The following is a 227436-nucleotide window of genomic DNA, read 5'->3' on the forward strand; positions in this document are numbered from 1 at the left end:
ACCGACATCCGCAACGCGGGCGGCACCTGGGTGGACGAGGAGGTACAGGTCTGCCACGCGGCGCCCGCGACGCTCGTCACCAGCCGCAAGCCGGCTGATCTGGACGCGTTCTGCACCGTCTTCGGGCGGGAGTTCGCCGACAGTCAGCGTTCTTCCGCCGCACGGCCCTGATGGGGGTGGATCTGCTCCTCGCGCCCCGTGCCGGTCCGCTGCCGCTTGGCGGTATGGCCTGCGGCGCTGCCGCCACCTGCGGTGGTGGCCCCGAGGTGACCCGTGAGGGCCTCGGGGGCCTCGTCGGCCTCGTCCGCCGGCGACGGCGGGGTGGGCGGGCGTCGACGCCTCGGCTCTCGCTTGCTCATGTCACGCTCCCGACTGGGAAAGGCCGCCTCCGGACACCGGTCCAGAGGCGGCCTTCGGGTACACCCGCTACTTCTCCTTCAGCGTGTCTTTGATCTTCTCCTTGGTCTCGCGGGCGTCGCCCTTGGTCTGCTCCGCGCGGCCCTTCGCCGTAAGGCTCTCGTTGCCGACGGCGCGGCCCACGGCTTCCTTGGCCTTGCCCGTCGCCTTGTCCTTCTTGGCCCGCATCTTCTCTTCGCCCGACACGATGTCACTCCCATCGGTTGGAAATCGGAATCGGTCCTTCGCAGCGTCTAACCGGATCCCGCCGCCCCAAACGCTCCGGCCCGATCGAGGACGCCGTCCCGGGCGCCGGCGGAGCGGGTGCTTACTGATCGCCGTGGCGGGTAGGCGCCCGGCTAGGAACCGCTTTCCAGCAGCGGGAGGAGTCATGACCCGACGAGTCCACGAGGTGATGACCGAAAAGCCGGTGACCGTCGAGAAACTGACATCGCTGGCCGAAGCTGCACGGGTGATGCGGGATGCCGGCATCGGGGACGTCCTGGTCGTCGACGAGGGCCGGCTCCGCGGCATCGTGACCGACCGGGACCTCGTCATACGCGCCATGGCCGAGAACCGGGATCCCGCCGACACGACGGTGCAGGCGGTCTGCAGTACGGAACCGGTCACCGTGAAGCCCGACGACGGCGTCGACCAGGCCATGGACCTCATGCGCCGGCACGCACTGCGGCGCCTGCCCGTGCAAACCGAGGACGGCGAACTCGTCGGTGTCGTCACCCTGGGCGATCTCACGGTGGAACGGGATCCCGGGTCGGCCCTCGCCGCCATCTCGGCCGCCGAACCCGACCACTGAGGCCCGCCACACGCCGGAGTGAAGGAGATGTCGCCGTGAACGGGTCAGTGCCCCTGATCTCCCTGCCGGGCGGCCGGCTGCTGATCCCCGCCGACGAGGTCACGTCCCTCCTGCGGCATCTCGCATCGGGATGGCTGCACTCGGTCTACACGGGGGAGACGGAACTCGATCCGGGGACGACCCTCGGCCTGGCCACCGTGCTGATGGAGCTCGCCGACCAGATCGACGTGGAGTGCATCGCGTTCATGCCGGTCGAGGACGAGGCTCCCGGCTGACCGTCGGTCTTGGCGTCCCGTCGGTCTTGGCGTCCGGGGCTGCCGTTAGTCAGGCGGCTCCGGCACCGCAGGCTGCTCGCCGGGAGTCGGCTCGGGCGGCGCCGGGGCAGGCGCGGGCGGCTGCTCGTCGGGGCCTTCGGGGCCCCGGGGGTCGGCGGGCTGCGGATCGCGTGGGACCGGATTCGGTCGCTCCGGTACGGCTGCCGGGCCTTCCCCATCAGGCTCTGTGGTCCATTCCATAAGGCTCTCACCTCGGTTGTCCGAGCCGGACCCGTGGTGGCCGTCGCCGCCCGCACCCGACTACTCCTGGTCCTCGATCCCGATGGCTTCCTCCAGGTCCCGGTGGGCCGTGCCCACTTCGCCCTCCTGCTGGTCCCGGAGGGCGGAGGCGATGGCGTCCAGCTTGCGCTGGATGGCGTGCTCGGCCCGCCGTTCGGAGTTCTTGAGCAGCGCCAGCAGCAGCAGGGACACCGCGGCCATGGCGTCACCGGCGAGGTGCTGCCATTCCAACGGCAGATGGGCCAGATGGACCGTGACGAAACCCGCCACCAGGAGGATGCACAGCAGGGAGAAGGGCGCGGAGCTCGTGAAGTTGGACGCGAGCTCCGCCAGCTTGTCGAAGCGGCCGAGCCGCCCGGGTCTGCCCTTTTCCGATGGATGTGCGAAGGTCATGCCCGGCGCCTTCCCCTCACCGGCCCGCCGAACCGCATCCGTACGCGAGGACACGTACGGCGATGCACGGCCCACGGACCGCACCGGTCACGTCAGGTCCGCAGCAGCCGGCTGAAGAAGGACCGGTACCGCTGAAGGGCCAGCCGCAGGTCCTCGGTGGCCACCTGTTCGCCAGACTGCCACTGGCTCTCCAGTTCCCTCTTGTGCTCGGAGAAGGTTCCGGCCAGGGTCTGCATGACCTCGGCGACCAGTCCGTCGGCGTCGCGCACCGCACCCTGCGGGTCGTCCACGAAGCGGCCCTGGATCTCACCCCAGGTCTTCTGGTACTCCGCGGCCTCCTGCTCGGGGAGCAGCGCCTCGGTCTCCTCCTGGGGGACGGACGCCGTCCCCTCCGCGGCCGGGCTCTCGCCGTACGCGCCTTCTTCCGCGTCGGTGACGTCCGCCTCCTGCCGCATCTCGTCGCGGTCCTCCTCCGGGGCCTCGTCCTCCCGGATGTCGTCGGTGGTCGCCTCACCCGGGAACACCGGCTGCGGCTCACCGCCTCCCGGATGGGCCAGCTGCTCGGTGGTCAAGGCCTGTTCCTCTTCGCGGCGTTCTTCGTCCCTCTGCATCTCGAGTCACCTCGTCGTCCCGACCAGTTCGTCGAAGAGCGCGCGGTAGTGCACCATGGCCCCGCGCAGCTCCTCCGTGGTTGCCTGACCCTTGCTGCTGCGCATGTTGACCTCGTGCGCCGCCCGGTAGTGCTCCAGGGTCCGCCCGTGTTCGACGGACAGCTCGCGCAGCTGCTGCTCGTATCCCTCGGTGGGGTAGCCGCGGTCCTTCATCAGGCGGGTGACCAGCTCGTCCGCCTGCGAGACCGCGCCTTCCGGCCGGTCGACGAAGCGCTGCTGGACGGTGATCCACGCGTCGGCGTAGCGGTGCCGCTCCTCGGCGGGAAGTTCCCTGATGTCGAGGTTGTCGTGCTGGACCTCGCGGTCCCGCAGGTCGGCATCGGCGGCGCGCCTGCTGCCCATGCGCTCCACGGTCCTTTCGTACTCCGGACCGAAACGCTCCTGCAGCCGGCGCCGCCGCCGGAACATCCACGCGGCGATGCCGGCGAGGACCAGTACGACGGCGACCGGGATCAGAACGGCGAGAAGTGTGCTGGTGGACATAGATCCTCCCAGAGCCGTCTGTGTTGTGCCGGTGTTCGACGCACCGGCGTCTGCCCTGAACCCGCCTGCTCAAACGGATGCGCAACGGGCGGACCCCCCCAGGGCCCAGGCCCCGCGCGGTTCGTGCCCGCGGCTCACCCGGGTCGAAGCCCGTCGGAGCGGGCCACACCGCTACCGGTGACGAGGGCTGAGGCTTCATGGGGGGAGAGGTGGTAGAGCGCGAAGGCGCGGTCGATGACGGGCATGGCGACGTTGCGCACCCGCACCCCGCCCGCCGTGACGCCGTGTTCCGTGCCGGCGTGCGCGTGCCCGTGCACGGCGAGGTCGGCGCCGGCCTCGTCCACGGCCTCCGCCAGGAGGTAGCTCCCGAGGAAGGGGTAGATCTCCAGCGGCTCGCCCGCCAGCGTGTCCGTCACCGGAGAGAAGTGCGTCAGCGCGATCCGCAGCGCACATCCGTCGGCGCGCAGCTCGCGCAGCGCCCGGCCCAGGCCGTCCGCGCAGCTCCGGGTGTACCGGATGAACGCCTTCATCTCCGGCTCGCCGAACTCGCTCGCGCTGCGCCCGGCGAAGCCCCCGCAGAACCCCTTGGTCCCTGCGACGCCGACCCTCGTACCGTCGAGGTCGAGGACCACGCCCTCGCCCTCCAGGACGCGGACGCCTTCCTCGGCCAGTTCCCGCACGACGAGGTCCTGCTGGTCGCTCTGGTAGTCGTGGTTGCCGAGGACGGCGACCACGGGCACCGGCAGCCCGGACACCTCGCGGGCCACCACCCGTGCCTCCTCGGGGGTACCGTGCCGGGTGAGGTCGCCCGCCAGCAGCAGCAGGTCCGCGCAGTCGCCGAGGGTGTCGAAGGCCGGGCGCAGCCTCCCCGCGCTGCCGGGGCCGAGGTGGATGTCCCCCACGGCCGCGACGCGGATCATGACAGCTCCTCGGCGTGATCGGGAGGGCCCGCGCGGTTCACGGTCAGGTCCTCCTGCCAGTGCAGTCCCGCCAGTTCCTCCGCGGCGATCCGCAAGACGGCCGCCCGAGTGTCCGCCCCGGAGACGTTTCCCCAGATCAACGCCCCGGCGCCGCGCACTTCGATGCGTACGCCGAGCTCGGAGACCTCCTCCTGCGCCAGGCGCTCGCGCAGGTGCTCCACGCGGTACTCGATGTTGTCGGCGGAGGTCATGGCGTCGCCTCGCGGGGTTCGATGACGCGAAGCCGTTCCAGGAGGTACAGGAAGGCGTCGGGCAGTGGGTCGGCCCGGTGGGCCCGGTCGAGCCGGTCCCAGTCGATCTGCTCCCTCAGCATCCGGGCCATGGGCAGCAGGTCGCCGAAGTCGCAGTAGTGCTCGCAGAGCGCGGCCAGCCGGCTGTCCATGAGGTCGGTGGGTGAGAGGACCGGCATCCACACCGAGTCCACCGCCTTCACGGCGGCCCGGTCGAGTAGCTCCGTGCTGACCGGCTTCCGGGCGAGCTCGAAGATCAGATCGATCTGCTCCCCGCCGGACCTGCCCTTGACCAGCCAGTCTTCCGGGGCCCTGCGCACGTCGATGCCGCCGGCTTCCAGGGCCTCGATGACGGCGTCGGCGTCCTCGCGCCGGACACAGAAGTCGGTGTCGTGCTGGAAGCGCGCCGGTACTCCGTGTGCGAACGCGGCCACGCTGCCGGCGAGTGCGAACGGCTGCCCGGACTGTTTGAGGAGCGCTGCCACGTGCTTGGTGACCTCCAGGATCGCCTGGGTGTGGTCCTTCGGCAGCTGGCCGTCGGAGAGGGCCGGGGGACTGAGGCCTTCCGGAGGAGGGAGGCCGCCCGCCTGAAGTACAGGATGACTGCTCATGGGGTGCCTCGCTCACTCACGGCGACAACGCCCGCACGTACGGGGAAACGAGTACGTGCTCGGACGGAAACAGGGCCCCTCGGGGCGCCCGGCCGTCATGGCAGGCGCCTTACCGTTTCCGCACCGTCGAAACCCCGGGCGCGGTCGCGGTCGCGGCAGTGCCCAGTCGCTGTCGCAGTCGCAGTCGCAGGGGGAGTGGGCCGAGGCCGGGCGGGTAGGCGCCGGGCGTGATCTCTCCCGTGACCGACCGATCCTGCTCGCCCACGGAATCATCCTGGAGGCGGAGATGAACCGGGCCGCGCTGTTCGACGTCGACGGAACCCTCGCCGACACCAACCACCTGCACGTCGCGTGCTGGTGGGAGGCGCTCCGGCAGTCCGGTCACCTGGTGGCGATGCACGACATCCACCGTGCGATCGGCCTTCCCGGCGAGGACCTGGTCGCCCATCTCCTGGGCGACGACCGCGACACGGACGAGGACGACACGCTCAGCGCGGCGCACGACACGCTCTACGGTACGTACTTCGACCGGCTGCCCCGCCTCGACTCGGCCGCCGAGCTGCTGAGCGCGCTCGACCGCCGCGGCTGGCGGGTGGTCCTGGTCACCTCCGCGAGCGGCGCCGAGCTCGCCGCGCTGAGAAGGGCCATCGACGCCGACGAAGCCATCACCGCCACCACCAGCTCCGACGACGTCAGCGAGGGGAAACCGGATCCGGAGCCCGTGCTGCGCGCCCTCGACCTCGCCGACGCGGCCGCGCGCGACGCCGTCTTCGTCGGCGACACGGTGTGGGACATGAAGGCCGGCACCCGGGCCGAGGTTCCCTGCGTGGGCCTGCTGAGCGGCGGGATCCCCCGCCGCGACCTCGAGGAGGCGGGGGCGCGCGCGGTGTACCGCCACCCGGCCGACCTGCTGGCCGCCCTCGACAGCAGCCCCTTCGCGGACGCGCCGCGGTAGCCGCGGCACGGCCACGGCATCCCCCGGCCTCACCTCGGCGGTTGCGCCGCACGCGCGGCGCGCGGCAGTTCGTCGTGGAGGAGCCGGCCGGCCAGCGCGCCGCCGAACACGACCACACCCACGCCCACGAGCCAGGACTGGATGACGAGGACCGTTCCGAACGGTCCGTAGGCGACGGCGCCGGATGCGATCAGCGGGGAGAAGACGAGCCGGGAGAAGACCCTGAGCGCGAGCAGTCCGAGCATGGTCGACACCGCCCCCGGCAGCAGGGCGGGCCAGGGGACGCGGCCGCCGAGCAGCAGCCGCTGCGACCACCAGAAGAACAGCGTGCCGATCAGCACCGTGACCATCCCGCGGGCGGGGTGCTCGCGCCACAGCGGGGTGATCGCGGACAGGTAGAGGACCCCGATCAGGCCGGCCAGCCACACCACGTGCCGCCACCGGGCCCACCAGCGGGCCCGGGGCAGGTCCCAGACCTTCTCGTATCCGCCCTGCAGCACCGTGCCGAAGGACAGGCCGAATACGGCCAGCACGGCAAGGCTGAAGGCCGTCGTGGCCCGCCACACCTCGGCGGGCAGCGAGAACAGCCGCTCGATCTCCGCTCGTGCGTCCGCCGCTACGCCGAGCCCGTCGCCCAGCCACTGCGCGAACCCCCTGACGCCCGCCGCGTCCGCCGCGGACACGACGATCAGCAGCGGCACCAGCGTCAGGAACCCCAGAGCCGCGAACCCCAGCGACCGCTGCCACAGCTCGACCTCGCTGACCCGCCGCCACCGGCGGCCGGCCCGCAAGCGGCGGAGCACGCTGCGCATCCGCCCGAAGAGAGACAGCCGCATGGCGCGCTCCACCGTTCCGATGCTGCCTCCACGGTAGGACCGCCCTGTCGGCGGCCACAACGGGCCCGACCGGCGCTGCAGGCGCGTGAGACCGCATGCCGTGGGTAGGCGCCAGCCGGAGGAGCGATGCCGTGACGCGCGCAGACTGGCTGCTGACAGCAGGCGAACGGGGCAACGCCGCGACGCGCCTGGACGAGCGCCACCCGGACGGGTCGGCCTGGTCCGAGGGAAACCGCGCACGGGCCCTGGTCCACGGCGACGCCTACTTCCCGGAGCTCCTGGCGGGAATCCGGGCCATGCGCGCCGGCGACCTGCTCCTTTTCACCGACTGGCGCGGCGACCCCGACGAGCGGCTCGACGGACCCGGTACCGAGATCGGCACCGTCCTGTGCCGGGCGGCGGAGCGCGGCGTCATCGTCAAGGGGCTGCTTTGGCGCTCGCACCTGGACAGCCTCCAGTTCAGCGAAGAGGAGAACCGCCACCTCGGCGAGGAGATCGAGGAGGCCGGCGGCGAGTGCCTGCTCGACTTGCGGGTGCGGCCCGGCGGTTCACACCACCAGAAGATGGTGGTCCTGCGCCACCCCGGCCGCCCGGAGCTGGACGTCGCGTACGTCGGCGGCATCGACCTCTGCCACAACCGCAACGACGACGCCCTCCACCGGGGCGACCGCCAGTCGCTGCCCCTGGCCCACGCATACGGGCCGCACCCGCCGTGGCACGACGTCCAGCTCGCCCTGCGGGGACCGGCCGTCGGCGACGTCGAGACCGTCTTCCGCGAACGCTGGGACGACCCGGCGCCGCTCAGCCGCAGTCCCCTCGCCCGCCTGCGGGAGCGGGTACACCGGGAGGACATCAGTGCGGGCGCCCTGCCGCCGCAGGCAGCCGATCCGGCACCCTGCGGCACGCACACCGTGCAGGTGCTGCGCACGTACCCGAACCGTCTGCTGCACGGCTACCCCTTCGCACCCGACGGGGAGCGCAGCATCGCACGGGGGTACCTCAAAGCGCTGCGACGGGCCCGGGCACTGATCTACCTCGAGGACCAGTACCTGTGGTCCCCCCGGGTGGTGGACTGCTTCGCCCGGGCGCTGAGCAGACACCACCGGCTGCGGCTGATCGCCGTCATCCCCTCGGTCCCGGAGCAGGACGGCCGGCTCACCCTGCCGATGAACCTGATCGGGCGGATCACGGCCCTGGCCGAACTGCGCCGCGCCGGCGGCGACCGCGTCGCGGTGTACGGCCTGGAGAACCCGGCCGGAACCCCCGTCTACGTGCACGCCAAGGTGTGCGTGATCGACGACACGTGGGCATCCGTCGGCTCGGACAACATCAACCTGCGCTCGTGGACGCACGATTCGGAACTCAGCTGCGCCGTGCTCGACCAGAGCCGGGACCCGCGGGAACCGTCCGACCCCGGAGGCCTCGGCGACGGCGCGCGCGTCTTCGCCCGCGAGCTGCGCCTGGAACTCATGCGCGAGCACCTGGACGTACGGGACGGGGCGGAGCAGGGCGCGCTGTGCGACCCGGTGAGCGCCTTCGACGCCTTCGCGGAGGCCGCGGACGCCCTGGACGCCTGGCACGAGGCCGGCGGTCGCGGCGCCCGGCCGCCGGGCCGTCTGCGCCGGTACGTCCCGCCCGACCTGCCCACGGCGAAGAGAGTGCTCGCCACCCCGCTGCACCACGTCCTGGTCGACCCGGACGGACGCCCGCTGGGGCTGCGGCGCCGCAACGCGTTCTGAATGCGCCTCATCCGCGCAGGGCGGGCAGCGCCTTCTCGCGGCAACGCGCGAAGCGCCGGGCGATGGGTCCGTCCGCCGATTGCGGGTAGGCGCCGGGGGTGAGCTATGTGAGCCCTGGCAAGGGATACTCCCGTGACAGCCGGTACATCACCACCCGGATCACCGCCGACGGGCGGGACGGCTACCGGGTGGAGCCCGGCCGCTACCGCCTGGTGGTCAGCAGGGCCTGTCCGTGGGCGAGCCGGGCGGTGATCGTACGGCGGCTCCTGGGGCTGGAGCAGGCCCTCCCGATGGCTGTCGCCGGGCCCGTGCACGACGAGCGCAGCTGGACCTTCGACCTCGATCCCGGCGGGCGTGACCCGGTTCTCGGCATCGAACGGCTCCGGGAGGCGTACCTCGCGCGCGACCCCGACTACGACCGGGGCATCACGGTGCCGGCCGTCGTGGACGTCCCGAGCGGGAAGGTGGTGACCAACGACTTCCCCCGGATCACGCTCGACATGTCGCTGGAGTGGGCGCCGCACCACCGTCCCGGGGCGCCGGACCTCTACCCGCCCGGACTGCGGCCGCACATCGACGCCGTCAACGAGGTGGTGTACCGCGACGTCAACAACGCCGTCTACGAAGCCGGATTCGCCGGCACCCAGGAGGCGTACGCCGACGCGTACGGGCGGCTGTTCGCCCGGCTCGACTGGCTGTCCGCCCGGCTGGAACGGTCCCGCTACCTCGTCGGCGACACCCTCACCGAAGCGGACGTACGGCTGTTCACCACGCTCGTACGCTTCGACGCCGTCTACCACGGCCACTTCAAGTGCAACCGGCACAAGCTGACCGAGATGCCGGTGCTCTGGGCGTACGCACGGGACCTGTTCCAGACACCCGGATTCGGCGACACGGTCGACTTCGACCACATCAAGCGGCACTACTACCTGGTGCACACCGACATCAACCCCACGGGTGTCGTGCCGGCCGGCCCCGACACGTCGGCCTGGCTCGCGCCGCACGGCCGCGCCGTCCTGGGCGGACGTCCCTTCGGCGACGGCACCGCACCCGGGCCGGTCGCTCCCGGGGAAGCCGTACCGACCGGCCACACCCCGCTCTCCTGAACGCCGTCACCAGCCGAACGCAGTCACCCGTCAGCCACCCACGATCCTGCGCACGTTCTCGATGCTGCCGCAGCCGGACGCCAGCTGCTTCTCGCGCTCCCGCAGGAAGGCGCTGCCCAGCTCGGCCCGGCGCTCGTCGGGGACGCTTTCCCTGGCACCGTTGAGGATGGTCCGCTCCTCCTCGTCCACGTGGTGGGAGACCGCCTTGACCAGGTCTTCCAGCCGCTCGTCCCACTCCTCGGAGCCGACGTCGTCCACTTCCAGCAGCGCCAGCAGCGCCTCGTTGCCTTCGGCGTGCTCCTTCTCGCCGTGCTCGACTTCCTCGTTGTCGACGCCCTTGAAGCGCTTGAGCGCTCCGTAGACCTCGGCCTCCTCCGCCTCGCCGTGGGCGATGAGCAGGGCCGAGAACTTCTCCAGTGCTCCCGCACGGTCGGCCTCGACGCTCCGCATCCGGCGGAACAGGTCCTCCATGGTGCGGTGGTCCTTGAGGATCACCTCGACGACGTCCTGGTCCTTCGCAACGCCCGCCATACCGTTCGCCTCCTCGATTCGGGATTTCCTCTCAGGCCTCACGCCTCACACCGCGCAGGGCTCGGCGCGTCGGCACACGGGGCGGCTGCCCCCGCCCGGCCCGTTCATGCGGGGCGCAGCTGGGAACGGCCGGCTTCCCATTCGGCCGACAGGAACGTGGGAAGGACGCCTCAAGCCGGGTAGGCGACATGCATGGACGCAAACGCTCTCGACACTCCCACGAAGGTCACCCCGGTCCTGGATGCCGCATCGGCGTGGTGGCTGACGACCCTGGGCCGGATCGAGCGGAGCACAGCGGCCGATCCGGCCATCCGGGTTCTCCGGCGGGGAATCCGGTCGATCCCGCTGGGGGAAGCACGCATGCTGCTGCGGGGCCGGCCGCTGGGCCATCCCCTCCATCCGGTGCTCGTCCAGGTACCGATCGGGTGCTGGCTCTCGGCCGCAGTACTGGACGTCGTACCGGGCTCGCAGCGCGCGGTCACGACCCTGACGGCCGTCGGACTGGCGGGTGCGGCCCCGGCTGCAGTCGCCGGCTGGGTCGACTGGGCGGACCTGCCACCCGAGCAGGCCCGGGTCGGCCTCGCCCACGCCGTGTCGAACGTGGCCGCGGTCGGCTGCTACGCGGCGTCCCTGGCCGCCCGCCTGTGCGGACGCCCGCTGAAGGGCAGGCTGTGGTCGTGGGCCGGGCTGACGGCGGTCGCCGTCACCGGGGCGCTGGGCGGCCACGTGGCCTACCGGCAGGCCGTCGGAGCCGATCCCGCGGCCTAGCGTTTGCGGTGGGGGTCGCCGGGCAGAAGCCGACTGCCGCCCTGCGGTCGCGAACCCGGGGCGGACCAGACCGCAGGAACCGGCCGCACGGTTCGGAGGTGGTGGTGGCGATGGACGCAGGCACGAGCTCCGCCCCGGCCGCGGCCGCCGGACAGCAAGAGGCCGGGCAGGGCTACGACGCGACCCCCTACCTGCCGTCACGCGGCGGTCTGCCGGGTCTGCGGCGCGCGGCAGCCGGATGCCAGGGGTGCCCCCTGTTCCTGGACGCCACCCAGACGGTCTTCGGCAAGGGCCCGGCCCACGCGCGGCTGATGCTGGTCGGCGAACAGCCCGGCGACCAGGAGGACGTGCAGGGCGAGCCGTTCGTGGGCCCGGCGGGACGGCTGCTGCGCAAGGCACTCGACGAGGCCGGGCTCGGCGACGAGGACCCCTACCTGACCAACGTGGTCAAGCACTTCAAGTTCACGATGGCCCCGCGCGGCAAGCGCCGCATCCACAAGGCCCCGAGCCTGCGGGAGATGACCGCCTGCCGGCCCTGGCTCGCGGAGGAGCTCCGGCTGGTCGCCCCCGACGTGGTGGTGGTGCTGGGCGGAACCGCGGGCAAGGCGCTGCTCGGCTCCTCGTTCCGCGTGGGCGAGCGCCGCGGGGTACTGGTGCCCATGCCCACGCTCGACGGCGGCGGGCAGACGCACGAGATGCCCGGGCAGATGCTGGCGACGGTCCATCCGTCGGCCGTCCTGCGGTCCGACGACCGGGAAGCCGCCTTCTCGGGCCTGGTCGCGGACCTTTCCGTGGCCGCCACCGCGCTGGAGTGACGGACCGGCCTGCATGACTCGCCCCGACCGGGGCAGGGGCCCTACGGATCCGGGGGATCCGCCATCTACAACGAACGCGACACCGACCGCATACGAGCCAAGGAGTCACCATGCCTCGCGGTTCCAGCGCCAAGCGCGAACGCCAGTACGAGCACATCAAGGAGAGCGCCGAGGAGCGCGGTGAAAGCACCAAGCGCGCCAAGGAGATCGCCGCGCGCACCGTCAACAAGGAGCGGGCGCGCTCCGGGGAGTCGAAGACCGCGAGCCGGTCCTCCACCCAGGACATGTCCTCCTCCAAGCGGGGCGGCCAGCGCTCCCACAGCGGCTCCCAGGGCCCCACGAAGGAGCAGCTGTACAACGAGGCCAAGCAGCGGGGCATCGAAGGCCGTTCGAAGATGGACAAGTCCGAACTGAAGCGGGCCCTCGGCCACTGAGCCTCCGGCCTCGTTCACCGCACCGGACGGGACGCTCATGCCCCCACGTGGAGGTGTGCCGCCCAGCGGGTGGGGGTGTGCGGGTAGCGGTCGCGCAGCTCGCGCAGCGTCTCGTTCAGCGCGCGGGCCGCGCCCGCCGTGTCCGGTGCACGCGTGCCCGCGCGGGTCAGCCGCCGGTAGAAGCCCTCGGCGACGGCGGCGGCTGCCGTGTCGCCGACCGGCCAGAGCGTGCCGATGGCATGCGGGTACCCCGACAGCTGGAACGCGGCCGTGATGTGGACGGCCTCGTCGGCGAGGCGCGGGGTGGTGATCGCCGTGCTGCATGCCGAGAGGTAGACCAACTCGGCTTCCCGCAGGCGCAGTCCGGCGATCTCCGAAACGGTGAGCGGGCGGCGTGCGTGGTCGGCGAGGAGCAGCCGGTTGCGCGAGGGGTCGGCCGGGTCACCCACGCCGTGGCAGATGAAGTGCACCAGGCCGTGATCCTGCAGGCGGGCGCGTACGGCGGCCGAGGTGGCCGCGTCGCCGACCAGCGTGGTGACCACTCCGGTGGGTTCCAGCAGCCCGCCGATGATGCGTGCTTCGGCGGTGGCCTGGGACAGCGGCGGTGGTGCGCCGGGTGTCTCGGGCATGGCCACGACGAGGGTGGCCGGCGCCTCCCTTCCGGCCTTCTGCCGCGTACGGGCGCGTGAGCGGGAGTGACCCAGCGCGCGCAGCGTGGTGGTCGTGGAGGAAACCGTCCGGTCCAGCAGGGTCGCCGGCAGCCGGTCGTGCGCACGCGTCGCGTCGCGGTGGCGTCCGGCCGCCGGGAGGGGCAGCCGGGACAGGAAGCCCACCGGGCACCACCAGATCCGCGGAGTTCCCGCCTCCGGAAGGGAGCCGCCATCGATGCCGAGATGGTCGAGCACCGGTGCGGCCACGGCCTCCCACAGCCACTCCAGCAGGGCGTGCAGATCCTCTTGAGCCTGCTCGCGGGCGCTGAAGCCGGCGGCGTCGTCGGCCGCCGCGTCGACCACTCCGGGGAGGCGGGCCATCCGCGCCAGGGCTTCCTCGGCGACCAGCCCGGGCAGCGGGACGACCTCGGCGCGGTGCCCGGGCGCGGCGCCCGGACGCAGGACGAGTGCGTCGGACCGCCACGCACTGGTGTAGACGAGGACGACGAGTCCCGGCCCCACCTGCCGCAGCAGCTCCTCGATGCCGGGCGGTCGCAAGAACTGCTCGTGGCCGGGCAGGGAGCGGATGCGCTCGAGCAGGGCGTTCCACTGCTCACCGAGGCGGTGCCTCTCCCCGGCCGGACCGGACGCGGAGAGGCCGGCCCCCGGCCCCCGCACGGTCGCGGCACGCAGCTCCCCGTACGCCCGGGCCAGTGCCGGATGAGCGCCCCGCAGCGCCTGGAGTTCGCCGTCCGGGTCGGGCAGCACATCGGCGTGGAGCCGGCCGCGGCACTGCTCCAGCAGTTCCACGGCACGTTCGGGCCGGCCCGCGGCCACGGCCGCCGCTGCGGCCACGTTGGCGAGTCCCGCCGTGCCCTGGAGGAGGTGCTGCCGGTCCCGGCGCGCCAGGTCCCGTGGTGCGATCAACGGAATCTGGGCGACCGCCTGTTCCACCGCCCCCAGCGCGGCCGAGGCGTCCTGCCGGTCCATGGCCTTCCGGGCGAGGGCGCCGGCCGCCTTCAGCACCATGCGCGGTTCCGCGGTGGTCAGCGCGGCGATCGTCCGGCAGATGTCCTCGGCCTCGACGGCCGCCTGCGGGACTCCACCCGTTGCGGCGTGTTCGTCGAGGACACGGGCCAGGAGCCACAGGAAGCCGTCCTTCCTGCGGGGGTCGTGTGCCGACACCGCCTCACATGCCGTCCGGCCAGGGCCGCGGCGCGGGGGAGGTCGTCCGGGAACGCGTCGAGGAGGCGCTCCTGCTCGGCCGTGCAGCGATGGCGTGACAGGAGCAGTTCAGCCAGGAGAGCGCGTGCCTCGGCCCCGTTCTGCGCGTCCAGGGGAAGGGTGTGGACCGCCTGCTCCAGGTAGGGCTTCGCGTTGACGAGGGCCGCCGCGATCCCGCTTCGATCGTACATGTCAAGGCATGCCCGCCCGGCCTGGAGCAGCAGGGCCGGGTACCGCTCGTCGTCCTTGGGACAGGCTGCCTCGGCCGCCATGCCGTGGTCGATCGCTTCCGTGACGCGCGCCAGGTACGTGTCCGCGTCGGTGGCCCGGTCAGCGGCGTGCTCCAGCACGTCGCCGAGCTTGGCCAGCGCGACGGCTCGCGCCGTGCCGGAGGCGGGAGCGAGGGCCAGGGCCCGCCTCGCGACCTGCTCGGCCTCGTCGAGCGCGTCGAGGTCTCCGCGCCGCTCGTACAGGACCGCCAAGACGTCCACGAGGGCAAGGAGGTGCCCCACCGGGTCCTCGCGCCGGGCCGACAGGTTTCCGGCGGCTGCCGGGTCGGTCAGCCGGCGGTAGACATCACCGCATTCCAGCAGCGTGCTCAGCTCGCCCGTGGTGTCGTAGACCCGCTTGAGGGTCTGGGCGAGCACCAGCGCGGCCTCCCGGGAGGTGTCGGGTCCGGCGGCCCCGACACGGCGCCGGGCGGTGTCCAACAGGTCTGCGGCCCCTTCCCGTAGGCCGAGCTCCCAGACGCTCAGGTCCAGAGCGCGGTACAAGGTGTCGAGGGAGTTGAGGTGTTCGGGGTGGCCGGGCGGTGCCTGCCGGAGGTTCTCCCGGCCGAGGGCGACCGCGCGGTGGACCGTGGCGGCGTCGCCCGTGGCCTCGGCCAGGTCCACGAGGAACACGCCGAGGTTGTGCCGCCGCCCGGACCGCTTCGGCGAGTCCTTGGGCGTGGCGTCGACGGCCCTGCGCTGTGTGCTCACCGACTCGCGCAGTACCTGCAGATCGCGTTCGGCCTCGTACAGGGTGTGCAGGTCCTTGGCGAGGTTGTGCAGCAGACTGCCGTCGCGGACGGGGGTCCCGGAACGCAGGCCGCGCGCCGCCTCACGGCCATGTGCGACCGCCTTGCGCAGATGCGCCGGATCACGCGTCCGGTCGTAGTGGAGGGAGTGCAGGTGTGCGACGTGGGCCAGCCGTTCGCGACGGTCGGGGTCCGTGGCCGAGGTGAGCTCCAGCGCGCGGAGGCTGACGCGCAGGCTCTCGCCCAGCGCGTCCTGGTCGCCCGCGCGAAGGTGGGAGTCCAGGAGCAGAGTGCCGAAGTTGAAGAACACCAGCGGGCGTTCGGGGTGGTCGTCGGGACAGCGCTGTACCGCCTCACGGCCGATGGCCAAGGCTTCGGGAAGCACCCGGAGGTCGCCGGTGACGTCGAGCACGCGCTGGAGGCCGATGCCGAGCGCGCACCGCGCATCCACGCCCAGGGTGTGGGCGAGGGGGCTGCCCGCGGGCGTGGCGTCGACGGCCTCGCGCATCAGGGTGAGGCCCAGCCGCAGGGTGGGCCGGTCGAGCAGCCTGTCGTGACGGTTCAGAGCGGCGAGCCCGTGCCGTACGAGGGCGGCCGGCCGCTCCCCGGGATCCTTGCGCAGGCGCCTGAACGCTCGCGGCAGCCGGGGGAGTCGGCGTACGGCCGTCCGCACGTCCGCCGGTACGAGCGCCGGCAGGAAGGCGTCCGTCCAGGCGTAGAGGAAGAGCGCCGCGCGCCGCTCCGCCCGGCCGTCGGCGCGGCGCGCGCCCGATGTCCGGCGCTGGAACAGATGGCGCTGCCACAGCAGGGTGGCCAGGGTGTACACGACGTCGAAGTCCGCACCGTCGGGGTGGGCACGCCAGGCGCCGGCCATACGGAGGGCGCGCTCCGCGGCATCCGGGTCGCAGAGCGGGCGCGGATCACCGCTCTCCTCGAACAGCGTGGCCCGCGCGCGCAGTTCAGGGTATCCGTCCGGATGCAAGCTGGTCACTTTCGGTGAGGTGTTCAGTGCTCTCGGTATCTGATCGTCTGTCATCATGGCGCCCTGGGAGGTCGGATGTCGGACATGGATCACCGGATCGAGCGGTTGTGCGCGCAACTGGCGGGCGGCGAATTGACGCTTCGCGCGGAACGGTACGGCGTTGCCGAGGCCTTGGAGCGGGTGCTGGGCGCGCTCCGGCGGGGGACGGATCTCGAAGCGGTACGAGGGGACCTCGACGCTGTCGACGAGGGCTTCGCGGTGCACGGGATCGACGGGTTGACCACGGGCAGCCGCGCCTACCAGCCGTTGCCGGGCGAGGGCGGCCACCGGGTGCTGCGTGGGTGGGTCTGCCCGGCGCCGCGGCGCTGCGTACGCCTCACGCCGCTGGGCGGCGACGGCCGCCCGCCGACGTGCGCGGCGCTGGAGGCTCCGCTCGTGCGGGTCGAGATCCCGCTGTGAACGCCTTCCTCGGCGAGCTCGGCAAGCGGTTCGCCGAGCGCTGGCTCGCGCTGCTCGTACTGCCCGGTGCGCTGTTCGTGGCCGCGGTCACCGTCGCGTCCGTGCTGGGGCATCGGCGGGCGCTGGACGCGGGCGGACTGGGTGCCTGGATCGACCGGCTGGCAGCCGCGCAGGCGAGCGGGAAGACCGGGATCGGCGTGCTCGTGGCGGCCGGCGTGCCGGCGGCGTCCGCGGCGGCAGGACTCGGTGCGGCGGCCCTGGGGTTCTTCGTGGAACGGCTGTGGTCCGCCGAGGGGCGCTGGTGGCCGCTGCGTCCGCTGGCCCGACTGCGCAGACGGCGGTGGTCGCGCGCGCAGGAGCAGGTCCGGCTGTGGCGTACGGCTGTCGTCCGCTCGGCCGTGCCCCCGCACCGGGCCGATCCTTCGGCGCGGGCGGCCCTGCGCGAGGCGATGGTCCGGTGCGCGCGGATCTCCCTCGTGCCGGCCGAACGCCCGACGTGGATCGGGGACCGGCTGCGCGCCGCGGACGTACGGGTGCACCACGCCTACCGGGTCGACCTGACGGCGTGGTGGCCGACGCTCTGGCTGGCCGTGCCGGACAGCACGCGGGAGGAGCTGAGCCGGGCGTACGCGGCGTACCGGTCCGCCGCGCGGCTGACCGCGTGGGGGCTGCTGTACCTCGCACTCGGCGGCTGGTGGTGGCCGGCGGCGCTGGTCGCCGCCGTCACCCTGGCCACGGCGGCGGTCCGGTCGCGAGCCGCGGCCGCGGCGCTCGCGCAACTGGTCGAGGCGGCGGTCGACCTGCACGGCCGGGAGATCGCCGGGATGCTGGGCGCCGACGCGAGCGGCGTCCTCGACGCGCGGGCGGGCGCCCGGGTCAGCGCGCTGCTCCGCAAGGACGACCTCGTCGCCTTCGAGGCCGCGGCACTGGACTTCGTACCGGAACAGCCCCAGCCCTGACCGGAAACTTGCCGCAGGAGGCACCGGGCGCTTTAATAAATGAACAGACATTTATTAATGACGAGGGGGTGGCGGGAGTGGGGCGTCCCCGAGGGGTCGAGGATGCGGTGATCTTGCGTGCCGCAGCGCAGGTCATGGGCCGGCTGGGGCCCACGGGGCTGACGCTGGCCGCCGTGGCGCGCGAGGTGGGGCTGGTGCCGGCCACCCTTGTGCAGCGGTTCGGGTCCAAGCGCGGCCTGCTGGTGGCCCTCGCCGACCAGTCCGCGAAGGAGGCGAGCGAGCGGGCCGGGCGCGCACGTGAGGCGCACGCGTCGGCGCTCGGCGCCCTGGCGGCGCTGACGGTGGAGTCGGCGGCCGCCGTGGCCACACCCGAGACCTTCGCCAACCATCTGGCGTTCCTGTGCCTGGACCTCACGGATCCGCAGCTCTACGAGCACGCCTTGGCCGTGCACCGCGCCCAGGGAAGGGCGATCGAGGACCTGTTGGCGGAGGCGGCCGCGGCGGGCGAGCTCCGCGCCGGAACCGAGGTCGAGGCGCTCGCCCGCACCGTACAGGCGATCACCGCCGGAGCAGGCCTGACCTGGGCGCTCGAACGCCAGGGCACCCTCGCGCAACGGCTCCGGCAGCAGCTCGACATCGTGCTGTCCCCCCACCTCCCGCACCCACACGGCCACGACCTGGAGGCATCATGACGACGGACCCGCGGCCCCTGGCCGGAAAGGTGGCCCTGGTCGCCGGCGGCACCCGGGGCGGCGGACGGGGCATCGCCGTCGAGCTCGGTGCCGCCGGCGCGACCGTGTACGTCACGGGCCGCAGCAGCACCGCCGCCGGGCGCTCCGACCTGGACCGGCCCGAAACCATCGAGGAGACCGCGGCAAGGGTCACGGCCGCCGGCGGCCTCGGCATCCCCGCCCGTACCGACCACAGCCGCCCCGGCGAGGTCCGCGCACTGGTGGACCGGATCGCCGCCGAACAGGACGGGCGGCTCGACATCCTGGTCAACTCCGTCTGGGGCGGGGACCCGCTGACCGACTGGGACAACCCGCTGTGGGAACAGGACCTGGAGACCGGTCTTCGCCTGATGCGACGGGCGGTGGAGACCCATGTGATCACCAGCCGGTTCGCCTTGCCCCTGATGGTCGCCTGCGGGAGCGGGCTGGTCGTCGAGGTCACCGACGGCAACACCGCCCGCTACCGCGGCTCGTTCTTCTACGACCTGGCGAAGTCCGCGGTGATCCGCCTCGCCGTCGCCCAAGCGGCCGAGCTGCGGCCCCACGGCGTCGCGGCCGTGGCGATCACACCGGGCTTCCTGCGCTCGGAGGCCCTGCTGGAGCACTTCGGCGTCACCGAGGCCAACTGGCGCGACGGCGCGGCCCGGGACCCCCACTTCGCCCACTCCGAGACCCCCGCCTATCTGGGACGGGCTGTCGCCGCGCTGGCCGCCGACCCGCACGTCATGGCCAAGACCGGACGCGCCCTGGCCACCTGGGGCCTGTACGAGGAGTACGGCTTCACCGACGCGGACGGCACTCAGCCGGACTTCGCCGCCCACTGGGCCGAGAACCTGGAAGAGCAGTTCGGACCTCTCGGCGTCCCGCTGTGACCCCGGCCGGGCTGCACCTGCCGGTCAGGCCGTCCCGGAGTTCACCGCCCGATGAACCCGGTCAGGCCGGCGCGAGGGCACCCGCGCGGCCCGGTGCCGGGGACGGCGAGCGGTTCCACCGCATGCGGGACCACGGCAGGGCGAGTTCGGCCTGGGCCGCCACCGTGTGCGGGGCCAGGTCCTCCAGGCGCGCGGCTCGGCCGGGACGGGCGTAGACGGTGTCCACGTAGCGGTGGCCGGTATCGGGGGCGATGAACAGGACGGTCCGCCGGGGGCTTCGGTCGCGTTCCCAGCGGGCGGCGAGGTACCCGGCCCCGGTGGAGAGCCCCGCGAAGACCGCGTGCCGGCGCAGCAGGTCCACGCTGCCGGCGCGGGCGGCGTCGAAGGAGATCCAGTGCAGGACGTCGTACAGCTCGTGGGCGACGTTCCCGAACGGGATGGAACTGCCGATCCCGGCGATGATGATCTCGGGGTCCGAGACGTGCTCGGCGCCGAACGTGACGCTGCCGTACGGCTGCACGCCGACGAGTTCGACCCCGGGGTCGTCCGCACGGAGGTACCGGGCGAGGGCTCCGGTCGAGGCGCCCGTCCCCACGCCGCCGACGATGGTCAGGGCCTCGGTTCCCGTCGATCGCCGGATGCGCTCGGCGATGGAGCGGTAGCCGAGGTAGTGGATGTCGTCGTGGTACTGGCGCATCCAGTGGTAATCGGGGTGTTCGGCGAGGACCTCGTGGATGCGTTCGACCCGTCGCTTCTGGTCGAGCTTGAGGTCGCTGCACGGCGCCATCTGCTCCAGCGTCGCCCCGAGTCCGGCGAGTTGGGTGCGCAGGGTGTGGTCGACAGTGGTGGAACCGACGATGTGGCACCGCATGCCGTAGCGGTGGCAGGCCAGGGCGAGGGCGTGCGCGTAGATGCCGCTGGAGCTGTCCAGCAGGGTGTCGCCGCGCCGGACGGCTCCGGTGTCGAGCAAGTGCCGGACCGCCGCGAGCGCGGAGACCACCTTCATGGTCTCGAAGCGGAGGCAGACGAGGCGGTCGTCGAGGCGTATCAGGTCGGGGCGGCCGACCGACTCCGCGAAGTGCTGGTCCATGTCGGAATTCCTTGTCGTGAGGGAGGAAGTGCCGTACGCGTTGTCCCGGCCGGCCGCGCTCACGCCCCGGCCCCGGCCGTGGCCCGGTAGCGGTACAGCCGCGTGGGATCGGCGCTGAACTGGGAGAAGGGGAACGGCTCCGCCGACAGCGCGGTCACCCCCGCCCCCAGGAAGGCGCGGGCCACGGCGCTCCCGCTCTGCGCGTACACCACCAGCGGGATGCCCCGGGACCGGCAGCGGTCCAGGACCGTGTCGAACGAGCCGTTGCCGAGGGTCATTCCGGTGGCGATGACGGCGTCCGCCTCGTCGAGGACCTGGTGCATGTCGCCGGTGACCGGGTCTCCCCACTGGGTGGTCTTCAGGTTGAAGTCGCAGGGCAGGGGTACGCCGCCGCGCTCGCGGATCGCGGCGACCAGCGGGTTGACCACGCCGATGAGGCCGACCTTCGCTCCCGCCGGGAGGTCGAGCAGCCCGGCGATCGCCGTGTCGCGGGCCTTCGCGCGGACTTCCGGCGTCCCGGCCGGCAGGACGACCGCCTCGGCTTCGCCCGCCTCCGCGGCGCTCACGTGCGGGCGGGCCTCGGCGAGGTAGGCGTCGAGCGCCGCCATGCGCAGCGGACGGGGCGCCTCGCGGAGCAGGACGTCGAGCGGGGTGCCGGAGGAGTCGCTGCAGACGGCCGGTTCGACCTCGCCGGCTTCGAAGGCGCATCCGCCGAAGGAGCCGCCGAGGCGTACCAGGACGTACTGGTTGAGGTACGTGGTGTCGCCGCCCGCCAGGCGGGTGCCGTGGTGGATCCAGAACACGCTCGTCGCGACGAGTTCGGAGGGCAGCGGGCCGTGCTCGCCGGCCAGCACGGACGCCGTGAGCGCGTCAACGCTCCGAAGCGCAGGGGTGGATGAGCCGGTCGAGGAGGATGAGAGGGACGGAGACGTGGTGGACGTGGTGGTCGTCATTGCGGGATTCCTTGTCATAGGGGGAGTGGGGTGGAGGGGGCGCAGGCGCGGCGGCGGTAGGCGACCGCGCGGTTGCCCAGGGCGTCGGTGGTGAGTTCGGCGTCGACCTCGAAGACCTCGGCGAGGCGCTCGCCGGTCAGGACGGCCTCGGGGGTGCCGGAGGCGACCAGCCGCCCGTGGTGCATCAGCACCAGGCGGTCGCAGTACCGGGCGGCCAGCGACAGGTCGTGCAGCGCCACCAGGACGGTCTGATCGGTACCGGCCAGCAGCTCCAGCAGGTCCAACTGGTGTTTCACGTCGAGGTGGTTGGTGGGCTCGTCGAGCAGCAGGCAGTACGGCTGCTGGGCCAGCGCGCGGGCGATGTGGGCGCGCTGGCGCTCACCCCCCGAAAGGGCCCGCCAGGACCGGCCGGCGAGTGCGGTGAGCCCGACGCGGTCCAGCGCGGCGGCGACGACGGCCCGGTCGGCCGCGTCCGGTCCGCGCCAGCGGTCCCGGAAGGGCGTGCGGCCCAGCCCTACGATGTCCGCGACGCTCAGGTCGCTGTCGGATCCCGAGTCCTGCTCGACGAAGGCGACATGGCGGGCGATGCGGCGGGCGCTCCACCGGCGTACGGACTCGCCGTCGTACAGCACGGTGCCCGCGTCCGGGGCGCGCAGACCCGCGAGGCAGCGCAGCAGGGAGGACTTGCCCGACCCATTGGGTCCGAGCAGCCCGACGGTCTCGCCCGCGGCGATGTCCAGGTCGACTTCGCGGACGACGGGCGTGCCCGCCACGGACCAGCTCAGCCGTTCGGCGGTGATCCTCACAGCTCACCCCTCCTGCGCAGGACGAGGAGGAACAGCGGGACGCCGAGCAGTGCGGTGATCACGCCCACGGGCAGCTCCCGCGGCGCGAAGGCGACCCGCGCCAGGGCGTCCGTCCACACCAGGAACACCGCGCCGCACAGGGCCGCGTACGGAAGGAGGACGCGGTGCGTCGGCCCGATCAGGAACCGCACGCCGTGGGGCACGATCAGCCCGACGAACCCGATGGCGCCGACGGTCGCGACGGCCACGGAGGTCAGTACGGCCGTCACCACGAGCAGCAGCAGCCGGGTGCGCCGTACGCCGATCCCCAGGGACGCGGCGGTGTCGGCGCCGAACGCGAGCCCGTCGAGGGCGTTCGAGCACAGCCACGCCGCCGCCAGCCCGAGGGGTGTGACGATCGCACAGACGGCGACCGCGTCCCAGCGGGCGGGCGCCATCGAGCCCAGCAGCCAGTGGGTGACCGCCCGGGTGGTGTCCGCGTCGGCCGAGGCCATCAGCGTCAGCGAGGTCAGCGCGGTGAAGAGCTGGCCCACGACCACCCCCGTCAGCACGATGCGCACCGAGTCCAGGCCGGTCCGCCGCAGCAGCAGGAGGAGCAGACCGAAGGAGAGCAGCGCGCCGATCAGGGCGCCGCCGGTCACCCCGACCACGCCGGAACCCACGCCGAGGACCACGACGGCCACGGCTCCGGTCGAGGCCCCCGAGGACACGCCGAGGAGGTACGGGTCGGCGAGCGCGTTGCGGGTGACCGCCTGCAGCACCGTGCCGCACACCGCGAGGGAGGCGCCGACCAGGGCGGCCATCAGGACCCGCGGCATCCGCAGATCCCAGATGAGCGAGTCCACCAGCGGCGGCAGCGGCTCGACGGCCAGGCCGAGGCGGCTGCCGAGCACCGCGCCGAGGTCGGCCCATCCCACGTCGGCGGTGCCGATGCGCACCGCCCACGCCGTCGAGACGGCCAGGGCCGCGGCGGCGGCGAGGAACAGCCCTGCCCGGGCGGGCGCGGACCGGCCGGCCGGGGGCGGCGCGGAGGACGGTACCGCGGCCGCCGCGGCCGCGGCGGCCTGGCGGGCCGTCGGATGCAGCAGGTCCAGTGGCCCCGGACGGCTGTCGGCCGGGTCAGCGGACATGTCCGAGGTCCCGCATCCCCGCGGCGAGCAGCTCGAGTGCGTGCACGGAGCGCACGGACGGGTCGAGTTCGATGCCCGGCACTTCGATGATCTTGTTGGTGCGTACGGCGTCGAGCTTGGAGATCACCGGGTGCCGGGCCATCGTGTCCCGCTTCTCGGCGGCGCTGTCTCCCGGCCGGCCGCGCTCGGAGAGGTCGCCGATGACGATGAAGTCCGGGTCCCGCCGGGCGACTTCCTCCCAGGAGACCTCCGGCCAGTCTTCGTTCACGTCGTCGAAGGCGTTCCTGGCCCCGACGATCCGGCTCATCTCGCTGGGCAGACCGGTCTTGCCGGCCACGTACGGCATTCCGTTGAAGACGGAGTAGAGGTAGACGACGGTCGGCTGGTCCTTGACCTTCGCGGCGGTCTCCCCGGCCTTCGCGACCGCGGCGCGCTGCCCGGCGGCGAGTCTGCCGGCGGGCTCGTCGGCGCCGAAGGCCTTGCCCAGGTTCTCGTAGTCGGCGAAGAGCAGGTCGAAGGCGGTCTTGCCGGGCTCGTTCTGCTGGGGGCAGTCGACGGCGCTGACGAAGGTGGGGACCTTCAGGGCGTCCAGTTCCTCGCGGGTGCCCGCACGGTCCTTCGTGTAGAGGTCGGCGGAGCCGGCGACGACGAAGTCGGGGGTGGCGGAGCGCAGCTGCTCGCCGGTGGCGATCTTCGGTGCGATGACGGGGACCTTGGCGTAGGCGGCCTGGTACTTCGCCGGGATCTTCGTCTTCAGGTTGGCCGTTCCGGCCATGCGCTCCTGGAGCCCGAGCTCCAGCAGGATCTCGGTCGAGGCCTGGTCCAGGGCCACGGCCCGGCGGGGCGGCCCGCCGAAGGCCAGTTGCCGGCCGCAGCTGCTGAAGGTCGCCGCCTCGTCGGCGGCCGCGGCCGCGGGCTTGCGGTCCGGTGCGGAGCCTTCGGCGGTGGCCGAGCAGCCGGCGGTCGCGAGCACGACGGTGAGGGCGAAAGCGAGGCGGACGGGATGACGCATGGGTTCTCCGGTCTGGGAGGAGCGTGGTTCTGGCCGCGGGGCAGGAGTGCCGCGACAGCAGACGATACCGTAATGATTATCATGTTCAATAAATACTCCGGGGGTGGCTTCCTCGCCGGGTGAGTGCCGGAATCCTCCGGCCGTACCGGCCGGCCGCAACGACGCCGTCCGCGCGACGCGTTGGTCGCCACCGCCGGCCCCTCCGACCGTGAAAAAACAAGGAGCAACGCCCCGTGGCGACTTCATCCACGCCCGCCCCGACCAAGAACGATCCGCCCGCCACGAAGCCATCCGTCCTGCGTGATGCCGCGTTTCTCCGCCTATGGGCAGGGACTACCGCCTCCGGTCTGGCCACCTGGGCGCTGCCCTTCGTCCTCGGTCTCGCGGTGCTGCACCGAGAGCTCAGCCCGGCAGGCCTCGGCCTCGTCCTCGCCGCGCGAACCGCCGGCTTCCTCGCCGCGGTCGCCGTCGGCGGCGTACTCGCCGACCGCCACTCCCGCCGGGCGGTCGTCCTCTGGTCGGCCCTGGCCGCCGCCGCGGCGGCCCCCCTCCTCGCCGCCGGGCTCGGCCGCTCGGTCCTGCTGATGACCCTCGCCGCAGCCCTGGCCGGCGCCGGCCAGGGCGCCTGCCGCCCCGCCTTCCAGGCGCTCACCGCCGAGGTCGTGGCCCCGGACGGCAGGCAGCGGGCCAACGCCGCCATGACGCTGGCCGTCCGAGGCTCCACCCTGGCCGGCCCGGCGCTGACCGCCCTGCTCGCGGCCTTCCTGGACGTCTGGACGCTGCTGCTCGGCATCGGCCTGCTCTGGCTGATCGCCGCACTCGTCCCGGGCCGCGGGGAAGGGGCCTCCTCCACCGCCGCCGGGCCCGCGCCGCGTGCCTCGTTCCGCGCGGAGTTCGTGGACGGCATACGCGAAGCCCGCCGGCACCCCTGGTTCCTGGCAGGCCTCGCCTCGCTCACCGCGGTCATCGCGCTCGGCTACTCAGCGACCAGCGTCGCCCTGCCGCTGATCAGCCGCGACCGCTACGGCACGGAATGGGTGCTGGCCGCCGCCATGACCGCGTACACCGTCGGCGCCCTCGGCGGCGCCCTGGTCATCGCCCGCCGGCGGCCCCGCGCCCAGGGCTGGGCCGCGTTCGCCGGCCTCGCCGCGTACGGCTTCGCACCGCTGAGCCTCGTGCTGCCGGTCCACCCCGCCGCGGTCATCGCCGCGTACGCCGTCGCCGGGATCGGGATCGAACTGTTCAACGTGCCCTGGTTCACGGCCACCCAGCGCGAGGTCGCCCCGGACAAGCTCGCGCGCGTCTCCTCGCTGGACTTCCTCGTTTCCTACGGCCTGGCCCCGGTCGGCCTGGCCCTCATCGCCCCGGCCATCACCGCCTTCGGCGTCACCCCGGTACTCGCCGTGTGCGCCGCGGCCTGCTTCGCCGTACCGGCAGCCGCAGCACTGGTCCCCACGGCCCGTCACTTCTCCCGTACGCCTGCGGCGGCCGACTGACCGGCCGCTACGCCGAGGGCTCCCTGCGGCGGCGGGGCGCGGCGTCGAGGACGGCCCAGACGCGGCGGCCGTCCTCGGCGAGGTCGTCGCCGCAGCTGTCCACCGTGGCCAGCGCCCGGAGTTCGGCGAAGACATCGCCCTCGGGCGCGGACCCGGCCTGGTGGCTGAGCGCCACCACGAGGACCTTGTCCTCCTGGTCGCCGAGGTGGACGCTGACGCGTCGTCCGCCGTCCCGCACGGCCGCGTCGACCAGGAACCGTACGGCCGCCTGCAGATCCTGCTCGTCCAGGCCGGCGTGACCCCAGCCCCGTACGGTCTTCAGGGCCTGGTCGGCGGCCTTCTTCGCGGCCCACCCGTCCGCCGGGAAGGTCAGGGCCGCCGTCTGCCGGTTGCTGATCCGCATGCGCGGCCGGGGCAGGCTCAGCCACCCCGTCGGCTTCGTGGCCGGCGGCGGCCGGGGGGCCTCCACCGGCTTCTTCTGCGGCGGCGGTGACTTCGGCGGGAACGACGGCGGGACCTTGGGTCCCTCGGCCTCTGGAGCGGTCAACTCGGCCTCCCGAAAGCGGAACTCGCGCATCTACCCCATCCTGGCAGTCCCGCTCGGGGGCAGGGGGCGAAACCACGGCGCCGCGCGCGCTCCGTTCTCCCAGGGAGGGGCGGCGGTCGAGCCCTCGTCGGGCGGTGGCCGCCCCCCGAGACGACCGACTGGCTAGGCTGCGGTGAGCGCCCGGGAGGCGGGCGACACGGTCTTCCGCATGCCGGACTTCCGCCGGCTGCGCGGCCAAGGAGACTCTGACGCCATGGCATCCGAGCACGACACGGCCCCTGAGCCCGTACTGGTCCGACGCAGCGGCGCGGTGACGACGATCAGCCTGAACCGGCCTCACGTCCGCAACGCCGTGGACCTGACCACCGCGACGGCGCTGGCCGATGCGTTCCGTGCCTTCGACGCCGACCCCGAAGCGGCCGTTGCCGTCCTCTACGGCGAGGGCGGAACCTTCTGCGCGGGCGCCGATCTGAAGGCCATCAGCGAGGGCGACGGCAACCGGGTCGCCGCGGACGGGGACGGCCCCATGGGCGTCTCCCGGATGCGGCTCTCCAAGCCGGTCATCGCCGCCATCAGCGGTCACGCGGTAGCCGGCGGTCTGGAACTGGCGCTCTGGGCGGACCTCCGCGTGGCCGACGAGAGCGCCGTGTTCGGAGTGTTCTGCCGCCGCTGGGGTGTACCGCTGATCGACGGCGGAACGGTACGGCTGCCCCGCCTGATCGGCACGAGCCGAGCGATGGACATGATCCTCACCGGCAGGGCGGTCGAGGCCGCCGAGGCCCACCACATCGGCCTGGCCAACCGCGTGGTCCCCGTCGGAGAGGCGCTGACGGCCGCCCAGGAACTCGCGGCGCACCTGGCGGCGTTCCCGCAGACCTGTCTGCGCCACGACCGCATGTCGGTCCTCGAACAGGAAGGCCTCGACGAGAGCGCGGCCCTGGCCGTCGAGTTCGGGCACGGCACCGTCTCGCTCGCCGCCGAAGCCGTGACCGGCGCCGCCCGCTTCGCTTCCGGAGCCGGCCGCCACGGGCTGGACGGCGGGTCCGCCTGATCCGGGCCGTGCCGACTGCGGGTTTCCGCCGGCTGCCGGTCCGCAGGCCGCCTCCATGGGCCGAAACATGGCGACGACCGCAGTGACTGAAAGTGACGAGGCGGGAGCCCTGTGTGAGGGAGGCGGATCAGGAGGCGGTGTCACCGCGACCGGCAGACGATGGATGCGTGGAGGACACCGCGGCGGTGGATGCGGGTGCCAGATGAACGAGCACATGCCGGTCGACGAGCTGATCAGCAGCGCCGCGCAGGCGGCCGGCGGATGGCTGGGCGCGCTGCCCGTCGCGCTGGTGGCCACCAGTGCCGACGGGACGATCGTGCGCTGGAACCAGGTCGCGCAGGAATTGCTGGGCCATGCCCCGCCGCAGATGCTGGGCCGCAACATCGCGGACCTGCTCCACCCGGGGGCCGACCGCAGCCTGGGCCGCTCCCTGTGGGAAGCCGCGGCCGCGGGGCGGGGTGTGATGGGCACGGTGACCGCCTGGCACCGCGACGGGCACCCGCTGGAGCTGGAGATCTGGGCCGCTCCGGTGTCGGACCGCCGGCACGGCGCGGCCACGGTGCTGGTCTTCGCCGCGGACGCCCACGCGGCACGGCGCATCCGGGGGTCGTCGGCGGTGTGGGACGGCCTGTTCGCCCGCTCCCCGGTCGGCATCGCCATTCTCGACACACAGCTGAGGTTCCTGCAGGTCAATGCCGCGCTCGAAGCCATGAACGGACTGCCGGAATCGGCGCACGTGGGCCGACGCCTGGCCGAGATCCTCCCCGAGGTGAACGCCCTGGAGATGGAGGAGGCCATGCGGCAGGTCCTGGAGACCGGCAGTCCCGTCCTCGACCGCCGCCGTGTCGGACGGACGCCGTCCGAGCCGGACCACGACCGGGTGTGGTCGTGCTCCTATGTCCGGGTCGAGGATCCCGCCCACATGCCGATCGGTGTCATCGCCTCGCTCGTCGACATCACCGAGCAGCAGCGCGACCACGTCGAAGCCGAAGCGGGACGGCGCCGGCTCGCCATGCTCAGTGAGGCCAGCATGCGGGTCGGCTCGAGCCTGGACCTGGAGCGCACCGCGCAGGAACTCGCCGATCTCGCCGTGCCGCGCCTGGCCGATGCCGTCACCGTCGACGTCCTGGACGTACTGGCCCGCGGCGACGACCCCGGCATGGGGCTGTCCGGCGGGGTCGCCCTGCGCCGGCTGGGCAAGGCTCCGCTGTCCGGATCGCGCGTGACCGACATCCTCGCCCCCCTCGGCAGGACGCTCACCTTCCCAGCGGCCGCCCCCTACACCCAGGCCCTCGCGGGCCGGCAGCCCTTCCTCGTCGCCCGCCTCGACGAGCAGGCCGTCGCCTCCGCCGCCCGGCACACGTCCAAACCCGCACAACTGGTCTCGGTGGGCGTGCATTCGTTCATCATGGCGCCCCTCGTGGCCAGGGAGTCGGTGCTCGGCGTCGCCACCTTCTTCCGCACGCGCCCGATCGGACCCTTCGGATCCGAAGACGTCACCCTCGCCGGTGAGCTGACGGCCCGCGCCGCCCTCAGCATCGACAACGCCCGGCTCTACCACCGCGAGCACGAGACCGCGGTCATCCTCCAGCGCAGCATGCTGCCCCAGCACATCAGCCCTCCCTCGGGCATCGCCGTGGCCCACCGGTACCTTCCCGCGAGCGACGTCAACGAGGTCGGCGGGGACTGGTACGACGTCCTGTCCCTGGCCGGAGGCAAGGCGGGGCTGCTCATCGGCGACGTCATGGGGCACGGCATCGCCGCGGCCGCGGTCATGGGCCGGCTGTCCGCATCCGTACGGGCCCTCGCGCGCCTCGACCTGTCGCCCGTCCGGCTGCTGCACCACCTGGAAGCCACCCTCTCCGATCTGGCCGAACCGATGCTGGCCTCCTTCCTGTACATCGTCTGCGACCCGGCCACCGGGCACTGCACCGTCACCCGGGCCGGACATCCGCCGCCGGCCCTGTCCCTCCCCGACGGCACGGTCCGACTCCTCGACACCCCGCCCGGTGTCCCCCTGGGGGTCGGGGGCGTCGCCTTCACCCCGACGGAGATCGACGTGCCCCCGGACAGCCTCCTCGTGCTCTACACCGACGGACTGATCGAGGCCCGCGGTTGCGACATCGACGAGCGCCTGACCGAGCTGACGCGCCTGCTCGCGGACCCCCAGCGGCAGCTGGACCACGTGTGCGACTCGCTGATCACCCACCTCGTCCCGGCCGCTGCGGACGACGACATCGCACTCCTGGTCGCCCGGGTAGGCGGCTAGCGCCGCTTCCGACGCACGGGTCACTGAGGGTCGTCGTCCTCCGTCGGCGTCGTGGGCCGCTCCATCCGCCCCGGTCCCGGCCCGGTTCCCGGTGTCCGGTCGTGAAGGACGGGCGGGAGCGGGCCGCGGCCGGTGCGGGAGCGCGCCACCACCTGTACGAGGAGTTCCCCTGCCGCGCCCGCCGCAACGGACCAGAGGTCGCCGGGAGCGGGACCGGCCGTGATGAGCGCGATGAGCCCCACGAGCACCACCAGCCGAATCCACTCCGCCATACCCCAGCCGTTTCGCATCTCGCCACCCATTGCGGACTCCTCCACCCAGAGATGGGATTCACGGCCCATCAGCCAGACGTTCTGCTCCTACTGTTGGGAGCGGGAACGGGGTGGGCACAGACGCGCGCCATCGGGCATGGGGTGCAGCAGGGGGCTCGAAAAGGGCGCGCTGACGGCAAAGACTTAGTCAAGCTGACGCGGGATCACTAACGTGGGTGGTCGAGCGGAGCACATCGCATCGGGGGTCTGATGAGTACTCGTCGAGAACCGAACCGGAACCTGCAGGACCTGATCAATGAAGCACGGTTTTCCCGCAAGGGTCTGGCACGGCGGGTCAGCGAACTCGCCGCCACGCAGGGCCTCAGCATGGGCTGCGACCACACGGCCGTCGCACGCTGGCTGGCCGGTTCGGTTCCGAGGGATCCCACCCCGAGCCTTCTGGCGCAGGTGTTCTCCCAGCGCCTCGGCCGGATGCTGACCCCTCAGGACCTCGGCATGGACATCGTCTCGGAAGACCACACGATCGGCCTCCGCTATCCCAGGAATACAGAACGCGCTGTCGATACAGCGAGGCGTTTGTGGAGGTACGACGTGGAAAGTCGTGGGTTTCTCATCGATTCCGCCTTTGCGGCCGGGGCCGTATCGGCGGCCAGTCGCGACTGGCTGATCGGCGGCCCGCGGGAGGATGTGAGTTATGCGGGAACCGACGGTCGCGTCACCATGGACGACGTGCGTCACCTTCGCGCGCTGGGCAATGAATTCGAGCGGCTCAGCCACGAGTTCGGGGCGCAGCGCATCCGCCGACACATGATCAACTATCTGCATTTCGATATCGCCCCGCTGCTCAAGAAGTCCCGGACCGACGAGGTGGGCCGTGCCCTCCTGCAGACCGCGGCCGAATTCACCGCGGCCGCCGGCTATATGGCCATCGACTGCAATGAGCTCAATCTGGCCGAGCGCTACTACATCCTGGCCCTCGGGCTGGCCCATGCCGCCGACTCGCGGGATTACGGAGCCCAGGTCATGGCCACCCACATGGGGCACCTCGCGCTCTACGCCCAGCATCCGGCGGAGGCGGTGCAGCTCGCCGAGGCGGCCCGGCTGGGAGGGCGGCAGCGGGGCGGACACCTCGCCCTGGCGGTGGCGTGGGTCGTCGAGGCGCGGGGGCATGCCCGCATGGGTGACGGACGTGCCTGCGCCCGCGCGCTGTCGGAAGCCGAGCAGCACTTCGACCGGTCGAGCCCGTCGGACGATTCCGCGACCTATCTGCGCTACTTCAAGGAGGCCTACCTTGCGGACGCGTTCGCGCACTGCTTCAGGGACCTGAACGAGCCTGCCAAGGCCTGCCAGTACGCGCGGGCCGCCCTGCGGGACCTGCCCGCCACGCACATCCGCCGCCGATCGATCAACACCGGCATCCTCGCCCACGCCGACCTGACGAACCACGAGCCCGAGGCGGCCGCCCGGCACGGGATGGAGGCGGTCCGGCTCACGCGGCAGCTCCACTCTCCGCGGGCGTTCCGCAGGATCGCGCGCCTGCGCAAGCGGTTCGAGCCGTACCGGGGGGTTCCGGAGGTCGCGGCGTTCGTGGATCAAGCCGACACCCTGTTGGCGGACGCACCGGCGTAGTGGCCGGCGGCCTGTGGCGGGTACGGGGCCCTGGTGCGGGTCGCGTGGTGCGGGTGCGGGTGCACCCCACCGCAGCGCGTGCGGTGGGGTGCACCCGTCCGTCCGTCGTCGCCGTCTGCGCGGCGGTGTGCGTCAGTACAGGGTGACCTTGTACTTGGCGAGAGCCTCCGGAACCGGCTGGTAGAAGGTCGTGCCGCCGACCGAGCAGTTGCCGCTGCCGCCGGAGGTGATGCCGAGCGCCTTCGTGCCGTCGTAGAGGGCGCCACCGGAATCACCGGGCTCGGCACACACATTGGTCTTGATCATTCCGCGTACGGTGCCGCCGCCGCTGTAGCGGACCGTCGCGTTGAGGCCGGTGACGGTACCGCTCTTGGTGCCGGTGGTGGAGCCGCTGCGCTTGACCGGCTCACCCACGTAGGCATCGGCGGCGGTGAACCCCCCGGGGTGGCTGAGCGAGGTGTTGTCGTAGCGGACCAGCGCGTAGTCGTTGCCGGGGAAGCTGGAGCCCACGGTGGGGCCGGCCAGGGTGCTCTGGGCGGAGGTGGTGTACCAGGTGTTGACGACGTTGCCGCAGTGGCCGGCGGTCAGGAAGTAGTACGTGCTGCCGCTCACGGCGTTGAAGGCGACCGAACAGCGGTAGCCGCCGCCGTAGATGGCGTCGCCCGGGCCCAGCAGACGGGTGAACGTGCCAGGGGTGCGCTCGAAGCGCAGGGCGCCGGCGTTCGCGCCCGCCGCCTTTCGGATCTTCGCGAGGCCGGCCTCGGACACGGTGCTGTCCGCCGTCACCGTGACCCGGCCGCTCGCCGTGTCCACGTGCCATGCGATGCCGCCGACATCGGTACCGAGGACGGCCTGGTCGAGCTGGGCCAGTTCGGCCGCGCCGAAGGACCGCGGGGAGGACGCTTCCGCGCTCGGGATCGTGAACGCGGCGGTCGCCAGCAGGCAGGTGGCCGCGGCGGCGATCGCGGCGCGCCTGGTCGTGGGGCGCGCGGTCCTGGGGCTTGCGGGGGAGGGCGTGCTGCGCGATTTCCTCACTGATCTCCTCCTCGGAGCGTCGGGGCCCGGGGGTGGGGGCCCTGTGAGGCGCGTTCAAAGACGACGTGAGGCGTGACGTGTCCCTGACATGCGCTGCAGGGAGTATGGGGAGTGGCTCCCTCGCGGCACAAGAGCCGCGTCGCAACGCGGGGACACGGTGGTCACGGGCCTGGCCGGCTACGGGCAGCCGTGAACCCCGGCCTGACGAACCGGGCGGCGGCCCTGCGGAAAAGGTCAGCGGCGGCTACGGGTGTTCACGAGGTCGGCGTAGGCCTGGGGAGCCGGGCCTCCAACGGCGGGGGCCGGGCCCAGGCCCGCGGCCGCCTCCGGGAGCGCCCCCGGGGGTCAGGTGCCAGGCTTGGTGGTCCGGACGACGGTCGTCCGCGGCGAAGGAGCGTGGCATGGACGAGGGGGCGAGCGCGGTGGGTGCGGCCGGCCTGGTCGTCCCGCTGGGGCGGCTGGGCGGGACAGACCTGGGGGTCGCGGGCGGGAAGGGCGCGAACCTGGGGGAGCTGGTCCGCGCCGGGTTTGCCGTGCCTCCGGGTTTCGTCGTGACCACCGCGGCGTACCGGCCGCCGGATCCCGGCCGGCTCGGCGCCGGGGGCCCGGCGGCGGTCCGGGAGGCCGTGGCGAAGGCCGGTATCCCGGACGACGTGGCGGAGGCGGTGCGCGCCGCTTACGGGAATCTCGGCGGCGGGCCGGTCGCCGTGCGGTCGAGCGCCACCGCGGAGGACCTGCCGGAGGCTGCGTTCGCCGGTCAGCAGGACACCTTCCTCAACGTCATCGGCGAGCCGGACGTCCTCGACGCGGTCGTGCGCTGCTGGGCCTCGCTGTGGACCGACCGTGCGGTCGACTACCGCGCCGGCCACGGCATCGACCACGGCCGGGTGAGGATGGCGGTCGTCGTCCAGCGCATGGTCGACGCCGAGTACGCGGGGGTGGCATTCACCAGCGATCCCGTCACCAATGACCGGAACGCGCTGGTCATCGACGCGAGCCCGGGGCTCGGCGAGGCGGTGGTCTCCGGGCTGGTCACGCCGGAACACATCGTGGTCGACACACGGAGCCCGAGGGTGGTCAGCCGCAGCGCCGGACACCACGAAACCGCCGTCCGCCCTCGCCTGGGCGGGGGAACCGAGCAGGTCGCAGGGGATCGGGCCGCCGCCGGTCTGCCCGCGCCGGCGCTACGGCAACTCATCGGGGTCGCCAGGGACGTCGAGCGGCACTTCGGGCGGCCGCAGGACATCGAATGGGCGTGGGCGGACGGGAGCCTGTACGTCCTGCAGACCCGCCCGATCACCGCGCTGCCCCCGCTGCCCGAGCCGCCCGCGCGAACACGGCTGCCGGCCCTTCCCGCCCGCCTCCAGCGGATGACGAGCGCGATGCTCAGCGAGGTCCTGCCGGTCCGCCCGTACCCGATCGACATCACCGCGTGGCTGGCACCGCTGCTCGGCCTGCTCGACAACTCGGTGGTCAAAGCGACCGGAGTCGCCCCTCCGCCGCTGTCCCGGATGTTCGCGGAGGAGTCGGGCGTGGCGGTCCGTGTGGAGATGCCGCTGCCCAGGCCCACCTGGCGGCTGGTGACGACGCCCCTCCGTCTCGTACGCGCGGCGCGCCGCCACGACCCGGCCCGGTGGACGTCCGATCCGCTCATCGGGGCCATGCGCCGACGCGCGGACGAACTCAGCGGACGGGACGTCGGCGGCTGCTCCTGGCCGGAACTCGCGTCCCTGCTGAAGGAAGGGCCCCGGATCGCCGCGCCGTTGCTGGAACTCCGGCTGCGCTACTTCCCCCGTACCCTCCTGGCACTGGCCGGGCTGTACGTCGCGCTGTCCGCGCTGCGGCGGCGCCGGCTCATGGGCGCGCTGCTGTCGGGTGTGGACACCCTGACCGCCGACGCGAACCGTTCGCTGGAGGACCTGGCGGCCGCTGTCCGTGCCGACACGGGGCTGTCGGAGGCCTTCGCCCGGCGCACCGCGGAGGAGTTGTACGAGGCCCTGCACACCGGCATGCGGGAGTCGGCTCCCGGCTTCGTGGCCGACTTCGAAGGGTTCCTCGACCTGTACGGGCACCGCGACACCGCATCCCCGCTGCTGCTCACGCCGGGCACGTGGCGCGACAGGCCGGACGTCGTCCTGAGCATGCTGAAGGGCCTCGCCTCCCAGGACCCGCCGCCGGTCGGGCCACACCCCGGCGAGCAGGCCGAACAGGCCCTGTTCCGGCATCCCTTGCTCCGCCGGGGCCCCGGACCGCTGCGGTCGGCGGTCCGCGTGCTGCTGCGGCAGGCGCGGTGGTTCCAGCAGATCCGGGACGACACGCGGTTCCTGGCGATGCTGCCGCTGCCCGCGATGCGACAGGCGCTGCTGGAGATGGGCCGCCGGCTCGTCGCAGCCGGGGTACTCGACGCCCCGGAGGACGTCTTCCACCTGCGCCTGGACGAGCTCGACCGCATCGGGCCCTGGCCGCCCGCGCCCGAACTCGCAGCCGAACTACGCGAGTTCGCAACCCTTCGCAAGGCCGCGCGCGCCGCGCTCGCCCGGACACCGCTGGTACCGCCCGCCCCCGCACAGCCGCCCGGAGCGACCCGCGCCGACGTCCTGCTGCGCGGAACCCCGGGCAGCGCCGGTGCCGCGGAGGGCCCGGTCCGCGTGATCCACGGCCCCGACGGGTTCGCCGCGCTCCGCAACGGCGACGTCCTGGTCGCCTCGTACACGAGTCCCGCCTGGACCTCGCTGTTCCGCCGGGCCGCCGCCGTCGTCACCGAGACGGGCGGCGTGGCCTCCCATGCCGCGATCGTCGCCCGTGAGTACGGCATCCCCGCGGTCATGGCCGCCCCCGACGCGACGAGGCGACTGACCGACGGCCAGCGGGTCCGCGTCGACGGCGACCGCGGACTGGTCCTGCGCCCGACCCGCTGAGGAACGGCTGTTGGAACCGCGGGCCCGCCCGGGTCGAGCCGTTGGACGCATCGTCAAACGCTGTGAGCGGGCGCCGCGTGGCCGGTACGGCGCAGGGCGGCGGGTGTGGTGCCGTACCAGCGCTGGACGGCGCGGCGCAGGGCGCGGGCGTCGGCGTACCCGCTTCGCGCGGCGATCGCGTCGATGCTGAGGTCGGTGTCGTGGAGCAGCCGTGTGATCTGGGCGCGTCGCAGGGTCTCGACCTCGTTGTTCCAGGTGGTGCCGTGCTCGTCGAGGCGGCGCTGGAGAGTTCGCGCACTGACGGCCATGCGCCGCGCTGTTGCGGAGAGCGTCGGTGTGGTGTCGTCGTGCACGGATGCCAGGGTGGTGCGGAAGAGGTCCAGCCAGCCGTGCAGCGGGATCGCGGTGGCGAGGGTCTGTTCCGCGTGCCGCAGCAGCACGGTCGACAGGCCGGGCTGGAATTGCGGTGTCGGGGCCTTCAGGTCGGAGGCGAGGAAGGTGATCGAGCTGTCCGGGGCTTCGAAGTCGATGGCGCGGGTGCCGTACAGCTCGGTCAGGGCGTCGTGCCGGCGGGGTGCTTCGGCGGCCAGGGTGACGCGGACGGGAGCGAGGCGGCGTCGCGCGGCTTCGCTCAGACGCCGCTGGTAGAGGCCGAGTGCGTAGCCGCGGATGGCGCACGCCGCCTCGTGGGTCAGATCGGCCTGGTTGACGTGGCTGATGGTGACGTGTTCGCCGTCTTCGGTGATCCGGAGGGTGTCCGTGCCGGGGTCGGCCACGGCGGCGAAGTGGGCGGCGGCGTCCCGGATCCCTTCGAGCGGCGTGGGCGCGGAGGTGATCAGGTAGTCCCAGACCCCCAGGGCGCCGATGCCCGACTCCCGTGCCAGCGCCACGGAGAGCTCGGTCCAGGGAACGTGGGCGGTGCTCAGTTCCGCGATGCGGATGCTGGTGGCCGTGGGCGTCCGGCAGAGGTCGTCGTTGAGGTGCTCGGGTGCCAGGCCCAGCAGGTGCGCGTATCCGTGCGCGGGTACGCCGAGAAGACGAGCGGCGTTGACGCTCAGACGGGTGAGGGCGGAGGAGGTTGTCCCCTGATGTGCATGCGAGACCACAGGGGCTGAGCATAGACCAGCGTGAACGGCCAGGACTTCGCCGCAGAGCGGCGCCTGGTGTCCCCATCATGGCGTCCCGGGTCCCACCGTGGCGCGCAAGGTCCCCTGGGTGGCGCGTGCGGCCCTGGGCCGAGTGGCTTTCCCGGCCGTAGCGTGGTGATCGTGCTCGCGCGGTGTCACCGGGACGACCTTGTCGTGGACGGTACGACGCGCTGCAGCGGGTCCGGCCGCGTTCGGCCCAGGAGCGGAGCCCCCCCACGGGGGTGGGGGGCCCGCACCCCGGCCGGCGCGCCCCCGCGCGTCCTGCCGGGCACGGTCAACGCCGACCGGTGCGACGCGGACTGACGGAACGGCAGGGCGCTTCAGGTGCCCGGCAGTGCGTCCGGCTCCCGGCCCTCGACCTGGTAGATCTCGGTCCAGGTGCTGCCGCACCTGCAACGGTAGGTCTCGACCAGTTCACCGGCAGCGGACACGTCCATGCCGTCCCTGAGGCGGACGTGTACGTGTTGACCCATGACGGCACCTGCTGTTCTGTCCGGTAGTGGATCCGCTCAGTGTGAGCGCGCCGGAGGCCGCCCGCAACGACCCGTCCGGTATGCGGACGATGTTCCGGTTGCTCCGTCCGTGGACGTGTCCCGGTGAACAGGTTCGTGGCGCTCGGGGAAGCGGTGGCGGTCATGGGCTAGAACGGGCTCCTGTGCCGTTCGGATTTCCGGGGTGATGTGGTGTGGAGCAGACGGAGGCGCCGAGCGGGGCGGGGGAACGCCGGAAGCATCCGGGGCGCCGACTGTTCCTGGGGTATGCCGCTGCCGCGCTCGCTTCGTGGCCCGCCGGAATGACGACGGCCGCGGGTGCCGCCACCGGCCCCGCGGAAGCCGCAGGACGCGTACAGAGGGGGTGCGGGCTCGATGTGAAGGCCGAGAACGAGCTGCCCGGCTCTCTTGACTGGAGGATCACCCGGGCCGGGCCGAGGGGTGCTGTCGAGGGATTCGCGGACCGTGTCAGTGTCCGCCCGGGCGAGTCGTTCGCGTTGCGGGTTTCGACGACGTCCGCGTCCTACACCGTCTCCGCGTACCGGATGGGCTGGTACGGCGGCGACAGGGCCCGTCTGGTCTGGAAGTCGGCTGCGCTGCCGGGTTTCCTCCAACCGGCGGTCAAGGTCGATCCGGACACGCGGATGGCGTACACCGAGTGGGCGCCGACGACGCAGGTGGACACCTCGGGGTGGCCGGAGGGTTGCTACCTCCTGCGACTGGACACCCGGGACGGCCGGGCCCAGCGCTACGTGCCCGTCACCGTTCGGTCCTCCTCGGCCGCCGGCCGTACGGTCGTGGTCAACGCGGTGGCCACGTGGCAGGCGTACAACCGGTGGGGCGGCGTGGACCTCTACAGGGGCTCGACGGGCAAGCACGGGTCGCGGTCCCTTCAGGTCTCTTTCGACCGCCCCTACGCCAACAGGCAGGGCGCCGGCCAGTTCCTCGTGTTCGAAGCGCCCGTGATCGCGCTCGCCGAGCGCCTGGGGCTTCCCCTGGCGTACACGACCGGGTTGGACGTCGCCCGCGATCCGGATTCCCTGCGCGGGGCGGCCGCCATGGTTTCGCTGGGCCACGACGAGTACTGGACCCCCGAGCAGCGCCGCCACGTGACCCGGGCGCGCGATGCGGGGATGAACCTGGCCGTGCTCGGCGCCAACTGCTGCTACCGGCGGATCCGATGGGCCCCCTCCCCGGTCGGGCCGGACCGCGTCGTGGTCTGCTACAAGGACGACTACGCCCGGGACCCCGGCTTCCGGCAGGGCGGTGCGCCCACCAACGAGTTCAGGGGCGCGCCCGCCCCCGATCCGGAGAGTTCGCTGCTCGGCGTGATCTACGACGGCTATCCGGTCGACGCGCCCTACGTCGTCTCCCGTCCGGACCACTGGCTCCTGGCGGGTACCGGCGCGCGGGCCGGTGACGCCTTCCCCCATCTGGTGGGGATCGAGTTCGACCGGGTGAACCCGTCCTATCCGACGCCGGGGCCGGTCGAGGTCCTCGCGCACTCGCCCGTGGTGTGCAAGGGGAGGTCCTCGTACGCGCACACGGCCTACATGTCCCTGCCGGGAGGTGCCGCGGTCTTCGCAACGGGCACCATGCGCTGGGTCGAGGCCCTCGACGCGAGCGGAGCCGGTGGCGGCAAGGGGAACCACGGCCTGGACGCACGCGCCGGGCGCTTCACGCGCACGGTCACCGCCAATGTCCTACGGGCATTCGCGCGGGGACCGGCGGGGCGGGCCGATCCCGCCCAGGACAATCCGACCGCCCACTACGGGGACACCGGTGAGGACCCCGGCACAGACCCCGCCACAGAGCGCATCCCGGTGGACGCACTGGGTACGCGGTCATACGGCGTGGGCGACCCGCCCGGGACTCTGTCTTGAGTGGACCCTTGTCAACTTTGTTGCCGCGCGTTATATAGGTGGTGTCGCCATGTGCATCCTGCGACGAGTGGGAGAGGAGTGAACGAGATGCTCATGCGCACCGACCCCTTCCGTGAACTCGACCGGCTCACCCAGCAGGTCCTGGAATCAGCGGCACGGCCGACGGCCATGCCGATGGACGCCTTCCGCGAAGGCGAGTCCTTCGTCGTCGAGCTGGACCTGCCCGGTGTCGACGCCGAGTCCATCGACCTGGACGTCGAACAGAACGTCCTCAGCATCAGGGCGGAGCGGCGGACCACCGCCTCCGCAGACGACAGCGGCGTGCTGATCGCGGAGCGCCCCTCCGGCACCTTCAGCCGCCAGCTGTTCCTCGGCGAGACGCTGGACGCCGACCACATCGAGGCCTCCTACGAGGCCGGCGTGCTGCGGCTGAGCATCCCGGTCGCAGAGGCGGCGAAGCCTCGGAAGATCGAGATCAGGTCCGCAGACGGCTCACGCAAGGAGATCAACGCCTGAGGGACGGGCGGCGGGAATGCGGAGGGCGGGCCGGCCTCCCCGCCGGCCGCCCGCCCTCCTCCGTCCGCAGCTGCCGAAGTCGGCCGTCGCCGTCTCGGGAGGGTTCATCGATCCCGGTTCACGTTCATTGATCTGAGAGGAGTGGATGATGGCACGCGCAGTCGGGATCGACCTGGGCACGACCAACTCCGTCGTCGCGGTCCTGGAGGGCGGCGAGCCCACGGTCATCACCAACACCGAAGGAAACAGGACCACCCCTTCCGTGGTGGCCTTCGGCAAGGGCGGAGACGTCCTGGTCGGAGAGATCGCCAAGCGGCAAGCGGTGACGAACGTCGACCGCACGGCGCGGTCGGTCAAGCGCCACATCGGCGAGGCGGACTGGCGCTTCCCGGATGCCGGCGACATCGACGGCAAGCGGTACACGGCACAGGAGATTTCGGCACGCGTCCTGCAGAAACTCAAGCGGGACGCCGAGGCGTATCTCGGCGAGGACGTGACCGACGCCGTGATCACGGTCCCGGCGTACTTCAACGACTCCCAGCGCACCGCGACGAAGGAAGCCGGCGAGATCGCAGGCCTGAAGGTGCTGCGGATCATCAACGAGCCGACATCCGCCGCCCTGGCGTACGGACTGGACAAGGAGAACGACCAGACGATCCTCGTCTTCGACCTCGGCGGCGGCACGTTCGACGTGTCGCTTCTGGAGATCGGCGAGGGGCTGGTGGAGGTCAAGTCCACCAACGGGGACACCCACCTGGGCGGCGACGACTGGGACCAGAAGATCGTCGACCACCTCGTGAAGCAGTTCCAGAACGGCTACGGCGTCGACCTGTCCAAGGACAAGATGGCACTCCAGCGCCTGCGCGAGGCCGCGGAGAAGGCGAAGATCGAACTTTCCGCCGCGACGGAGACGACGATCAACCTGCCCTACGTCTCCGCGTCCGCCCAGGGCCCGCTGCACCTGGAGGAGAAGCTCACGCGCTCGCAGTTCGAGCAGCTGACCGCCGACCTGCTGGAGCGCTGCAAGGCGCCGTTCCACAACGCGGTCAAGGACGCGAAGATCAAGCTCTCGGACATCGACCACGTCATCCTGGTCGGCGGCTCCACGCGCATGCCGGCCGTCACCGAGCTGGTCAAGGAGCTGACGGGCAAGGATCCGCACAAGGGCGTCAACCCGGACGAGGTCGTCGCCATCGGCGCCACCCTCCAGGCCGGTGTGCTCAAGGGTGAGGTCAAGGACGTCCTGCTCCTCGACGTGACCCCGCTGTCCCTCGGCATCGAGACCAAGGGCGGCATCATGACCAAGCTCATCGAGCGCAACACGACCATCCCGACCAAGCGGTCGGAGATCTTCACGACGGCCGAGGACAACCAGCCGTCCGTGCAGATCCAGGTCTACCAGGGTGAGCGCGAGATCGCGGCGTACAACAAGAAGCTCGGCATGTTCGAGCTGACCGGCCTGCCGCCGGCCCCGCGCGGTGTCCCGCAGATCGAGGTCTCCTTCGACATCGACGCGAACGGCATCATGCACGTCACGGCCAAGGACCTCGGCACGGGCAAGGAGCAGAAGATGACCGTCACCGGCGGCTCCTCCCTTCCCCGCCAGGACATCGACCGCATGATCCGCGAGGCCGAGCAGCACGCCGAGGAGGACCGCCGCCGCAAGGAGGAGGCCGAGACCCGCAACAGCGCCGAACAGCTCGTCTACCAGACCGAACGGCTCCTGCGGGACAACGAGGCCAAGATCCCGGCCGAGGTCAAGACCGAGACGGAAACCGCGATCGCCGACCTGAAGGAGAAGCTCAAGGGCCAGGACACGTCGGCCATCCGCGCGGCGACGGAACGCGCCGGCACCGTCGCGCAGAAGATCGGCACCGCCCTCTACGAGTCCCAGGGGGCGGCTGCCGCAGGCAGTGGCGGGCCGGCATCCGGGGCCGGGCCGTCCGGCACGGACGAGGAAGTCGTCGACGCGGAGATCGTCGACGACGAGAGCCCGAGGGGAGACGCGCGATGAGCCCGCCGAAGCCCTCCGACGGACCGCGAAAGCAGACACCCCCCGTCGTGGTCAGGGACAAGCGACGCATCGACCCCGTCACCCTCGAGCTCAGGGCACCCGACAGCGGGACTCCCGAGCCCCGAGCAGACCGGGACCCGCGCCGGCGGACACGGATCTCCCGGCGGCGCCCCGGCCGCCGGAAGCACCGCGGGGCAGAGCCGGCTCGCCGAACGCACCGCCGACCTCCAGCGCCTGAAGGCGGAATACGACAACTACCGCAAGCGGGTGCGGTCGCCGACCGGACAGCACCTCCTGCGCCCGGCCCAGGTCACGGTGAGCGAACCGCCGTGAGCGAACCGCCCGACCGGACAGAGCCCGGCCAGGCAGGGGCTCCCCAGGCGCAAGGTTCAGCTGACCGCAGCGGCTGAGGCTCGCCCGGGGAGCTGGGCGCCCGTGGAGAGCTGCTCCGGCTGGGTGTGCGCCGTGGAGTGGAGCAGGGGCGCGCTCCGCCGTTCGGGCCGGTGGCGAGCCGCGTCGGTCACCTTCTCACCCGGCGTGCCGGCTGCCCGCGGTGCTGCGGGAATCGGCCTGCGAGCCAGGAGGCGGCCCACCCAGCGCCGGCCGCACACCGGACACGGTGACGCGCCGGCGGGAGTGTAGGGGGAGGGCACGAGGATGCCGTCGCGGGAGAAGTACTCCCAGGTGCCGCCCTCATCGCTGTGCTGCTGGACGTCGTAGTCGATACTCCAGTCGTGCCAACACCGGCCGCACGTGAATTCCGCCCGTTCCAATGCCATCTCGGTGATCATATCCCCTCGCCTCCCTTCGGCTGCCGCCCCGTCCTACCCAATTGATATACCCGTACGGGGTTGGCTTGACAACATCGCGCGCAGGTTTTAATACGGGTGGAAGAGAGGGTCGCTCCGGTTATTCCCGGAGGTGAGAGAAATGAGCGGCTCGCGTCCGTCGCGCGACCATTACGCTGTCCTCGGACTCCGGGCGGAGGCGTCGCCGGAGCAGATCACCAGCGCCTACCGCACGCTGATCCGCACCCTGCACCCCGACACCCGCCCGAGCGGGCCGCCGGCCGATGCGGAACTCGCCGAGGTCATCGCCGCCTACCGAACCCTGCACGATCCCCTGCGGCGGTCCGCCTACGATGCCGAACGCGATCACACGCGGCAGGCTGCCGGCCACCCGGTACGGATACCCGTACGAGTGAGGTCCGCGCCGGACACCGGGGCACGGCCGTACCTCCGATCCGCGGCCGACCCTCGTACGATTGCCTCACGGCCGCCCGGAGATCCATTCGACCGGCTCATGGCCTGGCTATTCTACGGAATATAGTCACCGCAATAGCTCCTGGCTTCGTTCGGTTGCCGACGGAATTCACGCGGTATTGACGCCCATTGCGCCAGCCGAATGGAACGTCCCATGCCGGCCTTCCTCCGTGCCGGCGCCTGCTGCGGCTACTCGTCTTCCGTGAAATGGCGCACGACGGTGTCCGGGCCGGGACTCATGAGGGTCTCGTGTCCGTCTTCGAACCGGACCCGGTAGGGCGGGCTGCCGTTGTCTCCCAGTACCTCGATGACCTCGGCCGTCCGGTCATGCTGACCCACGATCCGCCCGTGCACCACGATTCGGTCGCCCACGCTTGCTTGCATCCCGCTTCTCCGTTCCGACGTTGTGATGGCCCCCGGCGGGATACCCGGCCCGGCTCTCCGCGATGCCCCGCATCACCCGAACGTGGCCCCGGCACCGCCGCTTGGCCGCCTGAGCGGGCAGTTCATCAGGCGCGGGGGGTCCTCGGGCTTCCACCCCCAGGCCGTGAGCATCCCCGGTGACGAGCCGGCGCATTGGGCGGAGTCCAGGTAGCGCAGCGCCTCGTCGAGCTCGGCAGTGATGTCCGCGGGAACCGGGGCCGCTTGACCTTCGAGTCGGGTTGAAGGTTTACCGTCGGTGGTGTGACGACCTACCGCATATCGCAGCTGGCCGAACGCGCTGGTGTCCCGGCGACGACGCTGCGCTTCTACGAGACTGCGGGTCTGCTGCCGGCCGAGCGGACCGCGTCCGGGTACCGGGTGTACGGGGAGGACGCGCTGGAGCGGCTGGAGTTCATCGCCTCCGCGAAGCTCCTGGGCCTGGCGCTGGAAGAGGTCCGAGACCTCCTGGAGGTCCGGGAGGAGGGTGTCTGCGCCTCGGTGCGGGCCCGGATGCTGCCCCTGGTCGAGGATCGGATCAGGGACGCGGGCGGCCGTATCGCGGAGCTGCGCGCCTTCTCCGCCCGCCTGGCGGCCGTGCACTCCGCGATGTCGCGGCCGGCGCCGGGCGGGGCGTGCGGCCCCGACTGCGGCTGTACCACCGCCACCGCCTCCGGACCGGCCGGTCCGGTCCCGGTCGCGCTCGCGCCGACCCGCCGTGCACCCGGGCCGGCGCCGGAACCGGAGCGGGAGGTCTGGCGGGAGGCTCCGGTCGCCTGCACCCTCAGCGGCGCCGAGCTGGGCGCGCGCACCGAGGAGTGGCGCACGCTGGTCGCGAAGGCCGACCGCCGTGAGGAGACCGCCGACGGGCTGGGGCTGTTCTTCCCGGCGGACGCCCGGCTCGCCGGACGGATCGCGCAGCTCGCCGCGGACGAGCAGGGCTGCTGCTCCTTCTTCGACTTCACCCTGCACCTGACCCCCACCGCCCTCCGGCTGGACGTGCGCGCGCCCGAGAGCGCCGCCGGGATGCTGGCCGACCTCTTCGGAGCGCCCGCATGACCACCCGCGCCGGCGGGCAGCGCCGTACCGCCCCGGCACGCCCCGCCCCGCCCCGGCACGCCCCGCCCCGACCCGCGCCGATCTCGGCATGCCCGCTCTCGGCATGCCCGCTCTCGGCCCGCCGGAAGCGGACAGCGCCCCGACCGGCTGAGACAGCACCGGGCCGGTACCGGGACAGGGGGCGTGACCTGCGAGGATGGGCGGCCACCTGCCCGGCGGGGCGGACCGCCACGCGTGTACGAGGGAGAAGCCGCAGTGTCGGAGCGCGGACCGCAGGGCCTGGTCGAGCGGATGGAACACCACCAGGTCGCGATCTACCTTGCCGCGATGGCCGCAGGCGCGCTGCTGGGCCGGCTCGCTCCCGCCGCCGGCCCCGGCCTGGCGCATGCCATCAACCCCGTCCTCGGTGCCCTGCTGTTCGTCACCTTCCTCCAGGTCCCCGCTGCCGAGCTGGTCCGCTCCCTGCGCGACGCGCGCTTCCTGGCCGCCGCCCTCGTGGTGAATTTCGTGGTCGTGCCGCTGGTCGTCGCCGCGATGTTCGCCTTCCTCCCCGCGGACCAGGCCGTCCGGGTCGGGGTCCTGCTGGTGCTGCTGTGCCCGTGCGTGGACTACGTGATCGTCTTCTCCGGCCTTGCCGGGGGCTCCAGCCGCCGCCTGCTCGCTGCCACCCCCCTCCTCCTGGTCGCGCAGATGCTGCTGCTCCCGGGCTACCTCTACCTGTTCATGGGCTCCGATCTGGCCGACATCGTGGACGCCGGCCCGTTCGTGGAGGCCTTCGTCGCACTGATCGCCATCCCGCTCGCCCTCGCCTGGGTCGTGCAAGGGTGGGCCGCGCGCCGCCCGGCCGGGCAGAAGGCCGCCGACGCCGCGACCACGACGATGGTGCCGCTGATGGCGGCGACCCTGCTGACCGTGGTCGCCTCCCAGATCCCCGAGCTCGGCAACAGCCTCGGCGACGTCGCCGCCGTCGTGCCCTTCTACGCCGCCTTCCTCGTGATCATGGCCTTCGCCGGGAAGGCCGTAGCCCGCGTGTTCCGCCTTCCGGCCCCGGCCGGGCGCGCGATCGTCTTCACCGGCGCCACCCGCAATTCCCTGGTCGTGCTGCCCCTCGCGCTGGCCCTGCCGGACGCCCTCGCCGTCGCCGCGGTCGTCGTGGTCACTCAGACCCTCGTCGAAGTCCTCGGCATGGTCGCGTACGTCCGCCTGGTCCCCCGCCTCGTCCCCGGCGCGCCGTCGTCCGGGGCGCAGCCCACGCACTGACCCGTCTCGGTAAAACATCCTGACTCTACAGTTGTAGAGTCAGGGCTCTGTGGCTGTACGAGGACGCTCGAACCGAACGGAAGGGTTTTCCATGCCGATACGTCACGCGGTGGTGGCCGGGGCCGGAATCGGCGGCCTCACGGCCGCCCTCGCACTGCACCGCCGCGGCTGGCGCGTCACCGTCTGCGAACGCGCCCCCGAACTCCCCGCCACCGGCGCCGGAATCGGCCTCGCCCCCAACGCCCTGCGCGCGCTCGACGCCATCGGCGTCGCCGCCGCCCGCGCCGCCGGCAGCGCCGTACCCGCGACGATGGGCCTGCGCCGCTCCGGCGGCCAGTGGCTCACCCGGGCCGCCACCGCGGACATGGCGGCCCGCTACGGCATGCCCCCGATCGCCGTCCCGCGGCCGGCCTTCACCGCCGCCCTCGCCGCTGCGCTGCCGCCGGACGCCCTTCGCTACGGGACCGAGGTGACCGGCGTCGACGATGCAGCGGGCCGCCCGACCGTCCGTACGGCAGCCGGCCCGGACCTTCCCGCCGACCTGGTCGTCGCAGCCGACGGGATCCACAGCCCGCTGCGCCGCGCCCACTTCCCGGGCCACCCGGGCCTGCACTACATCGGCGAGACCGCCTGGCGGACCGTCGTGGACGCCCCGGACCTGCGGATACCGGCCATGAGCGAAACCTGGGGTCGGGGTGAGCGGTTCGGCGTGACCCCGCTCTCCGACGGCCGGCTCTACCTGTACGCCACCGGAGTCGTCCCGGCCGGCACCCGGGCAGCCGACCCCCGCGCCGAACTCCGCCGCCGCTTCGGTTCCTGGCACGACCCGATACCGGCGCTGCTGGACCGAGTCGACCGACTCGACCCCGCCGACCTCCTCTGCAACGACCTCTACGACCTGGCCGCCCCGCTCCCACGCCTGCACCACGGCCGGATCGCCTGGCTCGGCGACGCCGCCCACGCGATGGCCCCCAACCTCGGCCAGGGCGGCTGCCAGGCCATCGAGGACGCGGTGGTCCTGGCCCACCTGCTTCCCGCCGGAGACGCGGGAGACGCCGAAGACGCCGGAGACGGCGCCGGCTCCGTCCCGGCCGCCCTCGCCGCATACACCGCCGCCCGCCTCGGCCGCACCGACGCCGTCCGCGTCCGCGCCCGCCGGATGGGCCGGCTGGGCGCCCTGCGCAACCCGCTCGCGGCGGCGGCCCGCGACCTCGCCGTCCGTGCGACCCCCACCCGTCTGTCCCTGCGCGGCATGGACGACCTCTTCAACGGCTTCCGCCTCCCCGGCTGACAGGGCGGCTCGGTCGCCGAGCGCCCCCGCGCGCGCATCCTCGCCGTCCAGCTGCCGCAGGCACGGCGCATCCCAGTAGCCTGCCCACCAAGTCCATCGCACAGGCGTACCACCCCCCCGTACCCCGTACCCCCACACGCCCGTTCTTCCGGAGGACATGATGAGACGACGAGGTCTATTACCGGCGCTGCTCGCCGGGGTTGTGCTGCTCGGAGTCCTGGGAGGCTCCACGGAGCCGGCCTCCGCCGCGGACTCCCCGGACGCTCTGGCCGATACGTGGACCGCGCCACTGAGCACCCGCGGCCGGTACGTCGTAGACGCCGCCGGCAACCGCTTCAAGCTCAAGTCCGCCAACTGGCAGGGCGCACAAGGGCCTTGGAACGGTTCCGGCGACATCAACGACCCGGCGAACCACCATGACCGCGAAAAGGCCGACCAGATGCCGCTCGGCCTGGACCGTGCACCGGTCGAGGCGATCCTCGCCGGATTCCACGAGCTGGGCATCAACAGCATCCGCCTGCCGTTCTCGAACGAGATGCTGCATGACCAGAGGCCGGTCTCCGACGCCTCGGTCGCCGCCAATCCGCAGTTGCGCGGCAAGACCCCCCTCCAGGTCTTCGACGCCGTCATCGCCGCCACCACGGCCGAGGGATTCGCGGTGGTCCTCAACAACCACACCAACACCTCGCGCTTCTGCTGCGGACTGGACGGCAACGAGCGCTGGAACACCAGCCAGTCCACCGCGCAGTGGGAGAGCGACTGGATCACCCTCGCCCGCCGCTACAAGGACAACAAGCGCGTGGTCGGCGCCGATCTCTACAACGAGGTCCGCCGCACGGTCACCGACGACGCCAACTGGAACTGGGGCAACGACCACGACTGGTGGACCGCTTCCCAGCGGCTGGGCGACAGGCTGCTCACCGAGGCCAACCCCGACCTCCTGGTGATCGTCGAAGGCATCAACTGGCAGGGCATCCCCTTGGACGGGTTCTCCCACTGACGCCCGACGCTGGAGCCTGCGCGCACCGTGTCGCACACGCTGGTGGCTTCGAACAAGCTCGTCTACTCGGCGCACTTCTACGGATACACGGGCCCGAACCACACCGGGGCGACCGGGATGGGCGAGACCCGCGATCCGCGCTATCAGGAGCTGTCCCGCCAGGACCTGTTCGCCACCCTGGACCGCCAGGCATTCTTCGTCGCCGGTGAGAGCAGCCGCCACTTCACCGCACCGGTGTGGGTCAGTGAATTCGGCATCGGCAGCGACGAAACGAATCCCCAAGCGCGTGCGTGGTTCGGCACCTTCGTGGACTACCTGATCGAGCGGGACGCCGACTTCGCGTACTGGCCGCTCGTCGGGTGGACCGGACACGGCACCTGGTCGATCCTCAACTTAGATACGCAGGGCCGCCGTTCCGGAATTCTGGACGCCGGAGACTGGCGTGCGGCCGACTGGTCCCGGCTGGTCGGGGCACCGCAGAAGAGCGGGCAGGTCGCACCCTCCGACACCTGGGACATGCTCAACCTCGATCACGCCGACATGGTCCAGTCGCTCGGTGTGCGCGCGGGCGGGGACTGGGACCCCGGAGCCCGCAAGGGAGCGTGCCCCGACGGTCAGCGCCTCGTCGCCCTGGCCCACCGGGACGGACGCGGTCTGTGCACCGATGCCGGTGCTCCGGGGCAGGCCGCTCCGCGTGCGTCCACCGTCGTGCGTGACGAGCGGTACGTCCAGCAGGGCGACTGGGCCGGCGGCTACACCAAGTACCAGTGCGGGCCGAACCAGTTCATGACCGGGTACAGCGTCCGGGGCCAGGCGGTGTCGGCGGTGCTGTGCACCGACGCGGGCCGCACGCTGGGCGCGAACGGCCGCACCGTCTGGTTCGACCGCGGGGACAACCGGCCGGCCGGGGCGCCGGGCGGCGAGTTCGCCTCCGGGAACTACAAGGGGCAGTGCGGCACCGGCGAGTACGCGGCCGGTGTGGCCTTCACCGGCGCCTGGGCGAAGGGGAAGACCCCGGACGCCCTTCTGTGCCGCACGCTCTGACCTCGGCCGGCTCGGCAGGAGTTGCCGGGTGGCTCCTGCCGAGCCGGCGTGCTGACAGCACGAGGCCCCGGGACGCGGGTCCCGGGACCTCGTGCTGTCACTTCGCTGACCGCCCCGTTCAACGACCGATCGGACGGGAGGTCACGCCCGGCTTCATCTCAGGACGACGCCGGTGCGGCAGGAGCCGTGGGGGTGGATGAGGTACCGCCGTCCAGGCACAGCAGCGATATGACGACCGGCGCCGCAAGCCCCTGTGCCGGCTCGCCCGGGAAGCCGGCTGTGACCGTCCAGTTGCCCTTGTTGAGGGTCAGCGTCTCGCTGCCCATATCGGGACCGGCCTGCCAGCCGTGCTCGGAACGGGCCCGCGCGAAGGCGGCCTTCAGGGCGGCGTCCACCGTCTCCGGCGCATGCCGTCCCGAGAGCCGTTCGACACACTTGCCCCGCACGTTCGAGGGCTCCCTCTCCACCGTGATGCCCTCCGCGGCCAGTGCCGAGGTCATCTCCGACACGACCGCGTCCGCGGGCAGCGGGGGCCCGGAGAAGCGCGGGGGCAGTGGGCCGAGGTCCTGCAGCGGATGGGCGCAGGCCGTCGCCGTCGCCGTGATCAGTGCCGCCATGACCAGGGACGCCAGGGCTGAGTGCCGCGGTCGCCGTCGCACGATGGTGTCCGTCCTCTCTGTTTCTCTGCACGGCCGGCCAGTCTCCCATTCCCGACACCGGAGTCCGGAGCCGACGGGCATGCGGAGCGCGTACGGGAGTACCTCGGCGTGCTGTTCTCCTGCACCTTCGCCGCCTATCAGGCGGTGTGACGGGGCGCACAGGGAACGTTCTCCCGGTGCGCCTCCTCCTTCGGGTGTTGGTTCTCCGACCCACACCCTGGGAGTCACCGTGGTCGATCCTGTCCGCCGCCGCCGGGCCGGCAGGGCGCTCGCCGCCCTGTTCGCCGTCGACGGTCTCGTGCACCTGTACTGGGCCACCGGTCTGACCTGGCCCGCCCCCGACGAGCGGGCGCTGTCCCTCGCCGTGATCGGCGGCGAGGTGTCCTTCGCGCCGCGCGTCGTGCTGCCGCTCGCGCTGCTCGGCCTCACGACCTCCGCCGTGCTCTTCGCGCGGGGGAACGGGCGGGGCGGGTGGTTCGGCGCCGCCGCGGCGTGGACGGTCACCGCCGGTTTGCTGGCGCGTGGGCTGCTGGGCCTGTTGTGGGTGTTCGGCGCCGGTGACGGGGCCGCCGGACCGGCCTTCTCCTGGTTGAACCTGCTGCTGTGGACACCGCTGTGCCTCGGCTTCGGCTGGGCCGCGGCGACGGGTCTGCTCGAACCGCTGCCGCGCAGGCTCCTCGCACTGCCGCTCGCCGTCGTGGCCCTGCTCGCGGGTACGGCGTACGGGTACCAGCCGGCCGAGCGGCACGGCTACACCGCCCCGGCGGACTCGCGATGGGTGCAGACTCCGGTGGCCCGCTTCCACTACACGCAACAGGGCTCCGCCGGCTCACCGCTCGTCCTGCTCTCTCCCGGCGCGTCGTGGACCTTCGCCTGGCGCGAGCAGGCTGCCGCCCTCTCCCGTACGCACACGGTGTTCGTCGTGGATCTGCCCGGACAGGGCTTCACCGAGCTTCGCGACCCGGACCTGACCTGGGACCTGGACGGCATGACGAAGGCGATCGGCAGCTTCCTGGACGCCGCCGGCATCCAGCGGACCGCGCTCGCCGGGAACTCGTGGAGCGGCGGCTGGGCCCTGGCCTACGCCCAGCGGCACCCGGAGCGGGTGTCGAAGCTCGCCCTCCTCGCTCCGTCCGGGCTGGACGAGCCGGACCCGGCGTCCTGGGAGGCGCTCAAACTGCCGGTCGTCGGCGAGCTGCTCACCGGCCTCGGTACGGGCCGCGGCGCGGCCGAGTCCTCCATGCGCGGCCTGTTCGTGAACCGGGACCGGGTGACGGACGCGATCGTCGACGCCGCCTGGGCGCCGGGCACGCGCGACACCAACCGGCGCGCCGTGTACCGGCTCGAGCGCGGCCTGGACTGGCGGGAGACGGAGGCCGCCCTGCCGTCGACCCGGCAGCCGGTCCTCGTCCTGTGGGGCCGCCAGGACTCCGTGCTCCCCGCCCGGCAGGCCGCCCGGTTCGGCCAACTCCTCCCGGACGCACGGGTATCCGTACTGGAGGGCTGCGGTCACGCGCTGATGCTGGACTGCCCCGACCGGGTGAGCGCGGCCATGGAAGAGTTCCTGAGGTGAACGAACCGACGACCGGTGACGGATGGGAGCGGGGGGTGGCGCTGGCCCGGGCGGCCCGCGCCGGAAACACCCTCGCGCTGCACGAACTCCTCGACCACCTCACCCCGTACATCTCGCGGATCTGCCACCCCATCGCACTGGACGACGGTCCGGACGCCACCCAGGAGACCCTCCTCGCCGTGTTCCGGTCCCTGCGGTCGCTGAAGGATCCGCAGGCGCTGTACGGGTGGGTGCGGGCGATCGCCGTCCGGGAGGCGGTACGGACCGCCCAGCGGGCCGCGCGCGCCCGGCCGGCCGCGCCGGTCGACGTACCCGGGCCCGGGGATCCGCAGCTCGCGGCCGACATCGGCGACGTCCTCGCGCGGCTCTCGCCCGAACACCGGGCGGTGCTGGTCCTGCGGGACGTGGAGGGCCTGGACGAGGAGGCGGCCGCGGCCCTGCTCGGTGTGCCGGTCGGCACCGCCAAATCCCGGCTGCACCGGGCCCGTACGAGCTTCAGGAAGGCGTGGTTCGCATGACCGAGACCGAGATCGACCCCGTACGGCGGCTGCACGTCATGGCGGCCGGCGTGCGCGGGGCCCGCGTCGCCGAACACGTGGTCCCGGCACCCTTCGAGGAGGTCTGGCCGGCGATGGCGGAGCTGGACTTCCTCCCCGATCTGCACCGCATCCGCGTGCGGGCCGTCGACGGCGACGGCGACCGCGTCGAGGCGACGGCCCGCAGCGCGTACGGCTTCCGGGCGCGGCTACGGGGCTTCCGCCGACCCGGCTGGTGCTGGCTGCAGAGCCGCTTCCTGATCGTGGGCGTCGCGGCCGCCCCGACGCCGGACGGCACGGGAACGCGCATCGCCCTCACCGGCGGCGTCCGCGTCCCCACCCGGGCGGCGGTGGTGCCCTTCGGCACCCTGCGCGAGCTGACCACCGCGGCGCACCGGCTCGAGACCCGGGTGTGCGGCCCTGCGCCGAGGCCGGGCGGTCGTCGTGGCTGACGGGATGCTCCGCCGGGCGCCCTCGCGGGGCTCGGCAAAGGCCGCGGCCGGCCTGTCATCCGGGCTGGGCGGCCTGCTCGGTTGAGGTGAAGACGCGGTCCAGGTGGTAGTGCAGTACGTCGATGGCGGACTCGGGCGTGCGCTGGCCCACGAGGATGCTGGTGCCCATGGTCGCTGTCATGGCGAGCAGGCTGATCGCCTCCGTGCGCGCGTCGGCGCCGGGGTCGGCCAGGCCCGTTTCCTGCGCCTGCCGGAGCAGTTTGGTCAGGGCGTTCTCGGCTGCGTCGGGGTTGTCGATGAAGGGCTGGGCGGCCAGTGCCTCGTCGGTCACGGACAGCATGGAGTAGGAGCTGTAGAGGAGGTGGAAGGTGCGGCTCTCCTCGTCGGTCGGGAGCGAGGCCAGCAGCAGGGCCTCGATGGTCGCGCGCGGGCCCGGATCGGGGCCGGCGGCGGCGAGGCGGGCGCCGACGCGGGCGGTGAAGCGGTCGGTGAGGTGCTGGAGGCCGTAGAAGAGCAGGTTCTCCTTGGTCTGGAAGTAGTACTGCACGAGCCGGAGTGACACGCCCGCCTCGGCCGCCACGTCGCGCATGCCGACCGCGTGCAGCCCGCGCCGGCCCGCCACCCGGATGAGGGCCTCGGCGATCTGGGCCCGCCGTTCCTCGTGGTCCACACGCTTCGGCATGTGCCGTGTCTCCGTCCATCGGTGGTGAGTGCGCGGGCCGGTCCACCCGAACTATTTCATGATACCGCCGTACCATCTCAATGGTACGGTCGTATTACGAAGAACGGATCTTCCCGGAGGTGCCCTGTGCCCGAGAACCCCACCCGAACCCGCGCCCGCCACGACATCGGCCGCTACGTCAACGACACCCTGCGCGACCGGTACTTCGCCGCTTGCGACGCGCTCTACGCGAAGGGCGCGCCCGCCCGCTCCGAGACGGACGTCGAGACCAGCTTCGGCACCACGCACGTCTACCGCTACGGACCCGCGGACCCGGCGGCCGAGTCCCGTACGCCCGTCGTCCTGATCCACGGCTCCGGCGGCTGCTCCGCCCAGTGGTACCCCAACACCCGCGCGCTCAGCGCCGACCGGCCCGTCTACGCGCTCGACACCCCGGGCGACCCCGGCCGCAGCGTCCAGCGCGAGCCCATGTGGCAGCCCGAGCGCGCGGCCCAGTGGATGGACGAGGCGCTCGACGCACTCGGCCTCGACCGGGTCCACCTCATCGGCTCTTCCTACGGAGGCTGGCTGGTCATCAACCAGGTCCACCGCCGGCCCGGACGGCTCGCCTCGGTCACCGCCCTCGACCCCGGCGGCCTGGAGAAGGTGGGCCTGCGCTTCTTCGTCTGGATCTTCGCCAGCCTCTTCGCCACGTACGCTCCCAAGGCGCTGCGCCCGCGCCTCGCGGCCTGGCTGGAACAGCCGGTGATCGTCGTTCCCGAGCTGCGCGCGATGATCCAGGCGAGCGTGCGCGCCTTCCGGATCCGCCGCCCGGCCCCGCTGCCCCTGTCGGACGGGGAACTGGGCTCCATCCGGACGCCGTTCTACCTGATCATGGGCAAGCGCAGCCTGCTCGTGCACCCGAAGCGGCAGATGGAACGCGTACCGCGCCTCATCCCCGGAGCCCGTGCCGAGATCGTCGCCGCGACCGGTCACGGCCCGCAGATCGACCATCCCGACCTGGTCAACGCCCGGATGCTGAGCTTCTTGGAGGACGTCGACTCCCTCGACCCGGCCGCGAACCGCAGCGCCCGCGAGGCGTAGCCGTCACGCGATCCCTCCGGTTCGAGGACGGATTCGAGGACGGAACCGACCGGATTCGAACCGGAGTCCTCGCGATTTTGGAGACCGCGCGCGTCGACCTCTGCGCTACGGCTCCGTCCGCTCGGCATCCTAGGCCAACCCGGCGCCTTCCCGCCGGTGGGATGCCGGCGCTCCGCGGGCGTCGGCCGGTCCGTCGGTCCGCCGGTCAGGAGTCCAGCGCCGCAAGCTCCGCGTTGGCGCGCTCGGCGACCAGGGTGAGGACGCGCCCGGCGGCGGCCAGGTCCTCGGCGGACATCCCGCCCCAGATGCGGGCGCTGACGGGGGCGGTCTCCGCGCCTACGGCGGCGAGCAGCTCGCGCCCTGCGTCCGTGGGGCGAAGGTGCACGCCTTCCGCGACGATCAGTTGCCGGGTCAGCAACTCGTCCAGAGCGGCGCGGATGTCGGCCGGATCGGCCTTGAGGGAGCCCCGCACCTGGGAGACGAGATCCTCCGGCGTCTGCGGGGCGTCGGCGGTGACGGCGGAACGCAGGGCGATCTGCTGCGGGAACGTCATGCCGTGCCGGGCCAGGACGTGCTCCAGGACGCCGCGGGCCGCGTAGTGGGCCAGGCCGAGGGCGCGGGCGTCGGCGAGGGGTGCGGTGGAAGCAGTGGTGGTCATGGTGTTGTCCCCTGAGTGCTCTCGTCGTTCGGTACGGATGGAGACAGAGGTGCGCCGAGCAGGATCGTCAGCTCGTCGGTGAACGCGCGCGTCCGCGCGGCGTCGAGGCCGCCGAGCGGCTCCAGCAACTGCTGGAGCAGTTCCTGGACCACCCCGACGGCCTGCCGCGTGACGGCCCGGCCCTGCTCGGTGAGGGCGAGCTGTACGGCGCGCGGGTCGCGGGGATCGCGGGTGCGCTCGATCAGGCCGGCCGACTCCAGGGCGCGCGCCAGCTTCGAGACGTACAGCGCCTCCAGGCCGGTGTGGTCGGCGAGCCGGCGCTGACTGGGCCGCTCGCCGGCGCGCTGCATCCCGTACAGCGACGCGACCAGTGAGTACTGCGCGTGCGTGAGGCCCAGCGGAGCCACCGCGCGATCGACCGCGACGCGCCACTTGTTGGCGAGCCGCCATACCAGGAAGCCGGGCGTGGGACCCGGTGAAGCCTTGCTCATGCGAAATAGAGTACATGGCTACTATGTCCATGGCTACTGTTTTCTGGCCGACCGTGCTGTCCCGCAATCCTCCTGGTCAGCGACGCGCATTGGTCGTTCTGCTGAGGGAATTCGGCGTCCATGGTTCGGAAAGCGCATTGCCTGCGGGGGTGCCGGCGGATTGGATTGCCAAGATCAAGACGGCGGCCCCAGAGACCCGGCCGGGCCTGAACTCGCCACCTGCTCCGGGCGCGAGACGGCGAAACGCGACCCGCCCGGCCGCCGGTACGCGAACCGGCACGGAAGGAAGCGCATGACATCCCTGCTCGGCGGCTGCACGCCCTGGCCGGAGGAGTTCGTCGACCGCTATTGGGCGGCCGGCCACTGGCGTGGCAATACGCTGGACAACCTGCTGCGCGGCTGGGCCCTGCAGTACGGTCCCCGGACCGCGCTCGTGCACGACGGCACCCGTATCACGTACGCGGCCCTGAACCGGCGCGTGGACCGCATGGCCGCCGGGTTCCGGCTGCGCGGCCTGCGGCCGGGGCAACGGGTCGTCGTCCAGCTGCCGAACGTCCCCGAGTTCGTCATCGCGGTGTTCGCGCTGATGCGCGCCGGCCTGGTCCCGGTGTTCTGCCCGGTCTCGCACCGCGCGTCCGAGGTGTCCCACCTCGTGCGGTTCACCCAGGCCGTCGGATACGTCGGCCCCTCGACGTACCAGGGCTTCGACCACACGGCGATGGTCGCGGACATCGCGGCCCAAGGACCCTTCCTGCGACGGGTGTTCACCCTTGATGCGCCGGGCACCTCGTCCCCGTACGGCGGACTCACGACCGACCCGTCGGGCTGCCAGTACAGCCCGCTGGGCCACCTCGACGCCCCGCCCGAGCCGCCGCTCGCGCAGAGCGCCGACCAGGTGGCGTTCCTCCTGCTCGCCGGCACCGGCAGCAGCACCTCCGCGCCCAAGCTGATTCCGCGCACCCACAACGACTACGCCTACCAGGCGCGGGCCGCCGCCGAGCTGGTGTCGCTCACCGAGAACGACGTGTATCTCGCCGCGCTGCCCGCCGAGTCCCCGTTCTCCTTCGGCGGCCCCGGCATCGTCGGCACCCTCTCCGTCGGCGGCACCGTCGTCCTGGTCGAGCACCCGGGACCCGCCGAGTGCCTCGCGGCCATCGAACGCGAGCGTGTCACCATCACGTCGGTGGTGCCCGCCCTCGCCGAGTCCTGGCTCGACGTACTTCCCGCGCTCCAGGCCGACGTGAGCAGCCTGCGGCTCGTGCAGATCGGCGGCGCGCCCCTGCACCGGGCGACCGCCGAACGGATCGGCCCCGAATGGGGCTGTCGCCCGCAGCAGGTCTTCGGCACGGCCGAGGGCCTGCTCACGCTCACCCGGCCCGGCGATCCGGACGAGACCGTGCTCACCACGCACGGCCGCCCGCTCTCGCCCGACGACGAGATCCGCATCGTCGACGCCGACGGCAGGGACGTGCCCGACGGAGAACCCGGCGAACTCCTCGCGCGCGGTCCGTACACCCCGCGGGGCTACTACCGGGCGCCCGACCACGACGCGGGTTCCTTCACCCCCGACGGCTACGTCCGCACCGGCAACCGCGCGCGGCGCACCCCGGAAGGCAACCTGGTGGTCACCGGCCGCCTCGACGACGTCCCGCGGCGGGCCGACCACGAACGTCCACTTGGTGCGTGACGGGCGGCGGGACGGGCCGTCTATCCCACTCACTCCATGTGGATGTCGACGGCCATCTCGTCGTCGTCCGGGTCGCCCTGGACCTCGATGGTGACGCCGGACCATCTCCCGTCCGGCAGGTTGAGTGCCGGAGTCGTCGATTTGCCGATGGTCCTGTTCCCCAGGGAGGGATAGAGGTCGGTCGAGTCGCCCCGGTTGCCCTGGCTGAAGATGGCGCCCAGATCGCGCCTGCCGTCGGCCTGTAGCAGCTCGATGGCAAGACGGTCCTCTTCGTTCACGTTCCGAATGTCTTCGTCGACCGTGTAGACGGAGATGCCGGCGTCCGGCAGGAACGCGTCCTGCCCTCGGCGGCGCCGGTACTCGACGAGGATGTACTGCGCCTCCGCCATCGTGTCCGCGTTCTGGATGAAGAGCATGTCACCGCCCTCCGCGGCCGGCCGCAGGACGACGTCCTTGGCGGTCTTGGTGATGCGCTTCGGAGCGGCCCAGCCGTGGAACATGCGCAGCATGCCGTTGGGCAACACCGGCGTGAGGCCGAAGTTTCCCCAATTGCCCGAGGCCATCAGGCAGTAGTTGCCCAGGCCGTTGGACTTGGTCGCCTGCAGCTGACCCGTGTCGTAGTAGTCGGCCCACCGCGCCGCCAAGTGGCCCCACTCATGGGCGCACAAGCCCATCGCGCAGTCCTCGGGCACCGTCAGGAACGTCTCGACGGTCAGGCCCGGGCCCACGGCAACGCCTCCTGGAATGCCCCACTTGAGGCTCCAGATGTCGTGGCGGCTCTTGGTCCTCTCGGTTCCGGGCCCTGCGTGCACGACGAACAGCGCGGTGACCGTGTTCTCGTCCAGCACGTCGTAGGGCCTGAAGTCGATGCCTTCGGCCTTGGCGAGCTTCACCGCGTCCCGGGCCATGCCCTGCGAATTCCGGGGGAAGCCGCCCTGCCCCGATTGGCCGTCGGCGTAGAAGGAATGCGGTTGGGGCAGCCGCAACCAGCCGTGGACCTCGCCCTGGATGTCGATTCCTCTGTCGCCGAACGCGTCGAACCCGCTGATCTTGCGGTAGAACTCGCGCATGCTGCCGGTCGGCAGAGAGTTCGTGCTGAACAACAACTGCTCGTAATGGCCCGGGCGGTGGCTCGGCTCGTGCGGCTTGTCGGGGAAGTCGACGAGGAGCACGAGCGTGTTGACGACACCCTTGAGCCGCTTGTCGGGCCTCGTGATCAATTGCCGGTCCGCACTCGGCTCGACCCGCACGGCGCCGTCGTCGAGACCGACGAGCTTTTCGGCTCGCCGGGTGGAGCGCCAGGTGTAGTAGTAGTCCTCGAAGGTGGTGTAACCCGGCAGCCGACCCGATTCCATCAGGTCCAGGTATTCGGCATAAAGCTGGGCCAGTGCGTCGGGGGCCAGCGGGGCCGAGCAGGGGCGGGTACAGGAAAAATGACGTGAGGAGAAGGACGTACTCGTGTGTCGCATGGCGACCACTCACTTGTTTCGGACGATCACAGAGCGCGGTGGGAGAACTGCGCGTAGGGCGTATACGGACGCCATCCGTTTATGCTGTACGCATACAGGCTCCACCCGTGCGAGGCCGGTCGTCAAGGCGGGGCCGGAGCCGGAATTCCGGAGGTGCGGCCATGGCTGCCCACAGTCGGCTCAGCCGCCAGCGCGTCCTTGAAGCAGCGCTCCGCGTGGTGGACGAGGAAGGGCTCGACGGCCTGAGCATGCGCCGGGTGGCCGGGGAACTCGGCGTGGAGACGATGGCCCTCTACCGGTACACGCCCAGCAAGGACGATCTGCTGGACGGCCTCGTCGAGCACCTGTTCATCGAGCTGGAGCAGGCGCTGGACAGCGCTGCGTCCGCCGTGTCCGTCCAGCGGGACGAGGCCGGGCTCCCTTGGCGCGAGGCACTCCTGGGAATCGCGCGGGCCATGTACGAGGTGGCCCTCGCCCACCCCCACGTCATTCCGCTGGTGGCCGTACGGCCCTTCACCGTCCCCTTGGCCCGCAGGCCCCCGGCGGTGCTGCGCGCCCACGAACGTCTGCTCGCCCTCCTGGGCACGGCAGGGCTGGACGAGGACACCACACTGAAGATGTACCGGGCATTCATCTCCTGGGTGCTGGGTTACATCGTCATCGAGCTGCGCGAGGTCGTGGACAACCCCGACGAACCCGATCCGGCCTTCCGGCTCGGCCTGCACCGGCTGCCGGTGAAGGACTTCCCCCTCCTCCGGTCGCTGGGCCCAGCCCTGGCGGTCCGCGGCGGGGAGGAGCAATTGGCAGCCGGCCTCGACGCGCTCGTCGGCCACTACCTGTCCGGGTCCGGATGAGCGGCCCGGCGCGGTGGGGTGCCGGCTCGGCCCGTACGACAGGACGCCGGCGGCCGTCATAGGCTGAACCTCGCACGGGACGGACAGGAGGCTGCGGTGGCCGAGACGGCGCGGACCGAGACGACGGTCGCCGAGGTGATGGCCGAGCTCGCCGAGCTCGAGGACCCGAAGGCACGCGCCGTCAACGAGAAGCACGGTGACGACCACGGGGTGAACCTCGGCAAGCTGCGCGCGCTCGCGAAGCGGCTGAAGACGCAGCAGGAACTCGCGCGCGGGCTCTGGGGGACGGGCGACACCGCCGCGCGACTGCTGTCGCTCCTGATCTGCCGCCCGAAGGCGTTCGAGCGTGACGAGTTGGACGCCATGTTGCGCGAGGCGCGCACACCCAAGGTGCACGACTGGCTCGTGAACTACGTGGTGAAGAAGAACCCGCACGCCGAAGAGCTGCGCCTGGCCTGGTCCGCGGATCCGGATCCCGTGGTCGCGGGTGCCGGCTGGGCGCTGACCACCGAACGCGTGGCGAAGAGGCCCGCGGAACTCGACCTCGCGGGACTGCTCGACGTCATCGAGGCGGAGATGAAGAACGCCCCGGATCGCCTGCAGTGGGCGATGAACCACTGCCTGGCCCAGATCGGCATCGAGCACGCCGAGCACCGCGCCCGCGCCATCGCCATCGGTGAGCGCCTGGAGGTGCTCAGGGACTACCCGACTTCCCCGGGCTGCACGTCTCCGTTCGCGCCGGTCTGGATCACCGAGATGGTGCGCCGACAGCACGGCAAGACGGTGGCTTGACCGGCGCAGCCGGCGGCAGCGGTTGCTGCCCGTGGTGGGTGCGTCCCCACTCTCCCCCTCCTCGCCAACGCTGTGCCGGTACAGTCGGTTTGCGCCGCGCGCTGCCCTTCGCGCGGCGGACGGGGAGGGGGCGGGGCAATGCTGCGCGCGTATGCCCATCGGGCGGTTTCCACCACGCCGTGCCGCGAGCCGGGCGGGCGTATCCGTACGGGTACCCGTACCCGCACCCGTAACCCGCACCGGGCTGCCGCGCGCCCGTCCGCCTAGACCCTCAAGGCCCCCACCATGCACCTGCGACTGTTCGACATCCAGTACGACGACCCCCTCTACCAGGACTTTCTCGCCGAGCAGGAGAGGGCGTACGCCCGGCTCGGCCACGAGGTGATGGTGAGGTTCGGCAAGGGCGACCCACGCGTCGGCGCCGATGCGCTGAGCTGTGTGGCAGCCGTGGACGACGACGGCCGGCTCGTGGGCGGTGTGCGCATCCACCACGGCGTCAGGGGGGAGCTGCCCTCCGAGATTCACCTCCGCAGTCCGGACGTCGCGTCCGCCGTCGCCCGGGCCCGGGCGCGCGGAGAGGTCGTGGCCGAACTCGCCGGCGCGTGGGTGGCGCCGCACTGGAAGGGACGGCACCTCGTCACCGTGCTGGTGGTCGCCGGCATCGCCGCCGCCGAAACCCTTGGTGCCACGGCGCTCCTCGGCAGCTGCTCGGCCCGGCTGACAGGGACGTACGAACGCTGCGGCTACCGGTGGCGGTGGGAACAACCCCTGGCCGACGCCCCCTTGCCGGGCGTCACCTCGTACTTCTCCCTCGACAGGATCGAGGCGTTCCACCACCGCGAAGCGCGGCTGACGCGAGCCCTGCATGCGCTGGGCGAAGGGCTGAGGAGCACCCGCGAGCGCATACCCGAGCAGGTGTTGCGCGTCTGCGCCGACCAGCTCGGCCTGCGGCTGTTCGAGCCCTCGCTGCTCTCGCCGGAACCCTGACACCGCCCGCGCCCCGCCCCCCTGTCCACACCGACCACGACCTGCCGAAGGTGCACGATGAGTCTGGAAGCGCAGATCAACTCCCTGGCCCGGACGGCCGACGGCGCGAGCCCCTGGCGTCCGCTGCTGTTCGCCGCGGGCGACCCCGGGCAACGGTCGGAGCTGACCGGGATACTGACCCGCGGTGAGGCGACAGCGGTCCAGGACACCTTGCCCGACCAGGTGGCGGAGCTGCTCACCGCCCGCCGCCCCGCCTGGCGTCCGACCGCCGCGGAACTCGAAGCAGCGGTGGAAGGGCACCTCGGCGGGCAGCCGCCCCTGGAGTACGGGACGTGGGTCTGGTACCCGTGGTCAGGCCGGCTTGCCCACGTCTTGCCCGAGGCCGAATACCGTGAGCTGCGCCAGTCCCGCAACCACTACAAGATCACAGCAGCGGAACAGGCAGACCTCACGGGCCGGACGATCGCGGTGGCCGGCCTCTCCGTGGGCGCCGCCAGCGCGTTCACCCTCGCCCAGGAAGGCGTCGGGAGCCGCTTCCGGATCGCGGACTTCGACCGGCTCTCCCTCTCGAACCTGAACCGCCTGCGTGCCTCCGTCACCGACATAGGCCTGCCCAAAGTGGTCATTGCCGCACGGCAGATGTACGAGATGGACCCCTACCTCGACATATCGATATGGCCCGAAGGCCTGACCGAGGACAACGTCGACGCCTTCCTCACCGGCGACGGCCGTGCCGATCTGTTCATCGAGGAGTGCGACGACCTCTACATCAAGGTCTTCGCGCGGGAACGTGCCCGCGCGCACCGGATCGCCGTGCTGATGGAGACCAACGAGCGCGGCATGCTGGACGTGGAGCGCTTCGACCTCGAACCGGACCGGCCCCTGCTGCACGGCCTCATCGACGGAGTGGCGGCCGCCGACCTCAAGGGGCTGCCGGTCCGCGAGAAGGTGCCGCACGTCCTGCGGATCCTCGGCCCCGAGAACCTCTCGGAACGCATGGCCCCCTCGCTGATGGAGATCGGGCACACCCTCTCCTCGTGGCCCCAGCTCGCCTCGGGTGTGGCCCTGGGCGCCGCCGTGCTCACCGACACCGCCCGCCGGGTCCTGCTCGGGCAGTTCACCGCCTCGGGGCGCTTCTTCGTCGACCCGGCGGAGCTCGTACGAGACGGCGCGCAGGCCCACCCGACGCCCGAACGGTCGACCGCGGCGCCGCGGCCCGCAGCCCGCCCCGCCCCCCTCGTCCTGCCCGGCCCGGGTGAGGCCCTGGGCGAGGAGGGCATCCGCCGCCTCGTGGCGTACGGAATCCAGGCCCCCTCAGGCGGGAACGTCCAGCCCTGGAAGTTCCTCGCTCGCGGCACGGTGCTGCAGTGCCGCACCGACGACGCGCAGCCGCCGACGCTGCTCGACTTCCAGGCGAGCGCCACCCGGCTGGCGATCGGGGCGGCCGTCGAGAACATCGACCTCGCTGCCCGCGCCTCGGGCTGGGCCTGCCGCGTCCGCCGCTTCCCCGACCCGGCCGATCCCGGACTCGTCTGCGAACTGACCTTCTCCAGGGCCCCGCACACCCCCCGCCCCGAACTCGTCGACTGGATCGACCGGCGTGCCACCAACCGCCGGCCCGGCCCCGCCCGCCCCCTGGACGCGTCCCACCGGCAGGCCCTGACGCGCTGCGCGGCCCAGAGCGGCGCCCGCCTGCACCTGGTCACCGACCGTGCGGAGCTGGAGGAGACGGGCCGCATCCTGGGCGCCGGAGACCGGCTGCGCATGCTGTCCCCGCGCCTGCACCAGGAGATGATGAGCGAGCTGCGCTGGACTCCCGAAGAGGTACGGACGACGCGGGACGGCATCGACATCGCCACCCTCGAAGCGGACGCCACCGACCTGGCGGGCCTGTCCCTGGCCCGCCACTGGCCCCACCTCGCCTTCGTCCGGCAGATGGGCGGCGGCCGGGCCTTCGAGGACGGGGCACGCAACAGCGTCGCGGCATCCTCGGCGATCGGCTGCCTCACCGTTCCCGGGAGCGGCTCCCAGGCGCACTTCGACGGAGGCAGGGCCCTGCAGCGGCTCTGGCTCACCGCGACGTCCCTGGGCCTCGGATACCAGCCCGTCACCGTACTGCTGTACCTCTTCGCCCGCGTCGAGCACGGCGACGGCACCGGACTCGACCCGGCGGAAACCGCCACCCTGCACACCCTGCGCACACGCCTTTCCGCCGTCGTCCCGCAGCGCCCGGACGAGACCGAACTGCTCCTGTTCCGCCTCTCCTACGCCCCACCGCCCACCGCCCGCGCCCTGCGCCGGGACGTCGACTCCGTACTCCGCTTCGACGACCCCGACACGCGCCACTGACGCCAGAGGCCCCATGCCGACTGGGCGCCGCCTCCGAAGGAAAAGCACACATGAACCACTCGACCGAGTCCTTCCACCTCCTTCCCGGCGCCGGCACGTCGCCGGTGATCCTGCACGTGCCGCACTCCTCACGCGTCATACCGCAGTCCGTCCGCAGCGGCATCGCACTGGACGACCGGGCGCTCGAGCAGGAACTGGACCACATCACCGACGCCTACACGTCGGACATCGCCGCAGCGGCCGCGGCGGGTTCTGCCGTCACGCCGTGGCGGTTCGTCAACCGGCTGTCCCGTCTCGTCATCGACCCGGAGCGCTTCCCGGACGAGCGCGAGGAGATGCTGGCCGTGGGCATGGGAGCGGTGTACACGCACACCACCCACCGGGAGCGCCTGCGCGCCGAGGGCTTCGACGGCCGACCGCTGATCGACCGCTACTTCCACCCGTACGCGGAGGCAATGGCGCGGGCCGTGGGCGACCGGTTGGCGGCCGTCGGACGAGCCGTGGTCATCGACGTGCACTCGTACCCGACGGAGTCCCTCCCCTACGAACTGCACGGCGACGGCGCCCGGCCGCCGATCTGCCTGGGCACGGACCCCTTCCACACCCCGGCCGACCTCCTCGCCGCGGCCGGGAAGGCGTTCGCGGGCTTCGGCGGCACGGGGATCGACAGCCCCTTCGCCGGCACGTACGTACCGCTGGAGTACTACGGCAGGGACAGCCGGGTCAGTGCGCTGATGGTCGAGATCCGCCGGGACGTGTACATGTCCGAGCCGGGCGGCCCCGCCGGACCCGGCCTCGTCGCTCTGGCGGCGGCCCTGGCGGAACTCGTGGGCGCAGCCAGCCGCGGGAAACGCTGAGCCTGCCTCGGGGCGGTTCATGGGGGCTCCCGCTAGCCGGCGCTGATGGCCGTCACGTGCGTGCTGCCGTCGCGCAGGGCGGTGATGCGGACCTGCCCCGCGGGGAAGGAGTCCCTCCCGTTCGGGCCGGGTATCTGCGCGAACGGCGTCCAGGAGCCGTCCGCCTTCCTGGCGTTGTGCCAGATCCGGCCGTCGAGCCCGACCGCCACGACCTGGGCGGAGCCGTCGGGTGTCCCCGCGATGCCGATGGCGCTGGCCCCCATGGTGGCGGTGGTGACGCCGCGCGGCGGCCGGAATCCGGTCCAGGAGCCGTCGGGCCGCCGCTGCTGGTGGTACACGATCCCGTCGAGCCCGATCGCGAGGACCTGGGAGGAACCGTCGGGCATGCCGGTGATCGCCAGGGCCGGGCCGGAGAACGTCGGGGCGCCGTTGTAGCCGGCCAGGCGCCCCCAGGCCGTCCACACACCGTCACGCCCGCGCGCGCAGTGGTACATGGCACCGTCCGTTCCGTAGCTGAGCAGCTGGGCCGACCCGTCGGGCATGGCGGTGATCGACACCTTCGTCGCACCCCAGCGGCTCTTCGCGGTGACACCGGGCAGGGCCCGGAACCCGGGCAGCCCGCCGTCGGCGCGGCGCTGCTGGTGGAAGGCGGTGCCGTCCATGGCCGTCACCACGATCTGGCAGGTGCCGTCGGGGAAGGCGGCGATGTCCGCCTCCCGGACGGTGAACCCGGTGGAGCCGTCCGGTCCCGCGACACGCTGCCACGGCTGGAGCGTGGCCGCACCCCGTACGGCGGTCAGCCACAGACCGTTGTCGGGCGCGATGCCCAGCACCACCACGGAGCCGTCCGCCATACCGGCCGCCGCGCTCTGGATCCCCGCGAACGAGGCGGCGCCGGCGGCGGCACCCGGCAGCGGGCGCATGCTGCTCCACGATCCGTCGGGGCGGCGCTCGGTGTGGAAGAGCGTGCGCCGCTCGACGTCGTACGGGGGCAGTTTCGCGGAGTAGAACCACACCGGGTTGGTGAGGGCGACGAGTTGGTCCAGCGTGGTGGAGGCGGGCTTGGGACGGCGCACCTCGGCGCGGGCGAACAGGGAGGCCTTGCCCCAGCCGCGCCAGCGCAGTTGTCCCTTGCCGCTGCCGTCGATGCAGGTGGCGGCCATGATGCCCCACTCGGTGTACAGCGTGGCGATGCTGTCCGGGGCCCCCGTCACGTCCAAAGTCACGTCGACGGCGTCGAAGAACGACAGGGGCAGTTCCTCGCCGGGTCCCGCGACCGCCCCGCCGGCGCGGGCGGTGAAGTCCACGGTCACGGCCGCGGATTCGACGGCGTACGACCGGCCCAGGCGCAGTGCGTCCAGCACGGCGGGCGTCGACAGGCTGGTGGCGCGCACCACGTTGTGGGGCCGGCCGACGGCGTCCGCGGGGCTGTGGGCGTCGCTGTTGCCGACGGCGGCGACCCGCTTGCCGAGGCAGAGCATGACGTGCCAGGCGGCGATGTTGGCCGCGTCGTCCAGGGTCCACGGCCCGTTCCACACCTCCAGCGCGTCCACGCGGTCGAGGCCGAACTCCCAGAAGGATCCCGCTGCCGGAGTGAGCGGATGGGCGGCGATCGTCAGTCCGCCCAGACTGTGCACGCGCCGGGCGTGGCTGTCGAACACCCCCTGGTCCGCGGGTCCGTAGCGCCAGTCCACCCACTCGCCCTGGGGCAGGCCGACGGCCAGCCAGTGGCCGTGGCGCGTGGTGACCTCCTCGGCGTTGATGACCAGCAGGTCGGTCGGGACGTTGCCGTGCCACGCCACCCCGGTGGAACTGGTGTTGTGGTCGGAGGTGGCGATGAAGTGCAGCCCCTCCTGGCGGGCGGCCGCGACGATCTCGTCCACCGTGCGCTTCCCGTCGGAGTGCACGCTGTGCAGGTGCAGGTCGCCCCGGTACCAGCCCGGCCCACGACCCGCCACCGACGCCGGCAGGATGTCGTACGGGGCCCGGGGCAGCGGGGCCCCGAGGTGCAGGGTGACGTCCACCTGCCAGGCCATGCCGCCGGCGGCGCCGACCATCGGCCCCAGGATGACGGACCAGCTGCCGGTCTCGACGGGCCCAGCCACGTAGCCGGGAGTCGCGTCCGCCGCGGAGAGGGTGAACCCGGACCGTTCGCCGCCCGACCAGCCGCGGAAGCCGGACGGGCCGAAGATGCCGAGGTCCAGGATGCCGGCGGCGGCGTCGTGGGAGGTCGAGACGGAGATCCGCTGCACTCCGGCGGGGACGTCGAAGGGGACGTACGCCCACTGGTCGTTGCCGTACGGGGAGCGGCCCCGGTAGGTGGTGGTGACCGTGTCGGTCCCCTGGCCCCTCGTCGCTGCGTGCGCGATCGGCGCGGGAACCAGCGCGGCGGCTCCGCCGGCGGCCAGCAGGGCCCCTAATCGGAGCAGGGACCTGCGCTCGACACCCGGGGCGGGGCCGGGCACGGCGTTCGGGAGGTGTTCACTCGGCACAGCGGTGCTCTCCTTCACGTGAGGCGGCATGGAAGGCGTGCAGGTGCGAGGACGTGCGGGCCGTGCGAGGACGTGCGGGGCCGTGCAGGGACGTGCAGGGACGTGCAGGAGGGACGTACGACGGCGTGCGGGCGCGGGCTCGGACGGATCCGCGCGAAGGCGGTGGGGGAGACGGGGCGACCGGCGGTCCCGCCCGGCGGCGCGGGACCGCCGGCGCCTAACGGTGCGAGCGCTGGGCCTCGACGATCTGTCGCACGGAGCCGTCCACGTCCGCCCGCGCCTGGATCCGCTCGGCGAACCCGGGGAACTGCCCGGCGATGGCGCTCAGCAGCCGCAGCTCCAGCGGGGCCACGTTGACCTCGCACCGGTCGCGGCGGACGGCTCGTACGACGCCGTCGGCGACCTGGCCGGGCGTGACGGTCCTGATGCCGTTCGGCGTGGCGGCACCGGTGGCCGCGAACATCCCGGCTTCGCGGACGAATCCGGGCTGGACCAGGGACACCCCCACCCCCGTACTCCTGAGTTCCTGGCGCAGGGCGAGGGCGAATCCGCGCAGCCCGAACTTCGTCGCGTTGTACAGGGAGGTCGACTTGGTCGCCGCCTTGCCGGAAAGGGAGCCGACCAGCACGATGTGGCCGCGCCCGCGGGCCACCATGTGCGCCGCGAGCAGCCGGGACAGCAGCACGGGCGCGCGCAGGTTGACGTCCAGGGCGCGGTCGAGCTGCTCCTCGGTGTAGTCCAGCAGGTCGCCGCTGGCGGGCAGGGCGGCGTTCGCGACTAGGACGTCCGCCTCGGCGCAGGTCTCGGCGAGGCGGACGACATCGGACCGGACGGCCAGATCGGCGACCACGGTGCGTGCTCCGCAGGCGTCGGCGGTGGCCTTGAGCGCTTCCTCCCGCCGCCCGGTGACCGTGAGCCGGGCCCCCTGCGCGGTCAGGCGCGCGGCCAGGGCGGCGCCGATGCCTCCGGTGGCCCCGGTGAGCAGAACGTTCGATCCCGATATGTCCACGACGACTCCCGTACGGCGACCATCTATTGTTCGTTCGAACGAACAGTAGGGATCCCTCTGTCGCCTGTCCACACCTCGGACGTCGCCAACTCCCCATCCCCGCACGGGCCGTCGCGCCGCCGCATGGGGCAGAATGTCGACGTGCCCCATGCTTCCGACACCCGCCAGAGCATCATCGACGCCGTACTGCGGATCATCGGGCAGGACGGCATCGCCGCCGTCACCAACCGGCGGATCGCCAAGGAGGCCGGCGTCTCCCTCGGCTCCGTCACGTACCACTTCGCCACCCAGCACGAGCTGCTGCGCGAGAGCCTGCTGCATTTCGTGGCCGAGGAGACCCGGCACTTCACGGCCCTCGCCGACGCATGCTCCGACGAGCGCTTCGACATCGGGCAGGCGGCCGAGGTGGTGGCCCAGGTCGCGGGCGGCAACGCCTTCGACAGCCGCCACATCGCGCCCTTCGAGCTGTACGTCCAGGCCGGCCGCGACGAACGGCTGCGCGCCGCCGCGGCCGAGTGCTTCTCCGCCTACGACCTGCTGGCCACCCGGATCCTGACCCACCTCGGCGTGCCGGACCCCGAACGCCTGGCCGGCGTGGCCGTCGCCCTGGTCTTCGGCCAGCAGCTGCGCCGCCTGGCCACCGGAGCCCCCGCCGAGGACCTCGTCGACACCCTGCTGATCCTGACGCGGTTCACCCCGACGCAGGCCCCGTAGACGCGGGCGGCCGGCCGCGGCTCAGCTACCGGGGGCCGGTGTGGGGCAGTACTCGGCCTCCATGATGTTCTGCGGGGATCCCGTGCTCCAGTCCCCGTTGCGGTTGTAGGCGAGCTGGTGGCGTCCGTCCTCGGTGGTGACGGCCAGCGAGGTCGACCCGAGCATGCCTCCGCCGTGGCCCCAGAGCGTCGTGCCGCAGCTCGTCCGGAACCGTGTGATGCCGAGTCCGTAGGACATGTCGGGGCGTTCGGCGGTCGAAACGGTGGTCTTCATGGCCTTGAGCTGCTTCGGCGTGAGCAACTCGCCGTTCAGCAGGGCGTTGTAGAACCGGTTCAGGTCGCCGGTGGTAGAGATGATGTCGCCGTCGGCCCAGCCCTGCGACCCGTTCATCTCGGTCACGTCGTCGATCCGGTCGGGTGTCGACGCGAACAGCTTGGAGTAGCTGCGGCTGCTGGGCCGGGGCATGCGGATGCTGTTGCCGGGTTGGGAGGTGGCCCTCAGGCCCAGCGGCTTGATGATGCGGTCGCGGACCTCGGCCTCGTACGTCCGCCCGCCCGCCTTCTCGATGATCAACCCGGCGAGGATGTAGTTGGTGTTGGAGTACGAGAACCGGTCGCCGGGCTCGAACAGCGGCGCGTGGGAGAGGGCCACCTTCACATGCTTCTCGGGGGGCAGGGTGTCGTAGCGGTGCGTGAGGAAGCCCTCGCCCCGCATGTACGTATCGAGGTACTCCTCGTCGGCCAGGTAGTCGAAGAGGCCGGAGGTGTGGTTGAGCAGCTGACGCACGGTGATCTTGCGGCCGTCGTTGCCGTTGCCCCGTACCAGCCCGGGGAGGTGGTGCTCCACCTTGTCGTCGAGATCGAGCTTCCCCTCCGCCTCCATCTGGAGCAGGACGGTCGCCACGAACGTCTTGGTGATACTGCCGATCCGGAACCGGTCGTTCGTGCCGCGCGGCGTGCCGGTCGTGAGGTTGCCGACGCCCGACGTCGACTTCCAGACGCCGCGGGCGTCGCGTACCTGGGCCGTGATGCCGGGAATGCCCGCCTCCACCTCCGCGTCCATTGCACGCTGGGTCGCCTCGTGCCCCGCCTTCGCGGGGGCGGTGCCCGACGATGCCTGGGCGGGCACCGCGAAGGCGGTGGCCGCCATCGCGGCCGCCGCGAGACCCACCACGCCGACCCGTGCGGTCTTCCGTAACGTCATGCCGTGCTCCTTGGCGTTCGCTGAACTCAGTCGTGTGTTCGCATGGACCAGTAAGGTCCGCTTGCACAACAGGACCGCCAACGATCGCCGTATGGTTGAGCGTCCGCTCGCTTGATCGGGCTAGCGGTGGCTGACCGAGCGCCAGATGTGTTCCGGCAGCGCCCCGGCGGCTTCCTCCAGATCGACATCGCCCACCGTGAGCCAGCGGCGGACGACAGCGACGACCGGGCCCATGACGAGGGACTCGATCATGGGGGCGGAGAGGCTCGCGAGTTCGCCGGATTCCTGGTGCGCGTGGATCCAGAGGGTGATCGGTGCCAGCCGTGCCTCCTGGGAGTCGCGGAGCTCTCCGGCGCGCGCCATGCCTTCCCGGTCCGCGGCGACGGAGTGTATGAGGCGGGCCTCGTCCGGATGGGTCTGCGCGAAATCCAGGTAGGCCAGGACGACGGCCCGGATGCCGGAGCGGGCGTCGGCCGCCTGTACGAGCGCTGTTCCCAATGCGTTCAGGAGCTGGCCCACGGAGCGCAGTGCGAGCGCGGAGAACACGCCGTCGAGGCTGCCGAAGTGGTGGTAGATGCTTCCGGAGCTGATCCCGCTGGCTTTGGTGATCGCGCTGACGGTGAGGCCGGCTTCGCCGGAGGAGGCGTAGACCTTGAGTGCTGCGTTCAGCACCTGTTCGACCGTGGCCTCGCCGCGTTGTTGTTTCGGGCTCATCGAACAGGCGTCCTCGGTCTCATTGCGCGTGATCCTTACTCTTCGTCACGGACAGCGTAGAACATCGTTTTCCAGGTTCTTCTCCGGAAAAAGTGCGAGCGCAGGGCTCGGGCTTGCCCTCCAGCACGGCGCGCCTCGGCTTGATAGGCAAGTGAACATTTGCCTATCATGGGGTCGTGGCCGACGACCTTTTCAAAGCCTTGGCCGACTCCACCCGTCGCATCATCCTCGACGAGCTGACGGAGAGGTCCGGACAGACACTGTTCGAGATCTGCTCACGGCTGAGCGTGAAGCACCGGCTCGGCATCTCGCGCCAGGGGGTCTCCCAGCACCTCGCCGTGCTGGAGGCCGCGGGGCTCGTGGAGACCAGGCGGGAGGGTCGCTACAAGTTCCACGACCTGAACACCGCCCCGCTGCGGCAGATCGCCGAGCGATGGCCCGTGCCCGACGCGTCCCCACCGGAGGAGAGCACCCCATGAAGATCCATCTGACCAGCGTCTTCGTCGACGACCAGGCCAAGGCCCTGCACTTCTACACCGAGGTCCTCGGCTTCGTGAAGAAGCACGACGTTCCGGTGGGGGAGAAGGACAGGTGGCTGACCGTCGTCTCGCCCGACGAGCCCGGCGGCACCGAACTCCTGCTGGAGCCCGCCGGTCACCCGGCCGCCAGGACCTACCGCGACACGCTCGTCCAGGACGGCATCCCGCTCGCCCAGTTCGCCGTCGACGACGTGACGGCGGAGTACGAACGCCTGCGCGGCCTCGGCGTCCGCTTCACCCAGGAGCCCCTGGACATGGGCCCCGTCACCACCGCCGTCTTCGACGACACCTGCGGCAACCTGATCCAGATCGCGACGGAGCCGAAGTAGGCAGCGGGGCGCTGCTGCTGCGCAAGGCCCCCCGATCAGCCCTTGATGTCCCTGCTGCGATCCAGCCGGTCACGTGCCGGTCGCCGGGGGAGCGCGATCCGAAAGGACGGCACACCCGGGCGCGCGCCGAACTGCGCCGATCCCGGGAGCGGGATATCAAGGAGTGTGAAGGTGAGCGCGAGGCCCGGCGGTCGCCACCACCCCACGGCTAAGGAGCACGTCTCGTGGAGTTCGAGGTCAATGGCGCCCATCGGGCGGTGGACGTGGACGACGACCCGGCCGCCGTGGAGGTGGTGCGCGACCGGCTGGGTCTGACCGGCACCAAGCTGGTGTGCGCGGGCGGGGTGTGCGGGGCCTGCACGATCCAGGTCGACGGTGAGCCCCGGGTGTCCTGCCTGACGCCCGCGGTCGTGCTGGCCGGCCGGCGGGTGACGACGGCGGAGGGCCTGTCGGGCCACCCGGTCGCGCGCGCCTTCGCCGGCGAGGACGCCCTCCAGTGCGGCTACTGCACCCCGGGGTTCGTGGTCGAGGCGGCGGCGTTCTTCGAGCGGTGGCGGGCCGCGCACGGCCGCACCCGGCCGGGGCGGGAGCAGATCGCGGACGCGCTCGCGGGCCACCTGTGCCGCTGCGGCGCGTACGAAAGGATCTTCGCCGCGGTGGCCGCGGCCTGCGCGGGCGACTACGACACGGCGCCGGCCAACGGGGAGGCACCGGCGGTCCCGCGCACCGAGGCCCCCGAGAAGATCGACGGATCGGCCCGGTACACCACGGACCTGCGCCCCGAGGGACTGCTGGAGGGGGTGATCATCCGCTCGCCGCACGCGCACGCGCACGTACGCTCCCTGGAGGCCGGAGACGTCCCGCTGGTGCCGCTGCTGCCTCCCGACGGCGTGGTCCGGTACGTCGGCCAGCCGGTGGCCGCCGTCGCGGCGCCGGACCGGGCCTCCGCACGGGCGGCCGCGGCGCGGGTCGCTGTGGACTACGAGGTACTGCCGGCCGCCCTGGACGTACGCCAGGCCCGGACCGGCGAGGGCCCGTTGGTCTACGAGGACAAGGCGGCGCGCAAGCGGGCCCCGGGATCCGGCGAGACCCCACAGCTGCTGCCGGCCCGCTGGCGCGGCAACCTGCGGGGCCCGTCCGCCATGAGCAAACGCCCCGCCACGGCCGTGCGCCGTATCACCGAGGCCCGGGCCCAGAACCCCGAGCGGGTCGTGGAGGGCGTGTTCACCACCGCCGCGCAGACCCACACACCCCTCGAACCGCACGCCTGCCTGGCCCAGTGGGTCGACGGCACCCTCCACCTGGAGGTGTCCACGCAGTCCGTGAAGCAGACGGCCGAACTCGCCGCCGAACGCTTCGGCGTGCCCGTCGAACGGGTGGTGGCGAAGGCCGTCCACGTAGGCGGCGGCTTCGGCTGCAAGATGGGGCTGACCTCCGATGTCGTCGCCGCGGTGGAGCTGGCCCGGCTGCACGGCGCCCCGGTGCGGGTGGCGCTGGAGCGGGACGAGGAGCTCACCGACGGCGGATACCGGCCCGGCACCCGGATCCGGCTGGCGATGGTCGCGGACGCGGCCGGCGATCTGAGCGCGCTGGCCATGGACGCGGACAGCGACGGCGGGGTCTCGGTGGGCGGCACCGTGGCGGCACTGGCCCGGTTCATGTACGGCAAGGCCCCGCGCCGGCTCCGCGACTTCGACGCGGTCACCCACCGGCCTCCCGGCGCCCCCTTCCGCGGCCCGGGCGGACCCACGATGTGCTGGGCCCTGGAGCAGGCCGTCGACGAGATGGCCCACCGGCTCGGCCAGGACCCGATCGCCCTGCGCCGCCGCTGGGACGGCAACCTCAAGCGGCACGCCCTGTACGACCGGGCCGCCACGCTTCCCGTCTGGTCGGGCCCCCGCGGCGGCACCGGGCGGTTCCGCCGCGGTGTCGGCGTCGCGGCGGCCAACTGGCTGTATTTCCTCGATCCCGTCACCGAGGTCGAGCTCACCGTCGAGGACGGGGTCGTCGTCGCCCGCTGCGCCGTGCAGGACATGGGCACGGGCTCGCGGACCGTGCTGCGCCGGGCCGTCGCCGAGGGGCTCGGCGTGCCGGAGGAGAGGGTGCGCGCCGAGGTCGGCCGGAGCGACGCCGTCCACGGACCCACCTCCGGCGGCAGCCGGACCACGCCCTCCCTCGTGCCCGCCGCCGCGGACGCCGCCGTCCGACTGCGCGACGCGCTCGGCGGCGGTGACGTGGCCGCCCGGCTGGACGCGGCGCACGGCGTACGGGCCACCGGCCGGCGCCCCCGCGACCACCGGGGCTTCGCGGTCCCCTTCACGATGGGCGGTGTGGCGATCGGCCGCGGCTTCACCGGATCGGTGCAGGTCGCCGAGGTCGAGGTGGACACGCGGCTCGGCCGGATCCGCCCGCTGCGCGTGTGGAGCGGCATCTCCGCGGGCCGCATCCACGAGGACCGCCTCGCCCGCAGCCAGTGCGAGGGCGCCGTCGTACAGGGCGTCGGCTACGCCCTGTACGAGGAGCGGCGCACCGACCCGGTCACCGGCCGGGTGCTGACCGAGAACCTCGAGGACTACCGCATCCCGGGGATCGGCGACACCCCCGAGATCACCATCCATTTCCACCAGGAGGGCTTCGAGCACGTCCCCGGCGGCGGTGTCGGCCTCGGCGAGATCGCCACCCTGCCCACTGCGGCGTGCCTGGCCAACGCCGTCCACGACGCGACCGGCTGGCGCCCGTACGACATGCCCATCCGCCCCGACCGGCTCCTGGAAGGACTGGGTACGTGAGCACCGATCCCGCCCTCACCGACCTCTCGGCCGCCGTCCTGGCCCGCGGCGGGGAGCTGCGCGCCGGTGGCACCGACACCACCGCCCGGCAGCGCAGCGGCGTCTCGCCCGGGCCCTTCACCGACCTCGCCGGCGCCGGCCACCTGCGCGGCACCACGCCGCTGCCCGGCGGCGGGCTGCGGATCGGCGCCCTGACCACCCTCGCCGCGCTGGCCTCCGATCCGCAGCTGCGCGCCGGCTGGCCGGCCCTCCCGATGTCGGCCGCGGCCGCGGCCACTCCGCAGATCCGCGCCGCCGGCACCCTGGGCGGCAACCTGCTGCAGCGCAACCGCTGCTGGTACTACCGCAATCCGCACGTCAGCTGCCTCCAGAAGGGCGGCACCGGCTGCCCCGCGCGCGAGGGCGACCACCACTTCGGCGTGGTCAGCGGAAACGGCCGCTGCGTCACCCCGCACCCGTCCACGCTCGCGATGACCCTGCTCACCTACGATGCCGAGGCCGAGGTCCACGGCGAATCCCCGCGCAGCGTCGCCGACTTGTACGGGGACGGCGACCGGCTCTCCCACGCCGACCACCTGCTGCCGCCGGGCCGCATCCTCACCGCGATCCGGCTGCCCGCACCCCTGCCCGGCGAACGCGCCGGCTACCACCGGGCCACCAGCCGGGCCCACGCCGAATGGCCCCTGGCCGAGGCCGCCGCCCGGCTGGCGCTCGACGGCGCCACCGTCACGCACGCCGCCGTCGCGGCGGGCGGGGTGGCGCGCGTCCCGCTGCGGCTGACGGAGGTGGAGGCCGCCCTGATCGGCCGCGAAGCCACTCCCGCGGTCCTCGCCGAAGCGGCCGCGACGGTACTCGCCCGCTGCCGGCCGCTGCCGCAGACCGGCTACAAGGCCACGCTGTTCAGCGCCACCGTCCTGGAAGCCCTGGAACAGGCAGCCGGCCCGGCTGCCGCCGCCGGCTAGGAACTGCCTGCACTGCCTGACCCCGCCGCGACCGACCACGGTCACGAGGCACTACCGTCACACGTCTACAGCGTGCCCCGACACACCCAGGCAGGAAGAACGCGTCATGACCCAGCAGATCCTCGAGCGCGTCGCCGGATACGAGCAGCGGTTCAACACGGTCTTCGAGGAGTACTTCGACACGGTGAGCGCCGGACTCGGCGCACCCTCGTTCAGCCGTTTCACCCCCGACTGCCTGCGGTTGCTGCGGGAGCTGTCCTTGCGGGGCGGGAAGCGGATACGGGTCGTGCTGCTGCACGAGGCGGCGCGTCTGGTGACGGACGGGCCGGTCGAAGGGCTGGACGCCGCCGCGCTGAGCATCGAGCTGCTCCAGACGCACGGTCTGGTGCACGACGACCTCATCGACGACAGCCCCACCCGCCGCGGCGGCCCGTCCACGTACTACTCCTACCGCGAGCGCTTCCCCGACCACCCGCAGGCGGCCCTCGGCCTGACGGTACTGGCGGGCGACCTCGCTCTCGCCCTCTCACTGCAGGCGCTGCTGGAGGCGAAGGTGCCGGCGGCAGTGCGGCAGGCCATGGTCGAGGTGCTGACCCGGGCGGCGGCCGACACGTTCGTGGGCCAGATCATCGACCTGGAACGCGACTTCGCCGCCGCACCGGACGAGGACGTCCTGCACTGCGTGGCCGACTACAAGTCCGCCCGCTACTCGATCCTCGCGCCCATGCAGCTCGGCCTGCTGGCCGCGGGCGAGCAGCCGGCGCTCTTCGAGAAGGAACTGCGCGACTACGCGCGGCTGGTTGGGATCTGCGGGCAGATGCGCGACGACTACCTGGACCTGTTCGGAGACGCGGCCGCCATGGGCAAGCCGACCGGCACAGACATCCGCGACGGCAAGAACAGCTACACCGTCCGTACCCTGCTGGCGTCGGTCGACGACGCCGAGCGCCGCGTGGTCGAAGCCGCACTCGGGGACCCGTCCTGTACGCCGGAAGCCATCGCTGCCGTCCGGGAGATCGCGGAGCGCCGGGGTGTGGCGGTCAGGATGCAGGCGGACATGCGCCGCTCCGCGCAGCAGGCGTCCGAGGTGGCCGCCGGCTGGCGGTCACGGTGGCGGGAGGAGTCGGTCGCCTTCTTCGAGCAGATGCCGCTGTGGAGCGTCGAGCGGGTCAGGTGAGAGCGGGCCGTTCCCGACCGCGTCCCCACCGCAGCGGGGTCACAGCCGCCAGTACGCACCCGCACGCGCATCGACGTGCACCACGTGCGGGCCGACGCGCACCACGTGGTCCGGTCCGGACCAGGAGCCGGTGGCCGTTGCGGCTGATGCCGCGCCGCAGCCAGGCGCCGTGCTCGGGCACCGGGACGCCGGGGCCGCCCGGGACGCGGTCCGCCGGCTCGGGCTCAGATCCGGTCGTCGGCGGCGGGGTCGTCCACGGCCAGGAGCGTCAGCGGTACGTTGCCGCGTACGGCCTGGGCGTACGGGCAGACCGCGTCGGCCCGGTGCAGCAGGGGCTGGAGGTCCGCCGCCCGCCACCCCGGCAGGCTGACGGTGAGGGCCACCGCGAGGCCGTAGCCCGCGGGCGTGTCCGTGGTGCCGAGCTGCACCTCGCAGGCCACGCGCGCGGCGGAGGCGTCCGCCCCGAACTCGGCGGCGACCTCCGCGAGCGCGGAGGTGAAGCAGGCGGCGAAACCGGCCGCGAACAGCTGCTCGGGGTTGGTGGTGCCGGGCACCTTCTTGCGCGGCGGGGCGAGACGGACGTCCAGGCGCCCGTCGTCCGTCCGGACGGATCCGCTGCGGCCCCCGGCGGCATGTGCGGTCGTCCGGTACAGGCTGCGGGTGAGTGGCACGGTCATGGCGTTCGGCCCATCTGGATCGACGAGGACGCTGCCCGGGTGCGGACAGCGGACGGCGCTGCTCGTGCAGCACCTCGCGCGTCGTCGTGCGTAACCGGGTACGGCGCATCTCGTCCGGGGCCTCGGATCAGGCCGCCGGACAATCCAGCAACGGACGCGGCCGGCCGGGGCCTCGCCGGCGGTGACCCTCCTCACCCGCTGCCGGGGCCGCCGCGATCCGGAGCTGCGGGCCGGTGCCGGACGCGGTACGCCCCCGGGGGCATGCCCTCCCACCGGGTGAAGGCACGGACCAGGGCCGTCGCGCCGCTCAAACCGACGAGGGGGGCGATCCGGTCCAGCGGCAGGGCCGTGGTTTCCAGCAGCCGCCTGGCCCGGCCGTGCCGGGCGGTGTCGAGGAGCGCGCGCCACGACGTGCCCTCCGCGTGCAGGGCCCTGCGCAGGGTCCGGACGCTGAGGTTGAGTTCCTTGGCGGGGCCCTCGGGGCCGGCGTCCTCGAGCGCGGCGTGCTCCAGCCAGGTCCGCACGCGCTCGGCCGCCGTCGCGGCAGTGGACAGCCGGTCCAGCAGGCGGTCGGCGTAGGCACGGTGCAGGGCGTTGAGCGCCGGGTCGTACAGGGGGCGGCGCCTGTCGAGGTCCTCGTTGGCGACCGTGATCGCGTTCTCCGGGGCGTCGAAGGTGACGGGGCAGCCGAGGACGCGGGCGTAGGGCTCGGCCGAGCCCGTGCGGGGATGGGCGAACGACACGGCCAGGGGCGCCCAGTCGTCGCCGGCGATCCAGCGGGCCGCCCGCACCATGCTGCTGACGATCGCCTCCACCTGCTGGGGGTGCATGGCCGCCGGGTCGACGGTCGGCCGGTAGCAGACCCGGCTGACGCCGTTGCGGCGGTGCACGGTCACCGTGCCCGCCTGGCTCACCAGGGGGTGGTAGCGCTCGGCCGCCTGCGCGGCGTCCGCGAGGCTGGCGCAGGTGAGGACGAGGTGGCCCAGGATGTGCAGCCCTTCGGGCCGGATCCGGTCGCCCACGAGGAGCCCGGTGTGCGGGCCGGCGTCCCGGGCGCCGAGCACGGCGTCCCACAGGGCGCGCATCTCGCCGAACTCCAGCCGGTCCGTCGGCGAGGCCCAGGAGCCGGACCCGCCGACGCCCTCCGCCGTGGCGCTCAGGACGGCGAGGGCGTAGGACGCAGTGACGGAGGGCGGCTCGATGGTGGACACGGCCGCCAGTCAATGCGGGCACTCCACCCCCGTCAACACCGTCGGCGGGGCCGGTCGGCGGGGGCGGGTTCGGAGAGTCAACGGGTTGGCCGCCGAAGTGAATGACGGGGCCGCGGGCCGCTCCTAAGGTCGGCCTTCGGACACCGAGGGGATCAGGGGCCCACGGAGCGCCGGGCAAGCGTGCTGCCCCGATCACCACCGCTCAGAGGAGTACGCCGTGATTCTCTTCCTGCTCCCCGCAGGCGACTACGACCCGACCGAGGCGGCGGTGCCCTGGGCCGCACTGCGGGACGCCGGCTTCGAGGTGCGGTTCGCAACCCCCGGCGGGAAGGTCGCGCTCGCCGATCCCCGGCTCACGGACCTCGGCTTCTCCTGGCTGTCGCCCTGGCTAATGACACGCCGCGCCGAGCTCGCCGCCTACCGGCGGCTCACCGAAGACCCCTGGTTCCGCGCCCCCTCCTCGTACGCGGATGTCGAACCGGCCGACATCACGGGCCTGTTCGTACCCGGCGGCCACGCCGCGGGCATGCGGACGCTGCTCGAGGACGCCACCGCCCAGCAGCTGTTCGCCCGCGTCTTCACCCGGGGGCTGCCGGTGGGGGCCGTCTGCCACGGCGTGCTGCTCGCCGCCCGGGCCAAGGATCCCGCCACCGGGCGCTCGGTCCTGCACGGCCGGCGGACGACGGCGCTGACGGCCCTGCTGGAGTTGACCGGGTGGAACCTCACCCGGTTCTGGCTGGGGCGCTACTACCGCACGTACCGCACCACCGTGCAGCAGGAGGTCACCGCGGCGCTCGCCGATCCGGGCCACTTCCTCGCCGGCCCGCCGCTGCCCCTGCGCGACACCGCCGCCCGGCCCGGACGCGGCTTCACCGTCAAGGACGGCAATTACGTCTCCGCGCGGTGGCCCGGCGACTGCCACCGCCTGGCGGGGGAGTACCTGGCCCTGGTCCGTGCCCATGCGGCGGGAGCGGTGCACCCGTCGGGCTGAGTCCGGACCGCACGCGCAGGCCGGCGACCAAAGACCCTCTCCGAATTGTCATGCACGCGTCGTGAAGGGATGGGGAATGAATCGACGAAGAGCCTTCGGACGAAGCCGGTACCTGTTGATCGGCCTGGTCCTCGCGATGGCCACCCTGGTGCTCGGCCCCGCGGCCCCCGGCGCGGCGGCGGGCCCGCAGTGGTGGGAGCCCGTGGCGCGCCCGGCCCCGGACTCGCAGGTCAACGTCACGGGGGAGCCGTTCACCGGGACCGACGCCCAGGGCCGCGTCCGCGGATACGTCGACGCGCATGTCCACCTGATGTCCAACGAGGGCTTCGGGGGACGGCTGGTCTGCGGAAAGGTCTTCTCCATGGCGGGAGTGGCGGACGCCCTCAAGGACTGCCCCGAGCACTACCCGAACGGCGTCCTCGCCCTCTTCGACATGATCACCAAGGGCGGTGACGGCCGGCACGACCCGGACGGCTGGCCGACGTTCAACGACTGGCCGGCCCACGACTCCGCCACCCACCAGCAGACCTATTACGCCTGGGTGGAGCGGGCCTGGCGGGGCGGCCAGCGGATCCTGGTGAACGACATGGTCACCAACGGCGTCATCTGCTCGCTCTACTTCTTCAAGGACCGCGGCTGCGACGAGATGTCCGCGATCAGGCTCCAGATCCAGAAGACGTACGAGCTCCAGGACTACGTCGACGCCATGTACGGCGGCGCGGGCAAGGGCTGGTTCCGCGTCGTCACCGAGCCCGGCCAGGCCCGCAAGGTCGTCCAGGAGGGCAAGCTCGCCGTCGTCCTCGGGGTGGAGACCTCCGAACCGTTCGGCTGCAAGCAGGTGAGGGACAGCGCCCGCTGCACCATGGCCGACATCGACCGCGGCCTGGACGAACTGCACCGCCTCGGCGTGCGCAGCATGTTCCTGTGCCACAAGTTCGACAACGCCCTGTGCGGCGTCCGGTTCGACTCGGGCACCCAGGGCATGGCCGTCAACGTCGGCCAGTTCCTTTCCACCGGAACGTTCTGGAGCACGGAGCCGTGCCCCGGCCCCCAGCACGACAACCCCATCGGCTTCGGACTCGCCGCGGGACCGTCCGCCGAGGGTGCGCACGGGCACGACGCGGCCGGGGATCCCGGCACCTCGCCGGCCGAGGCGGAAGCAAGGGTCCGCGGCGCCCTGCCGGAGGGGGCCGAACTGCCGCAGTACGGCGCCTCGCTCCAGGCGCAGTGCAACCGCCGCGGCCTGACCGCGCTGGGCGACTACGCGGTGCTGGGCATGATGAAGCGCAACATGATGCTCGAGATCGACCACATGAGCGTCAAGGCGGCGGACCGGGCGCTGCACCTGCTCGAATCCGAGCGCTACTCCGGCGTGCTCTCCACCCACGGCTGGATGGACGAGAGCTGGACCGAGCGGGTCTACCGCCTGGGCGGCTTCATCACCGGGCACATGTACGAGGCTCCGGCGTTCGCCGCCGAGGCGCGCAGGAACGCCGCCCTGCGCGCCAAGTACGGCGCCGGGTACGGAATCGGTACCGACATGAACGGCTTCGCCTGGCTCCCCGGCCCCCGGGCCGCCGCCGGGAACCCGGTGCGGTACCCCTTCCGCAGCCCCGACGGCGGCTCCGTCCTGGACCGGCAGGTCACCGGCGCACGCGTCTGGGACGTCAACACCGACGGCGGCGGCACCCACTACGGCCTCGTACCGGACTGGATCGAGGACATCCGGGTCTCCGGCGGCCAGGACGTGGTGGACGAGCTCATGCAGGGAGCCGACGGCTATCTGCGCACCTGGGCGAACACCAGCGGCCACACCACCCCGTACACGCCGCTGGTCCGCGGCTACCATCCCCACGCCGGACACCTCGCCTCCTCCCGCCCCCTGCCCGCAGGCTTCGTCCACGAGGCCGTCTGGAAGGTGCTGCGGGAGCCGGCGCCCGGCACGGTCCGGCTCTACGAGTGCAAGGCGGGCAGCCACTCGCTGCTGACGCCCGACCCGGGGTGCGAGGGCCAACAGCCCCTCGGCGCAGTCGGATACGTGTACACCAGGGCGGTTCCGGGCTCGGTGCCCCTCTACCGGTGCTACATACCGTCCGTATTCGACCACTTCGTTTCCAACCGGGCCGACTGCGAGGGGCCTTACACGAAGGAGGGCCTGCTCGGCTACGCCATGCCCGTGGCCGCGCCGTAGCGGCCCGTGCACAGGGTGCCCCCGGCGTGCGGCCCGGGGGCACCCCGCGTGGATCCGAGCCCAGCGCGGCGACTGGATCCAGCGCCGCTGGAGCGCCTCGGCCGCTGTCCTGCGCGGCGCGTCGATCACCGTCTCGTGGACACCGGGACCGATCTCGCCCGAGGCGCCGACATCACGGTCGCGCCCTATTACCAGCCGCGGTCTACGGCTGCCACGCCTTTCACCGGGAACGGTTCCTCCGGGTCGCCCGCCGGCACACGAGCGACGTGACGCGCCACTTCGCCGGACGAGACGGCGACCTGCTCGTCCTCGACATCGCCGGGGGCGAGGGCTACGACTGCCTCGCACCGTTCCTCGGCCTGCCCGTCCCGCACGAACCCTTCCCTCACCACAACCGGGTAAACAGAAGGTAAAAGAACCCTGTGCGGCGGCGGACCGGGCCGGTCGCACGCGGTCGATATTCGGACAGTGGTGTCCGGTTCCCTACGCATCAAATCCGCCCTGCCGGCGTTCAGTTGAGGGGCGATGGAAGGCGCGGACCCTATCGCTCGGCAGTCCTCGTGTACATGGGGCGGACGAGTCGGCCGCGGGTGAGGTGATGCAGGTCATGTTGACCGGGTGGATCAAGTCTCCGTTTCATTCGCATGTTTACTGATCTTTTATTTTTCCTGTGGGGGGAACAGCGGTGGATCACCCGCCGGGCCTTTGGCCTGCTCAAAATCGGCGGCGCGGACGCGTCGCAACACGTCTTGTCGTCTTCGGCCTTGTGGCCGGCACCGCCCTGACCAGCTGCCTGCCGACCGACCTCGCCGCTGCCGCACCGTCGGCCTCCACGGCCGACGGCGGCGCCGCCGCCCAGCAAGACACGCCGGAGACGCTGGCCCTGGCGGAAGCCAGGAAAACCGGCAAGGACGTATCCGTCGCCGCCATGCGCCGCGAGACCGGCGACGTGGTCGCGAAGCCGGACGGCTCGCTCGTCGCCACCGTCTACACCAAGCCCGTCCGCGCTCTCAAGGGCGGCAAGTGGCACGACATCGACACCACGTTGCGCAAGGCCGACGACGGCAGCGTGGCCCCGGGGGCGACCCTGCCCGACCTCGCCTTCTCCGGCGGCGGCAGCCAGCCCCTGGTCCGCATCGCGCAGGCGGGCAAGGAAGTACGGCTGACCTGGCCGAAGCCGCTGCCCGCCCCGGTGCTCGACGGGAACACCGCCGAATACCGCTCGATCCTGCCCGACGTGGACCTGCGGCTGACGGCCACCGAGACCGGGTTCACCCAGCTGATCGTGGTCAAGACGCCCGCCGCGGCGAAGAACCCGCAGCTGGACCAGCTCAAGCTCGGGCTCTCCGCGCCGGGCCTGACCACGCGCCAGGCCACGGACGGCACCCTGAAGATGACCGACGCCGCCGGCGGAACGGTCTTCGAGGCACCCAAGCCGGTCATGTTCGACTCCGCGCCCGGCCAGGCCGAGGGCTCGGTGGTCCCGTCCGCAGTCCCGGCGGCCGCCGTACCGGCCCCGGCGGGCCGCTCCGTGCTGCAGCCGGCTCCCGCGGCCGGCCCCGCAACAGCCTTTACGGCGAACCCGCCGGCCGCGCACGCCGCGGTCGTCAAGGTCTCGGTGCCCGCCGACCAGAAGAGCCTGGTCCTCACCCCCGACCAGGCCCTGCTGGACTCGCCGAGCACCGTCTTCCCGGTCCTGATCGACCCCAACATCCAGACGCCCCGCGCCAACGGGTGGGCCGGCATCTCCCGGTACTGGCAGGACAACGCGTACTGGAAGTTCACCGGTGACTTCGGCAACGGCCTGTGCATCGCCTCGAGCTGCGCCTCCAACGACGTCAAGCGCGTCCTGTACGCCTTCCCGGTCAAGGGCTGGGGCTTCGTCGGCAAGCGCATCACGGACGCGAAGCTGAACGTCTGGGAGACGCACGCCTACAGCTGCACCAAGAAGCCCCTCCAGCTGTACGCGACCAGCCGCATCGGCTCGGGCACCACCTGGCGCAACTCCAGCTCCTCCTCCTTCTGGGTGCAGCACCTCCAGACGATCAATGCCGCGCGCGGCTACGACGGCTGTGCCGCGGGGTACGTCGAGTTCGGCGGCAGCACCTCGAAGACGCTGCGGGACAAGGTCCAGCAGGCGGCCGACGGCAACTGGGTGGACCTCACCCTCGGGCTCAAGGCCGAGAACGAGTCGGACGGCTACGCCTGGAAGCGGTTCAACAGCAACGCCGGCCTCCAGGTCACCTACAACCTGCCGCCCCGGCAGGCCCCGATGTCGGACCTGTCGATGTCCCCGGGCTCGGTGTGCTCCACCAGCGCGGTGGTCATCACCAAGCACCCGCAGGTCACCGCGAAGGTGTCCGACCCCGACAACGAGCCCCTCGGCGTGCAGTTCGCCGTGTCCTGGGACAACGGCGACGGCACCGGCATGAGCGGCAAGTGGTTCTCCACGGGTGCGGGGGGCACCGCGCCCCCGGCCAACACCTTCAAGGCCTCCGGTTCGCAGTTCTCCATCAGCCTCCCCACCAGCATCCCCAAAGACAAGCTGATCAACTGGGCGGTGCGGGGCTGGGACGGCGCCGAATGGGGGCCGTGGAGCTTCGACGGCACCCCGACCGCCTGCTACTTCAAGATCGACACGTCGGCCCCGGTGGGCCCGGTGACCACCTCGCCCGACTTCCCCGGCTCCACGGACGCCCAGGCGCCCCTCGCCTGGACCGACGGCGTCGGCAAGTACGGCACCTTCACCTTCGACACCGCCTCCACCGACGCGGTGAAGTACCAGTACGGCCTGGACCAGCTGCCCTCGGCGGCCCGGGAGGTGCCCACCAGCGGCGGCGCACCGCAGACCGTCAAGCTGCTGATGCAGAAGGAGGGCCCGCACTTCGTGTCCGTGCGGGCGCTGGACGCCGCGGGGAACGCCTCCGAGCCGACCACGTACTACTTCAACGTCCAGCGCGGCCACCCGCAGCGGGCCGGCTGGACCATGGACGACGTCACCGGCACCTCGGTGGCACCCTCAGGGTCCGACCTGCCCGCGACGCTGACCGCAGGCACGGCCGGCGCTCCCGGCCACACCGGGACCGCCGTCGAGCTGAGCGGTCAGCGCGCCGCGGACACCACCCCGTTGCAGTACCTCGCGACGGACACGGCCGTACTCGAGACGGACAAGAGCTTCGCCGTCTCCGCATGGGTCAAGACCTCCAGCGTGACGCCGCAGCACCAGGCGGTCGTCAGCCAGGGCGGCGCGCACATGGCCGCCTTCCAGATGGGCATCACGGCGGGCAAGTGGGCGATCAAGATCGCCAGCACCGACGCGAGCAGTGGCTACACCTGGAGCACGGCGAGCAGCGAGACCCTGCCGGTGGCGGGCCAGTGGACCCACCTGACCGGTGTGTACGACGCCACGGCCAAGCAGCTGAAGCTGTTCGTGAACGGCCAGGAGGCCTCGTCCGTGCCGGCCACGGCGTGGAACGCCCGCGGGCCGATGTACTTCGGGCAGATGCGCTGGCGCGACACCTACACCGACCCGTGGTTCGGCTCGCTCGACGAGATCCGCGCCTACGACCGGGCGCTGACCCCGGCCGAGGCCGCGGACCTGGCGGCGGACAAGCCGCTGACCGCCGGACGGGGGGCCAAGGGCGTGTGGCCGCTCGACGAGGCCCCGGGCACGACGACCATGGCCGGGCGCCCCGAGGTCCCGGCGCTGACGCTGGCCGGCACGGCCGGCACCGGTGGCGCCGGCGTGCAGGGCAAGGCCCTCAGTACCGGAGCGACCGGCTACGCCACCGCCGGACGTCCGGTGGTGGACGGCACCCGCAGTTTTGCGGTCTCCGCGTGGGTGCGCCGGCCGGCCCTGGCCGCCGACGACACGTCGTCGAAGGTAGTCCTCTCCCAGGCCGGGGCGCAGCGGTCGGAGTTCACCCTCTACTACTCCGGGGCCTCCAAGAAGTGGGTCTTCGGGCGGTACCCGCAGGACGCGGCCACCCCGGACATCGTCCGGGCCGTGCAGCCGGCCTGCACCGTCGGAACCCAGGTCAACGGAGCACCCTGCATCGGGGAGACCGCCGGCCAGTGGACCCACCTGGTCGGTGTCTCCGACCGGGTGGCCGGCAAGAACCGCCTGTATGTGGACGGGCACCTGGTCGGGGAGGTCGACTACACGCAGACCGCTCCATGGGCAGAGCCCGGACCGCTGTTGATCGGCGTGAGCAAGGCCGGCGCCACCATCCACAACCACTTCGGCGGCGACATCGACGACGTCCGGGTGTTCGACCGGATCGTCACCCAGCCCGAGGTCCGCGAGATGATCACCCAGCGTCCGCAGCTCGTCGGCCGCTGGAAGCTCAACGAGGCCACGGCCGGCAAGAGCCCGGCGGAGCCCTCGGCGGCCGCGGCCGCGGTCCTTTCGCCCTCCGGAGCCTCCATCGTGAGCGGCGGCGGAGTCACCGGGAACGGCAGCCTCGGCCTGACCGGCCCCGGCGGATACGCCACCGCGGCAGCCCCGCGGACCAACGAGAGCTTCACCCTCGCGGGCTGGGCCTCGGCCGGTTCGCCCACCTCGGACATGACCGTCCTCTCCGTCGCGGGCACCAACGAGTCCGCCATCACCGTCGGCTGGCACTTCGACAAACTCGTCGACGGCCAGGCCACCGGCTGGTGGGAGGCCAAGGTCACCGGCACCGACGGTGCGACCGCGGCGTACACCACGGTGACGCATACCTTCGACCAGAGCCTGTGGATCGGCGACTGGAACCACATCGCCGTCGTCTACGACGGTTTCGACAGGCAGTTGAGCCTCTACGTGAACGGCAACCTGGAGAACCGGATCTGCTCCGACGATGCCGGTCCGGGCTGCGTGGAGCACGTCTCCTTCGCGGGCGTGTCCATGCCGTTCACCGCCGCCGGCGGCCTCCAGTTCGGCCGCGCCCGCGCGGGCGGCGCCTGGGTGAAGCCGCTGACCGGCGAGATCGACGACGTATGGGTCTACCAGGGCGTCCTCAGCCCGGCGCAGATCAGCGCGCTGGCCGACCCGACCGCCGAACTCGCCACGGCCACCGGGCTCTAGTTCCCCCTCCCACCAGTTGTCCGTCCGGGCCCACGGGCCCGGACGGACCTATGAGGTATCCAAAAATGAATGTCTTCCGCCGCCACAGACGCGGCACAGCCCGGATAGCACTCGTGATGAGCGGCGCGCTCGCCGCCACCCTGCTGCAAGCCGTGCCGAGCACACCGGCCCTCGCCAACTCCAAGCCGCCCACCGCGAGTTCCCACGAGCGTGCGGTGAAGGGCGTAGCGGGCAAGACCAAGCCGCGCGTCACGAAAACACCGGCCGCAGTGCCCAAGCCGAAGATCAGCTGGCCGAAGGCCGCCACCGCCACGGTCCGGGCAGCCGCTTCCGCCGCCGCCCCGAGCGGCGCCGCGAACAGCGCTCCTCACCGGGCCGGGGAGATGTTCCTCGCGCCGGACAAGCGCCAGGCCCGCGGCCCGAGCGCCCCGGCCCCGCAGCAGGTCAAGGCGAAGGTCCTCGACCGGTGGGCCGCACAGCGGGCGGGCATCGACGGTGTGCTCCTGACCGTCGGCCGCACCGATTCCACGCCGGAGACCGCGAGCGTCCGGGTCAGCCTCGACTACGCCGGATTCGCCCGGGCGGCCGGCGCCGGCTACGGCCAGCGCCTCAAGCTGGTCCAGCTGCCGTCCTGCGTCCTGACCACGCCCAACGCTCCCGAGTGCCGTACGGCCACCCCGGTTCGCTCGGTCAACAACCCGGAGACCCAGCAGCTCACCGCCGAGGACGTGACCGTGCCGGGCGCCGCACCGGCCGCGGCGCCGGGCGCCCTGTCGGCGTTCGCGGCGAGCGGCGGCGCCGTGGTACTGGCCGCCACCTCGGCCTCGGCCGGTCCCTCGGGCAACTTCACGGCGACCCCGCTGGCCGCCTCCGGGCGCTGGAGCGCCGACCTGAACGGCGGCTCCTTCAACTGGAGCTACCCCATCGCCGTGCCCGCGGTCCCGGGCGACCACAAGCCGGACCTCGGGCTCTCGTACTCCTCGGCGGCCATCGACGGTCGCAGTGCCAACAGCAACAACCAGGCCTCCTGGGCCGGTGACGGCTTCGGCATGGCCGCCGGCGGCTTCGTCGAGCGTTCGTACAAGTCCTGCGGCGACGACGGGATCAAGGACGGCATCAACACGCCCGGCGACCTGTGCTGGGGCTACGACAACGCCACCATCAGCTTCGCCGGCCACTCCGGAGAGCTGATCCCGGTCTCCGCCGACGAGTGGCGCATCCAAGGCGACGACAACACCAAGGTGGTCCGCGTCCGCGACACCGCGCGCGGCAACGGTGACAACGACGGCGAGTACTTCAAGGCCACCCTTCCGGACGGCACCCGGTACTTCTTCGGCTACAACCGGCTGCCCAACTGGGCCACCGGAAAGGCGGAGACCAAGTCCGTCTTCACGGTGCCCGTCTTCGGCGACGACTCCGGCGAGCCCTGTCACGCCTCGACGTTCGCGGCCTCCTGGTGCCAGCAGGGCTGGCGCTGGAACCTGGACCTGGTGATCGATCCCAAGGGGAACGACATCACCTACTGGTACAAGCAGGAGGGCAATTCCTACGGCCGCAACCTCAAGGCGGCGGACGACACCCCGTACGTGCGCGGCGGCTGGCTGGACCACATCGAGTACGGGCAGCAGCAGGGCGACATCCACTCCGCCACGGTCAAGCCGATGGCCCGGGTGAACTTCACCACTGCCGAGCGCTGCCTGGAGACGACCGCCGGCCTCTGCGATCCGGCCAAGATCGACACCAATCGGCAGTACTGGTACGACACGCCCTGGGACATGAACTGCAAGGCGGGAACGGACTGTGACAAGGGCCGCTTCGCCCCCACCTTCTTCTCCCGCTACCGCCTGACCGGCGTCGTCACCCAGACCCTGCAGGGCGACGGGACGTACAAGGACACCGATCGGTGGGACCTCAAGCACCACTGGGGAACCGCCGACAACGACTACCAGCTGCTGCTGTCCTCCGTGCAGCACACCGGCCTCGCCGGCACCACGGCCCTGCCCGTGCCGCCGACCACCTTCTCGTACAAGGCCATGGCCAACCGGCTGGACAAGATCGACGACGGCCGGCTGCCCTTCTTCAAGCAGCGCCTGACCTCGATCGCCGACGAGTTCGGCGGGCAGATCGACGCCAACTACTCCGCCGCCGCCTGTTCCTGGGCCTCGCTGCCCAAGCCGGAGGACAACACCACCCGGTGCTTCCCGGTCAAGTACCAGGCGGTCGACGACGGCCCGATCACCAACGAGTGGTTCAACAAGTACGTCGTGGAGTCGGTCCTGGCCACGGACCGGACCGGCGGTGCGCCGGACACCATGACCAAGTACACCTACGTCGGCGGCGCCGCCTGGCACTTCGACGATGACGACGGCATGACCCCGGAGAAGCTCAAGACCTGGTCGCAGTGGCGCGGCTACGGCCACACCCGGGTCGAGACCGGCTCCACGCAGGCGTTCACCGCCCAGGAGGACCACTACTTCCTCCGCGGCATGCACGGGGACCGGAGCGACCCCGCGGACAAGACCAAGACCCGCTCGGTGCAGGTCCCGGACGGTGAGGGCACCACCCTCACCGACCACGAGGCGTGGCGCGGATTCGAGTACCGCAAGGAGGACTACGACGGGCCCGGCGGCAAGATCCTGCAGAAGCAGGTGAACACCCCCTGGAAGAAGGAGACCGCCAAGCGGGTCCGCGACTGGGGTACCAGCACCGCCGACCTCACCGGCATCAGCGCCACCCGGCAGTTCGTCTCCCTCGACGGGGGAGCCGGCTCGTCCTGGCGCGAGGTCCGCAAGAACACCCCGGTCTTCGACGGTTACGGACGCCCCACCACCGAGGAGCACCTCGGCGACACCGCGACCGCGGCCGACGACACCTGCACGCGCACCACGTACGCGGACAACACCTCCGCATGGATCCTGACCGGTTCCATCCGCACCGAGAAGGTGGTCGGGGACTGCGCGAAGGCCGTCGACCGCACCACCCGCGCCGACGGGACCTCCGACGTGCTGTCGGACATCCGGACCCGCTACGACGGACAGGCGTCCGGGGCGGCCCCGACCAAGGGTCTGCCCACCCTGACCAGCACGCTCAAGAGCCGGTCGGCCACGCAGGCGGTGTACCTCGACAACACCACCACGTACGACGTCTACGGCCGTCAGCTGACCGTGACGGGCCTCGCGTCCACGAGCGTGTTCAACCCGGCCGACGAGTCCGCGGCACCGACGACGACCGCGCACCCGCAGGCCCAGACCAGCACGACCGTCTACACCCCGGCCACCGGCCGGCCGACCAGCATGAAGGTCACCAGCCCGCCCGCCACGGTGGGGCAGGCGGCGACCGCCCAGACCGCGACGACGACCTACGACAGCCTGCGCGCAGCGCCGGTCACCGTCGCCGACACCACCGGCCGCAAGACCGAGGTGGAGTACGACGCCCTCGGCCGGACCCGCAAGGTGTGGCAGCCCAACCGCTCCAAGGCGAGCGGCCAGACCCCGAACGCCGAGTTCCGCTACCACACGGTGGAGGGCGCGATCGCGGCCGTCGAGACGCTCAGCCTGCGCAACGACGGTTCCCAGGAGTCCCGCTACACCCTGTACGACGGGTTTGCCAGGGCCCGCCAGACCCAGGCCCCCGGGCCCGGCGGCGGCATGGTCCTGACGGACACGTTCTACAACGCGATGGGCCAGGTCTCGCTGGCGTACGCGCCGTACTACGCGACGAAGGCCCCCTCCACCACGCTGTTCAAGGTGGAGGACGCGACGGGCGTCGAGACCCAGACCGCGACCGAGTTCGACGGCCTCAACCGGCCGGTGAAGTCCACGCTGCTCAAGGGCAACGGTGTGGGCACGCCGCTGGCGGTGACCACCACCGCGTACGGCGGTGACCACATCACCGTCACGCCCCCGCAGGGCGGCACGCCGACCACCACGTTCTCGGACGCGGCGGGCAAGCCGACCGAGGTCCGCGAGTACAAGGCGGCCACCCCGACCGGCCCGTACGACACCACGCTCCGGTCGTACGACCCCTTGGGCAACATGGTCCGGCTGACCGACGCCGGAGGCAGCGCCTGGACCTGGGGCTACGACCAGTTCGGCCGCCAGGTCAAGGCGGTGGACCCGGACACCGGCATCAGCACGACCACGTACAACGACCGCGGCCAGAAGGCCACGGTGAAGGACGGCCGCGGCAACACCATCGCGTACGTCTACGACAACCTGGGCCGCGAGCTGGAGACCCGCGACGGATCGGCCACCGGTCCGCTGCTCACCTCGAAGACCTGGGATCCGCTCGGCGCCCAGGGCCAGCTGGCGAGCAGCACCCGGCACCACACCGTCGGCGGTACGACGTACCAGTACAAGACGACCTTCGCCAACTACGACGCGATGCTGCGTCCCGGCAAGACCACCGTCACCGTCCCCTCCGTTCCGGGCCAGGAGGCGCTGGCCGGCTCGTACATCGCGGGTGGCACGTTCAACCTGGACGGTACGCAGAAGACCATCAGCCTCCCGGCGGCGGGCAACCTGGCGGCCGAGACGCTGGCCTTCGAGTACGACGCCCTGCACCAGCTCACCGGTGTGAGCAGCGGCATGGGCAGCTACCTCAGCGGCCAGACGTACACCCTGACCGGCAAGCCGCTCCAGTCGACGCTCAAGGCCAACGGCCAGGACACCTGGATCACCGACAGCTACGAGTACGGAACCCAGCGGCTGGCGACCCGCCGTACCGACCAGTACGGCATCGCGCAGGCCGCGAGTGCCCTGAAGTACGGCTACGACCAGATCGGCAACGTCAAGTCCATCACCGACGTCTCCCGCTCCGGTACCGAGACCCAGTGCTTCCAGCACGACTACCTCGCCCGAATCTCGCAGGAGTTCACCGCCAAGACGGCCGCCTGCCCGGCCCAGCCCACGGCGGCGGACATCGGAGGCCCGGCACCGTACTGGAACAGCTACACCTACAACCCGGACGGCACCCGCAAGACGGAGACGCGGCACGACCTGTCCGGTGACACCGCCAAGAACGCCGTCCGCACCTACCAGTACCCGGCGGCGGGCGCGTCCCAGCCGCACTCCCTGCTCGGCACCAGCACCCAGACGGGCACCGGCACCCCGGTCGCGCAGAGCTACGGATACGACAAGGCGGGCAACACCACGTCCCGCAGCCTCGTGCCCGCTGCCGGGTCGACCAGCAACCAGGCGCTGACCTGGAACACGGAGGGCAAGCTCAGCAAGCTGCAGGACACGGTCACCACCCCGGCGGCCGGCACCTCGACGAAGACCGCCGAGTACGTGTACTCGCCGGACGGGACCCGGCTGCTCGCCCACGAGACCGACAACGCCGACCCGAACGCCACCCGGACCACCCTCTACCTGGGGTCCATGGAACTGGTGCTCCGCAAGGGCGCGGCGAAGCCGACGGCCACCCGGTACTACTCGCTCGGCAGCGCCAACGCCGTGCGCGAGGACAACGGTGAGCTGTCCTTCCAGGTCAGCGACCACCACAACACCGGCATGCTGTCGGTGGACGCGGCGACCGGGGCGGTCGAGCACCGGCGCATGACCCCGTTCGGCGTGCCGCGCGGCACCCAGCCCGCCAAGTGGGCCGGTACGAAGGGCTTCGTCGGCGGCACCATCGACGCCACCGGCCTGACCCACATCGGCGCCCGCGAGTACGACCCGACCACGGGCCGCTTCATCAGCGTGGACCCGCTGCTGGAGGCGAACCGCCCCCAGACCCTCAACGGGTACACCTACGCCGCCAACAACCCGGCGACGCTGAGCGACCCGAGCGGCGCGTCCATCATGGACTGGCTGCTGGACTACCTGTTCTCCGGCCCGGGCGGTTTCTGGGGCGCCATCAAGCGGGGCGTCCGCCTCTACAAGGACGTGAAGGAGGGCAGGGCACACCTCCAGGTCACCCCTGGAAAGCAGACCTGCTACTACGCCATGGGCACGGGCGGCTGCTCCACGAGCAAGCCGCAGTACAAGCTGGTCAACGGCCCGGCCGCACCGGTGAAGGAGCGGGAGAAGGCCTACACCGGCGGCTACTCCGGCGGATACCCCGCCTGCGCGGAATGCATGAAGGACCAGGGCAATCCGGAGGTCGTGAAGGAGCTGCTGCTCCTCGGCTGCTCGTTCCTCCCGATCGTCGGGTCCGGTTGTGACGCGTATGACGTGAAGCGCTCGGCCGACGAAGGCGACAAGGTCGGTGTCGCGGCCGGAATCATCGCGTTCCTTCCGCTGGGCGACCTCCTCAAGCTGCCCAAGTCGCTCGACAGGATCGCCGACGCGGCGAAGGCCGCGTGCATGTGCTTCCTGGCAGGCACGAAGGTGCTGATGGCCGACGACTCGACGAAGAACATCGAGGACGTCGAGGTCGGCGACACGGTCCTGGCGACCGATCCGCAAACGGGCGAGACCACTGCGCAGAAGGTCACGCGGCTCATCGAGACGGAGGACGACAAGCACTTCAACGAGCTGTCGATAGCCACACCGGCGGGCGTCGAAGAGCTGACGGCGACCCACGAGCACCCGTTCTGGTCCCCGTCGGAGAACGACTGGGTCGACGCGTCGAAGCTGACGCCGGGCATGACCCTGCGGACGGACGCCGGCGACACCGTCGTGGTGACGGCCAACCGCGCGTACACCCAGCACGTGAAGACGTACAACCTCACCGTTGACGTCCTCCACAGCTACTATGTGTTCGCGGGCGAAACCCCCGTACTGGTTCACAATTCCAGCGGTGTCTGCGGACCGTGGCGCAAGGACTTCGATTCCCTCCCCAAGGGAAAGAACGCTCACGTCAAGATCCTGCCCAACGTCGAGGAACTGCGGGCCACTTTCGATAAGTGGACCGAGGGTGCCGAAAGGCTTCCGGCACGGGGACCGAAGGTTCCCGACGTCTACAAGCTCCCCGACGGGTCGGTGATGCAGTGGCGGCTCAGCTCCAAGAGCGGTGGAGAGACGATCGATATTTCTCCGCCGGGAGGCAACAAGAAGAAGGATCTGAAGGTGCATCTGCCCGATGAAGAATGACGACGACATCTGTCGAGAGCTGCTCGACGAGGGGCTCGACGACTGGGTTCCGGTGGACCTGCTGGTCACTCTCGCCTACGAACTGTCGGAGCAGTCCGGAGAAAGCGAGCGGGACATCGCCGCACGGGTCCTCTCACACCTGCTGCACAGCGGCCTGATGCAGGTGGGTGAGCTCGGCGAGACCGGGTTCGAGGCGTGGCCCGAGGAGGCCGACGCTGCGGTACGGAGGGTCATCGAGGCGCTCGACGCGGTGGAATGGGACCCCGAGCTCGGTGTCTGCTGGCTGGCCAACACCCCCGAGGCCGACCAGCTCGTGTCCGGAGCCGGACGGTAGCTCCATCTGAGGTGGGCCCTGACCGAACTTTCGCGGTCAGGGCCCACGTCGCGTTTTCGGGAGCTTGTGCGCGGGTCAATCCCCCGGCGGGGGCGCGTGCGCGGCCAGCGGTGGGCAGAGGGGGCAGGGGTAGCTCGCCCCCGTTCGGGACCACCTGCTTCCGCTTCTTCGCGGCAATGTGGCACGCCGAGCGGTGACGGGCTGCCGCCGGTGGCCGCAAGTGGTTTCCGATGCCCTGACCCCGCACCGGCCGGTTTCGGCCAACCTGTTCTGTTGGCCGTCCCGGGGAACCTGGCGGCAGTCGGACACGATCAGCGGCCACGGCAAGGGGGCCGTCGCCGTGGGGTCGGCCAGATCCCGCTACTCCGGCTCCCTCCCTGCGCTCTACTCACTCCCCCCAGTTCCAGCGAACCCGCAACCGCCCCCCCGCCCACCGCGGACCCGGGCTCCTTCGTCATGCGCGGAAGCGTGCGAACCGGCCTCCAAGACAACTCGGTTGAAGGGGACACGGCAGTCCACGTGCTGGTCGCCGCCCCGATCCTCGGCGGGATCTGCGCCGCGGCCGCCCTCGCGGCGATCCCCCAGGCGATGGTTCCGCTGCTGGCCGGCGACGGCGTCCAGGAACGCATTTCGGCCGCCGCCTGGCCGCTGGTCATCGCGGCGGCGATGACCGCCCTCGGTGCGCTCGCCTCGATCGCCTCCGGCAGTGCGGCCCGCCGCCTCAATCCCGGCATGGCCACCCTCGCCGACGTCGCGATGGTCGACGCCCACATGGACGTGGAACTCGCCGCCTACGACGCCCCCGACTTCACCGAGCGCTCGGAGGCCGCCGAGACCGGCTCCGCCCGCTCCGCCATGCTCCTGCAGGACGCCCTGGGCTTCGCCGGCGGAATGATCGACATGATCACAACCAGACGATCGCCTCCCGCAACATCAAGCACATGATGCGCTGGCACCTGACGACCCCGAAGCTTGCGGACGAGCTGCGCGGCAACAGCATGCGGCCCTACGCCCACCACTGGTACGCGGAGAACTGCCGCCTCGCCGACCGCATCATCGTCCTGGACAGCGGCAAAATCGTGGAGCACGGCCCCTTCGAACAACTCGTCACCCTGAACGGGGGCCGGTTCCGCGAGCTGTACGAACCCTCGCAGGACCGATGACGTGAGGCGGTGCGGAGCCCACCTGCAGCGGTGCGCTCCGCGCCCTTGCGATGCGCAGCCGGATCGGGGACGGAACGTCGGTCACCGTACCGACGGCAGTCCTAGCTGCTGAATCGGCCGGCGGCGGCTGGGACGGGGAGGGGGATTTCGAAGTGGACCGTCCCGTAGCCGCCGTGTTCGCCCGTGGTGCGGGCGTCGCAGACCTCGTCGGCCATGCTGCGCCAGAAGGCTTCCGCGCCGGGGATGTCGACGTTCGTGTGCAGGTAGACGGCGTCGTAGCCGGGGACGCCCGCCGCGAACGCGCAGGCGGTCCCGACCATGGCCCGGGCCAGTCCGTGCCTGCGGTGGTCCGGGCGCACGTACACGCGCAGGAGTTGCGCCGTGCGCCCTGAGGGATAGCGCTCGGTGAGCCAGCGGGGGTGCGGGGGGTGCGCGGGGCCCCGGGAGTTCAGCGCGGTGGTGCCGACCACCTCGTCGCCCAGGACCGCCACGACGAGGGTGTGCCGCGGGTGCGTGAGGTAGGTGCTGTCGATGTCGACGACGTCGTCGTGCCACTGGGGTACGTACCCGTAGTCGAATTCCCGGTAGAACGTGTCGAGCATGACGCTCCGCGCGCCGGGCACGTCCCCCGGCCGGGCGTGCCGTACCGCGTACGGCCCGATGTCCTGCCCCTGCGTCAGGTCTCTCATGGCTCGGTGGCTCCCTTCCCGCACTCCGGTCTCGTGAGCGGCAGGCTAGCCGGAAACCTGTCCTATTGGAAATGAAAACGATTTCCGGTACGTTCCTGCTCGGTCCGGTGCGGACGCCTCCCGTCAGGTCGTCCGCGTCGCAGGCAAGCCCCCACGGTCGTGACGGCATTTCGAGAGGAAGTCCCTTGGCACATCTGCTGGTTGTCGAGAGCTGGGTGGGGTCGATGAGCAGGCTGCTGCCCAGGGCGATCGGGGAGGGCGGGCACCAGTTCACCTTCGTCACCCGGGACCTGCACCACTACCTGCGCGGCTCCGGTTCCGACGGCCCGCACCCGCTGCTGGCGGCTCGCAACATCATCACCGCGGACACCAACGACATGGAGGAGCTGCTGCCCCGCCTGGAACGCCTGCACGACGTGCTGGCCTTTGACGGGGTCGTCTCCTCCTGCGACTACTACCTGCCGGCCGTGGCCCGGATCGCCGAGCGGCTGGGCCTTCCCGGCCCGGCCGCCGAAGCCGTCGAAGCAGCCTGCCGCAAGGACCTGACCCGCCGGGTGCTGGCCGAGGCCGGCGTGCCGGGCCCCCGTTTCGCGCTCTGCGCCGACCCGGCGCAGGCCGCGGCCGCCGCCCGGGACATCGGCTATCCGCTGGTGGCCAAGCCCGTGGACCTGTGCGCCGGAATGCTGGTCCGCGAGGTCCGTGACGAGCGCGAACTGGACGCGGCCTGCCGGGCGCTGGCCGAGTTCCCGGTCAATGCACGCGGGCAGGACCGGATGCCCGTGGTCCTCCTCGAGGAGCTCCTCACCGGCCCCGAGGTCAGTGTCGAGACCGTCTCCTTCAGCGGTGTCACGGCCGTGGTCGGGGTCACGGACAAGAGCATCGGCGGGGCACCCGCCTTCATCGAGACCGGTCACATGTTCCCGGCCGGCATCGCACCGGAGCCGGAGAGGCAAGCGGTCGACACGGCTGTGGCCGCGATCAAGGCCCTCGGTCTGGACCACGTCGTGTGCCACACCGAGATCAAACTGACCCCAGAGGGCCCCAAGGTGGTCGAGGTCAACCCCCGGCCCGCCGGCAACCGGATCACCGAACTCGTCCGCCACGTGACGGGCATCGACCTGGCCGCCGCCTGCGTGGACGTCGCCCTCGGCCGTACGCCCGACCTCACGCCGCGCGCGACGGGCGTACACAGCGCTGCGATCGCCTTCCTGCTTCCCGACACCACCGGCACGCTGACCGGCATCGAGGGCGCCGACGAGGTGCGGGCGCAGCCCGGGGTCCTGGAACTCACCCTTGCCGAGGCGGGCCGTGCCGTACGGGCCGCGACCAGCAACAACGAATACCTCGGCCACATCATGACCGCTGACACCCGGGGCGGTGGGGCGCGGGAGGCCGCCGAGCGGCTCATCGGGCAGCTGCAGCCCACTTTTGAACGGCAGGGTGCCCAGCCGCCTTCGGCGGTGCCCGCATGACCACACCCACCCTGCACGAGCCCGCCGTGCGCACCGTCGATCAGCTCATCGAAGCGGTGCGCACCGGGCGCTACGGCCCCGACCCCGCTCAGGAACGCATCGCGCTCGCCTTCACCACCGCGCAGGCCGTCCGCCACGCCGGCCGCAGCAGCGGCTACCGCAACGAGGTGCTCAGCCTGCGTCTGGACGCGGCCGTCGGATCCTGTGCCGTGGAGCCCGGCGCCCTGCCCGCCGCGGCACTGGACGACTGCGTCGGCGCCGCGGTGTCCGAGCTCCTCGGCCACCCGATGCTTCCCGTTCGGGTCGCCGCGCTCGACGCGTACCTGGGCCGCGTACGCCCCCACACTCCCGGCAACGGGGCCCGCCCCCACGTGCTGCCGGCCGGCAGCTCCCTGGAGCGGTCCAGAGCCCGCGCTCGCGCCGTGGCCGATCTGCTGCCCGCGACCGGGATCCGCCGCGTACTCGTCATCGGCGTGGTCAACTCGCTGCTGGAACAGCTGCGTGCGCGCCGCCTGGAATACGTGCCCTGCGACCTCAAGGGCGGCACCACCGAGTGGGGCGAGCCCGTACGGACCGATGCGCTCGCGGAGCTGGAGCACTGCGACGCCGTACTGGCTTCCGGCATGACCCTGGGGAACGGCAGCTTCCAGCCGCTGCTCGACCATGCCGCGGCCACCGGCAAACCCCTCGTCATGTTCGCCCAGACCGGCAGTGCGGTCCTGCCGCGCTTCCTCGGCACCGGGGTCAGCGCCGTGTCCGCCGAGCCCTACCCCTTCTTCTGGCTCGACGGCGGCCCCGGAGTCATCCACCATTACGGAGGAGCCCGGTGACCGTCGCGCCACCCCTGCACCGTCCGCCGGCCCGCAGCGCGAACCCGGAGCTGCTGACCCTGGTCGGCCGTACCCCGCTCGCCCGGATCCGCACGGAACTGCCCTACGCACACCCCGGCTTCTGGGCCAAACTCGAAAGCCTCGGCGCCGGCGGGATGAAGGCCCGGTCCGCCGTGTCCATGCTGCGCGGTGCCCGGCAGCGCGGCGAACTCCGCCCGGGCGCCACCGTCGTCGAGTCCACCTCCGGAACCCTGGGCGTCGGGCTCGCCTTCGCCGGACAGGCCCTCGGCCACCCGGTCGTCCTCGTCGGCGACCGCGAACTCGAACCGTCCATGCGGCAGTTGCTCCACGCGTACGGCGCACACCTGGAGCTGGTGGACCGGCCCGCCCCCGAGGGCGGCTGGCAGGCGGCCCGGATCGCCCGTCTGCGCGAGGTCCTGGCCCGGATCCCGGACGCCTACTGGCCCGACCAGTACAACAACCCCGACAACGCGGCCGGCTACCTCTCCATGGCCGCCGAACTCTGCGGGCAGCTGGACCACCTGGACGTCCTGGTGTGCAGCGTCGGCACCGGCGGCCACAGCGCCGGGCTCATCGGCCCGCTGCGCCGCCGCTGGCCGCGCCTGAAGGTGATCGGCGTCGACTCCATCGGCTCCGCCATCTTCGGCCAGCCGGCCCGCCCCCGCCTCATGCGCGGACTCGGCAGCAGCATCCACCCGCGCAACGTCGTCCACCACGCCTTCGACGAGGTCCACTGGGTGGGCCCGGCCGAAGCCGTCGACGCCTGCCGCAAGCTCGCGCGTACCGGCTTCGTCAGCGGCGGCTGGAGCACCGGCGCCGTCGCCCTCGTCTCCGCATGGGCTGCCCGCGTGGAAGCGGGTGCCGTCGTCGCGACGGTCTTCCCCGATGGTCCCCACCGCTACCTCGGCACGGTGTACGACGACGACTTCTGCCACGCGCACGGCCTCGACCGGGCCGAACTCGCCCTCCGGCCCCTGGAGATCGCACACCCGCACGCGACCGAGGCCGTCGGCTGGACCCGGTGCCGCACCGTCGTCGACCCGCTCGCGGCCACCAGCCCGTACCTGCCCGCACCGACGCGGGGAGGCGCCGCATGAGACTCACCTGGCACACCACAGAGCTGGAACTGGCCGAACCCCTGCGGATCTCCCGCTCGGTGATGGCCCGCCGCGACGCGGTCTGGGTCGCGATCGAGCACGGCGGCCTGACCGGCTGGGGCGAAGTCGTCAGCAGCGACTACCTCGGCCTGCCCACCGCCCGCATCCTCCGGCACCTCTCCACTGCGTCCCCCGCGGTCGGACGCCTCCCCGACCCCGAGACCGTGTGGGACGAACACCTCGCCGACGGGCTGCCCGCCTGGTCGAAGCTGCCGGCCGGCGTCCTCGCCGGGTTGGAGGCGGCCCTGCTCGACCTGGTCGGCAAGCGGGCCGGCCGCCCCGCTCACCAGCTCCTGGGTACGCACACCGCACCGGCCGCGCAGACCACCCGTACGATCGGCATCACCGCCCCCGTACCGGCCGCCGCCCAGGCGGCCCGGCTCGCCATGAGCGGCTTCACCGCACTCAAGGTCAAAGCGGGATCCCCCGATCCGGCCGAGGACCTCGCGCGCGTGGAGGCCGTACGGACCGGCGCCCCCGAGGCGAGCCTGCTGCTCGACCCCAACGGAGCGTGGACCGAACGCCAGGCCCTCGACCTGCTCCCGCGCTTCGCCGACCTCGGCGTCACCGCGGTGGAACAGCCCGTCGCACCGGGCAGCCCCGACGCGCTCGCCCGCGTGGCCAAGGAATCCCCGGTCCCCGTCATCGCCGACGAGGACGCCGTCTCCTACGAGGACGCCGTCGCGCTCGCCGGACTCGTCCAGGGCGTCAACGTCAAGCTCGCCAAGTGCGGCGGAGTACGCGCCGCCCTGCGCATCCACGACGCGCTGCGCGGCAGCGGCACCGACCTCATGCTCGGCTGCCTCACCGCCAGCTCGCTCGGCATCGCCCCGGCCGTGCACCTCGCCGACCGGGCCCGCTGGGTCGACCTCGACGGACACCTGCTGCTCGCCGACGACCCCTGGACCGGCATCGGCGGCACGGACGGCACCGTACGGGCCGCCGACCGGGCCGGACTCGGCGTCCGGCGCACCCACATGGCGGTCGTCCGGTGAGGATCCTCAGCTCGATGCGGGGCTTCCCGCTCGCCGTACGCCTCCTCCTGGTCAACCAGCTCGGCGTCAACACCGGCTTCTACCTGCTCATCCCGTACCTCGCCACCCACCTCACCGACGACCTGGGGCTTTCGGCCGCCGTCGTCGGCGTCGTCCTCGGCCTGCGCAACCTCAGCCAGCAGGGTCTCTTCCTGATCGGCGGCTCGGCCGCGGACCGGCTCGGCGCCCGCGGGGTGATCATCGCGGGCTGCGGGCTGCGCACGGTGGGGTTCGGCCTGTTCGCCCTCGGCGACAGCCTGCCCCTGCTGCTCGCCGCCTCCATACTCAGCGGGCTGGCGGGGGCCCTGTTCAACCCCGCCGTGCGGACGTACGTCGCCCAGGAGGCGGGTGACCGCAAGGCGGAGGCGTTCGCGCTGTTCAACGTCTTCGCCACCACCGGGGCGCTGCTCGGCCCGCTGCTCGGTACCCTGCTGCTGCTCGTGGACTTCCGGGCCGCAGCCGTCACCGCGGCCGGGGTGTTCGCCGCCCTCACCCTCGCCCAGCTGCTCGTGCTGCCCGCCCGGAAGGTTCCGGCCCCCGACACCGGAGTACTCGGCGATTGGCGTGAAGTCGCGGGAAACCGAAGGTTCCTGGCCTTCGCCCTCGCCATGGTCGGCATGTACGGCCTGGAGAACCAGCTGTACCTGCTGCTGCCCCGTGCGGCCGCTGAGGCCTCCGGGTGGAGCGGCTCGGTCGGCCTGCTGTTCCTCGCCGGGACCGTCGCCAACCTGCTGTTCCAGCTGCGCGTCACCCGCGCCCTGAAGGCGCGGGGGAGCAGGGGGCGGTGGATCGCCACCGGGCTGGCGCTCATGGGCCTCGGATTCGTGCCCCCGATGCTCGTGGCGGGCCCCGCCACCGCCCACCCCCTGCGCCTCCTGCCGGTGCTCGCCGGGGCCCTGCTGCTGCACCTCGGTGTGATGGTCGCCCAGCCCTTCGTGATGGAGCTGATACCGGCCTTCGGGCGCGCGAGCCTGACCGGCACGTTCTACGGCCTCTTCTACGCGGTGTCCGGCGTCGCGGCCGCGGTCGGCAGTGCGGCCATCGGCTGGTCCATGGACACCGCCGGCCACACCGGCCTGACCTGGCTGCCCTACGGCTGCTGCCTCGCCCTCGGCCTGGTTTCCGCCACGGCCGTCGCACATCTCCAGCGACGACGCCTCCTGCCCGTGGGCCAGGCACCCGATCCGACGGCCCCCGCCCTCCCCGACCGGCCCCGAAGCGAGACCCGATGACAGCCACCACCGGCGGCAACCTGCTCACCGACCACCCCGAGCTTTACGAGGAACGCTTCCCCGACCCCGAACGGCTCGCCGCCCGCTGGGCCGAGGACGTACTGGCCCGCCACGATGCCGGTCCCCGCGTGCTCGACGTCGGATGCGGCACCGGCCGGGACGCCGCCTGGCTGCACCACCAGGCGGGCCGGGAGGTCACCGGCATCGACACCTCGCGGGCCATGCTGGCCCACGCGGGCACGCACCACCCGGGCCCCGGCTACCACTTGGCCGACATGCGCGACTTCGACCTCCGAGCCGCCTTCGACGCGATCGTCTGCCTGGACAGCGCCCTGCTCTACTGCCACACCAACCAGGACCTCACCGCCTTCCTCGCCCGCTGCCGCGCCCACCTGACACCCGGCGGGCTGCTCGTCGCCGAAATGCGCAACGGGGCCTTCTTCCTCGGCAACACCGAACTCCTCGACGGCCCGCGCACCGCCTCCTTCGCGTGGCGCGGCACCACGTACACCTCCCACACCACCCTGTGGATCGATCACGGCGCGCAACTCCTGCGCCGCCGAAGGACCTGGACCGCCGACGACGGCTCGCTTCCGGACGAGCAGCACTCCGCCTGGAGGCTCCTCTTCCCGCAGGAACTCCGGTACTTCCTCACCACCGCCGGGTTCGAGGTCCTCGCGCTGTACGACGGCCCCGGCCCCCGCACCGAACCGCCGTGGAGCGAAGGCGAGGCCCCGCACGGGACCACGAGTTCCGACCGCCTCCACCTCATCGCCCGGCTCAAGCCCCACCCCAGCAACGGAGACACCCCCGCATGAACGACGCCCGCTCCAGCCTCGCCCGCAGAGGCTTCCTCATCGCCACGGGTGCCGGCGCCCTCGCCTTCACCGCCGGCTGCGGCACCGCCACCACCCCGGACGCCAAGCACGCCGCCCAGGGAACCCCCCAGCAGGGCGGCCGACTGCGCGCCGCCTTCGCCGGCGGCGGCGCCAACGAGACCCTCGACCCGCACGCCGCCAACCTGTTCGTCGACGCCGCCCGAGCCAAGGCCCTGTTCGACAAGCTCGCCGACTTCGGCGCCGACCTCGCCGCCGTCCCCAGGCTCGCCGAGCGCTGGGAGCCCAACGACGCCCTCGACACCTGGCGCGTCACCCTGCGCAAGGCCGCCTTCCACGACGGCAAGCCCGTCACCGCCGAGGACGTCCTCTACAGCTACCGCCGGATCGCCGACCCCAAGGGCGCCTTCCGCGCCAAGGCCTCCCTGGAGCCCATCGACCTCGACGCGAGCCGGGCGGTGGACGCCTCCACCGTCGAGTTCAAGCTGAAGCGCCCGTACGCCGAATTCCCCAACGTCCTCGCCGCGTTCGGCGCGTACATCGTGCCCAAGGACGCCACCGCCTTCGACAAGCCCATCGGGTCGGGGCCGTTCACCTTCGTCTCCTTCAAGCCGGGCAGCTCCCTCATCGTCAAGCGCAACGACGCCTACTGGGAAGGCGCCCCGCACCTGGACGAGCTCGAATTCGTCGTCGCCGGCGAGGAGTCGGCGCGCGTCAGCGCCCTGCTCGGCGGTCAAGTCGAGTACGCCCACGAGCTGAACCCGGCCACCGCCCGCACCCACGAGGGCAAAGGCAAGATCGACATCGTCCGCCTCCCGGGCAGCGCGATGCAGGGCTTCGTCATGAAGACCGACCGCCCGCCCTTCAACGATCCCCGCGTCCGCCAGGCGTTCTTCCTCATCGCCGACCGCAAGGAACTCGTCGACGGCGCTCTCTCCGGCGCCGGCGAGATCGGCAACGACCTCTTCGGCAAGGGCTACCAGTACTACCCCGCCGGCCTCCCGCAGCGAACCCAGGACCTCGACAAGGCCCGCGCCCTGCTCAAGGAGGCCGGCGCCGAGGGCCTCAAGGTCACCCTCGACACCGCCCCCGCCGCCACCGGCTTCGTCGAGGCCGCCGGCATCTTCAAGGAGCAGGCGGCCAAGGCCGGCGTGACCGTCGAGATCAAGGTCGGCAACAAGGACACCTACTGGAAGGACATCCTCAACGCCGGCACCTTCGCCTCCTACCGCTCGGGCGCCATGCCGATCGAGTCCCACATCTCGCAGCGGCTGCTGACCGGCTCCACCACCAATGCCACCAAGTGGCAGCAGAAGGACTTCGACGACCTCTACCAGCAGGCGCAGTCCACCCGCGACGTCACCCAGCGCGGCGCGCTCTACGAGCGGATGCAGCGCCGGCTGTACGAGGAGGGCGGCTTCCTGATCTGGGGCTTCGCCGACTGGATCATCGCCACCGCACCCACGGTGCGCGGGGTGTCGAAGCAAGCCCCCGCCAACACCCTCGACTGGGCCCGTTTCGACAAGATCTGGCTCGCGTGACACCGCACCTTCCATGGATCGGCCGCCGCCTGCTCCTCGGCCTGGGGCAGACGGCGGCCGTCGTCCTGTTCATCTTCGCGCTCACGGAGGCACTGCCCGGCGACGCCGCGGTCGCCCTCGCCGGAGACCAGCCCGACCCGGCCCGCATCGCCCGCATCCGCGAGACGATGGGCCTGGACCGGCCGCCCGCCGAACGCCTCGCCGACTGGGTCGCCGGCCTCCTGCACGGCGACCTCGGCACCTCCCTGGTCAGCGGACGGCCCGTCACCGGCTACCTGACGGCGGGACTCGGCCCCACCCTCCTCCTCGCCGCGACGACCCTCGCCCTGCTCGTTCCGCTCTCCGTCGGGCTCGGGGTCCTGGCCGCCCGCCGCGAGGGCGGCCCGCTCGACCGCACCGTCAGCGCCCTGACCCTCGCCGTGCACGCCGTGCCCGAATTCGCCGTCGGAGTCCTGCTCGCCACGCTCTTCGGACTGTGGCTGGCCTGGCTGCCGCCCACCGCCGTCGGCGCCGACCCGTTCACCGAGCCCGCCGTACTGATCCTGCCCGTCGTCGTCCTGCTGTCGCGGCCGGTGTGCACCATCAGCCGCCTGGTACGGGCCGGGATGATCGACGCGATGGCCTCGCCGTACGTCGCCCAGGCCCGCCGCTACGGGGTCTCCGGCGCCCGGATCACCTGGACCCACGCCCTGCCCAACGCACTCGCCCCCGCCACCCAGCAACTGGCCCGCACCTGCGACTGGCTCCTGAGCGGAGTGATCGTCGTGGAGGCGCTCTTCGTGATCCCGGGCCTCGGCACCGTACTCATCGAAGCGGTAGCCGCCCGCGACCTCCCCGTCGTCCAGGGCATGGCCGTCGTCTTCGGCGTCGTCACCGTCGCGGTCAACCTCGCCGCCGACCTGGCCGCCCGCCGCTTCGCACCCCGGTCCGAGGTGGCGGCATGAAACAGAAGCCGACCAGGTCCCTCCTCGCACTCGGACTGATCGTCCTGCCCGTCCTCCTGGCGCTGGCCGGACCCTTCGCGGCGGGCCCGGCCGGCGCCCGATCGGTCTCCTTCGCCTCCGGCGACGGGCACTGGCTCGGCACCGACTTCAGCGGGCGGGACGTCTGGCAGCAGGTGCTCCTCGGCGGCCGCTCCGTCGTGCTCGTGGCGATCGCGGCCACCGTCCTCGCCTACCTCGTCGCCGTCCCCCTGGGCCTCACCGCGGCCCTCACCCGCCGTACCTGGCTGGAGGAGGCGCTGATGCGGCCCCTTGACGTGGTCATCGCGGTCCCCTCCCTCCTGCTGGTGCTGCTCGTCGCGGCCACCCTCACGCCGGGACCCGCCGGACTGACCGTCCTGGTCGGGCTGGCCGCCGTACCCGACGCAGCCCGCGTCGTCCACGCGGCGGCCGTCGAGATCTCCTCCCGCCCGGCCGTGGAAGCGCTGCGCATGCAGGGCGAATCCTGGTGGCGCACGGCCATCGGGTACGTGGCCCGCTCCATGCGCCGCACCCTCGCGGCCGACGCCGGGATCCGGCTCACCGGAGCCCTCTACCTGGTCGCGACCGCCGCCTTCCTCGGCGTGGGCGTGCAGCCGGACGCGGCCGACTGGGCGGTGATGGTCGACCGCAACCGCCCCGGGCTGTTCCTCCAGCCGTGGGCCGTGGTCGTGCCCGCCCTGCTCATCGCGGCCCTGTCGATGGGCACCAACCTCCTGTTCGACGCCGCCCTCCAACGGCCCACCCCCCGGAAGGGAGCACGGCGATGACCCTCGTCGCTGAAGTACGGGACCTGCGCGTCGACATCGGCGGACGGGCGATCGTGGACGGCGTGAGCCTCGCCGCGCACGCCGGCAGGATCACCGCCGTCATCGGCCCGTCCGGCAGCGGCAAGACCACCACGGGGCTCGCCCTCCTCGGCGAGTACCCGGCCGGCGCCGTCGTCGACGGCGAGGTCCGCACCCCCGCGGGCCCGGTCGGGTACATCCCCCAGCACCCGGCCTCGGTCCTCAACCCCGCCCGCCGGGTGGGCGCGCTCCTCGCCGACATCGCCGCCCGCCAGGGCGGAGGCCGGCCCGCACGCGGGCCCCGTGCAGAAGAGGCCCTGCGGCTCGCCCAACTCCCGGACCCGCAAGCCGTGCTGCGCCGCTTTCCCCACCAGCTCTCCGGCGGCCAGCAGCAGCGGGTCGTGCTCGCCCAGGCCTTGCTGCTGGGCGCCCGGGTCATCGTCGCCGACGAACCCACCACCGGGCAGGACGCCCTCACCAAACAGGGTGTCGTCGCGCAGCTGGCGGCCGTGGCCGCACGGGGCATCGCCGTCATCCTGCTCAGCCACGACCTGGACGTCGTACGGGAGCTGGCCGACGAGGTCGTGGTGATGCGGGCCGGGCGCGTCGTGGACCGCGGACCCGCGTCGTCGGTCCTGGAGGGCCTCGAACCGGCGGAGCTGCGCGCCGCGCGAACGCCGCGCCCCCGCGGACCCGTGCGTCTGGAAACGCGGAACCTGACCGCACGGCACCGCACCGCACGAGGGACCGCCGAGGTGCTGAGCGGCATCGGACTCTCGCTCGCGGCGGGGGAGTGCCTGGCGGTCGTCGGCCGGTCCGGCAGCGGCAAGACCACCCTCGGCCGCTGCCTGGCCGGGCTGCACCGCGCGTACGAGGGCACGGTCCTGTTCGAGGGGACGCCGCTGCCGCGGAGCCTGCGCTCCCGCCGCCGAGCGGAACTGGCCTCCGTGCAGTACGTGTTCCAGGACGCGAAGGCCGCCTTCGACGAACACCGGCCGGTCCTCGACCAGGTCGCCCGCAGCGCCGTACGGCTGCGGGGCGCCACCCCCGGAGACGCGCGGCGCACGGCCCTGAGCACCCTCGGCGAGTTCGGCCTCGGCGAGAGCCTTGCCGGGCGCCGCCCCGGAGAGCTCTCCGGCGGCGAACTCCAGCGCGCGGCACTGGCCCGGGCTCTGCTGGCCGGGCCGCAGGTCCTCATCTGCGACGAGATCACCTCGGGCCTCGACGCGGACACCCGGACCACCATCCTCGACGCCCTCGCCCGGCTCGGCGAACGCGTCGGACTCGGCCTGGTGTTCATCACCCACGACCTCGCCGCCGCCGCAGCCCTCGCGGACCGGATCGCAGTCCTCGACTCCGGCCGCATCGTCGAGGCCGGCCCCGCCCGCCACCTGCTGGAGACGCCGCAGCACACCCTCACCAAGGAACTGCTGTCCGCCTCTGCGAAGGCGCTGTCGTGAGGGCATCGAGTGGAGGACGCGGCCACCCGGGGAGATACTGCACGTGATGACCGTTTCGGTTTCCCTCCGGCAGGGAGGACGCCATGCGCGTCTCCTCAGCCCGTGGTGCGGGCGTGCTCGTCGGGGCCACGATGGCGGTGACCCTCTCCTGGAACACCCCGGCCGGTGCCAGTGCCGACCCCGCGGCCAACGGGCAGCGAGCGGCCCCGTCGGTCGCCATCCCCGTGGTCGCCTCCACCAACGTCTACGGGGACATCGTCGAGCGGATCGGTGCCGGGCGGGTCGACGTCGTATCGATCATCAGCGACCCGTCGCAGGACCCCCACTCGTACGAGGCCAGTACACGGACCCAGCTGGAGCTGTCCAAGGCGAAGGTCGTCGTCGAGAACGGCGGCGGCTACGACGATTTCGTCGGCAGGATGCTCCGCGGTTCGGGCAACACCTCCGCTGACGTGGTCAACGTCGTGGACGTCTCGGGCAAGGCGGCCCCCGCAGGGGGAGAACTGAACGAGCACGTCTGGTACGACGTCCCCACGATGGGCCGGCTCGCGGACCGGATCGCGGCCGCACTGGCCCGGGCCGAACCCTCCGGCACGGCCGCGTTCCGCGAGCACGCCAAGGAATTCAAGGACGAGCTGGCATCCCTCCGCGCCCGGACGGACCGGATCAGGGCGGAGCACGGGGGCACGCCGGTGGCGGTCACCGAGCCGGTGCCGCTGTACCTGACCGAGGCCTGCGGCCTGGTGAACCGGACTCCCGCCGCCTTCAGCGAGGCCATCGAAGAAGGCGAGGAGGTCCCGCCCCGGACCCTGCGCGAGACCCTCGCGCTGTTCACCGGCGGGAAGGTCGAGGCGCTCGTCTACAACGAGCAGACCGCGGGGCCCCAGACCGAGAAGGTCAGGCAGGCCGCCGAGGACCACCGCGTTCCCGTCGTCCCCGTGACGGAGACGCTCCCCGCGGGCCAGGACTACGTCGGCTGGATGACCTCCCACCTCGACGCGCTCCAGAGCGCCCTGAGCCGGTGAGGCGCCGTGGACCGTACGGAAGCGTTCACACCGCTCACCCGCCCCGGGCCCGCCCTCCGGACGGACACCGCGTCCGCCCCACCCGTCATCAGCCTGCGCGGTGCCGGCCTCGCCTACGGCGACCGGGTGATGTGGCGCGATCTGGACCTCGACGTGCGCCCCGGCGAGTTCCTCGCGGTGCTCGGCCCGAACGGATCGGGCAAGACGAGCCTGCTGCGCGTGCTCCTCGGCCGTCTGCCGCTGACGCAGGGCTCGCTGGAGGTCCTGGGCATGCCGCCCGGCAACGGCAGCCGGTACGTCGGTTACGTGCCGCAGCACAAGGACCTCCCGGCCCACACGATGCTGCGGGCCCGGGACCTGGTGCGGCTCGGCATGGAAGGGCATCGCTGGGGGATGTCGCTCGCCCCCGGCGCGGTCCGCCGACGCGTGGAGGAGATCCTGGACTCCGTAGGGGCCCTGCCCTACGCGGACGCGCCCGTGGGCATGCTGTCGGGCGGCGAACAGCAGCGCGTCCGCATCGCGCAGGCGCTGGCCACCGACCCGCGGATCCTGCTGTGCGACGAACCCCTGCTCTCCCTCGACCTCCAGCACCAGCGTGCCGTCACCGCGCTGGTGGACAGGCGGCGGCGCTCGGCCGGCACCGCGGTCGTCTTCGTGACGCACGAGATCAACCCGGTGCTCGGTCTCGTCGACCGTGTCCTGTACCTGGCCCCGCGCGGATTCCGGATCGGCCCGCCGGACGAGGTGATGACCACGGCCGCCCTGTCCGAGCTGTACGGGACGCAGGTCGACGTCCTGCGCGTACGGGGCCGCGTCGTCGTGGTGGGGGCACCCGATACGGCCGCCACGCACCATCCCTCGCCGACCACCGACGGCGGTGAACGGTCATGACCGGAACCCGGCCGTGGGCCGACGGCGGCGAGGACGGCGGCGTCTGGCGGCAGATCTTCAACTTCGAGAACTACGGCGACCTGTTGGCGCTGGTCCACCACTCGCTGCTGGCCGGGGTCCTGCTCGGGCTGGTCGGCGGGCTGGTCGGGGTATTCGTGATCATGCGTGACCTGCCGTTCGCGGTGCACGGCATCAGCGAGCTCTCGTTCGCCGGCGCGTCGGCGGCGCTGCTGCTCGGGGTGAACATCGTCGCCGGATCCATCGTGGGCTCCCTGCTGGCCGCGGCCGCCATCGGCGTGCTGGGGGTGCGCGCCCGCGACCGGAACTCGATCATCGGCATCCTCATGCCGTTCGGCCTGGGCCTGGGCGTGCTCTTCCTGTCCCTCTACAAGGGCCGGGCGGCCAACAAGTTCGGGATCCTGACCGGCCAGATCATCGCGGTCGACACCCCGCAGATGGCATGGCTCCTCGGCACGTCCCTCATGGTGCTGGCCGCCCTCGTGGTCCTGTGGCGGCCGCTGACCTTCGCCAGTGCGGACCCGGAGGTCGCCGAGGCCAGGGGCCTGCCCGTCCGTGTCCTGTCGCTGCTCTTCATGCTGGTTCTCGGGCTCGCGGTGGCGCTGTGCGTCCAGATCGTCGGAGCCCTTCTCGTCCTCGCGCTGCTCGTCACGCCCGCGGCCGCCGCTGCACGGGTCACGGCCTCCCCGGTGCTGCTGCCCGTGCTGAGCGTCGCGTTCGCGCTCGTGGCGATGGAAGGGGGCATCCTGCTCGCCCTCGGCAGCAGCATCCCGATCAGCCCGTACGTCACGACCGTCTCGTTCTCCATCTACCTCGGGTGCCGACTGGCCGGCGGCCGCCGTGCCGCCCGGGGGACTGTGGCCCGGGCCCGGCTCGACCCGGTGGGCGCGGCGGGTCCACACTGAGAAGGAGGCCCCGTCGCGCCGTTCGGCGTGTACGGAAGGAGTTGCGCATGCACCCCCTCGCGATCGCCGGTGCGACCGCCGGAAAACTGGCCCATTACGCGCTGTCCGGCGTGGTGGGCGGCCTGATCATCAAGAACGCACCCGCCGCAGTGCCGGCCGCCCGCAAGGCGCTGGTCAGCGGTCTCGCGGGCGGGATCGTGGCGAGCAGATGGCTGGCCTCGGCCGCCGAGGAAGCCCGGCTGAAGGCCGGTGACGTGCTGGCCGAGGCCCGTACGTCGCTCGGCGAAGAGGTGCCGCCGCCGTCCGCGGTCACCGTCAATCACGACGATCACGGACACGAGCACTGATCATGTCGACCGTCCTGGTCTGCTCCGTGGCCGCGGGGCGCGTCCGACTGACCGTGCCCTGGCTCAGAGCACGGCCCGGCTGCGCAGGCCTCGTCGACGACCGGCTGACCGGCATCAGCGGCTTCCGCGCCCTGCGGATCTTCCCGCGTACCGGCAGCGTCGTGATCTGGGTGGCCCCGGACCACTTGAACGTCGAACAGCTTGTCGGCGCACTCGAAGAGGCACCGCCCGCCGCCGTGGTGGCCGCCAAGCCCTCCCGGTCCCTGCCCGACACCTCCACCGGAGAGGTCGCCCGCCTGGTCGTCGGCGGAGCGGTCCTCGCCCTCGTCGCGCTGCGGCGCCTGCTCGGCAGGCCCCGGATCTCCTTCGGATCCTCCGGGCTGCTCGGCGTGGTGACCGTCTTCACCGGTCTGCCGTTCTTCCGGGGCGCCCTGCGCACCCTGCGCGGCCGCAGCAGCCCCGGTACGGACACGCTGGTCACGGCAGCGACGGTCATCTCCCTCGTACTGCGGGAGAACGTGGTCGCCCTCACCGTCCTGTGGCTGCTGAACATCGGAGAGTTCCTCCAGACCCTCACCCTGCGCCGCACCCGCCGCGCCATCGAGGAACTCCTCACCATCGGCGACGAGCGTGTCTGGCTGGTCCGCGAAGGCGTCGAACTCGAGGTCGACCTGGAGACCGTGGAGCCCGGCGACACCGTTGCCGTGTACGAACACCACCGCATCCCCGTCGACGGGCACGTGCTCACCGGCGAGGCGCTGGTGGACCAGGCGGCCGTCACCGGCGAGGCGCTGCCCGTCTACGCCAGGGAAGGCGCCCACGTCTACGCCGGCACCATCGTCACCTCCGGCTCGCTCACCATCCGCGCGGACTCCGTCGGCAGCGACACCACGGTCGGCCGGATCATCAGCCGCGTCGAGGAGGCCCAGTCGGACCGGGCACCGATCCAGACCGTCGCCACCCGCTTCACCCAGCGCTTCGTCCCGGTGTCCTTCGCCGTGGCCGCCCTCACCTACGCCGTCACGCGCGACGCGCGGCGGGCGATGACCATGCTGCTCATCGCCTGCCCGTGCGCGGCCGGACTCGCCACCCCGACCGCCATCAGCGCGGCCATCGGCAACGGCGCCCGCCGCGGCACCCTCATCAAGGGCGGCACCCACCTGGAGGGCATCGGCCGGGTCACCGCAGTCGTCTTCGACAAGACCGGGACCCTCACCTTCGGCCGCCCCCTGGTCACGAGCGTGGTGACCCTCAGCGAGGCGGTCACCGCCGACGAGGTGCTCAGCCTGGCCGCCTCCGGCGAACTGCACGCACGCCACCCCCTCGCCCAGGCCATCGTCGCCCGCACCGAGGAACAGCACCTCCACGTGCCGATCCACCAGGCGTGCGAGGTCGTCCTCGGCATGGGCATGCGCGCCGAACTCGACGGCACGCGACTGCTCGTCGGCAGCCCCGCTCTCCTGCGCCAGCACGGCGTCGACCTCACCGACGAGGCCCAGAGCTGGACGGACCGGCTGCGCGCCGGCGGCGAGACGGTCATCTGCCTCGCCCACGACGAGGACCTGATCGGCATGCTCGGCGTCTCCGACGCCGTACGGGCCGGCGCCGAAACCGTCGTCCAGCAGCTGCGCGACCTCGGGGTCTCCCGCCTGATCCTGCTCACCGGCGACGCGCCGGAGACCGCCCAGGTCGTCGCCGACACCCTGGGGATCACCGAAGTCCACGCCCACGCCCTCCCGGAGGCCAAACTCCAGCTGATCCGGGATCTCCAGGCGGAGGGACACACGGTGGCGATGGTCGGCGACGGGACGAACGACGCCCCGGCCCTGGCCCTCGCCGACGTCGGCATCACCATGGGCGAGCACTCCTCGCACGTGGCCCTGGAGACCGCCGACATCGCGCTGGCGGGCAACGACCTGCGCCAGGTCGCCGCCGTCGTGGAACTGAGCCGCCACACCCTGCGCGTCGTACGGCAGAACTACGGCCTCGCGATAGGAGTCAACCTCCTCGGCCTGGTCGCGGGCGCCGGCGGTTCCATGAATCCCGTCCTCGCGGCGCTGCTGCACAACACCAGCAGCATCGCCGTGGTCGGCAACTCCGCCCGGCTCGTCAACCACACCCCGCACCTGCCCCGAGTGGGCGACGACATCCTGCGCCGGGCCCCGCTGGAGGAGCGCCGCGTAGCCCACCGGGACCCGAGGGAGACGGCCTAGCCGCTGATCAGCGGCAGCGCGCGGAACGTGTCGGCGCCGCAACTCGCTCTCAGGCGGGTGGAGAGGGCTCGCGCGGCCCCGGACCCTGCGCATCATCCGGCGTATCCGGATGCCCAGCCGGCGATTTCCGTACGGCACGGCCATCGCCCCCGCGGCGGAACATCGCGCGGTACTCCCTCGGCCGCCGGCCCGTGTGCCTGGCAAAGATGCCGCTGAACGTCCCGGGGTCGCGGTACCCGACGTCGGCGGCGATGCTTGCGACGGTCCTGTCGGTCGTCTCCAGCAGGTGTCCGGCGCGACGCGCGCGGGCCGTGTGCAGGTACGCGAGCGGTGTTTCGCCGGCCTCGTCACCGAAGCGGCGGAGCATGGTTCTCGTGCTGACGCGGAACTCCCGGGCGAGGGCGGACAGGTCATAGCGAGCACTGAGGTTCTGGTTCAGCCACCGCTTCACGCCGAGCGAGAACTCCCTGCCCACCGTGGGTATGAGCTCCGGGTCGACATAGGGAGCCTGGCTGGAACGCGCGTCATCCAGAAGCGCGATGCGCGCGGTGCGACGGGCGACGCCGGGGCCGTCGTGCTCGCGGACGAACTGCAGCGCGAAGTCGTACATGGCACTGAAGGCCGCTGTGGTCGTCACCCCCCGGTCGGTCACGACCAGCCTTTCAGGGCGGACACGTACGTCGGCGTACCGGCGGGCGAGCCGATCCGCGAACAGCCAGGACGTGGTCGCTTCGCGCCCGGCGAGCAGCCCGGCTTCAGCGACCAGGAAGGCGCCCACGCAGATCGATACCACAGCGGTCCCCGAAGCCGCCTGCGATCGGATCGACGCCACTTCCGGGCCCAGGTGTGCGAGTGTCGCGTCGAGATCGACCGTGGGCGAAAGCTCGAAACCCGGCACGATCAGGACGTCTACGGGACGAACCGCCGAGACGTCGAGCAACGAGCCGCCGGACGCGATCACACGCCGCCGGGGCGAGACGACCGACGTCTCGTAGGCCGGCTGGACCGACCCTTGCGCTGTTGCCGCGGCGACGTGAGTCGCCATGGTCAGGAGGTCGGGGACCGCGAACACCTCCGACGCGAAGCAGCCGGGGTAGGCCAGCACGCCGACTCGCAGCGGACTCATGCGGCCCCTCCGGCCCCTCGGCTCCGTTGAACGGGTGGCGATATTACCGGGATACATGGCGATGCCGCCGCTTCTCAGGAGGGCGGGCCCCTGGCCATCATCTCGGTCATGACAATCATGCGAGGTCAGAGCGACCCCTTGGACGACTTCTCACGGAAGGTCATCAGTGTCGACGGCGTCGACAAGACCGTGTACGTGGCCGGGTCGGGACCGGCCGTGATCCTCATGCCCGAGATGCCGGGGATCAGCCCCGACGTCGCGCGCTTCGCGCGCTGGGTGCGCGATGCCGGCTTCTGTGTGTACCTGCCCTCTCTTTTCGGGGTCGACGGTGCGTATCCCCGTGCCGAGGCGCGCGAGAGCGTCGTCCGCCGCGCGTGCGTGAGCGCCGAGTTCCGAGCGTTCGCCGGTGGCGGCACCAGCCCCGTCGTCACATGGCTGCGCGGCCTGGCCCGGCTGGCCCACGCCGAGTGCGGCGGGCCCGGCGTGGGCGCCGTCGGTCTGTGCTTCACCGGCAACTTCGCCTTGACCATGGCGCTCGAACCCGCTGTCATCGCGCCGGTGGTCAACCATCCCTCGCTTCCGCTGGACGACCCCGACGGTCTGGAGATGAGCGACGAAGACGCTGCTGCGGTGGCCGAACGCGTGGCGCGAGACGGATTGAAGGTTCTCGCCTACCGCTTCGACAACGACAGGTGGTGCACGGGCCGGCGATTCGCGGCTTACCGGGCGCTGCTCGGGGATGCCTTCGACGGCCGCGTACTGAACTCCGAGACGGCGAACACGGACCCCCCGCCCTTCTTCCGCGACGTCGTCGGCTGCGCCCACAGCGTCGTCACGGCCCACCTCGTCGACCAGGACGGCCACCCCACCGTGCAGGCCCGCGACGAGATCATCGCCTTCCTGGCCGAGCGGCTCGGGACGCATCGCGGCCGTGATGCGCGACCTGTGTGAACAGCCTCCCGAATGCGCCGTCCAGAACTATCCTGCCGGTCCGGGCGGGCTTCTGCGGGAGGGGATCGCGTGACCGAGACGGTAGCGATCGATCTGGGGGACGGTTCGATGGTCACTGCGGAGGTGATCGGCGAGCTTCAGTTCCAAGCACTGCCCGACCAGGGGGCATCGGGCTACGGGGATGTCGGGTTCGGGGCGGCGAACCGGTCCGCTGCCCAGCTGGGTTCAGCCGTGGCCCTGACATTGGATCAGGTGCGCGGCACCGTGCAGGGCATCGGGCGGTGGGCAGCGCAGACCATCACCCAGGGGAACGCGGGATCACCGGACGCCTTCGAGGTCGAATTCGGACTCAAGCTGGCGGTGAAGTCGGGTCAGCTCCTCGGGATCATCGCAGAGGCCGGCAGCGAGGCGGGACTGACGATCAGGCTGTCCTGGAACGCCGCTCAACGACGGGAGCGCGAGGGAACCCCGGCCGGTGCCGCCCCCACGGACGCTCCGACGGACCGTGAGTGAGCGCGCCCCCCGGTCTCGCCGCGCCGGCCGTGCCCGGGCGGGGCCGGCCCACGGGAACACGGCAGGACCCGGCCGGGGGATGGTGACTGCGGTCCCGGCCGGGTCCTGCGTCCGTGGGGCGTGAGGCTGCGGTGCTCAGATCTCGTCGTCGCGCATGTCGTCTTCGCCGCGATCGCGGCGCGCGGCGTCCTCGCCGCGCCGCCTGAGCTCCTCGGGGCTCTTGCCCCGGGTCCCCTCTTGGCCGGTCTCGGGGTGGACGGGGTCCTGGCCCGGCCGGCGCATCCGCTCCTGCTCCTCGCGGCTCTTACCCGGTTCCTGCTGCTTGTCCTGCCGACCGCCCATGATGGCGTCTCCTCTTCCACGCGTAGGTGAAGGTCTCCCCGCCACGCTGACACGCGACATGACATTCCGCATCACGGGAGTCACGCGGTGTGGTGGACCGCGCCATTGGTCCGTGTGCCGTACGGGGAGTGGCAGGGGCCCGCCGCCAGGGGGAGGGTGGGGGAGCGGAGGCACGGCTTCCGCTCCCCGACACACAGCCGTGAGGTCCGGCCATGACGCAGACTTCCGCCATGGCTCCGCCACCCCCGGGAACGGAGCCTCGTCCCGGCATGGGGCGGGACGCCAAGCGCGACCTCCGCCGGCTGGGCGCTGTCGCCGCCGTGTTCACGCTCGCCCAGCTGGCGTTCGTCCTGCCGGGATCCGGGCTCGGCTGGGACGAGACCGTTTACGTCAGCCAGGTCAGCCCGCACGCCCCCGCCGCGTTCTTCAGTGCTCCCCGCGCCCGGGGCATCACCTTCCTCGTTGCGCCCGTCGCCGCGCTGACCTCGTCGGTCGTGGTGCTCCGCGTCTATCTCGCCCTGCTGTCCGGAGCGGGACTCCTGCTGGCCCTGTGGGTATGGCGGCGGCTGCTCCCGACCGGCACGCTCGCCGTCGCCGGCGCGCTGTTCGCCGGGCTGTGGATCAGCGTGCTGTACGGCCCTCAGGCAATGCCCAATCTGTGGGTGGCCTACGGGGCGCTGATCGCGGTCGGCTGCTTCCTCAGGGCCACACGAGACCGCTCCGACCGCGCCGCGGTGGCCGGGCTCGGCGCGGGCATGGCGCTGGCCGCGCTCATGCGGCCCTCCGACGCCCTCTGGCTCGCCCTGCCCCTCGTGGCCGCCGCACTGTCCGTCAGGTCGTTGCGCAGGCCGGCCCTGCTGCTGGTGCTCGGCGCCGGCGCGGCCGCGGGCGGTGCGGAATGGATGTTCGAGGCGTACGTGCGCTACGGCGGGCTGCTTCCCCGGCTGAGGCGCGCCAGCGAGATCCAGGGAAACCTGGGCTGGAACCCCGCCTTCGACGATCACGTGCGAGCGCTGCAAGGGGTGACCCTGTGCCGCCCCTGCACCGTGCCGCTGCGGCACCCCCTCGCCTCCGTCTGGTGGTTCGTGGTACCCCTCCTCGCCGCAGGCGGGGTCCGTGCCGCGGCCCGCACGCGGCGGCCGGCCGTCATCGTGCTCCCGGCGCTGGCCGGTCTGTCCATGGCGGCGCCCTACCTGCTGCTGATCGGATACGCCGCCCCGCGCTTCCTGCTGCCCGCCTACGCGCTGCTCGCCCTTCCCACCGCGTTGTGCCTGACCCGGATGGCCGCCTTGGCCCGGCCGCGCCCAGTACTCCGCACCGGCCTCGCACTGGCCGTGGCCGCTCATCTGACGGTGCAGTTCCTCGTCCTCGACAGTGTGACGGACCGTGGCCGCGCGACCCACGCGGCGTTCGATCTGCTGGTCGCGGACCTGCGCCGGCAGGGGCTCCGCCCGCCGTGCGTGGTCAGTGGGGAGGAAGCCGTCAGGATCGCGTTCCGCGCGGGTTGCTCGTCCCGCCAGGTCGGCGGACACGACGGCAGTATCACGCCGGCCGAGCTGGCGGCCGCTGCCCGCAGCCGGCCCGTGGCCCTCATCGTACGAGGTCACGCTCCGCCACCGGGCTACGCCGAGGGCTGGCGGCGCCACGTGCTCCACGGCCCGCCGGGCCTGCCGGACCTAAGGGCATACCTCGGGCCGGCCACGGGCGCACGACCCGTCAGCGGATCGTCGAGTGGCGTCCTACCCGGGGGCCCCGACCTTCACTGCGGCGAGTTCCGCCGTGAAGACCGCCGCCGCGCGCCGACGGCGCAGGTCCTCCAGGGAGCGGATCTGTGCCTCCGCCCGGGCGAGCAGCCGGTCCAGGTCGGCGGCGTCGAGACGGGTGTCGGTGGCGGCGAGCGCGCGCAGCGCCCGCCAGCCCGCGGCCTTGCCCTCGACGCCCAGCAGCATCGCCTCGAGCTCCAGTACGTCGCTGAGCGGGGAGCGCGTCAGGAGCCTGCCGTTCAGCTTGAGCCGCCCCACCATCTCCGCGGCCCTGCCCACCGCCTCGCGCAGCGGCCGAACCGGAACGTCAAGGCCGCGCATGATCCGGCGCAGACTCTGCTGGTCCTCTTCGACCTGCCCCGCCAGGGCGGCCAGTTCCGGCCCGTAGTCCGTACGGCGGTGCCGGTCCGCGATCCGGTGGATCAGGCGTACACCGGCACCCGAACCGGTGAGGTGGTCATTCAGGTACACGGTGAGGAGGGAAGGCCGCCCCGACGAGGTCAGGTGCTTGGCGTCGTACATGGCTGAACCTCCGATCCGGGGCGTTCCCCGTGCGCTTCCGGCCCCTACCCGCCCCGGTCGCAGCAAACCATCGGTCGCCGACGGGACGGCGAGCCGGCAGTCCTGCGGCCTGTCGCCCGGCCCCCGGTGCCCGATCTGGGAGGTTGGACCCCATGACGAAGGCCGCTCTTGTCATCATCGACATGCTCAACACGTACGAGCACGAGGACGCCGACCTGCTCGTCCGCTCCGTCGAGCGGGTGCTCCCCGCCGTAGTGCACCTGCTGGAGCAGGCCCGCGAGCAGGGCGTTCCGGTGATCTACGCCAACGACAACTTCGGGAAGTGGCGCTCCCACCACGGCGAAATCCTCGACGCGGCGCTCGCCGGCCCGCACGCCGCCCTGGTCGAACCCGTACGGCCGGACGAGAACGCGTACTTCGTCGTCAAGGCGCGCCATTCCGTCTTCTACGAGACACCGCTCGCCTACCTGCTGGGCGCTCTGGACGTCTCGCACCTCGTGTTGTGCGGGCAGGTCACGGAGCAGTGCGTGCTCTACTCCGCCCTCGACGCCCACATCCGGCACCTCTCGGTCACCGTCGCCGAGGACGCCGTGGCCCACATCCGCCAGGACCTGGCCGCCGCCGCCCTGCGCATGATGGAGATCAACATGGGCGCCCGCGTCGTGCCCGCCGCGGCAGCGCTGGGCGTCACGGGCGGAGGAGGGTCTTGATCATGCCGTCCTCCTTCGCCTGGAACATCGCGTAGGCGCGCGGAGCCTCCTCCAGGGGCATGACGTGCGTGGCGAAGCCTTCCACGCCCAGGGGGTCGCTCTCGTCGAGCAGCGGCATGATCTTGTCCACCCACGCCAGGACGTTGGCCTGGCCCATGCGCAGCTGGATCTGCTTGTCGAACATCGTGAGCAGCGGCATGGGATCCGCGGCTCCTCCGTAGACACCGGAGACGGACACCGTGCCGCCGCGCCGGACCAGGTCGAGCGCGGTGTGCAGAGCGTGCAGGCGGTCGATTCCGGCCCGTTCCATGAGGGGGCGGGCCCATGCGTCCGGCAGCAGTGCCGTGACCCGTTGCGCGGCCGCGGCGAGCGGCGCTCCGTGAGCTTCCATGCCCACCGCATCGATGACCGAGTCCGTGCCGCGCCCGTCGGTCAGGTCCCTCACCGCCGACACGAGCTGCTTGCCGTGGTGGATGAGGTCCAGGGTGTGCACGCCCGCCGCCCGCGCCCGCTCGAGGCGGGCGGGGACCAGGTCGACGCCCACCACGAGCCGGGCACCGCGGTGCAGGGCGATGCGGGCGGACATCTGCCCGATCGGGCCCAGCCCGAGGACCGTGACGGTACCGCCCGGCGGGACGTCGGCGTACTCGACTGCCTGCCAGGCCGTCGGCAGCACGTCGGAGAGGTAGACGAACCGCTCGTCCGGCGGCCCCTTCGGCACCTTCACGGGCAGGGTGTCCCCGAAGGGCACGCGCAGGTACTCGGCCTGGCCGCCCGGCACCTGTCCGTACAGCTTCGTGTAGCCGAAGAGCGAGGCTCCCTTGTCGTACTCGCGCACCTGCGTGGTCTCGCACTGGGAGTGGAGGCCCTGGCCGCACATGAAGCAGTGCCCGCAGGACACGTTGAACGGGACGACCACCCGGTCACCGGGCGACAGTGCGGACACCTCCGGTCCGACCTCCTCGACCAGGCCCATCGCCTCGTGCCCGAGGATGTCGCCGGGCTCCAGATAGGCGCCCAGCACGTTGTACAGGTGCAGGTCGGAGCCGCAGATGCCGGTCGAGGTCACCTTGACGATGACGTCCGAGGGATCTTTGATCGCGGGATCGGCCACCGACTCCACGCGGACGTCCCGAGTGCCCTGCCACGTCAGTGCGCGCATGCCCCTGCCTCCTTCTGAACGGGTGCCGCAGGCCCCCCGTCCCGCAGCAGCTTCTCCGCCTCCGCGATTCCCCGGCGGACCGCACTCCGTCGGCGCCTACCCGGCTAAGGGCGTTTCATGGCCGCCCGGTCGGCCGGTGAGCGCCGCGAACGCCCTGGCATCGATCACGGCCGCTCCGCCACGGTCGTTGTTGAAGTAGGCGAACACGTCCGCGTCCCGCGGCCAGGTGCCCGCGATCCGGTCAGCCCAGCTCCGCAGGGCCGCCCGCCCGTACCGTGGTGCGGGCCGGGCACGGCCCTCGTGGAACCGTACGTAACCCCAGTCGGCGGTGCGCCACAGCGGTGTCACGGGCCGCGACCCCCGGTCGGCCCAGCACAGCGCGGCGTTGCGGTCGGCCAGCACCGAGCGCACCTCCGCCGTCCACCACGACTCGTGCCGTGGCTCCACGGCGACGCGGGTACCGGTGGGGAAGCAGGCGAGGCAGGCGTCCAGTGCGGCCGGGTCGGCCCGCAGCGTCGGCGGCAGCTGCAACAGGACCGGTCCGAGCCGGTCGCCCAGCGAGGCGGCGTGTGCCATGAGCCGGTGGACCGGCTCCGCCGGCTCCCGCAGGCGTCTGATGTGCGTGAGGAAACGGCTCGCTTTCACGGCCATGACGAAGCCGGCCGGAGTGCGTTCGCGCCACTGGGCGAACGTCTCGGGCGACGGCAGCCGGTAGAAGGCGCTGTTGCTCTCCACGGTGGGGAAATGGAGCGTGTACTCCTCCAGCCACAACCGCTGCGCCCGGTCCGGAGGGTAGAGAACGCCCGACCAGTCCCGATACTGCCATCCGGAGGTGCCGACGAACACGCTCATGCCCTCCGACTGCCCTCGGCCGGTCCCGCCACACCTTCCGGGTGCGGACGCCAGAGGAGGGCCGCACCATGGCCTTGTGCCTCCGAGGCGAAGGAGATGACCGTGCCTGTGGAACCGTCGGCCCGCGCGGGTGGCAAGGGCCGCCGGCTGCTGTTGGTCCGGCATGCGAAGGCCGTGCCCAAGGGGCGGGTTGAGGACTTCGACCGTCCCCTGAGCGACCGGGGCCGCAGGAACGCCCCCGAGACCGGACGGTGGCTGGCCGGCGCCGGGTACACGGTCGACCTGGCCCTGTGCTCCCCGTCCCGCAGGACGCGCCAGACGTGGGAGCTGATCGTGCCCGAGCTGGCGAGTCCGCCTCCGACCGTGCACGACGACCGGCTCTACAACGCGACTCCCAGCGGGTTGGTGGAGGTGCTCTCCGCGCGCGGCGGTGACCGCGGCAGCGTCCTCCTCGTCGGCCACAACCCCGGTATCCACGAGCTGGCCTCGGCCCTGTGCGGCAGCGGTCCGCCGGAACTGCTGGAACGGCTCCGGGAGGGCTTCCCCACCTCGGGCGTCGTCGTGGTGGACCTTGCGGACGGATGGGACGGCCTGACCCCCGGCTGCGGCAGCCTGAAGGACCTCTGGTCCCCCTCCCGCTGACCAGTGGCGGGCGTCGCCTCCGGCTCGATCCTGTCCGGCATACGCCTCACCCCGCGACGACGCGCCGGCGCTCTGCGAGGAACTGCCGCTGGTCGTCCAGGAATCCGGCCGCAAAGAGCGAACGGGGGGAGAACAGCGCGGTGAGCGTGATGGTGAGGTCCGACTGCTCGATGGACTGCTTGAGCAGCGAATGGCTCGCGTCCGGGTAGCGCTCGACCGTCAGTGCGCCGCCGGCGTCCAGCACCTCGCGGTAGACGCGCTCCGTGTCGGCGGTGTCCACGTTGATGTCATGGCCTGCGAGGGTCAGCAGCACCGGCACGCCGCGCAGGGCGCCGAGGTCCTGCGTGGCGTCCGCGGTGTGGTTCTTGGAGATGAAGCCCCAGCGGTCGGCGGTCATGCCGGCTGCGTCGCCGCCCCTCGCCGTGACGTACTCCTCGAAGGTCGCGCGGCGTTCCAGCAGCCGGCGCGTGGCGTCGCTCCTGGCGATCGCGGCCTCGGTGCCGGCTGCCGATGTGCCGTCGGCGCGCAGCTCGGCGAGGAGGTTGAAGCGGCCCTGCCGGAGCCAGTTGATCGCGGGCGAGACGGCGATGACGAAGCTCACGGGCGTCTTGGCCGCGATCTTCGGCAGGACCCAGCCCGCCTGGCTGGCGCCCCAGAGCCCGATCCGGTCGCCGTCGATGTCCGGGCGGGCGCGCGCCCAGGCGATGGCGGCGGCGGCCTCGTCGGCCCGATCGTCCATGGACTGGTCGAGCCAGTTGCCGGGTGCGCCCGCGACACCGGGCTTGTCCCAGGACAGGGACGCGTATCCGGCCCTGGCGTTCGCCTCCCACATGGGTTTGTAACCGTCGTCGTGGGTGGCGTCGACGGAGCCGTCGCCGTGGACGTACACGACGAGGCCGTGGCGCTTGCTACGGCCGTCCCTGGGAGTGGCCAGTACGCCGTTGAGGGTGTGGCCGCCGTGACGGATCGAGACCCGCTGCTCGTCCATGTCGTAGGAATGCTGCCACAGCACCACACCGGCGAGGCCGGCGGTCACGAACAGGGCCGTGGCCAGTGACCACGCGGCGATGCGGAGCCCGCGGCGGCGGGGCTGGGTCTTCGGGCGCATGAGATCTGACCGCCTCTGTGTGTTTCGCGTTTCGGATGCACCGAAAACTATCATCCGATGGACGATCGTTGTGGAGGTGATAGTTTTGAGTCGAGGTTGCAACGACCACACGAGGGGGCATGCCATGGAATCGGACGCGATGGGCGCCGGCACGGGACCGGTGACGGTCAGGCGGGGCGTTCCGGCGGAAGCCGCGCGGCGGGCGGCCGAGCTGTACTGGGACGCTTTCGGCCGCAAACTCGGCCCCGCCCTGAACCCGCCGGACAAGGCCGTAGCCTTCCTCGCCGCCCACCTGAACGCCGATCGCGCGGTCTGCGCGCTCCTCGACGGGCAGCTCGTCGGCCTCGCCGGCTACCAGCTCGACGGCCGGGCCCTCACCGGGGGATCGGCTTCCGCCGTGCTGCGCGCGTACGGACACCTGCGAGGACTCCACCGACTCCTGATCCTCGCCCTGTTCGAACGCCGCCCGGCTCCCGGGCAGCTCGTCATGGACGGCATCGCAGTGGACCCGGCCATGCGCGGTCGCGGCGTCGGTAGCCTGCTCATCGAGGAAGTGGCCGCCATCGCGGCGGAGCAGGACTGCCGGGAGATCAGGCTGGACGTGATCGACACCAACCCGCGCGCCAGGGCCCTGTACGAGCGGCGCGGTTTCACAGCCGTACGGACGGAGCCCACTCCCTACCTGCGCGGGCTCATGGGATTCGGCGCGGTGACCACCATGCTCCGCCCCGCCGGGGCGAACGGGTCGAAAGGACTCTGCAGCACGCCATGACCGACCACGTCGAGATCCCCACCCGCATGCTCGTCCACGCGCTGATCCGCGCCGACGGCACCGTCGGCGCGGACGAGCTGTACACCGTCGCCAACACCCTGGGCATGAGCGATCAGCAGGTGCGGCTGTGCGTCAAACGCCTCGTGGGGGAAGGCCGGTTCACCCACGAGGGCCGGGGCCGCAAGGCGCAGCTGCACGCGACCGCGCAGACCATGCGCGACCTCGCGCCCAACGCGGACTTCCTGCGGCACGCATTCCAGCAGGACGCAGGGCTCGCCCCCTGGGACGGATTCTGGCACCTGGCCGCCTTCGCGGTGCCCGAATCGGCGCGCACGGCACGAGACTCCCTGCGCGAGACGCTCGTCCACCTCGGCGGCGCCCCGCTCCAGGGCGGACTGTACGTGTGCGCCAACACCTGGGAACCGTACGTCGAAGAGGCGGCCCGTCGCCTCGGCGCACATGGTGCGCTCGCCCTCCTCACCACGACGGACCTGCGCAGGGGCGACACCCGGGAGCCTGCCGAACTCGCCCGCAGCCTATGGCCCTTGCAGGAGATCGCCGACCGCTACCACCACCTCAGCCGCATCGCCCGGCCCCGCCTCGCCCGGCTCACCGGCCCTGCCGCGCCCTCCCCCTCCGAACTGCTCACCATCGCGGTCGAACTGGCTGCCGAACTCACCCGCGCCATGGATCCCGACCCGCTGCTGCCGCCTCAGCTCCTGCCCCAGCCCTGGCCCGGCACCCAGGCCCGCGAACTCGTCGCCCGGTGCTGGGCAGCCCTCTACGAACGAGAAGGGGGCGAAGCCCGCCCGGCGATCTTCCGCCTGTACGCCGACATCACGAGAGAAGCCGCAGACCGGGCCACGCGCTGAAAAGACGAACGGGCTGCTCCGGCGCCGCCTCGCGCCGTACTGCTCAGGTCGCAGTGCCGCCGGCCGGAAATCATCATCAGGGCGCACCGGTCGCTGGAGTGGGGCCGCCATGATGTCCGTCATGGCACAAGAACTCGGAACGCTCGCCCAGGAGACCGCAGACCGGTTGGCCCAGCAGCACGTCGGCGTCGTGGTGGCAGCGCTTGCGGAAGACGGCGTGGAGATCAGGGGGGCCGGAAGCACCGGTGCGGACCACGGCGGCGCCCCGGGCCCCGACACGCTCTTCGAGATCGGTTCGGTGACCAAGTCGTTCACCGCCCTGGCCCTCGCGCGGCTGGCATCCGCAGGTTCCGCTACTCCAACCTCGGAGCCGGGCTGCTGGGGCTGGCCCTCGCCCGTCGGGCCGGCACCGAGTACGAGGCTCTCATCGCCCGCGAGGTCTGCGCCCCTCTGGGCATGACCGACACCGTCGTGACGGTGGACGGCACCCGCTCGGGGCGCTCCGCCCAGGGCCACGGCCGGCGCGGGCGGCCGGTCGCGCCGTGGCACCTCGCCGACCTGGCGGGAGCCGGCGGCCTGCGGTCGACAGCGACCGACCTGGTGGCCTTCGTACGCGCCCAGCTCGACGGCGGCCCCGCAGGCCTCGCCGAGGCGATCCGCCTGAGCCGTGCGGTCGAGTACCGTACGAGCCCCTTCGCCTGGGTGCACCTCGGCTGGATGGCCCACCGCCTCCACCCCCGGCAGGGTGCCCACCTCCAGATCTGGCACAACGGAGGGACCGGGGGCTTCTCCTCCTTCGTGGGCTTCGACCCGGAGAAGCGGCTCGCCGTCATCGCCCTCGGCAACACCCAGCGCCCGGTGGACGGCCCGGCCTTCGACCTCCTGCGCACCTTGCAGGCGGAGCGTGCGGACAAGCCGAACTGACACGGCTCGGAATCCGGCCGAGGGCAGTGACCTCATGGACCCGATATCAGGATCCGAACGCACCGGACCGGCGGACCGTGCTACTGGTCCCCGGAGGCCTTTTCCGCCGTCTGGAGAGCCTGGTCGGCGATGGTGATGGCTTCTTCGTCGTGACCCGCCGCCTGTGCCGTACGGGCCTGGCTGAGGGAGACGCGGAGCAGCTCGACGGTGTGGTCCGGCAGAGTGTTCGACGCCACCACGTCTGCCAGTTTCCGGATGGTGTCGGTGGCCAGGTCCTCGGACATGGGCCGTCTCCTTCGTCGTCGATCAAGGAGATGCGACGCTATCAGCCGCCGGGGGACGCGCGGCGGATCGCAGCGAGCGCGTCACTCCATCCGGCGGCGTTCGTCCTCGCTCCAGGCGCGGGTGTCGCGCGGCTCGACGTACGGCTCCTCGTCCTTGGGCAGTCCTCCGGCGATCGCGCGCTGGCGGGACAGCTCCGCGTCGAACTCCAGCCCGAGGAGGACGGCGAGGTTGGTGATCCACAACCACACCAGGAACACGATCACACCCGCGACCGTGCCGTACGTCTTGTTGTAGGAGGCGAAGTTCGCCACGTAGAAAGCGAAGCCCGCCGAGGCGGCCAGCCAGATCACCAGTGCCAGGAAACTGCCGGGCGTCACCCACTTGAACCCGCGGCCCTTGGCGTTCGGCGCGGCCCAGTACAGGAGCGCGATCATGATCGTGACGAGGAGCACCAGCACCGGCCACTTCGCGATCGACCACACCGTCAGCGCACTGTCACCGATGCCCAGGGCGCGGCCCCCTTCCCGCGCCAGGTCTCCGGTGAAGACGACGATCAGGGCGCTGGCCCAGGCGAGGACCATCAGGATCACGGTGAGCGCAAGGCGGAGCGGGAGCACCTTCCAGGCCGGCCGGCCCTCGGGGACGTCGTACACGGCGTTCGAGGCACGGATGAACGCGGCGACGTAGCCGGAGGCGGACCAGAGCGCCACGACCAGACCCACGACGGCCAGCAGGGAGCCGATACCGCCGCGGCCCTGCAACTGCGTGACCGCATCACTGATCATGTCCCGGGCAGAGCCCGGAGCCAGCCTCTGCAGCCCGTCCAGAACCTGGCGGGTCGCGGACTCGCCGGCCATGCCCAGCAGGGACACGAGGACCAGCAGGGCCGGGAACAGCGCCAGTACCCCGTAGTAGGTCAGGGCCGCGGCACGGTCGGTCAACTCGTCGTCCGTGAACTCCGCGAGCGTCCCGCGCAGCACGGCCGACCACGACCGCTTCTTCAGGTCGGACAGCTGGTCGGGGGCCCGCTCCTCGACCTCCTCGCCGGGGCCCGCACCGCCTGCCCCGCCGGTGTCCGGACGTTCCTGACCACCGCTACCGCCTGGCTTCGGGATGCTGTTCATACCCTGCGGCTATCCAGTTCGGCGCCACTCATGTCCGCGCGCCGGTGCCGAGGCGTGCGGCTGGTACACGGTCTGCCGGTCAGGCGCCTTCGCCGAGGACGGTGCGGATCAATGTCCGCTGGGCTTCGGAGAGGCAGGGGTCCCGAAGGTCGAGTACCTCGTCGTCGACGGTGATCCGGTAGTGGTACCCGTCGGCCACGGGGGCGACGGCCCGTTGTGCGAGTTCCTCCAGCTCCGCCGCGTCCGAGCGGTCGGAGGTGTCGAGTGCGCAGAGCTTCTCGAAGCCGGCAAAGCCTCCGGAGCGGGTGACGGTGATCAGCATGGCTGTTCCTCCCGGTTCCTGGCGGGTCGCGCGATCTGCGCGTCGCAGCCACTGCCGCGCGTTCCCCGAACACCGGCCCGCTATCACGGAGCCGGGTGCCGCCGGTACGAACGTCCGGAAAGCGCCGCTGCGTGGCCGACCTCGCTGGGGCTGCCGCATCGGGCGCCCGGAACGGCTACTGGCGCTCCGTCGTCATCAGACGCCTCCCCGCCAGATGTTGTCGAAGGCCGCGTCTTCGATGGCCCGGCGTTGCCGTACGGTCGCCAGTTCCACCAACGCGTTGTTGACGGCGGCCAGCACGGTCGCGACGGCGTCGTCGGCCACGTCCGGAGACTCTCCGGTCCGCTCGCCGCTGACCTTCACGGCCTCCGCAAGGTTGACGAGGACGGGGTCATCCGATGCCCAGCGGTCCGCAGCCCGGCGGCGGGCCGGCGAATCGGCCACCACGGGCTGACCGGCCCGGAAGGAGATCCCGCGGCGGCGTTGCCGGACGAGCTCGCCTTCCGCCTCGAGGGCGGCCTCGTAGGCGGCGGACAGGCTACGGCCTCTGCGCCACAGCCAGTCGTCGACCGACTCGTACGGCGCCTCCCGGACGAGCGTCGCGGCTGCCTCGGCCAACAGGGGGTCGGCCAGTGGCGGCTGGTGGCCCGGCACGATGTGATCCGCGTCCAGGCTGATGGCTTGGGCGGCGAGGAGGTCGATCACCTCGGCCCCTGCGAGCGCGAGCGACAGGTCGCCTTGTTCGACAGGGTGACCGGACCCCAAGTCCATGGCAATGATCAACAAGTCCCGCGGTGTGGTCATCAAGGGCTCCTCTCCACCGTGCAGGAAGGTCGTCGGCCAAGTATCGATCAACTTCGCCTGTACGGGAGGCCGGGACGGTGTCCCTATTTTTGTGGTTTCAGCCAAGAGTGACGGCCTGCCAGATTGGGAGAGACTGCCAGCCACAGGCCGCGGCCCGCCCTGATTCGCGGACGGCCGAGGTCGATGACATGGTGAAACACGCGGGGAGGACAGCACGATGAGTGCGCAGCAGCAGTACGACGAAATCGGTGAGGCGTACGAGGGGTTCAAGGCCCTGCCGCTGGAGCAGTACGCGGTGGTGCCCAGTTTCCTGGCCTTGGTCGGGGACGTGAGCGGAAAGTCGGTCCTCGACCTGGCCTCCGGAACCGGCTTCTACAGCCGGGAGTTCAAGCGGCGTGGCGCCACGGACGTGCTCGGAATCGACATCTCCGGTGAAATGGTGACGGTGGCCCGGCAGTTGGAGGAGCAAAACCCGCTGGGTGTGCGCTACGAGGTGGGCGATGTGTCCGAGCTGCGGACCCTCGAGCAGCGCTTCGACGTCGGCCTGGCGGTCCAACTGCTCAATTACGCGCAGGACATCGCTACCACGGAGCGGATGTGCCGCAACGCGCACGGGAGTCTGAAGCCCGGCGGCGCGTTCTTCCTGCTCAACCAGTCGCCCGACTTCCGCTTCGACGGGCCGTCCCCGGAGAAGTACGGCTTCCGCAGCGAGCTCACCGGCGGGGAGGTCGAGACCGGACCGCAGGTCCGGACCACGGCGCTGCTCGACCCGCCGGTCTCGTTCGTCGCCAACCGCCCGCGCCGCGAGGTCTACGAAGCCTGCCTGAAGGCGGCCGGATTCAGCGAGCTGACCTGGGTTCCGCTGGAGGTGTCGGAGGCCGGCGTACGGGAGTTCGGGGCGGACCACTGGGCGGACTTCCACGCCAACCCCCCGCTCGAGATGCTGCGCTGCCGCGCCTGACGCCCCCCGGACATCCCGGCGGCCCGACCTCGGAGTTCGCCATGAACGGGGGCCGGGTCGCCGCGTCGGCGGCGGCGGCTTCATGCGAGCCGGTCGATGAGGATCATCGCCACATCGTCGGTCAGGCGACCCTCGGTGTGGCGGATCAAGGCCTGGTGGAGCTCGTCCAGGATGTCCTGCGGCGAGGTGCCGGCCGGAATGTGCTCCATGGTCTCCGGCAGCGGGAAGAAGTCGTTGTCACGGTTCCGGGCTTCGATGACACCGTCCGTGTAGAGCAGCAGGCGGTCGCCCGGCAGGAACGGGTGGCTATCGGCCCCGGGGGGAGGGCCTGCCACGAGGTCTTCGAGACCGAGCGGCGGCAGGGGCGAGGCGGGCATCAGGGCCTGGACCTCGCCCCGGTGGAGCATCAGGGGAGGGGGGTGCCCGCGGTTGACCAGGCGCACCACCTGTTCGTCCGGCACCTCGGCGATGAGCGCAGTGGTGAATCCCTCCAAGAGGACTTCGGGAAGTTCTGCCTGCGAGTAGGTGCCCGGTACGGCGGCCTCTCGCCGCAGCGCGGCCGCGCAATGGTTCATGACCTCCTGCAGTTCGCGTTCGTAGTGGACGGCCTCGCGGAACGCCCCCAGCGCCACGGCGACCGCGCGGATGGCGGACAGCCCTTTCCCCCGGACGTCCCCCACGATCAGCCGGACGCCGTAGCGCGTCTGCACGGCCTCGTACAGATCGCCGCCTATCTGGGCCCCTGTCCCGGCCGCGAGGCACAGACTGGCGGCCCGTACCGGGCCCAGGAGCTCGGGGACGGGCCGCAGGACGACCTCCTGGGCGGCCACTGCGATCCGGCGGACCTGGTCGAGCTCGATCTGCCTGCGCGTGCGCACCGCGTTGCTCAGGATGACACTGGCCACGGACACGACGATGATCCCCAGGAAGTTGCCGATGATCAGCTGGGTCTGGGTTCCCCACGACTGGTTGTAGGTCGCGGAGGTCGCGTTCACACTCGCGGCGAGGGCTGCCGCGGACAGCGTGCCCACCGGGCCCATCGTCAGCGCCGCCAGCGCCGGCGTCGTGGTGAGGACGGGACCGGTGACCAGATCGTGAGCGGGCGAGAGCTCGATGCCCAGTACGCCCAGCGCGATCACGAAGGGTGCGCATTGCGCCAGTGTGAACAGGAGCTGGCCATGACCGCCCACTCCTGTTCGAGACGGCGATCCTGGCCGCAAAGGCGAGCGAGGATGTGACCCCATGGAAACAGCCTGCCTCGCGGAAGCCGTTGCGGCCTCCCAGGAACCCGGTGGCCAACAACGCCTGGGGCTTGGCGGGGAGCGGCTGACCTGGTGGTGTCACCGACGGTGCCCTCTCGTACGCGGAGCGGGGGCGCCGGATCAGGTGGGGTCGTTCGCCGTCCATGCACGGAGTTTCTCCGGGTTGCGGACCGCCCAGATGCGGCTGATGCGGCCTCCGGTGACATCGAACGCGGCCACGGTCACGGGGACGCCGGCGTGCTCGGCAACCAGACCGGGCCGACCGTTGACGGTCCGCTCGAGGAGCGTCAGTCCGGGGGCCTTGTCGGCGATGTGGATCAGGTACTGGGCAATGCTCTTGTCGCCTTCGACCGGGCGCAGGACCGTGCCGACCAGGCCGCCGCCGTCGGCGGTCATCGTGGCGTCGGGGTCCAGGAGACCGACGAGGGCTTCGATGTCCTTGGACTCCCAGGCCTCCTTGAAATGCCGTACGAGGCCGGCCTGCCCGGCTGCCGGAGCCGCCGGGGTCCGCGCGTCGCGGATGCGCCGACGGCCCGAGGACGCCAGCTGTCGGCAGGCCGCGGGAGTCCGGCCGACGATCTCGGCCACCTCGGCGAAGGGGTAGCGGAACACGTCGTGCAGGATGAACGCCACGCGTTCGGCCGGCGTCATCGATTCCAGTACGACGAGGAAGGCCATGTTCACCGACTCGTCCAGGGTGATCCGGTCGGCGGGGTCGGCCGGCTCGGTCCTGCCGTCGCCGGCCCGCCCGTCGGCCCACTCCATGCGGTCGGGCAGCGGCTCGGGTATCCATGTGCCGACGTAGCGCTCGCGCCGGACCCGCGCCGAGCCGAGCACGTCCAGGCAGACGCGGCTGGCCACCGTCGTGAGCCAGGCGCCGGGCGACACGATCGCCTCCTGCTGCTGCCGCGACATCGCGTACCAGCGGGTGTAGGTCTCCTGCACGGCGTCCTCGGCCTCGGCCAGTGAACCCAGCAGGCGATAGGCGAGGTTGAGCAGTTGGCGACGCTCACTGACGACCGTGCTCAGGTCCGGCTCGGACCGGTCGTGCCCTGACGTGGATGGGGTGCTCATGCTCGCGACCGCTTCCCGGTTCTTCTCGTCCGATTCCGCTCTTGCACCCTTCGACGAAAGACGGCGCTGGATTGTGAGGCCGGCGCCTCGCCTGACATGTGGCGGGCCTGCGTCGTCGGACCGGCGAGAGACTACCGATCCACCGCCGCACGGCAGAACAGGGGACCACATCATGGCCACACAGACGACGACGGCACCGGGCAGAATCACGTTCCTGCACGTCGCGATCGCCTTGCAGACCCTGGCACTCCTCTTCCAGGCGGGCACCGCCGGAATGCTGCTGTCCTCCTCCCTCGGCGCGACCCTGCACGACGTCGGATCACGCGTGATGTACGGCGCGTCGATGCTGTATGTGGTCGCAGCGATCCTGGCGTGGCGGCCGGGCGGCGGGCCCCCCCGCCCGATCCTGTACTCGTCCGGATTCCTCGTACTCGCCTCGGTTCAAGTGGTCCTCGGCATCGCGCACATACCGTCGCTCCACGTCCCCCTGGGCGTCTTGATGTTCGCCCTGAGCGTGCTGGCCCTGGGTCAGGCGCTGACCAGCGCTCCTGGCGTCAACCCGCTGCGACGCACCCCGTGACGCTGCCAAGCACCGGAGCCCCTGCCCCGACAGCCGGCAGGGACCACGTCACCCCGGTGGGGTGCGCAGCGCCGATCGGCCCGCGTCCCAGGCCGTGCGGATGTGGGTGGCCAGGCGGTCCTCCAGCAGGAGGGTCGCCGCGCAGCCGAAGGCGATGTCGGGCTCCAGCTCGGGCGCGTCGGCCAGGAGGCCGCCGATGACCTCGTGGCGGACGACCTGTTCGTGGACGGCGTCGGCTTCCACGTGCTCGGCGTAGAAATGTTCGGCCGCCGGGCCGGCCCCGCACCTGCGCATGGCCTTGGCCAGGCGGCGGGAGCCGGGGGAGGAGGTGACCTCGACGCAGGCGAAGTGGCCGACGAGCGCCCCGCGCAGGGCCCGGTGCAGGCCGAGGAACGACATCAGGTTGACGGTGGCGAGCAGGGCCGCCGGGGCCTGGTCGAGGTAGCGGCCGTACGCGGGATCCAGCCCGAGGCCGGCCATCAGGTCGGCGAAGAGCCGGGCGTGGATCCGTTCGGGGCGGCCCGCGCCGAACTCGTCGTACTCGATGGCGACCATCGCGGCCTTGGCGCGGCCGGTCAGCCGGGGGATGACCCAGGCGTGCGGGTCGGCTTCCTTGAGGTGGTAGAGGGACCGCAGGGCGGCGTACTCGCGCAGCTGCCACAGCTCGCCCTCGGTCTCCAGGCGGTGACTGAGGCTGCCGCTGAGGTCCACGGGTTCGACGAGCAGCGGGGCGAAGGCCTCCTCCACGGAGCGCGGGGCATCGGCCAGGTCCGTCCGCAGGGCGTGGAGGAACCGGCTCTCCAGGGCATGGCGCAGGCGGAGCAGGTCCGCGTCCCATTCGAGGTCGTCCGCGACGCCGTCGAAGCCGCGGTAGTGCAGTTCGTACAGGAGGTAGAGGGCGAGCTGCAGGTCCTCGCCCCACGGGTCGGCCCGCAGGACGCCGGCGGTGGCGCAGACCGGAGGCCGGCCGGTGCGCAGGGCCTCCACCACCGCGCGGGAGAGCGCGCCGCGACCGTCCACCAAGGAGGGTCCGGACGCCGGGTCCGTGCCGGGGGCGGGCCGGCGGGTCACCGGCCTGCCCTCTCGTCCGGCGGGCGCGTTCCCCGTGCGCGGGGGCGGTGGCTGGTGTCGCACCACGGGTAGGTACGGCTGCGGCGGCAGGTGCACACGGCGACCACGAACCGGTCCGAGCGGGCGAGGGTCCCGTCGTCCCGGAGGATTTCGACCGGGCCTTCCACCAGCACCGGCCCGCTGGGGTCCACGGACACGCGGTGGGCGGCCCTGCACGCGGGTGCGCGGACGTCCGGATTCTGGTCAGGGGCACTGTGCACGGATGATCACCAGTTCCTCGAGTTCGTCGCCTTCGTCCGCCAGGCCGCGTGCTCGCAGCCAGGCGCCTCGCGAGCGCAGCACGGGCCCCCACGGCACCGACGTCCGCGTCGTGATCCGCGCGGACAGTCCCCGCAGTGCCAGGAGCCGCACGGTGGTCTCCGCTCCGCACATCCCGGAATGCACCAGGAGCAGAACCCCGCCGGGACGCAGCAGGGCCGGGGCGCTCGCGCAGATCCGGTCGATGATGCGCCGTCCGTCGGTTCCGCCCTCCCATGCCCGCTGCGGTCCGCGCGTGGGCAGCCGGGCTTCGGGTGAGGGGACGTACGGCGGGTTGGCCATGACCAGGTCGAATCTTCGCCCCAGGCTGCGCGCGGCGAAGTCGCCGTGCAGGACACGCAGTGACAGGCGCTGCCGCAACCCGTTCAGGCGGGCCGCCAGCACAGCGGCCCATGACACGTCGACGGCCGTGACCCGGGCGCCTCTGGCCGCCGCTTGCAGGGCGAGTGCCCCGGTACCCGTCCCGATCTCCATGACCTCCGAATCCGGCCCGAGCGGTTCCCGGGCGAGGGCTTCGGCGAGCAGCAGCGTGTCGGCCTGCGGCCGGTAGACACCCGGCGGTGCGATCAGTTCGGGTGCGCCGGTGCGGCAGATCAGAGCGGTGCACGGCATGGCGCCTCCTCGGTCGGGTCCGTCCGCTCCACAGCGGGTCGTGCGGTGCGCCTACCCGGTGTCGGCAGCGGTGCACATCGTGGCTTCCGGGTTCCGGTCGGTGTCTGCACCGGGATTGAAGCGTGGTGTGCAGGGCAGGCGCCGCGTAGCCGGCATGCGCCCCGTCACGAGAGCGGGAGAGAGGAAGGTGCGTAGCCATGGCGGTGCGAATCGGGTACACCATGATGACCGAGCAGGCCGGACCACGTGAGCTGGTGGGCCACGTCGCGGCAGCGGAGAGGGCGGGATTCGACTTCTCGGTCATCTCGGACCACTCCTTCCCCTGGCTGCGATCGCAAGGGCACGCACCGTACGCGTGGAGCGTTCTGGGGGCGGCCGCGCAGGCCACCTCGCGGATGCCGCTCATGACGTACGTGACCTGCCCGACGTTCCGCTACCACCCCGCGGTCGTCGCGCAGAAGGCGGCGACGATGCAGCTCCTGTCCCAGGGCAGGTTCCGGCTGGGCCTGGGCTCCGGGGAGAACCTCAACGAACACATCGTCGGCGCCGGCTGGCCCGCCGCCCACGTGCGCCTGGAGATGCTCGCGGAAGCCGTCGACATCGTCCGGCGGTTGTTCACCGGCGAGTACGTGAGCCACCACGGCGCCCACTACGACGTCGAGAACGCCAAGCTCTGGGACGTCCCCGACGAGCCGCCCCCGATCGGGATCGCCGTCTCCGGACCCCGCTCGTGCGAGCTTGCCGGGCGGCACGGCGACCTCGTGATCGCCGTGGAACCGGACCGGGAGCTGCTGGAGGGGTTCGATGCCCACGGCGGGGCGGGCAAACCGCGCGTCGGGCAGGTCCCCGTCAGCTATGACACCGACCGCGAAGCGGCGGTGGCCCGGGCGCACGACCAGTTCCGCTGGGCGCTGGGAGGCTGGAAGGTCAACGCGGAACTCCCCGGGCCCGCCGGCTTCGAGCAGGCCTCGCAGCACATCCGGCCCGAAGACGTCGCCGAGGCCATCGCGTGCGGCGACGACGTGGACGCGTTCGTCGAGGCCGTACGCCCCTACGCGGAAGCGGGATTCACCGAGGTCGCCCTCGTCCAGATCGGCGGCGACCGGCAGGAACCCTTCCTGGAATGGGCCGAGGCCAAACTTCTGCCCGCCCTCCGGAGCCTGTGACGTCCCGTCCCGGTAGCCGAGCGGACTCGGGGCGACCGGCCGCCGGGGCGGCGCGGGCGGGCGGCGCGGCGCGGGGCATAGGGCGCCGGCGAAAGGGCAGGCGCCCCTTGCACGACGACGGGGCGCGCCGCGTCGGTTTGAGCACGTGCCCCGCGACCACGCGAGAAGGGCGGCTGCCATGACGGTTTTTGATGCCGGGGGCCGACGGCCGACGGCCGCAGTGGTCACCGGCGCGGACTCCGGTATCGGCCGGGCCACTGCCGTGCGGCTGGCCGCGGCCGGGATGGACGTCGGCATCACCTGGCACACCGACGAGGAGGGAGCCCGGGAAACGGCGGCCGAGGTCCGGGGCCACGGGCGGAGAGCGCATGTCGCCCGGCTCGACCTCACCGTCCTGCCGGACGCGGCGGGTGTGATCGACCACCTCGCAGACGAGTTGGGCAGGATCGATGTGCTGGTCAACAACGCGGGCACCGGGACGGCCACGCCGTTCCTGGAGCTCGACCTCGACACCGTCCGCCAGGTGCTCGACGTCGACCTGGTCGGGCCGTTCCTCTGCTCCCAGCGCGCCGCGCGCCGGATGATCGCCCAGGGCGACGGAGGCCGGATCGTCAACGTCACCTCCGTGCACGAACACCAGCCCCGAGTGGGGGCCGCCCCGTACTGCGCGGCGAAGGGAGGACTCGGCCTGCTCACGCAAGTGATGGCCCTGGAGCTGGCCGAGTACGGCATCACGGTCAACGCCGTTGCTCCGGGGGAGATCGCCACCCCGATGACCGGCCAGGAGGACCAGGACGTCCGCCGTACGTCGCGGCCGGGTATCCCGCTGGGCCGGCCCGGGGACGCCCGCGAGGTGGCCGCCGTCATCGCGTTCCTCGCCGGGGAGGGGGCCTCGTACGTCACCGGCGCCTCCTGGGCGGTCGACGGCGGCATGCTCCGCATGGGCCCGATGGCCGGCTCCCACCTGAAGGAGCACCTCTGGCGGCGGCCTTGAGTTGACGGCCGGTTCGGGACCGGGGCGGGTGGGGTTCACCGGCCGGGTCCGCTGTCCGCGCCCTTCACCGCCACGTAGACGGTGTTGGCGGACGTCCCGCCCTGCAGCGGGTTGTCGAATTCGACGACGTGCGCCTCCGTTTCCGCGAAGACCTCCGCGAGCACCGCGGTGAACTCCCCGTCCGGAGGATCGTTCGACCACAGGGCGAACACCCCGTCGGGGTGCAGCCGGTCGGCGAGCGCGCGCAGCCCCGCAGGCCGGTACAGGGCGGCGTTTCGCGGATGCAGCACATGGCGCGGCGAATGGTCGACGTCCAGCAGGATGGCGTGGAACCGACGGCCCGGCGCCTGCGGATCCAGCCCGCAGGGATCGCCGACCATGGCGAAGAAGTCGCCGTGGACGAATCGGCAACGGGGATCGGCCGACAACAGGGAACCCAGCGGCACCCACCCGCGCCGGTGCCAGTCGATCACCTCGCCGAGTGCGTCGACCACGATCAGCGAGCGCACGCGCGGGTCGTCCAGAGCCGCCCGGGCGGTGTAGCCGAGACCGAGGCCGCCCACCGCGACGTCCAGTTCCGCCCCTGCCGGCTTCGCCAGGCCGAGCCGGGTGAGCGCGATCTCGCCCTCGACGAAGAGGCTGGACATCAAGAACTCGTCTCCGAGCTTCACCTCGTACACGTCGTCACCCGACGCCGGGTCCCGGCGCCGCCGCAGACTGATGTCGCCGAGCGGCGTCGGACGCCAGTCGATCTCCTCGAAACGCGCGCTCATGCATCCGCCCTTCCGTTGACCCTTCGTGCCGGGCCCACGATGGCACGGCCCCGACGGTGGGCGGCTCCACCGCCGCCGCCCGCCCACTGCCCGACTGCCCTGCCCAGCGGATCAGGAGGGATCGCCGAGCACCACCCGGGGTGTGATGCGGCGGTCGACGAGAGCTGCTGCGATGTCGGTGGGGCGCTGGTGGTGGCGGTCGGCGTACGCGCGCAGGTGTTGCGCGGCCTGGATGGGGCTGATGTGGGCGGTGGCGGCGAGAACGCCGGTGGCGGTGTCGAAGACCGCCTTGCCGGACAGGGCGGCCTGGGTACGCGTGGTGATGTCCTCGGTGCGCAGGGCGGTGTGGTCCCAGGTCAGCAGGGCCGTGGTGGCGACGTTGGCGAGGGCGCGCAGCAGGTGTGTCTCGGCTCCGGTGAGGGAAGCGGGGTGGTGGCACAGGAGGTTGAGGGCGCCGACGGCCTGGCCTCGGGCGAGGAGGGGCAGGGCATGGGCGCCCTGGTAGCCGGCGGCGCGGGCGAGGGGGACGAACTTGGGCCACCGGTCCTGGTGGGTTTCGAAGTCGGCGGCGTGGACGGCGGTGCCGGTGGTGAAGGCGTCGATGCAGGGTCCTTGCCGGATCTGGGCCTGCCACATCTCGGTGAGTTCGACGGTGTGCTCGGTGGCTGCTGCGGGTCGCAGGTGCCCGCGGGCGTTCATGAGCATGACGCCTGCTGCGTCCACGTCGGTGAGTGCGACGCTGTGCCGGGCGAGCCGGCCCAGGAGGACGAGGGCGTCCACATCGTCGGCGAGAGTGTCGCTGAGCGCGACGAATGCTTCGGTGAGCTGCTGCTCTCGGGTGCTCATGCCGGTTTCACCGCTTCCGTACGCCGGCCCGCGGGTGGGGGCGGGCCTAGTCATGGAACCTGATTCTCCCGGCGATGACGTCGAAAGCCGCCTCGGTCACGGTCTGTCCGCGGGCGAAGGCGTGGGCCCTCAGGCGGGCCAGTGCGTGATGGGGGTCGACCCCCAGGTGGACCATGATCATTCCAGTGGCCTGGTGGACCTCCTCGTGGTCCGTCTCCGCCTCGTCCAGCCACGAGTCCGCCGGTCCTTGCCCGGTGTCCTGTGCCTGGAGGGCGAGCAGAGCGGTCGTGATCGCGTCGGCAGCGGGGAACGCGAAGGAGCGGTCGCGCTCGGAAAGGGGGCCGGCGCTGTCCCGGTACAGGTCGAGGGTGCCGATCGCGAGGGCGCTGCTGCCCAGCGGCAGCGAGAACACCGCGCGGACCCCGAGTTCGACGGCCTGCTGGGCGAAGACGGGCCAGCGGGCGGCGTCCGCGCCGCCCGTGAGGTCCGCCGCCAGCACCGGGGCGACGAGGGTGACCGCGGTCAGGCACGGCCCGTCACCGAGGGTGTACTGGGCTTCGGCGAGGCGGCCCGCGACATCGTCGCTCGACCACCACAGGGCGCGTGCGTCCGGATCCTCACCGGTGAGCGACACCGAGGCGCCGGTGACGTCCATCAGATCCAGGCAAGCCCGGCACAACGCGGCGGGCACGTCGTGGCCGGCAACGCCGTGAACGGCCCCGTCGAGCAGGCTGTGCAGCCGGCCCGGCCCCTCGTCCTGCGGCAGCGGAGCATTGCCGCCGGCAGGTACGTCTTCGGGGTGGACAGAATCCACGGCGCTTCACCTCCAGTGGCCGCCCGACCTCCATTTTCCTCCACCGGGGCCACCGCGTGCACCGCCATGGCGCCGGGCCGCGCACACGGCCGCAGCCGCGACGCTCCCCATCGCCGCCAGGGCTGCGGCCCGGGCCGCAGCATGCTGGGAGAACCAGAGTTGCGGGGAGCGGGAGTGGGAGCGCCTGTCGAACGAGCCGTGGGCGCCGTGGTCGCGGCCGCCCGGGCCGTCGAGGGGATGCCAGAGGTTGTGATCGCGGTGGGGGTCCTCCGGTTCCCGGGTCTGTTGGGAGTCGTAGCCGGTGCGCGCGAGGTAGCGGTCGAGCAGGGCGGGGGCGAGCCGGTTGACCCAGATGGTGGCCAGGGTGCCGGCGCCGACGTAGTACTGCTTGCGCCGCGCGTGGTCGGCCGCGTGGAGGACCGCGCGGGCGGCCACTTCCGGCTGGTAGATCGGCGGAACGGGCTGGGCCCGACGCGGTAGCCGGGACAGGACCCACGCGAACTGCGGGGTGTTGACGGCCGGCATCTGCACCACGGTGACGCGCACGCGGCTGCCCTGGTGCATCAGTTCGGTACGGACGGACGAGGTGAAGCCGTTGACTGCGTGTTTCGCTCCGCAGTACGCGGACTGGAGCGGGATGGACCGTGAGCCCAGGGCGGAGCCGACCTGGACGACGGTGCCTCGGTCACGGGGCACCATCCGGCGCAGAGCCGCGCGGGTTCCGTTGACGAAGCCCAGGTAGGTGACCTGTGTGACACGTTCGTACTCCTCGGCGGTGATGTCGGTGAAGCGTGCGAACACCGAAGTGAAGGCGACGTTGACCCACACGTCGATCGCGCCGAACGCGTCGGTCGCCGCGTCCGCGGCGGCCTCCATCTGCCGGGCGTCCGCGGTGTCCGCGGGAACGACGAGGGCCCGGCCGCCGGCCTCCTCCACCTCCCGGGCCGCGGCGTCCAGCCCGACGCGGCCGCGGGCGATGAGGACGATGTCGTCGCCCCGTTCGGCGAAGGCGCGTGCGGTGGCCCGCCCGATGCCGGCGCTGGCTCCCGTGATGACGACGGTCCGTTTCACCAAGACCTCCTACGGTCGGCGGTGCGGCAGGAGCGGCCGGCCGGGCGCCTGCGTCACGGACCGCAGCAGACGTGCCGGCCGCCTCGTTCCGCGCCTTACCGCCGCGGGGAGGCGGAAACGTCCCGCTGCGGGCGGAACTGGGCCGGCCGAACCGGCAGCCGCCCGTCGACGGTGCCGGCGCGCGCACGGATGGCCGCCGCGCGGTCCGTCAGCGTCCGGCGCAGCGCGGCGGTCGGGACGCCCTCCAGGGCACCGGCGAGACCCTTCCGTCGCGCCTCGACCTCGTCGAAGACGTCCATGACGAAGGCCGGCTGTGTCCGCAGGTTGACGACGAACACGACTGTCCCCCGGGCGTGAAGGGCTTCGGCGAAGGCGATCAGCCGGGTGAGGCCGGTGAGGTCCATGAACCCGACGAGGCCCATGTCGCACACCACCACGTCCACGGTGTCCTCGATCCGGCCCTCGACCCCGTCCCAGACGGGTCCGGCGTCGCAGTCGAGTTCGCCGGCCGGCGCCAGGTACACGGTCGGGCCGTAGCGCCTCTCGGTGATGCAGAAGTGGCACTCCATGGCGCCTCACCTCGCCAGGAAGGAAGATCTCACCTGCGCCTACCCGGTTCTCGGCCCGGCATCCCTGCGGATACGGAGGCCGGCAGCGCACGCGCATCTTCTAGCGGTCGGCGCGTCTCGGGCGGAGCCGGTCCGTGGCCTTCCGCGGCCGGGTCACCCGTCTGGCCCGGAGGAGGTGCGGGATCGTCCGTGCGCGCCCAGCATGACGATGACACGACACTGCCGAGGAAGGGATGCGTCATGCCCAGGGGATCCAGCGCCAAGCGTGAGCGTCAGTACGAGCACATCAAGGAGTCGGGTGAGAAGCGCGGTATGTCCGAGGGCCGGGCGAAGGAGATGGCCTCCCGAACCGTGAACAAGGAACGTGCGCGTTCAGGCGAGAGCAAAACGGCCGGTCAGAGCTCCACGCAGGGGAAGTCCGCCTCGCAGCGGGGCGGACAGAAGTCGGGTGCCGGAGGCGGCGGTTCGTCCGAGAGGACCAAGGACGAGCTGTATCAGGAGGCGAAGAAGCGCGGTATCGAGGGCCGCTCGACGATGACGAAGCAGCAGCTGAAGAACGCCCTCGGCAACTGATCCCCAACACGCCGGGCCGGGGCCGTGGCATGCGGAAGGCCTCCGCCCGTACCGCGCGGCTCACGGCAGCCGCCATCGACGCTGCGCAGGCCGGTGCCCGTGAGGGACCGCTGCCGTCAGCGGGGCGCGGCTCGATGGCCGAACCAGTGGCCTCGACGGCGGGGGGCGTCGGCCGCTGGAGCGCGGGGCTCGGCGGCGCGGGCGTCGTCGCCTTGGTTGATCAGATCGTCGCGCTCGCGCTCGCGGTCGACGGCCGCGGCCCCACGGCGTGACGTGCCGAGTTCCCGTCGGGCCTGCGCACGGTGGGCCGAGCGGCGGGCGCCGATCATGACCAGGGTGAGGCCCAGGAGAGCTACGGCTCCGACGATGAATCCGCTGAGAAAGAGGGAGCCGGTCGAACCCGTGGCGTGGTAGCCGAAAATCGAGAAATCACTGCCGGCGCCGAGTTCGTGCCCCGCACCGGTATTGCCGAATATTCCGGCCAGGCCGACGACCATCGCGGCGATCAGGATGATGAGTCCGAGGATGAGGATCATGAAACTTCTCCTTGGATCCGCGCCCGGACGTAGCCGCCGGACACGGCTGGCGCCTACCCGGGTCACGGGCCGCCAAGCGCCGCTCGCCGCCCTTCCTTCTCGCGGCCAGCCGGGTGACCCTGCACCTGCCCACGGCCAGGTACCGCCGCACCGCGTGCATGCCCGCGCGAGGATGCACGGGCCGGTTCCCCGTTCTTCGCGGCTGGAGTCTTTCAGTGCTCGAACGCAAGCAGCTCAAGAGCCGTACCCAGGTCACTTTCATCCTTCCCGAGGACGCTCCACATGGTCCCGTCAGCGTCGTCGGAGACTTCAACCACTGGAACCCGGCCGCCCACCCACTGGCGCCCCGCGGCGACGGCACCCGGGCCGCGACGGTCGCCCTGCCCGCCCACAGCGCCTACTCGTTCCGCTACCTCGCAGCCGGTGATCACTGGTTCGACGACGAGCACGCCGACAGCCACGACGGCACCAACGGCCGCATCCACACCTGACCACCGCCTGCGGTACCAGCTCCGGCGCAGCGGCCTGCCCCGTCGCCCGCTCTCGTCGTAGCAAGCCCGCGCCCCGATTCCAGGCCCTGACCCGCACCGAGGTGAGCCCGCTGAGCAGCCCGATCAGCCTTTCCCAAGCCTCCCTTGATGCCCTGCACCACCTGAGGGAGAAGCGGGAGGTCAACACCGTGACGCTTTGCTACGCGGACGTCGCAGGTGTCCTGGTCCCGGAGGTCGAGGGAAACCTGACCCATGACGAGCTGGTGCAGACCTTGCCGCCGGACGAGCCGCGGCTGGTCGTCCATGAGCTGTCCTTCGCCAGCCCGGAGGGCATGCGAAGGAACGCGCAGCTGCTGATCTTCTGGATGCCGCCGGACGCCGGCGCGCAGGAAGAGGCCTACACGGCCGGCTACACCGTCCTGAAGGAACACCTCCCGGACGTGCACGTCCACCTCACGGCCAGACGGACAGACCAGCTCGAGTACCGAAGGCTCGTCGCCCTCGCGGGCTGAGAGCTCCGCGCCTGCCGCGGCCCCCGTCCCCGGCACACCGGCGGCCGCCGCACAGTGTTTCGTGCGGCGGCCGCCCCACTGCCTCACCCGGCGGTCCGCCGCGGCGAGTGCCGGGGAGTCGAGTCAGACCTGTCCGCGCCATCCTCCGGTGGCCGAGCCGCGGTCCTCGATGAAGTGCTTGAAGCGCTTCAGATCGCCCTTGACCTGCCGGTCGACGAAGCCGAGCTTGTCGCCGATGTTCTCCGCCATGCCCTCCGGATCGAAGTCCATCATGAGCGTGACCTGGGTGTGGGAGGGATCGATGGGCTGGAAGGTGACCAGGCCCGACTGTTCGCTCTCGCCCCCGACGGTCACCCAGGCGACCTTGTGGTCCGGGATCTGCTCGGTGATCTCCGCGTCGAACTCCCGCTGCACACCGCCGATCTTCGTCACCCAGTGGGTGAGGGTGTCCGTGCGTTGCTCGATCCGCTCGACACCGTCCATGAACTGCGGGAACGATTCGAACTGCGTCCACTGGTCGTACGCGGTCCGGATGGGGACGTCGACCTCGATGGATTCCTTGACCTGCGACATGCTGACCTCCAAATGGTGCGTGCGCGGGGCCGGTGCGGGTGCGTCCGCCCGGGCAGAGCACGTCATCTGTGCCCGCCGCGCCCTCGCCTGCCCCGGCCGTCCGGCCGGCATTCCCCGAAGGGGCCGTCCTTCTGCACCGTCCGGCTGACAGCGCTCGCCCGCACAGCCCTCGCCCGCACAGCCCTCGCCAAGGCCGACGCCCCCAGGCTTGAACCTCCCGCTGCCGGGCAGGCGCCTTGTGGAGGGGTCACCGTACGAGAGGCGCAGAATCCCATGAACACCCCGCATCCCCTTGCCGTGATCACCGGCGCCTCCAGCGGCATCGGCTTCGAGCTGGCCGCGGAGTTCGCCCGTAACGGATACGACCTGGCCGTCACCGCCGAGGACGAGCTCCTTGACGACGCGGTGGCCAGGCTGCGGCTGCACGGCACCCAGGTCCACTCGACCAGGGTCGACCTGGCCGCCTCCGACGGCGTGGAGACGTTTCTGGCGGAGCTCCGCGCCCTCGGGCGGCCGGTGAGCGCCGCGGTCCTGAACGCGGGGATCGGGCGTGGTGGCGCCTTCCTGGAAACGGAACTCCCGGATCTGGCCCGTGTCATCGACCTCAATGTCTCCTCGACCGTGCACCTGACCCACCGCCTGCTGCGCGACATGGCCCGGCGGGGGGAGGGGCGGATACTCGTCGTCGCGTCGGTGGCCGCCGAGATCCCCGGGCCGTACCACGCGGTGTACAACGCCTCCAAGGCCTTCCTGGAGTCCTTCGCGGAGGCCCTGCACCGCGAGGTGAGGGATTCCGGCGTGTCCGTCACCGCGCTGCTGCCCGGTGCCACCGACACCCGCTTCTTCGTGCGCGCGGGTCTGCTCGACACGCGTCTCGGGCGGGCGAAGAAGGACGATCCCGCGCTGGTGGCGCGCCAGGGCTACCGGGCACTCATGCACCGTAGGACACGCAAGGTCGCGGGATCCCTGCGCACCCGGGCACGGCATTCGGTGACCCGCCACTTCCCCACCGGCGCCCGCGCGGCCCTGCACCGCCGGTGGGCACAGCCGCACGGCAGTCGAAGCCACCTGTGACCGCCCTGACGGGCAGGCGCCGGAGCAGGGCCCAACCGGACCAGGAGGGACCAGCACGATGAACGTTGCCGACTACCTGTTGCAGCGCCTGCGGGACTGGGGCGTCGAACACGTCTTCGCCTACCCGGGGGACGGGATCAACGGCCTGCTGGCGGCCTGGGGGCGGGCCGGGGACCGACCGCGGTTCATCCAGGCGCGGCACGAGGAGATGTCCGCCTTCCAGGCCGTCGGGTACGCCAAGTTCTCCGGCCGCACCGGGGTCTGCGCGGCCACCTCCGGCCCCGGGGCGATCCACTTGCTGAACGGCCTGTACGACGCGAAGCTCGACCACGTCCCGGTAGTGGCGGTCGTCGGGCAGACCGACCGCAGCGCCATGGGCGGGGCGTACCAGCAGGAGGTGGACCTGCAGTCCCTCTACAAGGACGTCGCCTCCGACTTCTGCGAGATGGTGACCGTTCCCCAGCAGTTGCCGGCCGTCCTGGACCGGGCGCTGCGCATCGCCGCCGCCCGGCGGGCACCCACCGCGCTGATCATTCCGGCCGACGTGCAGGAGCTCGACTACGAGGCGCCCGAGCACGCCTTCAAGCAGGTCCCCTCCAGCCTGGGCATCGGCCACTACGCTCCCGTGCCGTCCGACGACGACCTGGCTCGGGCGGCGGAGATCCTCAACGCCGGCGAGAGGCCTGCGATCCTGATCGGGCAGGGCGCCCGGCACGCCCGCGCAGAGGTCGAGCAGGTCGCCGAGCTCCTCGGCGCCGGCGTCGCGAAGGCCCTGCTCGGCAAGGACGCGCTGCCCGACACCCTGCCGTACGTCACCGGCGCGATCGGGCTGCTCGGCACCCGGCCGTCGTACGAGATGATGCGCGACTGCGACACCCTGCTCGTGGTCGGCTCCAGCTTCCCCTACACGCAGTTCCTGCCGGAGTTCGGCCAAGCCCGCGCCGTGCAGATCGACATCGAGCCCGCCCTGGTGGGCCTGCGCTACCCGTTCGAACTCAACCTCGTCGGCGACGCGGCCGAGACACTGCGCCGCCTCGTCCCGCTGCTGAAGCGCCAGACCGACGGCGCGTGGCGCGACACGATCCAGCAGGGCACGGAGCGCTGGTGGGAGGTGATGCAGCGGCGCGCCGAAGTACCTGCCGACCCGGTCAATCCCGAGTACGTGGTCCACGCGCTGGACGAGCTGCTGCCGCCGGACGCCATCGTCACCGCGGACTCCGGCTCGGCGGCCAACTGGTACGCGCGTCACCTGCGGATGCGCGACGGCATGCGCGGCTCCCTGTCGGGCACCCTCGCGACGATGGGCCCCGGTGTGCCGTACGCGATCGGCGCGAAGTTCGCCCACCCCGACCGTCCGGCCATCGCACTCGTCGGCGACGGCGCGATGCAGATGAACGGCCTGGCGGAACTGATCACCGCGGCGAAGTACTACGGGGAGTGGTCCGACCCCCGGCTGGTCGTCGCGGTCCTGAACAACCAGGACCTCAACCAGGTCACCTGGGAGATGCGCGCCCTGCAGGGGGCCCCGCAGTTCGAAGCCTCCCAGAGCATCCCGGACGTGCCCTACGCCGATGTCGCTGCCCTGTTCGGCCTCGGCGGAGAGCGCGTGGAGACTCCGGACCGGGTGACGGCGGCCTGGCGCCGGGCGCTGGAGGCGGACCGGCCCTACGTCATCGACTTCCGGACGGACCCCGCCGTCCCGCCGATCCCGCCGCACGCCACGTGGGACCAGGTCAAGTCCGCCGCCGAATCGGTGCTGCGCGGGGACAGCGACCGCGCGGCGGTGGTACGCCAGGGGTTCAGGGCGAAGGTCCAGGAGTTCCTGCCCGGCAACGGAGGAAGGGGAGGAAGGGACTGACCCCCGGACGGAAACGGTCCCCACGGCCACATCGCGGAAGGAATGCCATGAGCGACGAAAGCCAGCCGAGCCTGCGAGCCCGGCAGATGCGCGACAAGGCCCAAGAGCTGGAACAGGCGGCCCAGCGGGCAACGGATCCCGCAGAGCGGCAACGGCTCACGGACAAGGCACGGCACATACGCGAGAAGAGCGAGCAGGAGAACGGCCCGGGCAGCGGAACCATGGACCCCATGTAGAGGGGCCCACACCGCCAAGTCCCCTGTCGGGTCTACTTGGGAGTTCCTTCGGCGGAAAGCACGGGCGGGTTCACACAGTTGCACCCCACCACGTCGGCGGGGCCCTGCACCGGTACCTCGAACGTGGCGGTCACGCTGCGCCGCACCGTGGTACTGCGCCACCACTTGTGGCCGCCGCCCAGCAACCGGTCCGTCTGGCGGCTCGCAGCGTCCTCACTGCCGTACTTGAACGACGTGCCCGGGCCCGACTTCCCCTCGCGGTGGTCGGTCCGGACGAACGAGCACGTGACGAGGGCCTTCCCGTCCGCCAGCCGCAGCACCGGCAGCTCGGGCCCGGTGACCTCGAAGGCGTACCGCTGCCGGAGATCGCCCTTCCACTCCTTCCTCCCGTCCTCGTCGTTGTAGGAGTCCACGACCTCGTCCGTCAGCTTGCCCGGCACGAAGTGCTCGCTCTCAGGCTCCCCGTTCGGCGCCGTGAAGGTCAGGTACTCCGCGTACCGGCCGCACGCGCGCCGGTCGGCCGCAGCGGTAGGGGAAAGCGTGACGGCGCCGGCGGGCTCCCGGGCCGGCGCGGCGATCGGCTCGTCGCGCACATCGAAGCCGTAGGTGCCGTACCCGCGATCCTCGAACTCCTCGGGCGGAAGCTGCGGAGCGGGCCGGTCGGTCGCCCAGGTCCTGGCAGCGGCCTTCCAGGGGGCGCCGGGCTCCGCCTGGACGAAGTAGTAGAGCCCGGCCGCCCGGTCCTTCTCCGCCTTGTCCGTCATGCGGAAGAGCACGGCGAACGAACGGGGATATCCGGGCTGGTCCCGTTCGGTGGGGATCAGGTACTCGAGCCGGTACATCCCCCGTTCCGCGTTGCGCACGAGGTCATCCGGCCACCGTCCCAGCTTGAGCTGCGCCAGGCTCTCCTGGAGCAGGGACCCGGTCTGCACGCTCGCCAAGGCGTTCTCGTCCCGTGCGGACGCGGACTGCCGGAACCCCTGCTTGCGGACCTCGTCGGCCTCGTCCCAACTGATCACCGTCGGGACCGGCGGGGCGAGAGGAGCCGGCTCGGCCCTCCCCTCGACCTTCGCCGGGGAACACGCCGCCAGCACCACACATCCGGCGATCGCAGCGACCCCTGCCATCCGTACACGCCGCCGATCAGACAGGCACCCGACCACCACTGAACATCCCCCACAAAAAACCGGACCAAGAACGGATACCGATCAGATCACGCCACTGAATGACCGGATGCAGCGCCCCCGGCGCCAGTGGCCGGCGGCCGAGACGACCGCGCCCTCCGGTTCGGTTTCCGCGAATTCGTTTGCGTCCGGCTGCGGTGGTCAGCCCCCGACGTGGATGCCGGGGCGGCGGGCGGGGTCGGGTTCGTGGCTGCGGATGATCTCGCGGGTGACCGGAGCGGTGTCGCCTCGTCCCAGGAGGAAGTAGCGGACCATGTGCACCAGCGGGCTGCCCTCGGCCCAGGCGAAATGGCAGTGCGGCTGCACGCCGGTGGCGTCGCGCAGCGCGAGCAGGATCGCGGCGATGGCGTTCGGCGCGGCCGGCGCGGCCGCGCGCAGGATCCGGTAGCCGTCCACGTCCACTCCGCGGACGGTGAGGGTGTCGCTGAAGTCCGAGGGGTCGACCACGTCGATCTCGAGGAAGATGATGTCGGCGCGGCCGGGCACCGGGTTGACGCCGCGCTGTTCGCGTTCCTTGTCGCTGTACTCGGCGACGTCGCCGGCCTGACGGCGGTTGGCGATGAGGTTGATGGCGTTGTCGTGGGCGAGGGTCTCGTCGATGAACCGGCGGGCGTCGGCGTCGAAGACGATCCGGTCGGCGCGCAGCTCGGTGGTGCGGGAGACGCGGGAGATCAGCGACACGATGATGATTCCGGCGATGAAGAAGCCGGAGATGACGATGCCGTCGGGCTTGTCGATGATGTTCGCGACGAGTGCGTAGAGCAGGACGGCCGTGAGCAGGGCGAAGCCGACGGTGGTCGCGCGGCGGCGGTGGCGGGCGACGGAGACGGTGACGGCGAAGGCCCCAGAGACCATCATGGCCAGGATGCCGGTGGCGTAGGCGCCGGCCTGGTCGTCGACGTCGGCGTCGAAGGCGATCGTGATGAGGATGCACAGGGCGGTGTAGACGATCACGACCGGGCGGACGGCGCGTCCCCACTCGGGGGCCATGCCGTAGTCGGGCAGGTAGCGGGGGACGATGTTGACCAGCCCCGCCATGGCGGAGGCTCCTGCGAACCACAGGATCAGGATGGTGCTGATGTCGTAGACGGTGCCGAACGCCTCTCCGACGTGCTCGTGGGCCAGCCATGCCAACGCGCGGCCGTTGGCGGCTCCGCCCGGTTCGAACAACTCGTGCGGGATGAGCAGCGTGGTGACGAAACTCGCGGACAGCAGGTAGACGCTCATGATGAGCGCGGCGGTGGTCAGCAGCCTGCGCGTGTTGCGGATCCGCGAGCGCAGCCGCTGCTCCTCATCGGCTCCCTCGGCGGCGACGAGCGGCATCATGCTCACGCCGGTCTCGAAGCCCGACAGGCCGAGCACCAGCAGCGGGAAGGCCAGCAGGGCCGGGCCCACCAAGTCGCCGAAGCCGCCCCCGCCCGCTGCCAGGGCATCGGTCCAAGCCGACCAGGCCCCCGGGGAGGTGGACACGTGGACCAGGCCGACGCCGATGACGACCGCGTTCAGGGCGAGGAACACCGCGACCAGGGGGATGGCCACACTGACCGCTTCGCTGAACCCGAGCAGGAACACGCCTCCCAGCACCAGCAGCAGCGCCACCGTGAGGGCGACCTCGTGGCCGTGCAGCACCGCGGGGAAGAAGGGGTTCTCCACCACGTGTACGGAGGCGTCCGCGGTGGAGAGGGTGATCGTGATGATCCACGACGTGGCCACGAAACCGAGGAGGACCAGCACGAACAGCTTGCCCCACCAGAACGGCAGCAGGTCCTCCAGCATCGCCACCGAGCCGGCGCCGTGCGGGCTCTCCTTCGCCACCCGCCGGTACATCGGCAGCATTCCCGCCAGCGTCAGCGCCACGATCAGCAGCGTCGCGAGCGGCGAGACCGCGCCGGCGGCAAGGGCTGCGATCGCGGGCACGTAGGCCAGGCTGGAGAAGTAGTCGACGCCGGTCAGGCACATCACCTTCCACCAGGCGTGCGGCTTGGCATGCCCCTCGCCCGCCGCCGGCCCCACCGGCTGCACCTGGTGCCGCAGCATCCACTGCGCCAGCCCGCCCGACGGCTGAGCCCGCAGAGCAGGGCTGTCCACCACCTCCGGCATACCGGTGTGATCCGCGTCCTTCATGTCCCCCATCAACCTTCCCGGCCTGCCCAGTGCACTCGTCCAACGGCCACCAGCTCAGGGCCTCATGACGAGCATCGAGTATGAGCCTGCCGCCGGGGTGGAACCCGCACCGGCAGGGCCGGCCCCATGACCCGTCCTGCCCTGTACCCAGAGCACAACGCACCACCCCGGCCACGATCCCCAAGCTCAACAAGCCATGCCGTAACAGGAAAGCGCCGGTCAGGGAAGTGCCACCGCGCTTCCGTGCCCCGGGCCCGCAGGGCACCACAGCGCTTCCTCCGACATCCCAACGCCGAAAAATCTTGACGCATCCCTAACGCCCGGCACTGCACACAGCGGAGACCGGCAGACTCAGAGCTCTGGACGACGGCCATGGCGGGTGCCCGTGTATTGCCCCAAAAACGGGCCGCACCAAGGCGGGCACGGGTCGCTACCGGAGATGATGCGCCCATGGCCATGGACCAGCACCTCGTTCCGCAGCGCTCCACGCGCTCGATGCCCCTGGTCTTCGCCATGGGTGCGGCCGTCGGGACCCTGGGCGGGATGATCGGTCTGGGCGGTGCGGAGTTCCGCCTGCCACTGCTGATCAGCCTGTTCGGGTTCGCCGCCCTCTCCGCGGTCATCCTGAACAAGGCGATGAGCCTGGTCGTGGTCCTGGTCGCGTTGCCCGCCCGCATGGCGGCGGTACCCGCCTCCGAGGTGGCCGTGCACTGGCCCGTCGCGGTCAACCTGCTGGCCGGAAGCCTGCTGGGCGCCTGGGCCGGGGCGTCTTGGGCGGTACGGATGCGCAGCTCCACCCTCTACAAGGTGCTGGCGGCGCTGATGGTCCTCATGGCCGCAGCCCTGGTGGTCACCCACACCACCACCCTGGGAGCCCTCGCACTCCCGCTCGCCGCGCAGGTGCCGATCGGGGTGGTGGCCGGCTTCGGCATCGGGGTGGTCGCAGCGATCATGGGCGTCGCCGGGGGCGAGCTGCTGATCCCGACGATCGTGCTGCTGTTCGGGCTGGACATCAAAACGGCGGGAAGCCTGTCCCTGCTGGTGTCGTTGCCGACCATGCTGGTGGCCTTCGCCCGCTACAGCCGCGACGGCAGCTTCGCGGTACTGGGCGCCAACCTCCGCTTCACCCTGCTCATGGTCGCGGGCTCGGCTGCGGGCGCGGTGCTGGGCGGCCTGCTGCTCGGCGCGTTCTCGGACCTGGTGCTCATCCCCGCGCTGACCGTGATCCTGCTCGTCTCCGCCGTCAAGCTCGCCCGGCACGACTGACCAGGCGAGCGGGGCGGGGGCGGTCAGCCGTCGATCGCGCGCAGCGGGTCGTCGCTCAGACTGGCGGCCAGCCACTGCTCCACGGCCGTGATGTGGACGGTAGCGGCGGAGGCGGCCAGCAGGGCGTCGCGGGACTGGAGCGCGCCGAGGATCTGTTCGTGGTCCTGGTGGGCGTTGTCCAGTGCGTGACGGGTCCGGCTGCCGCGGACGATGCGGACGCGCTGGGTGCGGGTGGAGAGGACCCGCAGGAGCATGGACAGCACGGGGTTGCCGACGGCTTCGACGATCCTGAGATGGAAGGCGATGTCGTGGGCGACGAACTCCTCCACGGTCGTGGCGGCCCGGGACCTGTCGAGGATGTCGCGCAGTTCCCGGAGGTCCTCCGCCGTCAGCAGGGCAGCGGCCACCCCCGTCGCCTGCGGCTCCAGCAGTCGGCGTACCTGGAGCAGTTGCAGTGCCGTGCGGCCCTGGGAGACATCGGCGGCGAAGGAAAGGCTCTCCAGCAGGAGATGGGGCTCCAGGCTGGATACGTACGTACCGTCGCCCTGACGGGTGATCAGGATGCGCATGGCTGTCAGCGCCCGGACGGCCTCGCGCAGGGAATTCCGGGACAAGCCGAGTTGTCCGGCGAGGATCTCCTCCTTGGGCAGGCGGGAGCCGGGCGCGAGTTCGCCGTCGAGGATCATCGCCTTGATCTTGTCGATCGCCTCGTCCGTCAGTGCCACTAACGTGCCTCTCAGTGCCGGGTATGTGCGGAGCCGCTTGCGGGACGTGGCTTATTCCTGCTTCTCGCCGGACGCGAATCGGGAGATGACCAGGGCGACGATGATGATGGCGCCGTTGAGGAACTGGTTCCACAGGGGCGGTACGCCCGCCAGCGTCATGACGTTGACGACGAGCTGGAGCGTGAGGACGCCGGTGAGGGCGCCGAAAACGGAACCCTTGCCGCCGTTGAGGCTGACTCCGCCGATGACGGTCGCGGCGAAGACCTGGAAGATCCAGCCGCTGCCCTGCGTGGCGGAGATGGAGCCGTAGTGCCCGCTGTAAAGTATACCGGCGAACGCGGCGAGAACGCTGCCGAGGATGAGGACGACCCACACGATGCGGTCGACGCGGATGCCCGCAGTGCGGGCGGCCTCGGCGTTGCCGCCGATCGCGTACAGCGCCCGGCCGTGCCGGAGCCAGGCCAGCGCACTGCCGCCGATCACGAAGAGCAGCGCGCACACCCAGATCGCGGCGGGCACGCCCAGCCAGGACGCCCTGCCCAGGTAGGTGAAGGACGAGGGCAGCTCGACGATGGACTGACCTTCGGAGAGGGCGACTTGCAGCCCGCGGAGCATGGTCAGGGCGCCGAGGGTGACGATGAAGCCGTTCAGGCGCAGCTTCAGGATGAGGAAGCCGTTGACGGCACCGATCAGCGCCCCGACCAGCAGGCAGAGCGGGACGGCCATCCACTCGGGGAAGAGGCCGAGTCCGGTGAACCGGCCCCCGCTGGTGGGCAGGATCAGCCATACGGCGATGACGGGAGCCACGCCGATGGTGGACTCCAGGGACAGATCCATCCGGCCGGCGATCAGGACGAAGGTCGTGGCGAGCACCAGCAGGCTCAGCTCGGTGGACTGCTGGGCCACGCCGATCAGGTTGTCGGCGGTGAGGAAGGCCGGCGAGACGATGAACCCGATCAGGCACAGGACGAGGATCGCCGGGACCAGGGACAGTTCACGGAAGCGCCCGAGGCCGACCCGGCGGCGGGCGGTGTCCGCCGCGGTCGGCGCCGCCGTGGCCGGTGCCTGCTCGGTGAGATCTGTGGTGGCGGACATGACTACCTTCCGTGCTCGTCTGCGCGGGGTGAGGCGGGTAGGGCGGATGCGGGAGAGGTGGGGGCAGCAGCCGGGTCGCCGGCGACGCCCTCGATGGCGGCGACGACGTCCTCGTCCTTCCATCCGTGGTCGAACTCGGCCACCACCCGCCCGTGGAACATGACGACGACCCGGTCGCAGACCTTGAGGTCGTCCAGCTCGTCGGAGACGATCAGCGCGGCCTTGCCGCCGTCCGCGACCTGCCGGATCCTGCCGAGCAGGAACTCCTTGGATTTGACGTCCACCCCGTTGGTGGGGCGGATGGCCACGAGCACGTGCGGATCGGTGGCCAGGGCGCGGGCGACGACGACCTTCTGCTGGTTGCCGCCGGAGAGGGCGGAGACCGGGGTGGCGGCTCCGGGAGTCTTGATGTCGAGGTCCCGGATCACGCGCTGCGCGAAGGCCCTGGTGCGGGCGGGCAGCATGGTGCCGAACGGGCCGAGCTGGTCGGTGACGGTGAGCGTCGCGTTCTCCGCCACGCTGCGGTTGCCGACCAGCCCTTGGCGGTGGCGATCCTCGGGGACCAGACCGACGCCGGCGCGGAGCGCGGACGGCACGCTGCCGGTGCGTACGGTCGCGCCGCCGACCGAGATCCGGCCGGCCTTGGCGCGGTGCAGACCGGCGACCGCCTCACCCACCTGCACGTTGCCGCTGGCGGTGGCGCCGGCGAGCCCGACGACCTCGCCGGAGCGCAGGGAGAGCGAGATGCCCTCGCAGGCACCGGGCAGCGTCAGGCCGTCGATCTCCAGCAGTTCCGTCGAGTCGGCCCGCCTGCCCGGGGGGCGGCCGGCGGTGGCCGTTGCCGTGGAGGCGGAATCGCCGGTCATGGCCTCCACCAGGGCCGCATGGCCGAGCTCGGTGACCGGCGCGGTCAGGATGTGGGCCGCGTCGCGGTAGACCGTGACCGTGGTGCAGAGGTCGTACACCTCTTGCAGGTGGTGGGAGATGAAGAGGAAGGCGACACCCTGGCGCTGGAGGTCGCGGAGTTTGCCGAAGAGGCGGCCGATGCCGCGGCCGTCCAGCTTCGCGGTCGGCTCGTCGAGGATGATGAAGCGGGCGCCGAGCGACAGGGCCCGGGCGATTTCCACGAACTGCCGCTGCTCGACGGTGAGTTCCCGTGCGCGGGCGGCAGGGTCGATGTCGACGCCGTACTCGCCGAGGAGCTCCTCGGCGCGGTCGCGCAGCTGCTTCCAGCGGATGGGCCGCAGCGGGCCGCGGCTCTGCCGGTTCAGGAAGAGGTTCTCGGCGACGGTCAGGTCGCCGATGATCGTGGAGCGCTGGTAGACGCAGGCGACGCGGGAGCGCCAGGCGCCGATGTCGCCGAAGGCGGGAGCCGGCTCGCCCGAGAAGCGCAGCGCTCCGGTGTCGGGCTGCGAGAGGCCGGTGAGGACGGACACGAGCGTCGACTTGCCGGCGCCGTTGCGTCCGACAAGGGCGTGCGACTCGCCCGGGGCGACGGTGATACGGGCGTCGCGCAGCGCGACGGTCGCGCCGAATCGTTTGCTGATGCCGGTCGCCTCGGCCACCGGGGCCGGGGTGCCGGGGCCGGTCGCCGGGGCGGTCGCGGTGTCCGCCATGGTGGATACCGTCCTTCGTGTGCGGAGGCTGGGGCGCCGGGCGTGCAGGTGCGCACCCGGGCTGCGGGAGAGGCGGCGAACGGGGGCGGGGCTTGTCGGTTCCCGGACAGCGCGCGGGGCGGGGGCCCGCCGGTCGTCAGCCGAGGTCGTTGCCCCACAGGGTCGTGTCGTCGACGTTCTCCTTGGTGACCAGCGGGGCGGGGAGCTGGTCCTCCAGGCCGTTGGGCAGCTTGATGATGGTCGAGCCGTGGTCGGTCGCACCCGGCTGGAAGGTCTTGCCCTCGGCGGCGGCCTTGGCGTAGTACAGCGCGTACTTGGCGTACAGGTCGGCGGGCTGGGAGACGGTGGCGTCGATCTGGCCCTTGCGGATGGCGTCGAACTCCTGCGGGATGCCGTCGTTGGAGACGATGCTGATGTGGCCCTGCTGCCCGGCGGGCTTGAGCAGGCCCTTCTGCTCCAGTAGGGCAAGAGTGGGCTGCAGGAAGACACCGCCCGCCTGCATGTAGATGCCGTTCAGGTCGGGGTGCTGCGCGAGCAGGCTCTGCAGCTTGGCGGAGGCCACGTCGCCCTTCCAGTCGGTGGGCAGCTCGAAGACCTCGATCTTCGGGAAGTTCGTCTTCATGCACTCCGCGAACGCCTCTGAGCGGTCGCGGCCGTTGATGGAGTCGAGGGCGCCCTGGAACTCGGCGACCTTGCCCTGGCCGCCCAGCTGCTTGCCGAGGAACTCGCACGCCTTGGTGCCGTACGCCCTGTTGTCCGCTCGGACCACCATGTAGACCGTGCCCTTGTCGGGCCTGGTGTCGACGCTGACCACCGGGATCTTCTTCGACGCGAGGCTCTCCAGGGTGGAGGCGACGGCACCGGTGTCCTGGGGCGCCATGACGACGGCCTTGGCGCCCGTGTTCTGGAACACCTGCACGTTGGCGACCAGCTTGGTGACGTCGTTCTGCGAGTTGCTCAGCGGCAGTGCGTTGACGCCGTTGGTCTTGATGTCGTTCTTCAGGTACTGCGCGTATGAGTTCCAGAAGTCGGAGTCGGAGCGGGGCAGGTCGATGCCGATGGCGGACGTGTCACCGCCCGGGGCGGCCGAGCCGGCGCTCCCGCGGTTGCACGCGGTGGCGAGGGCCAGCGCCGCGAGGACGGCGGTGGCGGCTGCGGCGGTGGAGCGGGTGCGAGTGGGCTTCATGGCCGTGTTCTCTCCTTAGCCAGGGGCGCGGCGAGGGGGGGTGGCGTACGCGCCGTGCGGAAGGCGGAGGGGGCGCCGGGCGGGCGCACCGAGTGATCCGGCCATTCCTCCGATGTATCTCGGACGGGACGTTACGACGACGTTGCCGACGTTGACAAGGGTCCGGGACCGGCTTGATGCGCCGGGCCGTCGCGCCGCCGAGCCTCGTGGTATCGCCCTACTCCGTTTGACCCCGCCCGATGCCCAACTCTGCGTGCACAGCCGCCTCGAGAGAAGCGCACCGGCCGGCTCCGGAAGAGTCGCTCCTTCGAGAGCGTCGACGGGCTACGTCGAGGAAATGCATCCGAGGAATCCATTGTCAGTCGCGATCCCCGCGCCTAAAGTCGCTCTGGCCCGCGATACATCCGATGACTGACGGCCATGCGGATGACCGGAGCCGACCGCCCCAAGGCAAAACCGAATCCCGCTCGGCAAGGGAGCTGTCCGGTGAAACTGCTACGCGTTGGATCCCCAGGTGAAGAACGGCCCGCGGTACGCACCGACGGCGGACGGCTGCTGGACCTCTCCTCCGTCACCCGGGACATCGACGGTGTCTTCCTCGCCTCCGGGGGGATCGACCGGGCCCGTGCAGCGGTCGCGGCGGGGGAACTGCCCGAACTGGACCGGGACGGGCTGCGCATCGGGGCGCCCGTCACCCGCCCCGGCAAGGTCGTCTGCATCGGCGTGAACTACCGCGATCACGCCGCCGAGACCGGCGCGGCGATTCCCGCGCGTCCGGTGGTGTTCATGAAGGACCCGGGCACCGTTGTCGGCCCGTACGACGAGGTGCTGATCCCCCGCGGATCGGTGAAGACCGACTGGGAGGTCGAACTCGGGGTCGTCATCGGCCGCCGGGCGCGCTACCTGGACCGACCGGAGGCCGCGCGCGCCGTGATCGCCGGGTACACGATCAGCCACGACGTGTCGGAGCGGGAATTCCAGCTCGAGTACTCGCCGCAATGGGACCTGGGCAAGTCCTGCGAGACGTTCAACCCGCTCGGCCCGTGGCTGGTCACCGCCGACGAGGCCGGCGACCCGCAGAACCTCGGCCTGCACCTGAGCGTCAACGGTGTGAAGCGCCAGGACGGCCACACCAGCGACATGATCTTCACAGCCGACCACATCGTGTGGTACCTGAGCCAGTACATGGTCCTGGAGCCGGGCGACGTCATCAACACCGGTACGCCCGCGGGCGTGGCTCTGGGTCTCCCCGGCACTCCCTATCTGCACCCCGGCGACACGGTCGAGCTCTCCATCGACGGCCTCGGCAGCCAGCGCCAGACCTTCACCCAAGCGTGAAAGGCAGCACCACCGTGACGACAACCTCCGGCCGGATCACCGCCGTCGACACCTACGACGTCCGCTTCCCCACCTCGCGGGAACTGGACGGCTCCGACGCCATGAACCCGGACCCCGACTACTCCGCCGCCTATGTCGTACTGCGCAGCGACGCCGGCGACGGACACGAAGGACACGGCTTCACCTTCACCATCGGACGCGGCAACGACGTCCAGGTCGCCGCCATCGACGCACTGCGGCCGCACGTCGTGGGCCGCTCCGTATCGGAGCTGTGCGCCGATCCGGGATCGGTCAGCCGGGATCTGGTCGGGGACAGCCAACTGCGCTGGCTCGGACCCGAGAAGGGCGTGATGCACATGGCGATCGGCGCCGTGGTCAACGCCGTGTGGGACCTGGCGGCCAAGCGGGAGGGCAAACCGCTGTGGCGGCTGCTCGCCCACGCCTCGCCGCAGTGGCTGGTCTCCCAGGTCGACTTCCGCTACATCGCCGACGCCCTCACCCCCGAGGACGCCCTCACGCTCCTCCACGAGGGCCGCACGGGGCTCGCGGAACGTGAGGCAACCCTGCTGGAGCGCGGATACCCCGGCTACACCACCTCCCCGGGCTGGCTCGGCTACACCGACGACAAGCTCACCCGGCTGGCCAAGCGGGCCGTAGCCGACGGCTTCACCCAGATCAAGCTCAAGGTCGGCGCCGACATGAGCGACGACATCCGGCGGCTGCGCACCGCCCGTGCCGCCGTCGGTGACGGCATCCGCATCGCCATCGACGCCAATCAGCGGTGGAACGTCGGCGAGGCGATCAGGTGGACCAACGCGCTCGCCGAGTTCGACCCGTACTGGATCGAGGAGCCCACCAGCCCCGACGACGTCCTCGGCCACGCGGCCGTACGGCAGGCCGTCGCTCCCGTGAAGGTGGCCACCGGCGAACACGTGCAGAACCGGATCGTCTTCAAGCAGCTCCTCCAGGCCGGCGCCATCGATGTCCTCCAGATCGATGCGGCGCGGGTCGGCGGGGTCAACGAGAATCTCGCGATCCTGCTGCTCGCCGCGAAGTTCGGCGTGCCGGTGTGCCCGCACGCCGGCGGAGTGGGGCTGTGCGAGCTGGTGCAGCACCTGTCGATGTTCGACTACCTGGTCCTCTCCGGAACCACCGAGAACCGCGTCATCGAGTACGTCGATCACCTCCACCAGCACTTCATCGATCCGGTCGTGATCCGGGACGGCCACTACACCGCGCCGCTCGCCCCCGGCTTCTCCGCCACCATGCGCGAGGAGTCCATCGCCGAGTACCTCTACCCGGACGGCACGTTCTGGGTGGCCGAACGCGCCGCGCAGGAGGAAGTGGCATGACCGAACTGACCGGCCTCAGGGCCCTCGTCACGGGCGGCGCGTCCGGCATCGGGCTCGCCACGGCCCGCGCGCTGGCAGCGCGGGGCGCGGCCGTCGCCGTACTCGACCTCGATCCGGAAGGCGTACAAGAACCGCTGCTCGGCCTCAAGGCCGACGTCGGCGACGACGCCTCCGTACGCGCCGCCGTGGAGGAGGCGGCCGCGCGGCTCGGCGGCATCGACATCCTCGTCAACAACGCGGGCATCGGTGCCACCGGAACCGTCGAGGACAACCCCGACGAACAGTGGCACCGCGTCCTGGACGTCAACGTCCTCGGCATGGTCCGCACCACCCGGGCCGCCCTGCCCCACCTGCGCAGGTCCGCGCACGCGTCCGTGGTCAACACCTGCTCCATCGCCTCCACCGCCGGACTGCCGCAGCGCGCCCTGTACTCCGCCAGCAAGGGCGCCGTGCTGTCCCTCACCCGTGCCATGGCCGCCGACCACGTCAGGGAGGGCATCCGCGTCAACTGCGTCAACCCCGGCACCGCCGACACACCGTGGGTGGCCCGGCTGCTCGAGGCCGCCGACGACCCCGAGGCCGAACGGGCCGCCCTGGGCGCCCGCCAACCCATGGGCCGTCTGGTGACCGCCGACGAGGTGGCGGCCGCCATCGTCTACCTGGCCGGCCCGGCCGCGGCGTCCGTCACCGGCACCGCGCTCGCGGTGGACGGCGGCATGCAGGGACTGCGGCTGCGCCCGGCGGCCCAGCCGTGAGGACCACCAGGCTGGGCGGCAGCGCGGTACCGGTCTCGGAGCTCGCCCTGGGCTGCGCGGCCCTCGGCAACCTCTACCACCCGGTCACCGACGAGGCCGCCCACGCCACGGTGGACGCGGCCTGGGACGCCGGAGTCCGCACCTTCGACACCGCCCCCCACTACGGACTGGGCCTGTCGGAACGGCGGCTCGGTGCCGCCCTGCGCGACCGCCCGCGCGATACCTACACCCTCTCCACGAAGGTGGGCCGGCTCCTCGTGCCGAGCCCGCAGGGCGACCCCGGGGGCGACCTCGCCCACGGCTTCGCCGTCCCGGCCACCCACCGCCGGGCCTGGGACTTCAGCGCCGACGGAGTGCTGCGCTCCCTCGAGGCGAGCCTGGAACGCCTCGGCCTCGACCGCGTCGACATCGCCCTGCTGCACGACCCGGACGACCACGCCGAGCAGGCGCTGCGCGAGGCGTACCCGGCGCTGGAGCGGCTGCGCGGCGAAGGCGTGGTCGGGGCGATCGGCATCGGCATGAACCAGTCCGCCCTGCCCGCCCGCTTCCTGCGCGAGACCGACATCGACGTGGTGCTCCTGGCCGGCCGCTACACCCTCCTGGAACAGGACGGGCTCACCGCACTGCTCCCGGAGGCGGCTGCCCGCGGCCGCAGCGTCGTCATCGGCGGAGTGTTCAACTCCGGGCTGCTGGCCGCCCCCCGGCCGGGTGCCGCCTACGACTACGCGCCGGCCCCGCAGCCGGTGCTCGACCGGGCACTGCGGCTGCTGGCGGTCACCGAGCGCCACCGCGTGCCGTTGCGGGCCGCCGCGCTGCGCTTCCCGTCCGGCCACCCGTCCGTGGCGAGCGTCCTGGCCGGTGCGCGTTCCCCCGAAGAGGTGCGCGACACCGTGGAGCAGCTGCGGTGCCCGATCCCGGACGCCCTGTGGGACGAGCTGCGCGCCGAGGGCCTGCTGGACCCGGACACCCCCGTACCCGTCACCGCGCCCAGCGGGGAAACCCCGTCGCGGAAGGAGCCGTCATGAAGGTCGCCCTGCACACCAAGGTCCGCGCCGACCGCATAGAGGAGTACGACGCCGCGCACCGGCAGGTGCCCGAGGAGCTGACCGCCGCCATCCGCGCCGCGGGGGTCGGCGAGTGGACGATCTGGCGCAGCGGCACCGACCTGTTCCACGTACTGGAGGTCCAGGACTACCAGGCGATGATCGCCGAACTCGAGAAGCTGCCCGTCAACATCACCTGGCAGGCGCGGATGGCCGAGCTGCTCGACGTCGTCCACGACTACTCCGCACAGGGCTCGGACGCCTCGCTGCCGGTGGTGTGGGAGCTGTGACCGGGGCGGACCACGGGCCGGGAATCGTGGACGCCCACCACCACGTGTGGGACCTGTCCGTCCGCGACCAGGACTGGATCACCGGACCCGAACTCGCCCCGCTGCGAAGGGACTTCTCCCTCGCCGACCTGGCACCGCAGGCCCGTGCGGCCGGCGTCGCCGCCACCGTGCTGGTGCAGACGATCACCGTGCCGGAAGAGACCCCCGAGTTCCTGGCCATGGCCGCGCGCAGCGACCTGGTCACCGGGGTCGTCGGCTGGACCGACCTGACCGCACCCGACGTCGCCGACATCCTCGCCGGGCTGCGCGCCGGCCCCGGCGGGGAGCACCTGGTGGGGATGCGCCACCAGGTTCAGGGCGAGCCGGACCCCCGCTGGCTCGTGCGCCCGGAGGCACTGCGCGGCCTCGCCGCGATCGCCGAGGCGGGACTCGTCTACGACCTCGTGGTGAAGCCGCACCAACTGGCGGCCGCCGTCCTGGCCGCGCAGCGCCTGCCCGGCCTCACCTTCGTCCTCGACCACCTCGGCAAGCCGCCCATCGCGTCCGGCGAACTCGCGCCCTGGGCGGAGCAGATCGGGCGCCTCGCCGCCCTCCCCAACACCGTCTGCAAACTCTCCGGCATGGTCACCGAGGCCGACTGGGACTCCTGGACGGTCGACGACCTGAGGCCCTACGCCGACACCGTCCTGGACGCCTTCGGGCCCGGGCGGCTGATGTTCGGCTCCGACTGGCCCGTCTGCCGGCTCGCCGCCACCTACGCCGAAGTCGTCGCCGCCGCCGACCAGGTGACGGCCGGGCTCAGCCCGGCCGAGCGCCGCGACGTCTTCACCGGCACGGCGGTGCGCACCTACGGCCTGACCCTCACGGCACCCCAGGACCCGCCCCGGGAAACCCCATGCGCATAGCCCTTTTCATCACGTGCTTCAACGACACGATGTTCCCCCGCACCGGCCAGGCGGTGACCGCACTGCTGGAACGCCTCGGCCACACCGTGGAGTTCCCGCAGGGCCAGACGTGCTGCGGCCAGATGCACTTCAACACCGGCTACCGGCCGGAGACCCTGCCCATGGTGCGCCGCTTCGCCGAGGTCTTCGCAGGGTACGACGCCGTCGTCGCGCCCTCCGGGTCCTGCGCGGGCATGGTGCGCGACCACCACCGGGTGGTGGCCGTCCAGTACGGGGACGCCGCCCTCACCGAGGCGGTCGACCGCGTTGCGGCGACGGTGTACGAGCTGTCGGAACTCCTCGTCGACGTCCTCGGCGCCACCGACGTCGGCGCGTACTTCCCGCACCGCGTCACCTACCACCCGACCTGCCACTCGCTGCGCATGCTCCGCGTCGGCGACCGGCCGCTCAGGCTGCTGCGCGCCGTGAAGGGCATCGACCTCGTCGAACTGCCCGCCGCCGAGTCCTGCTGCGGCTTCGGCGGCACCTTCGCACTGAAGAACGCGGAGGTGTCCAACGCCATGCTCGCCGACAAGATGCGCCATGTCCTCGGCACCGGGGCCGAGTTCCTGTGCGCGGGCGACAACTCCTGTCTCACGCACATCGGCGGCGGCCTGTCCCGCGTCCGTACCGGCGTCGGCACGATGCACCTGGCCGAGATCCTGGCCTCCACGGAAGGGGACGTACGGTGAGCGGCGCCGACAACGTCGTATGGCTGGGCACGCCGGCCTTCCCCCAGGCGGCGCGTGCCGCGCTCGCGGACACCCAACTGCGGGCGAACCTGCGCCGGGCGACCGGCACCATCCGGGACAAGCGGCTGGCGGTCGCCGCCGAACTGGAGGACTGGGAGGAACTGCGGGAGACGGCCGCAGCCGTCAAGCGCCACACCCTACGCCACCTCGACCACCACCTCCTCCGCCTGGAGAAGGCGGTGACCGCCGCGGGCGGAGTGGTCCACTGGGCGGCGGACGCCGCCGAGGCCAACCGCATCGTGACCTACCTGGTGCGGGCGACCGGCGCCAGTGACGATGAAACGCGTGCAGTCGTCAAGGTGAAGTCGATGGCGACCCAGGAGATCGGCCTCAACGAGGCGCTCGCCGAAGCCGGCATCCGCGCCTACGAGACCGATCTCGCCGAACTCATCGTGCAGTTGGGCCGCGACCGCCCGTCCCACATCCTGGTGCCGGCCATCCACCGCAACCGCTCCGAGATCCGGGAGGTCTTCCGGCGGGAGATGGGGGAGTGGGGAAGGCCCGCTCCCGAAGGGCTCTCCGACGATCCCCGCGATCTCGCCGAGGCGGCCCGGCTCCACCTGCGGGAGAAGTTCCTGCGGGCCAAGGTGGCCGTCTCGGGCGCCAACTTCGCGGCCGCCGACACCGGAACGGTGGTCGTGGTGGAGTCGGAGGGCAACGGGCGGATGTGCCTGACCCTGCCCGAGACGCTGATCACCGTGATGGGCATCGAGAAGGTCCTGCCCTCCTTCGCCGACCTGGAGGTCTTCCTCCAGCTCCTGCCCCGCTCGTCGACGGGCGAGCGCATGAACCCGTACACCTCCCTGTGGACCGGCGTCACCGAGGGCGACGGCCCCAGGAACTTCCACCTCGTCCTCCTCGACAACGGCCGCACCGCGACGCTGGCCGACGAGGTGGGCCGCCAGGCCCTCGCCTGCATCCGCTGCTCGGCGTGCCTGAACGTCTGCCCGGTGTACGAGCGCACGGGCGGCCACGCCTACGGATCCGTCTACCCCGGCCCGATCGGCGCCGTACTGACCCCGCAGCTCGTCGGCATCGGCAGTGACATCAAAAGCGGGGCGGCCTCCCTGCCCTTCGCCTCGACCCTCTGCGGCGCCTGCTACGACGCCTGCCCCGTGAAGATCGACATTCCCGAGGTGCTGGTCCATCTGCGCGCACAGGCCGTGGAGGCAGGGCGGCGGAACAGGCTCCTGCCCACCACCGAGGCGCTCGCCATGAAGGCCGCGGGCGCCGTCCTGTCCTCCCCGGGGAAACTCGCGGCGGCCCAGACGCTCGCCGCCCTCGGGGCCCGCCTGGTGGCCCGTGACGGCCGGATCGGCGCCCTGCCGGGTCCCTTCGCCCGCTGGTCCGAAACCCGTGACACGCCCCTGCCGCCCCGGGAGACGCTACGTGCCTGGTGGCGCCGGACGAGAACACCCGCGAAGGAAGAAGGCCCTGCGACGATGGAAGGGAAGGGACCACGATGAGCGGCCGCGATACCGTCCTGAGCGCGCTGCGGGCAGCCCTGGCCGGCGTGCCCGGATCGGAGAACCCCGACGACATACCGCTCCCGGCCACTGACCGCGCCGACCACGCGGGACCGGACGTCGTCGGGCTGTTCGCCGACCGAGCCGCCGAGTACCGCGCCACGGTGGTCCGCGTTCCGGCGGCCGATGCGGCGGCGGCCGTCGGGCGCGCGCTGGCCCGCACCGGAGCACGGTCCCTGGTGGTGCCGCCCGGGCTTCCCGAGGACCTGGTCCCGGAAGGGCCTTGGTCGCGGCTGGAAGACGCTCCGCCGCTGACGGTGGGACAACTGGACGCGGCGCACGCCGTGGTCACCACGGTCGCCACCGCGATCGCCGTCACCGGCACCGTGATCCTCGACCACGGACACGGCCAGGGGCGCAGGGCCCTCACCTTGTTGCCGGACCAGCACGTCTGCGTGGTCCGGGTGGACCAGATCGTCCCCGACGTGCCCGAGGCGCTGAGCCGGCTCGACCCCTCCCGGCCGCTCACGCTCATCTCCGGTCCCTCGGCCACCAGTGACATCGAGCTGGACCGTGTCGAGGGCGTGCACGGGCCCAGGACCCTGGACATCGTCCTGGTGGTGGACGCGTAGCGCGCGGTGCCGGGCCCCGTCACTCACTGAACTTCGCCATCCCCCGTCCCCCACACTCCAGGAGTCGAACGATGTCCTCCTCCCCCCTCAGCCGACGCTCCCTGATCAAGGCCGCAGCCCTCGCCGGCGGCGCCGCGGCGTTCGGTCTGCCGCAGGTCCTGTGGCCCGCCACCGCCCAGGCCTACACCGTCCCCTCGAAGCTGGACTGGTGGTACCAGGCCAGGTTCGGCATGTTCATCCACTTCGGGTCCTACTCCTACCGCGGCCACGGCGAGTGGGCGTTCTCCGCCGAGAACTGGAACAAGGCCGACTACCAGGCCCAGGTGACCACCCCGTTCAACCCGAACGGCTTCAACGCCGCCACCATCGCCGAACTGGCCGGGAACGCCGGCATGAAGTACCTCGTGATCACCGCCAAGCACCACGAGGGCTATGCGATGTGGGACTCCAACGTCGCGGGCTTCACCGACACCACCGGCACCAAGCAGTACAACCTGCGCGACTACAACGGCTTCCAACCCGACCTGCTGGCCCAGCTGAAGACCGAGTGCGAGAAGCGGGGCATCAAGTTCGGGCTCTACTACTCGATCCTGGACTGGAGCCACCCCTCCCAGACCATCAACCGGGGCACCCTCTTCTCCGACATGTCGTCGCAGACCGCCCGAACCGCCTACATCAACGACATGAAGGCCCAGCTGCAGGAACTGCTGGACCGCTACGACCCGGCCCTCCTGTGGTTCGACGGCGACTGGTGCGGCAACCCGGCCGGCCCCACGCTCACCGACTGGTGGACCAGGGCCGACGGCGAGGAGCTCTACAGCTGGCTGATGGCCCGCAGGCCCGGCCTCGTCGTCAACGAACGCGTCAAGCGGGACCTCGGTCTGGGTGACTTCGCCTGCCCGGAGCAGACCGTGCCCGCCACGCCGCTGGACCGGCCGTGGGAGACCTGCGCCACCATGAACGGCCAGTGGGGCTACACCGACTGGGCCGAGAACAACTACAGGTCCGTGAAGGACATCATCCAGGAGATGGTCACGGTCGTCTCCCGGGACGGCAACTACCTGCTCAACATCGGCCCCAAGGGCGACGGAACCGTGACCGCCGCAACGACGGCGGTACTCAACGGACTCGCCTCCTGGATGGCCACCCACGCCGACAGCATCCACGGCACCAGCGGCAGCCCCTTCGCCGCCGAGCCGTCCTGGGGCAGGATCACCAAGAAGAACGGCAAGCTCTTCGCCCACGTCTTCACGTGGCCCACGGGCGGCACCCTGCAGATCCCGGCGGTCCACAACACGATCAGCCGCGTCTACTTGATGAACGATCCCTCGGTTTCGCTCGCCTACACGGTCAGCGGCGGGCAGATCAACGTCAGCGTGCCGCCCGCAGCACCCCACGCGAACGACTCCGTGGTCTGCGTGGAGGTCAGCGGCATGCCGGCGGTCCTCGCGGGCGGCGTCTACCGGCTGGTCAGCGCCCAGAACGGCAAGGCCCTCGACAACGCCAACACCACCACCGAGGGCGGCCAGGTCGCGCAGTGGACCCCCAACGGAGGCTCCCCGCAGCAGTGGACGGTCACCGACCTGGGCCACGGCTACTACACACTGGTCTGTGTCCGCAGCGGCAAGGCCCTCGACGACAACGGCAGTACCTCCGACGGCGCGGTGATGGTGCAGCGCACCGTCAGCGGCGGTCGGGGGCAGCAGTGGTCGGTCACCGCGCTGGGCGGGGGTGCGTTCCGGCTCACCAACCGGTACAGCGGAAAGGTGCTGGACAACGGCTACGCGAGCGGGGACGGAATCCCGGTCATCCAGTGGTCCGTCAACGGCGGCCCCGCGCAGAACTGGAACATGACCAGGATCGGCTGAGCGCCACGGGGTGGCGTGCCGAGGGCACACCACCCCGGCGCATGGGATTGATGCGGACCTCAGACGGAGAAGGCGACGCGTGCGAGCCGCACCGGGCCGCGCAGTCCGAGGCGGACTCGTGCACACCGGCAGCCGCGACGAGGGGTGCGCTCACCGTGGCGTAGTCGTGCCGGCCGTACCCGGGGAGAGCGTGAGCACGGCCAGTACCGGACCGTCACCCAGCGAGAGTTCGACGGTGCCCTCGCCCGCGGCCTCCACCGTGATCCCGGCAGCCCCCTTTCCGAAGTCACAGTCACGGAACATGACCGGCCGGGGGAGGGACGGTTCGCCGTCAAGGCCGACGGTCCCGGCCAGGCGGACCTCCTCGCTGGACGCTCAGACGAGGATCTCGTAGAGGCCCGGTGCCACCCGATGACGTCCCTGCGCCACGTCCCAGAACGCGAACGCCGACACCGGCACCCGGAAGGCGACCTCCGTGACCCCGCCGGGCGCGAGCGTCACACGCCGGTGCGCGGCCAGTTCCCTTCGGGGCCGCGGCACCGACGGCTCCACGGCCCGGGTGGAGAGCTGGGCGACCTCGTGCGCGGTGACGCCACCGGTGTTGGCGACCGTGAAGGACACGTGCAGCGTCCCGTCCTCGACGCGAGTCGTGAGGCCTTCATAGGAGAAGGACGCGTACGACAGGCCGCGGCCGAACACGAAGAGCGGCGTGCCCTCGAAGTAGAGGTACGTCTGGCGGGCGCCGATCACGTCGTAGTCGAGAGCGCCAGAACCGTGTTCGGGTTGGCCGCGCGGGCCGCGCGCAGGAGGCGCTCCTGGCGGGCGGGCAGGGCCAGGGTCGTACGGTCCTCGGTCTCGCCTCCGTTGATGTGCGGATCGTTGCCCGCGACCACCAGGACCACGTCCGCCTGCGAGGCGACCCTGTTCACCGCGTCCTCGCCCCTTTCGACGACGACCTCGAAGATCTCCCCGTTCCCACCGGCAACCTTGAGACCGTCGGCGGCGACAGAAGGTCGTCGATGCGCTTCGCGAAAGGCAGTTGCGGATCGCGGAAAGGCGGTGGTGTATGCGGCGTGTGTGCGGACACGTGGGGTCTCCTTGAGATGGAGCGGCGAATCTTTCGAAGCGCTTCGATGCTCAGCAGACGCCAGCGCGAGTGTCAAGAGACCAGCGCCCTTCAACACTCTTACCTCAAGCAGGACATACGGGAGAGTTCCCCTTCAGGCCTCGGACGAATCTTGGAAGCGACCCTTGTGCGTCTATGGGTGTTCACTTAACCTCACTGCAACATCGAAGCGCTTCGACTGTCATTGCGTCGCAGTGATTGGATGTCCGCTTTCAGCTCAGTCAGTTCCAGTCACGACACCGCAGCCGACGGCCCACCGCCGGCCGTCCTGGTGCGCCATGAAGGGTTGACGCAATGACGCCGAATGCCGCCTCCTCCGGACCGAGCCGGAGAAGCTTCCTCGCCTCCACGGCGGTCGCCACCGTAGCGGTGGCCGGGGGAATGCCGCTGCTCACCGCCTGCGGCGGCCCGGACGGCGAGTCGCGAGAGGGCACCACGTCGGGCAAGGCCGCCGACAAGCTGCTCCCGACATACGTCGCCAGCACGCTCGCCAAGCCGGACCTTCCCTCGAAGAACGGTTCGTCGGCCGGCTACATCGCCAAGGTCGACCTCGCGGCCCTCGCCACCTCGGTCCCGGCCAAGCTCGGCACCGGAGCTCCCTTCAAGATCATGTCCCCGCTCTGGGGCACCCCGCCGAAGGCCGGGTGCGCGTATTACGAGGCGGTCGACGCGGCGGCGGGCACCAAGGTCACCTGGCAGAACCAGGACGGCATCACCTACGGCGAGAAGCTCGGCGCCGTCCTCGCCTCCAGCTCCGTACCCGACATGGTGGTCGTGGCCAACTGGCATCTGGTCGGCAAGATCGCGAACGCGGTCACCGCGAAATTCATGGACCTCGGCCCCTACCTGGCGGGCGACAAGGTCAAGAAGTACCCGAACCTGGCCGCGATTCCGTCCGACGCCTGGCGCATGGGCATCTTCGGCGGCGCGCTGCGCGGCATCCCGATGTCCGCCGCTGCCGCGAACTTCATCGTGCCCTACTACCGCAAGGACCTCTTCGACCAGAAGGGATACTCCGTCCCGAAGTCGGCCGATGAGTTCCTCGGTTGGGCCAAGGACGCAACCAGCGCCAAGGCCAACGTGTACGCCTGCGGTGACATGAGCTGGATCTCGGCCGGCATCTTCGGCGTCCGCCCCTCGGGGACGCTCGGCTGGAACATCGGGGACGACGGCAAGCTGACGTACCGCATCGAGCAGCCCGAGTACCTCGAGGCCCTGGAGTGGAGCCGCAAGGTGTTCGACGCCGGCGTGGTCCATCCCGACGACAAGGCGCGCCAAGGCGACGCGGGCCAGCGGTTCACCTCCGGACAGATCCTGGTCTTCAACGGCGACATGTCCGCCTGGTACGTCAAGACCGCCGAACAGGCCCAGTCCAACCCGGACTTCCAGATCGAGGGCATGGACTACTTCGGCGCCGACGGCGGCAACCCCGCGCTGTGGTCGTCCCAGCCCGCCACCATCTGGTCGCTGATCAGCAAGGGCGCCTCGAAGGAGACCGTGGAGAACGCGCTGGCCGCCGCCAACTTCTCGGCCGCGCCCTACGGAACCAAGGAGCGGATGCTCGTCGACTACGGCGTGGAGGGCACCCACTACACCGTCAAGGACGGCGTCCCGGTCAAGAACGACCAGGGCAACTCCGAGGTGATCAACGCCTGGTCGATGCTGGCGACCCCGGCTCCCTACTACGCCCACCCCGACTTCCCCGACGTCGCCCGCAAGCAGGTCGAGTGGCAGCAGCGGATGGGGGCCTTCATGAAGAAGACGTCCACATACGGCATGACCGTCGTCGAGCCGACCCAGTACGCCAACATCGCCAGCCAGTTCGAGCAGCTGGAGATCGACTACGTGCGGGGCAACAGGAAGCTGTCCGACGTACAGGCGGCCATCTCCACCTGGAGGTCCTCCGGCGGCGACAAGCTGCGCGACTGGTACAAGGAGCTCATCGACAAGAACGGCAGCGGCAACTGATGTCCCTGGTGGCCGGGAGCAGGCCCGACGGGACCCGTCCCCCCGCGGCCGTCGAGGAGCCGACGGCCGGGGTCGCCACCGCCACCGCCGCGGCGAAGGCGCGGGCGCGAGCGCGAGCGCCGCGAGGGACGGGCAAGGCCGGCAAGGTTCCGTTCGGGATCCGGCTGCGCCGCGACCGCGCGCTCATCCTGATGACCTTGCCCGTCATCGTCCTGCTCCTGCTCTTCAACTACGTCCCGCTGCTCGGCAACATCGTCGCCTTCCAGGACTACGACCCGTACGTCTCCAGCAACGGCGTCACGGCGATCTTCCACAGCCCCTGGGTCGGCGTGGAGCAGTTCTCGCGGACGCTCGACGACCCGCTGTTCTGGAGCGCCACGAAGAACACCCTCGTCCTGTTCGCCCTCCAGCTGGTGCTGTTCTTCCCGGTCCCCATCGCCCTCGCGCTGGTCATCAACAGCGTGATCCGGCCCCGGGTGCGGGCCGTGGCGCAGGCGATCATGTATCTGCCGCACTTCTTCTCGTGGGTCCTCGTGGTCACCGTGTTCCAGCAGATCTTCGGAGGCGCGGGCATCATCGCCCAGACCCTCCAGGACCACGGGTGGAGCGGCTTCGACCTGATGACCAACGCGGACCTTTTCAAGTATCTGGTCACCGCGCAGGCCGTGTGGAAGGACGCCGGCTGGGGGATCATCGTCTTCCTCGCGGCCCTGTCCGCCGTCAGCACCGACCTGTACGAGGCCGCCGCCATGGACGGCGCCGGGCGCTGGCGACGCATGTGGCACGTGACGCTGCCCGCGCTGCGCCCGGTGATCGCACTGCTGCTCGTCCTGCGGGTCGGCGACGCGCTGAGCGTCGGATTCGAGCAGTTCCTGCTCCAACGGGACGCGGTCGGCGCGGGGGCCAGCGAGGTCCTCGATACGTACGTATGGAACATGGGCATCCAGAACGGCGACTTCAGCTACGCGGCCGCGGTCGGCCTGGCCAAGGGACTCATCGGAGTCTGCCTCGTCCTGGGGGCGAACAAGTTCGCGCACCTGCTGGGCGAGCAGGGGGTGTACAAGAAATGAGCCTCAACACGCAGCTCGTCCGCAGCCTCAAGGCTCCCGCCCGCCCCGCGTGGGAGGAGCCGCCGAGCAAGGCGGGACTCACCGCCAAGGGCGGCCTCCTCCTGCTCTGCTGCCTCGGGGTGCTCGGCCCGCTGTGGATCGTGATCGTCACCAGCCTCTCTCCGAAATCCGTGATCGACCGGGTCGGCGGCCTCGTCGTGATCCCCCAGGGCATCACCTTCGTCAACTACACCGAGCTGCTCAGCGGCGGCCAGGTCAGCCGGGCGATCATGGTCTCGGTCGGTGTCACGCTCTTCGGCACGCTGTTCTCGATGGCGGTGTCGGTGCTGGCGGCCTACGGCCTGTCGCGGCCGGGAAGTCTGGGCCATCGGTTCTTCCTGATGACCATGATGGCGACCATGTTCTTCGGGGCAGGCCTCATCCCGACGTACCTTCTGGTGCAGTCGCTGGGCCTCACCGACACCTATCTGTCCCTGATCCTGCCGAGCGCGGTCAGCATCTTCAACATCCTCGTCCTGCGCGCCTTCTTCATGGGGATCTCCCCCGAACTCACCGAGTCCGCCCGCATCGACGGGGCCGGCGACCTGCGCATCCTGCTGACCATCATCCTGCCGCTGTCGCGCGCGGTGCTGGCCGTCATCTCGCTGTTCTACGCGGTCGGCTACTGGAGCGCCTGGTTCAACGCCTCCATCTACCTCACCGACCAGGAGATGATGCCGCTGCAGAACGTGCTCATCCAACTGGTCCAGAAGAACACCGAGGCGCCGACCGGTCTCCAGCAGGCGGTCCGCACCGGACAACTCTCCGCGCTGGGCCTGCAGATGGCCGTCATGGTCCTGGCGCTGATCCCCGTCGCGGTTGCCTCCCCCTTCGTCCAGCGGCACTTCAAGAAGGGCATGCTCACCGGAGCCATCAAGGGCTGAAGCCCTGTGGATCCCCGCTCGACCTCCCCCTTCGTCAAGACCGAGGTATGCCATGAGCACGTTTGACCTCAGCAGGCGCTCCGTTCTTGCCGGTTCCGCTGCCGCCGCCGCGGTCGTCTCCCTGCCGACCGTTCCGGGGCAGGCTCAGGCCGCTCCCGCTCCCGCCGCCGTCGCGAAGAGCGGCTACCGGTGGCGCAACGCCGTCGTGGGCGGCACCGGGTTCATCACCGGGGTGCTGTTCCACCCGTCGGTGCGAGGGCTCGCCTACGCCCGGACCGACATCGGGGGCGCCTACCGCTGGGACGACCGGACCGACCGCTGGACCCCGCTGACCGACCACCTCGGCTGGGACGACTGGAACCTCCTCGGCGTCGAGGCCATGGCCGTGGACCCCGCGCACCCCGACCGTGTCTATCTCACCCTCGGCACCTACACCCAGTCCTGGGCCGGCAACGGGGCCGTGCTGCGCTCCGAGGACCGGGGTGCCACCTGGAAGCGCACCGACCTCACCGTGCAGTTCGGCGGCAACGAGGACGGGCGTGGATGCGGTGAACGACTCCTCGTCGACCCACGGAACGGCGACACCCTGTGGCTCGGCACCCGGAACGACGGGCTGCTCAAGTCCACCGACCGGGGCGCGACCTGGAAGGCCGTGAGCTTCCCGGCCACCCCGAGCGCGACCGGCCAGGGCATCACCCTCCTCGTTGCCGCGGGCCGCAGCGTCTACGCCGGCTGGGGCGACTCCGACGGCACCGCCGACAACCCCCACCTGTACCGCACGTCCGACGGAAAGACCTGGGAGCCCGTCCCGGGGCAGCCCACCGGCACCGCCGCCAAGGTGCCCATCCGCGCCGCGTACGACCGGCACACCCGCGAGCTGTACGTGACGTACGCCAACGCGCCGGGCCCCAACGGACAGTCAGACGGCAGCGTACACAAACTGCGTACCGTCAACGGCCAGTGGACCGAAGTCACCCCGGTGAAGCCGGGCGGAGCCACGACTGGGGGAGGGTCCGCCGACGCCTTCGGCTACGGCGGTGTCGCCGTCGACGCCCGCCGGCCCGGGACGCTCGTCGTGTCCACCAACAACCGCTGGGCCGAGATCGACACCGTCTTCCGTTCCACCGACGGCGGCCGCACCTGGACGTCCCTGAAGGACAAGGCCGTCCTCGACGTCTCCGAAACCCCCTTCCTCAACTGGGGCGAGGACAAGCCCAAGTTCGGCTGGTGGATCCAGGCCGTCGGCCTCGACCCGTTCGACTGCGAGCACGTCGTCTACGGCACCGGCGCGACCCTGTACGGCACGCACGACCTCCAGCGCTGGGCTCCGCAGGTCCGCGGGCTGGAGGAGGCGTCCGTGGTGGCGATCGTGTCGCCGCCGACGGGGGAGGCCCACCTGATCAGCGGATCGCGGGACATCGGCGTGCTCTACCACGAGCGGCTGACCGCCTCGCCGTCGCGCGGCTTGGCCACGAACCCCGTGTTCGGGTCTTCCATCGGACTCGCCCAGGCCGCGGCCAAGCCCTCGTACGTCGTGCGCACAGGCTCGGGCGACCAGGCCAACGGCGCCTGGTCGAACGACGGCGGAAGGACCTGGGCTCCCTTCGCGTCGCAGCCGGCCCTCGCCAAGGAAGCGCCCGGGCCGATCGTCACCAGCGCCGACGGCAGTGTGCTTCTGTGGTCCCTCGCGCACGGGGACGGCACCGTCCATCCGGCGCACCGCTCGGCGGACAACGGCGCCACCTGGGCCGAGGTCGCCTCCCTCCCCAAGGGCGCCGTCCTGGTCGCGGACCCCGTGGACCCGGGGTGCTTCTACGCCTTCGACACGAGCGCGGGCACGCTCTACGCCAGCATCGACAGCGGTCTGACCTTCACCGCCCGGGCCACCGGCCTGAGCTCGGGCGACGCGGGGTTCCAGCTGGCCGCGGCCCCCGGACGCTCCGGTGACCTGTGGCTCAGCGCCAAGGCGGACGGGCTCTACCGCTCCACCGACGGCGGCGCGACCTTCACCAAGGTCGCCGGCTGCCGGGCCTCGCACACCCTGGGCTTCGGCAAGGCCGCCAGGGGCGCCTCCTACCCGGCGATCTACATGGTCGGCGGGATCGAGGAGTTCAACGCCGTCTACCGCTCCGACGACGAGGCCGGGACCTGGACGCGGATCAACGACGACCGGCACCGGTGGGGCTGGACCGGCGCGGCCATCACCGGCGATCCGCGCGTCCACGGCCGGGTCTACCTCGCCACCAACGGGCGCGGCGTGCAGTACGGGGAGCCCGTCTGATGCCCGACCTGAGTGACGCGACACGAGGCCGTCTGCTCTTCGGCGGCGACTACAACCCGGAGCAGTGGCCCGAGGAGACCTGGCACGAGGACGTCCGGCTGATGAAGGAGGCCGGGGTCAACTCGGTCACCCTCGGCGTCTTCTCCTGGTCGACGCTGGAACCGGAGCCGGGCGCCCGGGAGTTCGGCCCGCTGGACGCGCTGATGGACCTGATGCACGGGAACGGCATCGGCGTCGTCCTCGCCACCCCGACCTCCTCGCCCCCGCCCTGGATGGGCCGGCTGCACCCGGACACCCTGCCCGTCACCGAGGACGGCCGCACCGAGTGGTGGGGCGGCCGGCAGCACTTCTCGCACTCCAGCGCCACCTACGGGCGCTACGCCGCCGCCATCACCGAGGACCTCGCCGCCCGCTACGGCGGCCACCCCGCCCTGACGATGTGGCACATCAACAACGAATACTGCACCTTCGACTACGGCGACGAGGCCGCGGCCGCCTTCCGCCGCTGGCTCCACGAGAAGTACGGCACCCTCGACGCCCTCAACGACGCCTGGGGCACCGCCTTCTGGAGCCAGGGCTACGACACCTGGGACGGCATCCTGCCGCCCCTCCTGCCCCACTACATGCGCAACCCCACCCAGGTCCTGGACTTCCGGCGCTTCACCTCCGACATGCTCCTGGAGTGCTACCTCGCCGAGCGGGACATCGTCCGCCGCCACACCCCGCACCTCCCGGTCACCAGCAACTTCATGCCGCTGTGGATCGGCCAGGACGCCTGGCGCTGGGCCGAGGAGGAGGACGTCGTCTCCGTCGACATCTACCCGGATCCGCGCGACCCGCTGGGCGCCCAGAGCGGCGCCCTCGTCCAGGACATGACCCGCTCCCAGGCGCGCGGGCCCTGGATGCTCATGGAGCAGGCCGCCGGGCCCGTCAACTGGCGGGGCGTGAACCACCCCAAGCCCCGGGGCCTGAACCGCCTCTGGTCCCTGCAGGCCGTGGCCCGGGGAGCCGACGCCGTCTGCTACTTCCAGTGGCGCCAGTCCCGGCAGGGCGCGGAGAAGTTCCACTCCGGCATGGTCAGCCATGCCGGGGAGGAGGGCCGGACCTACCAGGAGGTCAAGCAGCTCGGCGCGGACCTGGAGCGGATCGCCTCCGAGGTGACCGGCCGGAACGTCACCGCGGACATGGCGGTCCTGCACGACTGGCACGCCTGGTGGGCCGGCTCCCAGGACGGCCGCCCGTCCCACCAGGTGGACTACCCGGACGTTCTGCGGGCCTGGCACCGAGCCCTCTGGCAGGCGCACCTCACCACCGACTTCGCCCACCCCGAGCACGACCTCACGCCGTACCCCGTCGTCATCGTGCCGCAGCTGTACGCGCTCACCGACGCGGCGATCGAGAACCTCCTCGCCCATGTCCGCCGCGGCGGCACCGTCGTCTGCGGTTTCCAGACCGGCGTCGCCGACGAGGACGACCGGGTCCGCGCCGGCGGCATGGACCCCCGGCTGCGCGAGCTGTTCGGCATCCGCACCCTGCACGAGTGGTGGCCGCTGGACGCGGGGGAGACCGTCACCTGCGAGGGCTTCAGGGCGTCCCTGTGGTCCGAGGAGCTGGAGGCCGACGGCACCGCCGAGGAGACCCTGCCGTACAAGGGCGGCGAACTCGACGGACTGCCCGCCGTCCTGCGCAAGGGCCGGGCCTGGTACGTCTCCACGCTCCCGGAGCCGGAGGCGCTGCGCGCGCTGCTGGCCCGGATCGCCTCCGCCGCGGGCGTCCGGCCGGTGCTCGACGGCCTCCCCGAGCAGGTCGAGGCCGTTCACCGGGGCGGGGTGCTGTTCGTGCTCAACCACGGCCGCGAGCCGGTGACCGTCGAGGTGCCCGGCACCCACCACGACCTCCTGACGGGGACGGCCGTCACCGACCGGGTGACCCTCGGCCGCTACGGCGTGGCGGTGCTCCGGCCATGACCGCGGTCAAGGGGCCCGTCCACGGCCCCGGGGGCCGCACCGGCCGTCCGCGGGGAGGACCCAGACCGCCCTCCTGCCAGTGCCCGCCCGCCCCTCCCGGCGGGCCGGCTCACGGGCGTACGAAGTGACTTCTTCCGGCGACGCTCAGCCGAGCGATCCCCTCGCCGGAGAGGACCACGTCCCCAGCCAGGGGGCCGTGGTAGCACCCCCCGTATTTCCCCCCACCCATGGAAGGGACACCATGGCCAAAAGCACGGTACGCAAGATCACCACGGCGGTACTGGCCCCGGCGATGGCTCTCGGTGCCATCGTCGGCCTGGCCTCCGCCCCCGCTTCGGCAGCAGTCTGGAACTCCTGCGACCAATGGGGCAACACCAGCCTGGACGGCTACAAGCTCTACAACAACATCTGGGGCTCCGGCGCGGGCAGTCAGTGCGTCTGGGCCAACTCGGGGAGCGGCTGGGGTGTCTGGGCCAACCACCCCAACACCGGCGGCATCAAGTCCTACCCCAACTCAACGAAAACGATCAACAAGACGATCGACTCCCTCGGCCGGCTCACCAGCAACTACAACGTCAGCGTCCCGTCGTCCGGCGCGTACAACACGTCGTACGACATCTGGGACACCGACCACCAGTACGAGATCATGCTCTGGGTCAACTCCAACGGAGCCGTCGGCCCGATCGGCACCTGGCAGGCCAACGTCACGCTCGGCGGCCACAGCTGGAACGTCTACAAGGGCACGAACGGGTCGAACCAGGTGTTCTCGTTCCTGCGGACCTCCGACTCCAACTCCGGCACCGTGGACATCAAGCCGATCCTCAACTGGATCGCGTACACCAAGGGCTGGATGCCCGGCAACGAGACCATCGGCGAGGTCCAGTTCGGCTATGAGATCACCTCGTCGTCCGGCGGCCTCAACTTCACCACCAACAACCTGACCGTCACTGGCGGCTGACCGACATCAGGGCCGAGGCCGGTCCGCGTCCCTCCTCGGGCGCGGTCGGCCTCGGCCCGCTGCTGTCGGGGTCAGGGGGCGGTGGAGGGCGCCGGCCCCGTACTCTCCCGAACCGTCAACTCGGGTGCGATGAGCACGACCTCGTCGGTGCCGCGGCCGTCGAGCTTGGCGACCAGGCGTTCCACCGCGTTGCGGCCCATCTCCTGCGCGGGGATGGAGACCGACGTCAGCCGTACCGAGGCCTGCACGGCCACCTGGTCCGGGCAGACCGCGACCACCGACACGTCCTCGGGCACGGCGCGGCCCTGCCGGCGCAGCAGGGCGAGCAGCGGCTCGACCGCCTGCTCGTTCTGCACGATGAACCCGGAGGTGCCCGGGCGCTCGTCGAGGATGCGGGCGAGGGTGACGGCCATCGCGTCGTAGCCGCCCCCGCACGGCCGGTGCAGCACCCGGATGTCCAACTCCCGTGCTCGGGAACGGAGTCCGTCGAGGGTGCGCTCGGCGAAGCCGGTGTGCCGCTCGTAGACCGCGGGGGCCTCACCGATGACGGCGATGTCGCGGTGGCCGAGCATCGCCAGATGCTCGACGCACAACGCGCCGGTCGCCTTGAAGTCGAGGTCGACGCAGGTCAGTCCCGAGGTGTCGGCGGGCAGTCCGATCAGCACGGACGGCTGGTCGGTGCCGCGCAGCAACGGAAGCCGCTCGTCGTCGAGTTCGACATCCATCAGGATCATCGCGTCGGCGAGCCCACTGCCGGTGACGCGGCGGACGGCGTCGGGCCCCTCCTCGCCGGTCAGCAGCAGCACGTCGTACCCGTGCGTCCGGGCCGTCGTGGCGACCGCGATGGCGATCTCCATCATCACCGGCACGTACATGTCGGTGCGCAGGGGAACCATCAGCGCGATGATGTTCGACCTGCTGCTGGCCAGGGCCCGGGCGCCCGCGTTCGGGTGGTATCCCAGCTCGCGGATGCTCTGCTCGACCCGCAGCCGGGTGGTCGTGGAGATGGACCGCTTGCCGCTGAGGACATAGCTCACCGTGCTCGCCGACACTCCGGCGTGCCGGGCGACCTCGACGAGGGTTACCATCCATCTCTCCCGGTTCGTGAAACGCTTCGATAGCGTGCGCATGACATTGACGTGTGAAATGTACGCTGACCATAGCGTCGGCCTGGGCGCGTGTCCATCCATGTGTCGAAGCGCTTCGACAACGCTTGCCCTGGCCGCCCGGGGGAGCGGGCGGCCAGGGCGAGGGTGCGGCACGTCAGGAGAGCGTGCCGGTGACCGAGCTTCCGGACTTGGTGACGTGGTAGGTGGCGGTGGCGCCGCTGTAGAAGTGGAAGACCAGCGTCGCCGCTTCGCCGTCGCGGAGCGCGTTGAGGAACTCGGGGGTCAGGATGATGGTGCCGTTCGGGTTGTCGGGCGAGAAGGCCTTGTTGAACTCCTGGAACGGAGTCCAGTCGGTCGGGCCGGCATTGGTTCCGTCGGCGTACGTGGCGTGCATGGTCGCCAGGTCGTTGCCCCGGTACTGGGTGGGAACGGTGAACGAGTCGGTGGTGCCGGTGGCGGCCGACACCGTCGGAGCGTCGTTGGTGACGATGTCGATGTTCCAGGGCAGCCCACTGGTGAACCGGGCCTGGAGCGTCGCATTGACACCGTAGGCGCGGTTGCCGACCAGGCGGGTCAGCGCCTTGGCGGTGAAGGTCAGCTGGTTGCCGGAGACGGTGTAGTCCCGTCCCGCCATGAGCCTGGTATCGCCCTGCCACACACCGCGGAAGTAGGTGCCGTTGAGGTTCAGGGTCAGCGATTTGGCCGTGACCGGGCTTGACTTCGGCACGAAGACCTTGTCGAAGGAGGCCGTGCCCGAGCGGGTGGTCCAGCTCGACTTGATCGCGGCGAACAGGGCCGGGTCACGCCACTGCAGGGTCTCGCGGTTCAGGTAGGAGAACGGGTCCCACAGGGCGGTGGTGATGCCGTACTTGCGCGCCCCGTAGCCCGCGTGCTCGTAGTACTTCAGCGCCTCGCCCCGCTCGACGCGGGAGGGGTGGAAGTGGTTCGGGTAGTCGAGCAGACCGTACTCGCCGAGATAGACCGGGATGCCCTTGGCGACGAAGGTGTTGTGGATGTTGGCGAAGGTGTCGTCCAGGTGCTTCTGCGCGACGGCGTCGTACAGGGTGCCGCCCGCGACGTTCACGCTGAACGGGTACCAGCTGTAGAAGTGCACCTGCGCAATGAGCTGGCGGTCCTTCAGCGCGGTGACAGTGGTGTACAGGTCGTCCATGAAAGCCTGGTCGGGGCTGCCGGCCGGCGTGGTCAGCGACAGCATGCGGCTCGTGTTCGCGCCGCCCGAGGCGCGGACCACGGAGTGGAACGAGGTCTGCAGCTCCCTCAGGTACTGGAACTTCTGCGCGGTCGTGGCGCCGGCGAAGCTCGGCTCGTTGATGCCCTCGAAGACCAGAGTGCGCGGCGCGTCACGGAAGGTCGTGGAGATCTGGGACCAGGTGGAGTTGAACCGGGCCATCACGTTGTCGTGGTCGCTCGTGATCTTCTCGACCCACATCCACGAGTCGTGGTGGACGTTGAGCACCACGTACAGGCCGTCGGCCAACGCCCAGTCGACGAGCTGCTTGACCCGGGCCATGTAGGCGGCGTCGACGGTGTACGGCGCGGTGGCGGACTGGTGGTCGGTCCAGGTCACCGGGATGCGGACGCTGCGGAACCCCTGCGCGGCGATGGTGTCGAACGTCGCCTTGGTGGTCTGCCCGTTGCCCCAGGACGACTCGTTCGGGATGGCGTCCAGGGTGTTGCCCAGGTTCCAGCTGGGCTGCATCTGCGCGACGGCGTCGACGGGGTTGTCCGGAACCCGGACCACCGGCCTCGACGGCTTCCGGTCGGCGTCGGGCGCGGCCAGCGCGGTGCCGCCGCTCAGCCCCAACATGACGACCAGCGTCAGCAGCAGGGCGGCCAGGCGGCCCGGGCCCCGGCTGCGGTGTTGCGCGGAGTGCCGTATGTCCTTCATGTGTCCTGCCTTTCGGTCGGTCGTGCGGGTGATCCGATCCGTGGTGGGGGCCTGGTTCAGCCGTCGAGGGGCTCGTAGTCGAACCAGTCGAAGCGGACGGTGCCTTCCGCGGCGTACATGCCGATGACGCGGCCGGTGAAGCCGCCGGCGACCTCGGTCGACAGGTAGCGGCCGTCGAGGGTCGCGAGCTCGGTGAACGTGCCGTCGGGCTGCTCGACCCCGAGGGAGACGACGTCGGGTCCGGTGCACGGTCCGTGCGAAGACGGCGGCCGCGTGATCCTGACGGCGAGGACCACCGGCCCGACGGGCAGGGGCCGTGCGGCCACGACCGTGCGCAGGGGGCCGACGCGCGCGATGACCCGTACCTCCGTGCCGGACACCTCGATCGCGTAGTGGTGACGTTCGTCGAGCCGGACGGCGAGGCCGCCGCGCCCTTCCGACGCGTCGGTCAGGGTCCGTGCCCGGCACGCGAGGTGCTGCTGGCGCCGGCCGGTGAACACCACGTCGGGTTCGTCCAGGGAGCTGCCCCGCGCGCGGAGGGTCAGCCAGCCGGGGCGCTCCTTGGTGGTGCAGTGTTCGGCGGGCCGGTCGCGCAGGGAGATCCAGGACGGTCGCAGGTCGGCGGGCTCGAAGTCGTCCCGCTGCTCCTCGACAGGGCCGGGGGCGAGCGGCCACGGGACCCCGGGCAGGTCCAGGGCGACCTCGCCGACGACAGGCCAGCCGTCCACCCAGGTCACGGGGGTCAGGAAGGTCTCCCGGCCGAGCACGTGCCAGCCCGGTGTGCCGCCGCCCGGTCGGACGCCCAGCAGCACCATCCACCAGGAGCCGTCGGGGCCTTGGACCAGGTCGGCGTGCCCGGTGTTCTGGACGGGGTGGTCGGTGCCGCGGTGGGTGAGGACCGGGTTGGCCGGGCACGGCTCGAACGGGCCGGCAGGCGTGGGGCCGCGGGCGATCGACACGGCGTGGCCGCGTTCGGTGCCGCCCTCGGCGATGAGCAGGTACCAGTAGTCGCCGATCCGGTACAGGTGCGGCGCTTCCGGGGCCTTGGCGCCGGGCCCGCCGGACCAGAGCCTGCGCGGTGTTCCGTACGTCTGCCCGGTGGACGGGTCGATACGGACCTGCGAGACCCCGGCGACCGTGCACCAGCAGGTGCCGTCCTCGTCCCAGACCAGGTCGGGATCGATGCCGGGGACGCCCGGTGCCGGGATGGGGTCCGACCACGGTCCGGCGGGGTCGGTGGCCGTGACGATCAGGTTGCCGCCGCCCTCGCTGCAGTTGGTGACGATCAACCAGAAGCGGCCGTCGTGGTGGCGCAGGGTGGGGGCGTAGATCCCGCCGGAGGACGACATGGAGGCGGGCAGACGCAGCTGGTCCGGCCGGTCCAGGGCGTTGCCGATCTGCGTCCAGTGCACCAGGTCGCGGCTGTGGAAGAGGGGTACACCGGGGAAGTACTCGAAGCTGGAGCAGGCCAGGTAGTAGTCGTCGCCGACGCGGCAGACGCTGGGGTCGGGGTGGAAGCCGGGGATCACGGGGTTGGCGGAGCGTCCGTCCGGCCGGCGCAGCGGGGGCACCCGATGGGTCCTCTCGTCGATTCGTGATGCGGGCGTGGGGCGGTCAGAGCCCGTGTCAGCGAGCGCCGGGGTCCGTGGGGGTGATGCGGAGCAGGACGGCGGACGGCGCGGTGGGCAGGGTCAGGCTCAGCTCGGCCGTGTCGGGCGTCCAGGCGGGAACGGCTGCCCGGCTCACCGAGGGGTAGAGCAGGTCGACACGGACGGCGGTGTCCCGCAGGTGGGGCAGGTGCAGCGTCGCCGTGGCGTCGGTTCCGGGACGGCGCCAGGCGGTGAGGTAGGTGGTGGCGGGAGTGCGCAGGGCCAGGGCCATCCAGGGGTCGTCCCAGGCGGGAAGGCCCAGTGGCCAGGACGGCACGGCGTGCGGCAGGTCGGCGCGGATGGCCTTGTACACCGCTACCGCCTCGTGGACCAGGGCGCGGGCCTCCGGCTCGAGTTCGGGAATGCGGCCGGAGAGATGGATCCGGCCGAGGAGCGCGTTGGCCATGGTGAAGGCCACCTCGTCGAGGGAGTCCTCCGGCTGGGGGTACGCCCAGACGGCACCCTGTTCCGGGGTGACGGCGGTGGGCGCGGAGGCCGCGATGGGCGCGTAGTGGTGGAGGTTCTGCTGGTCGCTGGTGGACTGCAGCTGCATCCGGGAGAGCAGGGCGTGGTCCCAGCGCATGCCGCCCGAGGCACAGTTCTCCACCACCAGGTGCGGGTACCGGTCGAGGACGCCGTCGAGCCAGTCGAGGTGCGCCCGGTTGTGGCCGAGCAGGCCGGCGCCCGGGCTCTCGCCGGGGTGGGCGCTGGTGCCGGAGCCGGGATCGATGTTGTGGTCGAGTTTGAGGTAGCCGACGCCCCACGCGCCGACCAGGCGGTCCACGACCTGGTCCAAGTGGGCACGGGCGGCGGGGTGGCGCAGGTCCAGGTGGTGCCGGCCGGCCTCCGTGACGCGGACCCCGCCGCGGCGGAAGAACGCCTCGTCGGGCAGGGACGCGGCCATGGGGCTGCGTACGCCGATCACCTCGGGCTCCAGCCACAGGCCGGGGACCATGCCGCGCTCCCGGATACGGTCCAGCACCTCGTGGATCCCGCGCGTCCCGGGGAACCGGGAGGCGGCGGGCTCCCAGGCGCCGACGGTGGTCCACCAGCCGCCGTTGTCGCCGTCGTACCAGCCGGCGTCGATCACGAAGTATTCCGCGCCCGCATCGGCCGCCGCGTCGACGAGCGGCAGCAGCTTCCCGGTCGTGGGGTCGCCCATCAGGCAGTTCATGTAGTCGTTGAAGATGACGGGCAGGCGCTGGTGGTCGGCATGCGGGCGGCGCTGGGCGCGGCGGTAGCGGGTCAGCGCGGCGAACGCGGCGTCGGGGCCGCCGTCGGCGCTGAAGGACAGGGCGGCGGGTACGGTGCGGAAGACGGCGCCGGGTTCAAGGGAGTGCCGCCAGCCGTGGTGGATGTCGGTGGGGCCGAACAGCGCCGCGTAGGCCGCCTTCTCCCGCTCTTCGCATTCCCAGCGCCAGCCCCCGCCGTTGTGCTCGATCTGCCACACCCAGGTGCGGCCGGTGCGCCGGTCCGTCAGGCCGCCCATGGGGAGGCGTCCGCAGCTGGACCAGGTGCCCTGTCCATTGAGGGCGAAGCCGGCCCTGCCGTGCCCGTTGCTCACCCGTCCACCGTGGGACGGTGTGCTCAGGCGCATCGGCTGTCGCTGCCAGCGGCATTCGGCGAGCCAGTCGTTCTGCGCCCACAGCAGGTCCGCGGCGTCGACGGCCGCCGGATCCTGGGCGGTGAGGCAGCCCACCGCGAGCGAGCTGACCGACTCCAGGTGCAGCGCGGCCTGCCCTTCGTTGCGCAGGGCCACCTCGCTGCGGAGCACGGGGATGCCGTTCGGTGACCGGTAGGTCACCTCCGCGGCCAGCCCGGTGTCCGGATCGTGGAGGTGCACGGTCAGTGTGTGCCAGTCGCCGTCGCGGGCGGCGCGGTGGCTCCGGTGGCGCAGCCGCCCGCCGAGATCGGTTCCGATCAGGCGGTCGCCCGACCAGCCGCGGCCGTGACCCGCGGCCGTCACCTCCACCAGGGGCAGGGACGCGCCGGGGATTCTCCGCGCTTCGCCGGGCAGTCCGAGGTGCGAGAGGCGCGGGCTGCCGTCGTCATCGAGGACGATCTCGAGGTGAAGGGCCTCGTGCCCCCAGCGGAAGGTCGTCTGTTCCTTGGTCATGGCGGCCCTTTCGCGATCAGTGCCCGCGGAGAACCGCGCAGCCGCCGGGCGGCAGTCCGTGCAGGAGGGCGTCGGTGAGCAGGTCGTGGGCGGGGTCCGGCAAGGGCACGGCCTCGGGGTTGTGGTTGATCAGGACCAGCCAGCGGCGGCCGTCGGGTGCGCGTCGGGTGACGGCTTCGACACCGGCCGGCAGGCCCGGCACCTCCGGTTCGACACCGGCCTCCTTCAGCAGGCGGCCGACCAGGGCGGCGTAGTCGGCGCCGTCCAGGCGGGTGGAGAGGTACCAGCCCTGTCCGGTGCCGGAGCGGTGCCGGGTGAGGGCGGGGCTCCCCGCGAGCATGCCGTGGGTGTAGGTGGCGAGGCTCTCCGCGCCCTCGGTGCGCAGGGACTCGCTCCAGACCGTGCCGTGCGACCCGTCCGACAGGGCGATGCGTTCGTACGTCCGCAGCGGCCGGTGCTCCTCGACGCGGACGCCCAGCGCCTCGCGCAGCGGGCCCGCGGGATAGCCGCCCAGCCGTGCGTGCATGCGGTCGTCTACGAATCCGCTCGCGTGCTGGACGAGGAGCGTGCCGCCGCCCTCGACGTAACGGCGCAGGTTCTCGGCGCCCTTGTCGGACAGCAGGAACAAGGACGGGGCGATGACGAGCCGGTAGCCGCTCAACTCGTGCTGCGGGTGGGCGAAGTCGACCGTGACGCCCGCGTCCCACAGCGCCCGGTGCGCCTCGGCGAGCGGCGCGTGGTAGTCGAGCCGGGCGGAGGGCAGGCCGTCCACCTCCAGCGCCCACATGGCGTCCGGGTCGTCGAGCACGGCGACCGGCGCGGTGACCGTGGATCCCGCCAACTCGCCGAGCCGGGCGACCGCCCCGCCGGTCTGGGTGACCTCGCGGAAGATGCGGCTGTCGGGACCCGCGTGCGGCAGCATCGCCGAGTGCCAGGTCTCGGCACCGGCCCGGGACTGGCGCCACTGGAAGAAGAGGGCCCCCTCCGAACCCCGCGCGATGTGGCCGAGGCTGTGGCGCAGGATCTCGCCGGGCTCCTTGCCGAGAACCTGGTCGCCGTCGTAGACGGTGCTGGTGCCCTGTTCCATCAGCAGCCACGGTCGGCCGCCGGCCAGGGAGCGGGAGCGGTCGGCGTAGAAGGCGACGTGGGCTGCGGAGTCCGGGCCCGTCTCGGACGGGTACTGGTCGGAGGTGATGACGTCGAGTTCACGTGCGAAGGCCCACAGGTTGAGCCGCAGGTAGTAGGGCAGCATCAGGTTCGTCGTCACCGGGCGGTCGCTGTGCTCGCGGATCGCGTCGCGCTGTTCGCAGTACGCGGCGATGATCTCATCGCCCCAGAAGCGGTGGAAGTCCACTGTCTGGCCGGGGTTCTTGTGGTAATTCGTCGCGCGCGGCGGCAGCACCTGCTCCCAGGAGGTGTAGCGCTGGCTCCAAAAAGCCGTGCCCCAGGCCTCGTTGAGGGCGTCCAGTGAGCCGTGGCGGGCACGCAGCCACACCCGGAACGCGGCCGCCGCGTGGTCGCACCAGCAGAGCGTGCCGTACTCGTTGTGCACGTGCCACAGTGCGAGGGCGGGGTGGCCGCCGTACCGCTCGGCGAGCGCGGAGGCGATCCGGCGGGCCGCGCTGCGGTAGGCGGGGGAGGCCAGGCAGTACGTGTCGCGGCTGCCGTGGACGAGGCGGGTGCCGTCGGCCCGGACCGTCAGCGCATCGGGGTGGGCCAGGGTGAGCCAGGGCGGCGGGGAAGCGGTCGGGGTGGCCAGGTCGACGGCCACGCCGTTCGCGTGCAGGCGCTCGATGTGGGCGTCGAGCCAGGTGAAGTCGTAGCGTCCCTCCTCCGGTTCGAGCAGGGCCCACGAGAACACGCCCACCGTGGCCAGGTTGACCTTGGCCCGGCGCATGAGCTCGTCGTCCTCCTTCCAGACCGGCTCGTCCCACTGCTCGGGGTTGTAGTCCCCGCCGAAGGCCAGGCCGCCCAGGCGGTCGGTGATGCTGCGAGTCGTCATGACCGGTTCCTTCGTTATGGAGAGTCGCGTCGCGTCTTGACCGGCCGTCAGGGGCCCCCGCCCTCTGTGCGGGGCGGGGGCGAGCCACTGTCGAAGCGCTTCACTTCCAGGCGCAAGGTAACGGACAAGTTTCGTGCGAAACAAGGGCACCTACTGCGGTGAACGCTTGCACCGCCCGGCCATGGCTCAGGCGACCAGGGCAAACGGGATAGTCGAAGCGCTTCGAGAATCATGCTTCGGATTCATCCGGCGGTCAGAGTGGTCCATTTCTGGTTGGAGCCGCCGTGGCAGTCCCACAGGTGGAGCTGCGTGCCGTCGGTCGTGGCGAAGCCCGGATCGTCGAGGCAGCGGCCGGAGGCGGGGTTGCGGTAGCCGCCGTTGTAGGGCTGCCAGACCTGGTTGGGGCCGCCGTGGCAGGTCCAGATCTGCACCTTGGTGCCGTTGGCGGTGCCCCCGCCGGCGGCGTCGAGGCACTTGCCCATGGAGCGCAGGGTGCTGTTGGTGTAGGCGGACCAGAGCTGGTTGACGTTGTTGCCGCAGCTCCAGATCTGGACGGCGGTCCCGTCGGCGGTGCCGGCGCCGCTGACGTCCAGGCATTTGCCGGTGGTGCCGGACTGCACGCGTGCGGCGGCGGGGGCGGGGTTCCTCAGCCATCCGGCGCTGTCCGCGGCCTGGATGCCGCGGTGGAAGGCGTCTGCCATCTTCCGGTAGCCGGTGTCGTTGGGGTGCAGGGTGTCGGCCAGGTCGGCTGTGGTCAGGCTGCTCATGTCCACGTACGCGACGTGCTTGCCCGCGGCCTGTGCCTCGCTCACGATGTGGGGAATGGCCTGGTTGTACGCGGCCCTGTATTGCTCCTCCGAGCCGCTGGTGGACACGACCAGGGAGGCCACGAGGACGGTTGCGTCGGGCGCGGCGGCGGTGATCTGGTTGACCAGTGACTTCAGGCGGGTGGCGGCGGTGGAGGGCTGGTAGCCCCCGTTGAGGTCGTTGGTGCCGATCTTCAGCGTCACGACGTTGGGCCGGTAGCGGGTCAGTGGGGCGTCGGCGAGTGCGGCGATCTGGTCGATGCGGTATCCGGAGTGGCCTTCGTTGTCGGGGTCGGACATCGAACCGCCCCGCAGCGTGCCGACGAAGTCCAGTGGATGGCCGTCCGCCGCGAGCTTGTCCCGCAACGGACCGCGGTAGCCGTTGCCCGTACTGCTTCCCACACCCCAGGTGATCGAGTCGCCCAACGGCATGACCCGCAAGGGCGTGGTCGAGGCGGCGGAGGCAGGGGTCACACCGGCTGCCGTCACCCCGAGCACGGCAGCGACAAACGCGATCAGGGACAGAAGCCAAGGCTTTCTCATGCAGGCGTCCTCTTCTACGAGTGAGTGCGGGTTCGACCCGACCGGCCTCTCGAGCGCCATCCACCGTCAGCCCGCCGGTGAGCCGCCCGGCGGGGTGCGCGGGTGTGTGGGTGCTCGATGAGGGTTCGGGTGGTCAGCAGGCGGAGTTGGTCTGGGTGAGCAGGCCCATGCGCCGGGGCAGGCGGATGTAGTCGGCCCGTCCCTGGGGTCGATGCCCTGGTATACGTACTGCAGCCGGTCCAGAGACGCCGGGGAAGGTGACGTTGTCACGGCTGGCGAAGGGTTGGTTCTCCGTGGCGGCCGGAGGGGCCAGCTGCCGGTGAGGCCGGGCACACGCGTGAACTCAGCTCTGACCACGGGGACTCGGCGACCAAGGACAGGGCTTCCGGTCGGTGGAAGCTGTTCTGCTCCGTCGCAGGACAGTAGGCATGCGGAATGCCCCCGTCAATAGTTACCCCAAGGTAATACATCCCATGACCAGTGGTCAGGTTGCCAGGAGGAGGCCCTCAACTCCTGCGAAGGTTGGACAGAGTCCCCTCTGTGTGCACTCATGCATCCCATGTGTGGGGGAGTGTGACGACATGCGGCTCACCGACCGGCGCCCTCCCTGGGCCCGGGACCGTGCAGGCGCGGCACCCGCCGACCGGAAGGGTTCGACCCGCTGCCGCATGTCGCCCCGTCACCTGCGCGCTGTCGTCCCGAAGGGCAGGGGTTCGCCTGAGCCCAGGTATTCCCTCAGCCACTGCTCGGTGTTGCTCACGTGCAGCAGTGCGGCGGCCTGGCTGAGGGCGGCGTCGCGGGTGGACAGCGCGTTGAAGATCGCCTCGTGCTCGGCGAGAGTGCGGCCCGCGGCCTTGTCGTCGACCAGACCGCGCCAGATGCGGGCGCGCAGGGTGCGGCCGGAGATCCCTTCCAGGAGGGTGAGAAGGGTTTCGTTCCCCGTGGCCGAGACGACGGCGCGGTGGAAGGCGGCGTCGTGGGCGTTGAGCTGTTCGATGTCGTCTCGGGCCGCGCGCATGGCGTCCAAATGGGCGCCGACGTCAGCCAGTTGGGCGTCGGAGATCCGGGTCGCAGCCAGCGCCGTGGCGACCGGTTCCAGGAGTCGCCGTACCTCCATGAGGTCCTGCAGGGCGACCGAGTCGCCCTGTAGCAGTTCCACCGCGCCGCCGAGCCCCTCCAGTAGGAGACTCGGCTGGAGGCTGGTCACGTACGTACCGTCGCCCCGCCGGACCTCCAGGACCCGCGCGACGGACAGCGCCTTGACCGCTTCCCGGGCGAGGTTGCGGGACAGTCCCAGCTGCGCGGCCAGTTCCGGCTCCGGTGGGAGCTTCGAGCCGGGCGGCAGGGCGCCGGTCCGGATCAGCTCACGGATCTGCTCGATGGCCTTGTCCGTCAGAGACACCGCTCATCCCTCCCCCCGCCGCGCCCCGTGAGCACGTCCGAATGTTCCGGAGCCCGCATGCCGAGGGTGGCGTTGATGATACCTGCGATGCGCGTACGGGAAGGTGGTCGCGGCGGCGGTCGGAGCGTTCCGTGCGCCGCGCAGACCTCGGCGATCGCCCGAGCCCTGGTTGACATCCCAAGGCGACATGGCCGACCTTCATGCGGGGGCCTGCATTCCCGTCGACGCCGGCGCCATGCTCGCCGGCCCCGGCACCCATCAGCACTGGACCCGTGGCAGCAGCACCAACCTGCCGTGGACGTCCATCGCGCAGTGAAAGGGACCTGAATGCGCAGGGGTGGCATGTATATGACATTAAGTGCGTGGGGGCGACGCGGGAGGCGTGCGGGGGTGCTTGCCGCGGTGACCGCCTTGGCGTCGGCCCTCCTGACCGGTTTTGGTGCCGCGGGGACGGCGCAGGCGGCCACTGTGGATACGAGCGCGTCGTACGTGCTGGTCAACCGTGGCAGTGGCAAGGCGCTGGACGTGTCGGGAGGCAGTACTGCCGAGGGGGCGGCCCTGTCGCAGTGGGTCCGTCATGACGGGGCCAATCAGCAATTCCGGTTCGTCGACTCGGGCGGCGGCTACTACCGGCTGAAGGCGCAGCATTCGGGCAAGGTGCTGGATGTCTACAGCTACTCCACCGCCGACCACGCGGACATCGTGCAGTGGAGCGATGCGGGTGGCGCCAACCAGCAGTTCCGGCTGGCCGATTCCCCTGACGGTTACGTCCGGCTGATCAACCGCAACAGCGGCAAGGCCGTCGAGGTCCAGAACGCCTCCACCGCGGACGGCGCCAAGGTCGTGCAGTACGCCGACTGGGGCGGGGCCAACCAGCAGTGGCAACTGGTCCGCGCATCGGGAGTACTCGCACAGGTGCACACCGCGGGGCGTGTCAAGGACGCCGGAAACACGGTGCAGTACAGCTGGCCCGGCGTGTACTTCGAGGCCCGCGTCAGGGGCACCGGCGTGGGCATCGTGCTCAACGACTCGGCCGCCGATTACGACGTCCAGGTCGACGGAGCCACTGTCGCCACGCTCGTCACGCCCGGCGACACCACACACTGGATCAACGGGCTGCAGGACCGTGAGCACACCGTCCGGCTCGTCAAGCGCAATGACAGCCCGGGCAACACCAGCACGTTCGGGGGCTTCTTGGCCGCGCCCGGCGGTGCCGTGCTGAGCAAACCGTCGGCCCGCAGTCGTCAGATCGAGTTCATCGGCGACTCCCTCACGGTGGGCTACGGCAACCTCTCGACCTCGCGCACCTGCACCTGGGACCAGGTCAAGCGGAGCACCAACTCCGACGTGAGCTACGGCGCCCTCACCGCCCGGCAACTGAATGCCGACTACCAGATCAACGGCTATTCCGGCCTGGGCATGGTGCGCAACTACAACGGAGGCCTGCCGGACGTCACGTACCGGACCTTCTACGACCGCGCCCTGTTGAACGTGTCCGGCGACGTCTGGCAGAACCCGGGCACCTGGCGCCCTCAGCTCGTGGTGGTCAACCTTGGCACCAACGACTTCTCGACCGCCGTCAACCCCGGTGAGCCGTGGACGCCCGACAGCCTCGCGGACGGCTACCGCAGCGCCTACGGCGACTTCCTCCAGAAACTGCGCACGCGCTACGGGGCCGGGACGACCATCGTGGCAGTCGGCGCCGGCCAGTACGCCGGCCATGTCCAGCAGGTGGTCAAGGCACGCAACGACGCCGGCGACGGCGGGGTCCGCTACTGGCTCCTCGACGACTCGGGCCTGGATTTCCTCGGCTGTGACTGGCACTACTCGGCCCATGACGACCGACTCATCGCCGACCGGCTCACCTCGTTCATCGCCGGTCTGCCGACACGCTGGTAGCCGCTAGGCCAGGGCCTGCGCGCACCAGATCGTCTTGCCGCTGGTGGTGTGGCGGGTGCCCCACCCCTGGGTGAGCCGGGCGACGAGCAGCAGTCCCCGGCCGCCCTCGTCGAAGTCGCGGGCCCGGCGTAGGTGCGGAGCGGTGTTGCTCGCGTCGGAGACTTCGCAGATCAGGGAAGTATCGCGGATCAGCCGCAGTCTGATCGGCGGCTCGCCGTATCTGATGGCGTTGGTGACCAGCTCGCTGACGACCAGTTCGGTGACGAATGACGCCTCCTCCAGGCCCCAGGCGTCCACTTGGTCGACGGCGAACTTCCTGGCCTGCGGCACCTGGGCGGGGTCGGGCTCAATGTCCCAGTCGGCGACGTGGTGGGGATCCAGCGCGTGAGTGCGGGCGAGCAGCAGGGCGGCGTCGTCGGTGCGGCGTTCGGGGAGCATGGCGTCCAACACCGTGTCGCACAAGGCCTCCAGTGAGGTGGCCGAGTGGTTCAGGACCCGCTGCAGTTCCGCGATCCCCTCGTCGACGTCGCGCTCGCGGCTTTGCACCAGTCCGTCGGTGTAGAGGGCGAGCAGGCTGCCCTCGGGCAGCTCGAGCTCGGTCGCTTCGAAAGGCAGCCCACCGATGCCGAGCGGTGGTCCCGGCTGCGCGGGTACGGGTGTCCTGGTGCCGTCCGGGGAGATGATCAGCGGCAGCGGATGGCCGGCGCTCGCCAGCGTGAAGCGCCGGGAGACGGGGTCGTAGACCGTGTACAGGCACGTGGCCCCGGACTCGCCGGTCGGCTGGAAGTGGCCGGCGGGCCGGAGGTCGCTGGCCAGGTGGAGGACCAGGTCGTCCAGGTGGGTCAGCAGCTCGTCCGGCGGCAGGTCTATGTCGGCGAGGGTGCGGACCGCGGTGCGCAGCCGGCCCATGCTGGCCGAGGCGTGCAGGCCGTGGCCGACGACATCGCCGACGACCAGGGCGACCCGGGCGCCGGACAGCGGAACGACGTCGAACCAGTCACCGCCCACTTCCGCGCCGGTCCCGCCGGGCAGGTAGCGGGATGCCACCTCGACCGCCTCCTGGTTCGGCAGCCCTTGCGGGAGCAGGCTGCGTTGCAGCGTCAGCGCCCTCGTGCGCTCGCGCGAGTACCGGCGGGCGTTGTCGATGGCGACCGCTGCCTTGGCGGTCAGCTCTTCGGCGAGGATCAGGTCGTCGGCCGTGAAGGCCTCGGGCCGGTCGCGGCGGGAGAAGGCGACGACGCCGAGCAGCGCGCCGCGCGCCCGGAGCGGCACGGTGATCCGACCGGTCAGCCCGTCCGCGGCGATGGACCCGTCGATCAACGGGTTGCCCGGTGGCCAGTGGGCCGGGTCGGCGGCGAGCCCTGGCCCGAAGGCCCATTCGCCGCCCTGGCCGGGCTCAGCGGCGAGCTCGACCGCGGACGTGCCGGTGGCCATGCAGCGGGCGGCGATGGAACCGGGAGTGTGGCTGACCGGCGGCGTGGGCCCGGGCGCCCGGTCGGTGTCCTCCTTCGCGCTGTGCTGGGCGGCACGGTTGAGTGCGATGGCCTCGCCGGGGGTGAACGCGGACGCGGAGGGCGGTTCCTCTCCGCGCAGCACCTCGTCGAAGAGGTCCACGCTGACGAGGTCGGCAAATCCCGGCACCGGGGTCCTCGCCAGTTCCAGGGCGGTGCCGATCACGTCGAGTGTCCGGCCGATGCCGCCGCTGGCCTTGTTGAGGATGAGCAGGCGTTGCCGGGCCCAGTACTCGGCGCTCATGTCGAATCCCCAGTTGGCGACCGCGCGGATCCTGCCCGCGGCATCCCGTACGGGCCACATGCTGGTGGCCCAGGCGTTGGCGTAGTTGCTGCCGAGGGGGCGGAAGACGGTGATCAGACGTGCGGGCTCGCCCGTCCTGGCCACCTCGGAGAGCTGGTCGGTGTATGCCATGTCGTCCAGTTCGGGGAACAGCTCGCGGTACTTCTCGCCGAGCACCTGCTCCTCGGAGTGCGCCATCACCCGGCACGCGGAGGCGTTGACCCACAGGAACCGCAGCTCAGGGTCGTAGACGCCCAGAGCGAAGGGGCACTGCTCGAAGGCCCGGTCGGCGATCACAGGGCGGCGTCCCCACGGTTGGACGGTCACCACGTGGCCCAGCGCACGGCCGTCCGCGCCGTGCAGCGGATGAGCCGTCACCACGGCGTCCACCGTGGAACCGTCCCGGTGGTGCAGCGGGACGACTCCCGTGGAGCCGGAGCCGATGCCGTGGTTCTCGGGGAAGCCGGGCGGGGGATCGACCAGCAGGTCGGCCACCGGCCGCCCCACGGTCTCCTCGGCCGTCCAGCCCAGCAGCAGCCGCCCGCCCTCGCACCAGCCGCTCACCACACCGTCCGGAGCCACCACGACAGCGGCAGTCGGGGCATCCTGCTTGTCACCCATCTCCACGCGCCACGCCTCCGTCCGGACAGCGGTGCTCGCCAGGACCGGTTTCCAGCGGCTGCTTCCAGCCTAGGTCCGCTCCGTCGGGCGCGCGCCCCGGTCACGGCTCGTGCCAAGCGGCGAACAACGCGTAACCGACACGGTGGCGCCGCTCCTGCCGGCGCTGCAGTCGAAAGTATTGACACGGTAATTGTGAGCGTTAACACTCATGCAACAGGCGGGTGCCGCACGGAACCCCCGGGGCGCGACGCATGCCCACGCACAGGACTACGGCTCCACCATCGGCATTGGCTCCGACGGCAGGGCCGGCACCGGGATGTCCATCGACGACATCGAACTCTGCGAGCTGTAGTACCACCCCTGCGGCAGCCGGTTGAGGACCAACTCCCCCTACGTGCAGACCTATTGGCCGCCATACTGCCCGACGTCCGTCACCACCGGCCCCGTCCCGCAGCAGGACATGACTGCCGTGGGGCGCAGCGAGCGTGAGACGAGACGCGACCGCTCGAAGGCGGCCCGCATCGCCGTGCAGCGCCTCCTGCGCCGCCCGGCGACCCCCATCCCCGACTTCTTCTCTTACGGACCACGGAGTTCGCCATGCCGGCTCACCCCTTCAGCCGCCGCGCCATGATCAAGGCGACCGGCGCCGCGGCCGCGGCCGCGGCCGCCGGCCCCGTCCTCGGCTTGGCCTCCGCCGCGGCGGAGACATCCCCGGTCAGGTCCGACGTCGGAGTGTCGACGTTGCCGTTCGACCTGGGTCAGGTCCGGCTCACCAGCAGCCGATGGCTCGACAATCAGAACCGCACCCTGGCCTACCTCCGCTTCGTCGACGTCCACCGCCTGCTGTACAACTTCCGCGCCAACCACCGGCTCTCCACCAACGCCGCAGCCCCGACCGGAGGCTGGGACGACCCGGCGTTCCCCTTCCGCACCCACGTGCAGGGCCACTTCCTCACGGCGTGGGCCCAGGCCTACGCCGCACTCGGGGACACCACCTGCCGCGACAAGGCCGACCACATGGTGGCCGAACTCGCCAAGTGCCAGGCCAACAACTCCACCGCGGGCTTCTCCGCCGGCTACCTCTCGGGCTTCCCCGAGACCGACTTCACGAGCCTCGAAGCAGGCACGCTGAACAACGGCAACGTCCCGTACTACTGCATCCACAAGACCATGGCCGGTCTGCTCGACGTGTGGCGCCTCATCGGCAACACACAGGCCCGCGACGTGCTCCTCGCGCTCGCCGGCTGGGTCGACCGACGCACCGCCCCGCTCAGCCACAGCAGGATGCAGTCGTTGATGGGCGTCGAGTTCGGCGGCATGAACGAGGTGCTGGCCGACCTCTACCAACAGACCGGCGACGCACGCTGGTTGACCACCGCCCAGCGGTTCGACCACGCCGCGGTCTTCGACCCCCTCGCCGCGAACCTGGACCAGCTGAACGGCCTGCACGCCAACACGCAGGTGCCCAAGTGGATCGGAGCCGTCCGCGAGTACAAGGCCACCGGCACGACCCGCTACCGCGACATCGCCTCCCACGCATGGACGATCTGCACCACCTCGCACACCTATGCCATCGGCGGCAACAGCCAGGCGGAGCACTTCCGGGCCCCGAACGCCATCTCCGGCTTCCTCCTCCGCGACACCTGCGAGCTGTGCAACTCCTACAACATGCTCAAGCTGACCCGGGAACTGTGGCAGCTGGACCCCGGCCGGGCGTCGTACTTCGACTTCTACGAGAAGGCGCTGCTCAACCATGTCATCGGCGCCCAGAACCCGGCCGACCCGCACGGACACGTCACCTACTTCACCCCCCTCAACCCGGGCGGCCGCCGCGGCGTGGGCCCGGCTTGGGGCGGCGGCATGTGGAGCACCGACTACGGCACCTTCTGGTGCTGCCAGGGAACAGGCATCGAGTCCAACACCAAGCTGATGGACTCCATCTACTTCCGCGACGGCACCACCCTCACGGTGAACCTGTTCCTCCCCTCCGTCCTGAACTGGACCCAGCGGGGCATCACGGTCACCCAGACCACCTCCTACCCGGCCGGCGACACCACGACGCTCAAGGTCGCCGGCAGCGTCGGCGGGACCTGGTCGATGCGCATCCGCATCCCCGCATGGACCTCGGGCGCCACCGTCAGCGTCAACGGCGCCGCCCAGACCGTCACGGCCAACCCGGGCACCTACGCCACCCTCACCCGGTCCTGGGCCTCCGGCGACACCGTCACCGTGAAGCTCCCCATGCGTGTGGTCCTCCAGGCCGCCAACGACAACCCCGGCGTCGCGGCGATCAGCTACGGCCCCGCCGTCCTCGCCGGCAACTACGGCAGCACCACGCTCTCCTCCCTCCCGGCCCTGGACCCCTCCTCGATCACCCGAACCAGCAGCACCGCCCTCGCCTTCACGGCCACCGCCAACGGAACGAAGGTCGACCTCGCCCCGTTCCACGACGCCCAGGGCTTCAACTACACCGTCTACTGGCGGACCGACAGTGCCGGCTTCCGTCTCGTCAACGCGGCCAGCGGACTCGTCCTCGGCATCCGGGACATGTCCACCGCCGACGGGGGCCTCGCCCTGCAGTGGACCGACTCCGGCACCGCCGACCACAACTGGCTCCCCGTCGTCGACGGCACCGCACTGCGGCTGCGCAACCTCCACAGCGGCAAGGTCCTCGGCGTGAAGGACATGTCCACCGCCGACAACGCTCCGATCCTCCAGTGGGCCGATACCGGCACCGCCGACCACCGGTGGACCGTCGTCGACGCGGGCAACGGCTACCACAAGCTTCGGAACGCCCACACCGGCAAGCTGCTCGGCATCGCGGACGGCTCCACCGCCATCGGCGCCGCAGCCGTACAGGTGCCGGACGCCGGCGCCCCCGCCGGCCAGTGGCAGTTCGTCCCCGACGGTGCCAGGCGCATCCAGAACGTCGCCAGCGGGCGGGTCCTCGGTGTGAAGGACATGTCCACCGCCGACGGCGGCCTCGCCATCCAGTGGGACGACAGCGGCACCGCCGACCATCTCTGGACGGCCGTCGTCGACACCGGTGGCTACCTGCGCCTGCGCAACTTCCACAGCGGCAAGGTCCTCGCCGTGGAGAACGGCGGCACCGCCAACGGCGCCCGGATCGTCCAGTGGTCGGACAACGGCACCGCCGACCACCGGTGGCGCCTGCGGCACGGCGGCGGCGACACCTTCAGGATCCAGTGCGCCAACAGCGGCCGCGTGCTCGGCGTCTCCGGCGCCTCCACCGCCCAGGGAGCCCAGGCCGTCCTCTGGGACGACAACGGCACCAGCGACCACCTGTGGCGCTTCATCTGACCCGCGTCACCCCGGGCCGGTTCACAGTCCCTGCGCCAGCCGGTAGTACGCCTGGCTCCAGCGGAGATCGCGCCGGAACTGCTTCGGGGTGGTGGCCTCGTCGATGAGGACGAGTTCCACGCGGAGCATTTCCGCCAGGTCGTCGAGGTGGTCGGAGGTGAGGGCGGTGCTGAGGACGGTGTGGTGCGGTCCGCCGGCCGTCAGCCAGGATTCGGTGGAGGTCCGCAGGTCCGGGTGGGGCCGCCAGACCGCGCGGGCGACGGGCAGGGCGGGCAGCGGGTGAGGGGGTGCCACCACGTCGATGTCGTTGGCGATCAGGCGGAAGCGGTCGCCGAGGTCGGCGAGGCCGACCACCACGGCCGGGCCGGGGGCGGCGTCGAACACCAGCCGCACCGGGTCCTCCCGCCCGCCGATGCCGAGGGGGTGGATCTCGCAGCTGGGCCTGGCGGTCGCGATGGTGGGGCAGACCTCCAGCATGTGTGCGCCGAGGATGAGCTCGTTGCCGGGGGACATGTCGTAGGTGTAGTCCTCCATGAAGGAGGTGCCGCCCGGGAGGCCGGCTGCGGCCACCTTGAGGGCGCGCAGCAGGACGGCGGTCTTCCAGTCGCCCTCTCCTCCGAAGCCGTGTCCCTGCGCCATGAGCCGCTGGACCGCGAGGCCGGGCAGCTGGCGCAGTCCGCCCAGGTCCTCGAAGTTGGTGGTGAAGGCCCCGAAGCCGCCCGTTCCGAGGAAGGTGCGCAGGCCGGCTTCGATGCGGGCCGCGTAACGCAGCGAGGCGTGCCGTTCGCCTCCCGGTCGCAGTTCCGGCGCCAGGCGGTACAGGTCCCCGTACTCCTCGACGAGGGACGTCACCTCGGTTTCGTCCGCGCCGTCGACGACCTCCACCAGGTCGTTGACGCCGTAGGTGTTGACGGAGACGCCGAAGCGCAGCTGGGCCTCGACCTTGTCGCCCTCGGTGACGGCCACGTCGCGCATGTTGTCGCCGAAGCGGGCGACCTTGAGGGTGGCCAGTTCGGATCGTGCGGCGGCCGCCCGCGCCCAGATCGCGACGCGTGCGGTCGTCACCGGATCGGTGACGTGGCCGGCCACGGTCTTGCGGGGTACGCCGAGACGGGCCTGGATGTGCCCGAACTCGCGGTCTCCGTGAGCGGCTTGGTTGAGGTTCATGAAGTCCATGTCGATGGTGTCCCAGGGCAAGGCCACGTTCGACTGGGTGTGGAGGTGCAGCAACGGCTTGCGCAGTGCGTCCAGTCCCGCGATCCACATCTTGGCCGGCGAGAACGTGTGCATCCAGGCGATGAGCCCGATGCACCGGTCGTCGGCGTTCGCCTCGAGGCACACCCGGCGGATGGCGTCGGCATCGGTCAGTACCGGCTTCCACACCACACGCGCGGGAATGCCGGAGGTGTCGGCCAGCGCGGTGGCGATCTGCCGCGACTGTTCGGCGACCTGCTTCAGCGTCTCCTCCCCGTACAGGCCTTGGCTGCCGGTGAGGAACCAGATTTCCTGGGCGGGGGACGTTTGGCTGGACACATGGACTCCTGAAGGTGACGTCCCGCAACGGTGGCGAGAGCGCCGTGCGGGTGGGGAAGCGGGAACGAACAGCGGGCGGGATCAGCCCGCGGTGTGGGCCGTGTCGCGGATGCTCCTCAGGCGGTGCAGCAGCCCGCCGGCGGCGAAGTGGTCGTGCAGGAGCCGGTACTCGGCGAAGAGGGCGTCGTAGGCATCGGCTCGGGAGGCGTCGGGCGTGTAGACGGCAGGTCGCCGGCGGCCCATGGCGGCGGTGGCCGTTCGCACGTCGGGGTGCGCGCCGGCGGCCACGGCGGCGTGGATGGCCGACCCGAGGGCGGGGCCCTGGTCGGACGCGGCGAGGGAGACGGGGCGGCGCAGCACGTCGGAGTAGATCTGCATCAGCAGCTCGTTCTTGGCCAGTCCGCCGGCGACGATGAACTCGTGCACCGGTACGCCGCCCGCCTCCAGGGCCTCCACGATGACGCGGGTGCCGAACGCGGTGGCTTCGAGCAGCGCGCGGTAGACGTCCTCGGGGCGGGTCGCGAGGGTGAGACCCGCGATGACTCCGGAGAGGTGGTGGTCGACGAGGACCGAACGGTTGCCGTTCAGCCAGTCGAGGGCGACCAGTCCGTGGCCGCCGACCGGCTGTCGGGCGGCTTTCCGGGTCAGCAGGGTGTGCAGGTCCTCGCCGCGGTCGGCGGCCTCGGCGAGGTAGTCCGACGGGACGCCTTGGTCCAGTACCCAGGCGAAGATGTCGCCGACCGCGCTCTGGCCGGCCTCGTAGCCGTAGGTTCCCTCGACGATCCCACCGCTCACGACACCGCAGATGCCGGGGACATCGGCGAGGACGGGAGCGTTCACGACGTGGCAGGTGGAGGTGCCCATGATGGCGAGCAGCTGCCCGTCCCCGACGGCCTGGGCCGCCGCTGCGGTGACATGGGCGTCGACGTTGCCCGCGGCCACGGCGATGCCGGGGCGCAGCCCTGTCCACGCTGCTGCCTCGGAACTGAGCGAGCCCACTCGTGAGCCCAGTGCGGAGAGGGGGAATTCGAGGCGGGTGCGTGCGAAGTCGGCGAACCGGGGGTTCAGCGCGGCCAGGTACTCCTCGCTCGGGTAGGCGCCGTCCTGGTGGATGCCCTTGTAGCCGGCCGTGCAGGCGTTGCGGGACTCGGTTCCGGTGAGCTGCCACACGATCCAGTCGGCGGCCTCGATCCACCGCGCGCAGGTTTCGTAGACGAGCGGATCCTCCTCCAAGACCTGGAGGGCCTTCGCGAACTGCCACTCGGCGGAGATCCGGCCGCCGTAGCGGGCGATCCATTTCTCCCCGCGGGCGTGGGCGAGTTCGTTGATGCGGTCGGCATGCGACTGGGCCGCGTGGTGCTTCCACAGCTTGGGCCATGCGTGCGGCCGTCCGGCGAGCTCCGTCTCGGCGAGGGGGGTCCCGTCGGCCAGCGCGGGCAGGACGGTGCACGCGGTGAAGTCGGTGGCGATGCCGATCACCGCGGCGGGATCGATCCCGGCCGCCGCCACGGCCTCCGGCACGGCGCGACGCAGTACGTCCCGCCAGTCCTGGGGGTGTTGCAGGGCCCAGTCCGGAGGCAGTTGCGCACCGCCCTGCGGCAGGTGCCGGTCGATGACGCCGTGCCGGTAGGCGTGGACCGCCGCGGCCAGTTCCTGACCGTCGCGGACCCGCACCACCACGGCGCGGCCCGACAGCGTGCCGAAGTCGACGCCGACCGTGTACTGCTCCGCTTCCTCGGAATGCGGGGTCGGCGCGAGGGGATGGGGTGACGTCAACAGAATGCCTTTCGAAAGAGCCGTGGGGCGGCGGGCGGCCCGGGCAGGCGGAGTTGCCGCCCGCAATCCGGGCGGCCACCCGGGTGGTCCAACGCAGTGTGAGCGCTAACAATGTCGAGAGGCAAGAGGTCTGCGCGAGTCATATGTGAGCTCCATCGGCGCAGCGGCCTCCGTATACGCCGGACGCGCGGGTCGATCTGCCGTGGATGCGGCGCGGGTTGGCACTTCATCCGGGTGGTGGGGCCGGTGGTGTCGAGAAAAGGGGGGAGTCCGCCTCGATGCCGCACGCGACGCGGTAACAGTCAGGTAACGCGCGCAAGGGGGTTGAGAACCTGGCTTGTTAGCGCTCACAATGCGACAGCGCCCCGTTCGTGAGGGGATCCCTCTCCTGCCGACCGCGACCGCGACCGGCCCCCCGACCCCATCCCCGCCGCCGGCGGCTTCGGCCGCCGTGCACCGCGGCACTCCTGTGACTCCTCGGCAAAGCCCGGCCCCGGCCGTGCGGCGCCTCTTCCGTACACCCTGAAAGGACACTCGACATGGCTCGCAGAGCAGCTCTCGTCCTCACCGCCGCCCTTCTCGTCTCCTCGGCGCTGACCGCCTGCTCGACGCAGGGCCCCGCTTCCGGCTCCTCCTCGGGAGCCAAGGCGGGCTCCGACGGCACGATCACGCTCGGCTTCGCCCAGGTCGGCGCCGAGAGCGGTTGGCGTACCGCCAACACCAAGTCCGTCCAGGAGGCGGCGAAGAAGGCCGGAATCACCCTCAAGTTCTCCGACGCGCAGCAGAAGCAGGAGAACCAGATCAAGGCGATCCGCACCTTCATCCAGCAGAAGGTCGACGTCATCGCCTTCTCGCCGGTCGTGGAGTCCGGTTGGGACACGGTGCTGAAGGAGGCCAAGGACGCGGGCATCCCGGTCATCCTCACCGACCGCGCCGTGGACACCAAGGACACCTCCCTCTACAAGACCTTCCTGGGCTCGGACTTCGTCAAGGAGGGCAAGTCCGCGGGCGAGTGGCTGACCGGCGCGTACGCCAACGAGCAGGGCCCGGTCAACATCGTCGAGCTCCAGGGCACCACGGGCTCCGCGCCCGCCAACGACCGCAAGGCGGGCTTCGCCGACGTCATCCGCGCCGACGACAAGTTCAAGATCGTGGCCTCGCAGTCGGGCGACTTCACCCGCGCCAAGGGCAAGGAAGTCATGCAGGCGTTCCTGAAGTCCCAGAACGACATCGACGTCCTCTACGCCCACAACGACGACATGGCCCTCGGCGCCATCCAGGCCATCGAGGAGTCCGGCAAGAAGCCCGGGACGGACATCAAGGTGATCTCGGTGGACGGGATCAAGGACGCCTTCGTCGCGATGACCGAGGGCAAGATCAACGTCGTGGTGGAGTGCAACCCGATGCTCGGCGACCAGCTGATGGAGCTGGCCAAGAAGGTCGTGGCAGGGGAGAGCGTGCCGACTCGTGTCGAGACCCAGGAGGGTGTCTTCACCCAGGACAAGGCCGCGGCGGCGCTGCCGTCCCGGAACTACTGAAACAGCGCGTTCCGGTAATGGAGGAGGCCCGGCCCCGGCGCCTCCTTCACCGTCCGGAGCCCGCTCCACCACCCCACCCATGAGAGGAGGGCGGATGGCATCACCGTCCACCCCGCGGCCCACGGACGTCGGCGGTCCGCGGCCGGTCCTGGAAGCCCAGGACATCCGCAAGCAGTTCGCGGGCGTGCTCGCCCTCGACGGAGTCGCCCTGCGGCTCTTCCCCGGTGAGGTGCACGCCCTGATGGGCGAGAACGGCGCCGGGAAGTCCACCTTGATCAAGGTGCTCACCGGTGTCCACCCCGCCGACGGCGGCACCATCCTCGTCGACGGCCGGCCCCACACCTCTGCAGACCCCCTCCAGGCGCAGCAGGCCGGAATCAGCACCGTCTACCAGGAGGTCAACCTCTGCCCGAACATCTCGGTCGCCGAGAACATCCTCATCGGGCGCGAACCGCGCCGGTTCGGTCTCATCCACTGGTCCGCGATGCGGCAGCGGGCGGCCGAGCTGCTGACGGAACTGGACCTCGACCTCGACGTCACCAGTCTGCTCGCTTCGCACTCCCTGGCGGTGCAGCAACTGGTCGCCATCGTCCGGGCGGTGGACGTCTCGGCGAAGGTGCTCGTCCTGGACGAACCCACCTCCAGCCTGGATCGCGAGGAGGTCGCCCAGCTCTTCACCCTGGTACGGCGCCTGCGGGATCGCGGTGTGGCCATCCTGTTCGTCACGCACTTCCTCGACCAGGTATTCGATCTCTGCGACCGCGTCACCATCCTGCGCAACGGCCGCCTGGAAGGCGAGTACCCCATCGGCGAACTCACTCCGGTGACGCTGGTCCAGCGCATGATCGGCGGAGAACTGGCCACGCTCGACCAGCTGTCCGACCGTGCCCGAGAGGAAGCGGCCGAACGGGCGACCAGCGAGCCCTTCCTCCGGGCACGACAACTGACCCGGACGGGCTCGATCGAACCGTACGACCTCGACATCCATGCCGGCGAGGTCATCGGACTGGCCGGCCTCCTGGGCTCAGGCCGCACCGAGCTGGCGCGCCTCCTGTTCGGCGCGGACAGCGCGGACGCCGGAGAGGTGAGCATCGAGGGCAGGAAGGTACTCCTGCGCACCCCCCGCCACGCCATCGCCCGAGGCATCGCGTTCTGCTCCGAGAACCGCAAGTCCGAGGGACTGGTGGGCGAGCTCACGGTCCGCGAGAACATCATCCTCGCTCTGCAGGCCGCCCGCGGCTGGACCAGGCCGCTGGCCCGTGCGAAACAGGACGAACTGGCACGGCACTGGATCGACGCCCTGGACATCCGCCCCGCCGACCCCGAAGCGCAGGTGCGCCACCTCAGCGGAGGCAACCAGCAGAAGGTGCTCCTCGCACGTTGGCTGCTGACGGCACCCAGGCTCCTGATCCTCGACGAACCGACCCGGGGCATCGACATCGGGGCCAAGGCGGAGATCCAGAAACTCGTGTCCCGCCTGGCGAGCGAAGGCACCGCCGTGCTGTTCATCTCGGCGGAACTCGACGAGGTACTGCGCCTGAGCCACCACATCGCCGTGCTCCGTGACCACCGCATGGTGGCCACCCTCACGAACGACGACAGCGTCACGCCCGAACGCATACTCACGACCATCGCCACCGGAGCGGACTCATGACCCCCCAGCCCGCCACGACCAAGGCAGCCGGCGGAATCGGGAGACGACTGGCCGGCCACCGCCTGCTGTGGCCAACGCTCATCCTGCTCGCCCTTCTCCTCGGCAACCTCGCGTTCCACCACGACTTCTTCTCCGTCCGCGTACGCGACGGCCACCTCTACGGCAGCCTCATCGACATCCTCCAGTTCGGCGCCCCGCTCACCCTGGTGGCGCTCGGCATGACCCTCGTCATCGCCACCCGCGGCATCGACCTCTCGGTGGGCTCCACCGTCGCCATCGCCGGTGCCCTCGCCTGTGGGCACCTCTCCACTGCCGCACATCCCGGCAGCGTCGCCACCATGCTCACGGCCGTCGCCCTCGCGCTCGGCGTCGCGCTCGTGCTGGGCCTCGCCAACGGCTTCCTGGTATCCGGACTGGGGGTGCAGCCCATCGTGGCCACCCTGATCCTCATGGTCGCGGGCCGCGGCGTCGCCCAGCTGATCACCGACGGCCAGATCATCACGGTGACCAGCGCCCCCTACAAGATGATCGGAGGCGGCTACTGGCTGACCTTCCCGTTCGCCGTCCTCCTGGCAGCCGCCCTCTTCGCGCTCACCGCGTTCATCACCCGCCGCAGCGCACTCGGCATGCTGATCGAGTCCGTGGGCGGCAACCCCGCCGCCAGCCGCCTGGTCGGCATCCGCGCCGGCGGTCTGCTCGCCCTGGTCTACGTCTTCAGCGCGCTGTGCGCCGCCGTCGCCGGGCTGATGATCAGTTCCAACGTCTCCAGCGCCGACGGCAACAACGCCGGCCTGTGGATCGAACTCGACGCGATCCTCGCCGTCGTCGTCGGCGGCACCGCCCTGACCGGAGGACGCTTCTCCCTCGGCGGCACCGTCCTGGGCGCCCTGATCATCCAGACCCTGTCCACCACCGTCTACACCCTCGGCGTCCCACCCGAGACCACCCTCGTCTTCAAGGCGTTCGTCGTCATCGTCGTCTGCCTCGTGCAGTCCCCGGTCTTCCGGGCCAAGGTCCTGCGCCGCAGCAGGACCGCCCCTCCCCGATCCCACACCACGGCGGGCGCCGCCCCGCAGCAGCAGGAGGTACGCGCATGAGTACCGGCATCGCGAGCGCCGCCGCGCAACTCACCCGCCCCTTCGCGACCATGTCCCCCCGCACCCGCACCCGTATCCCGCTGATCGTCACGGCCGTCCTGCTGGTCGTCATGTTCGGCGTCGGATCGGTGCGCTACGAGGGCTTCCTCTCCGCGCAAGTCGTGCTGAACCTGCTGATCGACAACGGATTCCTGCTGGTCGTCGCGGTCGGGGCGACCTTCGTCATCCTCACCGGCGGCATCGACCTGTCCGTCGGCTCCATGGTGGCCCTGTCGACCATGCTCACCGCCTGGCTGGTCGAGTCGCACGGCTGGCCCCTGGCCACCGTCATTCCACTGGTCCTGCTGGTCGGCGCCGCGAGCGGGACGCTCATGGGCTGGATCATCCACACCTTCGAGATCCAGCCGTTCATCGTCACCCTGGCCGGCATGTTCCTCGCCCGCGGGCTCTGCTACACGATCAGCACCGAATCCATCACGATCAGCGACCCCACCACGGCGGGAATCGCGCAGGCCCGGCTGTACGGCCCGGGGGGACTGTTCGTCTCGATCCCGGTGGTCATCGCCCTGGCCGTGCTGGTGATCGCCTTCGTCGTACTCCACCACACGCGCTTCGGCCGCAACGTGTACGCGCTGGGCGGCAATGAGTCATCCGCACGCCTGATGGGTCTTCCGGTGGGCTCCACCAAGATCGCCGTATACGCCGTCAGCGGCCTGTGCTCCGCGCTCGGCGGCCTGCTGCTGACCTTCTACATGCTCTCCGGCTACGCCCTCCACGCCATGGGCATGGAACTCGATGCGATCGCCGCCACCGTGATCGGCGGCACGCTGCTGACCGGAGGTTCCGGCTTCGTCATGGGCACCGCCCTCGGCGTGCTCGTCCTCGGCATGATCCAGACGGTCATCAACTTCCAGGGGACGCTCAGCTCTTGGTGGACCCGGATCGTCATCGGCGCCCTGCTGCTCGTGTTCATCGTGCTGCAACGCCTGATGAGCGGCCGCCGCCCTGCCGTCGACTGACTCCCGGCGCCTCTGCCGTCATGGAACACACATGCGCATCTGCCGGCCAGGAGGCCGAGCCAGGCAGACTGCCGCCCGTCCGCGGACGGGCCGGCCCCTCCGCCTGACCGATGAAAGAACGGGGGAGGGGCGGCGGTTGGGCTTCCCCGGGCGAGGCCGCGCGGAGGTTCACGCGTGCGGCGCCCGCCGCCACTCCCTGACCTGCCGGACCGCCGGGGCCACCCTGCCGATGTGGTGCTCGCCGCCCGGGAACCCCGCCGCCTTCGAGGGCTGTGCACGCTACTTCGGTGCGACGGCGGGCCGTTACGCCGGCCGCATTGCGCGCGGCCGGCTCGTCGTCGGCACCGTCGCCGGTGCCGGTGTGCCGGCCGCAGGTTCGCGCGGGCGCCGCCGTACCGCGGCGGCGCTCCCTCGAACGCCGCCGGATGCCGCTGCCGCGCCCACGCGTCCGCTCTCCTGCGCGGAGAGACGTGTCGAAGGGGCACCGGACAGCGGCTTTTCGCGCCCGCGGACCTTCCCCGTCCGCAGTGCCATGGGCGCCCGGGGGCCGGCTCCCCCACGGGGAGGAGCCGGTCCCGGGGCGGTGGGGGTCATTCCCCCGGGGGAGAACTCCTGCGGGCCGTACTGGCGCGCACGATGAGCTCGGGCGCCACCACCAGGTGCGTCGACTCGTCCGTCCGGCCTTCGATGTGGTCCAGGAGCAGCCCGATGCTGTCGCGGCCGATCGAGGCGAAGTCCTGACGAATGGTCGTCAGCGGGGGTGGGAAGAACTCCGCCTCGGGGATGTCGTCGAAGCCGGCGACCGCCACGTCCTCCGGCGTGCGCAGGCCCGCTTCCCGCAAGGCCCGTAGGACGCCGAGGGCCATCTGGTCGTTGGCGACGAACACCGCGGTGAGGCCCGGGCCCTGCCCTCGTGAGGCCCGGACACGGCCCGCGAGCTGCTGGCCGGCCTGGTATCCCGACAGCGGACTCCAGTCGCCGCGCAGCAGGGGTGGCACCTCGGCCCCGGCCTCTCGTAGCGCGTCCTCCCAGCCCTGCGTGCGGGCCTCGCTCTCGAGCCAGTCGGGAGGGCCTGCGACATGCCACACGGTGGCGTGGCCCGACGCGAGAAGATGCTCCGTGATCATGCGGGCGCCGAGGTTCTGGTCGAGCGACACCCCTGGCAGGTCCAGGGTGTGGCCGCCTTCCACGGTGACCACCGGGCAGGGTGCTTCCAATGCCGCCAGGGCCCTCACCGCGTCGCGTTGGGGAGTGACGGCGACGATGCCCTCCACGCCCCATCCGGCGAGGTGCTGCATGGCTTCGGCGAGGGCTGTCTGCGTCGCGGTCCGAAGCGTGACGGCGGACGTCAGATAGCCGCGGTCCCGAGCCGCCTCTTGAACTCCCGCCACGGTGCTGGCGGGCCCGTGCAGAGTGGTGTTCACCGCGATGACGCCCAACGTGTGGGTCCGGCGAGTGGCCAGAGCCCGGGCTGCCGAGTTACGGCGGTACCCCAGCTGCTCGATGACCTGTGTCACCGCGGCCCGGGTCTTGGCGCTGACGTTCGGGTGGTCGCTGAGCACCCGTGAAACGGTCTGATGGGAGACGCCTGCGACGCGCGCGACGTCCGTCATCGTGGGCGCTCGCGAGACATCTGGGAGCTGGGTCAACTCTCTTCCTTTCCTCATCGAGCGGCCTTCCCTCAAGGTACCGAACCAGCCGCGGCCCGCACACGTCTCGGACCGATCGGGAGATTGTCGACGGGGTATAGATGTTCGCGTTCACATTATGCAGCGATGGCTGCATGTTATGGGCAAGAACCTTCTCTTGACCTCTTGAGATTTCTCCTTGTTAGCGCTCACAATCTGATCGGGGTAGCTACGGTCGCGCAGCCGCGATGCCTGGCGCGGCCCCCGATCAGTCCAGCCCACTCATGCGCGACCGCGGGGCCTGCCGGACGCCGGCCCCGAGAAGCCGCCGCGCATGTCGGAGAGACGGTGAGAGCGTAGTGAGCAAGACCATCCTCAAGGACCTCCGTCGCGAGGTCCTCGCGGCCAACCTGCGCATCCCGGAGGCCGGTCTGGCCACCCTCACCTGGGGAAACGTCAGCGGAGTAGACCGAGACGCCGGCGTCTTCGTCATCAAGCCGTCCGGGGTCTCCTACGCCGACCTCACCGAGGAGGACCTGGTGGCGGTGGCACTGGACGACGGACGGGTCGTCGACGGGCACCTCAGGCCGTCCACCGACTCCGAAACCCATCGGTGCCTCTACCGGGCCTTCCCCGCCATCGGCGGCGTCACCCACACGCACTCGACGCACGCCGTCGCCTTCGCCCAGGCGCGCCGCCCGATCCCCGTGCTCGGCACGACACACGCCGACACCTTCAACGGGCCCGTCCCCGTGACGGCGGACCTCACCGCCGAGCAGTGCGCGCGGGACTACGAGTACAACACCGGACAGGTGATCGTTGCCCGGCTCGACGGCGACCCCCGTCGGGCCGACGAGGTCCCCGGAGCGCTCGTCTCGCGACACGGCCCCTTCACCTGGGGCGCCACCGCGAAGGCCGCGCTGGAGAACGCCATCGTCTGCGAGGCCGTGGCGGAGATGGCGCTCCACACGCTGGCGCTGGGGTCCCGCCTCGGGGACGCCTCCGAACCGCCGAGGCACCTGCTGGAGCGGCACTTCACTCGCAAGCACGGACCGGACGCCTATTACGGCAACACCCCTCACACCCCGGGCATCTGAGGCCAGCGCACCGCCTGGGTGACGCGTGATCCGGCCAGGCCGTCCGACCGTCGCGGCTCGCAAGACAGCGGAACCTTGCGCGCATCCGGCGACGCGGCTCACGTGCCCGAGGGGATCGGCGAGGAGGAATACCGCAGGTCGCCGCGGACGGCCAGGCACTCGAGCGGCCGTGCCCTGCGCCGGGCCACCGGTGGCCGCCCGCAGCGTGGGTGAGGCTTCCCTGATCCCCCACCCCACGTTCCGGATGGTGGTCCAGAGTCGCCCATAAATCGGCAAGAGATCCCGTTCAGCCGGAAGGCTGGCGGGATCTCGGCGTTTGTGGGCGTCTTCGGGGTCTTGTCCCAACGTGGCGGGTTCCGAGGGCGGTTGCCGGACATCCCGTTGGCACGCCCCCGCCGTCGTGTCGGGCCCGCCATGGCCTGGTCGGGGGCCGGAAGAGGCGCTACCGGCTCCGATCTTGAGGCAAGCCGGCCTCTTGTTTAACTTACGGGTCGACCCGTAAGTTAAATCCCATGAACTCCTCCCCGCCCTCCAGGGGGCGTCCCAGGGATCCCCGATCGCACGAGGCGATCATCGGCGCGACCGCAGAGCTGGTGGCCGAGGTCGGCTACGCCGCGACATCGATCGGGGCGGTGGCCGCGCGGGCCGGTGTCGGCAAGGACACGATCTACCGGCGGTGGCCGGGCAAGCCGGAGTTGGTCTTCGAGGCCGTCTTCACGACCACCGATGATGCTCCGATCCCGGACACCGGAACGCTGGCCGGGGATCTGGCCGTACTGCTGCAGGGCCTGGTCGACGAGTTCCACGCGCCTGCCGCAGCGGCGGCACTCCCGGGGCTGCTCGCCGACTTCGCAGCCGATCCGGAACTGAAGGCGCGCATCCGCGGCGACTTCCTGGCCCCGTCGAAGGAACGGCTGCTGGTCGTCTTCGACCGCGCCGTACTGCGCGGGGAGATCGCGGCCGAAACGCCCGTGGACCTGGTCCTGGACACCCTGGCTGGGGCCGTGTTCTTCCACGTGGGACTGGTCGGGGAACACCCTGACCCGCAGCTGGCCGCACAGCTGGCCGCTGTCGTGGCCAAAGGAATCGAGGTCCGATGAACGGCTGGCTTCTCGCGGCGGGGATCACCGCGCTCGGCGTGGGCGCGGTACACATCGCCGGCGGGCACCGCGATGTGGTGCGCCCACTGCTCTCCTGTGGGCTCGCGGACGAACCCAAGCGGGTCCTGCACGCCGTGTGGCACATGGTGAGCGTCGACCTGGTGCTCTCCGGACTCGCTCTGCTCTACCTCTCCCTGACGGACGGTACGCCGGGGACCGGCCTGGTGGCGTGGTTCGTGGCCGCGCACTTCATCGCGTACGCCGCAGCCTTCCTGGTCGTCACGCTGTCCGTCGGCTGGCCCAGACCCCTGCTCCGGCTGCCGCAGTGGATTCTGCTCCTGCCGGTCGCGGTACTGGCAGCGGCGGGCGCCGCGTAGCTGCCCCTGAGAGACCCCGCGGCCGCCGCGGTCCCCCCGGTAACGATCTTCAGCGGCCGGCCGTCATCCCAGGGCGAGCCATCGGATTCCGAGCCGCTTGATCTGCGCGGCCTCCGGTCCGTCCAACGGCTCGCGGCCGGTGGCTCTGCGCAGGAAGTGCGGCCGGCTCCAGCCCAACGTGTCGACGGCCGCCATCTGCTCCCTACCGAGAAGCAGTTCCAGCACGGCGTCACCTGCCGGCGCGGTCAGCCAGGGTTCGCGTCCGAGCGCATCCGCCAGGTCGAGGCCGTGGACGGCGACTTCAACGACTCGGGTGAGCAGAAACTCCGACAGGAGCATGGCGTCACCATGACGCGTCCGCACGGTACGGCCGGCCGGCTGAGCCCGGGACAGCCGGTCGACTCGTCGCCAGACCGCGGTGAAATCGTCAGCGAAGGCGCCGCCGCCCGCCGACTCCGCGGCCCGGTCCTGGGCCAGAGCGATCCGGGCACTGTTGGTCTGGGGTGAGAAGCGGTCGTCCGGGCGGTAGTACTCCACCGCGGACACCTCGGCCTGGCTCGGGGCCGGTCCGTCCAGCATCCCAGGAAGCCAATCGAGCACGACGCACACGTGCCCGAGCAGGTCGCGGACGGTCCACGGGATGCAGCGTGTCGGGAGTTTCCACTCGGCCTCGGACAGCCCTGACACGGCATCAGTGAGCGCCTCGGACTCCCGGCGAAACGCTTCAACCACCTGGTCGTGATTCATGGCGGTGACGCTACCCCGTCCTGTCGGGGTCCAGGCGCACGCCATTCTCCCCGCTCAGGCACCGCCAGTGCGTCGACCTCCCGCGCGCTGCCGTACTGCCGCGGCGTCCGTTGTGGGTTGTGGCCGATGAGTCGTACCGGTTGCATCACGAGGCACGTCTGTTCCCGGCGGCTTTGCGGGACATGGGCAGGTCGTTCAGCACGGAGAAGGCGTACGGCATCCGGGCGGCACTGCTGCTGACCTGGTGCTCCGGGCGGGGTCCGGACTGGCAGCGGGTCACGCTCCTGGACCTGGCCCGGTTCCTGCGGTGGCTGGTGGACGAGCCGCTGCCGCCGCGCAGCACGCGGGTGGCCTCCCCTCCGCAGTTTCGGACGGAGAAGTCGGCGAACGCGGTGATGACGGGGGTCTGCGAGTTCCTGCGGTTCTGCTCGCGCAACGAGTGGGTGGACGCGGAGCTGGCGGCCCGGTTGGCGGAGGCTCGACCAGCCTCATCGTGTCGGGGTGAAGCCGCCCCAGACCGAGAGGGCGCCCTGGGGACCGTTGGCGTCGGCGCGGTAGCCGTCGTGCTTGGCCTCGCGCTCGCCGGTGGCGTGGTTGTACTGGCCGGCGAAGACGTGCTGTCCGACCGGGACCGTGCGGCCCGGCTTGAGGATCCAGCGGTAGACCAGTGCTCCGCCCTCGTGCTGCGCGGTGACGGTGAAGTCGTCGGCGGGCAGGGTCCGCCAGGTGCCGGTGCTCTGCACTCCGCCCGTCTGGCTGATGCGCAGTTCCACGGTGAGTGCGGTGAGCGGCTGGGTGGTCTTGAGGGTGATGTTGCTCTGCGCCCAGTAAATGTTGCTGTTTGAGCCCAAGGCGCCGGCCGACGACAGGGACCCGTCCTGGACGCGCGCGCCGCCGGGCCGGGCCGAGCCCGTGCCGCCTGACGCAGCGGGGCTGGGGGTCGTCGAGGACGAGCGGTCCGGCGCGGTCGTCGGGCCGCCGGTGGTGGGGGCCGACGGCGTCGGGCGGGGAGTCCCGGTCGCGGACGGCGCGGCAGGGGTGGTCGAGATGTCCGGCCGGGCCGGCGGGGGGGACTGGACGATGGCGGCGACGGCGAAACCGCCGACCCCCAGAACGCAGGCCGTGGCGAGGGAGGCGAGCGCGACCCTGGGCCAGGGCCTCGCGCCCGACGACTCGCGGTGGCGGGCGGGGGCGTCGGACATGCCGCGTTCCACGCGTGCCAGGATCCGGGCGCGGTCGGGCTGGTGGGCCTCGGCGGCTGCGCGCAGCCGCCCGGTGAGCTCCTCGTTCAACGGTTCCTCCTCCCCGCCATCAGTTCCCCGGCCGCTCCTGTGCTGCCCAGCGTCCGCTCCAGTTCGGCCATCCCCTTCGAGGTCTGGCTCTTCACAGTACCGACCGATATTCCGAGTGCCAGAGCGGTGTCCTTCTCCGACAGGTCGAAGGCGTGCCGCAGGACCACGCACGCCCGCTTCCGGAACGGCAACCGGGCAAGAGCGGTACGCACGTCCACCACGGCGGCCACATCCGGACCGTCCAGCGGCTCCGCACCGCGGGACCAGAACAGGGCGATCCGGCGGCGCTCGCGCACCGCGCTGCGGATCCGTGACCGGGCCAGGTTGGCGACCACGCCACGGGCGTAGGCGAGCGGGTACTCGGCCTGGCGCAGCCGGTCCCAGCGCTGCCACAGTGCGATCAGGGCGTCCGCGGCCAGATCGTCGGCACCGTCCGCCTCGCCCGTCAGGAGATGGGCGAACCGGGCGAGTTCGGCGTAGTGGCGTTCGAAGAAGTCGTGGAACTCCGCGGAAGCGTCATCGAGGACCATGTCCGGCGGTCGCCCCTTCCGCAAATGTGTGCGTTAACATCCGGGCGGCAGAGTACCAGTGCCCGGTGCGCCCTCTGGCGCTCGGATGCGGCGTACCCCCCGATCCGCCACCGGCCGAGCTGCGGTTTCAGTGCGGGGCGAACTGGACCCGGGCCGGTTGTACGACGTCCGGCAGCAGTGCGGTCCCGTCGACCGTCAGCTGCTCTCCGTAGATGTCGGTGATCCTTATCGCGCCGCCGCACCCGCTGCCGTCGGCGGAGAGGAAGTGGTTGTAGTCGGTACGAGGCAGTCTCCGCCAGCCCTTGGCGGTGCGTACCTCCAGCCCTGCGACCGGATTCCGGTGGTTGATCACCTGGATGCCGCACCAGTGGGGGTTGGACCCGGTCTTGTACCGGATGGAGATCGGGCCGGACGTGTGGGGGCTCAGCAGGCTCCAGGTGATCGGGATGCGGCCGACCTTGGGATCGGCCAGCTTCGCGAAGGCCTGTTCGCTGAGGTCCAGTTGTCCGGGTGCGCACGGCAGCGGGCATTCGTTGGTGATCCGGACCGTGATCGAGGCGCCGTTCGCGGCGCGGACGCGCACGTACGCGCCGCACGCCCGGGACGACTCGTAGTCGGTGGTGTTCATCGCCGCGATCATGAGGTCGTCGCTCGGGCCGAACAGGCAGGCGCCGTTGCCGTCGCCGGCAGCGTAGGCGGTGGCGACGCCCTTGTAGGTGGTCCCGGGTCGGATGCGTCCTGCCGACGGTGCCGTGGTGGACGCCGCCTGCGGGGTTCCTTTCCCCGAAGGCTCTGGCGCCGCGGTCGTCGTACCGGCGGACGCGGCCGGCGTTTCCGCGGCAGGCGAGCTGTCCGCCGGCGCGGGGCTCGTCGGGGCCGAGGGAGTGGGAGTGGTTCCCGCCTGGGTGGCGGCGGGGGCCGCCACTTCGGCCCCGGCCCCGGCCCCGGCCTTGGGGCCGGGGAGCATGGCTGTCACCAGGCAGACGAGGACGCCCGCGGCGGTCAGCGCCACCGTCGTTCCGATCATCCGCCTGTGTCTGTGCCTGCGCTGCCGCGCGGCCTGCCGTGCAGTCTGCATGTCCGTCCGTTCGAAGATTCGGTCGAGGTGCACTGCTTGGTTGCCGCAGGATGCGAAAAGGTTGCCGACGGTTCCGGCCGGGGATGACGAGGAAGCGCGGCGCGCGGCGGTCCTCCGGGCGGGCCGGGCAGCTGCGTCCCGTATCGGTCGTTCACGGGGCGGGGGAGTGCGGGGAAGTGGCCTGGGCGGCACGGATGCCGCGCGGAGACGCTCCGAATGCGCGGCGACAGGCCTTGTTGAACGCCTGTAGGTCGGGAATGCCGACCGATGCGGCGACGGCGGGGACGGAGAGCGTGGTGGCCTGCAGGAAGTGGCGCGCCCGTTCCATCCGCCGGGCCCGGGTGTAGCCGACGACCGTCTCCCCCGTCGCGGCGCGGAAGAGCCGCGTCAGGTGGTTGTGGGAGACGCCGGCCGCCGCCGCGATGTCCGGTACCGCCAGAGGTTGCCCCAGCCGCGCCTCGATGAGGGTGACGGCGGCTGCGACCGCCGGATGAACGGCCTGCGCGTTCGGCTCCCGCGGAGGGGCGAGCTGGGCGACCCGCCACAGCGCGGCCCACACCTCGGCCGCGGCCCGTGCCGGGGTGTTCGGCCAGGCGGCCAGCGCCTGCTGCAACTGGGCGGTGAGCAAGGCGAGATCGGGGCCGGCGTGCTGGACCATCGGAATGCTGAGGGGAGTTCCACCCGAGCCCAGGCGGAAGTGGACGTAGAGGTGTTGGGAGCGGCCCCGGTAGCGATAGCGGACCTCGGCGCCGGGCGGTACGAGGCTGACCCGGCCGGGGCGGATCGCGTACTCCGTGCCGTTCACCGTCAGGTCGGCCGCGTAGTCGTACAGATGGAGCTGCCAAAGGTCCGGCAGTGAGAACACGTCCACGTGGCCGGCAGGCCCGTGCACGCCGATGCCGACGGCGGCGAGAGCCGGAGGCTCGTCGAGGTGGGCCAGAGCCGTGTGCACGGTCACGTCTTCCCCCACTGTGTCCGCAAGCCCGCTCCGGGGCCGCAGCCCCCAACCCGGCGTGCCGGGCACCGTGGTGAGAATCGACCAGTGGAGGGTGAACGCGGCCCACGCGGCGGGCGGCCCCCGGCCCTAGCGTGGCCGCCATGGAGAACAGGCAAGAACTACTCGATTCGGTGCAGATGGCGCGGTTCGTGGCGCGCGGGTCGCTGCGACTGGACGCGGTGGTTCCGGCGGAAATGAACACGGAGGGCTTGGCGGTACTGGCCGACGGGGTGCCGCCGGTGCGGTACGGGACGCCGCTGTCCGAGGCCTATCCGGAAGGCTCCTTCGTCCGGGGGCTGCTGGCGCTTCCGCAGGTGGCAGGGGCCCTGCACAGCCTCGTCGGCCCGGAGCCGTGGGTGGACCACCACTTCGTGCACACCCGTGAGCCCCACGGCGGCGACGCGCAGCCGCTGCACGGGGACGCCATCATCGACGTCCGGCCGGACGCCTTCGACGTGCAGTTGATGTACTTTCCGCAGACGGTGACGCTGGAGATGGGCGGAACGCTCACCGTGCCGGGCAGCCACCTCCGGCGGATCAACGAGTCCGACACCGGCCGCTACCAGAACCTGCGCGGCCAGGACCGACTGGTCTGCCCGGCCGGCACGGTGGTGTTTCTGCACCACGGCGTCTGGCACGGGGGCCGGCGCAACGACAGTGGCACGATGCGCTACATGTTCAAGATCCGCTTCAATCCCCGGGTGCGTCAACAGCGCCTGTGGAACACCTCGGACCTCGACGACCGCCAGGTGGCGGCGGAGCTGGACACGATGTTCCCGTGGTACGAGGGGGCGGCCGGTCGACTGGAGCGGTACAACCGCATCCTGCTGTGGCGGGTGCTGACCGGCGACGAGGACTTCGACCTCGACCACTGGGTGACCAGGGTCTCGAATCGCCCCACGGAGGCGCAGTCATGACGACCGAAGCGACCCTCCCCGAGCGGGCGCGAGGCACCGCGCCGGTGCTCCGGCAGCAGGTGCTGGTCCTGTACCTGGCCACCTCGGCGCTGGACTCCCATGTCGTGGGCTGGTCGCTGTACGACGGCACGGGCCGCACCTCGCCCACCACGGGCGACGGCGACGAGCCGCCGTACGGGTCGGGGGTGGCGGCGCTCCGGGCGGGCTGGCGGCTGATCCAGGCCGCTCAGCTGATCCCGCCCTACCCGGGTCATGAGTACGACGTCTCCTTCCTCAAGCACGAGTTCTTCTTCGAGCGGATCGTCGACGCGCGAGCGGAGCCGCAGGAGGCGGCCTCCCGGTAGGCGAGTCGTTCCTCCTCCTGCGGGCGGCGGCGCCGGGCCCAGGAGGGGCAGGGTCAGCCTCCGGCCTTGCGCTTGTTGTAGACGTCGAAGCCGACGGCCGCCAGCAGCACCAAGCCCTTGATCACCTGCTGGTAGTCCGTGCCCACGCCGACCAGCGACATGCCGTTGTTCAGTACGCCCAGCACCAGACCGCCGGTGATCGCGCCGATGACGGTTCCCACACCGCCGCTCGCGGACGCCCCGCCGATGAAGGCGGCGGCGATCGCCTCCAGCTCGAAGTTGATGCCGGCCTGCGGGGTACCGGCGTTGAGCCGCGCGGCGAAGACCATCCCGGCCAGGGCCGCGAGGACGCCCATGTTCACGAAGGCGAGGAAGACGACCCGCTTGCTCTTCACCCCGGACAGCCTGGCCGCCGCCTCGTTCCCGCCGATGGCGTAGGTGTGCCGGCCCAGGATCGAGTTGCGCATCACGTATCCGAAGCCGACCAGCAGGACGCCGAGGATCAGCAGGACGATCGGCACCCCGTGATAGCTGGCCAGCAGCAGGGTGAAGGCCACCACGGCCGCGGTGATCGCGCCGAGCTTCACCAGGAACAGCCCGGCCGGGAGCGGTTCCAGCCCGTACGAGCGGGCCCGCCGCCGTCCGCGCACCTCTTGGAGGATCGCGATGACGAGCACCACGAGGCCCAGCAGCAGGGTGAGGTTGTGGTAGTTGGTGTGGGGGCCCACCGCGGGGAGGAAGCCGCTGCTGATGTTCTGGAAGCCCTTGGGGAACGGCGCCACCGACTGGCCCTGCAGGAGGATCTGGGTCCCGCCGCGGAACAGCAGCATGCCGGCCAGCGTGACGATGAACGAGGGGATCCCGAGATAGGCGATCCAGAACCCCTGCCAGGCTCCGGCGAGCGCCCCGATCAGCAGCGCGGCCACCAGCGCCACGGGCCACGGCACCTGGTGCTTGACCATCATCACCGCGGCGGCCGCCCCGACGAAGGCGGCGAGCGACCCGACCGACAGGTCGATGTGCCCGGCGATGATGACGATCATCATGCCGATGGCCAGGATGAGGATGTAGCCGTTCTGCTGGATCAGATTGGTGATGTTGAGCGGCTGGAGCAGGATGCCGTCCGTCCAGATCTGGAACAGCAGCACGATCAGCGCCAGCGCGAGCAGCATCCCGTACTGGCGCAGGTTGCCGCGCAGGGCTCGGGCCAGTACGGCACCGGCCGACGGTCGCGGGCCGGTCTCCGGTGTGACGGGCGTGGTGTCTGGGGTGGTTTCGGTCTGGGCCATGCCTCACACCTGCTTGTCGGGGTATGCCGCGCTCATGGTCATGAGCCGCATGAGGGATTCCTGGGTGGCTTCCGCACGGTTCACCTCACCGGTGATCCGGCCTTCGGCCATGGTGTAGATCCGGTCGCACAGGCCCAGGAGTTCGGGGAGTTCGGAGGAGATGACGAGTACCGTCTTGCCCTGGGCGGCGAGTTCGGCGATGACGGTGTAGATCTCCGCCTTCGCGCCGATGTCGATGCCCCGGGTGGGTTCGTCGAGGATCAGCACCTCCGGCTCGGCGAAGATCCACTTGCTGAGGACGACCTTCTGCTGGTTGCCGCCGCTGAGCTTGCCGGCCTCCGCGAACACCGAGGGGGCCTTGATGTTCATGGTCCGCCGGAACGATTCGGCGGTCCGGGCCTCCTCGTGCCGGTTGACCCAGCCTCGCCGGGCGACCTTGCCGAGGGAGCTCAACGAGATGTTCCGGCTGATGTCGTCGTTGAGGTGGAGGCCGAACTGCTTGCGGTCCTCGGTCACGTACGCGATGCCGTGCCCGATGGCCTCCGGCACCGTCCGGGTGCGGATCTCCCGGCCGTGCAGCAGCACCCGGCCTCCGGTCCACCGTCCGTACGAGCGGCCGAAGACGCTCATGGCCAGTTCGGTGCGGCCGGCGCCCATGAGGCCGGCGATGCCGACGATCTCGCCTCGACGGGCGTTCAGCGAGGCGCCGTCGACCACCCTGCGCCGGTGGTCGATCGGGTGTTGGACGCTCCAGTCCTCGATTTCGAAGGCGACCTCGCCGATCTCCGGGTCTCGCTCGGGGTAGCGGTGTTCCAGGTCGCGGCCGACCATGCCACGGATGATCCGCTCCTCGGAGATGCCCTCGGAACCGATCGCGATGGTCTCGATGGTCCGCCCGTCGCGCAGGATGGTGACGGCGTCGGCGACCCGGGCGATCTCGTTCAGCTTGTGCGAGATGAGGATGCAGGAGATGCCCTGGGCCTTGAGTTCGAGGATCAGGTCGAGCAGCTTGCGGCTGTCCTCGTCGTTCAGGGCGGCCGTCGGCTCGTCCAGGATGAGCAGCTTGACCTTCTTGGCGAGCGCCTTGGCGATCTCGACCAGCTGCTGTTTGCCCACGCCGAGATCGGCGATCCTGGTGTGCGGGCTCTCGTCGAGTCCGACCTGCCGGATCAGTTCGGCGGCGTGGGTCAGCGTCCGGTGCCAGCTGATGACGCCCCGAGTGGCGTGCTCGTTGCCGAGGAAGATGTTCTCGGCGATGGACAGGTAGGGCACCAGCGCGAGTTCCTGGTGGATGATCACGATGCCGCGCTGCTCGCTGGCCCGGATGTCCCGGAACCGGCAGGTATCGCCCTCGAAGTAGATCTCGCCCTGGTAGCTGCCATGGGGGTGGACCCCGCTGAGTACCTTCATCAGTGTGGACTTGCCGGCGCCGTTCTCACCGCAGACGGCGTGCACCTCACCGGCGGCGACGGTCAGGTTGACCTCGGAGAGAGCCTTGACACCGGGAAAGGTCTTGCTGATCGACCGCATCTCGAGAACGGGTCGGGCCATGGTTGCGCATCCGTATCGTCGGGGCGGTGCGGTGCCGGGCGGTCTCCCGAGCGTCGCACCGCCGGTTCGGCGTCGCCGGACCCGTCGGTCGGGCCCCGTGGGCTACTTGAGCTGGTCCGCGGTGTACTGGCCGCTGTCCACCAGGACCTTCTGGTAGTTCTCCTTGTCGACGCTGACCGGCTGGAGCAGCTGCGCCGGTACGACCTTGACGCCGTTGTCGTACTGGCCGGTGTCGTTGACCTCGGGCTTGCCGCCGGTCAGCAGCGCGTCGCCCATCTGGACTGCGGCCTTGGCCAGCTGGCGGGTGTCCTTGTAGACGGTCTGGGTCTGCTCGCCCGCGATGATCGACTTCACCGAGGCCAGCTCACCGTCCTGGCCCGTGACGATGGGCAGTGGCTGGCCGGCGCCGTAGCCGACGCCCTTGAGGGAGGAGATGATGCCGATGGAGATGCCGTCGTACGGCGAGAGCACGGCGTCGACGCGGGCGGCGGTGTACGACTTGCTCAGCAGGTTGTCCATCCGGGACTGGGCGAGACCGCCGTCCCAGCGCAGTGTGGCGATCTGGTTGAGGGAGGTCTGGCCGCTCTGCACGACCAGCTTCTTGTCGTCGACGTACGGCTTGAGGACGCTCATCGCGCCGTTGTAGAAGAACGCGGCGTTGTTGTCGTCCGGCGAGCCGGCGAACAGCTCGATGTTGAAGGGGCCCTTGCCGTCCTTGAGACCGAGCTTGTCGACGATGTAACTGCCCTGGAGGACGCCGACCTTGTAGTTGTCGAAGGTCGCGTAGTAGTCGACGTTCCCGGTGCCGCGGATCAGCCGGTCGTAGGAGATGACGGGGACGTGGGCGTCGGCGGCCTTCTGCAGCACGTTGGTCAGCGAGGAACCGTCGATGGCGGCGATCACCAGCAGCTTGGCCCCCTTGGTGATCATGTTCTCCACCTGGGAGACCTGGTTCTCCACGACGTTGTCGCCGTACTGGAGGTCGGTCTTGTAGCCCTTGGCCTGGAACTCCTTGACCATGTTGTTGCCGTCGTTGATCCAGCGCTCCGACGACTTGGTCGGCATCGCGATGCCGATGAGCCCGCCTTTGGCATCCCCGCCGGCCCCGCCGCCGCTCCCTCCGTTGGCGCTCTGGCCGCAGGCTGCCAGCGACAGCGTCAGTCCCACGGTGACAAGGCCCGCTGAAAGCTTCCGCACAGTTCCTCCAGTGATGTTCCGCGACCGGCACGGTGCGACCCGGCTGGGCGGCCGGGAGCGGTCGAGCGGAGCCGGCCGGGAGTCGCGTCCTCGCGCTGTGCAAAGTCGGGGTTGCAGCCCCTCCGGCCTGGCGATACCTGAGTGTTAACGCTCACAAGAGTGTCGTCAAGGGTCTGTTCGGATCACCATTGGGTTAACAACAGCGCAGGCGATCAGCCTCCTCGCCGGGCCCCTGGACAACGAGCCCGTCCGGGCACGTTGACCTCGAGCGGCTTCTGCGGCCCCGGGTGAGGCGTTGGTCGGCGAGCGGTCCGCGGGGACGGGCGCGGGAGGCCGGGGGATCGCGGTCCCGGGAAGCCGCGCGCCTGGGCGGCCGCGTGCCCTGTGACCGGCGGACGTGGGGAAAATCGGCGGCTCCGCGCCGCCGGCGCCGCCCGCGACCGACGCGGTCCGGCCGGCGCGTCCCGCTAAACGGTGTCCCGGACGCTCGGCGGCGCCCGCATGTGCGGCCCGGCACCGAGAGCGGGTGCTCGCCGCCATCAGAGAGCTCGGCTACCGGCCGCATGGCGCTCGGCCTGCTGTGCGCACTGCACGAGGCCGGCGCTCGATCCCCGGCGACATCGGCACGGTCGGCTTCGACGGCATTCCCGAGGCTGCCTACTTCAACCCCACCCCTGACCACCGTGCGACACGCGTGGGCCCCGGGCCGACCGCCGCGGCGGGCCCACGCTCTCCGCCGCGTCGGCCGCACTCGGCCGCGGGTTCCACCGCGTCCTTGACAGGTAGATTGTTAACGCTAACAATATGGCCCACCAAGAAAGACGCCCCCTTCAACTCGCCAGCAGCCCATGCCGGTTCCCGTGCGAAGGATGAGAAAGTGACCGTGATCCCTGCCGTCCGGGGCTCGGACAGGTACGCCGTCGGCGTCGACTTCGGCGCCCTCTCCGGTCGCGCCGTGGTGGTCCGCGTCCTTGACGGACAGATGCCCGTGACCCTCGTCCACGGCTACCCCGGATCCCCGCCGCGTCGAACGGAGTAGTCGCGTGTCGCGAGACGCACTCGTATCCCATGGTGAACTGACGGTGACCCAGGAGACCGCCGCAGAGCTCCCGGACGGGCGGCGCATCACCCGCTGGACGTTCGGCTCCCCGGAGGGGGTGACGGCGGAGGTCCTCAGTCAGGGCGCCCGCTTGCAGGCCCTGCACGCGCCGGACCGGGACGGGCGGTCGGCCAACGTCGTCCTGGGCTGTGAGAGCACGGCGGATCTGTTCGGAGAAGCTGCCTTCTTCGGCGCGACGGTCGGCCGCTACGCCAATCGAATCGCCGGCGGAACGCTGCCCCTCGACGGCGCGACGCACCGGCTGGCGACCCAGCAGGGCGGCCACACCCTGCACGGCGGACCGGACGGCTTCGCCACTCGCCTCTGGGACGGCGTCCCGGTCCGCGTGGGCAGGCGGGCCGGCGTCCGTCTCCGCATGGACAGCCCCGACGGCGATCAGGGATTCCCGGGCGCCCTCACGGCCGAGGTCACATACCTGCTCGGCCCCGACGGCGACCTCTCCCTCACCTACCGGGCGACCACGGACGCCCCGACGGTCGTCAACCTCACCAACCACATGTACCTCAACCTGGCCGGCGAGGGCTCTGGGACGGTGCTCGGCCACCTGCTGCAGGTCGAGGCCGCCCGTTACACCCCGGTGGACGCAGAACTGATACCGCTCGGTCCGGCCGAGTCCGTCACCGGCACGCCGTTCGACCTCCGCGAGGCCCGTACGATCGGTGCCCGCATCACCGAGGAACACCCGCAGATCCGCCGGGCCGGCGATGGCTTCGACCACAACTGGGTGCTCGACGGCACCGGGCTCAGGCGGGCCGCCGTCCTGAGCCACCCGGCCAGCGGCCGGCGCGTCGCGTGCCTGACGACGGAGCCGGGGCTCCAGGTCTACACCGGAAACCACTTCGACGGCTCGCTGACCGGCCGCTCCGGTCGCCCGTATTTCGCGTACGCGGGCATCGCGCTGGAGACCCAGCACTTTCCGGACTCGCCCAACCGGCCCGCGTACCCCTCCACCCTCCTGCGCCCGGAGGAGGAGTACCGCTCGACGACGGTATACCGCTTCTCGGCGGAGTAGGGAAGGCCGAGGCGCCGTCCAGCACGCCGGTCAGAGCCGTGGACGCCCGGGCACCTGCGCGCCGGCCGGCTGTCGGCTGCCGGCTCCCGTTGTGCACCACGTGGACGCGACACCCGTCCGGGGAGTTCCCGGTCGTCGCGGTGGCCGACGCGGGCAGCTCGTGCCGCCGCTGCGCGGGCTGGGCGCCGAGCCGGGTGGCCAACGCCCGTGCGAGGTCGCGCCCCGGCACGTTGCCGGCGTCCGCCCCGGCAGTCTCGGTCCCCATGGTGGAGCGACCCCTTCCCCATCAAAGTGTCGAAGCGCTTGGACGTCATGGCGTGACCAGTGACGCGTTACCCGTTCGGCACGCGCATGAACAAATACAAACCTGGCTTCACCAGGGACAGTTGACAGTGGCACCGGTTCGTGTCAGCGTCGAAGCGCTTCGACGAATGGTCGTAACGCTCAGCCTGCCGAGGGGTCGTCCACGTGAGTTCCCTGTCCGCGTCCGCAGCCGGTCTGCTTCCTTTCCGCGATCCAGCGCTACCCCTGCGCAAGCGCGTCGACGACCTGCTCGAACGGCTCACGCTCGACGAACGGATCGCGATGCTGCACCAGTGCGCACCGGCCGTCCCGCGCCTCGGCGTCGGCTCCTTCCGAACCGGCAGCGAGGCCCTGCACGGGGTCTCGTGGCTGGGGGTGGCGACCGTCTTCCCGCAGGCCGTCGGCCTCGGCGCCACCTGGGACGAGGACCTGGTCCACCGGGTCGCCGAGGCGGTCTCGATCGAACTGCGCGCCTTCCACCGCCACCGCCCGCCCGTCGTCGGCAGCGCTCCCCACAGCCTCCAGGCCTGGGCGCCCGTGCTGAACCTGCTGCGCGACCCGCGCTGGGGTCGCAACGAGGAGGGGTATTCCGAGGATCCGCTGGCCACCGGCCGTCTCGGGGAGGCGTTCTGCCGTGGCCTGTCCGGCGACCACCCGACCTACCTGCGGGCGGCCCCGGTGCTCAAGCACTTCCTCGCCTACAACAACGAGGACGACCGCTGCACCACCTCCTCCGGGCTGCGCCCGCGTGTGCTGCACGAGTACGACCTGGCCGCCTTCCGCCCCGTCGTCGCCTCCGGAGCCGCGACCGGCGCCATGGCCGGCTACAACCTCGTCAACGGCCGTCCCTGCCACGTGAGCCCGCTCATCGAGGCGGAACTGCGCCGTTGGGCGGAGCCGACCGGCCACGAGCTGTTCGTGGTCAGCGACGCCGAAGCCCCGTCCAATCTGGTCGACCTGGAGGAGTACTTCGACGACCACGCCGAGTCCCACGCGGCGGCGCTCAAGGCCGGCATCGACAGCTTCACCGACCATGGCGAGGACAGCGCGACGCCGGTCGGCCGACTGCGCGAGGCCCTGGAGCGCGGCCTGATCGACGGCACCGACGTGAACCGCGCCGTCCGGCGACAGCTGGCACTGCGCTTCCGGCTCGGCGAGTTCGACCCCGAACTGGACCCCTACGCCGGCATCGGGTCCGAGGTCATCGACTGCACCGAGCACCGCGAGCTGGCGCGGCATGCCGCGGCCGAGTCGGTGGTGCTGCTCAAGAACGACGGCCTGCTGCCCCTCGACGCGGCGCGGACACCGCGGATCGCCGTCATCGGCCCACTCGCCGACACGCTGTGCGAGGACTGGTACAGCGGCACCATGCCCTACCAGGTCGGCGTCGCCGCCGGACTCGCCGCGGCGCTCGCCGTCCACGGCGGCCAGGTGGTCTGCGAGGAGGGCGCCGACCGGATCGAGCTGCGCTCCGGTACCACCGGGGAACTCCTGGGCAAGACCGCCTTCGACGTGGCCGACTGGGGCCGCGGCGTACTGACCCTGCGCGCCGCCGACACCGGCCGCTACCTGAGCCTCAAGGACGACGACTCACTGGCGGCCGACCAGGAGGTGCTCAAGAGCTGGGAGATCCACGAGACCTTCCGGCTCGAACCGGCCGGGGACGGTGCGGTGCTGCTGCGCTCCGTGCTCACCGGACGCTACGCCGCCGTGGACCCGGCCGACGGCCGGGTGACCGTCACCGCCTTGACCCCGGACGCCGCCGAGCGCTGGCAGCGGGAGCTGCTGCGCGACGGCGCGGCCGGGGCAAGGGCGGCCGCGGAGACGGCCGACGCGGTGGTCGTCGTCCTCGGCAACCACCCGATGGTCAACGGCCGCGAGACCGAGGACCGCGCGGGCCTCGACCTGCCCGAGAAGCAGGAGGCACTGCTGCGCACGGTCGCGGCCGTCTGCCCCGAGACGGCGCTGGTGGTGATGAGCAGCTACCCGTACGCCGTCGACTGGGCCGATGAGCACCTGCCCGCCGTGGTGTGGACCTCCCACGGCGGGCAGGAGACGGGGCACGCGCTGGCCGCGGTGCTGCTCGGGGAGGCCGAGCCCGCCGGCCGCCTGCCGCAGACCTGGTACCGGGGCGAGGACCCGCTGCCGGACCCGCTCGACTACGACATCATCAAGGCCGGCTGGACCTACCAGTACCACCGGGCCGCGCCCCTCTATCCCTTCGGGCACGGGCTGTCCTACACCGACTTCGCCTACCGCGGCCTGAGCCTGTCGCAGCCGTCGGTCGGCCAGGACGGTTCGGTCGACGTCACGATGACACTGGCCAACACCGGCCGGCGGACCGGCAGTGAGGTGGTCCAGCTCTACGTCCGGGCGCGGGACGCCCGCTACGAGGCCCCCCGGCGGCGCCTCGCCGACTTCCGCAAGGTCCGCCTGGAGCCGGGCGAGAGCCGGGAGCTGACGTTCTCCCTCGCGGCCGGCCGGCTCGCCCACTGGGACGTCGTGACCGGCGCCTTCACCGTCGACCCCGGCGGATACGAGATCACCGCCGGCCGCTCCGCCGAGCACCCGGTCCTCACCGCACCGCTCACGGTGACCGGGACGGCCCCCGCGCCCCGCGTGGTCGTCGGCCGTCGAACCCTGACCGTCGACTTCGACGACCACGCGGACACCACCATCGTCGACGCCGCCCGCACCCGCGGCGACGCCGTGACCCCGACCGATCCGGCGCGGCCCGCGACGCTCCTCTTCCGCGGCGTCGATCTCTCCGGGGCGGTCCGGGTGGAGGCCGAGACGGCCCTCGAGAAGGCGGGGTGCGGGGAGGCGCGGCTGGAACTCCGGGCCGGTGACCGGCTGCTCGCGGAGATCGGTGTTCCGGTCACCGGCGACCGCTACACGTGGACGACCGTCGCGGCCGAGCTCGCCGCTCCGCTGGACGGCGTCCACGACCTGCGGCTGACGCTGCACGGCGGCTTCCGTCTGGCCGCCTTCAGTTTCACCGCGTCCGGCGGGACCGACTGAGGCCCGCACCTGCGAGACCGGCGGCCCGTCCGGGGGGCGGGCCGCCACCATTCCCCGCCCCGGTGCCCGTACCTGCGAGGCAAGCTCCCTGGGGCCGCCAAGCTCCGTTACCCCGTCGCCTCTCCGACCGGAGGAAGCCCCCATGCCGCTGACAGACATCGGCGCGGACGAACTCGTACGCTATCGGCCGGAGTTGTCCGATCCGGCGGATTTCGACGCCTTCTGGCGGCGGACCCTCGCCGAAGCCCGGTCGCACGACGCGGCGCTGAAGGTGGAACGGGTCACCGCCCAGCACCTGCTGCGCACCGTCGAGGTCGACGACGTGCGCTTCCCCGGCTGGAACGGCGAGCCGGTGGCCGCCTGGCTGCTGCGCCCGCGCAACGCGGCCGGACCGCTGCCGGTCGTCGTCACCTACATGGGCTACGGCGGCGGCCGAGGCCTCCCCACCGACCACCTGTTCTGGTCCGCCGCGGGGTACGCCCAACTCGTCGTCGACAGCCGGGGCCAGGGCCACGACACCCCGGACCGGGGCATGGGCGACGGCACGCAGTGGGTCGAGGGCTTCATGACCCGCGGCATCGACGCTCCCGACACCTACTACTACCGGCGACTGATCACCGACTGCGTGCGAGCCGTGGACGCGGTCGCGGAGCTGCCCGGACTCGACGGCCGCCGGATCGTGGTGGCCGGAGGCAGCCAGGGCGGCGGTCTGGCGCTCGCCGTCGCCGGTCTCGCCGGGGACCGGGTGGCGGCGGCGATGCCGGACGTCCCGTTCCTGTGCCACTTCCGCCGCGCTGCCGAGATCTGCGGCGACGGCCCGTACCAGGAGATCGCCAAGTACCTGCGCTGGCACAGCCGCCACCGCGTGGAGCCGGCCTTCGCCACCCTCGACCACTTCGACGGCGTCCACTTCGCCCGGCGGGCCACCGCGCCGACGCTGTTCAGCGTGGGCCTGATGGACCCGGTCTGCCCGCCCTCCACGGTCTACGCCGCCTTCAACCACTACGCGGGCGAGGACCGCACCATGACCGTCTGGCCCTTCGCCGACCACGGCGGCGGCCACGGCTCCAACCCGCCCGTCCAACTCGCCTGGCTGCGCGAGCGCGGGCTGGCGCCGGAGCTCTGACCGCCCTGCACCACCGGACGGGGCAGACCGCGCGAGGGCGGCCCGCGCCCCCGGCCCCACCCGCGCACCGAGCCCCGCCCCCGATACCGAGGAGCCCGACAGACCCATGAAGTACCGCCCATGAGCACTCCGGCCTTCCCGGAACTGCCCACCGGATTCCGTTTCGGTGCCGCGACCGCCGCCTACCAGATCGAGGGCGCCCACGACGAGGACGGCCGCGGCCCGTCCATCTGGGACTCCTTCAGCCACACACCCGGCCGTACGCTCGCCGGTGCCACGGGCGACACGGCCTGCGACCACTACCACCGCTACCGCGAGGACGTCGCCCTGCTGCGCGGGCTCGGCGTCGACGGCTACCGCTTCTCGATCGCCTGGCCCCGCTTGCTGCCCCAGGGCACCGGGCCGGTCAACGCCAAGGGCCTGGACTTCTACGACCGGCTGATCGACGAGCTGCTGGCCGCCGGAGTCGCACCCGCCGTCACCCTCTACCACTGGGACCTGCCCCGAGCCCTGGAGGACCGCGGAGGCTGGCGCGTCAGGGAGACCGCCGAGGCGTTCGCGCAGTACGCGGCCCTCGCGGCCGAGCGCTACGGGGACCGGGTGGAGCGCTGGATCACCCTGAACGAGCCGTACTGCTCCGCGTTCGTCGGCTACGCCGAGGGGCGCCACGCACCCGGTGCCGAGGAGGGCCGCGGCGCGCTGGCCGCCGCACACCACCTGCTGGTCGCCCACGGCCTCGCGATACGGGAGCTGCGCGCCGCGGGCGCCCAGGAGGTCGGGATCTCACTCAACCTCGACCGCATCCATCTCGGCTCCGCCCTCCCCGAGGACCGAGCCGCCCTGCGCCGTGCCAAGGTCCTCCACAACGAGGTCTGGACGGAGCCTCTCCTCGCCGGGCGCTACCCCGCGCACGAGGCCGAGACCTGGGCCGGCCTCGCAGACGGTCCCTGGCGACTGCCGGGCGACCTTGAACTGATCGGTGCCCCGCTGGACTTCCTCGGAGTCAACTTCTACCGCCCGATCACCGTCGCCGCCGCCCCCCATCGCGCCGACGACCTCGAACTGCGCACCGCCGTGGACATCGGCGTCACCGAGCGGGACCCGTACCGGGCCCGGCACACCACCATGGGATGGCCCGTCGTCCCGGACGCGCTCACGGAGCTGCTCCGCGAACTCCACGCCCGCTACCCGCGGCTTCCGCCGGTCTGGATCACGGAGAACGGCTCCGCCGAGGCCGACACCGTCGGCCCCGACGGCCGGGTCCACGACACCGAGCGGATCGCCTACCTCGCGGACCACCTCGCCGCCGTCGCCGACGCCGTCTCCGCAGGGGTGGACGTGCGCGGCTACTACGTCTGGTCGCTGCTGGACAACTTCGAGTGGGCGCGCGGCTACGGCCAGCGCTTCGGCCTGGTCCACGTCGACTACGACACGCTGACCCGAACGCCCAAGGACAGCTACCACTGGTACCGGGGCCTGATCACCGCGCACCGCGCGCGGACGGAGGAAGCCACCCGATGAAGTTCACCGACGGCTACTGGCTGATGCGCCCGGGCGTCACCGCGCGTTACGCCACCGAGGTCGCGGACGTCCGGGCGGACGAGCACCGGATGACCCTCTACGCGCCGGTGAAGCAGGTGCGCAGCCGCGGCGGCATGCTCAACAGCGCGCTGTTGACGATCGAGTGCTGGTCGCCGGCCGAGGGCGTGATCGGGGTCCGCGTCACCCACCACGCCGGTTCGGTGCCGCGGGGGCCGGAGTACGCGCTGCCCGGCGCGCAACCGGACGTGGGAAAGGTGTACCGGGACGGCGCGGTGGTCGAGCTCAGCGCGGGTGAGCTGTCGCTGCGGGTGGACACCTCCCAGCCGTGGCGCCTGGAGTTCGCCGCCGGCGGGCGGACGCTGACCTCCGTGGGCGAGCGAGGCACCGGCTTCGTCACCGACGCCGACGGCCGCCACCACATGCTCGGGCAACTCTCCCTGGGCGTGGGCGAGTCGGTGTACGGGCTGGGGGAGCGGTTCACCCCGTTCGTCAAGAACGGGCAGGTGGTGGACATCTGGCAGGCTGACGGCGGCACCAGCAGCGAGCAGGCCTACAAGAACATCCCCTTCCACCTGACCAACCAGGGGTACGGGGTCTTCGTCAACCACCCGGGCAAGGTCAGCTACGAGGTCGGCTCCGAGTCGGTCGGCCAGGTCCAGTTCAGCGTCGAGGACCAGTCGCTGGAGTACTTCGTCGTACACGGGCCTGCCCCGAAGCAGATCCTGGAGCGCTACACCGCGCTCACCGGCCGCCCCGCCCTGCCCCCGGCCTGGGCGCTCGGCCTGTGGTTGACCACCTCCTTCACCACCGACTACGACGAGGCCACGGTCAACCGCTTCGTCGACGGCATGGCCGAGCGCGGCATCCCGCTGAGCGTCTTCCACCTCGACTGCTTCTGGATGCGCGAGTACCAGTGGTGCGACTTCGAGTGGCACGCGGACACCTTCTCCGACCCGGCCGGCATGCTCACCCGCCTCAAGCAGCGGGGACTGCGGATCAGCGCCTGGATCAACCCGTACATCGCGCAGAAGTCGGCGATGTTCGAGGAGGGCGTGCGCGACGGCCACCTGGTGCGGCGCCCCGACGGCAGCGTGTGGCAGTGGGACCTGTGGCAGCCCGGCATGGCCCTGGTGGACTTCACCAACCCGGCCGCGCGCGACTGGTACACCGGCAAACTGAAGACGCTGCTCGACCAGGGCGTGGACTGCTTCAAGACCGACTTCGGCGAGCGCATCCCCACCGACGTCGTCTGGCACGACGGCTCCGACCCGGAGCGGATGCACAACTACTACACCCACCTCTACAACCAGGCCGTCTTCGACCTGCTGCGCGAGGTGCGCGGCGAGGGCGAGGCGCTGCTCTTCGCCCGCTCGGCCACCGCCGGCGGCCAGCAGTACCCCGTGCACTGGGGCGGCGACTGCGAATCCCACTTCAACGCCATGGCCGAGTCGCTGCGCGGCGGGCTCTCCCTCGGCCTGTCCGGCTTCGGCTTCTGGAGCCACGACATCGGCGGCTTCGAGGGCACTCCGACCCCCACCGTCTTCAAGCGCTGGGTGCAGTTCGGTCTGCTCTCCTCGCACAGTCGCCTGCACGGCAGCAAGTCCTACCGGGTCCCGTGGGACTACGGGGAGGAGGCCGTCGACGTCACCCGCGAGTTCACCCTGCTCAAGCACCGCCTGGCCCCCTACCTCCAGCGCGCCGCCCAACAGGCCCACGCCACCGGCACCCCCGTCATGCGCGCCATGGTGCTGGAATTCCCCGACGACCCCGCCGCCGCCGCGCTCGACCGGCAGTACATGCTCGGAGACGACCTGCTCGTCGCCCCGGTCTTCACCGACGACGGCACGGTCGAGTACTACGTACCGGAAGGAACGTGGACGAACGTTCTGACCGGTGCTCAGACCACCGGTCCCCGCTGGGTCCGCGAACAGCACGGCTTCCACACCCTGCCGCTGCTGGCCCGCCCCGACTCCGTCATCCCGCTCGCCGCAGACGACCAGCACCCCGTCTCCGCCTGGGCGGACGGAGCCGAGCTGCGGGTACACGCCTTCGCCGACGGCGCCGAGCGCACCGTCGTGATTCCGCGCACCGACGGCCCCGGTGAGACGGCCCGCTTCAGGCTGCGCCGCCATGGCGACCGCCTCCATGTGACCACCGACAGCCCGCATCCCTGGCAGCTTCGGTTCGGCGGGCCGGCCGGAACCGTCCACGCCCAGCCCGCCGGCACCCTGGAGGCCGGCCTCGCCTACCCGGCCTGAGCGGGGCGGCCGGGCGAAGGTACCGGGCCGCTGCCGCTTGGTGGCGGAGCCGGGCCGTGGAACGTCACGGCCCGGCTCACGGGCGCGCCGGTTCAGCGGGCGCCGAGGAGGTGTTCGAGGGCGAGCTGGTCCAGGTGCTCGAACGCCATGCCGCGACCGGCGGCGGCATCGACGTCGAACTCATCGAAGGCGGACCGGTCGGCCAGCAGCCCGGCCAGGCCGTCCTCGGCGGTGGGCAGGGCGAGTTCGGGCAGTCGGGAGGCGGCGAGCGCGGCCTGGACCTCCGGATCGGCCCGGAAAGCGCGGGAACGCTCCGCCAGCAGCAGGTAGTTGCGCATGCAGGCGGCCGCCGAGGCCCAGACGCCGGCGGAGTCCTCGGTACGCGGCGGCTTGAAGTCGAAGTGGCGGGGGCCGTCGTAGCCGGCCGACTCCAGCAGGTCGACCAGCCAGAAGGCCTGGCGCA

At 71.5% G+C, this 227436-nt stretch carries 203 protein-coding genes, 1 tRNA gene, 2 pseudogenes and 1 riboswitch (2 of these 207 running past the window's edge); of the genes and pseudogenes, 120 read left to right on the forward strand and 86 right to left on the reverse strand.

The features are described 5' to 3' along the window. A protein-coding gene (locus ACIPUC_RS12260) for a type 1 glutamine amidotransferase domain-containing protein (protein WP_446589703.1) crosses the window boundary here: on the forward strand, positions 1 to 171 show its final stretch. 390 nt of this gene lie to the left of the window's left edge; only the last 171 of its 561 coding nucleotides appear in the window; its start codon lies off the left edge, out of view; its stop codon occupies positions 169 to 171. Here ACIPUC_RS12260 and ACIPUC_RS12265 read toward each other — a convergent pair. After that, positions 144 to 359 carry a hypothetical protein gene (locus ACIPUC_RS12265; RefSeq protein ID WP_446589056.1) on the reverse strand — a complete coding sequence of 72 codons (216 nt, stop codon included), beginning with the start codon at positions 357 to 359 and terminating at the stop codon, positions 144 to 146. The genes ACIPUC_RS12260 and ACIPUC_RS12265 overlap by 28 nt on opposite strands. Positions 360 to 426: 67 nt before the next feature. Then, positions 427 to 603 carry a CsbD family protein gene (locus ACIPUC_RS12270; protein ID WP_446589057.1) on the reverse strand — a complete coding sequence of 59 codons (177 nt, stop codon included), beginning with the start codon at positions 601 to 603 and terminating at the stop codon, positions 427 to 429. A gap of 184 nt (positions 604 to 787) precedes the next feature. Between ACIPUC_RS12270 and ACIPUC_RS12275 the strand changes: the two genes are divergently transcribed. Together ACIPUC_RS12275 and ACIPUC_RS12280 are read left to right on the forward strand one after the other, a co-directional pair. Next, positions 788 to 1210 (forward strand): CBS domain-containing protein, encoded by a 423-nt coding sequence (locus tag ACIPUC_RS12275; protein WP_446589058.1) that lies wholly within the window; start codon positions 788 to 790, stop codon positions 1208 to 1210. A 35-nt stretch (positions 1211 to 1245) separates the two neighbouring features. Next, positions 1246 to 1485 carry a DUF6213 family protein gene (locus ACIPUC_RS12280; RefSeq protein ID WP_446589059.1) on the forward strand — a complete coding sequence of 80 codons (240 nt, stop codon included), beginning with the start codon at positions 1246 to 1248 and terminating at the stop codon, positions 1483 to 1485. 300 nt (positions 1486 to 1785) lie between these two features. On the opposite strand, the gene ACIPUC_RS12285 is transcribed toward ACIPUC_RS12280, so the two are convergent. The 6 genes from ACIPUC_RS12285 to ACIPUC_RS12310 all read right to left on the reverse strand — a co-directional run bounded on the left by ACIPUC_RS12285 (position 1786) and on the right by ACIPUC_RS12310 (position 5132). Continuing rightward, complete coding sequence (locus ACIPUC_RS12285) at positions 1786 to 2157, reverse strand: hypothetical protein (protein ID WP_446589060.1); 372 nt, start codon at positions 2155 to 2157, stop codon at positions 1786 to 1788. A gap of 92 nt (positions 2158 to 2249) precedes the next feature. Further along, positions 2250 to 2768, reverse strand: coding sequence for a hypothetical protein (locus ACIPUC_RS12290; RefSeq protein WP_446589061.1), 519 nt, complete (start codon positions 2766 to 2768; stop codon positions 2250 to 2252). Positions 2769 to 2774: 6 nt separating this feature from the next. Continuing rightward, positions 2775 to 3311, reverse strand: coding sequence for a hypothetical protein (locus ACIPUC_RS12295; RefSeq protein ID WP_446589062.1), 537 nt, complete (start codon positions 3309 to 3311; stop codon positions 2775 to 2777). A 134-nt stretch (positions 3312 to 3445) separates the two neighbouring features. After that, positions 3446 to 4231, reverse strand: coding sequence for a metallophosphoesterase family protein (locus ACIPUC_RS12300; RefSeq protein WP_446589063.1), 786 nt, complete (start codon positions 4229 to 4231; stop codon positions 3446 to 3448). Continuing rightward, on the reverse strand, positions 4228 to 4482 hold the full coding sequence (locus tag ACIPUC_RS12305) for a hypothetical protein (protein WP_446589064.1): 255 nt from the start codon (positions 4480 to 4482) through the stop codon (positions 4228 to 4230). Before ACIPUC_RS12305 ends, ACIPUC_RS12300 begins: the two co-directional genes overlap by 4 nt. Continuing rightward, positions 4479 to 5132 (reverse strand): nucleotidyltransferase family protein, encoded by a 654-nt coding sequence (locus tag ACIPUC_RS12310; protein WP_446589065.1) that lies wholly within the window; start codon positions 5130 to 5132, stop codon positions 4479 to 4481. Before ACIPUC_RS12310 ends, ACIPUC_RS12305 begins: the two co-directional genes overlap by 4 nt. Before the next feature lie 286 nt (positions 5133 to 5418). Here ACIPUC_RS12310 and ACIPUC_RS12315 point away from each other — a divergent pair, with 286 nt between their 5' ends. Further along, on the forward strand, positions 5419 to 6087 hold the full coding sequence (locus ACIPUC_RS12315; protein ID WP_446589066.1) for an HAD family hydrolase: 669 nt from the start codon (positions 5419 to 5421) through the stop codon (positions 6085 to 6087). A 29-nt stretch (positions 6088 to 6116) separates the two neighbouring features. On the opposite strand, the gene ACIPUC_RS12320 is transcribed toward ACIPUC_RS12315, so the two are convergent. Then, positions 6117 to 6923: a ribonuclease BN gene (locus tag ACIPUC_RS12320; protein WP_446589067.1), complete on the reverse strand. Its 807-nt coding sequence runs from the start codon at positions 6921 to 6923 to the stop codon at positions 6117 to 6119. Positions 6924 to 7054: 131 nt separating this feature from the next. On the opposite strand from ACIPUC_RS12320, the gene ACIPUC_RS12325 reads away from it, so the two are divergent. Together ACIPUC_RS12325 and ACIPUC_RS12330 are read left to right on the forward strand one after the other, a co-directional pair. Continuing rightward, complete coding sequence (locus ACIPUC_RS12325; RefSeq protein WP_446589068.1) at positions 7055 to 8662, forward strand: phospholipase D family protein; 1608 nt, start codon at positions 7055 to 7057, stop codon at positions 8660 to 8662. A 107-nt stretch (positions 8663 to 8769) separates the two neighbouring features. Next, positions 8770 to 9768, forward strand: a complete 999-nt coding sequence (locus tag ACIPUC_RS12330) for a glutathione S-transferase family protein (protein WP_446589069.1) — start codon at positions 8770 to 8772, stop codon at positions 9766 to 9768. 30 nt (positions 9769 to 9798) lie between these two features. Here the strand turns inward: ACIPUC_RS12330 and ACIPUC_RS12335 are convergent, their stop codons facing one another. Further along, positions 9799 to 10299, reverse strand: a complete 501-nt coding sequence (locus ACIPUC_RS12335) for a hemerythrin domain-containing protein (protein WP_446589070.1) — start codon at positions 10297 to 10299, stop codon at positions 9799 to 9801. Positions 10300 to 10491: 192 nt separating this feature from the next. On the opposite strand from ACIPUC_RS12335, the gene ACIPUC_RS12340 reads away from it, so the two are divergent. The 3 genes from ACIPUC_RS12340 (at position 10492) to ACIPUC_RS12350 (ending at position 12316) form a co-directional block, all read left to right on the forward strand. Continuing rightward, complete coding sequence (locus ACIPUC_RS12340; protein WP_446589071.1) at positions 10492 to 11067, forward strand: DUF2231 domain-containing protein; 576 nt, start codon at positions 10492 to 10494, stop codon at positions 11065 to 11067. Positions 11068 to 11177: 110 nt separating this feature from the next. After that, positions 11178 to 11882, forward strand: coding sequence for a UdgX family uracil-DNA binding protein (locus ACIPUC_RS12345; RefSeq protein ID WP_446589072.1), 705 nt, complete (start codon positions 11178 to 11180; stop codon positions 11880 to 11882). A gap of 110 nt (positions 11883 to 11992) precedes the next feature. Then, positions 11993 to 12316: a plasmid stabilization protein gene (locus ACIPUC_RS12350; RefSeq protein ID WP_446589073.1), complete on the forward strand. Its 324-nt coding sequence runs from the start codon at positions 11993 to 11995 to the stop codon at positions 12314 to 12316. Positions 12317 to 12351: 35 nt separating this feature from the next. On the opposite strand, the gene ACIPUC_RS12355 is transcribed toward ACIPUC_RS12350, so the two are convergent. Further along, the gene (locus ACIPUC_RS12355; protein WP_446589704.1) at positions 12352 to 13995 is read right to left on the reverse strand and encodes a CHAT domain-containing protein; all 1644 of its coding nucleotides are present in this window, start codon (positions 13993 to 13995) and stop codon (positions 12352 to 12354) included. A 17-nt stretch (positions 13996 to 14012) separates the two neighbouring features. Further along, a complete protein-coding gene (locus ACIPUC_RS12360) occupies positions 14013 to 16199 on the reverse strand; it encodes a hypothetical protein (protein ID WP_446589074.1) in 2187 nt (728 codons plus the stop codon). 66 nt (positions 16200 to 16265) lie between these two features. Here ACIPUC_RS12360 and ACIPUC_RS12365 point away from each other — a divergent pair, with 66 nt between their 5' ends. The 4 genes from ACIPUC_RS12365 (at position 16266) to ACIPUC_RS12380 (ending at position 19211) form a co-directional block, all read left to right on the forward strand. Then, positions 16266 to 16649 carry a hypothetical protein gene (locus ACIPUC_RS12365; protein ID WP_446589075.1) on the forward strand — a complete coding sequence of 128 codons (384 nt, stop codon included), beginning with the start codon at positions 16266 to 16268 and terminating at the stop codon, positions 16647 to 16649. Further along, positions 16646 to 17608 (forward strand): hypothetical protein, encoded by a 963-nt coding sequence (locus tag ACIPUC_RS12370; RefSeq protein WP_446589076.1) that lies wholly within the window; start codon positions 16646 to 16648, stop codon positions 17606 to 17608. The genes ACIPUC_RS12365 and ACIPUC_RS12370 overlap by 4 nt, the downstream gene beginning before the upstream one ends. A 107-nt stretch (positions 17609 to 17715) precedes the next feature. Further along, a complete protein-coding gene (locus ACIPUC_RS12375; RefSeq protein ID WP_446589077.1) occupies positions 17716 to 18300 on the forward strand; it encodes a TetR/AcrR family transcriptional regulator in 585 nt (194 codons plus the stop codon). Further along, complete coding sequence (locus ACIPUC_RS12380) at positions 18297 to 19211, forward strand: SDR family oxidoreductase (protein ID WP_446589078.1); 915 nt, start codon at positions 18297 to 18299, stop codon at positions 19209 to 19211. The genes ACIPUC_RS12375 and ACIPUC_RS12380 overlap by 4 nt, the downstream gene beginning before the upstream one ends. 61 nt (positions 19212 to 19272) lie before the next feature. Here the strand turns inward: ACIPUC_RS12380 and ACIPUC_RS12385 are convergent, their stop codons facing one another. Genes ACIPUC_RS12385 through ACIPUC_RS12405 form a run of 5 tightly spaced genes read right to left on the reverse strand, consistent with a single transcriptional unit; the run spans position 19273 to position 24202 of the window. Continuing rightward, on the reverse strand, positions 19273 to 20301 hold the full coding sequence (locus ACIPUC_RS12385; RefSeq protein ID WP_446589079.1) for a pyridoxal-phosphate dependent enzyme: 1029 nt from the start codon (positions 20299 to 20301) through the stop codon (positions 19273 to 19275). A gap of 59 nt (positions 20302 to 20360) precedes the next feature. Continuing rightward, entirely contained in the window at positions 20361 to 21254 is an 894-nt protein-coding gene (locus tag ACIPUC_RS12390) for a Rossmann-like domain-containing protein (RefSeq protein WP_446589080.1), read from the reverse strand. A gap of 14 nt (positions 21255 to 21268) precedes the next feature. Further along, positions 21269 to 22060: an ABC transporter ATP-binding protein gene (locus tag ACIPUC_RS12395; RefSeq protein ID WP_446589081.1), complete on the reverse strand. Its 792-nt coding sequence runs from the start codon at positions 22058 to 22060 to the stop codon at positions 21269 to 21271. Further along, positions 22057 to 23190, reverse strand: coding sequence for a FecCD family ABC transporter permease (locus ACIPUC_RS12400; protein WP_446589082.1), 1134 nt, complete (start codon positions 23188 to 23190; stop codon positions 22057 to 22059). The genes ACIPUC_RS12395 and ACIPUC_RS12400 overlap by 4 nt, the downstream gene beginning before the upstream one ends. Then, entirely contained in the window at positions 23180 to 24202 is a 1023-nt protein-coding gene (locus tag ACIPUC_RS12405; RefSeq protein WP_446589083.1) for an ABC transporter substrate-binding protein, read from the reverse strand. Before ACIPUC_RS12405 ends, ACIPUC_RS12400 begins: the two co-directional genes overlap by 11 nt. Before the next feature lie 233 nt (positions 24203 to 24435). Between ACIPUC_RS12405 and ACIPUC_RS12410 the strand changes: the two genes are divergently transcribed. Next, on the forward strand, positions 24436 to 25698 hold the full coding sequence (locus ACIPUC_RS12410; RefSeq protein WP_446589084.1) for an MFS transporter: 1263 nt from the start codon (positions 24436 to 24438) through the stop codon (positions 25696 to 25698). Positions 25699 to 25705: 7 nt separating this feature from the next. On the opposite strand, the gene ACIPUC_RS12415 is transcribed toward ACIPUC_RS12410, so the two are convergent. Then, entirely contained in the window at positions 25706 to 26275 is a 570-nt protein-coding gene (locus ACIPUC_RS12415; RefSeq protein WP_446589085.1) for a hypothetical protein, read from the reverse strand. A 223-nt stretch (positions 26276 to 26498) separates the two neighbouring features. On the opposite strand from ACIPUC_RS12415, the gene ACIPUC_RS12420 reads away from it, so the two are divergent. Continuing rightward, positions 26499 to 27296 (forward strand): crotonase/enoyl-CoA hydratase family protein, encoded by a 798-nt coding sequence (locus ACIPUC_RS12420; protein WP_446589086.1) that lies wholly within the window; start codon positions 26499 to 26501, stop codon positions 27294 to 27296. Positions 27297 to 27498: 202 nt separating this feature from the next. After that, positions 27499 to 29565, forward strand: coding sequence for a SpoIIE family protein phosphatase (locus tag ACIPUC_RS12425; RefSeq protein WP_446589087.1), 2067 nt, complete (start codon positions 27499 to 27501; stop codon positions 29563 to 29565). Positions 29566 to 29585: 20 nt separating this feature from the next. Here ACIPUC_RS12425 and ACIPUC_RS12430 read toward each other — a convergent pair whose 3' ends face one another. After that, on the reverse strand, positions 29586 to 29867 hold the full coding sequence (locus tag ACIPUC_RS12430; protein ID WP_446589088.1) for a hypothetical protein: 282 nt from the start codon (positions 29865 to 29867) through the stop codon (positions 29586 to 29588). Positions 29868 to 30086: 219 nt separating this feature from the next. On the opposite strand from ACIPUC_RS12430, the gene ACIPUC_RS12435 reads away from it, so the two are divergent. Beyond that, positions 30087 to 31466: a transcriptional regulator gene (locus ACIPUC_RS12435; protein WP_446589089.1), complete on the forward strand. Its 1380-nt coding sequence runs from the start codon at positions 30087 to 30089 to the stop codon at positions 31464 to 31466. A 132-nt stretch (positions 31467 to 31598) separates the two neighbouring features. Here the strand turns inward: ACIPUC_RS12435 and ACIPUC_RS12440 are convergent, their stop codons facing one another. Next, on the reverse strand, positions 31599 to 32501 hold the full coding sequence (locus tag ACIPUC_RS12440) for a S1 family peptidase (RefSeq protein ID WP_446589090.1): 903 nt from the start codon (positions 32499 to 32501) through the stop codon (positions 31599 to 31601). Between the two features lie 401 nt (positions 32502 to 32902). Between ACIPUC_RS12440 and ACIPUC_RS12445 the strand changes: the two genes are divergently transcribed. Next, entirely contained in the window at positions 32903 to 35419 is a 2517-nt protein-coding gene (locus tag ACIPUC_RS12445; protein ID WP_446589091.1) for a PEP/pyruvate-binding domain-containing protein, read from the forward strand. A 53-nt stretch (positions 35420 to 35472) separates the two neighbouring features. Here ACIPUC_RS12445 and ACIPUC_RS12450 read toward each other — a convergent pair whose 3' ends face one another. Then, a complete protein-coding gene (locus ACIPUC_RS12450; protein ID WP_446589092.1) occupies positions 35473 to 36525 on the reverse strand; it encodes a helix-turn-helix domain-containing protein in 1053 nt (350 codons plus the stop codon). Between the two features lie 362 nt (positions 36526 to 36887). Further along, positions 36888 to 37040, reverse strand: coding sequence for a hypothetical protein (locus ACIPUC_RS12455; protein WP_446589093.1), 153 nt, complete (start codon positions 37038 to 37040; stop codon positions 36888 to 36890). A 395-nt stretch (positions 37041 to 37435) separates the two neighbouring features. Between ACIPUC_RS12455 and ACIPUC_RS12460 the strand changes: the two genes are divergently transcribed. The 3 genes from ACIPUC_RS12460 to dnaK all read left to right on the forward strand — a co-directional run bounded on the left by ACIPUC_RS12460 (position 37436) and on the right by dnaK (position 41471). Further along, positions 37436 to 38941, forward strand: a complete 1506-nt coding sequence (locus tag ACIPUC_RS12460; protein WP_446589094.1) for a N,N-dimethylformamidase beta subunit family domain-containing protein — start codon at positions 37436 to 37438, stop codon at positions 38939 to 38941. A gap of 87 nt (positions 38942 to 39028) precedes the next feature. Next, positions 39029 to 39457: an Hsp20/alpha crystallin family protein gene (locus ACIPUC_RS12465; protein ID WP_446589095.1), complete on the forward strand. Its 429-nt coding sequence runs from the start codon at positions 39029 to 39031 to the stop codon at positions 39455 to 39457. Positions 39458 to 39605: 148 nt separating this feature from the next. Further along, positions 39606 to 41471, forward strand: coding sequence for a molecular chaperone DnaK (gene dnaK, locus ACIPUC_RS12470; protein ID WP_446589096.1), 1866 nt, complete (start codon positions 39606 to 39608; stop codon positions 41469 to 41471). A 389-nt stretch (positions 41472 to 41860) separates the two neighbouring features. Here dnaK and ACIPUC_RS12475 read toward each other — a convergent pair whose 3' ends face one another. Next, positions 41861 to 42250 (reverse strand): hypothetical protein, encoded by a 390-nt coding sequence (locus tag ACIPUC_RS12475; RefSeq protein WP_446589097.1) that lies wholly within the window; start codon positions 42248 to 42250, stop codon positions 41861 to 41863. Positions 42251 to 42401: 151 nt separating this feature from the next. Here ACIPUC_RS12475 and ACIPUC_RS12480 point away from each other — a divergent pair, with 151 nt between their 5' ends. Beyond that, on the forward strand, positions 42402 to 42800 hold the full coding sequence (locus ACIPUC_RS12480; protein WP_446589098.1) for a J domain-containing protein: 399 nt from the start codon (positions 42402 to 42404) through the stop codon (positions 42798 to 42800). Between the two features lie 122 nt (positions 42801 to 42922). On the opposite strand, the gene ACIPUC_RS12485 is transcribed toward ACIPUC_RS12480, so the two are convergent. Further along, entirely contained in the window at positions 42923 to 43117 is a 195-nt protein-coding gene (locus ACIPUC_RS12485; protein WP_446589099.1) for a DUF1918 domain-containing protein, read from the reverse strand. A gap of 300 nt (positions 43118 to 43417) precedes the next feature. On the opposite strand from ACIPUC_RS12485, the gene ACIPUC_RS12490 reads away from it, so the two are divergent. From ACIPUC_RS12490 to ACIPUC_RS12505, 4 genes and pseudogenes are all read left to right on the forward strand, one after another. Next, a complete protein-coding gene (locus tag ACIPUC_RS12490; RefSeq protein WP_446589100.1) occupies positions 43418 to 44212 on the forward strand; it encodes a MerR family transcriptional regulator in 795 nt (264 codons plus the stop codon). A 291-nt stretch (positions 44213 to 44503) separates the two neighbouring features. Further along, complete coding sequence (locus tag ACIPUC_RS12495; protein ID WP_446589706.1) at positions 44504 to 45472, forward strand: bile acid:sodium symporter; 969 nt, start codon at positions 44504 to 44506, stop codon at positions 45470 to 45472. A gap of 91 nt (positions 45473 to 45563) precedes the next feature. Then, positions 45564 to 46763, forward strand: a complete 1200-nt coding sequence (locus ACIPUC_RS12500; RefSeq protein ID WP_446589101.1) for an FAD-dependent monooxygenase — start codon at positions 45564 to 45566, stop codon at positions 46761 to 46763. A gap of 157 nt (positions 46764 to 46920) precedes the next feature. After that, positions 46921 to 48807 (forward strand): annotated as a pseudogene (locus ACIPUC_RS12505) (glycoside hydrolase family 5 protein). A gap of 158 nt (positions 48808 to 48965) precedes the next feature. Here the strand turns inward: ACIPUC_RS12505 and ACIPUC_RS12510 are convergent. Beyond that, positions 48966 to 49466: a hypothetical protein gene (locus ACIPUC_RS12510; protein ID WP_446589102.1), complete on the reverse strand. Its 501-nt coding sequence runs from the start codon at positions 49464 to 49466 to the stop codon at positions 48966 to 48968. A gap of 229 nt (positions 49467 to 49695) precedes the next feature. Here ACIPUC_RS12510 and ACIPUC_RS12515 point away from each other — a divergent pair, with 229 nt between their 5' ends. Genes ACIPUC_RS12515 through ACIPUC_RS12525 form a run of 3 tightly spaced genes read left to right on the forward strand, consistent with a single transcriptional unit; the run spans position 49696 to position 52027 of the window. Then, positions 49696 to 51039, forward strand: coding sequence for an alpha/beta fold hydrolase (locus ACIPUC_RS12515; protein WP_446589103.1), 1344 nt, complete (start codon positions 49696 to 49698; stop codon positions 51037 to 51039). Further along, positions 51036 to 51557 carry an RNA polymerase sigma factor gene (locus ACIPUC_RS12520; protein WP_446589104.1) on the forward strand — a complete coding sequence of 174 codons (522 nt, stop codon included), beginning with the start codon at positions 51036 to 51038 and terminating at the stop codon, positions 51555 to 51557. The genes ACIPUC_RS12515 and ACIPUC_RS12520 overlap by 4 nt, the downstream gene beginning before the upstream one ends. Beyond that, on the forward strand, positions 51554 to 52027 hold the full coding sequence (locus ACIPUC_RS12525) for a hypothetical protein (RefSeq protein WP_446589105.1): 474 nt from the start codon (positions 51554 to 51556) through the stop codon (positions 52025 to 52027). Before ACIPUC_RS12520 ends, ACIPUC_RS12525 begins: the two co-directional genes overlap by 4 nt. Before the next feature lie 55 nt (positions 52028 to 52082). Here ACIPUC_RS12525 and ACIPUC_RS12530 read toward each other — a convergent pair whose 3' ends face one another. Then, a complete protein-coding gene (locus tag ACIPUC_RS12530) occupies positions 52083 to 52709 on the reverse strand; it encodes a TetR/AcrR family transcriptional regulator (protein WP_446589106.1) in 627 nt (208 codons plus the stop codon). Positions 52710 to 52835: 126 nt separating this feature from the next. Here ACIPUC_RS12530 and ACIPUC_RS12535 point away from each other — a divergent pair, with 126 nt between their 5' ends. Continuing rightward, on the forward strand, positions 52836 to 53792 hold the full coding sequence (locus ACIPUC_RS12535; RefSeq protein WP_446589107.1) for an alpha/beta fold hydrolase: 957 nt from the start codon (positions 52836 to 52838) through the stop codon (positions 53790 to 53792). A gap of 40 nt (positions 53793 to 53832) precedes the next feature. Here the strand turns inward: ACIPUC_RS12535 and ACIPUC_RS12540 are convergent. The 3 genes from ACIPUC_RS12540 to ACIPUC_RS12550 form a co-directional block, all read right to left on the reverse strand. After that, positions 53833 to 53907: transfer RNA gene (locus ACIPUC_RS12540), tRNA-Trp, on the reverse strand. A 90-nt stretch (positions 53908 to 53997) separates the two neighbouring features. Further along, positions 53998 to 54450 carry a MarR family transcriptional regulator gene (locus ACIPUC_RS12545; protein WP_446589108.1) on the reverse strand — a complete coding sequence of 151 codons (453 nt, stop codon included), beginning with the start codon at positions 54448 to 54450 and terminating at the stop codon, positions 53998 to 54000. Then, positions 54447 to 54941 (reverse strand): MarR family winged helix-turn-helix transcriptional regulator, encoded by a 495-nt coding sequence (locus ACIPUC_RS12550; protein ID WP_446589109.1) that lies wholly within the window; start codon positions 54939 to 54941, stop codon positions 54447 to 54449. Before ACIPUC_RS12550 ends, ACIPUC_RS12545 begins: the two co-directional genes overlap by 4 nt. A gap of 292 nt (positions 54942 to 55233) precedes the next feature. Here ACIPUC_RS12550 and ACIPUC_RS12555 point away from each other — a divergent pair, with 292 nt between their 5' ends. After that, positions 55234 to 56628 carry a (2,3-dihydroxybenzoyl)adenylate synthase gene (locus tag ACIPUC_RS12555; protein WP_446589110.1) on the forward strand — a complete coding sequence of 465 codons (1395 nt, stop codon included), beginning with the start codon at positions 55234 to 55236 and terminating at the stop codon, positions 56626 to 56628. Between the two features lie 29 nt (positions 56629 to 56657). Here ACIPUC_RS12555 and ACIPUC_RS12560 read toward each other — a convergent pair whose 3' ends face one another. Beyond that, on the reverse strand, positions 56658 to 58097 hold the full coding sequence (locus ACIPUC_RS12560; protein ID WP_446589111.1) for a M6 family metalloprotease domain-containing protein: 1440 nt from the start codon (positions 58095 to 58097) through the stop codon (positions 56658 to 56660). Between the two features lie 161 nt (positions 58098 to 58258). Here ACIPUC_RS12560 and ACIPUC_RS12565 point away from each other — a divergent pair, with 161 nt between their 5' ends. The 5 genes from ACIPUC_RS12565 to ACIPUC_RS12585 all read left to right on the forward strand — a co-directional run bounded on the left by ACIPUC_RS12565 (position 58259) and on the right by ACIPUC_RS12585 (position 63936). Further along, complete coding sequence (locus tag ACIPUC_RS12565) at positions 58259 to 58951, forward strand: TetR/AcrR family transcriptional regulator (RefSeq protein ID WP_446589112.1); 693 nt, start codon at positions 58259 to 58261, stop codon at positions 58949 to 58951. Positions 58952 to 59089: 138 nt separating this feature from the next. Continuing rightward, positions 59090 to 59743, forward strand: a complete 654-nt coding sequence (locus ACIPUC_RS12570) for a DNA alkylation repair protein (RefSeq protein ID WP_446589708.1) — start codon at positions 59090 to 59092, stop codon at positions 59741 to 59743. Positions 59744 to 60028: 285 nt separating this feature from the next. Beyond that, positions 60029 to 60730 (forward strand): GNAT family N-acetyltransferase, encoded by a 702-nt coding sequence (locus ACIPUC_RS12575; protein WP_446589113.1) that lies wholly within the window; start codon positions 60029 to 60031, stop codon positions 60728 to 60730. A 57-nt stretch (positions 60731 to 60787) separates the two neighbouring features. Next, complete coding sequence (locus ACIPUC_RS12580; protein WP_446589114.1) at positions 60788 to 63079, forward strand: Rv1355c family protein; 2292 nt, start codon at positions 60788 to 60790, stop codon at positions 63077 to 63079. Between the two features lie 50 nt (positions 63080 to 63129). Further along, positions 63130 to 63936 carry an N-formylglutamate amidohydrolase gene (locus tag ACIPUC_RS12585; RefSeq protein ID WP_446589115.1) on the forward strand — a complete coding sequence of 269 codons (807 nt, stop codon included), beginning with the start codon at positions 63130 to 63132 and terminating at the stop codon, positions 63934 to 63936. A 32-nt stretch (positions 63937 to 63968) separates the two neighbouring features. On the opposite strand, the gene ACIPUC_RS12590 is transcribed toward ACIPUC_RS12585, so the two are convergent. After that, positions 63969 to 66428, reverse strand: a complete 2460-nt coding sequence (locus ACIPUC_RS12590; protein WP_446589116.1) for a CehA/McbA family metallohydrolase — start codon at positions 66426 to 66428, stop codon at positions 63969 to 63971. 217 nt (positions 66429 to 66645) lie between these two features. Further along, complete coding sequence (locus ACIPUC_RS12595; RefSeq protein WP_446589117.1) at positions 66646 to 67437, reverse strand: SDR family NAD(P)-dependent oxidoreductase; 792 nt, start codon at positions 67435 to 67437, stop codon at positions 66646 to 66648. Between the two features lie 141 nt (positions 67438 to 67578). Between ACIPUC_RS12595 and ACIPUC_RS12600 the strand changes: the two genes are divergently transcribed. Continuing rightward, a complete protein-coding gene (locus ACIPUC_RS12600; protein ID WP_446589118.1) occupies positions 67579 to 68151 on the forward strand; it encodes a TetR/AcrR family transcriptional regulator in 573 nt (190 codons plus the stop codon). Between the two features lie 21 nt (positions 68152 to 68172). On the opposite strand, the gene ACIPUC_RS12605 is transcribed toward ACIPUC_RS12600, so the two are convergent. Both ACIPUC_RS12605 and ACIPUC_RS12610 read right to left on the reverse strand, forming a co-directional pair. Then, complete coding sequence (locus ACIPUC_RS12605; RefSeq protein WP_446589119.1) at positions 68173 to 69354, reverse strand: serine hydrolase domain-containing protein; 1182 nt, start codon at positions 69352 to 69354, stop codon at positions 68173 to 68175. A 120-nt stretch (positions 69355 to 69474) separates the two neighbouring features. Then, on the reverse strand, positions 69475 to 70068 hold the full coding sequence (locus ACIPUC_RS12610) for a TetR/AcrR family transcriptional regulator (RefSeq protein WP_446589120.1): 594 nt from the start codon (positions 70066 to 70068) through the stop codon (positions 69475 to 69477). A 176-nt stretch (positions 70069 to 70244) separates the two neighbouring features. On the opposite strand from ACIPUC_RS12610, the gene ACIPUC_RS12615 reads away from it, so the two are divergent. From ACIPUC_RS12615 to ACIPUC_RS12635, 5 genes are all read left to right on the forward strand, one after another. Next, positions 70245 to 70547, forward strand: a complete 303-nt coding sequence (locus tag ACIPUC_RS12615; protein WP_446589121.1) for an ArsR/SmtB family transcription factor — start codon at positions 70245 to 70247, stop codon at positions 70545 to 70547. Beyond that, on the forward strand, positions 70544 to 70936 hold the full coding sequence (locus tag ACIPUC_RS12620; protein WP_446589122.1) for a VOC family protein: 393 nt from the start codon (positions 70544 to 70546) through the stop codon (positions 70934 to 70936). The genes ACIPUC_RS12615 and ACIPUC_RS12620 overlap by 4 nt, the downstream gene beginning before the upstream one ends. A gap of 224 nt (positions 70937 to 71160) precedes the next feature. Then, the gene (locus ACIPUC_RS12625; RefSeq protein ID WP_446589123.1) at positions 71161 to 73725 is read left to right on the forward strand and encodes a molybdopterin-dependent oxidoreductase; all 2565 of its coding nucleotides are present in this window, start codon (positions 71161 to 71163) and stop codon (positions 73723 to 73725) included. Continuing rightward, positions 73722 to 74687 carry an FAD binding domain-containing protein gene (locus ACIPUC_RS12630; protein ID WP_446589124.1) on the forward strand — a complete coding sequence of 322 codons (966 nt, stop codon included), beginning with the start codon at positions 73722 to 73724 and terminating at the stop codon, positions 74685 to 74687. The genes ACIPUC_RS12625 and ACIPUC_RS12630 overlap by 4 nt, the downstream gene beginning before the upstream one ends. Before the next feature lie 106 nt (positions 74688 to 74793). Further along, positions 74794 to 75864 carry a polyprenyl synthetase family protein gene (locus tag ACIPUC_RS12635; protein ID WP_446589125.1) on the forward strand — a complete coding sequence of 357 codons (1071 nt, stop codon included), beginning with the start codon at positions 74794 to 74796 and terminating at the stop codon, positions 75862 to 75864. A 224-nt stretch (positions 75865 to 76088) separates the two neighbouring features. Here ACIPUC_RS12635 and ACIPUC_RS12640 read toward each other — a convergent pair whose 3' ends face one another. Both ACIPUC_RS12640 and ACIPUC_RS12645 read right to left on the reverse strand, forming a co-directional pair. Further along, positions 76089 to 76541 carry an Ohr family peroxiredoxin gene (locus ACIPUC_RS12640; protein ID WP_446589126.1) on the reverse strand — a complete coding sequence of 151 codons (453 nt, stop codon included), beginning with the start codon at positions 76539 to 76541 and terminating at the stop codon, positions 76089 to 76091. A gap of 75 nt (positions 76542 to 76616) precedes the next feature. Then, a riboswitch (guanidine-III (ykkC-III) riboswitch) is annotated at positions 76617 to 76680 on the reverse strand. A 52-nt stretch (positions 76681 to 76732) separates the two neighbouring features. Continuing rightward, positions 76733 to 77752: an AraC family transcriptional regulator ligand-binding domain-containing protein gene (locus ACIPUC_RS12645; RefSeq protein ID WP_446589127.1), complete on the reverse strand. Its 1020-nt coding sequence runs from the start codon at positions 77750 to 77752 to the stop codon at positions 76733 to 76735. Positions 77753 to 77969: 217 nt separating this feature from the next. Between ACIPUC_RS12645 and ACIPUC_RS12650 the strand changes: the two genes are divergently transcribed. From ACIPUC_RS12650 to ACIPUC_RS12685, 8 genes are all read left to right on the forward strand, one after another. After that, the gene (locus ACIPUC_RS12650) at positions 77970 to 78743 is read left to right on the forward strand and encodes a type 1 glutamine amidotransferase domain-containing protein (protein ID WP_446589128.1); all 774 of its coding nucleotides are present in this window, start codon (positions 77970 to 77972) and stop codon (positions 78741 to 78743) included. Positions 78744 to 78819: 76 nt separating this feature from the next. Next, positions 78820 to 80934 carry a discoidin domain-containing protein gene (locus ACIPUC_RS12655; protein WP_446589129.1) on the forward strand — a complete coding sequence of 705 codons (2115 nt, stop codon included), beginning with the start codon at positions 78820 to 78822 and terminating at the stop codon, positions 80932 to 80934. A 26-nt stretch (positions 80935 to 80960) separates the two neighbouring features. Further along, entirely contained in the window at positions 80961 to 81347 is a 387-nt protein-coding gene (locus tag ACIPUC_RS12660) for a sulfotransferase (protein WP_446589130.1), read from the forward strand. A gap of 353 nt (positions 81348 to 81700) precedes the next feature. Then, positions 81701 to 86002, forward strand: a complete 4302-nt coding sequence (locus ACIPUC_RS12665; protein WP_446589131.1) for a LamG-like jellyroll fold domain-containing protein — start codon at positions 81701 to 81703, stop codon at positions 86000 to 86002. 116 nt (positions 86003 to 86118) lie between these two features. Next, positions 86119 to 93036 (forward strand): polymorphic toxin-type HINT domain-containing protein, encoded by a 6918-nt coding sequence (locus ACIPUC_RS12670; RefSeq protein WP_446589132.1) that lies wholly within the window; start codon positions 86119 to 86121, stop codon positions 93034 to 93036. Further along, positions 93026 to 93370: a hypothetical protein gene (locus tag ACIPUC_RS12675; protein WP_446589133.1), complete on the forward strand. Its 345-nt coding sequence runs from the start codon at positions 93026 to 93028 to the stop codon at positions 93368 to 93370. The genes ACIPUC_RS12670 and ACIPUC_RS12675 overlap by 11 nt, the downstream gene beginning before the upstream one ends. 519 nt (positions 93371 to 93889) lie before the next feature. Continuing rightward, positions 93890 to 94315 carry a hypothetical protein gene (locus ACIPUC_RS12680; protein WP_446589134.1) on the forward strand — a complete coding sequence of 142 codons (426 nt, stop codon included), beginning with the start codon at positions 93890 to 93892 and terminating at the stop codon, positions 94313 to 94315. Continuing rightward, entirely contained in the window at positions 94312 to 94533 is a 222-nt protein-coding gene (locus ACIPUC_RS12685; RefSeq protein ID WP_446589136.1) for a hypothetical protein, read from the forward strand. The genes ACIPUC_RS12680 and ACIPUC_RS12685 overlap by 4 nt, the downstream gene beginning before the upstream one ends. 101 nt (positions 94534 to 94634) lie before the next feature. On the opposite strand, the gene ACIPUC_RS12690 is transcribed toward ACIPUC_RS12685, so the two are convergent. Continuing rightward, complete coding sequence (locus ACIPUC_RS12690) at positions 94635 to 95222, reverse strand: GNAT family N-acetyltransferase (protein ID WP_446589138.1); 588 nt, start codon at positions 95220 to 95222, stop codon at positions 94635 to 94637. 185 nt (positions 95223 to 95407) lie between these two features. Between ACIPUC_RS12690 and ACIPUC_RS12695 the strand changes: the two genes are divergently transcribed. The 15 genes from ACIPUC_RS12695 (at position 95408) to ACIPUC_RS12765 (ending at position 111972) form a co-directional block, all read left to right on the forward strand. Then, positions 95408 to 96694 carry an ATP-grasp domain-containing protein gene (locus ACIPUC_RS12695; protein WP_446589140.1) on the forward strand — a complete coding sequence of 429 codons (1287 nt, stop codon included), beginning with the start codon at positions 95408 to 95410 and terminating at the stop codon, positions 96692 to 96694. After that, positions 96691 to 97524: a Rossmann-like domain-containing protein gene (locus ACIPUC_RS12700; protein WP_446589141.1), complete on the forward strand. Its 834-nt coding sequence runs from the start codon at positions 96691 to 96693 to the stop codon at positions 97522 to 97524. The genes ACIPUC_RS12695 and ACIPUC_RS12700 overlap by 4 nt, the downstream gene beginning before the upstream one ends. Continuing rightward, on the forward strand, positions 97521 to 98642 hold the full coding sequence (locus ACIPUC_RS12705) for a PLP-dependent cysteine synthase family protein (RefSeq protein ID WP_446589143.1): 1122 nt from the start codon (positions 97521 to 97523) through the stop codon (positions 98640 to 98642). The genes ACIPUC_RS12700 and ACIPUC_RS12705 overlap by 4 nt, the downstream gene beginning before the upstream one ends. Beyond that, positions 98639 to 99697 carry a dipeptide epimerase gene (locus tag ACIPUC_RS12710; protein WP_446589144.1) on the forward strand — a complete coding sequence of 353 codons (1059 nt, stop codon included), beginning with the start codon at positions 98639 to 98641 and terminating at the stop codon, positions 99695 to 99697. The genes ACIPUC_RS12705 and ACIPUC_RS12710 overlap by 4 nt, the downstream gene beginning before the upstream one ends. Further along, a complete protein-coding gene (locus ACIPUC_RS12715; protein ID WP_446589145.1) occupies positions 99694 to 100968 on the forward strand; it encodes an MFS transporter in 1275 nt (424 codons plus the stop codon). The genes ACIPUC_RS12710 and ACIPUC_RS12715 overlap by 4 nt, the downstream gene beginning before the upstream one ends. After that, entirely contained in the window at positions 100965 to 101786 is an 822-nt protein-coding gene (locus ACIPUC_RS12720; RefSeq protein ID WP_446589147.1) for a class I SAM-dependent methyltransferase, read from the forward strand. The genes ACIPUC_RS12715 and ACIPUC_RS12720 overlap by 4 nt, the downstream gene beginning before the upstream one ends. Beyond that, positions 101783 to 103345: an ABC transporter substrate-binding protein gene (locus tag ACIPUC_RS12725; RefSeq protein WP_446589149.1), complete on the forward strand. Its 1563-nt coding sequence runs from the start codon at positions 101783 to 101785 to the stop codon at positions 103343 to 103345. The genes ACIPUC_RS12720 and ACIPUC_RS12725 overlap by 4 nt, the downstream gene beginning before the upstream one ends. Then, complete coding sequence (locus ACIPUC_RS12730) at positions 103333 to 104289, forward strand: ABC transporter permease (protein WP_446589709.1); 957 nt, start codon at positions 103333 to 103335, stop codon at positions 104287 to 104289. Before ACIPUC_RS12725 ends, ACIPUC_RS12730 begins: the two co-directional genes overlap by 13 nt. Then, positions 104286 to 105095: an ABC transporter permease gene (locus ACIPUC_RS12735; protein ID WP_446589151.1), complete on the forward strand. Its 810-nt coding sequence runs from the start codon at positions 104286 to 104288 to the stop codon at positions 105093 to 105095. Before ACIPUC_RS12730 ends, ACIPUC_RS12735 begins: the two co-directional genes overlap by 4 nt. Continuing rightward, a complete protein-coding gene (locus tag ACIPUC_RS12740; RefSeq protein ID WP_446589152.1) occupies positions 105092 to 106573 on the forward strand; it encodes an ABC transporter ATP-binding protein in 1482 nt (493 codons plus the stop codon). The genes ACIPUC_RS12735 and ACIPUC_RS12740 overlap by 4 nt, the downstream gene beginning before the upstream one ends. A gap of 83 nt (positions 106574 to 106656) precedes the next feature. Further along, positions 106657 to 107598, forward strand: coding sequence for a metal ABC transporter solute-binding protein, Zn/Mn family (locus ACIPUC_RS12745; protein ID WP_446589153.1), 942 nt, complete (start codon positions 106657 to 106659; stop codon positions 107596 to 107598). Between the two features lie 6 nt (positions 107599 to 107604). Beyond that, positions 107605 to 108489 (forward strand): metal ABC transporter ATP-binding protein, encoded by an 885-nt coding sequence (locus ACIPUC_RS12750; RefSeq protein WP_446589154.1) that lies wholly within the window; start codon positions 107605 to 107607, stop codon positions 108487 to 108489. Continuing rightward, a complete protein-coding gene (locus ACIPUC_RS12755) occupies positions 108486 to 109412 on the forward strand; it encodes a metal ABC transporter permease (protein ID WP_446589155.1) in 927 nt (308 codons plus the stop codon). The genes ACIPUC_RS12750 and ACIPUC_RS12755 overlap by 4 nt, the downstream gene beginning before the upstream one ends. Positions 109413 to 109459: 47 nt before the next feature. Continuing rightward, entirely contained in the window at positions 109460 to 109759 is a 300-nt protein-coding gene (locus ACIPUC_RS12760) for a DUF1490 family protein (RefSeq protein WP_446589156.1), read from the forward strand. Positions 109760 to 109761: 2 nt separating this feature from the next. Then, positions 109762 to 111972, forward strand: a complete 2211-nt coding sequence (locus ACIPUC_RS12765) for a heavy metal translocating P-type ATPase (RefSeq protein ID WP_446589157.1) — start codon at positions 109762 to 109764, stop codon at positions 111970 to 111972. Positions 111973 to 112021: 49 nt separating this feature from the next. Here the strand turns inward: ACIPUC_RS12765 and ACIPUC_RS12770 are convergent, their stop codons facing one another. Then, positions 112022 to 113098, reverse strand: coding sequence for a GlxA family transcriptional regulator (locus ACIPUC_RS12770; protein WP_446589158.1), 1077 nt, complete (start codon positions 113096 to 113098; stop codon positions 112022 to 112024). A gap of 108 nt (positions 113099 to 113206) precedes the next feature. On the opposite strand from ACIPUC_RS12770, the gene ACIPUC_RS12775 reads away from it, so the two are divergent. Next, a complete protein-coding gene (locus tag ACIPUC_RS12775) occupies positions 113207 to 114049 on the forward strand; it encodes a dienelactone hydrolase family protein (protein WP_446589160.1) in 843 nt (280 codons plus the stop codon). Between the two features lie 69 nt (positions 114050 to 114118). Continuing rightward, on the forward strand, positions 114119 to 114562 hold the full coding sequence (locus tag ACIPUC_RS12780; protein WP_446589161.1) for a CU044_2847 family protein: 444 nt from the start codon (positions 114119 to 114121) through the stop codon (positions 114560 to 114562). Between the two features lie 135 nt (positions 114563 to 114697). Here ACIPUC_RS12780 and ACIPUC_RS12785 read toward each other — a convergent pair whose 3' ends face one another. Then, entirely contained in the window at positions 114698 to 114904 is a 207-nt protein-coding gene (locus ACIPUC_RS12785; RefSeq protein WP_446589162.1) for a hypothetical protein, read from the reverse strand. Positions 114905 to 115116: 212 nt separating this feature from the next. Here ACIPUC_RS12785 and ACIPUC_RS12790 point away from each other — a divergent pair, with 212 nt between their 5' ends. Then, positions 115117 to 117195, forward strand: coding sequence for a hypothetical protein (locus ACIPUC_RS12790; RefSeq protein ID WP_446589163.1), 2079 nt, complete (start codon positions 115117 to 115119; stop codon positions 117193 to 117195). 146 nt (positions 117196 to 117341) lie between these two features. Beyond that, entirely contained in the window at positions 117342 to 117899 is a 558-nt protein-coding gene (locus ACIPUC_RS12795; protein ID WP_446589164.1) for a cysteine hydrolase family protein, read from the forward strand. On the opposite strand, the gene ACIPUC_RS12800 is transcribed toward ACIPUC_RS12795, so the two are convergent. After that, the gene (locus ACIPUC_RS12800; RefSeq protein ID WP_446589165.1) at positions 117877 to 119061 is read right to left on the reverse strand and encodes an alcohol dehydrogenase catalytic domain-containing protein; all 1185 of its coding nucleotides are present in this window, start codon (positions 119059 to 119061) and stop codon (positions 117877 to 117879) included. The genes ACIPUC_RS12795 and ACIPUC_RS12800 overlap by 23 nt on opposite strands. A 96-nt stretch (positions 119062 to 119157) precedes the next feature. Then, the gene (locus ACIPUC_RS12805; RefSeq protein WP_446589166.1) at positions 119158 to 119913 is read right to left on the reverse strand and encodes a DUF72 domain-containing protein; all 756 of its coding nucleotides are present in this window, start codon (positions 119911 to 119913) and stop codon (positions 119158 to 119160) included. A 102-nt stretch (positions 119914 to 120015) separates the two neighbouring features. Here ACIPUC_RS12805 and ACIPUC_RS12810 point away from each other — a divergent pair, with 102 nt between their 5' ends. Beyond that, positions 120016 to 120555, forward strand: a complete 540-nt coding sequence (locus ACIPUC_RS12810; protein ID WP_446589167.1) for a SixA phosphatase family protein — start codon at positions 120016 to 120018, stop codon at positions 120553 to 120555. A 46-nt stretch (positions 120556 to 120601) separates the two neighbouring features. On the opposite strand, the gene ACIPUC_RS12815 is transcribed toward ACIPUC_RS12810, so the two are convergent. Then, on the reverse strand, positions 120602 to 121663 hold the full coding sequence (locus ACIPUC_RS12815) for an alpha/beta hydrolase family protein (protein WP_446589168.1): 1062 nt from the start codon (positions 121661 to 121663) through the stop codon (positions 120602 to 120604). 124 nt (positions 121664 to 121787) lie between these two features. Between ACIPUC_RS12815 and ACIPUC_RS12820 the strand changes: the two genes are divergently transcribed. From ACIPUC_RS12820 to ACIPUC_RS12835, 4 genes are all read left to right on the forward strand, one after another. Then, on the forward strand, positions 121788 to 122435 hold the full coding sequence (locus ACIPUC_RS12820) for a GNAT family N-acetyltransferase (RefSeq protein ID WP_446589170.1): 648 nt from the start codon (positions 121788 to 121790) through the stop codon (positions 122433 to 122435). Next, positions 122432 to 123307: a PaaX family transcriptional regulator C-terminal domain-containing protein gene (locus ACIPUC_RS12825; RefSeq protein WP_446589172.1), complete on the forward strand. Its 876-nt coding sequence runs from the start codon at positions 122432 to 122434 to the stop codon at positions 123305 to 123307. Before ACIPUC_RS12820 ends, ACIPUC_RS12825 begins: the two co-directional genes overlap by 4 nt. A 121-nt stretch (positions 123308 to 123428) precedes the next feature. Beyond that, on the forward strand, positions 123429 to 123767 hold the full coding sequence (locus ACIPUC_RS12830; RefSeq protein WP_446589174.1) for a serine hydrolase: 339 nt from the start codon (positions 123429 to 123431) through the stop codon (positions 123765 to 123767). Further along, positions 123692 to 124231 (forward strand): serine hydrolase domain-containing protein, encoded by a 540-nt coding sequence (locus ACIPUC_RS12835; RefSeq protein WP_446589711.1) that lies wholly within the window; start codon positions 123692 to 123694, stop codon positions 124229 to 124231. The genes ACIPUC_RS12830 and ACIPUC_RS12835 overlap by 76 nt, the downstream gene beginning before the upstream one ends. 80 nt (positions 124232 to 124311) lie before the next feature. On the opposite strand, the gene ACIPUC_RS12840 is transcribed toward ACIPUC_RS12835, so the two are convergent. The 4 genes from ACIPUC_RS12840 to ACIPUC_RS12855 all read right to left on the reverse strand — a co-directional run bounded on the left by ACIPUC_RS12840 (position 124312) and on the right by ACIPUC_RS12855 (position 126766). Continuing rightward, entirely contained in the window at positions 124312 to 124515 is a 204-nt protein-coding gene (locus ACIPUC_RS12840) for a hypothetical protein (RefSeq protein ID WP_446589175.1), read from the reverse strand. Positions 124516 to 124596: 81 nt separating this feature from the next. Beyond that, positions 124597 to 125640 (reverse strand): YihY/virulence factor BrkB family protein, encoded by a 1044-nt coding sequence (locus ACIPUC_RS12845; protein WP_446589177.1) that lies wholly within the window; start codon positions 125638 to 125640, stop codon positions 124597 to 124599. A 79-nt stretch (positions 125641 to 125719) separates the two neighbouring features. Continuing rightward, the gene (locus ACIPUC_RS12850) at positions 125720 to 125962 is read right to left on the reverse strand and encodes a protealysin inhibitor emfourin (protein WP_446589178.1); all 243 of its coding nucleotides are present in this window, start codon (positions 125960 to 125962) and stop codon (positions 125720 to 125722) included. 195 nt (positions 125963 to 126157) lie between these two features. Next, a complete protein-coding gene (locus ACIPUC_RS12855) occupies positions 126158 to 126766 on the reverse strand; it encodes a GPP34 family phosphoprotein (protein WP_446589179.1) in 609 nt (202 codons plus the stop codon). A 217-nt stretch (positions 126767 to 126983) separates the two neighbouring features. Here ACIPUC_RS12855 and ACIPUC_RS12860 point away from each other — a divergent pair, with 217 nt between their 5' ends. Continuing rightward, entirely contained in the window at positions 126984 to 127727 is a 744-nt protein-coding gene (locus ACIPUC_RS12860; RefSeq protein WP_446589180.1) for a class I SAM-dependent methyltransferase, read from the forward strand. An 80-nt stretch (positions 127728 to 127807) separates the two neighbouring features. On the opposite strand, the gene ACIPUC_RS12865 is transcribed toward ACIPUC_RS12860, so the two are convergent. Together ACIPUC_RS12865 and sigJ are read right to left on the reverse strand one after the other, a co-directional pair. Then, on the reverse strand, positions 127808 to 128866 hold the full coding sequence (locus tag ACIPUC_RS12865) for a PP2C family protein-serine/threonine phosphatase (protein ID WP_446589181.1): 1059 nt from the start codon (positions 128864 to 128866) through the stop codon (positions 127808 to 127810). A 243-nt stretch (positions 128867 to 129109) separates the two neighbouring features. Further along, on the reverse strand, positions 129110 to 130063 hold the full coding sequence (gene sigJ, locus ACIPUC_RS12870; RefSeq protein ID WP_446589182.1) for an RNA polymerase sigma factor SigJ: 954 nt from the start codon (positions 130061 to 130063) through the stop codon (positions 129110 to 129112). Positions 130064 to 130235: 172 nt separating this feature from the next. Here sigJ and ACIPUC_RS12875 point away from each other — a divergent pair, with 172 nt between their 5' ends. Next, a complete protein-coding gene (locus ACIPUC_RS12875; RefSeq protein ID WP_446589183.1) occupies positions 130236 to 130643 on the forward strand; it encodes a hypothetical protein in 408 nt (135 codons plus the stop codon). A 48-nt stretch (positions 130644 to 130691) separates the two neighbouring features. Here the strand turns inward: ACIPUC_RS12875 and ACIPUC_RS12880 are convergent, their stop codons facing one another. The 3 genes from ACIPUC_RS12880 to ACIPUC_RS12890 are packed head-to-tail and all read right to left on the reverse strand — an operon-like array spanning position 130692 to position 132644. Next, positions 130692 to 131714, reverse strand: a complete 1023-nt coding sequence (locus ACIPUC_RS12880; RefSeq protein WP_446589184.1) for an iron-containing redox enzyme family protein — start codon at positions 131712 to 131714, stop codon at positions 130692 to 130694. Then, entirely contained in the window at positions 131711 to 131974 is a 264-nt protein-coding gene (locus tag ACIPUC_RS12885) for a CDGSH iron-sulfur domain-containing protein (RefSeq protein WP_446589185.1), read from the reverse strand. Before ACIPUC_RS12885 ends, ACIPUC_RS12880 begins: the two co-directional genes overlap by 4 nt. After that, positions 131958 to 132644 (reverse strand): HemK2/MTQ2 family protein methyltransferase, encoded by a 687-nt coding sequence (locus ACIPUC_RS12890; RefSeq protein ID WP_446589186.1) that lies wholly within the window; start codon positions 132642 to 132644, stop codon positions 131958 to 131960. Before ACIPUC_RS12890 ends, ACIPUC_RS12885 begins: the two co-directional genes overlap by 17 nt. Before the next feature lie 197 nt (positions 132645 to 132841). Between ACIPUC_RS12890 and ACIPUC_RS12895 the strand changes: the two genes are divergently transcribed. Together ACIPUC_RS12895 and ACIPUC_RS12900 are read left to right on the forward strand one after the other, a co-directional pair. Beyond that, positions 132842 to 133810, forward strand: coding sequence for an LLM class F420-dependent oxidoreductase (locus tag ACIPUC_RS12895; protein WP_446589187.1), 969 nt, complete (start codon positions 132842 to 132844; stop codon positions 133808 to 133810). A gap of 178 nt (positions 133811 to 133988) precedes the next feature. Continuing rightward, a complete protein-coding gene (locus tag ACIPUC_RS12900; RefSeq protein ID WP_446589188.1) occupies positions 133989 to 134804 on the forward strand; it encodes an SDR family oxidoreductase in 816 nt (271 codons plus the stop codon). A 35-nt stretch (positions 134805 to 134839) separates the two neighbouring features. Here the strand turns inward: ACIPUC_RS12900 and ACIPUC_RS12905 are convergent, their stop codons facing one another. From ACIPUC_RS12905 to ACIPUC_RS12925, 5 genes are all read right to left on the reverse strand, one after another. Further along, positions 134840 to 135577, reverse strand: a complete 738-nt coding sequence (locus tag ACIPUC_RS12905) for a spermidine synthase (protein WP_446589189.1) — start codon at positions 135575 to 135577, stop codon at positions 134840 to 134842. A 111-nt stretch (positions 135578 to 135688) separates the two neighbouring features. Beyond that, positions 135689 to 136423, reverse strand: coding sequence for a GAF and ANTAR domain-containing protein (locus tag ACIPUC_RS12910; RefSeq protein WP_446589191.1), 735 nt, complete (start codon positions 136421 to 136423; stop codon positions 135689 to 135691). A gap of 46 nt (positions 136424 to 136469) precedes the next feature. Beyond that, positions 136470 to 137237, reverse strand: a complete 768-nt coding sequence (locus ACIPUC_RS12915) for a GAF and ANTAR domain-containing protein (protein ID WP_446589192.1) — start codon at positions 137235 to 137237, stop codon at positions 136470 to 136472. A 6-nt stretch (positions 137238 to 137243) separates the two neighbouring features. Continuing rightward, a complete protein-coding gene (locus tag ACIPUC_RS12920; RefSeq protein WP_446589193.1) occupies positions 137244 to 138308 on the reverse strand; it encodes an SDR family oxidoreductase in 1065 nt (354 codons plus the stop codon). Positions 138309 to 138403: 95 nt separating this feature from the next. Beyond that, positions 138404 to 138877, reverse strand: a complete 474-nt coding sequence (locus ACIPUC_RS12925; RefSeq protein ID WP_446589195.1) for an STAS domain-containing protein — start codon at positions 138875 to 138877, stop codon at positions 138404 to 138406. A 240-nt stretch (positions 138878 to 139117) separates the two neighbouring features. Here ACIPUC_RS12925 and ACIPUC_RS12930 point away from each other — a divergent pair, with 240 nt between their 5' ends. Continuing rightward, positions 139118 to 139450, forward strand: a complete 333-nt coding sequence (locus ACIPUC_RS12930) for a plasmid stabilization protein (protein ID WP_446589196.1) — start codon at positions 139118 to 139120, stop codon at positions 139448 to 139450. A 116-nt stretch (positions 139451 to 139566) separates the two neighbouring features. Here the strand turns inward: ACIPUC_RS12930 and ACIPUC_RS12935 are convergent, their stop codons facing one another. Beyond that, the gene (locus ACIPUC_RS12935) at positions 139567 to 139986 is read right to left on the reverse strand and encodes a hypothetical protein (protein ID WP_446589197.1); all 420 of its coding nucleotides are present in this window, start codon (positions 139984 to 139986) and stop codon (positions 139567 to 139569) included. 215 nt (positions 139987 to 140201) lie between these two features. Between ACIPUC_RS12935 and ACIPUC_RS12940 the strand changes: the two genes are divergently transcribed. Together ACIPUC_RS12940 and ACIPUC_RS12945 are read left to right on the forward strand one after the other, a co-directional pair. Beyond that, the gene (locus ACIPUC_RS12940; RefSeq protein WP_446589199.1) at positions 140202 to 140477 is read left to right on the forward strand and encodes an isoamylase early set domain-containing protein; all 276 of its coding nucleotides are present in this window, start codon (positions 140202 to 140204) and stop codon (positions 140475 to 140477) included. A gap of 101 nt (positions 140478 to 140578) precedes the next feature. Beyond that, complete coding sequence (locus ACIPUC_RS12945) at positions 140579 to 140989, forward strand: cofilin family protein (RefSeq protein ID WP_446589200.1); 411 nt, start codon at positions 140579 to 140581, stop codon at positions 140987 to 140989. A gap of 123 nt (positions 140990 to 141112) precedes the next feature. Here ACIPUC_RS12945 and ACIPUC_RS12950 read toward each other — a convergent pair whose 3' ends face one another. Next, positions 141113 to 141562 (reverse strand): SRPBCC family protein, encoded by a 450-nt coding sequence (locus ACIPUC_RS12950; protein ID WP_446589202.1) that lies wholly within the window; start codon positions 141560 to 141562, stop codon positions 141113 to 141115. Positions 141563 to 141835: 273 nt separating this feature from the next. On the opposite strand from ACIPUC_RS12950, the gene ACIPUC_RS12955 reads away from it, so the two are divergent. The 3 genes from ACIPUC_RS12955 to ACIPUC_RS12965 are packed head-to-tail and all read left to right on the forward strand — an operon-like array spanning position 141836 to position 144730. After that, entirely contained in the window at positions 141836 to 142636 is an 801-nt protein-coding gene (locus tag ACIPUC_RS12955) for an SDR family NAD(P)-dependent oxidoreductase (RefSeq protein ID WP_446589203.1), read from the forward strand. Between the two features lie 58 nt (positions 142637 to 142694). Next, positions 142695 to 144494 (forward strand): thiamine pyrophosphate-requiring protein, encoded by a 1800-nt coding sequence (locus ACIPUC_RS12960; RefSeq protein WP_446589204.1) that lies wholly within the window; start codon positions 142695 to 142697, stop codon positions 144492 to 144494. Between the two features lie 47 nt (positions 144495 to 144541). Then, entirely contained in the window at positions 144542 to 144730 is a 189-nt protein-coding gene (locus ACIPUC_RS12965) for a DUF6381 family protein (protein WP_446589205.1), read from the forward strand. A gap of 32 nt (positions 144731 to 144762) precedes the next feature. On the opposite strand, the gene ACIPUC_RS12970 is transcribed toward ACIPUC_RS12965, so the two are convergent. Continuing rightward, positions 144763 to 145857, reverse strand: coding sequence for a hypothetical protein (locus tag ACIPUC_RS12970; RefSeq protein ID WP_446589206.1), 1095 nt, complete (start codon positions 145855 to 145857; stop codon positions 144763 to 144765). 198 nt (positions 145858 to 146055) lie between these two features. Beyond that, positions 146056 to 148014 carry an amino acid transporter gene (locus ACIPUC_RS12975; RefSeq protein ID WP_446589713.1) on the reverse strand — a complete coding sequence of 653 codons (1959 nt, stop codon included), beginning with the start codon at positions 148012 to 148014 and terminating at the stop codon, positions 146056 to 146058. A gap of 474 nt (positions 148015 to 148488) precedes the next feature. Between ACIPUC_RS12975 and ACIPUC_RS12980 the strand changes: the two genes are divergently transcribed. Then, positions 148489 to 149304, forward strand: a complete 816-nt coding sequence (locus ACIPUC_RS12980; RefSeq protein WP_446589207.1) for a sulfite exporter TauE/SafE family protein — start codon at positions 148489 to 148491, stop codon at positions 149302 to 149304. 23 nt (positions 149305 to 149327) lie between these two features. Here ACIPUC_RS12980 and ACIPUC_RS12985 read toward each other — a convergent pair whose 3' ends face one another. The 4 genes from ACIPUC_RS12985 to ACIPUC_RS13000 all read right to left on the reverse strand — a co-directional run bounded on the left by ACIPUC_RS12985 (position 149328) and on the right by ACIPUC_RS13000 (position 153926). Then, positions 149328 to 150029, reverse strand: a complete 702-nt coding sequence (locus tag ACIPUC_RS12985) for a FadR/GntR family transcriptional regulator (RefSeq protein WP_446589209.1) — start codon at positions 150027 to 150029, stop codon at positions 149328 to 149330. A 51-nt stretch (positions 150030 to 150080) separates the two neighbouring features. Next, positions 150081 to 151124 (reverse strand): ABC transporter permease, encoded by a 1044-nt coding sequence (locus ACIPUC_RS12990; protein WP_446589210.1) that lies wholly within the window; start codon positions 151122 to 151124, stop codon positions 150081 to 150083. Between the two features lie 2 nt (positions 151125 to 151126). Then, positions 151127 to 152740: a sugar ABC transporter ATP-binding protein gene (locus ACIPUC_RS12995; protein WP_446589211.1), complete on the reverse strand. Its 1614-nt coding sequence runs from the start codon at positions 152738 to 152740 to the stop codon at positions 151127 to 151129. A gap of 136 nt (positions 152741 to 152876) precedes the next feature. Beyond that, a complete protein-coding gene (locus ACIPUC_RS13000; protein WP_446589212.1) occupies positions 152877 to 153926 on the reverse strand; it encodes a sugar ABC transporter substrate-binding protein in 1050 nt (349 codons plus the stop codon). Positions 153927 to 154412: 486 nt separating this feature from the next. On the opposite strand from ACIPUC_RS13000, the gene ACIPUC_RS13005 reads away from it, so the two are divergent. The 10 genes from ACIPUC_RS13005 to ACIPUC_RS13050 all read left to right on the forward strand — a co-directional run bounded on the left by ACIPUC_RS13005 (position 154413) and on the right by ACIPUC_RS13050 (position 164366). Continuing rightward, a complete protein-coding gene (locus tag ACIPUC_RS13005; protein ID WP_446589213.1) occupies positions 154413 to 155264 on the forward strand; it encodes a fumarylacetoacetate hydrolase family protein in 852 nt (283 codons plus the stop codon). 14 nt (positions 155265 to 155278) lie between these two features. Next, positions 155279 to 156616 (forward strand): L-fuconate dehydratase, encoded by a 1338-nt coding sequence (locus tag ACIPUC_RS13010; protein ID WP_446589215.1) that lies wholly within the window; start codon positions 155279 to 155281, stop codon positions 156614 to 156616. After that, positions 156613 to 157371, forward strand: coding sequence for an SDR family NAD(P)-dependent oxidoreductase (locus ACIPUC_RS13015; RefSeq protein WP_446589216.1), 759 nt, complete (start codon positions 156613 to 156615; stop codon positions 157369 to 157371). The genes ACIPUC_RS13010 and ACIPUC_RS13015 overlap by 4 nt, the downstream gene beginning before the upstream one ends. After that, complete coding sequence (locus ACIPUC_RS13020) at positions 157368 to 158396, forward strand: aldo/keto reductase (protein WP_446589217.1); 1029 nt, start codon at positions 157368 to 157370, stop codon at positions 158394 to 158396. Before ACIPUC_RS13015 ends, ACIPUC_RS13020 begins: the two co-directional genes overlap by 4 nt. After that, positions 158393 to 158704, forward strand: a complete 312-nt coding sequence (locus ACIPUC_RS13025) for an L-rhamnose mutarotase (protein ID WP_446589219.1) — start codon at positions 158393 to 158395, stop codon at positions 158702 to 158704. Before ACIPUC_RS13020 ends, ACIPUC_RS13025 begins: the two co-directional genes overlap by 4 nt. Continuing rightward, on the forward strand, positions 158701 to 159609 hold the full coding sequence (locus ACIPUC_RS13030) for an amidohydrolase family protein (RefSeq protein ID WP_446589220.1): 909 nt from the start codon (positions 158701 to 158703) through the stop codon (positions 159607 to 159609). The genes ACIPUC_RS13025 and ACIPUC_RS13030 overlap by 4 nt, the downstream gene beginning before the upstream one ends. After that, complete coding sequence (locus ACIPUC_RS13035; protein ID WP_446589221.1) at positions 159600 to 160340, forward strand: (Fe-S)-binding protein; 741 nt, start codon at positions 159600 to 159602, stop codon at positions 160338 to 160340. Before ACIPUC_RS13030 ends, ACIPUC_RS13035 begins: the two co-directional genes overlap by 10 nt. Continuing rightward, the gene (locus ACIPUC_RS13040) at positions 160337 to 161866 is read left to right on the forward strand and encodes a LutB/LldF family L-lactate oxidation iron-sulfur protein (RefSeq protein WP_446589222.1); all 1530 of its coding nucleotides are present in this window, start codon (positions 160337 to 160339) and stop codon (positions 161864 to 161866) included. The genes ACIPUC_RS13035 and ACIPUC_RS13040 overlap by 4 nt, the downstream gene beginning before the upstream one ends. Next, positions 161863 to 162498, forward strand: coding sequence for a LutC/YkgG family protein (locus ACIPUC_RS13045; RefSeq protein WP_446589223.1), 636 nt, complete (start codon positions 161863 to 161865; stop codon positions 162496 to 162498). Before ACIPUC_RS13040 ends, ACIPUC_RS13045 begins: the two co-directional genes overlap by 4 nt. A gap of 71 nt (positions 162499 to 162569) precedes the next feature. Next, the gene (locus ACIPUC_RS13050; RefSeq protein ID WP_446589224.1) at positions 162570 to 164366 is read left to right on the forward strand and encodes an alpha-L-fucosidase; all 1797 of its coding nucleotides are present in this window, start codon (positions 162570 to 162572) and stop codon (positions 164364 to 164366) included. A gap of 59 nt (positions 164367 to 164425) precedes the next feature. Here the strand turns inward: ACIPUC_RS13050 and ACIPUC_RS13055 are convergent. After that, a pseudogene (locus tag ACIPUC_RS13055) lies at positions 164426 to 165373 on the reverse strand (fibronectin type III-like domain-contianing protein); the annotation flags it as partial. Between the two features lie 413 nt (positions 165374 to 165786). Here ACIPUC_RS13055 and ACIPUC_RS13060 point away from each other — a divergent pair. The 6 genes from ACIPUC_RS13060 to ACIPUC_RS13085 all read left to right on the forward strand — a co-directional run bounded on the left by ACIPUC_RS13060 (position 165787) and on the right by ACIPUC_RS13085 (position 174659). Beyond that, the gene (locus ACIPUC_RS13060) at positions 165787 to 167460 is read left to right on the forward strand and encodes a Tat pathway signal sequence domain protein (RefSeq protein ID WP_446589226.1); all 1674 of its coding nucleotides are present in this window, start codon (positions 165787 to 165789) and stop codon (positions 167458 to 167460) included. Then, positions 167460 to 168530 carry an ABC transporter permease gene (locus ACIPUC_RS13065; RefSeq protein WP_446589227.1) on the forward strand — a complete coding sequence of 357 codons (1071 nt, stop codon included), beginning with the start codon at positions 167460 to 167462 and terminating at the stop codon, positions 168528 to 168530. The genes ACIPUC_RS13060 and ACIPUC_RS13065 overlap by 1 nt, the downstream gene beginning before the upstream one ends. Next, positions 168527 to 169453 (forward strand): carbohydrate ABC transporter permease, encoded by a 927-nt coding sequence (locus tag ACIPUC_RS13070; RefSeq protein ID WP_446589228.1) that lies wholly within the window; start codon positions 168527 to 168529, stop codon positions 169451 to 169453. Before ACIPUC_RS13065 ends, ACIPUC_RS13070 begins: the two co-directional genes overlap by 4 nt. Before the next feature lie 52 nt (positions 169454 to 169505). Then, the gene (locus ACIPUC_RS13075; protein ID WP_446589229.1) at positions 169506 to 171734 is read left to right on the forward strand and encodes a 1,4-beta-glucanase; all 2229 of its coding nucleotides are present in this window, start codon (positions 169506 to 169508) and stop codon (positions 171732 to 171734) included. Continuing rightward, complete coding sequence (locus tag ACIPUC_RS13080) at positions 171734 to 173701, forward strand: beta-galactosidase (RefSeq protein ID WP_446589231.1); 1968 nt, start codon at positions 171734 to 171736, stop codon at positions 173699 to 173701. Before ACIPUC_RS13075 ends, ACIPUC_RS13080 begins: the two co-directional genes overlap by 1 nt. A gap of 241 nt (positions 173702 to 173942) precedes the next feature. Beyond that, on the forward strand, positions 173943 to 174659 hold the full coding sequence (locus ACIPUC_RS13085; RefSeq protein ID WP_446589233.1) for a glycoside hydrolase family 12 protein: 717 nt from the start codon (positions 173943 to 173945) through the stop codon (positions 174657 to 174659). Positions 174660 to 174730: 71 nt separating this feature from the next. On the opposite strand, the gene ACIPUC_RS13090 is transcribed toward ACIPUC_RS13085, so the two are convergent. The 7 genes from ACIPUC_RS13090 to ACIPUC_RS13120 all read right to left on the reverse strand — a co-directional run bounded on the left by ACIPUC_RS13090 (position 174731) and on the right by ACIPUC_RS13120 (position 186195). Beyond that, the gene (locus tag ACIPUC_RS13090) at positions 174731 to 175747 is read right to left on the reverse strand and encodes a LacI family DNA-binding transcriptional regulator (protein WP_446589235.1); all 1017 of its coding nucleotides are present in this window, start codon (positions 175745 to 175747) and stop codon (positions 174731 to 174733) included. A 175-nt stretch (positions 175748 to 175922) separates the two neighbouring features. Then, positions 175923 to 177677: a cellulase family glycosylhydrolase gene (locus tag ACIPUC_RS13095; protein ID WP_446589236.1), complete on the reverse strand. Its 1755-nt coding sequence runs from the start codon at positions 177675 to 177677 to the stop codon at positions 175923 to 175925. A 56-nt stretch (positions 177678 to 177733) separates the two neighbouring features. Further along, on the reverse strand, positions 177734 to 179248 hold the full coding sequence (locus tag ACIPUC_RS13100; RefSeq protein ID WP_446589237.1) for a glycoside hydrolase family 43 protein: 1515 nt from the start codon (positions 179246 to 179248) through the stop codon (positions 177734 to 177736). Positions 179249 to 179303: 55 nt separating this feature from the next. Next, positions 179304 to 181442, reverse strand: coding sequence for an alpha-galactosidase (locus ACIPUC_RS13105; RefSeq protein WP_446589238.1), 2139 nt, complete (start codon positions 181440 to 181442; stop codon positions 179304 to 179306). A gap of 16 nt (positions 181443 to 181458) precedes the next feature. Next, positions 181459 to 183444 carry a beta-galactosidase gene (locus tag ACIPUC_RS13110; protein WP_446589239.1) on the reverse strand — a complete coding sequence of 662 codons (1986 nt, stop codon included), beginning with the start codon at positions 183442 to 183444 and terminating at the stop codon, positions 181459 to 181461. Between the two features lie 242 nt (positions 183445 to 183686). Continuing rightward, positions 183687 to 184793 carry a ricin-type beta-trefoil lectin domain protein gene (locus ACIPUC_RS13115; protein ID WP_446589240.1) on the reverse strand — a complete coding sequence of 369 codons (1107 nt, stop codon included), beginning with the start codon at positions 184791 to 184793 and terminating at the stop codon, positions 183687 to 183689. A gap of 679 nt (positions 184794 to 185472) precedes the next feature. Further along, complete coding sequence (locus ACIPUC_RS13120; RefSeq protein WP_446589242.1) at positions 185473 to 186195, reverse strand: FadR/GntR family transcriptional regulator; 723 nt, start codon at positions 186193 to 186195, stop codon at positions 185473 to 185475. 187 nt (positions 186196 to 186382) lie between these two features. Here ACIPUC_RS13120 and ACIPUC_RS13125 point away from each other — a divergent pair, with 187 nt between their 5' ends. Further along, positions 186383 to 186511: a hypothetical protein gene (locus ACIPUC_RS13125; protein ID WP_446589243.1), complete on the forward strand. Its 129-nt coding sequence runs from the start codon at positions 186383 to 186385 to the stop codon at positions 186509 to 186511. Between the two features lie 26 nt (positions 186512 to 186537). After that, on the forward strand, positions 186538 to 188094 hold the full coding sequence (locus ACIPUC_RS13130) for an RICIN domain-containing protein (protein WP_446589715.1): 1557 nt from the start codon (positions 186538 to 186540) through the stop codon (positions 188092 to 188094). A 3-nt stretch (positions 188095 to 188097) separates the two neighbouring features. Here ACIPUC_RS13130 and ACIPUC_RS13135 read toward each other — a convergent pair whose 3' ends face one another. Next, positions 188098 to 190509 (reverse strand): SpoIIE family protein phosphatase, encoded by a 2412-nt coding sequence (locus tag ACIPUC_RS13135; RefSeq protein ID WP_446589244.1) that lies wholly within the window; start codon positions 190507 to 190509, stop codon positions 188098 to 188100. 208 nt (positions 190510 to 190717) lie between these two features. On the opposite strand from ACIPUC_RS13135, the gene ACIPUC_RS13140 reads away from it, so the two are divergent. Both ACIPUC_RS13140 and ACIPUC_RS13145 read left to right on the forward strand, forming a co-directional pair. Then, positions 190718 to 190861 carry a hypothetical protein gene (locus tag ACIPUC_RS13140; RefSeq protein ID WP_446589246.1) on the forward strand — a complete coding sequence of 48 codons (144 nt, stop codon included), beginning with the start codon at positions 190718 to 190720 and terminating at the stop codon, positions 190859 to 190861. A gap of 245 nt (positions 190862 to 191106) precedes the next feature. Next, positions 191107 to 193830 carry a beta-L-arabinofuranosidase domain-containing protein gene (locus tag ACIPUC_RS13145; protein ID WP_446589247.1) on the forward strand — a complete coding sequence of 908 codons (2724 nt, stop codon included), beginning with the start codon at positions 191107 to 191109 and terminating at the stop codon, positions 193828 to 193830. A 21-nt stretch (positions 193831 to 193851) separates the two neighbouring features. On the opposite strand, the gene araA is transcribed toward ACIPUC_RS13145, so the two are convergent. After that, positions 193852 to 195363 carry an L-arabinose isomerase gene (gene araA, locus ACIPUC_RS13150; protein WP_446589249.1) on the reverse strand — a complete coding sequence of 504 codons (1512 nt, stop codon included), beginning with the start codon at positions 195361 to 195363 and terminating at the stop codon, positions 193852 to 193854. Positions 195364 to 195444: 81 nt separating this feature from the next. Continuing rightward, positions 195445 to 197139 (reverse strand): ribulokinase, encoded by a 1695-nt coding sequence (araB, locus tag ACIPUC_RS13155; protein WP_446589250.1) that lies wholly within the window; start codon positions 197137 to 197139, stop codon positions 195445 to 195447. 539 nt (positions 197140 to 197678) lie between these two features. On the opposite strand from araB, the gene ACIPUC_RS13160 reads away from it, so the two are divergent. From ACIPUC_RS13160 to yjfF, 4 genes are all read left to right on the forward strand, one after another. Further along, on the forward strand, positions 197679 to 198677 hold the full coding sequence (locus ACIPUC_RS13160; protein WP_446589251.1) for an ABC transporter substrate-binding protein: 999 nt from the start codon (positions 197679 to 197681) through the stop codon (positions 198675 to 198677). A 94-nt stretch (positions 198678 to 198771) separates the two neighbouring features. Then, a complete protein-coding gene (locus ACIPUC_RS13165; protein ID WP_446589253.1) occupies positions 198772 to 200331 on the forward strand; it encodes a sugar ABC transporter ATP-binding protein in 1560 nt (519 codons plus the stop codon). Then, positions 200328 to 201428, forward strand: a complete 1101-nt coding sequence (locus ACIPUC_RS13170; protein WP_446589254.1) for an ABC transporter permease — start codon at positions 200328 to 200330, stop codon at positions 201426 to 201428. Before ACIPUC_RS13165 ends, ACIPUC_RS13170 begins: the two co-directional genes overlap by 4 nt. Further along, positions 201425 to 202447: a galactofuranose ABC transporter, permease protein YjfF gene (gene yjfF, locus ACIPUC_RS13175; protein ID WP_446589255.1), complete on the forward strand. Its 1023-nt coding sequence runs from the start codon at positions 201425 to 201427 to the stop codon at positions 202445 to 202447. The genes ACIPUC_RS13170 and yjfF overlap by 4 nt, the downstream gene beginning before the upstream one ends. 590 nt (positions 202448 to 203037) lie before the next feature. On the opposite strand, the gene ACIPUC_RS13180 is transcribed toward yjfF, so the two are convergent. Next, positions 203038 to 204114, reverse strand: a complete 1077-nt coding sequence (locus tag ACIPUC_RS13180; protein ID WP_446589257.1) for a LacI family DNA-binding transcriptional regulator — start codon at positions 204112 to 204114, stop codon at positions 203038 to 203040. Between the two features lie 320 nt (positions 204115 to 204434). Between ACIPUC_RS13180 and araD the strand changes: the two genes are divergently transcribed. From araD to ACIPUC_RS13195, 3 genes are all read left to right on the forward strand, one after another. Further along, positions 204435 to 205172 carry an L-ribulose-5-phosphate 4-epimerase AraD gene (gene araD, locus ACIPUC_RS13185; protein ID WP_446589258.1) on the forward strand — a complete coding sequence of 246 codons (738 nt, stop codon included), beginning with the start codon at positions 204435 to 204437 and terminating at the stop codon, positions 205170 to 205172. Between the two features lie 512 nt (positions 205173 to 205684). Further along, positions 205685 to 206272 carry a TetR/AcrR family transcriptional regulator gene (locus tag ACIPUC_RS13190; RefSeq protein ID WP_446589259.1) on the forward strand — a complete coding sequence of 196 codons (588 nt, stop codon included), beginning with the start codon at positions 205685 to 205687 and terminating at the stop codon, positions 206270 to 206272. Then, positions 206269 to 206649 (forward strand): hypothetical protein, encoded by a 381-nt coding sequence (locus ACIPUC_RS13195; protein WP_446589260.1) that lies wholly within the window; start codon positions 206269 to 206271, stop codon positions 206647 to 206649. Before ACIPUC_RS13190 ends, ACIPUC_RS13195 begins: the two co-directional genes overlap by 4 nt. A 63-nt stretch (positions 206650 to 206712) precedes the next feature. Here ACIPUC_RS13195 and ACIPUC_RS13200 read toward each other — a convergent pair whose 3' ends face one another. From ACIPUC_RS13200 to ACIPUC_RS13225, 6 genes are all read right to left on the reverse strand, one after another. Then, positions 206713 to 207396, reverse strand: coding sequence for a maleylpyruvate isomerase family mycothiol-dependent enzyme (locus ACIPUC_RS13200; RefSeq protein WP_446589261.1), 684 nt, complete (start codon positions 207394 to 207396; stop codon positions 206713 to 206715). Positions 207397 to 207541: 145 nt separating this feature from the next. Continuing rightward, a complete protein-coding gene (locus ACIPUC_RS13205; RefSeq protein ID WP_446589262.1) occupies positions 207542 to 207832 on the reverse strand; it encodes a hypothetical protein in 291 nt (96 codons plus the stop codon). 52 nt (positions 207833 to 207884) lie between these two features. Next, entirely contained in the window at positions 207885 to 208688 is an 804-nt protein-coding gene (locus ACIPUC_RS13210) for a hypothetical protein (RefSeq protein ID WP_446589263.1), read from the reverse strand. Beyond that, positions 208685 to 209218 carry a SigE family RNA polymerase sigma factor gene (locus ACIPUC_RS13215; protein ID WP_446589264.1) on the reverse strand — a complete coding sequence of 178 codons (534 nt, stop codon included), beginning with the start codon at positions 209216 to 209218 and terminating at the stop codon, positions 208685 to 208687. Before ACIPUC_RS13215 ends, ACIPUC_RS13210 begins: the two co-directional genes overlap by 4 nt. 127 nt (positions 209219 to 209345) lie before the next feature. Then, the gene (locus ACIPUC_RS13220; protein ID WP_446589265.1) at positions 209346 to 210245 is read right to left on the reverse strand and encodes an expansin EXLX1 family cellulose-binding protein; all 900 of its coding nucleotides are present in this window, start codon (positions 210243 to 210245) and stop codon (positions 209346 to 209348) included. Between the two features lie 202 nt (positions 210246 to 210447). Next, positions 210448 to 211254 carry a helix-turn-helix transcriptional regulator gene (locus tag ACIPUC_RS13225; RefSeq protein ID WP_446589266.1) on the reverse strand — a complete coding sequence of 269 codons (807 nt, stop codon included), beginning with the start codon at positions 211252 to 211254 and terminating at the stop codon, positions 210448 to 210450. Between the two features lie 140 nt (positions 211255 to 211394). Between ACIPUC_RS13225 and ACIPUC_RS13230 the strand changes: the two genes are divergently transcribed. Together ACIPUC_RS13230 and ACIPUC_RS13235 are read left to right on the forward strand one after the other, a co-directional pair. Next, a complete protein-coding gene (locus ACIPUC_RS13230) occupies positions 211395 to 212210 on the forward strand; it encodes a phytanoyl-CoA dioxygenase family protein (protein ID WP_446589267.1) in 816 nt (271 codons plus the stop codon). Then, positions 212207 to 212554 carry a hypothetical protein gene (locus ACIPUC_RS13235; protein WP_446589268.1) on the forward strand — a complete coding sequence of 116 codons (348 nt, stop codon included), beginning with the start codon at positions 212207 to 212209 and terminating at the stop codon, positions 212552 to 212554. The genes ACIPUC_RS13230 and ACIPUC_RS13235 overlap by 4 nt, the downstream gene beginning before the upstream one ends. A gap of 53 nt (positions 212555 to 212607) precedes the next feature. Here ACIPUC_RS13235 and mmsB read toward each other — a convergent pair whose 3' ends face one another. The 3 genes from mmsB to chvE form a co-directional block, all read right to left on the reverse strand. Then, the gene (gene mmsB / locus ACIPUC_RS13240) at positions 212608 to 213843 is read right to left on the reverse strand and encodes a multiple monosaccharide ABC transporter permease (RefSeq protein ID WP_446589270.1); all 1236 of its coding nucleotides are present in this window, start codon (positions 213841 to 213843) and stop codon (positions 212608 to 212610) included. Between the two features lie 3 nt (positions 213844 to 213846). Then, positions 213847 to 215394 (reverse strand): multiple monosaccharide ABC transporter ATP-binding protein, encoded by a 1548-nt coding sequence (gene mmsA / locus ACIPUC_RS13245; RefSeq protein ID WP_446589272.1) that lies wholly within the window; start codon positions 215392 to 215394, stop codon positions 213847 to 213849. 102 nt (positions 215395 to 215496) lie between these two features. Beyond that, the gene (gene chvE, locus ACIPUC_RS13250; protein WP_446589273.1) at positions 215497 to 216591 is read right to left on the reverse strand and encodes a multiple monosaccharide ABC transporter substrate-binding protein; all 1095 of its coding nucleotides are present in this window, start codon (positions 216589 to 216591) and stop codon (positions 215497 to 215499) included. Positions 216592 to 217468: 877 nt separating this feature from the next. Here chvE and ACIPUC_RS13255 point away from each other — a divergent pair. The 6 genes from ACIPUC_RS13255 to yicI all read left to right on the forward strand — a co-directional run bounded on the left by ACIPUC_RS13255 (position 217469) and on the right by yicI (position 226973). Continuing rightward, positions 217469 to 217630, forward strand: a complete 162-nt coding sequence (locus tag ACIPUC_RS13255) for a hypothetical protein (protein WP_446589274.1) — start codon at positions 217469 to 217471, stop codon at positions 217628 to 217630. Between the two features lie 4 nt (positions 217631 to 217634). After that, positions 217635 to 218723, forward strand: coding sequence for an aldose epimerase family protein (locus ACIPUC_RS13260; protein ID WP_446589276.1), 1089 nt, complete (start codon positions 217635 to 217637; stop codon positions 218721 to 218723). 468 nt (positions 218724 to 219191) lie between these two features. Further along, positions 219192 to 222047: a glycoside hydrolase family 3 C-terminal domain-containing protein gene (locus tag ACIPUC_RS13265; protein WP_446589278.1), complete on the forward strand. Its 2856-nt coding sequence runs from the start codon at positions 219192 to 219194 to the stop codon at positions 222045 to 222047. A 142-nt stretch (positions 222048 to 222189) separates the two neighbouring features. Beyond that, positions 222190 to 223173 carry an acetylxylan esterase gene (locus tag ACIPUC_RS13270; RefSeq protein ID WP_446589279.1) on the forward strand — a complete coding sequence of 328 codons (984 nt, stop codon included), beginning with the start codon at positions 222190 to 222192 and terminating at the stop codon, positions 223171 to 223173. Between the two features lie 120 nt (positions 223174 to 223293). Further along, positions 223294 to 224694 carry a GH1 family beta-glucosidase gene (locus ACIPUC_RS13275; RefSeq protein WP_446589280.1) on the forward strand — a complete coding sequence of 467 codons (1401 nt, stop codon included), beginning with the start codon at positions 223294 to 223296 and terminating at the stop codon, positions 224692 to 224694. Beyond that, the gene (gene yicI, locus ACIPUC_RS13280; RefSeq protein WP_446589281.1) at positions 224691 to 226973 is read left to right on the forward strand and encodes an alpha-xylosidase; all 2283 of its coding nucleotides are present in this window, start codon (positions 224691 to 224693) and stop codon (positions 226971 to 226973) included. The genes ACIPUC_RS13275 and yicI overlap by 4 nt, the downstream gene beginning before the upstream one ends. A 92-nt stretch (positions 226974 to 227065) precedes the next feature. Here yicI and xylA read toward each other — a convergent pair whose 3' ends face one another. Continuing rightward, positions 227066 to 227436: the 3' end of a xylose isomerase gene (gene xylA / locus ACIPUC_RS13285; RefSeq protein WP_446589283.1), read on the reverse strand. It continues 802 nt past the right edge of the window; the window shows 371 of its 1173 coding nt (coding positions 803–1173); its start codon lies off the right edge, out of view; the stop codon is at positions 227066 to 227068.

It is taken from the genome of Streptomyces sp. LARHCF249 (assembly GCF_052871255.1).

Excerpts from the sequence above, each read along its gene's own strand:
- ACIPUC_RS12265 (WP_446589056.1), bottom strand. The coding sequence starts at position 359 with ATGAGCAAGCGAGAGCCGAGGCGTCGACGCCCGCCCACCCCGCCGTCG.
- ACIPUC_RS12275 (WP_446589058.1), top strand. The coding sequence starts at position 788 with ATGACCCGACGAGTCCACGAGGTGATGACCGAAAAGCCGGTGACCGTC.
- ACIPUC_RS12285 (WP_446589060.1), bottom strand. The coding sequence starts at position 2,157 with ATGACCTTCGCACATCCATCGGAAAAGGGCAGACCCGGGCGGCTCGGC.
- ACIPUC_RS12290 (WP_446589061.1), bottom strand. The coding sequence starts at position 2,768 with ATGCAGAGGGACGAAGAACGCCGCGAAGAGGAACAGGCCTTGACCACC.
- ACIPUC_RS12295 (WP_446589062.1), bottom strand. The coding sequence starts at position 3,311 with ATGTCCACCAGCACACTTCTCGCCGTTCTGATCCCGGTCGCCGTCGTA.
- ACIPUC_RS12300 (WP_446589063.1), bottom strand. The coding sequence starts at position 4,231 with ATGATCCGCGTCGCGGCCGTGGGGGACATCCACCTCGGCCCCGGCAGC.
- ACIPUC_RS12305 (WP_446589064.1), bottom strand. The coding sequence starts at position 4,482 with ATGACCTCCGCCGACAACATCGAGTACCGCGTGGAGCACCTGCGCGAG.
- ACIPUC_RS12310 (WP_446589065.1), bottom strand. The coding sequence starts at position 5,132 with ATGAGCAGTCATCCTGTACTTCAGGCGGGCGGCCTCCCTCCTCCGGAA.
- ACIPUC_RS12315 (WP_446589066.1), top strand. The coding sequence starts at position 5,419 with ATGAACCGGGCCGCGCTGTTCGACGTCGACGGAACCCTCGCCGACACC.
- ACIPUC_RS12320 (WP_446589067.1), bottom strand. The coding sequence starts at position 6,923 with ATGCGGCTGTCTCTCTTCGGGCGGATGCGCAGCGTGCTCCGCCGCTTG.
- ACIPUC_RS12335 (WP_446589070.1), bottom strand. The coding sequence starts at position 10,299 with ATGGCGGGCGTTGCGAAGGACCAGGACGTCGTCGAGGTGATCCTCAAG.
- ACIPUC_RS12340 (WP_446589071.1), top strand. The coding sequence starts at position 10,492 with ATGGACGCAAACGCTCTCGACACTCCCACGAAGGTCACCCCGGTCCTG.
- ACIPUC_RS12345 (WP_446589072.1), top strand. The coding sequence starts at position 11,178 with ATGGACGCAGGCACGAGCTCCGCCCCGGCCGCGGCCGCCGGACAGCAA.
- ACIPUC_RS12350 (WP_446589073.1), top strand. The coding sequence starts at position 11,993 with ATGCCTCGCGGTTCCAGCGCCAAGCGCGAACGCCAGTACGAGCACATC.
- ACIPUC_RS12355 (WP_446589704.1), bottom strand. The coding sequence starts at position 13,995 with ATGGTGCTGAAGGCGGCCGGCGCCCTCGCCCGGAAGGCCATGGACCGG.
- ACIPUC_RS12365 (WP_446589075.1), top strand. The coding sequence starts at position 16,266 with ATGTCGGACATGGATCACCGGATCGAGCGGTTGTGCGCGCAACTGGCG.
- ACIPUC_RS12380 (WP_446589078.1), top strand. The coding sequence starts at position 18,297 with ATGACGACGGACCCGCGGCCCCTGGCCGGAAAGGTGGCCCTGGTCGCC.
- ACIPUC_RS12385 (WP_446589079.1), bottom strand. The coding sequence starts at position 20,301 with ATGGACCAGCACTTCGCGGAGTCGGTCGGCCGCCCCGACCTGATACGC.
- ACIPUC_RS12390 (WP_446589080.1), bottom strand. The coding sequence starts at position 21,254 with ATGACGACCACCACGTCCACCACGTCTCCGTCCCTCTCATCCTCCTCG.
- ACIPUC_RS12400 (WP_446589082.1), bottom strand. The coding sequence starts at position 23,190 with ATGTCCGCTGACCCGGCCGACAGCCGTCCGGGGCCACTGGACCTGCTG.
- ACIPUC_RS12405 (WP_446589083.1), bottom strand. The coding sequence starts at position 24,202 with ATGCGTCATCCCGTCCGCCTCGCTTTCGCCCTCACCGTCGTGCTCGCG.
- ACIPUC_RS12415 (WP_446589085.1), bottom strand. The coding sequence starts at position 26,275 with ATGCGCGAGTTCCGCTTTCGGGAGGCCGAGTTGACCGCTCCAGAGGCC.
- ACIPUC_RS12420 (WP_446589086.1), top strand. The coding sequence starts at position 26,499 with ATGGCATCCGAGCACGACACGGCCCCTGAGCCCGTACTGGTCCGACGC.
- ACIPUC_RS12425 (WP_446589087.1), top strand. The coding sequence starts at position 27,499 with ATGAACGAGCACATGCCGGTCGACGAGCTGATCAGCAGCGCCGCGCAG.
- ACIPUC_RS12430 (WP_446589088.1), bottom strand. The coding sequence starts at position 29,867 with ATGGGTGGCGAGATGCGAAACGGCTGGGGTATGGCGGAGTGGATTCGG.
- ACIPUC_RS12435 (WP_446589089.1), top strand. The coding sequence starts at position 30,087 with ATGAGTACTCGTCGAGAACCGAACCGGAACCTGCAGGACCTGATCAAT.
- ACIPUC_RS12445 (WP_446589091.1), top strand. The coding sequence starts at position 32,903 with ATGGACGAGGGGGCGAGCGCGGTGGGTGCGGCCGGCCTGGTCGTCCCG.
- ACIPUC_RS12455 (WP_446589093.1), bottom strand. The coding sequence starts at position 37,040 with ATGGGTCAACACGTACACGTCCGCCTCAGGGACGGCATGGACGTGTCC.
- ACIPUC_RS12465 (WP_446589095.1), top strand. The coding sequence starts at position 39,029 with ATGCTCATGCGCACCGACCCCTTCCGTGAACTCGACCGGCTCACCCAG.
- dnaK (WP_446589096.1), top strand. The coding sequence starts at position 39,606 with ATGGCACGCGCAGTCGGGATCGACCTGGGCACGACCAACTCCGTCGTC.
- ACIPUC_RS12475 (WP_446589097.1), bottom strand. The coding sequence starts at position 42,250 with ATGGCATTGGAACGGGCGGAATTCACGTGCGGCCGGTGTTGGCACGAC.
- ACIPUC_RS12480 (WP_446589098.1), top strand. The coding sequence starts at position 42,402 with ATGAGCGGCTCGCGTCCGTCGCGCGACCATTACGCTGTCCTCGGACTC.
- ACIPUC_RS12485 (WP_446589099.1), bottom strand. The coding sequence starts at position 43,117 with ATGCAAGCAAGCGTGGGCGACCGAATCGTGGTGCACGGGCGGATCGTG.
- ACIPUC_RS12495 (WP_446589706.1), top strand. The coding sequence starts at position 44,504 with ATGGAACACCACCAGGTCGCGATCTACCTTGCCGCGATGGCCGCAGGC.
- ACIPUC_RS12500 (WP_446589101.1), top strand. The coding sequence starts at position 45,564 with ATGCCGATACGTCACGCGGTGGTGGCCGGGGCCGGAATCGGCGGCCTC.
- ACIPUC_RS12525 (WP_446589105.1), top strand. The coding sequence starts at position 51,554 with ATGACCGAGACCGAGATCGACCCCGTACGGCGGCTGCACGTCATGGCG.
- ACIPUC_RS12530 (WP_446589106.1), bottom strand. The coding sequence starts at position 52,709 with ATGCCGAAGCGTGTGGACCACGAGGAACGGCGGGCCCAGATCGCCGAG.
- ACIPUC_RS12545 (WP_446589108.1), bottom strand. The coding sequence starts at position 54,450 with ATGACCACCACTGCTTCCACCGCACCCCTCGCCGACGCCCGCGCCCTC.
- ACIPUC_RS12550 (WP_446589109.1), bottom strand. The coding sequence starts at position 54,941 with ATGAGCAAGGCTTCACCGGGTCCCACGCCCGGCTTCCTGGTATGGCGG.
- ACIPUC_RS12555 (WP_446589110.1), top strand. The coding sequence starts at position 55,234 with ATGACATCCCTGCTCGGCGGCTGCACGCCCTGGCCGGAGGAGTTCGTC.
- ACIPUC_RS12560 (WP_446589111.1), bottom strand. The coding sequence starts at position 58,097 with ATGCGACACACGAGTACGTCCTTCTCCTCACGTCATTTTTCCTGTACC.
- ACIPUC_RS12565 (WP_446589112.1), top strand. The coding sequence starts at position 58,259 with ATGGCTGCCCACAGTCGGCTCAGCCGCCAGCGCGTCCTTGAAGCAGCG.
- ACIPUC_RS12570 (WP_446589708.1), top strand. The coding sequence starts at position 59,090 with ATGGCCGAGCTCGCCGAGCTCGAGGACCCGAAGGCACGCGCCGTCAAC.
- ACIPUC_RS12575 (WP_446589113.1), top strand. The coding sequence starts at position 60,029 with ATGCACCTGCGACTGTTCGACATCCAGTACGACGACCCCCTCTACCAG.
- ACIPUC_RS12580 (WP_446589114.1), top strand. The coding sequence starts at position 60,788 with ATGAGTCTGGAAGCGCAGATCAACTCCCTGGCCCGGACGGCCGACGGC.
- ACIPUC_RS12585 (WP_446589115.1), top strand. The coding sequence starts at position 63,130 with ATGAACCACTCGACCGAGTCCTTCCACCTCCTTCCCGGCGCCGGCACG.
- ACIPUC_RS12605 (WP_446589119.1), bottom strand. The coding sequence starts at position 69,354 with ATGACGTTACGGAAGACCGCACGGGTCGGCGTGGTGGGTCTCGCGGCG.
- ACIPUC_RS12610 (WP_446589120.1), bottom strand. The coding sequence starts at position 70,068 with ATGAGCCCGAAACAACAACGCGGCGAGGCCACGGTCGAACAGGTGCTG.
- ACIPUC_RS12620 (WP_446589122.1), top strand. The coding sequence starts at position 70,544 with ATGAAGATCCATCTGACCAGCGTCTTCGTCGACGACCAGGCCAAGGCC.
- ACIPUC_RS12635 (WP_446589125.1), top strand. The coding sequence starts at position 74,794 with ATGACCCAGCAGATCCTCGAGCGCGTCGCCGGATACGAGCAGCGGTTC.
- ACIPUC_RS12640 (WP_446589126.1), bottom strand. The coding sequence starts at position 76,541 with ATGACCGTGCCACTCACCCGCAGCCTGTACCGGACGACCGCACATGCC.
- ACIPUC_RS12655 (WP_446589129.1), top strand. The coding sequence starts at position 78,820 with ATGAATCGACGAAGAGCCTTCGGACGAAGCCGGTACCTGTTGATCGGC.
- ACIPUC_RS12670 (WP_446589132.1), top strand. The coding sequence starts at position 86,119 with ATGAGCGGCGCGCTCGCCGCCACCCTGCTGCAAGCCGTGCCGAGCACA.
- ACIPUC_RS12675 (WP_446589133.1), top strand. The coding sequence starts at position 93,026 with ATGAAGAATGACGACGACATCTGTCGAGAGCTGCTCGACGAGGGGCTC.
- ACIPUC_RS12685 (WP_446589136.1), top strand. The coding sequence starts at position 94,312 with ATGATGCGCTGGCACCTGACGACCCCGAAGCTTGCGGACGAGCTGCGC.
- ACIPUC_RS12690 (WP_446589138.1), bottom strand. The coding sequence starts at position 95,222 with ATGAGAGACCTGACGCAGGGGCAGGACATCGGGCCGTACGCGGTACGG.
- ACIPUC_RS12700 (WP_446589141.1), top strand. The coding sequence starts at position 96,691 with ATGACCACACCCACCCTGCACGAGCCCGCCGTGCGCACCGTCGATCAG.
- ACIPUC_RS12710 (WP_446589144.1), top strand. The coding sequence starts at position 98,639 with ATGAGACTCACCTGGCACACCACAGAGCTGGAACTGGCCGAACCCCTG.
- ACIPUC_RS12720 (WP_446589147.1), top strand. The coding sequence starts at position 100,965 with ATGACAGCCACCACCGGCGGCAACCTGCTCACCGACCACCCCGAGCTT.
- ACIPUC_RS12725 (WP_446589149.1), top strand. The coding sequence starts at position 101,783 with ATGAACGACGCCCGCTCCAGCCTCGCCCGCAGAGGCTTCCTCATCGCC.
- ACIPUC_RS12735 (WP_446589151.1), top strand. The coding sequence starts at position 104,286 with ATGAAACAGAAGCCGACCAGGTCCCTCCTCGCACTCGGACTGATCGTC.
- ACIPUC_RS12740 (WP_446589152.1), top strand. The coding sequence starts at position 105,092 with ATGACCCTCGTCGCTGAAGTACGGGACCTGCGCGTCGACATCGGCGGA.
- ACIPUC_RS12745 (WP_446589153.1), top strand. The coding sequence starts at position 106,657 with ATGCGCGTCTCCTCAGCCCGTGGTGCGGGCGTGCTCGTCGGGGCCACG.
- ACIPUC_RS12755 (WP_446589155.1), top strand. The coding sequence starts at position 108,486 with ATGACCGGAACCCGGCCGTGGGCCGACGGCGGCGAGGACGGCGGCGTC.
- ACIPUC_RS12760 (WP_446589156.1), top strand. The coding sequence starts at position 109,460 with ATGCACCCCCTCGCGATCGCCGGTGCGACCGCCGGAAAACTGGCCCAT.
- ACIPUC_RS12765 (WP_446589157.1), top strand. The coding sequence starts at position 109,762 with ATGTCGACCGTCCTGGTCTGCTCCGTGGCCGCGGGGCGCGTCCGACTG.
- ACIPUC_RS12770 (WP_446589158.1), bottom strand. The coding sequence starts at position 113,098 with ATGAGTCCGCTGCGAGTCGGCGTGCTGGCCTACCCCGGCTGCTTCGCG.
- ACIPUC_RS12775 (WP_446589160.1), top strand. The coding sequence starts at position 113,207 with ATGACAATCATGCGAGGTCAGAGCGACCCCTTGGACGACTTCTCACGG.
- ACIPUC_RS12785 (WP_446589162.1), bottom strand. The coding sequence starts at position 114,904 with ATGGGCGGTCGGCAGGACAAGCAGCAGGAACCGGGTAAGAGCCGCGAG.
- ACIPUC_RS12790 (WP_446589163.1), top strand. The coding sequence starts at position 115,117 with ATGACGCAGACTTCCGCCATGGCTCCGCCACCCCCGGGAACGGAGCCT.
- ACIPUC_RS12795 (WP_446589164.1), top strand. The coding sequence starts at position 117,342 with ATGACGAAGGCCGCTCTTGTCATCATCGACATGCTCAACACGTACGAG.
- ACIPUC_RS12800 (WP_446589165.1), bottom strand. The coding sequence starts at position 119,061 with ATGCGCGCACTGACGTGGCAGGGCACTCGGGACGTCCGCGTGGAGTCG.
- ACIPUC_RS12805 (WP_446589166.1), bottom strand. The coding sequence starts at position 119,913 with ATGAGCGTGTTCGTCGGCACCTCCGGATGGCAGTATCGGGACTGGTCG.
- ACIPUC_RS12815 (WP_446589168.1), bottom strand. The coding sequence starts at position 121,663 with ATGCGCCCGAAGACCCAGCCCCGCCGCCGCGGGCTCCGCATCGCCGCG.
- ACIPUC_RS12820 (WP_446589170.1), top strand. The coding sequence starts at position 121,788 with ATGGAATCGGACGCGATGGGCGCCGGCACGGGACCGGTGACGGTCAGG.
- ACIPUC_RS12825 (WP_446589172.1), top strand. The coding sequence starts at position 122,432 with ATGACCGACCACGTCGAGATCCCCACCCGCATGCTCGTCCACGCGCTG.
- ACIPUC_RS12830 (WP_446589174.1), top strand. The coding sequence starts at position 123,429 with ATGGCACAAGAACTCGGAACGCTCGCCCAGGAGACCGCAGACCGGTTG.
- ACIPUC_RS12840 (WP_446589175.1), bottom strand. The coding sequence starts at position 124,515 with ATGTCCGAGGACCTGGCCACCGACACCATCCGGAAACTGGCAGACGTG.
- ACIPUC_RS12845 (WP_446589177.1), bottom strand. The coding sequence starts at position 125,640 with ATGAACAGCATCCCGAAGCCAGGCGGTAGCGGTGGTCAGGAACGTCCG.
- ACIPUC_RS12850 (WP_446589178.1), bottom strand. The coding sequence starts at position 125,962 with ATGCTGATCACCGTCACCCGCTCCGGAGGCTTTGCCGGCTTCGAGAAG.
- ACIPUC_RS12855 (WP_446589179.1), bottom strand. The coding sequence starts at position 126,766 with ATGACCACACCGCGGGACTTGTTGATCATTGCCATGGACTTGGGGTCC.
- ACIPUC_RS12860 (WP_446589180.1), top strand. The coding sequence starts at position 126,984 with ATGAGTGCGCAGCAGCAGTACGACGAAATCGGTGAGGCGTACGAGGGG.
- sigJ (WP_446589182.1), bottom strand. The coding sequence starts at position 130,063 with ATGAGCACCCCATCCACGTCAGGGCACGACCGGTCCGAGCCGGACCTG.
- ACIPUC_RS12875 (WP_446589183.1), top strand. The coding sequence starts at position 130,236 with ATGGCCACACAGACGACGACGGCACCGGGCAGAATCACGTTCCTGCAC.
- ACIPUC_RS12890 (WP_446589186.1), bottom strand. The coding sequence starts at position 132,644 with ATGCCGTGCACCGCTCTGATCTGCCGCACCGGCGCACCCGAACTGATC.
- ACIPUC_RS12895 (WP_446589187.1), top strand. The coding sequence starts at position 132,842 with ATGGCGGTGCGAATCGGGTACACCATGATGACCGAGCAGGCCGGACCA.
- ACIPUC_RS12900 (WP_446589188.1), top strand. The coding sequence starts at position 133,989 with ATGACGGTTTTTGATGCCGGGGGCCGACGGCCGACGGCCGCAGTGGTC.
- ACIPUC_RS12905 (WP_446589189.1), bottom strand. The coding sequence starts at position 135,577 with ATGAGCGCGCGTTTCGAGGAGATCGACTGGCGTCCGACGCCGCTCGGC.
- ACIPUC_RS12910 (WP_446589191.1), bottom strand. The coding sequence starts at position 136,423 with ATGAGCACCCGAGAGCAGCAGCTCACCGAAGCATTCGTCGCGCTCAGC.
- ACIPUC_RS12925 (WP_446589195.1), bottom strand. The coding sequence starts at position 138,877 with ATGGAGTGCCACTTCTGCATCACCGAGAGGCGCTACGGCCCGACCGTG.
- ACIPUC_RS12930 (WP_446589196.1), top strand. The coding sequence starts at position 139,118 with ATGCCCAGGGGATCCAGCGCCAAGCGTGAGCGTCAGTACGAGCACATC.
- ACIPUC_RS12935 (WP_446589197.1), bottom strand. The coding sequence starts at position 139,986 with ATGATCCTCATCCTCGGACTCATCATCCTGATCGCCGCGATGGTCGTC.
- ACIPUC_RS12950 (WP_446589202.1), bottom strand. The coding sequence starts at position 141,562 with ATGTCGCAGGTCAAGGAATCCATCGAGGTCGACGTCCCCATCCGGACC.
- ACIPUC_RS12955 (WP_446589203.1), top strand. The coding sequence starts at position 141,836 with ATGAACACCCCGCATCCCCTTGCCGTGATCACCGGCGCCTCCAGCGGC.
- ACIPUC_RS12960 (WP_446589204.1), top strand. The coding sequence starts at position 142,695 with ATGAACGTTGCCGACTACCTGTTGCAGCGCCTGCGGGACTGGGGCGTC.
- ACIPUC_RS12965 (WP_446589205.1), top strand. The coding sequence starts at position 144,542 with ATGAGCGACGAAAGCCAGCCGAGCCTGCGAGCCCGGCAGATGCGCGAC.
- ACIPUC_RS12970 (WP_446589206.1), bottom strand. The coding sequence starts at position 145,857 with ATGGCAGGGGTCGCTGCGATCGCCGGATGTGTGGTGCTGGCGGCGTGT.
- ACIPUC_RS12975 (WP_446589713.1), bottom strand. The coding sequence starts at position 148,014 with ATGCCGGAGGTGGTGGACAGCCCTGCTCTGCGGGCTCAGCCGTCGGGC.
- ACIPUC_RS12980 (WP_446589207.1), top strand. The coding sequence starts at position 148,489 with ATGGCCATGGACCAGCACCTCGTTCCGCAGCGCTCCACGCGCTCGATG.
- ACIPUC_RS12990 (WP_446589210.1), bottom strand. The coding sequence starts at position 151,124 with ATGTCCGCCACCACAGATCTCACCGAGCAGGCACCGGCCACGGCGGCG.
- ACIPUC_RS12995 (WP_446589211.1), bottom strand. The coding sequence starts at position 152,740 with ATGGCGGACACCGCGACCGCCCCGGCGACCGGCCCCGGCACCCCGGCC.
- ACIPUC_RS13000 (WP_446589212.1), bottom strand. The coding sequence starts at position 153,926 with ATGAAGCCCACTCGCACCCGCTCCACCGCCGCAGCCGCCACCGCCGTC.
- ACIPUC_RS13015 (WP_446589216.1), top strand. The coding sequence starts at position 156,613 with ATGACCGAACTGACCGGCCTCAGGGCCCTCGTCACGGGCGGCGCGTCC.
- ACIPUC_RS13025 (WP_446589219.1), top strand. The coding sequence starts at position 158,393 with ATGAAGGTCGCCCTGCACACCAAGGTCCGCGCCGACCGCATAGAGGAG.
- ACIPUC_RS13035 (WP_446589221.1), top strand. The coding sequence starts at position 159,600 with ATGCGCATAGCCCTTTTCATCACGTGCTTCAACGACACGATGTTCCCC.
- ACIPUC_RS13045 (WP_446589223.1), top strand. The coding sequence starts at position 161,863 with ATGAGCGGCCGCGATACCGTCCTGAGCGCGCTGCGGGCAGCCCTGGCC.
- ACIPUC_RS13050 (WP_446589224.1), top strand. The coding sequence starts at position 162,570 with ATGTCCTCCTCCCCCCTCAGCCGACGCTCCCTGATCAAGGCCGCAGCC.
- ACIPUC_RS13060 (WP_446589226.1), top strand. The coding sequence starts at position 165,787 with ATGACGCCGAATGCCGCCTCCTCCGGACCGAGCCGGAGAAGCTTCCTC.
- ACIPUC_RS13065 (WP_446589227.1), top strand. The coding sequence starts at position 167,460 with ATGTCCCTGGTGGCCGGGAGCAGGCCCGACGGGACCCGTCCCCCCGCG.
- ACIPUC_RS13070 (WP_446589228.1), top strand. The coding sequence starts at position 168,527 with ATGAGCCTCAACACGCAGCTCGTCCGCAGCCTCAAGGCTCCCGCCCGC.
- ACIPUC_RS13075 (WP_446589229.1), top strand. The coding sequence starts at position 169,506 with ATGAGCACGTTTGACCTCAGCAGGCGCTCCGTTCTTGCCGGTTCCGCT.
- ACIPUC_RS13080 (WP_446589231.1), top strand. The coding sequence starts at position 171,734 with ATGCCCGACCTGAGTGACGCGACACGAGGCCGTCTGCTCTTCGGCGGC.
- ACIPUC_RS13085 (WP_446589233.1), top strand. The coding sequence starts at position 173,943 with ATGGCCAAAAGCACGGTACGCAAGATCACCACGGCGGTACTGGCCCCG.
- ACIPUC_RS13090 (WP_446589235.1), bottom strand. The coding sequence starts at position 175,747 with ATGGTAACCCTCGTCGAGGTCGCCCGGCACGCCGGAGTGTCGGCGAGC.
- ACIPUC_RS13095 (WP_446589236.1), bottom strand. The coding sequence starts at position 177,677 with ATGAAGGACATACGGCACTCCGCGCAACACCGCAGCCGGGGCCCGGGC.
- ACIPUC_RS13105 (WP_446589238.1), bottom strand. The coding sequence starts at position 181,442 with ATGACCAAGGAACAGACGACCTTCCGCTGGGGGCACGAGGCCCTTCAC.
- ACIPUC_RS13110 (WP_446589239.1), bottom strand. The coding sequence starts at position 183,444 with ATGACGACTCGCAGCATCACCGACCGCCTGGGCGGCCTGGCCTTCGGC.
- ACIPUC_RS13115 (WP_446589240.1), bottom strand. The coding sequence starts at position 184,793 with ATGAGAAAGCCTTGGCTTCTGTCCCTGATCGCGTTTGTCGCTGCCGTG.
- ACIPUC_RS13125 (WP_446589243.1), top strand. The coding sequence starts at position 186,383 with ATGGCCGACCTTCATGCGGGGGCCTGCATTCCCGTCGACGCCGGCGCC.
- ACIPUC_RS13130 (WP_446589715.1), top strand. The coding sequence starts at position 186,538 with ATGTATATGACATTAAGTGCGTGGGGGCGACGCGGGAGGCGTGCGGGG.
- ACIPUC_RS13135 (WP_446589244.1), bottom strand. The coding sequence starts at position 190,509 with ATGGGTGACAAGCAGGATGCCCCGACTGCCGCTGTCGTGGTGGCTCCG.
- ACIPUC_RS13140 (WP_446589246.1), top strand. The coding sequence starts at position 190,718 with ATGCAACAGGCGGGTGCCGCACGGAACCCCCGGGGCGCGACGCATGCC.
- ACIPUC_RS13145 (WP_446589247.1), top strand. The coding sequence starts at position 191,107 with ATGCCGGCTCACCCCTTCAGCCGCCGCGCCATGATCAAGGCGACCGGC.
- ACIPUC_RS13160 (WP_446589251.1), top strand. The coding sequence starts at position 197,679 with ATGGCTCGCAGAGCAGCTCTCGTCCTCACCGCCGCCCTTCTCGTCTCC.
- ACIPUC_RS13165 (WP_446589253.1), top strand. The coding sequence starts at position 198,772 with ATGGCATCACCGTCCACCCCGCGGCCCACGGACGTCGGCGGTCCGCGG.
- ACIPUC_RS13170 (WP_446589254.1), top strand. The coding sequence starts at position 200,328 with ATGACCCCCCAGCCCGCCACGACCAAGGCAGCCGGCGGAATCGGGAGA.
- yjfF (WP_446589255.1), top strand. The coding sequence starts at position 201,425 with ATGAGTACCGGCATCGCGAGCGCCGCCGCGCAACTCACCCGCCCCTTC.
- ACIPUC_RS13180 (WP_446589257.1), bottom strand. The coding sequence starts at position 204,114 with ATGAGGAAAGGAAGAGAGTTGACCCAGCTCCCAGATGTCTCGCGAGCG.
- ACIPUC_RS13190 (WP_446589259.1), top strand. The coding sequence starts at position 205,685 with ATGAACTCCTCCCCGCCCTCCAGGGGGCGTCCCAGGGATCCCCGATCG.
- ACIPUC_RS13195 (WP_446589260.1), top strand. The coding sequence starts at position 206,269 with ATGAACGGCTGGCTTCTCGCGGCGGGGATCACCGCGCTCGGCGTGGGC.
- ACIPUC_RS13200 (WP_446589261.1), bottom strand. The coding sequence starts at position 207,396 with ATGAATCACGACCAGGTGGTTGAAGCGTTTCGCCGGGAGTCCGAGGCG.
- ACIPUC_RS13215 (WP_446589264.1), bottom strand. The coding sequence starts at position 209,218 with ATGGTCCTCGATGACGCTTCCGCGGAGTTCCACGACTTCTTCGAACGC.
- ACIPUC_RS13220 (WP_446589265.1), bottom strand. The coding sequence starts at position 210,245 with ATGATCGGAACGACGGTGGCGCTGACCGCCGCGGGCGTCCTCGTCTGC.
- ACIPUC_RS13230 (WP_446589267.1), top strand. The coding sequence starts at position 211,395 with ATGGAGAACAGGCAAGAACTACTCGATTCGGTGCAGATGGCGCGGTTC.
- ACIPUC_RS13235 (WP_446589268.1), top strand. The coding sequence starts at position 212,207 with ATGACGACCGAAGCGACCCTCCCCGAGCGGGCGCGAGGCACCGCGCCG.
- mmsB (WP_446589270.1), bottom strand. The coding sequence starts at position 213,843 with ATGGCCCAGACCGAAACCACCCCAGACACCACGCCCGTCACACCGGAG.
- mmsA (WP_446589272.1), bottom strand. The coding sequence starts at position 215,394 with ATGGCCCGACCCGTTCTCGAGATGCGGTCGATCAGCAAGACCTTTCCC.
- ACIPUC_RS13270 (WP_446589279.1), top strand. The coding sequence starts at position 222,190 with ATGCCGCTGACAGACATCGGCGCGGACGAACTCGTACGCTATCGGCCG.
- ACIPUC_RS13275 (WP_446589280.1), top strand. The coding sequence starts at position 223,294 with ATGAGCACTCCGGCCTTCCCGGAACTGCCCACCGGATTCCGTTTCGGT.
- yicI (WP_446589281.1), top strand. The coding sequence starts at position 224,691 with ATGAAGTTCACCGACGGCTACTGGCTGATGCGCCCGGGCGTCACCGCG.